This window comes from Bradyrhizobium sp. SOJA106 (assembly GCF_059448745.1).
The window spans coordinates 2,902,386-3,131,979 of record NZ_CM182549.1; the positions used below are offsets into that span (position 1 = coordinate 2,902,386).

The following is a 229,594-nucleotide window of genomic DNA, read 5'->3' on the forward strand; positions in this document are numbered from 1 at the left end:
GCTCCGAGATCGACCGCGACGGCTTCATCACCTCCGGCGACGTCGGCTATATCGACGCGGACGGCTACGTCTTCATCTGCGACCGCAAGCGCGACATGGTGATCTCAGGCGGCGTCAACATCTATCCGGCCGAAATCGAATCCGTGCTGCACGCCGTGCCCGGCGTGCACGATTGCGCCGTGTTCGGCATCCCAGATGCCGAGTTCGGCGAGGCCCTAATGGCGGTGGTCGAGCCGCAAGCGGGCGTTACGCTCGATGCCGGCGATATCCGGGCGCGGCTGAAGACCTCGCTCGCCGACTACAAAGTGCCCAAGCACATCGAGATCCGCAGCGGCCTGCCGCGAGAAGACTCCGGAAAAATCTTCAAGCGCCGCCTGCGCGATCCATATTGGGAGCAGGCGGGCCGGAAGATCTGACGCGGGCATGAGATGCCGCTTGTCCCGAACTATCAACAAGCTGTCGGCGATCTGATACACGTAAGGGTAGAGTTGCTTCGTCGGTTCGGCTATGCTGCCGCTCTCCGCTTCATCTGGTCCCGATTTTTCATGCCATCGTTTCGTCCCGGATTCTTCGAAGTCCCTCATGGGGCTGTCTATGCACTGCTGACCGTGACGGTCCTCGCGTCGGGCTTTTGCTTCATCCAGGCGGGCGGCCCGTCAGCACCGGCGGAATTACTGTATCGCTATGGCGGAATGTATTCGACTGCAATGGCGCGGCATGAGTATTGGCGGCTCATCGCCTACGGCTTCCTGCACGTCGATTTCGTTCATCTGACGATGAACATGCTGTGTCTTGTGCTTTGGGGAGGGCATCTCGAGCGGCGGATCGGGCCGGCCTACTTCCTCATGATTTATCTCTGCGCGATGGTGTTCGGCGCCATCATCGGCAATGGCATCCATTCCACCCCCTATTTGACGGTCGGAGCCTCCGGCGCCACGTCGGGCATTCTCGGCGCGCTGCTCTGCCTGTGGATCCTCGGCAAGCTCGACGTCAGCTTCGACTTCTTCGCGATCAACATTGGCTTGAACGTCGCGTTCGCGTTCAGCAACTCGCGTATCGACTGGGGCGTCCATCTCGGCGGCTTTGCGGCCGGATTGATCGCCTGCGCGGTGCTGGACCTGGTCGAGAAGGCGAATGCCTATGCGCTTCGTTGCAAGTTTCCCGAGGCGGTGAAGGTCAATCTGACCCTGCTGGCCTGCGTCGTTGCGCTGTGGGCCTGGGGCGGTCAGGCCATCGCCGCGGGAGATTTTGGACGGGGGCAGATGATCATCCTCGTGCTCGCATCTTGTGCCGTCGTGAAGATGGTTGATCTCGCACTCTCCATGAAGAAGGGTCTCGCGATGGTCGTGGCAACCCTGGCCGGAGCGAACGCTGCCGCCGTCATGTCTTGCGGTTGGGCTCTGGCATTTTATTGCTCGCCGCCCTTGCCGACCGGATACATTCCGCTCGACCTTTTTCTTGTCATATTCTGCCCGAACCCACTTCTCATCTCGGGACTAGGCGCGATTGCCGTCGCCGCGCTGACGCTTTGGCTCTGCGCGAAGGAGATTTGGCGAGGAATCGAAGATGTTGGATTTGTCGGCACATCGCTGCGGGCCGAACGCAGCCGGCGTCATGGACTATGACCTCGGACGTCGTGCTATAGTGAGTGATCACTGACCCGTGGATGATCCCATGTCCCCCGTTTCCATCCTGCTCAACATTCTCTGGATTCTCATCGGCGGCGCCTGGATGGCGTTTGGCTGGCTGGTGGCCGCGGTCATCATGGCCGTCACCATCATCGGCCTGCCCTGGGCGCGGGCGGCGTTCAACATCGCCGTCTATACGCTGCTGCCGTTCGGCTCGCGGGCGGTCAGCCGCTACGAGGTCACCGGCGAGAGCGATATCGGCACCGGGCCGCTCGGGGTGATCGGCAACATCATCTGGTTCGTGCTGGCCGGCTGGTGGCTGGCGCTCGGCCACCTCGTGACCGCGCTCGTGCTCGCGATCACCATCATCGGCATTCCGTTCGCCTGGGCCCATCTGAAGCTCGCCGGCATCGCGCTCTGGCCGATCGGCAAGGTGATCGTGCCGGCTTAGACTCGCCGGACGGGGGCTTCAGCTTTGGGGGACACCTTTGTCAATTTTCACCCAGAGCGCACTCCCCAGCGTCGACGTATGCCTTGCCGCGTAGGCCCACGCCGGCAAGCGTGACGGTGAAAGCAAAAGTGCGATCACGGCCTGCCCGATCCGCTGCGCTTTGCTTCGCGGCAGGCCGCGCACGAACTCACAGATGCTGCCCGGCTTCTCTGCCTTGCGCAAAAAGCTGTCCACGACGTCTTCTCGGAGGAACTTCAAGAGGTTGAATGGTTCCCGCTCGCAGATGCTCAATCGCAGGCCATGTCGCCGACATACGGCAGCGAAGGCTTCCTTGGTCCAGCGGCCAATATGATTCGGTGGCATGTCTATGAGAGATCCATGCGACTCCATGTAGTACGTTCGGAGCTCGTTTGGCACGGCGATGAAGACGGAGCCTTGCGCCTTGAGAAGATATTTCAATCGAGCAAAGACTTCATCCACCCGGTCCATGTGCTCGAACACCTGAAACATGAAGATGATGTCGAACGCCTCTTTCATCGGGGCGAGGCCATCGTCTCGAAGATCAACCGAAAAAGTCTTGTAGCCTTTGGATCGCAATATCTGTTGCGCTGTTTCGTTGTAGTCGACCGCGTAAATGTGGGATGCAGGAAAGAATCTGTCCCGGACCTGATCAAGAAAATACCCGAACCCCGCTCCCACATCGATCGCCGTCTTTCCATCAGTGCTCATGCGACGCAGCTCTTCGATTGTCCTTGCATACTCCCATTTCATGGTCGGATAGGAGGGATGCGGCGCGGCCAGGTTATAGAACTCGGCGCCGCCCGCGACGAACGGATATGCAAAGCCGAATCCGCAACCCGCGCATTTGCGGATTTCGCACGTGTCGCGGCCCCAGAGCAGCGACAGGTGACGTGTCAACTTTCGAAAGCGATCCGGATACTGGCGCGGATTGATGAAGGATCGGGAGGCCTGATCTGCGGTCACTTCGAACAATTTGGCCGTCGACGCATTGCCGCATGCTGGACAAGTGCTCATCTCTCCTGACCTCACTCAGCCCTATCCTTCGAGCGTGGTTGAGTTCGAATGTCGTGTCATCATTCAAATGCAGGCTATCGAAGCACGCCTGGCGTTGCCCAACGGACAAATCACGCTACATAAAGGTCAAGAACCGGGCGCCAAATATTCTGATCGACCGAAGTTCGGACGCCTGCGCCGCGAGAGCGCGAAAGCATGGTTGTGTGAACGGGATCTCGTGCCCCCGGAGGCAGCGCAGCGCGCCGCCCCCTTCGCGGCGTGGTGCGCTGCAGAGCCGGGCCTACAGTGCGGCATTTTCTTTGTGGCTTCCTGGGTCCCCGGCTCGGCGCAGCAACGCTTGCGGCGTCGCTGCCCGTCCGGGACACGAGAGTCATTGCCTGGCGCCGCCCCAAGTTCATCTTGCACTGCGGCAAAAAACTTGCACACTTGACGGCGCCGGGGAGCCATAGGGAGCTCTGACTAAGGGGAGCGAGCCAATGTCCCTCCAAACCGTATCGTCCGACGCGCCTGATCATCGCCCGAATCGCCCTGAGGACGTTCAGGCGCTGGAAGCGGACGCGCGGCTGCGGGACGACATCCGCCTGCTCGGGCGCATCCTCGGCGATACCGTGCGCGACCAGGAGGGCGCGGACGTGTTCGACCTGGTCGAGCGCATCCGGCAGACCTCGATCCGGTTCCATCGCGACGAGGACCGGCTCGCCCGCCGCGAGCTCGAGCAGATTCTCGACAGCATGTCGATCTCCGAGACGGTGCGGATCGTTCGCGCCTTCAGCTATTTCTCCCATCTCGCCAACATCGCCGAGGACCAGAACAACATCCGCCAGATGCGTGCCGGCAAGGGCGGCGGCTCCGGTGTGCTGGCGGAGACGCTGGCCAAGGCCAAGGCCGCGGGCATCAACTCCGACACCTTGCGCAGCTTCTTTAGGACTGCGCTGGTCAGTCCGGTCCTGACCGCGCACCCGACCGAGGTCCGGCGCAAGAGCACCATGGACCGCGAGATGGAGGTGGCCGCGCTGCTCGACCGGCGCGAGCGTGTCGCGCTGACCGCGGAGGAGGCCGCCGCCAGCGACGAGCAGCTGCGCCGGGAGGTGCTGACGCTGTGGCAGACCAATCTGCTCCGCCGCACCAAGCTCACCGTGCTCGACGAGGTCGCCAATGGCCTATCGTTCTACGATTACACCTTCCTGCGCGAGGTGCCACGGCTGGTCAACGTGCTGGAAGATCGGCTGGAGGAGGGCGGCGAGGCGGCTGCCAGTGAGCTCGCCTCGTTCCTGCGCATGGGCAGCTGGATCGGCGGCGACCGCGACGGCAATCCCTTCGTCACCGCCGATGTCATGCGTGGCACGCTGCGGCTGCAATCGAGCCGCGTGATGCAGTTTTACCTGAACGAGCTGCACGTGCTCGGCTCGGAACTGTCGATCGCGGCGCATCTCGCCGACGTCTCGGAGGAGCTGCGGACGCTGGCGGAGCGCTCGCCGGACACCTCGCCGCACCGGAGCGGCGAGCCTTACCGGCTCGCAGTCTCCGGCATCTATGCGCGCCTCACCGCGACCGCCGAAAAGCTCGAGGTCGAGATCACGCGCCGGCCGGTCGGCAAGGGAAAGCCTTATGAGAGCGTCAGGGAATTGCAGGCCGATCTCGACGTGCTGCACCGCTCGCTGATCTCCAACAACGCCCGCGTCATAGCCCGCGGCCGGCTGCGGCTGTTACGGCGCGCGGTGGACTGCTTCGGCTTCCATCTGGCCCGGCTCGACATCCGCCAGAACTCGGCGGTGCACGAGCGCACCATCGCCGAGCTGATGGACGCCGCCAATCCCGGCATGTCCTATCTCGCGCTCGGCGAGGACGCGCGCATCTCGCTGCTCACCAACGAGCTGCGTTCGACCCGCGCGCTGGTCTCGCCTTTCGTCAAATACAGCGACGAGACCATGGGCGAGCTCAACGTCTTCCATGCCGCCGCCGAAGCGCATGCGAAGTTCGGCTCGGACGCGATCCCTCAATGCATCATCTCGATGTGCAAGGGCATGTCGGACATGCTCGAGGTCGCGGTGCTGCTCAAGGAAGTGGGCCTCGTCCATCCCTCCGGGCGCAGCGCTATCAACATCGTGCCCCTGTTCGAGACCATCGAGGATCTGCAGGCTTCCAGCGGCATCATGGACCGCATGCTGTCGCTGCACGATTATCGCCGCCTGGTCGACAGCCGCGGCAGCGTGCAGGAGGTCATGCTCGGCTATTCCGACTCGAACAAGGATGGCGGCTTCGTCACGTCGGGCTGGGAGCTATACAAGGCCGAGATCGGCCTCGTCGATGTGTTCGAACGGCATCACGTGCGGCTGCGCCTGTTCCACGGCCGCGGCGGCTCGGTCGGCCGCGGCGGCGGGCCGAGCTATGACGCCATCATTGCGCAGCCTGGCGGCGCGGTGAACGGCCAGATCCGCATCACCGAGCAGGGCGAGATCATCTCGTCGAAATATTCCAACGCCGAGGTCGGCCGCAACAATCTGGAGATCCTCGCTGCCGCCACGCTGGATGCGAGCCTGCTGCAGCCGCGCCAGAGCGCGCCGCGCCGCGAATATCTCGCCGCGATGGACGAATTGTCGAACCTCGCCTTCAAGGCCTATCGCGGCCTCGTCTACGAGACCGAGGGCTTCGTCGATTACTTCTGGGCCTCGACTGTGATCAACGAGATCGCGACGCTGAACATCGGCAGCCGCCCGGCCTCGCGCAAGAAGACCCGCGCGATCGAGGATCTTCGCGCCATTCCCTGGGTGTTCTCCTGGGCGCAATGCCGCCTGATGCTGCCGGGCTGGTACGGCTTCGGCAGCGCGGTCGAGCAGTGGATCGCGGCGCATCCGCAGCAGGGCATGCCGTTCCTGAAGGAGCTCTACAAGGAATGGCCGTTCTTCCGCATGCTCCTGTCGAACATGGACATGGTGCTGGCGAAAAGCTCCATTGCGATCGCCTCGCGCTATGCCGAGCTCGTGCCGGACGAAGCCTTGCGCGAAAATATATTCGGCCGCATCCGCCGCGAATGGCATTCCTGCATCGAGACGCTCCTCGACATCATGGGTCAGGACCGCCTGCTGCAAGGCAATCCGCTGCTGGAACGCTCGGTGCGCCACCGCTTCCCCTATCTCGACCCGCTCAACCACGTGCAGGTCGAGCTGCTCAAGGAGCATCGCGCGCACAACCCCGACGAGCAGGTGCTGCGCGGGATTCAGTTGACCATCAACGGCATCTCGGCGGGGTTGAGGAATACGGGCTAATCCCGACCGTCGTTCCGGGGCGCCCGCAGGGCGAACCCGGAACCTCGAGATTCTCAGGTGCGCAATTGCGCACCATAGCTCGATGCTGCGCATCGCCCCGGAATGACGTTTTACCTCTCAGCAGAAATGCGCGCCCTGCGTCTCCACATAGACCGAGTACAGCGACTGGCTCGCGGTCATGAACAGGCGATTGCGCTTCTTGCCGCCGAAGCAGAGGTTGGCGCAGGTCTCCGGCAACAGGATCTGCCCGATCCGCGCGCCGTCGTTCGGTGCGAAGATCTGCACGCCGTCATAGCCAGGTCCGACCCAGCCCGCGCCGACCCAGATGTTGCCTTCGGTATCGACGCGCAATCCGTCCGGGAAGCCTGATTTGCCCTCGAGCTTCATGTCGATCAGCTTCTTCGGGTTCGACAGTTTCGTCCCGTCGATGTCGTAGGACCACACCACGTTCTCCGCTTGCGGGTAATGCGTGATGCCGGTGTCGCAGACATAGAGCTTCTTGTAGTCGTGAGAGAACGCGATGCCGTTCGGCTTGAACGGCTCGTCGGCGACCTTCGCGACTTGCCCCGTCTGTGCATCCAGCCGGTAGACCGCTTCCTTCTGGTACGGCTGGAGCGAGCCGGTGTTGGCAAGCTTGCCCTCGTAGATGCTGATCGCGCCGTAGCCGGGATCGGTGAACCAGATCGCCTTGTCGTTGGGATGCACCACCATGTCGTTCGGGCCGTTGAGCGGCTTGCCGTTCGCCTGCTCGGCCAACGTCGTCACCGCGCCGTCGTGCTCATAGCGGACGAGGCGGGTCCGCTCGGCGGTGATCTGGCGTCCCTCGGTGTCGAACGAGTTGCCGTTGGCCTCGTTCGACGGCTTGTGGAACTGCTCGGAGATGTGGCCGTCATCGTCGAGATAGCGCAGCTGCCGGTTGGCGGGGATGTCGCTCCAGACGAGATATTGTCCCTGCGCATTCCACGCCGGTCCCTCCGCCCAGAGGCAGCCGGTATAGAGCCGCTTGATCGCGGTGTTGCCGACCTTGGCCTTGAAGCGCTTGGGATCGATGACGACGATGTCGGGGTCGGGATAGCGCTGCGGCTCGGCATTGGCGCCGAAATCGCGGGCGTCGGCCTTCGAGGCGAGCAGGGCGGATGCGGCGACGGTCGCCGCGCCCTTGAGGAGCGTGCGGCGGCCGAGACCGCCGGTTGCAGTGGTGACGTCGGAGTTGGTCAGTATTCTTGTCATGGTTTCCTCCCAAGGTTTGTTGGGAGGACACTATTCGCCCGCATTCAGGCATAAAACGGGGCGATCTCAGGACAAGGCAACCAGCGATCGCAGCGCAGGGATGCTAAAAATGCGGCTAGACGGAATCCTTACACGGGGTCCCAAGGGAAGATGTCGGCGGAACGGTCGAGCTTGTAGAACGAGCCCTTCAACGCCGGCATGCCGTGTTCCGCGATCGATTGCGGCGTCCAGCCTTCGCTCCGGTGCACCGAGCGCAGCGGGCGGTTCTGGCTGAACAGGAACAGCTCGTTCATGCGCGCGCCAAAAATCTGCCCGGTGACGTCCTTGGCGGCGTCGGAGAGCAGATAGGCGCAGATCGGCGCGATCTTCTCCGGTCCCATCTGCTTGATCTTCTCGACGCGCGCCTTCTCGGCCTCGGTCTCGGTCGGGATGGTGCCGATCATGCGCGTCCAGGCGAACGGCGATACGCAGTTGGAGCGGACGTTGAAGCGGCCCATGTCGAGCGCGATCGACTTCGACAGCCCGACGATGCCGAGCTTGGCGGCGGCGTAATTGGCTTGGCCGAAATTGCCGATCAGGCCCGAGGTCGAGGTGAAGTGCACGAAGGAGCCGCTCTCCTGCTCGCGGAAGATGCGCGCTGCGGCATGACTTACGTAGAACGAGCCCATCAGGTGAACCTTGATGACGGCCTCGAACGCTTCCACACTCATCTTGTGGAAGATCATGTCGCGCAAGATGCCGGCATTGTTGACGACGCCGTCGAGCTTGCCGAAGGCATCGGTCGCAGTCTTCACGATCTTGCTGGCGGGGATCGCTTCCGCGACCGACTCGAAATTTGCAACCGCCGTGCCACCGCGCTTCTTGATCTCCTCGACGACCTCCTCGGCGGGCGTTGCGCTGGAGCCTGCGCCGTCGGCGGCCCCGCCGGGATCGTTGACGACGACCTTGGCGCCTTCCGCCGCGCACAGCAGCGCGATCTCGCGCCCGATGCCGCGGCCTGCGCCGGTGACGATAATGACCTTGTCCTGCAGTGATTTGCTCATGTCGGTTCTCCTGTTGTGTCCGTCATTCCGAGATGGTGCGAGGCACCAGGCCCGGAATCTCGAGATTCCGGGTTCGCTGCGCGCGCCCCGGAATGACGGTTAGTTACCTCTCGTTCGTGAACACGATGGTGCCACTCGCCGCGAACATGCCGCCGACGCCATGGCACACCGAAATCTTCGCGTTGGCCACCTGCGCCGGCGCGATGCCGCGCATCTGGCGCACGCTCTCCTGGAGCGCGTACATGCCGTACATGCCCGAATGCATATAGGAGAGGCCGCCACCATTCGTGTTGAGCGGCAGCTTGCCTCCGGGCCGGGTACTGCCCTCCGCAATGAACTGACCCGTCTCCTCATACGGCATGAAGCCGAGATCACCGAGGCCGAACAGCGGCAGATGCGCGAACGCGTCGTAGATCATGAGGTGATCGACGTCCTTGTGCGAAATGCCGGCTTCCCTGAACGCCAGCGGCCCGGCCGTCTTGAACGCGCGCGAGGAGTTGAACGTTTCCATCTGGCTGACCATCGGCGTTTCCACGCTCTCGCCGGTGCCCATGATGTAGACCGGCTTCCTCGGAAAATCCCTCGCGCGGTCGGCCGAGGTCAGGATCAGCGCGCCGCCGCCGTCGGTGACAAGACAGCACTGAAGCAAGCGGAACGGATAGGCGATCATGCGCGAGTTGAGGACGTCAGTGACCGTGATCGGGTCCTTCATCATCGCCCGCGGGTTCTTCGCCGCCCATTCCCGCTGCACCACCGCGACCGAGGCGAGCTGCTCATGCGTGATGCCGTAGGTCTTCATGAAGCGCAGCACGGGGATCGGGAACATGCTGGGCGGGCCGTAGACGCCATAGGGCGCCTCGAACTGGCCGTTGAGGCTATCCGCCGCCGTGAAGCGCGGCTGCTTGCCGATCATCGACTTGCCGCTCTCCGCATGCGTGATCAGCACGGTCCTGCAGAGACCAGCCTCGATCGCCGCCGCCGCGTGGCGGACGTGCAGCATGAAGGAGCAGCCGCCGACCGAGGTGCCGTCCACCCAGGTCGGCTTGATGCCGAGATAATGGCAGACCTGCTGCGGCGTCTCGACCGCGGTGGCGAAGCCATCGATGTCGGACAGCTTCAGCCCGGCATCCGCAATGGCATTGAGCGCCGCATCTGCGTGGAGCTGGAGCTGCGAGGCGTTGGGGATGACTCCGAGCTCGGTGGTCTCGGCCGCGCCGACGACGGCAACCTGGTTCTTGCGCATGATCTAGCCCCTTGCCGGACGGAAGACGGGGAGGGTGATCTTGTCGTCTAGCTCCTGGAATGCGACCTCGAGCTTCATGTCGAGCTCCAGCGCCTCCGGCGTCTGCGGGCAGTCGATGATGTTGCTCATCATCCGCGGACCCTCGTCGAGCTCGACCACCGCGATGGCGTAAGGCGGCGTGAAGCCGGGCGCGGCGGGGCGGTGGTTGATCACGTAGCTGTAGAGGAAACCCTTGCCGCTCGCCTTGAAGATGCTGACCTTGCGCGAGGCGCAGGACGGGCAGAACGGACGCGGCGGGAAATAGACATGCGCGCAGGCGTCGCAGCGCTGCAGCCGCAGCTCGCCCGCCTTCGTGCCGTCCCAGAAATGCTGGGTCTCCGGCGTCGGTTTCGGTCGCGCGCGCTGCGGTTCGGTCATCTCGGAACGCCCTCCAATGGGCAGGCTTGACGCCCGCCTGTTTCGATCTTGATGCGACAATCGACCATGGCGCGTCAACGGTCCAGCAATGCGCATGCATGCCATCATGCGCACAATGCTTGTGTCGAACTGAGCCAGCGCTATAGATTGCGCGCGCCAATATTCCGTGAGACAGACATGCCCGATTTTCCGACACTGGCGAAGCTGGCCGAAGACCTCGAAAGCGGCCGCACCACCTCCCGCAAGCTGGTCGAGGCGTGCATCGCCAGGATCGCGGACCCCGCCGGGGAGGGCCAGCGCACCTTCATCCACGTCGACAAGGAGGCCGCGCTCGCAGCGGCGGATGCGATGGACGGGTTGCGCAAGGTCAAGGCGGCGCCATCGCGCTATGCCGGTATCCCGATCTCGATCAAGGATCTGTTCGACATCAAGGGGCAGACGACGCGCGCCGGCTCTCGCGCGCTCGACGATTCCGATCCGGCGGAGCACGATGCGGCGGCCGTTGCGCGGCTGCGCCACGCCGGCTTCGTCGTCATCGGGCGGACCAACATGACCGAGTTCGCCTATTCCGGCATCGGCATCAATCCGCACTACGGCACGCCGAAGGGGGCCTGGAACCGGGCCGAGGGCCATGTGCCCGGCGGCTCGTCCTCGGGCGCGGCGGTGTCCGTGCTCGACGGCATGGCGCATGGCGCGCTCGGCACCGACACCGGCGGCTCCTGCCGCATTCCGGCGGCCTATAACGGCATCGTCGGCTACAAGCCGACGCAGCGGCGCGTGCCGCTCGACGGCTCCGTGCCGCTGTCGTTCTCGCTCGACAGCATCGGACCGCTGGCGCGATCGGTCAGCTGCTGTGCCATTCTCGATTCCGTGCTCGCCAACGAGCCGATCGTTCCGCTCAAGCCGCGCCCGGTGAGGGGCATGCGGCTGGCGGTGCCCACCGCGATCGCGCTCGACGATCTCGATGCGGCCGTGGCCGCGACCTTCGAGCGCGCGCTGAAGACACTTTCTGATCATGGCGCCAGCATCGAGCGCATCGAGATGGCGGAATTCCACGACGTCGGCCCGATGAACGCCAAGGGCGGCTTTGCGGCCTCCGAAAGCTACGCTTGGCACCGCTATCTCATCACGGCCAAGGGCGACGTCTACGATCCCAGGGTCTTCGTGCGCATCATGCGCGGTGAGGCGCAGAGCGCGGCCGATTACATCGATCTCCTCAACGAGCGCCGCTCGCTGATCGCCCGCGTGAACGCGCGCATCGCGCCCTATGACGCCCTGGTGCTGCCGACCACCGCCAACACGCCGCCGAAGATTTCAGATTTGGCCGACGACAAGGCATTCACCACGCAGAACTTGCGTGCGCTGCGCAACTGCACCCTGATCAACATGATCGACGGCTGCGCCATCTCGCTGCCCGCGCATCGCGAGGGCGAGGTTCCGGTCGGCCTGATGCTGGCCGGCGCGGGCGGCTCGGACCGCCGTATCTTCGAGCTTGCTGCCGGCATGGAGGCCGTCATTCGTGTTTGATCTCACTTTCACCGTCGATGCCCAGGACACCACCACGCCGCTGACGCTGGCGATCGACCAGATGGTCATCGCCGGCTGGACCGGCCGCGATCCCGTCGCCCGCGACAAGCACATCGCCGAGCTGCAGGAGATGGGCATCGCTCCGCCGGCCTCGACGCCGATCTACTACCGCGCCTCGGCGCGGCGGCTGACGCAGGAAGACCGCATCGAATGCACTGGTGGCGATTCTAGCGGTGAGGTCGAGTTCGTGCTGATCGGCTGGCAGGGCCGCATCTTCGTCGGCTGCGGCTCCGACCACACCGACCGCAAGGTCGAGGCCTACAACGTCACGGTCTCCAAGCAGATGTGCGACAAGCCGGTCGCCTCCACGCTGTGGAAGCTCGAGGACGTCATCGGCCACTGGGACAAGATGATCCTGCGTTCCTACGCCACGATCAACGGCGAGCGCGTGCTCTACCAGGAGGGCACGCTGGATGCGATGCTGCCCGTCACTGATCTCATCGCGCGCGGCTTCCCGGGTGGCAAGCTCCCCGACGGCTGCGCCATGTTCGGCGGCACGTTCGCCGCCAAGGGCGGCATCCGTCCGGCTGACCGGTTCGACTTCGAGCTGGAGGATCCCGTGCTGAAGCGGACCATCAGGCACGGCTACGACGTGGTGACGCTGCCGGTGCTGGGCTAGGTCTACCCACCGTCATGCGAGCGCAGCGAAGCAATCCAGAGTCCTCCGCGGAACCAGTCTGGATTGCTTCGTCGCAAGGCTCCTCGCAATGACGGGGGAGAGAGTCATCGGAAATCGGGTGGCAGGGGTGAAAGCCGGGCTGCAAGGGTGATTGCCATGACAATGACCGCTCGAAAATCACCTCCGCCGTCCCTCGACCTCGCCGCCCACGTCGACGCCCTCGATTGGCCGCAGATCACGGCCGAGCTCGACAGCCAGGGCTGCGCCGTCCTGAAGGGCCTGCTCACGCCGGCCCAATGCCGCGCCATCGCTGCGCTGTACCCCGACGACACGCACTTCCGCAGCCGCATCGTCATGGGCCGCCACGGCTTTGGCCGCGGCGAGTACAAGTATTTCTCCTATCCGCTGCCGGACCTGATCGCGCAGTTGCGTCCGGCGCTCTATGCGCATCTGCAAGGCGTTGCCAACCGCTGGAACGACGCAATGGGGATCGACATCCGCTACCCCCGGGCGCATGCGGCGTTCCTGAAGCGCTGTCACGAGGCCGGGCAGGCGCGGCCGACGCCACTGCTCCTCCAATACGAAGCGGGCGATTACAACTGCCTGCACCAGGACCTCTATGGCGAGCACGTGTTCCCGCTCCAGGTCGCGATCCTGCTCTCCGAGCCCGGCCGCGATTTCTCAGGCGGCGAGTTCGTGCTGACCGAGCAGCGGCCGCGCATGCAGTCGCGCGCCGAGGTGGTTCCATTGGCGCAAGGTGATGCGGTCGCCTTTGCCGTGCATCACCGCCCGGTGCAGGGGACACGCGGCACCTACCGCGTTAACATGCGCCATGGCGTCAGCCGGATTCGCTCAGGCCAGCGCCATACACTCGGTGTGATCTTCCACGATGCGAAATGAGTGCTGCGATTGACAGCTGATCTGTTCGACAGCGTTGCCGAGGCGCAGCCGTCGCGCGAGGAGATCGCCGACGGCGCCGTGCTGCTGCGCGGCTTCGTCCAGCCGATCGAACGCGAGCTGATCGACGCCGTGCGCGCCATCGTGGCGCAATCGCCGTTCCGGCGGATGGCCACGCCCGGCGGCCATCTGATGTCGGTGGCCATGACCAATTGCGGCGAGCGCGGATGGATCACCGATCACACCGGCTATCGCTATGATCCCATCGACCCGCGTACCGGCGCGCCATGGCCGGCGATGCCGCTCGTCCTCCGCGATCTCGCCCGCAACGCAGCCGAGCGGGGCGGCTTCCAAAACTTCGCGGCCGATGCCTGCCTCGTCAATCGTTACGAGCCCGGCACGCGGCTGTCGCTGCATCAGGACAAGGACGAGCTGGATTTTTCGGCGCCGATCGTCTCGGTCTCGCTGGGCCTGCCCGCGACGTTCCTGTTCGGCGGCCTCGCCCGCAGCGACAAGCCGCGCCGCTTCCGGCTCGTGCATGGCGATGTCGTGGTCTGGGGCGGGCCGAGCAGGCTCGCCTATCACGGCGTCGCGCCGCTCGCCGAGGGCGAGCACGCGCTGCTTGGGCGGAAGCGGATCAACTTGACGTTTCGCCGGACGCGGTAATCTTCCCTCTCCCCTTGTGGGAGAAGGTGCCTTCCCGAAGGGAAGGCGGATGAGGGGTCTCTATCCGCGGAGACAGACCCCTCATCCGTCTCGCTGCCGCTTCGCGTCAGCGATCCACCTTCTCCCACAAGGGGAGAAGGCAAGAGGCCGAATCGACGATGTTTTGATTACGGCTTCGGCGGATGAATGAATGCCCACGGGCTCACTTCCGAATCCCTGGTCACCTCGACCGAGATCAGATACGGCCCGCCATGGCTGAGCGCCTTCTCCAGCGCCGCCTTGAACTGCTCCGGCGCAGTCACACGCGCCGCCGCTACGCCAAAGGACTCCGCGAGCTTGACGAAATCCGGATTGACGAGGTCCGACGCCACCACACGGCCGTCAAAACGTTCGCGCTGGTCGCGGCGGACATTGCCGTAGGCGTTGTTGTTGAACACCAGCGTCACCACGCCGATGTTGAACTGCACGGCCGTGGCAAGTTCCTGCACGCCGAACATGAAGCCGCCATCGCCGGTGATCGCGACCACCGGCTTGTCGGGATTGGCGACCTTGGCGCCAAGCGCAGTCGGGAAGCCCGAGCCGAGCGTGCCCTGATAGCCTGAGGTGATGAAGGTGCGCGGCTGGTAGATCGGAAAGCCGTACCAGGAGGCGAAGCCGACCTGCGACAATTCATCGGTCACGATCGCATTCGCCGGCAGCACCTCGCGCAGGATGTTGAGATACGCCATCTGCGGCTGGACGCGCTGAATCTCGGCTTGTGCGCTCGCGGTGGCCTCGCGGATCGCGCCGCGGCGGCCGGCGGTCTTGCTGTAGCCGGCCTTGCTGACGGCCCCGGCGAGGTCGGCAGTCGCGGCCTTAGCGTCGGCTACGATCGCGGTGTCGGAAGCAAACCGCCGCATCTCGACAGGATCAATGTCGATGCGGATGCTCTTCAATCCGTCGGGACGATACGGCCAGCGCGACATGGTCGGCAGCTCCAGCCGCGTGCCGATGCCGATCATGAGGTCGGTGTTCGGCCATAGTCTGTAGGCGGCGGCCATGGTGAGGCCGAGTTCGTGCGCGTTGGAGACGATGCCGCGGCCGCTGCGGAAGGCGACGACGGGCGCATCGATCATCTCGGCGAGCTCGAGGATCTCCTCGCCCGCCTCGATCGCGCCGCTGCCGACGAAGATCATCGGCGCCTTGCTGGCCTTGATCAGCGCGGCCGCCTGCTTGATCATATCGGGATCGGGCAGCGGTGCTGGCAGCGGCTCCAGCACCTGTGCAGCCGCTGTATCTGCGCGCTGTGTAAAAATGTCCCAAGGCATTTCGACCGAGGCGGGGCCGCGCCGCCCCGAGGTCATCTCCTGGAACGCGCGCGCCACCGTGGTCGGCGCGTTGCCGGGCGTCTCGATCCGGTCGGCCCATTTCACATAGGTGCGCAAGGTGGCGAGCTGGTCCGGCATCTCGTGCAGATGACCGCGGCCCTTGCCGAGGAACTGCGTCGGCACCTGGCCGGTGACGCACAGCACCGGCTCGTTGCAGCCATAGGCGGTCAGCAGCGCCGCGCTGGCGTTGAGCACGCCGGGGCCGGGCACCACGCTGAACACGCCGGGCCGGCCGCTCGCGCGCGCATAGCCGAACGCCATGTAGCCGCAGGCCTGCTCGTGCCGCGCGCCGATCACCTTGAGCTGGGCCTGATGGAACGCGTCGAACAGGCCATAGATCTGCGCGCCGGGCAGGCCGAACACGGTGTCGACGCCGTGAGCAACAAGGCCGCTGACGATCGCTTCGCCGCCGGTGAGGGTGGTCATTGCACTATTCCACTTCCGTTGTTGTTCAGGCTTCGTCGACGACACCGTTGCGTAAGGAGCCGATGCCCTCGGCCGCGACCTCGACGACGTCGCCCGGCTTCAGATAGCGCGGCGGATCGAACCGCGCACCGGCGCCCGTCGGCGTGCCAGTGACGATGATGTCGCCGGGGACCAGCGTTGCGAAGGTCGAGATATAGCTGATGAGATAGCGGAACGGAAACATCAGCCGGCTGGTGCGGTCGTCCTGCCGCAATTCGCCATTGACATGCGTGGTGAGGCGGATGTCCGCGATCTGGGATTCCTGCATGTACGGCACCAACCACGGACCGAGGCTGCCGCTGGAATCAAAGTTCTTGCCCTGGGTGACGTTGAATTTGGCGTGGCGCAGCCAGTCGCGCACCGAACCTTCGTTGCAGAGCGTCAGCGCCGCGATGTGGTCGAGCGCGGCGCTTTCCGCAATGTGCCGGCCTTGCTTGCCGATCACCAGCACGATCTCACCCTCATAGTCGAGCTGGGCGGATGCGCGCGGGCGCACCAGCGGCGTGTCGTGGCCGACGAAGGAGCGCGGCGAGCGCATGAACATGCTCGGATATTTCGGCGCGTCCTGGCCGTCCTTGTACTCGGCGTTGCGATCAGGATAGTTGACGCCGATGCAGATGATCTTCTCCGGCGCAGGCACCGGCGGCAGCCAGGTGATATCGGCGAGCGCGTGATCCGGCGCGCGGCCGGCAGCTTCTTCGGCAAGGCTCACGAGCTTTCCGGCGGCGATGACTTCGCGCAGCGTCGGATAGTTTTTCGCATAGCGCGCGGAGAGATCGACGATGCCGCTCTCCAGGACGGCGCCGTAGCTGACATCACCCTTGACGGAATAGGTGGCGAGGCGAGGGAGCTTCATCAGTCCGCCACCAGCACGTCGGCCACGAACTTCGGCTCACGCACGGCCTGATCCGTGAACGGCGAGCCCTGCTCGAACCAGGAGCGCGGCGCAGGCGCGCCCCATAGCGTCTGGCGGCGCGGATCGCGCAGCGACCAGCGCAGCGGCTCGTGGTCGTGATCGCCCGTAAAATAGTCGCTGGTGTAGAGCTCCAGCCGATGACCGTCGGGATCGCGCACGTAAAGGAAGAACGCATTCGAGATGCCGTGGCGTCCGGGGCCGCGTTCGATGTTCTTCACAAAACCCTGCGAGGCCATGACGTCGCAGAGATGGATGATGTTCATCGCCGTCGGCGTCCAGTAGGCGAAATGGTGCAGGCGAGGGCCCTTGCCGTTGGTGATGGCGAAATCGTGGACGTTGCCCTTGCGATGCATCCAGGCGGCGGCGATGCGGCCGTTCGGGCCGTCCTCCTCGGCATATTCGGTGAGGCGGAAGCCGAGCCGTGCGTAGAAATCGACGGTGTCCTGCACCTCCGCGGCGAAGACGTTGAAATGATCGAGCCGCTGCGGATGGCAGCCCCGATAGAGGTCGTAACGGCGCAAGAGATGCGGCCGGCGGTCCATCGATGCGTAGAGCTCGATCTGGAAGCCGAAGGGATCGGTGAACTGCAGCGTGCGGCCCTGGAACGCTTGATCCGCGAACGCGTAGGCGAGGCCGTTCTCGGAGAGAAACTTTGCGGCCTTGTCGAGATCGCCGTCATTACCGACCTTGAAGCCGAGCCTGCTACAGGCCGGCGCGGCGGCCTTGCGCAGCACCAGCGAGTGATGCTGATGCTCCTCGGCCGCACGCAGGTAGACGACCTTGTCGTCGGCATCCTCGACATGCAGGCCGACGGTGGTCTCGTAGAATTCGCGGCTCAGCTTCAGATCGGTCACCTCGAGCACGACGTGGCTGGAGCGGATGATGTTGAACGGCGGCTCGAAGACGTGTTGTGGTACGGGCATTGGCGTTTCCCTCTCTAGGCCTCCGTCATTCCGGGGCGGTCCTTCAGGACCGAACTATGGTGCGCAATTGCGCACCTGAGAATCTCGAGGTTCCGGGTTCTCCGGGCCGCGCTTGCGCGGTCCCGTCGCCCCGGAACGACGGCGTTTCTAAATTCCCAATCTCTGAATCTTGTGGGTGCCCCGCGCCAGCGAGACGTGCTTGGTTTCCATGTAGAAGTCGAACGAGTAGTCGCCGCCGTCGCGGCCGATGCCGCTGGCTTTCATGCCGCCGAACGGCGTCGGCAGATGGCGGACGTTCTCCGAGTTCAGCCAGATCATGCCGGCCTCGAGCGCATCGGCGACGCGCAAGCTCCGGCCCACGTCGTTGGTCCAGACATAGCCGGTGAGGCCATAGCGGATGTCGTTGGCGATCTCGATCGCGTCGGCTTCGTCCTTGAACGGCAGCACGGTCAGGAATGGCCCGAACACCTCCTCCTGTGCGACGCGCATCTGGCCGTGCGCGCCTGTCACCAGCGTCGGCTCGACATAATGCCCGCCGCCGGGACCGTCATAGGTCTTGCCGCCGACCGCGATGGTTGCGCCGTCCTGGCGCGCGACGTCGAAATAGGAGCAGACCTTTGCGAGGTGACGTTCGTGGATCAGCGGCCCGATCTCGGTTGCCGGGTCGAGGGGATGGCCGACCTTCAGCGCCTTGACGCGCGCAGTCAGCTTCTCCACGAATTTCTCCGCGATGCTCTGCTGGATCAGCAGGCGGCTCGACGAGGTGCAGCGCTCGCCGTTGAGCGAGTAGATCATGAACACGACGGCATCGAGCGCGCGGTCGAGATCGGCGTCGTCGAACACGATGACGGGATTCTTGCCGCCAAGCTCGAAATGCACGCGCTTCAGCGTCGGCGCGCCCTGAACCATGATCGCCGAGCCGGTCGCGCTCTCGCCGACGAAGCCGATCGCCTTGATGGCGGAATGCTCGGTCAGCGCCTTGCCGGCCTCCTCGCCAAAGCCGTGAACGGTGTTGAGCACGCCGTCGGGAACGCCGGCTTCCTTGACGAGCCTTCCCAGAATGGACGCCGTCACCGGCGACCACTCGGCCGGCTTGTGTACGACGGTGCAGCCGGCGGCCAGCGCCGGGGCGATCTTCCAGGTCGAGAGCATGAACGGCGTGTTCCACGGTGTGATCACGCCGACCGGGCCGATCGGCACGCGGGTCGAGATGTTCCAGTGCTCCTCGCTCGGCGTGTTGAGGCCGTCGCGCGCTTCGGCGCATTTGTCGGCGAAGAAGCGGAAATTCTCGGCAGCGCGGATCGCGGCCTTGGCCATGAAGCGGTAGGCCTGCCCGGTGTCGATGCATTCGAGCACCGCGATGTCTTCGGCGTTGTCCTCGATGGCGTCGGCGACGCGATGCAGCAGCTTGCGCCGCATCGCCGGCCCCATGTCGCGCCAGGACTTGAAGGCGAGGGCAGCGGCGGTCGCGGCCGCATCGATATCCTCCGCATTGCCGCGCGCGACGGTGGCGAGCACAGCGTTATCGACCGGCGACTTCGTCTCGAAGGTCTCCCCCGAGATCGAGGCGACGGTCTTGCCGTCGATCATGTGGCCGATGCCGTCGGCGCGCAGCTTCTTCAAGAGCGGCGCGAGGCGGTCGCGATTGGCCTGGAACATGTCGGCTTTCGGGATCGGCTTATCCATGTGCGGCCTCCACTTTCAGGGCGTCGTGGATGTTGTTGCGCTTCCAGCTGGTGTCCTTGTCGTTGATCTGCATGTCGAACGACAGAGCGAACTTGCCGGCGGCGAAGACGGGATCGAGATGCTTTGAGAGCGCCTGGAACACATGCTCGCCGGCTTTCTGGCGAGTCTTGAGATCGCGGCCTTCGCCGATCCGCACCACCATGTCGAGGAAACCGTAGTCCTGCCGCGCATCAGCAATGGCATAATGCTCACAGCGGATCGCGCGGACGCGGATGCCGCCGAGCGGGAAGATGCCGGTCTCGACCGCCGCCCTGCGCACGACCTCGCATACCGCCGCGATGTCGAGGCGGCGGTCGAGATTGGCCGAATATTCGATCGTGAAATGCGGCATCGCGGTTTCACTCCCTGTATTTTCATCTCTCAGGCGAAGTAGCAGCTCACCGAGCCGTAGGCGCCATAATCGGCTTGAATTGTGTCGCCCTTGCGAGTTTCGATCGGGCGGATGAAGGAGCCGGCGAGCACGACCTGTCCTGGCTCCAGCGCAAGGCCAAGCGGCGCGATCTTGTTGGCGAGCCAGGCAACAGCGGTCGCGGGATGATTGAGCACGCCGGCGGCAAGCCCCGTCTCTTCCAGCTGGCCGTTCTTGAAGCACAGCGCGCCGATCCAGCGCAGGTCCGCGTCGAGCGGACGGATCGGCCGGCCGCCGAGCACGATGCCAGCATTCGCCGCGTTGTCGGCGATCGTGTCGAAAATCTTGCGCGTCGCCTTGGTCTCGGGATCGACGCGCTCGATCCGCGTGTCCAAAATCTCCAGCGCCGGCACCACGAAGTCGGTGGCGTTGAGCACGTCGAACATCGTGCAATTGGGCCCAGCGAGCCGCTTGCTCATGATGAAAGCAAGCTCGGCCTCCACGCGCGTCGCGATGAAGCGCTCGGTCGGAACGATCCCGCCATCGGCGAAGAACATGTCGTCGAGCAGCACGCCGGAATCCGGCTCGTCGATATTGAGTGCGCTCTGCATCGCCTTCGAGGTCAGGCCGATCTTGTGGCCTTTGACGATGCGCCCCTCCGCGATCTTGACGTCGACCCAGGCCTTCTGAATGGCGCAGGCGTCGGCGATGGTGATCTCCGGAAAATCCTGCGAGAGCTGCCGGATCTGCCTGCGGGTCTTCTCCGCCTGGTGCAGACGGCGCGCGCAAGCTTGGATATCGTCGTTGGAAAGCGCCATTTGTGATCTTACAAATCGTGGTGTCCGGAGATACTTAACATGTTAAGTGAATGCGTCAAACGGATTCTTGCTTTGCTGCACTGCAAACTTTTGCGGGCTGAAAGGGTGCCATGACGAAGCGACCCGGCGATCCGGCCAATGGTGGTGCGCCTGCCGCACGGCAGGTGCCGATGCGCGACTTTTCGCGCTCGCTGCCGATGTCGCTGCTCAGGGCGCGCGAGGCCGTGATGCGGCAGTTTCGCCCCTCGCTGCGGGAGCACGGCCTCACCGAACAGCAATGGCGCATCCTGCGCGCGCTCGCGGCCATCGAGGCGGTCGAGGTCACGGAACTCGCGCGCACCGCGTTCCTGCTCGGACCGAGCCTGTCGCGCATCCTGCGCGACCTCGAGGCGCGCCATCTGATCGAGCGCAAGACCGCGAAGAATGACCAGCGCCGCAGCATGGTCTCGATATCGAAGGAGGGCGTGAAGCTGATGGCCTCGGTGGCGCCGACCTCGGAGGCGATCTACGCCGAGATCACGCGCCGCTTCGGCGCCCGCAAGCTCGCCGAATTGCAGGACATGCTCGGCGAGCTCGAACAGAGTCTGGCAGGGCTCGGTGCCGGCGATGAGGCAAGTGCCGAGGAGTGAAAGCTGATATGCGCCGGCGCGCGACGACAGCCATGGACATGGCCGCGCTTTTTCGCTCAAAGTGCCGCCCAAGCCGATCGCGCGAAATTCGGCGCCGGAACGGATAACGCCGCCCCTGCCAAGGCACCTTGCGTCATCGCGAGCGTAGCGCGGCGATCCAGTTCGCGGTAATAACGGCGCCGCCCTGTCGCGGCGCTCGTCATGGTGACGACGGTCCAAGCAACGACGGTCTAAGCAACGACGGTCCAAACAACAAAGAAGGAAGGCAACGTGGCGAATAAAGTCAAAGAGATCTGGAAGTCGGGCAAGGCCGTCGTCAATGCGTGGCTCGCGATACCGTCCGGCTTCTCGGCCGAGATGATCGCGCAGTGCGGCTTCGACAGCGTCACCGTCGACATGCAGCACGGCGTGCAGGATTACCTGTCGATGGTGCAGTGCTTCCAGGCGATGGACAAGCATCCGGTCACCCCGATGGTCCGCGTGCCCTGGAACGAGCCTGGCATCATCGGCAAGGTGCTCGACGGCGGCGCCTATGGCGTGATCTGCCCGATGGTCAACACGCCGCAGGAAGCCAGGAACCTCGTCTCGTATGCGAAATATCCGCCGCAGGGCGTCCGCTCCAACGGCCCGATCCGCGCCGGCATGTACGGCACCGCGGGCTCCTATCAGAAGACGGCGAATGCGGACACTGTGCTGCTGCCGATGATGGAGACGAAGACCGCGGTCGAGAACATGGAAGCGATCCTTGACGTGGAGGGCATCGACGGCGTCTATATCGGCCCGTCCGATCTCGGCTTCTCCTACGGTCTCGAGCCCAAGCTCGACCGCACCGAGCCGGAGATCCTCGCGATCTACGAGAAGATCATCAAGGAATGCGCCAAGCGCAACCTCAACCCGGGCATCCATTGCAGCGGCGCCGAAGGCGCGTCGCGCGCCATCAACATGGGTTTCAAGCTGGTGACGCTGTCGAACGAGGTCGGCCTGATGACGACCTACGCCAAGATGCAGGTCAATGCGACCCGCAAGGAGTCGGGCGGCAAGGCGTAGGCACTCTCGTGTCCCGGACGCGGCGCAGCACGCAGTGATGCGCCGCAGAGCCGGGACCAGAAGCCAGTGAAGCACATGCGTGACAACTGGGCCCCGGATCTGCAGCGCATCGCCATAGCGCGTCGAAGATGTGCGTAAACGCGCTAATGGCGCTGCTCAGCGTCCGGGGCACGATATTTTTCAAGACCCAAGGAGATACCCATGACCATCAGCCCCGTCATCCGCCTGCATCCCGATGATGGCGTGCTGATCGCACGCGCCAGCCTGCCGCCGGGAACGGTGGTCGCCGACGGCGTCACCACCGTCGAGCGCATTCCCTCCGGCCACAAGGTCGCGATCAAGCCGATCGCCGTGGGCGAGCCGGTGATCCGCTACGGCCAGATCATCGGCTTCGCGACCATTCCGATCGCGCCGGGCCAGCACGTGCATACGCAGAATTGCGGCATGGGTGATTTCGCCAAGGACTATGCCTATTGCGCCGACGTCAAGCCGACGCCGAACTTCGACCTGCCGGCGACCTTCGAAGGCATCCGCCGGCCGGACGGCCGCGTCGCCACGCGCAACTTTATCGGCATCCTCACCTCGGTGAATTGCAGCGCGCATGTCGCAAGCCTCGTCGCCGATGTCTTCAAGAGGAATCCCTTCACCGGCGACAATCCGCTCTCTGACTTCCCCAATGTCGACGGCGTGGTCGCGCTGACCCACAAGACCGGCTGCGGCATGACGCAGAACGAGCCCTTGGCGCTGCTGCGCCGTACGCTGGGCGGCTATGCGCGGCACGTCAATTTCTCCCACGTCATCGTGCTCGGCCTCGGCTGCGAGGTGAACCAGATCGGCGGGCTCATGGAAGAGCAGAAGCTCGCTGGCCGCCTGCGCGCGATGGACATCCAGGAGGTCGGCGGCACCCGCAAGACGGTCGAAGCCGGCATCGCCTTCGTGCGCGAAGCGCTGGCTGACGCCAACAAGGTCAAGCGCGAGACGGTGCCGGCAAGCGAGCTCACCGTGGCGCTGCAATGCGGCGGCTCGGATGGCTATTCCGGCGTGTCGGCCAATCCGGCGCTGGGTGCTGCGAGCGATCTCATCGTGCGCCACGGCGGCACCGTGATCCTGTCGGAGACGCCGGAGACCTACGGCGCCGAGCATCTGCTCACGCGCCGTGCGGTGAGCCGCGAGGTTGGCGAGAAGCTGGTCGACCTGATGCGCTGGTGGGACGAATACACCGAGCGCGAAGGCGCGGAGATGAATGCCAATCCGAGCCCTGGCAACAAGGCCGGCGGCCTCACCACCATCCTGGAGAAATCGCTCGGCGCGATGGCGAAGGCCGGAACCACCAACCTCGTCGAGGTGCTGCGCTACGCCGAGCCCGTCACCAAGAAGGGCTTTGTCTTCATGGACACGCCCGGCTACGACCCTGTCGCTGCGACCGGCCAGGTCGCCGGCGGAGCCAACCTCGTCTGCTTCACCACCGGCCGCGGCAGCGTGTTCGGCTGCAAGCCCGCGCCGTCGATCAAGCTCGCCACCAACACCCCCATGTACAAGCGCATGGAAGAGGACATGGACGTCAATTGCGGCACCATCCTCGAAGGCGAGGAGAGCGTCCAGGAATGCGGTCAGCGCATTTTCGATCTCATCCTCAAGACCGCCTCGGGCCAGCCGACCAAGAGCGAGAGCTTCGATTTCGGCGGCGCCGAGTTCGCGCCCTGGGTGCTTGGGGCGACGATGTAACGGTGCTGATGCACCTCGCGGCCGGAATGACGGCACGAACAGCGGACACCTACGTAGTCATACGTAGGTGTCATGTGATCGAAGCAGTTCCCGCGGTCACTCGGGATTAATGTTTCGCACCGTAATCGTGAGGTGATGCGGGCGACTCCTTCGAGGGCGCTGCCCTTCGACAGGATTCGTCAACGATGACGCGTGCGATACGGCCGACCGGCGTGGAAAATCTCCTCGGTGAGGAGGAGCTGATCGTCTCCAAGACCGATCTCAAGGGCCGCATCACCTACGCCAACGACGTCTTCGTCCGTATGTCGAAATACAGTTGCGCGGAGCTGATGGGCGCGCCCCACAGTATCATCCGTCATCCTGACATGCCGCGCGCCGTTTTCAAGCTGCTCTGGGACACGCTCCAGGCGAAGCAGGAAATCTTCGCCTATGTCGTCAATCTGGCCAAGGATGGCAGCCATGATTGGGTGCTCGCCCACGTCACCCCGACCTTCGACGAACGCGGCAACATCGTCGGCTATCACTCCAACCGGCGCAAGCCCGATCCGGCGCAGATCGAGCGCATCAAGCCGATCTATAAGACGCTGTGCGCGGAAGAGGCGCGGCACGCCAATGCCAGGGACGGCATGCATGCGAGCTTTGATGCGATGGTCGGATTACTGAGGCAACAGGGTGTGGGTTACGATGAATTTGTGCTCTCTCTCTAAGGCGCAGGGAGCGACCGCGCTCGCGTGTGTTCTTGTCGTCGTTGTGTTCGGACTCTCGCTTTTCGGTTTGGCTGGAATCTCCGGAGCGGTGTTGCTCGGCGCGACGGTCGTGCTGCTCGGTTATGCGGTTTGGTGTCAGCATCGCACCGCGGCGGCCGTCGATGAGGTCGCCGATATCTGTCGCAAGGCCTCGCATGGCGACCTCGAAACGCGCATCCTGAGCGACCGCCAGGCCGGGCGGATCGGGTCGATCCAGAAATCGGTCAACGACATGCTCGACATCACGGATGCCTTCCTGCGCGAGGCCTCGGCATCGATGGACTATGCCAGCCGCGGCAAGCATTTCCGCAAGATCCTGGCGCGCGGCCTGCCCGGTTCGTTCCGCCGTTCGGCCGTCGTCATCAACTCCGGCACCCACAGCCTTGGCCGTCGCGTGGTGGAAATCGCCGATCTCGCAAAGCAGTTCGGCACGCATCTCGACGGCGTCGCCGGCACGCTGATGGGCGCTGCGACCGACCTCGAATCCGACGCGCACCAGATGGCGGCGGCGGCCGAGAAGACCAGCCGGCAGACCTCCGGCGTGCTCAGTGCGTCCGACCAGGCCTCGCGCAATGTCGCGACCGTCGCCAGCGCGGCGGGGCAGCTGGCATCCTCGATTGCCGATATCAGCCGCCAGGTGACCGGCTCGACCGCGAGCACGGGGCGCGCCGTCAACGAGGCCAACCGCGCCGGCAGCGAGATCCGCGCGCTTGCGGACGCTGCGATGCGGATCGGCGACGTCGTCAAGCTGATCAGCGAGATCGCCTCGCAGACCAATCTCCTCGCGCTCAATGCCACCATCGAGGCGGCGCGCGCAGGCGAGGCCGGCCGCGGCTTCGCGGTGGTGGCTTCCGAGGTCAAGAGCCTCGCCAATCAGACTGCGAAGGCGACCGAAGAGATCAGCGCCAAGGTCGGCGAGATGCAGCAATCGACCACCAATTCGGTCGCGGCCGTCGAGGCGATCGCGCAGACCATCGCCGAGATCAACGGCATCGCCGCCGCGATCGCGACCTCGATCGAGCAGCAAGGCCTCGCCACCCGCGAGATCGCCCGCAACGTCCAGGAAGCATCTGCCGGCACCTCGCAGGTGTCCTCCAACGTGACCGGCATCAGCGAAGCGGCCGCCGACACCGGCCGCGTCGCCGGCCGCGTCAACAGCGCCTCCGAACGTGTCCACGGCGAAGTCGAAACGCTCCGCCGCGAGGTGACGCACTTCCTGCAGCGGCTGACATCGGCGGCGTAACGTTTCCCCAAATGAGGGCGTCATGCCCGGGGCTTGTCCCGGGCATCCACGTTCTTGGGGACCGCAAACGAAGATCGTGGATGGCCGGGACAAGCCTGGCCATGACGCTGTGGAAGCGTTGGACCGCCAACCCTTCGCGTCTTAGGCGACTTCCTTTGGTCGGCCCGCACCTTGCATAGGCAGCCTCTGCCCGTTGTTAATGCTTGATCGCGATCACTTGCGGTGTTCTGCTCAAAAAAGCTGCTGGAGCACCACACCCCGTGTCGATCTACGTCGCATTACACCACGTCACGCATTACAAATACGACCGCCCGATCGATCTCGGACCGCAGACCATCCGGCTGCGGCCGGCGCCGCATACGCGCACGCCGGTCCTGAGCTATTCGCTCAAGGTCACGCCATCCAATCATTTCGTGAACTGGCAGCAGGACCCGCAGGGCAACTGGCTCGCGCGCTATGTCTTTCCCGAGAAGACCACCGAGCTGAAGTTCGAGGTCGACTTCACGGCACAGATGACCGTGGTCAACCCGTTCGACTTCTTCGTCGAACCCTATGCCGACAGCTTTCCGTTCGAGTATCCGAAGGACCTGAAGACGGAGCTGGCGCCCTATCTCGAGACCATCAAGCCCGATCGCCTGTTCGCGAAATATCTCGACACGATCCCGCATGAAGCCCCGAACACGGTCAACTTCCTGGTCGAGCTCAATCGCGAGCTCCAGAAGAAGATCCGCTACATCATTCGCATGGAGCCGGGCGTGCAGACGCCGGAGGAAACGCTCGCCTCCGGTGCCGGCTCATGCCGCGACTCCGCCTGGCTGCTGATCCAGACCCTGCGCCATCTCGGCCTCGCCGCGCGCTTCGTCTCGGGCTATCTGATCCAGATCCGTCCCGACATCGACCCGATCGAGGGCCCGCCGGAAGTCGAGAACGATTTCACCGATCTGCACGCCTGGGCCGAGGTCTATCTGCCGGGCGCAGGCTGGATCGGATTCGACGCAACTTCGGGCATGCTGGCGGGCGAGGGGCACATCCCCGTGGCCGCCACGCCGCATTATCGTTCGGCGGCGCCGATCTCCGGCGGTGCCGGCTTTGCCGAGGTCGAGTTCAGCTTCGACATGAGCGTGAAGCGCATTCGCGAAGCGCCGCGCATCACAAAGCCGTTCTCGGATGAATCCTGGGCGCGGCTGAACGATCTCGGCGAGCAGGTCGACGGCGATCTCGTTGCCCAGGACGTGCGGCTCACCATGGGCGGCGAGCCGACCTTCGTCTCGGTCGATGATCTCGAGGCGGGAGAGTGGAATACGGACGCCGTCGGCCCGACCAAGCGCACGCTCGCCGACGAGCTGATCCGTCGCCTGCGCACGCGCTTTGCGCCGGGCGGCCTTCTGCACTACGGCCAGGGCAAATGGTATCCGGGCGAGAGCCTGCCACGCTGGGCCTTCGGCCTCTATTGGCGCAAGGACGGCGTGCCGATCTGGAAGAACGCCGACCTCATCGCCAAGATCGAGAACCCGCGGCGGCCCGAGGTCAGGGACGCCGAGGCCTTCATGGAGGGCACGGCCGCTCGCCTTGGCCTCGATCTCGGCTACATCATGCCGGCCTATGAGGATCCGGCCTATTGGCTTCAGAAGGAAGCCGAGCTTCCGATCAATGTCGATCCGTCCGATTCCAAATTGTCCGACCCGGAAGCGCGCGCCCGCATGGCCCGGGTGTTCGACCAGGGCCTGACCACGCCGCGCGGATTCGTGCTGCCGATCCAGCGCTGGAATGCGCCGCCGCGCTGGCGCAGCGAGCGCTGGCCGCTCCGCCGCAATCACCTGTTCCTGTCGCCGGGCGATTCGCCGCTCGGCCTGCGCCTGCCGATCGGTTCGCTCGGCTACGTCCCGCCCGACCAATATCCCTACATCGTCGAGCAGGATCCGATGGAGCCGCGCGGCAAGCTCCCGGTGTTCACCCGCATGGCGCGCCCGGCGTCGCCGCCGCGGACGGCGCCTGAGCAGCTGAACACCGCGATTCCCGTGCGCACCGCCATGGCGGTGGAAATCCGCGATGGCGTGATCTGCGCCTTCATGCCGCCGGTCGAGCGCATCGAGGATTATCTCGAGCTGATCTCCGCGCTCGAGGCTACCGCCGAGGAGATGCAGCTTGCCGTCCATGTCGAGGGCTATCCGCCGCCGTTCGATCCGCGCATCGAGGTGATCAAGGTAACGCCCGACCCCGGCGTCATCGAGATCAACGTCCAGCCGGCGAAGAGCTGGCGCGACGCGGTCGAGATCACCTCCGGTCTCTATGAGGATGCCGGCAAGGTGCGGCTCGGCGCCAACCGTTTCCTGGTCGACGGCCGCCACACCGGCACTGGCGGCGGTAATCACGTCGTGGTCGGCGGCTCGAGCCCGCAGGATTCGCCGTTCCTGCGCCGGCCGGATCTGCTCAAGAGCCTCGTGCTGTATTGGCAGCGGCATCCATCGCTGTCCTATTTCTTCTCCGGGCTGTTCATCGGCCCGACCAGCCAGGCGCCGCGCATCGACGAAGCCCGTCACGACAGCATCTACGAGCTCGAGATCGCGCTCTCGCACGTGCCGCCGCCGGGCTACCAGACGCCGCTGTGGCTGGTCGACCGGCTGTTCCGGCATCTGCTGGTCGACATCACCGGCAACACCCACCGCGCCGAGATTTGCATCGACAAGCTCTATTCGCCGGAAGGGCCGACCGGCCGCCTCGGCCTCGTCGAATTCCGCGCGCTCGAAATGCCGCCCGATCCGCGCATGTCGCTGGCGCAGCAACTGTTGATCCGCGCGCTGATCGCAAAATTCTGGCGCGAGCCGCAACAGGGAAAATTCGTGCGCTGGGGCACCGCGCTGCACGATCGCTTCATGCTGCCTCACTTCATCTGGGAGGATTTCCTTGATGTGCTTTCTGAGTTGAAGCAATCAGGCTATCCCTTTGAGCCGGAATGGTATCTGGCTCAGCTCGAATTCCGCTTCCCCGCCTTCGGCCGCGTCCATCATGGCGGCGTCACGCTGGAATTGCGCCAGGCGCTGGAGCCCTGGCACGTGCTTGGCGAGGAAGGCTCCGCCGGCGGCACGGTGCGCTATGTGGATTCGTCGGTTGAACGGCTTCAAGTGAAGGCTGAAGGTTTTGTCGAAGGCCGCCACGTCGTCAGCTGTAACGGCCGCCGCCTGCCCATGACGGCGACCGGCCGCTCGGGCGAGTCCGTGGCCGGCGTCCGCTTCAAGGCCTGGCAGCCGGCCTCCGGCCTGCACCCGACCATTCCGGTGCACGCGCCCCTGACCTTCGATCTGATCGACACCTGGAACGGCCGCTCGCTCGGCGGCTGCGTCTACCACGTCGCCCATCCCGGCGGGCGCAACTACGACACCAAGCCGGTCAACACCTATGAGGCCGAGGCGCGGCGGCTGGCGCGCTTCCAGGACCACGGCCATACCCCGGGCCCGATGCAGCCGCCGCCCGAGGAACGCACAAATGAGTTTCCGCTGACCCTCGACTTGCGGACCCCGCTTCTGCAATGAGTATGATGGTGGGGCAGGGAGAGGCGGATGGCCGAGGGCGCAGCCGAGGACGACAGAGCGGGGCAGGCGCAAGGCCAACGTGAAGGCCAGCGCCGTCTCGCCCAATGGGTCCGCGACTACAGCCGTCTGCCCGGCATCCCCGACGAGTTTCTGGGGCCCGATGGCGCCCCCCGCGCGGTATGGAGCCGCTTCTTCGATGCCTTCAGCGCGCTGGCGCCCGACGAGGCTGAACGGCGCTTCGCCATGGCCGACCGTCACTTGCGCGAGGCCGGGGTCACTTACCGCGCACCCGGCGACAGCGCCGACCGGCCCTGGTCGCTCAGCCACCTGCCGCTGCTGATCGACGAGGCCGACTGGCAGCAGCTCTCCGCCGGCATCACCCAGCGCGCCGAGCTTCTGGAGCTCGTGCTGCGCGACATCTATGGCGAGGGTCGGCTGGTCGCGGAGGGAGTGCTGCCGGCGGCCGCGATCGCCGGCAGTCCGGAATATCTCCGGCCCGTCTGCGGCGTGCCGCCGCCGGGCGGGCGCTATCTCTCGCTCTACGCCGCCGACGTCGGGCGCGGGCCCGACGGCCGCTGGTGGGTGCTCGGCGACCGCACCCAGGCGCCGTCGGGCGCCGGCTATGCGCTGGAGAACCGCCTGGTGCAGTCGCGCGCCTTCTCCGATCTCTACAAGTCGATGAACGTGCCGCGCGTCGCCCCGTTCTTCGAGGCGTTCCGCGATAGTCTTCGCGCGCGCGCCGATCGCGACGAGCCGCGTATTGGCGTGCTGACCCCGGGCAGCTTCAGCGAGACCTATTTCGAGCATGCCACGCTGGCGCGTTATCTCGGCTTCCTGCTGGTCGAGGGCGACGATCTCGCCGTCAGCGACAACCGCGTCCACATCCGCACCGTCGCCGGTCTCAAGCGGCTCGATGTGCTGCTGCGCCGGGTCGATTCCAACTCGCTCGATCCGCTCGAGCTCGATGCATCCTCGCATCTCGGCGTCCCCGGCCTCATCGACGTGCTGCGCAAGGACGGCGTCGTGGTCGCCAACATGCCGGGCTCGGGCGTCCTGGAGGCGAGGGCGCTGCTTGGCTTCCTGCCGGCGCTGAGCCGCCGCCTGCTCGGCGAGGAGCTGAAGATGCCGCACATCGCGACCTGGTGGTGCGGCCAGCGCAACGCGCGCGACGAGGTGCTGTCGCGCCTCGACGAGGTCGCGATCGAGGGCGCCTACCGCCGCGGCGTGCCCGGCTTCGAGAGCAAAGGCCCGGTGCTCGCGAGCGAGCTCGACGCAAGCGGGCGCCAGCGCCTGGTCGACGCCATCAGCGCGCGCGGCATGGACTATGTCGGCCAGGAGGTGGTGCGGCTCTCGACCATGCCGGTGTGGGAGCAGGGCCAGCTCACGCCGCGCCCGTTTGTGCTGCGCGTGTTCGCGGCCGCAACCCCGGACGGCTGGGCGATCATGCCGGGCGGCTTCTGCCGGATCGCCGAGCAGGCCGATGCCCGCGCGGTGTCGATGGGCGACGGCGCGCGCGCGGCCGACGTCTGGGTCGTCTCCGAGAAGAAGGTCTCGACCGCGACGCTGCTGCCGGCGACCGACAAGGTGCGCATTCGCCGCATCGCCGGCGTCTTGCCGAGCCGCGCCGCCGACAATCTGTTCTGGCTTGGCCGCTATCTTGAACGCGCCGAGGCGACGCTGCGCCTCGTGCGCGCGCTGGGCTCGCCGAGCGGGCCCAACAAGGGCACCGCGGCTTCAATGCAATCGGCCGACCGCATCCAGCGCCTGCTGGTGGCCTGGGGTGCGATCTCGCAGGCCTCGCGCGCGGCGCCAGGGCGCATCGTCGCCGAGGCCTTGCAGAGCACCGAGTGTTTCGGCTCGGCGCTGTCGCTGGTGCGCGCGGCCCAGCGCACCGCGACCTCCTTGCGCGAGCGGCTGTCGCCCGATGCCTGGCAGGTCATCACCGAGATGGCCGAGCGTCTCGCTATCGAGGTCGAGGACGACGACGACGTGCTGAGCGCGGCCGAGCTCACCTTGCAGGAGCTCGCGAGCTTTGCCGGCCTTGCGCAGGAGAACATGAACCGCGCCGCCGGCTGGCGCTTCCTCGACATTGGCCGCCGCGCCGAGCGCGCCATCAACACCACGCGCTTTGCACGTCAATTTGCATATGACGAGGCGGGCGACGAGGATCTCGACATCCTGCTGACACTGGTGGATTCCCAGATCACCTATCGCTCGCGCTATCTGCTGGCCCCGATCCTCGCGCCGGTGCGCGACCTCGCTGTGCTCGATCCCTACAATCCGCGGTCGGTCGCGTTCCAGGTCGCGACCTTGAACGAGCACATCGCGGCGCTGCCGAGCCTGAAGGAGCACGGCCTGATCGAGCAGCCGCAGCGGCTTGCGGTCGCCGTGCAGGCGATGCTCGCCACCGCGGAAGCCGAGAAGCTCGAGGTCAAGACCCTGTTCGGACTGGAGCAGGACCTGCTCAGCCTCGCCGAGGCGGTCGGGCTCCACTACTTCCCGCACGGCCCCAATGCCAGCCGGCCGGAAAAGCTGACGGGGCTGGCGTGATCTACGACATCCGTCACGTCACCACCTACGAATATGAAAGCCCGGTGAGCTTCGCCCGCTGCACGCTGCGGCTGGAGCCGCGAAGCGGTGGCGGCCAGGAGCTGATCTCGCACGGCGCCGAGATCCGTCCGCGTCCCTCCGAGCGCAATATCCGCCGCGATTTCTTCGGCACGCTGACCGAGAGCATCGTGATCGAGGCCGCGCACCGCAACTTGCGGATCGATTCACGTTCGCGTGTCTCCGTCGAGCGGCGGCCGCCGGCGCGCGATGCATCGAGCCCGCCTTGGGAGAGCGTTCGCGACATCGCCTTCGAAGCAACCAGCCTCGGGCCGTCCTCGCCGGTCGGCTATGTCTTTGCGAGCCCCCTGGTGCCGGTGCTGCGCCCGGTCAGCGCCTATGCTGCGACGAGCTTTGCGCCCGGCACCGGCATCCTCGCCGGCGCGGTCGAGCTGATGCACCGCATCCGCACCGAATTCCGCTACGATCCCAAGGCCACCGCGATCTCGACGCCGCTCAACGAGGTCTTCGAGAAGCGCCACGGCGTCTGTCAGGATTTCGCCCATGTGATGATCGCAGGGCTGCGCGGGCTCGGCCTGCCGACGGCCTATGTCAGCGGTTATTTGCGCACCATTCCGCCGCCGGGCCAGCCGCGCCTGCAGGGCGCCGACGCCACTCATGCCTGGGTGTCGCTGTGGTGCGGGGCGGAGCTTGGCTGGGTCGATCTCGATCCGACCAACGATTTGCTGGTCGCCAATGACCATATCGTGCTCGCGGTCGGCCGCGACTTCTCCGACGTCTCCCCTGTCGACGGCATCATCGTCGGCTCGCCAAAACAGAAGCTCGGCGTCGCCGTCGACGTGCTGCTGGTGGAGTGAATGCCGTGTTCTCGCTGCGGTCGCCCGGGCGTGCCGATCCGTTGCCGCAACCCCGATGTCGCACAGCACAACGGTAACATATTTCCCTCATCGCGTTCCGCGGGGGTTTGGTCACTTGGCCCGAGATGGGCTATGCTGGTCGTCGCGTCGAGGACGAGGATGAAACGTCGGGAGTTGGCGTGGGACACCACCGGCAAGCGGGGCTGCATCAAACGGGGCTGCATCCATGATGACGTTACCGAGGCTGGCGGCCGAAACCCTGGAGAAGATGCTGGGCTCGTTCATGCGCCGCAGGTACGACGAGTCCTATGCCCGGGTGGTGGAGGCCTCGACCCGCACCGCGATGGAATGCATCGGCAACAGCGATGCGCTCTATCACAATATCGAGCATACGATGCTGGTGACGCTGGCCGCCCAGGCGATCATGTTTGGCCGCAATCTGCATGCGCACATCGATGCCGAGGACTACATCCATGTCCTCATCGCCTGCCTTGCCCACGATATCGGCTATGTTCGTGGGTTGTTTCCGGAAGATGACGAGGACGGTTTCGTGATCGACGAGGCCGGCACCAAAGTGTCGCTGCCGCGCGGCGCATCGGATGCCAGTCTGATGATGTATCATGTTGACCGCTCCAAACTTTTCGTGAGGCGGCGGCTCCCGCCGATCCGCGGTCTCGACAGTGAGCGCGTCGCCCGCGCCATCGAGGGCACCCGCTTCCCGGCCCGCGAGGGGCAGGAGTATGACCACGAGGCCTCGATCCTCCGAGCCGCCGATTTCATCGGCCAGCTCGGCGATCCCAACTATCTGCGCAAAGCCAACGCGCTGTATTACGAGTTCGAGGAGGTCGGCATCAACCGCCAGCTCGGCTACGACTCGCCCGCCGACATCGTGAACCGCTATCCGCAATTCTACTGGAACAGCGTCGCACCGCACATTCAGACCGAGATCGGCTATCTCAACAAGACCGAGATCGGCCGGCAGTGGATCGCCAACCTCTACAGCAACGTGTTCCGCGCCGAGCGCGACATCTCGCTCTCCGGGCCGCAGAAGTAGCGGCGCGCTCGTCTCCGCGATTTTTCCCTTCTTTCGGGAACCTTTTCCAACCGCCGCCGTCCAAGCTGTGGGGCCGCTTCTGTCTGCGGCTCGTTGCAGGGGAGGCTTTGAATGACGTCACAAGCGCGCAGGCTGGAACGGGTTGCGGTGGCGCGGGCGCCGAGCGAGCGGCCGGACAGGGCGGAGGTCGAGCAGGCGGTCCGGACCATGATCCGCTGGGCCGGCGATGATCCGGCGCGCGACGGCCTGCGCGAGACGCCGGACCGCGTCGCGCGCGCTTTCGAGGAGTATTTTTCCGGCTATGCGCAGGACCCGAGCGAAATCCTGCAAAAGACTTTCGAGGAGATCGAGGGCTATGACGAGATGATCGTGCTGCGCGGCGTTCGCTTCGAGAGCCATTGCGAGCATCACATGGCGCCGATCGTCGGCCGCGCCTGGGTCGCCTACATCCCGAAGGGGCGCGTCGTCGGCATCAGCAAGCTTGCGCGCGTCGTCGACATCTACGCAAAACGTCTCCAGATCCAGGAGAAGATGACCGCGCAGATCGCCAACACGATCAACGACGTGCTGAGGCCCGAAGGCGTTGGCGTCATCATCAAGGCGACGCACCACTGCATGACCACGCGCGGCGCGCACAAGCCCGGGACCGATCTCGTCACCAGCCGCATGTTGGGTGTGTTCCGCGACAATGCGCTGACGCGGCAGGAGCTGCTGGGGCTCGCCAATTCGGACGATTGATCCGCAAGGAGACGGTGCCAGGGAGACGGACATGACCGAGGACAACAAGCCGAGTGGACCCGACCTCACCAATGGCGTGTCGCTGACCGAGTTCAAGGACGGCAAATTACTCGGCCATGTCGGCGAAGAGGATGTCCTCCTGGTACAAGCCGGCGGCGAGATTTTTGCGATCGAGCCGGCTTGCAGCCATTACCACGGTCCGCTCGCGGAAGGCCTCGTGGTCGACGACACCATCCGCTGTCCCTGGCATCACGCCTGCTTCTCCTTGCGCACGGGCGAGGCCACGCGCCCGCCGGCGCTGAATGCGCTGGCGGTCTGGGACGTCGCGCGCGACGGCGACAGGATCGTCGTTCAGCGCAAGCGTGAGGCCCCCAAACCGTCGGCAGCTCATCGCAGCGCCCCGACGCCGGAAAGATTCATCATCGTCGGCGGCGGTGCGGCGGGCTTCGCAGCGGCCGAGACGCTCCGGCGCGAGGGCTTTGCCGGCGCGATCACCATGCTCAGCAATGACGGCGCGATGCCGGTCGACCGTCCCAATCTCTCCAAGGACTATCTCGCCGGCAATGCGCCGGAGGACTGGCTGCCACTGCGCGGCGAGGACTATTATCAGGACGCCGACATCGACCTCAGGCTCAACACCAACGTCTCGGCGGTCGATCCGAAGGCGCGCAGCGTGACACTGGGCAATGGCGACAAGCTCCCGTTCGACCGGTTGCTGCTCGCCACCGGCGCCGAACCGGTCAGGCTCCAGGTCCCCGGCGCGGACCAGCCGCACGTTCACACCCTGCGCTCCGTCGCCGACAGCCGTGCCATCATCAAGGCGGCGGGCAGCGCCAAGCGTGCGCTGGTGATCGGCGCCAGCTTCATCGGCCTCGAGGTCGCGGCGTCACTGCGTGCGCGCAAGATCGAGGTGCATGTGGTCGCGCCCGAGGAACGGCCGATGCAAAAGGTGCTCGGCGCCGAGATGGGTGATTTCGTCCGGTCGCTGCACGAGGAGAACGGCGTCAACTTCCATCTCAAGGACACCGTCGAGAAGCTCGACGGGACCCGCGCCACACTGAAGAGCGGTGCCGTGATCGAGGCCGATCTCGTCGTGGTCGGCATCGGCGTCAAGCCGCGTCTGGCGCTGGCCGAGCAGGCCGGCCTTGCCGCCGATCGCGGCGTCAGCGTCAGCGAATTTTTGGAGACAAGTATCGCCGGCATTTTCGCCGCCGGCGACATCGCGCGCTGGCCCGATCCGCATGCGCGGCAAACCATCCGCGTCGAGCATTGGGTGGTGGCCGAGCGCCAGGGCCAGACCGCGGCGCGCAACATGCTCGGCAAGCGCGAGCGCTTCGAGGCCGTGCCGTTCTTCTGGAGCCAGCACTACGACGTGCCGATCAACTATGTCGGCCATGCCGAAAGCTTCGAGGACATCGCGATCGACGGCAGCATTTCCGGCAAGGACTGTGTTTTGAAGTACCGCAAGGGCGGCCGTGTCCTCGCCGTTGCTTCAATTTATCGCGACCTCGACAATCTCAAGGCCGAACTCGAGATGGAGCGCTCGCGCGCCTGATCCGCCGTCGTCGATCTTGATTTGCGTCAATGTTGCTGCCGCTGAGGGCTGCTCTGCTGGCTGTCGCCCCGGCGCGGCGCGTGCTATCCTGGCGTGTGCCTCCGGGCTTGCATGCAGGAGTGGCCGCCATGACAAGTGCTTCGGATACGACTCATCCTTCAAGCCTCGGCTCGGGCATCACGGCGCTTCACGCCAAATGGGGCTGGATCGTCGCCCTCGGCGTCGTCTATCTCATTGCCGGCTTCATCGCGCTCGGCAGCATGGTGATGGCGACGGTCGCGAGCGTGATCGTGGTCGGCGCCATGATGATCGTCGCGGGCGCAACCGAGATCATCGGCGCGTTCCAGATGAAGAGCTGGGGCAGGTTCCTGATCTGGGCCTTGCTCGGCGTGCTCTACGTCATCGCCGGCTTCCTCACCTTCGAGAATCCGCTGTTCGCGGCAGTCCTGCTGACGCTTTTCCTCGGCGTATCGCTGATCGCCTCCGGCGCGGTCAGGCTGTTCCTCGCCTTCAGCATGAAGCGCGAGAGCCCGTGGGTGTGGGTGGCGCTCTCGGCCGCCATCACGCTGCTGCTTGGCCTCCTGATCGTGGCGCGCTGGCCGGTGAACAGCGTCTACATCCTCGGCCTGTTCCTCGGCATCGACCTGATCATGGCCGGGGCCGGCTGGATCAGCCTCGGCTTCAGCCTGAAGCGTCGCGGGTAGAGCCGGATAAGGCTTGGCTCACTCGATGCGTGCCTGACGCTCGGATCACCTCTCCCCGATGGGGAGAGGTGAAGCGGAGACTCGTGCGCCGGCGTACCAGCAACTCGACGCAAGACCATCTTGCGGAACTCCGCTGAGCTGACGTGCTGACGAGAAGGAGCGCGCCGCGTGTCGTCTCGTGCGGCGATGATCATCGGGGAGAAGCCATGAAAGCCGCTTTGGCCCTGGCCGCAGCGCTGGCTGCCGCCTGCCTGTCCACGCCCGTGTTCGCGCAGAAGTCCTACGGTCCCGGTGTCAGCGACACCGAGATCAAGATCGGCAACACCATGCCCTACAGCGGCCCGGCATCGCCGCTCGGCATCACCGGCCGGGTGATCTCCGCCTATTTCGACGAGGTCAACGAGAAGGGCGGGGTCAACGGCCGCAAGCTCAACCTGATCTCGCTCGACGACGCGTTTTCGCCGCCGAAGACCATGGAGGCCGCGCGGCGCCTCGTGGAAGGCGACGGCGTCGCCTTCATCTTCGCGACCATGGGCACCGCGCCGAGCTCGGCGATCGCGAAATATCTCAACAGCAACAAGGTACCGCAGATCTTCCTGATCAGCTCGGCCTCGAAATGGAACGATCCCGCCAACATGCCGTGGTCGATGGCGCTGCCCTGGGCGCCGAACTATACCAGCGAGGCCGCGATCGACGTCGCCTATGCCCGCGCCAAGAACCCGAACGCGCGCTTTGCGGTGCTCTACCAGAACGACGACGCCGGCAAGGAATATTTCCGCGGCGTCAAGGAGGCGCTCGGCGCCGACGCCGACAAGGCGATCGCGATGGCGTCGAGCTTCGAAGTCACCGATCCCACCGTCGATTCCCAGGTGCTGACGCTCGCCAACACCAAGGCCGACGTCTTCATGATCTATTCGGTGACGCCGCGCGCCTGCGCGCAGGCGATCCGCAAGGCGCATGAGGTCGGCTGGCAGCCGACGCGCTTCCTCGCGAGCGGCTGCGCCAACAAGGCGACGGTGATGACGCCCGCCGGCCTCGATGCCGGCAAAGGGGTGCTGTCGCTCGGCTCGCTGAAACCGTTCCTCGAGCAGCCGAAGGACGATCCGGCGATGACGGCCTATATCGAGTTCATGAAGAAGCGCCTGCCCAATGCCGACATCAACAATGTCGCTGGCCTCTACGGCTACACTGTTGCCGAGGCGCTGGTGGTGCTGCTCAAGCAATGCAAGGACAATCTGACGCGCGAGAACATCATGGCGCAGGCGGCCAATCTGAAGAACGTGCCGCTGTCGCTGCTGATGCCCGGCATCACTCTCAACACCACGCCGCAGGATTTCCGCCCGATCAAGGACGGCTACATGCTCCAGTTCGACGGCAACGACTGGGTGGTGGCGAGCGAGCTGCTGCGCGGGACGTGAGGCGCGATACATCTACGGCGTCATGGCCGGGCTTGTCCCGGCCATCCACGTCTTGCTCCTGGCACAAAAGAACGTGGATGCCCGGGACAAGCACGGGCATGACGACCTCAAATGTCGCGGACAGGAGACCACCATGGACTTTCAACACTCCGCCCGTTCGCTGGAGCTGCAGGAGCGCGTCCGCCAGTTCATGCGAACGCACGTCGAGCCGGTCGAGGAGCTCTATTACGAGCAGGTGAAGCCGGAGGCCGCGCGCTACAAGACGCCCCCCGTGCTGCAGGATCTGAAGCGGCTGGCGCGCGAGCAGGGGCTCTGGAACCTGTTTCTGTCGGGAGAGCACGGTCCGGGTCTCTCCAACCTCGAATATGCGCCGGTGAAGGAGATCCTGGGCCGCATCCTCTGGGCGCCCGAGGTGTTCAACTGCTCGGCGCCCGATGTCGGCAACATGGAGGTGCTTAGCCATTACGGCACCAAGGCGCAGCAGGAGCGCTGGCTGAAGCCCCTAGTTGAGGGGCGCATCCGCTCCGGCTTCTCGATGACGGAGCCGCAGGTCGCCTCCAGCGACGCCACCAACATCCAGTGCGAGATTAAACGCGACGGCGCCGACTACGTCATCAACGGCCGCAAATGGTTCACCTCGGGCGCGATGAACGAGGACTGCGAGATCCTGATCGTGATGGGAAAGACTGCCCCTGATGATCCCGACCGCCATCGCCAGCAATCCATGATCCTGGTGCCCCGGAACACCCCCGGCGTCCACATCGTCCGCGACATGCTCACTTTCGGCTACGACGATGCGCCGGTCGGTCATCCCGAGATCGTCTATGAGAATGTCCGCGTACCCGCCGAGAACATGCTGCTCGGCGAGGGCCGCGGCTTCGAGATCGCGCAGGGGCGGCTCGGCCCCGGCCGCATCCATCATTGCATGCGGCTGATCGGCTGCGCCCAGCGTGCCCTGGAATTGATGTGCCGGCGCTCCGTGTCGCGGGTCGCCTTCGGCAAGCCGCTCGCTGAGCAGGGCTCGGTGCGCGAGGACGTCGCGCACTCCTTCTGCGAGATCGCGCAGGCGCGGCTCTTAACGCTGCAGGCCGCCGACAAGATGGACCGCGAAGGCAACAAGGCCGCGCGCGATTTGATCGCCGCGGCCAAGATTGTGGTGCCCAGCATGGCCGCCCGCGTCATCGACCGCGCCATCCAGATCCACGGCGCCGCCGGCGTGTCGCAGGATACGTTCCTCGCGCGCGCCTATGTCTACGCCCGCTTCATCCGCATCGGCGACGGGCCGGATCAGGTGCACCTTGCCGCGGTCGGCAAGGAGCTGATCAAGCGCGGCGGGGTGATGGGATAATTCGCGAGAAGCTAACTAAAGCCCGATAAGTTTGGTTGACTCGGTATGCGCTCAGAATTCAGTTCACCTCTCCCCAACGGGAGAGGTGAACCACCGACAGCCCGCCGAACCGAGTTTCATCATGCTCTCGCCCCCCGGCGCGACGCATGCGCAGGTCGGCACCGAAGGGCACCGGCGCAACCCTATATGTTATAATAGTGTTATCCATGAGAATGAGAACGCCGCCGCTCTGCGGCAGAATCCTGCCGTTCCTGTTCGGGACGACGCGACATAGGGCCAGCCCCGGCAATGACATGGCATTATTTCGGGCCATTGCGGCATTGTTTCAGATCATTGTAGCACAATAGTAACGACTACCGTCGAGAGTGGCGCTGAGCGCGCTCTACGGCAGGTTCACGCAGGTGAAGGGAATAGACCGCTTCCGCCCGCGAAGAGCGCTTTTGCCGGCCTCACGAGAGGCGGTCGCGCCCCGACTATGTCAGGAAGCAATTTCAGCATGAAGCACCGTTGGATGATTGTGGCCGCGATCCTGCTGACGGCCTTGCTCGTTCAGATGCCCGTCGTTCTCAACGCGGACCTGGGCTGCCTGTTGACCGCAGGCGAGAAGGTTCTCGATGGCGGCAAGCTCGGGGTCGACGTCTTCGAGGTCAATCCGCCGCTCTCGGTCTATCTCTACATGCCCGCGCTGATGCTCGCGCATGCGACCGGCCTTGCACCCGAGATCTTCGTGATCATCCTGGTGATGATCGAGATCGTCGTCGCGCTCATCGTGATCGACCGCGCCGCTGCGGCGGCAGGGCTGGAGGCTGGCGAGAGAAATCTTGCAACTTGCCTGCTCGCGTTCCTGTTCGCAATTCTTCCCAGCGCCGTCTTCGGCCAACGCGAACACATCGCCGTCATTGCGCTGACCCCTTTTGTCGCGATCACCGCGATCCGCTGGCGCGGCCTTGGTCCAGGACCCGTTGCGGTCGTGGCGGGGCTGGGGGCCGGACTCGCCATGAGCATCAAGCCGTATCTTGCGCTCGCGGCAGGCGTGCCGATCATCCTTGCCGCCTTGCGCCAGCGTTCGCTCAGGCCCTGGTTCAGCGCTGAAGCCTGTGCAGCCACCGCCGTCGTCATCGGCTATGGCGCGGTGCTCACTCTCGCATTTCCCGACTATCTGTTCACCTATGCTCCGATGGTCGCGGCCACCTATGTGCCCTTGAGGATGAATCTGAGCGATCTGCTGTATTTCCCGGCGATCGTGATCTTCGCGTCCATCGCGTTTCTGCGCCTTGTGGCTCCGCAACAGTTCAAGCTGGACGGCGACGCAACTCCGTGGCTCGCCGCAGCGATTGGCGGCGCCGCGAGTTTCGTTCTGCAAGGCAAGGGCTGGACCTACACGGCCTTCGCGCTCTGCATGTTCGCGATCGCCGCGCCGTTGCTGCAGGCTCGCACGAGGACGTTGCGCCCGCCGGTGATGGTCGGCGGCCTCGCTGCCATCGTGTTCATCGGATTCTGCCTGTCCGTGCCGGTGCGGCACTTTCCTCCGCTGAAGGAGCGTATCGAGGCCCTCGTCAAAAACCCGCGGCTGATCACGATCACCGATCACGTCGCTCTCGGGCATCCGCTCGTCCGCCAGATCAATGGGACCTGGGCGGGCAAGTCCTGTGTGCAAATGCTGGCGGCCGGCGCGATGATGCAGCAGAAAAACGCGCAGCTCAGTCAGGGCGAGCGGGCGAAGCTGGACGGCATCATCGATCTCGAACGGCGGCAACTCCTGGCCGACCTGCGCAGCGGCCGCCCAGATGTGATTCTGGTGGACACCTACATGTTGAGCTCGGTTCCGTTCGATTGGCTGGCCTGGGCCAATTCGGATCCCGAGCTCAAGGTCGAGCTGAGCCACTATCGTGAGGTCGAGGATGTCGGCCGCGTCCGAATCTTCGTCGATCAAAAAGCCATTTCGGAGCGATAAAGCATGATCCGGACCCGCAGGGCCGCGTTAGCGCAAAATGCGAAGCGGCTTTCCCTCGCGACAAACGCGGAACGCGTTTGCGCGGAGATCATGCGCAAGCAACAGCCTGAAGCGATGACGATTCATCATCTCATCGCGCTTTGGTCCCGGGACGGCTGATCCGGTCCTGACCCGGCGCGACATGTTGTCGATGCCAACCCGTCATCATCTGTTCAAAATCCGCGGCTAGTCTCTGCGTCGACGATCGGTTCGCCGGATGTACGCGGGCGGGTCGCAAGCCTCGGCCCGCATGCCGAGGCTTTTCGTTGTCGAGGCCTCCGCCACGGGAATGGCTGCGCAGGCCGCGCGAGACCCGGCATCATTCTTTGAGGGGGCGCATTTGTCCGAACGCTCCATTTTGGCACAAACTGCATAATTTGCCCGACCTAACCCATGTTAAGCTTGGGCATGGGTAACGAGCTTCTCCTGCGTATCATCGCCATCGCGGCCGGTGCTTTCACTCTGGCCGCCGTCTCTGTGCTCATCTTCAATCATTGATCTATCTCAAGCCGTGCATGTTGCCCGGGCGTTCATGCTGAGGGCAGGACACCGGGACGGAGTGCAACGATGCGACCGTGGGCGATGCATTCGCTGGCTTGGGGGCTGACGGCGATCGGCCTGATCGTCCTCGCCTCTATGATGATCTAAAGCGCGATGAGATCGGGGCGAATCGTCATCGCGCTTTAGATTGTTGCTTGAGCATCATCTCCGCGCAAACGCGTTCTGCGTTTGTCGCGAGGGAAACCGCTGCGCACTTTGCGCTGACGCGGCCCTTCCGGGCCGGATCATGCTCTCGGGCTGCCGCCGGCCGCGCAAGCGGTTAGCTGGTCTAGCTGCGTTTTCTTCGCGGCTCGTGATGGCGGAGCGCATCGACGATCACCTTGAACGCAGCTGAGTTCTGCCGCGAGGTCGGATAATAGATGTAGTAGCCGTCGAACATCGGCGACCAATCGTCGAGCACGACGACGAGCTCGCCGGACCGGATCTGCCGCGTCACCATGTCTTCGGGCACATAGGCGATGCCGAAGCCTTTGACGGCGGCGTCGATCATCGCGCGGGAGTCGTTGAAGGTCAGTTGCCCCTCGACCCGCACCCGGAGATCGGGACCATTCTTGGCGAACTCCCACACGTAATGACCGCCGGCCGCGGCGCGCCGCTTGATGCAGACGTGCTTCAGGAGGTCTTGCGGATGCTTCGGCTTCGGATGTTCCTTCAGATATGCGGGCGAGGCGACCGCGACGAGCCGCCAGTCCGGACCGATGCGCACCGCGATCATGTCTTTCTCGACGCTCTCGCCGAGGCGGACGCCCGCGTCGAAGCCGTCTTCGACGATGTTGCGGAAAGCTGTGTCGAGGCTGAACTCGACCTTGATGTCTGGATATTGCTTCAGGACCGGCACCAGCTTCGGCCAGACCGCTTTGTCGAGCGCGTGTTCCGAGAGCGTGATCCGGACGGTGCCCGACGGCTTGTCGCGCAGGGACATCAGCGCCGCGATGTCGCGCTCGATCTCTTCGATGCGCGGCGCAACCGATTGCAGAAGCCGCTCGCCGGCCTCGGTCAAGCCGACGCTGCGGGTCGTGCGCGTGAGCAGCCGCAGGCCCATCTGCGCTTCCAGCCGCTTGATCGTATGGCTGAGCGTCGATTGCACGACGCCCAGTTTCGCGGCGGCCTTCGTGAAACTGCGCTCGCGGGCAACGGCCACGAAAGCCAGGAGATCGTTGAAATCCTGAGCTGCCATGGCCGCTACCATTCATGGCTACCATCGATTAATGCAAGCAAATTATGCCGGCTATTCGAACTCCATCGGGGCCGCTAGATGTCGCCGTGAACACCAGGCGCTTCGCAACACATGGATCCCGATGGACCTCACGATCGATCGAGAGACAACGCGGAGCGCGGTTTTCGCGCTATCGCTTTGTGCCGCCACGCTGGTCGCGTCCGAGTTCATGCCTGTCAGCCTGCTCACGCCGATTGCCAGCAGCCTTCAGCTGACGGAAGGCCAAGCCGGGCAAGCCATTTCCGTATCGGGGCTGTTCGCAATCCTCACCAGCCTTTTCATCTCGGCGGCGAGGCGCGGTGCCGATCGGCGGACCGCGGGCAATGCTTGAAGCACTGCAGCAACCATCACCTCAGAGGATACAACATGCAAATTCGCCAAGCAGGCTCGCAACCGTCAGTCCAGGCTCCGGCGGAATATTTCACGGGCACGGTCCGTATCGATCCCTTGTTTCCTGCCGTCGGTCCGTCTCGCGTCGCCGGCAATCACGTCACCTTCGAGCCCGGCGCGCGCACGGCGTGGCACACGCATCCGTTTGGTCAGACGCTCATCGTGACCTCAGGCCTCGGCCGCGTGCAGCGTTGGGGCGGACCGGTCGAAAACATCCGTCCCGGTGACGTGGTCTCGTTCGAACCCGGCGAGAAGCACTGGCATGGCGCGTCCGCCACGTCCGCCATGAGCCATATCGCGATTCAGGAATCGCTCGACGGCAACCCGGTCACATGGATGGAACGGGTGACGGACGAGCAATACGGCGCCCCACAGCCAAAGGAGCATGACAATGAAAGCAACCGTTCTCTACGGGCCCGGCGATATCCGCTACGAAGGCGTCAACGATCCGAAGATCGTTCACCCCACTGACGCCATCATCAAGCTGTCGGCCACCTGCATCTGCGGCTCCGATCTCTGGCCTTATCGCGGCCTGCAACCGCAGGACGGACCGATGCATATGGGGCATGAATATTGCGGTGTGGTCGTCGAGGTCGGCAGCGCGGTGCGGACCATCAGGCCCGGTCAGTTCGTCGTCGGCTCGTTCTGCGTGTCGGACAACACCTGCCCGCATTGCAAATTCGGCTTCCAGTCGTCGTGTGAGCAGCGTGAGTTCATGTCGGGCGCGCAAGCCCCTTACGCGCGCGTTGCGCTCGCCGACGGCACGCTGGTCGCAACCAGGGAGATGCCGGGGAGCGACCTCATCCCGCATCTGCTCGCCACTTCCGACGTGCTCGGGACCGGCTGGTATGCGGCCGATGCCGCGGACGTGAAGCAAGGCTCCGTGGTCGCGGTGGTCGGCGACGGCGCGGTCGGCCTCATGGGCGTGCTTGCCGCGAAGGAGATGGGTGCGGAGCGCATCATCGCCATGAGCCGGCACCAGACGCGGCAGGATCTCGCCCGCGCGTTCGGCGCCACCGATATCGTCGTCGAGCGCGGCGCAGAAGGCATCGCGCGCGTCAAAGAGCTGACCCGGGGCGTCGGCGCCGACTCGGTGCTCGAATGCGTCGGCACGCCGGAAGCGATGTCACAGGCGCTCGAAATTGCGCGGCCCGGCGGCACGATCGGCTATGTCGGTGTTCCCCACGGCGTGACCTTCGATGCCCAGGCGTTGTTCTTCGGCCAGCGGCGCATGCTGGGCGGTCCTGCTCCGGTGCGGCGGTTCCTGCCCGATCTGATGGACCGGGTGCTCAATGGACTCATACAGCCGGGCAAGGTGTTCGATCTGACGCTGCCGATCGATCAGGTCGCCGAAGGCTACAAGGCGATGGACCAGCGCCGCGCGATCAAGACGCTGCTGACGGTGTGACGGCGGAGCAGCCTTCTATCGGGAGCGGCTTTGCAGGCTCCCGATCAGCTGCCCCACGAGCTCATCGATCTTGCCCAGCGCCGTTGGCGCATCGAGATACTCGATATCGTCCACGTCCCAGTACTCGACACGATGGGCGACGGCGGCAAAGCGGCGCTCGATCATGGGGCGATGCTCGGCGTCCTTCAGGGCGACCACGAGCCCAGCTCGTGCAAAATCGTCGTGCGTGCAGAGCTCCGGATGCCGCGTAGCGCCTCCCGGCGCGATGCCCTTCGCTTGCAGGGCCTCGAGCGTATACGGCGAGATGGGCCCGACGTTCTCGGGCGAGAGTTTTTCGGCAACGGCGCGCGAGAAGGCATGCCAACCCAGTCCCTCGCGCGTGGCGCGATGGTTGAAGATCTCTTCGGCGTAGCGGCTGCGGTAGTAATTGCCGGTGCAGAGAAACAGCACGCGATTGTTCTTGTTCATTGAGCTGTGCTTCCAGGGATGACTGTCTTTGCCGTTTGCGGCAGCCCGCGTGGTTCGCGACGAATGAAATCACCGTGCTCGCGAGGGCGGCAATTGCGGCCGAATGCCTACACAGCCCAGCGGTGGTCGGATCGGGGATGCAGGCATCGTGCGCCACGGGGTAGGGTTGGCATGCTGACATCATGCCAGTGTTTTGCCCGACGTGTCAAAGGAAATTCGTAAAATCCGCACAGCCGCTGCACGGGGCAGGCAAGCCGTTGATAAGTCTCGGTCGGCTACTGTGCATGGGGTTGTTTTGATATTTTTGTTGGAGCAGGGCAGCGGCCACGTTCCGGCGGCCGATGCGCGATGAACTCGTCATCCCGCCTTGGCGATGCGGCTGTCCGCCGTGCCCGAGCGCAGGTTCTGGAAGAATTTTTCCACCTCGCGCGACAGCGTCTCGGCCGTTGCAGTCAGGCTGCTCGCTGCCGTCAGCACGGAGGAGGCCGCCGTGTCGGTCTCGCCGATGGCGTCGCGCAGCGAGGTGATGTTGACGACCAGCGTTTCGTTGCCCTGCGCCGCGCTCTGCGCATTGGAGGATATCTCGCGCGTGGCCTGGTCCTGCTGGCCGATGGCGCCCGCGATCGCCGAGGTGACCTCGTTGATCTCGCGCACCGCGCCACCGATCTCGCGCACGGCGTCGACCGCATTGCGGGTGGAGGCCTGGATCATCGACACGTTCTCGCCGATTTCGGCGGTGGCCTTGGCGGTCTGGCCCGCCAGCGCCTTCACCTCGTGGGCGACCACGGCAAAGCCGCGGCCGGCATCGCCGGCGCGGGCGGCTTCGATGGTGGCATTGAGCGCGAGCAGGTTGGTCTGCTCGGCGATCGCCTGGATGAGATTGAGCACGCCGTCGATGCGCTGGGTGGCGGCCGCAAGGCTCTCGATCTCGGCAATCGATTTCTCGGTGCGCTGGCCGGTCTGCTCGACCGCGCTCGCGGACTGACGCACCTGGCGGCCGATCTCCTCCACCGACGCCGACAGCTCCTCGGCCGCGCCCGCCACCGCGGTGACGTTGCGTGAAGCTTGCTCGGTGGCGCTGGCCGCCGTGCCGGCGCGGCCGCTGGCGTTCGCGGTGGCGCGTGTGATGGTCTGCGCGGTCTCGCGCATGACGGTGGCATTGTCGGTGAGGCCGCGCATGATCGCGCCGATCGCCTCGCGGAACGACTCGACGGATGTCTCGATGTGGCGGGCGCGCTGCTCGCGCGTCGCGGCCTCTTGCGAGACCTGCGAGGCCAGATTGCGGTTGCGGTCCATGGCCTCCTGGAAGACCTGGATCGCGCGCGCCAGCGCGCCGATCTCGTCGGCGCGCTCGGTGTGCGGCACCGTGACATCCTTGGCGCCGTCGGCGACCTGCTTGATGGTTGCGGTGATCGCCGAGAGCGGCCGCGCGATCGAGCGGGCGATGATGACGATGCCGATCACGACCAGCACCAGCGCCACGCCGCCGAGGCAGGTCAGGACGAAGGACAGCGTGCGGTTGGTCTCGGTCTCCTGCGCGATCTGCTTGGCGCGCTCGGCATAGACCTTGGACAGCGCCTCGAGGTCCTTGTTCAGCGCCGAGCGCACGGAACGGTTGGCGTCGTTGTCGCCCCACTCGCGGCCCGCGGCCGCATTGATCTCGACGGCGCGGCGCACCAGCTCCTTGCGGAACTCGACGAACTGCTCGATGCGCTTCTTGAAGGTCGCGAACTGCTCGGCGTCGTCCGCCTTGACGATGGTCTCCCATCGCTTCACGACCTCGAGGATCTGCGCGTTGAACTTGAGCAGGCCATCGCCGTATTTCTTCACGACGGCGGGCTCCGTCGACATGTAGACGCCGCGCGACTCCATCACGACCGCGTAGACCAGTGAGTTGACCCGCTCGACGTTCAGCGCGGCGGCATTCGCGGTCTCGATCGCGTTGGTCAGCTCGGCGCTGCGGCGGCTGTTGTAGTCGGACAGCATCGCGATCGCCGCGGTCAGCAGAGCGAACAATGCGAAGATCGCATAGAGCTTGACGCTCAGCGTGAAACGGCCCGCCAGGCTGGCGGCATTCCCAGATCGTTCTGATGTCATGGTGCGGGCCCGAATGGCCGGGAGCGGCCGGAAAGTGCAGTCGTTTAAAATTGATACAAAACTATGCAGAACGAAGGTGGATGCAGCGTTAATGCGCGCGCTTCGCCCTTAGTCGAAGGAAAGGTAAGATATTTCAGCGTCTTGATCCGAAGCCATAGTTTCAGGATAGTCCCTGGAGTCGGCCGCTGGCCGACGCCCCCCCGGAGAGGCCCTTGGTCTACCGCCACACCATCGACGCCACGACCCACACTTTCCCCGATCTGCGCGACCTGCTCGCCAAGGCGAGCCCGCCGCGCTCCGGCGACCGGCTGGCCGGGATCGCTGCCGGTAGTGCCGAGCAGATGATCGCGGCGCGGATGGCGCTGGCGGACGTCCCGCTCGGGCAGTTCTTGCGGGAAGCAATCATCCCCTATGAGGCCGACGAGGTCACCCGCCTCGTCATCGACAGCCACGACGCCAAAGCGTTTGCGCAGGTCTCCTCGCTCACGGTCGGCGCCTTCCGCGACTGGCTGCTGTCGGATGCGGCGACGCCCGAGGTCTTGCGCCAGCTCGCGTCCGGCATCACCCCGGAGATGGCGGCCGCGGTGTCGAAGCTGATGCGCAACCAGGATCTGGTCCTCACCGCGCGGAAATGCGAGGTCACCACCGCCTTCCGCAACACCATCGGCCTGAAGGGCCGGATCAGCACGCGGCTTCAGCCCAACCATCCGTTCGACGATGCCAGGGGCATCACCGCCTCGATCCTCGACGGCATTTTGCTCGGGGCTGGTGATGCCTGCATCGGCATCAATCCGGCCAGCGACGATCCGGCCGTGATCGCGCAATTGCTGCGGCTGCTCGACGAGATCATCGCGCGGTTGAAGATCCCGACGCAAGGCTGCGTGCTCACCCATGTCACGACCACGCTGTCGCTGATCGGGCAGGGCGTGCCTGTCGACCTCGTCTTCCAGTCGGTCGCCGGCACCGAGGCCGCCAACCGCAGCTTTGGCATCGACCTCGCTTTGCTGAAGGAGGCGCGAGAAGCCGGGCTGTCGCAGAGGCGCGGCACGGTCGGCGAGAACGTGATGTATTTCGAGACGGGCCAAGGCTCGGCGCTGTCAGCCAACGCCCATCACGGCGTCGACCAGCAGACCTGCGAGGCGCGCGCCTATGCGGTCGCCCGCGCCTTCACGCCGTTGCTGGTCAACAGCGTGGTCGGCTTCATTGGCCCGGAATATCTCTACGACGGCAAGGAGATCATCCGGGCAGGGCTCGAGGACCACTTCTGCGGCAAGCTGCTCGGCCTGCCGCTTGGCATCGACATCTGCTACACCAACCATGCCGAGGCGGACCAGGACGACATGGACAATCTGCTGACGCTGCTCGCGGCGGCCGGCGTCACCTTCATCATGGGCGTCCCCGGCGCCGACGACGTCATGCTGAATTACCAGTCCACGTCTTTTCACGACGCGCTCTATGTCCGCGACGTCTTCGGTCTGCGCCGCGCGCCGGAATTCGACGACTGGCTGGTGCAGTCAGGCATTGCGGGCGCCGATTTCCGCCTTGCCGGCGACGCGGGCCTGCTGCCCGATTTTGCCGCGCGGCTGATCGCGTGAGGCGCTCAAGCGCCTGCCTAGATCTCCCAAAGGAAACCATTGGCGGGCTTCGCGAATTAAGATGCTGCCACAATATTGAGAAATTGCGGCTGCAGCGTTACGCTATGTGTCTGCTGGCAATTTGCGCACCATCTGTCGAGCGTGGCTGGGGGAGCTTTGATGCGAGCTGAAAGCAACGGTACGTCCCGGCGGATTCTCTGCGTTTTTCCGCGTTACACGTCCTCGTTTGGCACCTTCGAGCATGCCTATCCGCTGACCGACGGTGTCCGCGCCTTCATGCCGCCGCAGGGACTGCTGCTGCTTGCGGCCTATCTGCCCAGGGAATGGCAGGTCAAATTCGTCGACGAGAATCTCCGACGCACGACCAAGGAAGAGTTCGAATGGGCAGAGGCCGTGTTCGTCAGCGGCATGCACATCCAGCGCCAGCAGATGAACGACATCTGCCGCCGCGCCCATGAATTCGATCTGCCGGTCGCGCTCGGCGGCCCGTCCGTCAGCGCCTGCCCGGACTATTACCCCTCGTTCGACTATCTGCATGTCGGCGAGCTTGGCGATGCCACCAACCAGCTGATCGAGATTCTGTCCCGCGACACCTCGCGCCCGGAGCAGCAGGTGGTGCTGACCACCAAAGACCGCGTGCCGATGACGGAGTTTCCGATCCCGGCCTATGAGCTCGCCGATGTGAAGAAATACTTCCTCGGCAGCATCCAGTATTCCAGCGGCTGCCCCTATCAGTGCGAGTTCTGCGACATCCCCGGCCTCTACGGCCGCAATCCGCGCATCAAGACGCCGGAGCAGATCATCGCCGAGCTCGATCGCCTGCGCGAATGCGGCATGACCGACACGATCTATTTCGTCGACGACAATTTCATCGGCAACCGCAAGGCGGCGATGGATCTGCTGCCGCACCTGATCGAATGGCAGAAGAAGACCGGCTATGTGGTACGGCTCGCCTGCGAGGCGACGCTCAACATCGCCAAGCGCCCCGAGATCCTCGAGAAGATGCGGGAGGCCTTTTTCATCACCATCTTCTGCGGCATCGAGACGCCCGATCCCGACGCGCTGAAGGCGATGCACAAGGACCACAATATGATGGTCCCGATCCTGGAGGGCGTGCGCACCATCAACTCCTACGGCATGGAAGTGGTGTCCGGCATCATCATGGGTCTCGACACTGACAAGCCGAACACCTCGGAAGCGCTGCTCGCCTTCGTCGAGGAGTCCAGGATTCCGCTGCTCACGATCAACCTGCTCCAGGCGCTGCCGAAGACGCCGCTGTGGGACCGGCTGGAGCGGGAAGGGCGCCTGATCGATGACGAGGGGCGCGATTCCAACGTCGACTTCCTGCTGCCCTACGACGACGTCGTCGCGTCCTGGAAGCACGCCATGGCCGTCGCCTACGAGCCCGAGAAGGTCTATGCGCGCTTCCAGTATCAGTGCGACCACGTCTATCCCAATCGCCTCAAGATGCCGGTGCCGGACGAGATGAAGACCTGGCCGAACATCCGGCGCGGGCTCGTCATGTTGCGCAATATCTTCTGGAAGGTCGGCGTACTCGGCGATTACAGGCGGGTGTTTTGGAAATTCGCCCTGGGGCGGCTCCGGCGTGGCGATATCGAGGGCCTGATCGGCTGCACCACGATCGCGCATCATCTCATCACCTTTGCGCGTGCGGCCTCCAGCGGCAAGCAGAACGCGTCGAACTATTCGATCCGGCTGCGCGAAGCATCCGTTCCCGCCGAATGAACGACACACCCGTTCCGGCGCGCCCGACTGTCGATCTCAGATCGTTCACGCCTGCGCGCGTTGCGCTCGGGCGAAGCGGGGCGAGCCTGCCGACAAAGCCGCTGCTCGATTTCACGCTGGCCCACGCCCGCGCCCGCGATGCCGTGCACGCCGCCTTCGACGCACCGCGTCTGGCTGCCGAGCTGAGGGCGCTCGGGCTTGCCGCCACCGAGGTCAGGAGCCGGGCCGCCGATCGCAGCGAATATCTGCGCCGGCCGGATCTCGGACGGCAGCTCGATGCCGGCTCCGCTGCGGCGCTGGCGGATGTCGCCACGGCACCGTGCCGGCTTGTGATCGTCATCGGCGATGGATTGTCGGCGGCCGCGGTCCATGCCCATGCAGTCGCGCTGTTGCAAAGCCTGCTGCCGCGGCTCGGCCAGGACGAGGCTGTCGCGACCGGCCACGTCGTGGTCGCCTCAGGCGCGCGCGTTGCGCTCGGCGACGAGATCGGCGCGATTCTCGGTGCGCGCATGGTCGTGATGCTGATCGGCGAGCGGCCCGGCCTGTCGGCGCCCGACAGCCTCGGCGCCTACCTGACCTTCGCGCCGAAGCCCGGCCGCAGCGATGCCGAGCGCAATTGCGTCTCGAACATCCACAAGGCCGGGTTGAGCTACGACGAGGCCGCCTTCAAAATCGCCTGGCTGGTCCGTGAGGGGCTGGCCCGGGAGGTCACCGGGGTGGCGCTGAAGGACGAGAGCGCCGACCGTGCGCCGCTCCGAATCGGCACCGCGCGGCCCGAATGACGGGCATTCCGGCAAAATCGCCGCATCTTGATCGATTCGGCCGCTCTCCGCCTGCTTGCGAAAAGGCCTTTTGACCTGCTAAACCGCTGCCGGCGATTTTCCGCGCATTTTCAAAGGGCAAGCCTCCCATTGGTATGGCATTTTCAAGCCGTTCGCGGGACGCCATAAGCTCACAGCTTGAGCCGATTTAGGAACTGGATAAGGCATGCTCGAAAAGCACAGCGAGAGTGAGGTTCATGTCGACAAGGTCGAGCAGGGACCTGCGTCCTCGATCGCCTTTGGGCTGGAGCGCATCGGCCTGATCGCGGTCCGGGCGCCGATCATTTCCTGCATCATCCTGCTCGCGCTGATCGTCGGCGCCGTGTTCGGCATCCACCGGATCAAGATCGACGATTCGCTGTCGCAGCTGTTCCGCTCCGACACCCGCGAATTCAAGCAGTATGAAGAGGTGACCAAGAAATTCCCGGCCGAGGAATTCGATGTCCTCGTCGTGGTCGAGGGCAAGAACCTGTTGGCGCGGAACAACCTGGAGAAGCTGCGCGACTTCATCACCGACATGCAGCTGGTCGAAGGCACGCGTGGCCTCGTCTCGCTGTTCTCGGCGCGCCAGGCGCCGGCGCCGGGCAAGCTGCCGGCAGCGCTGTTCCCGGCCGAGCTGCCCGAAGGCGAGGCCTATGACAAGTTCATCGAGACGGTCAAAAACAACGAGATCATCCGCGGCAAGCTGCTGTCGGAGGACGGCACCCTGGCGCTGGTCGTGCTGTCGCTCGATCCGGAGGTGGTCGGCTCCAACAAGCTGACCAAGACCGTCGGCGACATCCGCGCGCTGATGAAGGAGGATCTCGGCGACACCGGGCTCAACGTGCAGCTCTCCGGCGTGCCGGTGATGCAGCTCGAGATCCGCAACGCGGTCGAGCGCGACGGGCTCACCTACAACGTCCTGGGCATCCTCGCCGGCTGCGTCATCGCCATCATCTTCTTCCGCAAGATCTCGTTCATGATCGCGGCGGCGTTTCCGCCGATGATTGCGATCCTGCTGGCGCTCGGCGCACTCGGTTGGGCCAATTTCAATCTCAACATGTTCCTGAACGTGATGACGCCGCTCATCATGGTAATCAGCTTCTCGGACTCGATGCAGCTGACCTTCGCCGCGCGCGACCGGCTGATCGCAGGCCAGGACAAGTTCACCGCGTTCAAGAACGCCGTGCTGGTGGTAGGTCCGGCCTGCGTGCTGACGCACGGCACTGCCGGCATTTCCTTCATCGCGCTTCAGTTCTCCGATTCCGACCTGATCCGCAAGTTCGGCGAGGCGGGCCTTGCCGCCACCATCATCGCGCTGGTCGCGGTGCTGTCGCTGGTGCCGGTGTTCGGCGTGCTGTTCGTGCGCAACGAGAAGATCTTCGCCGTGAAATTCCAGAGCGCCGATGCCGGCGTGCAGGCGCTGCGCAATTTCTGCTACTGGATCGCGGTGCGCATGGTCGGCCGTCCCGGCCTGTTCAGCCTGATTGCGGTGCTGTTCGTCGGCGGCCTCGGCGTCATCTACGCCAATCTGGAGCCGCGCTATCGCCTTGCCGACCAGGTGCCGGACAAGCGCCAGGCGGTTGCCGCCAGCGACCGGCTCGATGCCAAGCTGACCGGCGCCAACCCGGTCAACGTGCTGATCCAGTTTCCCAAGGGGGAAACGCTGTATTCGCCGGAGACGCTCCAGACCATCGCGGACGTGCACGCGACCGTGGAGAAGGCGGCCGGCGTCGGCAACGTCTGGTCGCTCGAGACTCTGCGCCGCTGGCTGGCGGAAAAGGCCGGCAGCGCCGACGTCGCGACGTTGAAGGAATATGTCAACGTCATCCCCGAGCATCTGGTGCGGCGCTTCATCGACGCCGAGCAGGATGCCGTCGTGGTCGCCGGCCGCGTGCCGGACAAGGATTCCAGCCAGCTGCTGCCGATCGTCGAGAAGCTCGATTCCGAGCTCGACGCCGTCCGCAAGAAGCATCCGGGTTACGAGATCGCGGTCACGGGTCTTGCCGCGATCGCGGCGCGCAACTCGGCCAGCATGATCGAGAAGCTGAACCGCGGCCTCACGGTCGAGTTCGCGCTGGTCGCGCTCTTCATCGGCCTTGCCTTCCGCTCATGGGTGGTGATGTTCGCCTGCATCCTGCCGGGCATCTTCCCCGTCGTGATGTCGGGAACGGTGCTGTGGGCGATGGGCGAGGGGCTGCAATTCGCCAGCGTCGTCGCGCTCACCGTCTCGTTCGGCTTGGGCCTCAGCGCCACCATCCACTTCCTCAATCGCCTGCGGCTCGAGAGCAAGCCGGGCGTCGGCTCGGCGCTCGCGGTGGAGCGGGCGACCGTGCTGGTCGGCCCCGCGCTGATCCTGACCACGGTGGTGCTGGCCTGCGGCCTCGTCGTCACCGTGTTCTCCGACCTGCCGTCGCTGCGGCTGTTCGGTTGGCTCAGCGCCTTCTCGATGGTGATGGCGCTCGTCGCCGACCTCTTCATCCTCAGGCCGACGGCGATGTGGCTGATCAATCTGCACGCCAGGCTTCACAGCCCCGACAAGCCGGCGATCTGAGCGGCTTCATCCACCGGACATGGAATCGGCGCAGTCTGGATGACTGCGCCGATTTTCGTTCCAGGGATACCTCATGCGGCCGATACGGCACGACAGCTTCATCATGGAGTTTCAGCGGAAGCGCGGCGGCGATTCCGCCGCCTTTCTCGTCCCGTTCCTGACATCGGACATGATCTTGCTCGACGCCGGCTGCGGACCCGGGACCATTACGGCCGCGCTCGCGAGCGTGGTCGAAAAGGCAGTCGGCGTCGAAATCGAGCCGAAGGCGATCGCCGCCGCACATCGGCTCGCAGCGGCGGAGGGCTTGATCAATCTCGCCTTCGTCGAAGCCGACATGACCGCGCTTCCGTTCGAGAGCGAGGCGTTCGATGCGGTGTTCTTTCATGCCGTGCTCTACCATCACAGCGAGGCGGCGCTGACGCGAACGCTGGCGGAAGCCTGGCGCGTGCTGAAGCGCGGCGGTCTCGTTGCAACGCGCGATGCCGATGTCGGCGGCAACATTCTTCATCCTGAAATCGAGGGCGTACGCCTCGCACTCGATCTCTGGCAGCGCTGGTACGAGCACGACGATCCGGACGCGCTTCGCTTCGGCCGCCGGCAGGGCTCGATTCTTCGTGCGCACGGATTTAGGCCAGTCTGGACCGGTGCGAGTTATGTCAATCACAGCGCCGATGCTGCGCGCCGGGGCGAGGCCGTCGCGGATGCGCGGCGGAGCTTGCTCGGTCTCGGGCCGCAGCTTGTCGCGAAAGGGCTCGCGACCGGCGACGAGATCGAGGCGGCGCTGGCCGGATGGGATGCCTGGGCGCGCGATCCGGATGCGGTCTATTTCAGATGCCGGTGCGAATGTGTCGCGCGCAAGGACTGATCCGGCGGTCTGCGGCGCTCACGCCTGTCGGCGCAGAAGATTCATGTCAGCAAAAAGCCCCCGGCTCGCGAGAACCGGGGGCGTGTTCCTCATCGGGTCGGGAAGGGATCAGCCCTTCGTCATCGTGATGTTGACGCCGCGAATCTCGCCCTTGGAAGAAATCTGCACCGTCTGCTTGGTGCCGTTGGTGCGCAGCGACAGATTGGCGGCGAAGCCGTTGGCCTCGACGAACACGTCGATCTGGCCGCCGCCGGCGGTGCCTTGCAGATTGCCGAAGATGTTGCGGTTGGACTCGCTCCAATTGCCGGAGATCCGCTCGCCCTGGCTGGTCACGTCGCTGGTGAGGTCGAACTTGTAGCTGTCGGAGGCGCAGTGCAGGGCCTGCTTGAGCGCGAGGCCGCTGCCGGCGACCTTGTAGTCCGCCTTGCAGCGGATGCGCTCGGTGGAGCCGTCTGACAGCGACACCGTGCCTGTGCCGGTCCACGCGCCGTCGAATCCGGCAAAGGGTCCGGACGACTGAGCATGGCTTGCCGCAACTGAGAACAGCAGCGCAGTCCCGATGCCGGCCGCCTTGATTGCCAGTCCAGATCGCCCAAAGAATTTCATCTCAAATATCCCGTTTTGGAACGACGTTCATTTACGATTAAGAACGTCTCGCCACATCGAAAGTTTAGTGCCTTGAGCCTGTGTCAGGTTCAAAGCTTGGACGCCAGAGATAGTGCTTCACAACGGCTTGCGCCGCCTCCGATATCGCGATTCCCCGTTCTTCAGCAGGTTTCCGGCCGAAGCGGTCCGGCGGAGAGATGCAGGTGTGCAACAGGTGTCGAGCAAAACGCGACGCTCTTGAATTATGACGTAGTATCAATCCCTTACATCTGCCAATGAAAGTGCAGGGAAGACCTGATTTGGCAGGGTGGCGCCAATTTGGCCGCATTTGCCAGTGCTTGTGCCTTCTCTGAGGCCGCGACTTCGCGGCGACTTGCCATCAGAACAATCCGCTCCGGCCGTCCACCCTGTGCTGTCCGGGATCGGTGCGATTCTGCCGTCAGAATGAAGGAATACAATGCGTAAGCTTCTCGTCGCTCTCACCGTGCTGTCGGCAACCCTGTCCACGGCCGCGTTCGCCCAGCAGGGGCGTGGTACCGAAGCCGAGCAGAAGGCCTGCACGCGCGACGTGCAGAAGTTCTGCCGTCCGGTCATCGACCAGGGCGATTTCACCATCCTCGCCTGCCTCAAGGAGAACCGGGCCAAGATCTCGCAGGCCTGCGACCAGGTCCTGAAGAACCACAACCAGTAAGCTCGGCCACTGGCCCACAAAGGCGGCCGCGGAGCCGCCTTTTCGGGCCGGATCCGTACGGGGCTGCCATCGAGAGACAGGATTGGTTTTGCGGCCATATTCCCCTATATGGGGGCCGCGGCGGCATCGCCGGCATGAGCCCGCGCGAGCGAAAAAGCCCTTCCTGTCCAAACGATTGTAAACCAGCCTCGATGACCTCTGCGAGCGAATTGCGATCCGGCAAGGGTGACCGCGACGAGAATTTTCCCGTCGCGTCCTGGATCATTCATCCGCGTCATCGCGCCCTGATCCTGGCCTATTACAATTTCGTCCGCACCGCCGACGACATCGCCGACCACGCCACGCTGCCCCCCGACCAGAAGCTCGCTTATCTCGACCTGCTCGAGGCGGAACTGCTCGGCAAGGGCGACACGCAGGCCGAGGCCGTCACCCTGCGCCGTGCGCTGGCTGACCGCGGCATGACGCCGCGGCACGCGCTCGACGTGCTGATCGCATTCCGCATGGACGTGACCAAGCTTCGCTACGAGACCTGGGACGAGGTCATCCATTATTGCCGCTATTCGGCGATGCCGGTCGGCCGCTTCATGCTCGACGTCCACGGCGAGAGCACCTCGACCTGGGCCGCATCGGATGCGCTCTGCGCAGGTCTGCAGATCAACAACCACCTGCAGGATTGCGGCAAGGATTTCCGCGAGCTCAACCGCGTCTATCTGCCGCGCGAGGCGCTGGCAGCACACGGCGCCTCGGTCGAGCAGCTCGGGCTCGCACAGTCGCCGCCGGCGATGCTGGCCTGTCTTCAGTCGCTCGCCGCGCGCAACGAGGCGCTACTCGACGACGGCCGCTCGCTCGCTGCGGAGATCCGGGATTTCCGCCTCGGCGTCGACGTCGCGGTGATCCAGGCCTATGCCGACCGCATCGTGCGTCTTCTGAAGGCGCGCGATCCCCTGCGCGAGCGCGTGCATCTGAACAAGTTCGAGCTGCTCACCTTCAGCCTCGCCGGCATGATCGCCGAAGTCGGCCGCCGCGCGGTCGGGCGCAGGGCCATTTCCAGACCGGGGACTGCACATGACGCTTGAGGCGACCTCGCCCGGCGCCAATTATGGCTCGACCGCATCGAACAGCTCCTTCTACGCTGCGATGCGCATCCTGCCGCATGACCAGCGCCAAGCGATGTTCCAGATCTACAGCTTCTGCCGCCAGGTCGACGACATCGCCGATTCCGACGGCCCGCGCGACGAGCGGCTCGTCGCGCTGCAGGAGTGGCGCAACGATATCGACGCGCTCTATCGGGGCAATCCGCCGCCGCGGCTGAAGGACTACGTCGCCTCGGTGAAGACTTTCGGCCTGAAGCGCGAGGATTTCCTCGCCATCGTCGATGGCATGGAGATGGACGTGCCGCAGGACATCCGCGCGCCCGACATGGCAACGCTCGATCTCTATTGCGATCGGGTCGCCAGCGCCGTCGGACGATTGTCGGTGCGCGTGTTCGGCCTGCCGGAAGAGGACGGCATCCTGCTCGCCCACCATCTCGGCCGCGCGCTCCAGCTCACCAACATTCTGCGCGACATCGACGAGGATGCAGGTCTCGGCCGGCTCTATCTGCCGCGCGAGGCGCTGCTGCATGCCGGCATCACCTCCAACGATCCGAACCGCGTGATCGCCGAGCGCGCCCTGCCGAAGGTCTGCCTGCCGCTGGCGCAGCGCGCGAAGACGCATTTCGAAAAGTCGGACGAGATCATGAACCGCAACAAGCGTCGCGCCGTCCGCGCGCCGCGGATCATGTCGAAGTACTATCATTCCATTCTGGACCTTCTGATCGCGCGCGGTTTCGACGCGCCGCGCGAGCCGGTGCGTGTGTCGAAGGTCACACGCATCCTGATCCTGCTCCGCTACGCTTTCATCTGATGCAAAAGACAGCTCACATCATCGGCGCCGGGATTTCCGGCCTCTCTGCCGCCGTGCGGCTCGCCAATGCCGGCTTCAAGGTTGCCGTGCACGAGGCGACGCACCAGGCCGGCGGCCGCTGCCGCTCCTATTTCGACGGTGCCACGAATCTCACCATCGACAATGGCAATCATCTGCTGCTGTCGGGCAACGGCCATGCGCGCGCCTATGCGCGCTCGATCGGCACCGAGGCGGGCCTCGTCGGTCCTGACAGCGCGCAGTTTCCCTTCGTCGACATCAAGACCGGGCAGCGCTGGCAGATCGATCTCGGCAATGGCCGGCTGCCGAGCTGGGTGCTCGACGAAAGCCGCCGCGTGCCCGACACCGGGCTCACCGACTATCTGAAGCTGGCGCCGCTGATCTGGGCCTCGGAAGACACGCCCGTCGGCAAGTCGATTCCTTGCGAAGGCATCCTCTATCAGCGCCTGGTGCAACCGCTGCTGCTTGCCGCGCTCAATGTCGATCCGCCCGAGGGCTCCGCCGGGCTTGCCGGCGCTATCGTGCGCGAGACGCTGCTTGCCGGCGGGCAGGCCTGCCGCCCGCTGATCGCGCGCGACGGCCTCAGCGCCGTGCTGATCGAGCCGGCTGTGAAGTTCTTGGCTGAGCGCGGTCACACCGTTCAGCTCGGCCATGAGCTGCGTTCGTTCCTCAGCAGCGACGGCAAGGTGACCTCACTGAATTTCGGCGGCGAGGACGTGGTCCAGCTCGGTCCGGGTGACGTCATCGTGATGGCGGTGCCGCCGCGCGCGGCAGCGAGCCTGCTGCCGGGCCTGAAGACGCCGACCGAATTCCGCGCCATCGTGAACGCGCATTTCCGCTTTGAGCCGCCGCCGGGCGCAGCGCCGATCCTCGGCGTGATCGGCGGTGTCGTGGAGTGGCTGTTCGCGTTCCCGAACCGGCTCTCGGTCACCATCAGCAATGGCGACCGCCTCGTCGACATGCCGCGCGAGGAGCTGGCGCAGGCGATCTGGAACGACGTTTGCGAGGCGGCCGGCGTGTCCGGCGAGCTGCCGCCGTGGCAGATCGTGCGCGAGCGCCGTGCCACATTTGCGGCGACGCCGGCCCAGAATGCCCTGCGTCCGGGGCCGGCGACTGCGCTGAAAAACCTGTTCCTTGCCGGCGATTGGACTGCTACGGGATTGCCTGCAACCATCGAAGGATCGGTCCGGTCCGGTGACCGCGCCGCCGATCTGGTGCTGGCCGCCAAAGGATCCTGAAAGGCGGCCCTGACGGGCGGATGTCCCGGTCATTTTTCACTCAACTATCGGAGTAATCGAGCGAGATGGATTCCGTGAACGCGCCCAATCGCGAGGCAGTGGAATCGAAGGTGTTGGAATCGAGCATTGCGTCGGCCACGCAAGGCGTCCTCGGCTTCCAGCAATCGGACGGCCATTGGGTGTTCGAGCTCGAGGCCGACTGCACGATTCCGGCCGAGTACATCCTGATGCGCCATTATCTCGCCGAGCCCGTCGACACCGTGCTCGAGGCCAAGATCGGCAACTATCTGCGCCGCGTCCAGGGCGCCCATGGCGGCTGGCCGCTGGTGCATGACGGCGAGTTCGACATGAGCGCCAGCGTGAAGGCTTACTTCGCGCTGAAGATGATCGGCGATTCCGTCGATGCGCCGCACATGGTGCGCGCACGCGAGGCGATCCACGCCCGCGGCGGCGCGATTCATAGCAACGTCTTCACACGCTTCCTGCTCGCGACGTTCGGCGTCGTGACCTGGCGCGCGGTGCCGGTGCTGCCGATCGAGATCGTGCTGCTGCCGTTCTGGTCGCCGTTCCACCTCAACAAGATCTCCTACTGGGCGCGCACCACCATGGTGCCGCTGATGGTGATCGCCGCGCTGAAGCCGCGCGCGAAGAATCCGAAGGGCGTCGGCATCGACGAGCTGTTTTTGCAGGATCCGCGCTCGATCGGCATGACGGCGAAGGCGCCGCACCAGAGCATGGCCTGGTTCCTGCTGTTCCGTTCGCTCGATGCGATCCTGCGCGTGATCGAGCCGCTGTTTCCGAAGAGCCTGCGCCAGCGCGCGATCGACGCGGCGCTCGCCTTCATCGAGGAGCGGCTCAACGGCGAGGACGGCATGGGCGCGATCTATCCGCCCATGGCCAATATCGTCATGATGTACGACGCGCTCGGCAAGGACGAGAATTATCCGCCGCGCGCGGTGACGCGCCGGGGCATCGACAAGCTGCTGGTGATCGGCGAAAACGAAGCCTACTGCCAACCCTGCGTCTCGCCGGTGTGGGACACGACGCTGACCGCGCATGCGCTGCTGGAAGCCGGCGGCGACAAGGCGGTGCCTGCAGCGAGGCAAGGTCTCGACTGGCTGATCCCGAAGCAGGAGCTTCAGGTGAAGGGCGACTGGGCGGTGAAGCGGCCGGACGTGCGTCCGGGCGGCTGGGCCTTCCAATACAACAACGCCTATTACCCTGACCTCGACGACACCGCCGTGGTGGTGATGTCGATGGATCGCATGCGCCGGGAGCACGGCGCGACCGGCTACGACGCCGCGATCGCCCGCGGCCGGGAATGGATCGAGGGAATGCAGAGCGACGACGGCGGCTGGGCCGCCTTCGACGTCAACAACCTCGAATATTACCTGAACAACATCCCGTTCTCGGACCATGGCGCGTTGCTCGATCCGCCGACGGAGGACGTCACGGCGCGCTGCATCTCGATGCTGGCCCAACTCGGCGAGACCGAGAAGACCAGCAAGCAGGTGGCCGCTGGCGTTGCTTATTTGCGCAAGACCCAGCACCCGGAGGGGTCCTGGTATGGCCGCTGGGGCATGAACTTCATCTATGGAACCTGGTCCGTGCTCTGTGCCCTCAACATGGCAGGCGTCGATCATAAGGACCCGATGATCCGCAAGGCCGTCGCCTGGCTGGCCTCGATCCAGAATAGGGACGGCGGCTGGGGGGAGGACGCGGTCAGCTACCGGCTGGACTACAAGGGCTGGGAACCCGCCCCCTCGACCGCCTCGCAGACGGCATGGGCCTTGCTTGCCCTGATGGCGGCAGGCGAGGTTGATCACCCGGCCGTCGCCCGCGGGGTGGAGTACCTGATTGCAACACAAAACAAAAAAGGACTGTGGGACGAGCAGCGGTACACCGCCACAGGCTTCCCCCGCGTGTTCTATCTACGTTATCATGGTTACTCGAAGTTCTTCCCGCTGTGGGCGCTGGCGCGGTATCGGAACTTGCGGAACACCAACAGCAGGGTGGTAGGGGTCGGAATGTGACTTTGGGGACGGGGGACTATGTTACCGCGGGTCAGGCCATCGACCCGCGGCCTATCTTGATTGTGACCGGATTGGTTCAGGAGGCCCGCATCGCGGCCGGGCCGGGAATGGCGGTCATCTGTTCATCCAGCAGCCCGAGCCAGTTGCGGGCCCTGTTGACGGTGGTGGATCCCGAGACGATTCGTGGCGTGATCTCGTTCGGCGTGGCCGGCGGGCTCGATCCGACGCTGCGCTCCGGCGACGTCGTGCTGGCGACCGAGGTGCTCTCCGGGGACACCCGCTGGGCCGCTGGCCTGTCGCTCGGCGACGACCTGATCGAGCGCCTGACCTCCGGCCGCCGCCGTGTGGTGCGCGGCAGCCTCGCCGGCGCCGAGGAGGTGGTCACGAAGCGGTCCTGCAAGGCGGCGCTGCATTCCGAGACCGGGGCTGCGGCTGTCGACATGGAGAGCCACATTGCAGCTGCCTATGCGGCCGAAGCCGGGCTGCCCTTCGCCGCCGTCCGCGTCATCAGCGATCCCGCCCACCGCGCGCTGCCCGCGCTCGCCCGCGCCGCCATCAAGCCGAACGGCCAGATCGACCTCGCCGCCGTGCTGCGCGGCATCGTGCGCAATCCCGCCACGCTGCATGCGCTGGTCTCGACCGGCATCGACTTCAACCGCGCGCTGCGCTCGCTTCGCGGCTGCCGCGACTATCTGATCGGGACGGAGCTCATCGAGAGCGAGATCCTGGTCTCCAAGGCGGCCTGAGCTCTTGACGGGATAAAACAAAGAGCCCGGTCGCCATCGGCGCCCGGGCTTTTTGCGTTGTGGTGCATGCTCACTCGGTCGCCTCCATGCGGTTTCGGTCCACGACCCACAGCGTCCGTCGCATCATGCCCTCGACAATTGCGGCCGACTCGCTCGGACGCAGATAGATCGCCGTGGACTTGAGCAGCCACGGCAACACCGCCTGCTCGAGCCGTTCCTCATAGGTTCGGCGCATCATGTCAAATGCCTGCAGGCCGGGTCCCGCCAGGACCACGTGGTGCGGGCGCAGCACGGATATCGTTGCCGCGACCGCCTCGGCAAGCGCGCGACCTGCCTGCTGGAATACGTGCTCGAGACGGGGATCGCCGCCCCGCGCTCGCTCGCGCAGGAGCGCCATCTGCGCCTCGGAAGGCTGTTGCGCCGCCGCCGGCGGCAGGTCGAGAAAAGTGCGAGCGTCGCGGTAGAGCGCATAGTCGGCAAGATGGGCCTCGATACAGCCGCGCTGGCCGCAGCGGCATTGGGGCCCGTTCGATCCCAGCTTGATATGGCCAATCTCGCTGCCGGCGCCGGCGCCCCAGCGCGCCTCGCCGTCGACGATGACCCCCATGCCTACGCCGTGGCCGACCATGATCGTGGCCGAGAGGCCCTGCGCCAGGGACGGCTCCGCGGCGGAGAGGGCGAGCGCAACCGCGACAGCGTCATTCGCCATCACGACTTCGGCGTTGAAGGCCTCGCGCACCGGCTTCACCAGATCGACATCGGTGACGGAGAGCGCCGGACTCCACAGATGCCGGCCAGTGTCCGCATTCACGATTCCCTGCAGGGCAATCCCTATTCCCAGCAAGCGATGGCGCGGTGTGGCCGTCGCCTCGAGCATCGCGTCGATCTGCGCAATCACGAGATCGCACAACGCGCCCGCATCGAGAGCCCGCGTCGCGATTTCGAGCCGCGATTGCGCCAGGCCGGAGCCGCTGAAATCCGCGATCAGCGTTTCAATCAGATTCATGCGGAGCGAGACCGCAATGATGCGGCCGAACTCCGGGTTCAGGGTCAGCAGCACGGCGGGCCGGCCGCGGCGGCGGCCGTTCAGCCCGTCTGCATCGTCTTCGTCCGTGTCGTCGGACCACGAGGTCGCCGCCGTCTCGGTCTCGCGCAGCAACTCTTCCGCGATCAGTCTCGACGTCAGGCCGGAAACGGCGGCGAAGCTCAATCCCGTGCTTCGGGCGAGTTCCACACGCGGCAATGGCCCCTGGCGTCGCAAGACCTCGACGAGACGGCCACGATTCGAGCCGCGGCCGGTGCTGGCAATTCGTCTCGGCTGCTCGATTTGGTCAACCATGCTGTCTCTTTAATTCATGGCGTGAAGTTAATCGGCGGGTGATTGGTGGTGTGATCGAAACAACACACCCGCAGGGCGTCGGTTGAGAGTCATATTTACTTGGATCATGCCTCATGTACTATTTCCGCGTGAAGAAAGGGGCAGTACATCCCGATTCAGATGTTTTTGCTCTGCGACATTTCTTCGCTACGTAAACAAAATAAGGCGCAAAAGCGTCGCGAAGCCCCTCGTCTGGGGTGGGCCAATGGGAGCTGAAACATGAACGGATCGATGAAGAAATTGCTAGTGCCGTTGCTCGCTACCGTCGCGCTCGCGATGGCGATGGAGATGGCGCAGGCCCAGCAGAAGAAGACCATCGCGCTGGTCACCAATGTTGCGGCCGACTTCTGGACCATTGCCGGCCGTGGGCTCGAGAAGGCGCAGAAGGAACACCCGGACTACAATATCGAATTGATCGTCACCAACGAAGGCACGGCAGCGGGCCAGCGGCGCGAGTTGGATGACCTGCTGGTGCGCGGCGTCGCCGGTATCTCCATCTCGGTCGACGATGCGCCGCACGCGACCGAACAGCTCAACAAGGTTGCGGCCAACACGGTGTTGATCACGACCGACAGCGACGCGCCGCAGAGCAATCGTCTCGCCTATATCGGCACCGACAACATCGCGGCCGGGCGGCAAGCAGGCGAAGAGATCAAGAAGGCGCTGCCGAACGGCGGCAAAATCGCGCTGTTCGTCGGCACGATGGACGCGGACAATGCCCGCGAGCGGGTGCAAGGCATCAAGGAAGCGATCGCCGGCACCAAGGTCGAGCTGGTCGACGTGTTCACCGACCAGGTGGACTTCGCCAAGGCCAAGGCGAATATCGAGAACGTGCTCGTCAAATATCCCGACATTGCGCTGTTGTCCGGCCTCTGGAGTTACGAGACACCGCTGATCTATGACGCGGTCAAGGCGGCGGGCAAGGCCGGCAAGGTGAAGATCGTCGGCTTCGACGAGGACCAGCGCACGCTGCGGGGAATATCCGACGGCACGATCGAATCCACCGTCGTGCAGCAGCCGTACGAGTTCGGATATCTGTCCGCCACCAACATCATCAAGACGCTGAACGGCGACAAGTCCTGGATCCCGCCGGGCGGCAAGCTGATCGTGCCAACCCAAGTGATCAGCAAATCCAACGTCGCAGAATTCACCGCAAATCTGAAGGGCCTGCTGAAGAAGTGACTTTCAGCGCCTTTCGGCGCCCGGCGGCACGGCCGTCGGGCGTCGGGCGGGAGGAAATGAATGGCGGAAATCCTGTTCGAACTCGCCGGGATCAGCAAGTCCTATCCCGGGGTCATGGCCCTCGACGACGTCAGCCTGCGTGTGTATCGCGGCGAGGTGTTGGGTCTGATCGGCGAGAACGGCGCCGGCAAATCGACGCTGATGCGCGTGCTGGGTGGCGTGATCGCGCCGAGTGAGGGCGTGATCCGCATCGGCGGCACCGAGCACGTCCGTCTGACGGTGAACGAGGCGACGCAGGCCGGCATCGCCTTCGTGCATCAGGAGCTGAACCTTTTCGAAAACCTCGACGTCGCCGCCAACGTCTTCATCGGACGCGAGAGGCTGATGGGCGGTCCGCTGAAGCTGGTGGACAACGCGGAGATGCGCGCCCGCGTGACGCCGCTGCTGGAGCGGCTGGGCGCCGATTTCACTCCGGAGACGCTGGTCGACAACCTGTCGATCGCCGAGCGTCAGCTGGTGGAGATCGCCAAGGCGCTCTCGATCGACGCCCGCGTGATCATCATGGACGAGCCGACCTCCAGCCTGACGATTTCGGAGACTGAACGGCTGCTGGAGGTGATTGCCGATCTGAAGGCGCACGGCATCTCGGTGATCTACATCTCTCACCGGCTCGGCGAGATCATGACCTGCGCCGACCGCGTCGTGGTGCTCCGCGACGGGCGTACGGTGGGAGAGCTGGCGCGGGACGGGCTGAGCCACGCCGCAATGATCCGGCTGATGATCGGTCGCGACCTGAAAGCGCTGCATACGCCGCCGAAGCGGCCGCCGCGGCCGGGCGGCTGCGACATCGTCGGCCTCGTGACATCGGCCTTTCCCGACCGGCAGATCGATCTTTCAGTGCGGCATGGCGAGATCCTCGGACTGGCGGGGCTCGTAGGCGCCGGTCGCACCTCCTTGGCCCGCGCGGCTTTCGGCATTGACCCGCCGCTGGGCGGCGAGATCAGGATCGACAACACGCCGGTCGATGTCGCATCGCCACAGGACGCGATCAGGCAAGGTATCTATCTGATGCCGGAGGACCGCAAGAAATCCGGGCTCGTGCTGGAGCTGCCGATCCGGGAGAACGTGACGCTCGCCAGCCTGCTGAATTATGCGCGGATGTGGCTGGTCAGCGGCCCGGCCGAGCGCAAGGTCGCCAAAGAGCAGGTGAGGCGCCTTTCCATCAAGGTGCCCAGCATCGATATGGAGGCCGTGACGCTCTCGGGCGGCAACCAGCAAAAGGTCGTGCTTGGCAAGTGGCTTTCCATGCAGCCGCGCGTGATGTTCTTCGACGAGCCGACACGTGGCGTCGATGTCGGTGCCAAGAGCGAGATCTACGCGTTGATGCGCGAGCTCGCCGACCAGGGCGTTGCGATCGTGATGATTTCTTCGGACATGGAGGAGGTCATAGGCGTCTCCGACCGGATCGCGGTGATGCACGAAGGCAGCGTCAGCGGTGTGCTGGAGCGCCCGCAGTTCAGCGAATACAACGTGTTGCGGCTTGCAATCGGCCAGGCGCCGGACATCGTGGCGGCTGCACCATGAACAAGAAAGAACTTGGGCTCGGCTTGCTGCTGCTGGTGATTTCCGCCGTCACCGGCGCGATCAATCCGGCCTTCCTGTCGCTGGTGAACCTGCTGAACATGGCCAACCTGATCGGCCTGTTCGGCGTGTTCGCGCTCGGCGAGGGGCTGGTGATCATCACCGGCGGCATCGATCTCTCGCTCGGGTCGATGTTCGCGCTGCTCGGGGTCGTGTTCATCGACCTTCTGACGACTTATCAGGTTCCCTGGCCTCTGGCGCTGCTGGCCGTGTTGCTGGGCGGGCTGGTGCTGGGAGCAGTCCAGGGTTTCCTCGTCACCCGGTTGAAGATGCAGCCCTTCATCGTGACGCTGTGCGGGTTGCTGATCTATCGCGGCGCCGCCCGCTACTACACGAGCGACTCGACACGCGGCTTCGGCTACGGCGACGAGGCCGGGACGCTGAGCAGCATTGCCTCCGGCAATGTGGCGGGCATCCCGAACACCTTCATCCTTCTGATCATCCTTGCGCTCGTTCTTGGCGTGCTGCTGCACCGCTCGGTCTACGGGCGCTGGCTCTATGCCGTCGGCAAGAACGAGGAAGCGGCGCGCTTCTCGGGCATCAACACGAATATCGTGATCGCAACCGCCTATATCATCAGCGGCGGGCTCGCCGGCGTTTCAACGGTCTTGTTCGTGTTCTACACGAACTCGGTGTCGCCGAGCTCCTTCGGCAATTTCTATGAGCTCTACGCGATCGCGGCTGCCGTCCTCGGCGGGTGCAGCCTGCGCGGCGGCGAGGGCTCCATCCTCGGTATCGTGCTCGGCACGGCGCTGCTGCAGGTGCTGCAGAACCTCGTGAATATCCTGGGCATTCCTAATTCCTTGAACTTTGCGGTGATGGGAACGGTGATTCTGATCGGCGTGTTGGCGGATCATCAGTTGCAGGCCCGGCGGCGGCGCAAGATGGCGCTGGCCGGCCTCGCCCGCGCGGCCCCGAGATCGGCATTTGAACGACAGCAGAGCGCAGCACCGCGCGGCGTGGACGCGCTGCCGGCGAGAACAGGCGACCAGGCATGAGGGATTCGGCTCCAGTTGACACTGAGCGGTTTCGTGGGCGCGCGGCTGCGACGGTGTGTACTGGGAACGAGCGCGTTCCAGGCTCGAGGGCTTGGGCAGGAACGCGAGGCACGAACGACAAAGCCTGAGATGGCGGGAGGACACGAGAAATGTTGCGCAAGGTTATGAACACAGCATGTGCATGCGGTGTGGGGATTGCTTTATCATCGCTGTTGGGCGGTGCGGTACACGCGGCCGATTTTCCAACGAAAGCTGCGCCTCTTCCCTATGCGGACGCCGACGACTTCTGGACGAGACCCTATCTGTTCGGCGATCTCGGCAGAACGAGGCTGAAGGAGCAGGGCATCGATATCGGCCTGACGCTGGGTAATGAAACCGTCGGCAACCTGTCGGGAGGAGATAGGAACACCGCGGCCAACGCTGGACAATTGTGGTTCGGTGCCAAGCTCGATATGGCGAAGCTTGCCGGCATTCCGGGCGGCACGGTCGGCCTCACGCTGGTCCAGCGTTTCGGCGACAACCTGAATTCCGAGGCGGGCATTCCGGCCTTGCAGCTGACCAACGAAGTTTTCGGCCGCGGAAATATCCTTCGCCTGACCCAACTCTATTACTCGCAGAAGCTTTTCAATGATCAGCTTGAACTCAAGGGCGGCCGTCTACCAGTCGGCTCCGACTTCTTCTTCGGTCTGTGCGAGTTCATCAACCTGACCTTCTGCGGCGGCCAGCCCGGCAACATCCAGGGCGGCTACATCTATAACTGGCCGGTGAGCCAATGGGCCGGTGTCGTCCACTACAACTTCGCCAAGGATTTCCAATTGTCGGTCGGCGTCTACGACGCCAATCCGAATTATTTGACGACGTCGGAGCCCAGCACCTACTTCTTGCCGGGCGTCCCTCGCTCAAGCCCTGCCTCGGGCGTGCTGGTGCCGGTGGAGTTGGTCTGGGCGCCGAAAGGTCCCCTGAACGGGACCTGGAGAGTCGGCGGCTGGTATGACAGTGCCTCGACGATCGATGGTGGCCTCCCGGGTATCGTTCAGGTCATCCCCGGTGTCGGTGGTGTCCCGGACCAGTTTCTGGGAGATAGAAGAGGCCGCTACGGCGTCTATGAGTCGATCCTGCAGCGCTTGACCGTTGACGGGCCCGGGGCGGTCGGTTGGTACACCTTCCTCAATACGACCGTCGCCGATCACAGGACAGCGTTCCAGGACTACCAGATCGCGCTGGGCTTCAGGCACACCGGAACCTTTTCCTGGCGTCCCCAGGACGAAGTCGGCTTCGCGGTGGGCACGACCCATGTGAATTCGGCGGCCTTCAGCCCCAACGCCGGCGGCAACGAAGTGCCGCTCGAAGTCTGGTACGGATGGCAGGCGACCGGCTGGCTGAACCTCAAGTTCGACGCGCAATATGTGATCAATCCCGGCGGGCGCGGCTATAACGCCGCTGGCGTGAAGACCGACAATGCCGTGGTTCTCGGCATGCGCACCGAGGTTCACTTCTGATGTGGCGCTGATACAGCTGATGCGAAAGCCAGTGGCATGCATGGGTGGTTGTTATTCACCTTGGCATGAAGGCGGCCCAACCCACCAAGGAGGGGAGGGAGCGTAGCCCCCCGCAACTCGCTCCGGCCTTCTCCTTGGCGCTTGAGCGGGACAAAACAAAGGGCCCTGTCGCGGTAGCGACCGGGCCTTTTGGCTTTGCTGCGCCACTCCGTAGGCTGGGCTGAGCCCTTGCGAAACAAAATGACCCGTCGGGCAAAACACCGGAACACTCGTCAATCCCTTCCCGCAAAAAAATTCTTCTTTCCAGAATTTCGGATTTGTGGCATAGAGCGGCTATCCCGGCCCTGCCAGAGGGGCGCTTCGCGATCGTCACGAGATGCGGACCGGGGGGCGGTGGACGCGGCAGCGCCGGCGCGAAGTCGATGACAGGGCGGGCAACCGTGAGTCAGGCCCGACGCGATACGACACGGCGCGGTCACAGCGGCTTGGCTGGATCTCGGAGGTGAGCACACGCGAGCCTCGGATGCTTCCGGCAGGGTCGTCCGCGGACGGAGAAGTCGTGTGGTCCCGACGCCCGGGGTTCTGGCGTCAAGCTTCGCGGTGATGTGGCGGCCAACCGGCGCGCGCATCGATCAGCGGCGAGGCGACGGGGGCAATAGTGCAACGCTCCCCGAGGAGAGCACGAAGGACACCGTTAAAACCATCCGCGCAGGGAAGGCCGGGCGACCGGCATCACCTGTGATCCACCCCGTGTGCGTTTTTTGATGCACGCGGACCGCGGGTGCCGCCGGCGCCCGGCCTTCCCTGCGCCCCTGGCTTTCATGGGGCGAAACGAACAGCAAAGCTCGGGCGAAAGAAGCCGCGAGAACGCGCAGGTGTGTCTGCTCGGAACAGAGCTGATGGAAAAGCAAGCCGGTGCCATGGAGGCTGGGGTGAACGGCGTGCCTCCAAGCCTCACGAAACCTGCGCAAAAGAAAAAAGCCCGGACGCGCTGGCGGCCGGGCTTTCGTCGTGAGATGTGATCGTGCGCGACTTACGCCGCCGTCGAAGCCTTCCGCGCAGCCTTCGCCGCGGCGGCTTCGGCCTCGTCCTTGCGGATCTCCGAAAGCTTCTTCTGGACCTGCTCGGAGAAGATGTACTGCGCCGGGCGCTGCTTGCTGAGGTCGATCTCCGGCGCCATGGGACCTGTGGTCTTGATGCCGCGCAGCGACACCCACATCGCCTTCAGCGGGTTGTTGAGGGCTGCGGTCGCCGCCGTCGGCTCGTAGCCGCAATGGGCCATACAGTCGGCGCACTTCTCGTAGCGACCGGTGCCGTAGCTGTCCCAGTCGGTGGTCTCCATCAGCTCCTTGAAGGTCTTTGCGTAGCCTTCACCGAGCAGGTAGCAGGGCTTCTGCCAGCCGAAGATATTGCGCGCGGGCATGCCCCACGGCGTGCACTCGTATTCCTGGTTGCCGGCAAGGAAGTCGAGGAACAGGCTGGAATGCATGAAGTTCCACTTCTTGCCCTTGCCCATCGCGAAGACGTCGCGGAACAGCTTCTTGGTCTTGGTGCGGTTGAGGAAGTGCTCCTGGTCCGGGGCGCGCTCATAGGCGTAGCCCGGCGACATCGAGACGCCGACGCCGAGCTCGACGGTGAGGTCGAGGAACTTCGCGATCTCCTCGGCCGGATGGCCGTCGAAGATGGTGGCGTTGACGTTGACAGTGAAGCCGCGCGCCTTGGCCGCCTTGATCGCGGAGATGGCGCGGTCGAACACGCCCTTCTGCGACACCGCCTTGTCGTGATGGTCGCGCAGGCCGTCGAGATGGACCGAGAAGAACAGGTAGGGCGAGGGCTCGAACAGGTCGAGCTTCTTCTCGAGCAGCAGCGCGTTGGTGCAGAGCGAGACGAACTTCTTGCGCGCGACGAGGCCGCGCACGATCTCGCCGATCTCCTTGTGGATCAGCGGCTCGCCGCCGGGAATGGCCACCATCGGCGCGCCGCACTCGTCGGCCGCGTCCCAGCACTCCTGCGCGGTCATGCGGCGGTTGAGGATCGCATCGGGATAATCGATCTTGCCGCAGCCGACGCAGGCGAGGTTGCAGCGGAACAGCGGCTCCAGCATCAGCACGAGCGGATAGCGTTTGCGGCCAAGCAGTTTCTGCTTGAGCAAATAGCCGCCGATACGCATTTCCTTGAAGAAGGGGATAGCCATTGCACGTTTCTTTCTGGGCTTGGAATTCGGGGTAGGTCAGCTCGCAGCCAGTTCGGCCGGAAGCCTGAATTCGATGTTTTCCTCGCGGCCCGGCAGCACCTGGACCTTCACCGGTCCGATTCGCCGCATCGCGTCGATCACGTCATCCACGAGCACCTCGGGCGCCGAAGCGCCAGCCGTGACGCCGACGGTCCTCGCATTCTTCAACCACTCCGGATTGAGCTCGCTGCCGTCGGCAATCAAATAACTCGCGACGCCGGCCTCAGTGCCGATTTCGCGGAGCCGGTTCGAATTCGAGCTATTGGCAGCGCCCACCACCAAGATCACGTCGACCAGCTTGCTCAAGTCCCTTACCGCAGATTGGCGGTTCTGTGTCGCATAGCAGATATCCCGGATATCCGGACCTTGAATATCTGTAAAGCGGGCCTGGAGGGCCGCAATGATGTCCTTGGTGTCGTCGACCGACAGGGTGGTCTGGGTGATATAGGCCAATGGCGTATCCGCCGGCAGCGTCAGGCTGTTTGCCTCGTCAACGCTCTGGACCAGCAGAACAGGCCCTGGAACCTGGCCCATGGTGCCCTCCACCTCGGGGTGGCCGGCATGGCCGATCAGGATCAGGGTCCGACCCTTGGCGATGTAGCGCTTCCCCTGATTGTGAACTTTCGTGACCAGCGGGCAGGTGGCATTGAGCACCGGAAGGTCCCGCGCGGCGGCCTCCTCCTCGACGCTGCGCGCGACGCCGTGGGCGCTGAACACGGTCACGGCCTTCGGCGGAACCTCGGACAGCTCCTCGACGAAGATCGCACCCTTGTTCTTCAGGCTCTCGACCACGTACTTGTTGTGCACGATCTCATGGCGCACGTAGACGGGCGGGCCGTACTTCTCCAGCGCCCGTTCCACGATCTCGATCGCACGCACCACGCCCGCGCAGAAGCCGCGCGGTTGCGCTAGGTAAACTTCCATAGGACGCCCATCACGCAAGTTGCACCAATCCGCTTCAAGTCCCCGGCGGCACCCCGTTCCTGACCAATCAGGTGCAATAACCGCACCATTGGTTCGCGCACGCGGTAACCACCCACCCTCGTCGGGGTTCCGGCGTATGGAGGCGCAATACTTTGTGTCAAAAAATCGGCAACAAGGAAAGGCCGACGGGCCCGGGTTCCCTGGCTCCCGCAGATGCCCGGTAATATGATATGGGCGCTCCGGTGAGCAAAACAGCGGCCTTGTGCTCACCGGATCGCCACTTTCCCGCCTCAACTCCCCGGCTATACCGACCGCCCCGCATGGTTTCGCTGCGGAACTTCGCCGTTTACCTCGAACCTTGGTGCGGCGAGAGCCACTCAAAACAGCAATAGGTTTCGCCCGGGAACTCCGATAAACAGCGGGCGTTTTCGGCAAGCTGTTTCACCAGAAAGAAAAGATGTGCTGCAAAGCGTAGTCGTTGCCATCGTCAGGGCCTGCACCCGGCTTGCCTCTCCCGTCGTCGTTCTCGGGCTCCTGCTGTCGGTCGGCGCGGGCTATTACGCCGCGCGGCACTTCGCCATCAACACCGACATCAATTCGCTGATTTCCCAAAACCTCGACTGGCGCCAGCGCGACCAGCAGTTCGACCGCGCCTTCGACCGCGACGCGACCATTCTCGCGGTCGTTGAGGCCGCAACGCCCGAGCTGACGACCGCCGCGGCGGACGCGCTCTATGCCAAGCTGAAAGACGACAAGACCAATTTCGTGTCGATGCAGCAGCTCGGCACCGGCGAGTTCTTCGAGCGCAACGGCCTGTTGTTCCTGCCGACCGAAGAGGTTGCCAAGGCGACCAGCCAGTTCGAATCCGCGGCGCCCCTGATCGAGATCATGGCCGGCGATCCCTCGATCCGCGGCCTGACCGGGGCGCTCGAGACCGGGCTTGCCGGCGTCAAGCGCGGGCAGGTGAAGCTCGACAGCACCGAGCGGCCCTTCAACCAGATCGCGCAGACCGTCGAGACCGTGCTCAACAAGGGCAATGCGACCTTCTCCTGGCGCGAGCTCGTCAGCGACCAGCCACTGTCGGATTCGGACAGGCGCGCCTTCATCGAGTTCAAGCCGATCCTCGACTACAACGCGCTGGAGCCCGGCAAGGACGCCACCGATGCGATCCGCAAGGCGGCGGCGGAGCTAGATTTCGCGACCAAATACCACGCGCGCGTGCGGCTGACCGGTCCGGTCCCGATCGCCAATGAGGAATACGCGACCGTCCAGGAGGGCGCTGTCGTCAACGGCATCGGCACCGTTCTGGTCGTGCTCTTCATCCTGTGGCTGGCGCTGCATTCGGCGAAGATCATCTTCGCCGTGTTCGTCAATCTCTTCGTCGGCCTCGCGATCACCACGGCCGCCGGCCTGATGATGGTCGGCTCGCTCAATCTGCTATCGATTGCGTTTGCAGTGCTGTTCGTCGGTCTCGGCGTCGATTTCGGTATCCAATACAGCGTCCGTTACCGCTCTGAGCGTTACAAGGTCGATGATCTCCGCAAGGCGCTGGTGCTTGCCGCCAGACGTTCCGCGATCCCGCTGTCGCTGGCTGCGATGGCCACCGCGGCCGGCTTCCTCTGCTTCATCCCTACCGACTACAAGGGCATCGCCGAGCTGGGCCAGATCGCCGGCGTCGGCATGCTGGTGGCGTTCATCTCCTCGATCACCGTCTTGCCGGCGCTCTTGAAGCTGCTGAACCCGCCCGGCGAGAAGGAGCCGGTCGGCTACGCCTTCCTGGCACCGCTCGATCATTTCCTGGAGAAGCACCGTGTGCTGGTCGTCGGCGGTACGCTGCTGCTCGCGGTCGCCGGCCTGCCGCTGCTCTATTTCATGAAGTTCGACTTCAACCCGATGAATCTGCGCAACCCGCATGCCGAATCGATCGCGACCTTCCTCGACCTGCGCAAGGATCCCAACACCGGCGCCAATGCCATCAATGTGATGACCACGTCGGAGGAGCAGGCAAGGCAGGTCGAGGCGAGGCTGGAGAAGGTTCCGGAGGTGCTGCGGGTGATGTCGCTCGACAGCTTCGTGCCGCAGGACCAGCAACCGAAGCTGAAGCTGATCGCGCAAGGTGCCAAGGTGCTGAACCCCGCGCTCAACCCCGACCAGATCGATGCAGCACCGACGGATCAGGAAAATATCGAGGCGCTGAAATCCTCGGTCGACAATCTGCGCCGGACTGCCGGTGATGCGAAGGGGCCCGGCGCGGTCGCCTCGCGCCGGCTGGCGGACGCGCTCGAGAAGCTTGCCAATGGCGACGAGGCCACGCGCAACAAGGCGCAGGACGTGTTCGTCACGCCGATGAAGATCGTGTTCGACCAGCTCAGGAACGCGATGCAGGCAGGTCCCGTCACGCTGGCCTCGCTGCCGCCCGATCTCGTCAGCGCCTGGAAGAGCAAGGACGGCGTCATCCGCGTCGAGGCGCTGCCCAAGGGCGATCCCAACGACAACGAGACGTTACGCAGATTTGCCGCCGCGGTGCTCGCGGCCGAGCCGACCGCGATCGGCGGACCGGTCTCGATCCTGAAGTCCGGCGACACTGTGGTGAGGGCGTTCATCCACGCCGGCATCTACGCACTATTGGTGATCGGCCTGCTGCTGTGGATCACGCTGCGGCGGTTCGTCGACGTGCTGATGACGCTGGTGCCGCTGCTGGTGGCCGGCGCGGTGACGCTCGAGATCTGCGTTTTGATCGGCTTGCCGCTCAACTTCGCCAACATCGTCGCGTTCCCGCTGCTGCTCGGCGTCGGCGTCGCCTTCAAGATCTATTATGTAGTGGCCTGGCGCTCGGGCAGAACGAACCTGCTCCAGACCAGTCTCACGCGAGCAATCTTCTTCAGTGCACTGACGACGGCGACTGCATTCGGCAGCCTGTGGCTGTCGAGCCATCCCGGTACGTCCAGCATGGGCAAGCTGCTCGCACTCTCGCTGGTGACGACGCTTGCCGCCGTGCTGCTGTTCCAGCCGGCCCTAATGGGCAAACCCCGCAATCTCAGGGAGTAGGCAGATGTCGCCGACCGCGTCGGTGGCACTCTTCTGGCCGGGCTTGGCGGCGGTCTTCGGGGCTGCGGGCGCGGCGGCTGCGGCGCCCGTCGTGGCCGGGGCGCCCTGGGCTTTCGGCGCGGCGGACTTCGGTCCACCCTTCGCCATGGCGTTGGCTGTGCTCAAGGGGATCGGCGGGCCGACCCGGGTCCAGGTCTCGCCGCCGCAGAGAAAGCCCATCACGCAGCCCTTGATTTCGAGCTGGTCGGTTCCGACAGGGGTGATGGTCGCGCTGTAGAGCTGGCCGTCCTTGGCGTTGTAGACCTGTCCTTCCCACTGATCGACGCCGGGCTTCTTCTTCATGTCGATCAGGGTCGGCATGCCCAGCGTCGGCCTGTTCTTTTTTGACACATCCGGATTGTTCTCGTCGCGGCCGCCGGGCTGTTTCTCCCAGGAAACCGCGCCCCACATGCTGCCATTGCATTGGGCGACACGGATGTTGGCGACGCCGTCCGCGACCCGCCAGTCGCCCGTCGGGTCCGCGGCGAGTGCGGGGGTCAGGCAAGTGTAACCGCCAACCAGTATTAGTCCGGTGTAATGGGCCAAACGCATGAGAGTTCCTTGGCAGTGCAACATGGTCTAAAGCTGTGCTTGCGAAGATGGTCCGAAAAAGGGCAAAAGGCCGCATAGACCGTTTTCAGTAACGGTCCGTTTTCAGTTGACGAGACGGCCCTCAACCGAAGTATGTAGCGGATGCACAGTCCAAATCCAGACATGTCTCAGCTGTTCGCGGACCGGCAGGCCCAGCGCAGCGCCCTGCATAACCGGTACTTGAACGAGCAGTTCGTCCGGGTTCTCAAGACCATCGGCTACGATGTCGGCTTCCAGAAGGGCCAGGGGCAGTACCTCTACGACCGCGACGGGGCGCGCTATCTCGACCTGTTGTCCGGATTCGGCGTGTTCGCGATCGGACGCAATCATCCGGTCATGCGGGAGGCGCTCAAGAGCGTGCTCGATGCCGATTTGCCCAATCTCGTCCAGTTCGACGTCTCGACGCTGGCCGGCGTGCTAGCCGAGCGCCTCCTGAAATACGTTCCCTATCTCGACAAGGCATTCTTCGCCAATTCCGGTGCCGAATGCGTCGAAGCGGCGATCAAGTTTGCCCGCGGCGCGACGGGGCGTCCCGGCATCGTCTATTGCGCCCATGGCTATCACGGCCTGACCTATGGCGCGCTGTCGCTGACGGGCGATTCGAACTTCCGCACCGGCTTCGAGCCGCTGCTGCCGGGCTGCACGTCGATCCCGTTCAACGATCTGGCCGCGCTGGAAAAGGCGCTGGCCTCGCGCGAGGTCGCAGCCTTCATCGTCGAGCCGATCCAGGGCAAGGGCGTCAACATGCCCACGGACGAGTTCCTGCCGGGCGCAGCCGCGCTCTGCAAGAAGTACGGCACGCTGTTCGTCGCCGACGAGATCCAGACCGGCATGGGCCGCACCGGCCGCTTCCTTGCGGTCGAGCACTGGAACGTCGAGCCCGACATGGTGCTGCTGTCGAAGTCGCTGTCCGGCGGCCATGTGCCGGTGGGTGCCGTGCTGACGCGCAAGAGCATCTTCGACAAGATCTTCAATCAGATGGACCGCGCTGTGGTGCACGGTTCGACCTTCTCCAAGAACGACCTTGCGATGGCCGCGGGCATCGCCACGCTCGATGTCATGGAGTCCGAGAAGTTGATCGAGTCCGCCGCCAAGCGCGGCGCCGAGTTGCGCCTCGCGCTGACCCGCATGGTGCCCGGCTACGAGCTGATGAAGGAAGTGCGCGGTAAGGGCCTGATGATCGGCGTCGAGTTCGGCCCGCCGAAGTCGCTGCGCCTGCGCGCCTCCTGGAACGTGCTGGAGACCGCCAACAAGGGTCTGTTCTGCCAGCTCATCACCGTGCCGCTGTTCAAGGATCACAAGATCCTCACCCAGGTCGCCGGCCACGGCAGCCACACCATCAAGCTGCTGCCGCCGCTCACCATCACCGAAGAAGACTGCAACTGGATCGAGCGCGCGTTCGACGACGTTATCGCCGGCAGCCACAAGGTCCCCGGCGCGATCTGGTCGCTGGGCAAGACGCTGGTGGACAACGCGGTGCGGCGGTCGGCTTAAAGTCTCCGCCGCGGCCTGATGTCGCGACGTGCGACCTGTCGAAACAGTCCGCCTCCTGAAACTCCAAATCGGCACCTAACTTTCCCGGCATTGACCTGACCGGGAGAGGAGTTGCGCGATGCCTGTAACTGGCGGCTGTCATTGCGGTGCGATCCGCTACGAGGTGAACGGCGACACGATCGTGCACGCGCTCTGTCATTGTACGGATTGCCGTCGCCATTCCGGAGCGCCGATGGTCGGCTGGGCGATGTATCCGCGCGAAGCAGTCAAAGTGGTGCGCGGTCAGCCCAAGATCTATCACTCCTCGGAGCATGGACGGCGGCACTTCTGTGCCGATTGCGGCACGGGACTGTTTTACGTCAACGAAAACCTGATGCCCGACGTCATCGACATCCAGAGCGGCACCTATGACGACCCGGATGCCGTTCCGGCAGTGATGCACATCCAGGTCGCCGAGCGCATCGGCTGGATGGAGCGGGCGCATGAGCTGCCCGTGTTCGAACGATTTCCTCCGCTCGAATAACGGCGGGCGGGCGCTCGCATGACTATCTCCAAGGAGGCAGCCTTGATTGCTTCGTCGCTAACGCTCCGCGCAATGACGGCGAAGACTGCTACCCCTCCACGTTCGCCTTCATCGCCGCCTCGAACTTGTCGACGAACTCGGCAAGCTCGTCGGCGCCGAGATCGCTGACGGCCCAGAAGTTCAGGCCGCGATTGCTCCAGCGGCGGCAGTGGAAGCCCTGCATGCTCTCGGTCTTCGGCGCACGGTGGTCCGTGCTCGAGGTCTGCGACACGAACAGGTTGATCACGTGCTGCCGCCGCTTGTAGACGACGGCGCCCATGGCGCGCGCGTCGATATAGTCGAGCCGGCCGCCGACCAGCGTAAAACCTTGCGCGGTGAGATCGACCACGGGCGGGGCGACATCGAGCTTGCCGTTGAACCACGGCTTCACCGTGTGCTGGTCGGTCGAGACCACGTCGATGAGGTGGCCGGCCTGGAGCGAGCGCAGGTGGGCGGAGACGACCTCCGACAGGATGCGCTGTTGGTCATCCTGGCGCAGCACCACGGCGACGACGCCGGAGGCGGCCAGCGCGGAGACCGCCGAGCCCATCGCAAAGCCGCGCAGCACCGAGCGGCGGCTCGGCTGCTGGCGCTGCGGCTGCGGCAGCGAGGCCTCGATGCGGCTGCGCAGGCTTGCCGGCGCGATGTAGCGCAAATCGGTCTCGGCGAGCGCGCGCTGCATCTCGCGCTGCGCGCCAAACTCGGTGGCACAGTCCGGGCAGCTCGCGATATGAGCTTCGACCTCGCGCGCATGGCCGGCGTCCAGCTCGTTGTCGAGCAGCGCGTGAAGCAGGATCCTTGCTTCGTCGCAGGTCATTTCGAGTGCTCCTCCTCCGCCGTCCAGGCCGCGCGCAGCATGGCGCGAGCGCGGGCGAGGCGGGACATCACGGTGCCAACGGGGGCACCGACGGCCTCGGCGATTTCACGATAGGACAGGTTGTTGATCTCCCGCAGCACGAATGTCTCCTTAAATGGCTCGGCGAGCGCGTCGATCAGCTTGCGGATGGCGCCGGCGTCGCGGCTGCGCAGCACCTCCGTTTCCGGGCTTACTTCGCTCTCCTGCCAGAGCGGCGTCTGCTCGGCTGCGCCGGGCGTATCCTCGATCGCGCCGGGCCGGTGCGCCCGCCGCGCATATTCGGCGTTGCAGACATTGCGCAGGATCGCGAAGAGCCAGGGCTTCATAGCCGGCCCGCGATAGCTGTCGAAGTGCTTCAGTGCGCGCAGATAGCACTCCTGCACCGCATCCTCGGCGTCGGAGGGGTCGCGCAAGAGATAGCGCGCGAGCGTATAGACGTCGTCGAGATAGGGTAGCGCCGCCTCGCGGAAGCGCTGCGCCTTCTGCAGATCGTCTTTGGCGGGCATCGCTCCTCGCTTTGCCTCTTGTTTTGCTTCCGCTTTGGCCGCGGTCGAAGACGCGTGAGCCCGGCCGGCGTGGGACCACCGGCCGGGCAAGACGTTGATGCCTTGGTTGGAGACGTTACTCAACCTTGATCATCCCCGTCATGTGCGGGTGCAGCGAACAAAAATACTTGTAGTCGCCTGCATTGGTGAAGGTGAACGAGAACTTGTCGTCGGTGTCCAGGGTCTTGGACCTGAACTTGCCGGCTGACACCACGGTGTGCGGGATGTCGTCCCGGTTGGTCCAGGTCACGGTGCTGCCGACCCTGATCTTGAGCTCGGCCGGCTGAAAGACGAAATTGTCGATATGCACTTCCAGGTCGTTGTCAGCGCGGGCTCTTGTTGCGGGCAACAGGATGGCCGCGGCCAAAGCGAGACCGAGGTCGACACTGAAGTCGCGGCGATTGAGTGTCTTCATTGTCAGATTCCGTTCAACCTTAGCCCTGGAGCGGCGTGTCGATGATCGCGAGCCGCTGCTCGTTCTGTTTGAAGTTGACGCTGGCGACGCCGAGCATGGAGCGGAGTTTTGCGTCCTCGACCTTCATCGGTCCGGGCGAGGGGGCGGCTCCCGGCGCCGGCTGCGGGAAGGCGGTCGAGCGTGCGGTATGGAATGTGACGTTGCCCTCGACCTTCTGCATCACCTGGTGGATGTGGCCGTTGAGCACGGTGACCGAGCCAAAGCCCTTCACGAGCTCCAGCGCGCGGCCGCCATCCTCGGTGCCCCAGCCCCATTCGGGATAGACGGTCCAGAGTGGGATGTGGGCGAACAGCACGACCGGCGTCGATTTCGACTTGCCGCGGAGGTCGTCCGCGAGCCAGGCGAGCTGCTCGGCGCCGAGGTTGCCGAGGCCCCCGGCCTTGAGGTCGACGACGTTGACGAGACCGATGAAGTGGACGCCGCCGGCGTCGAAGGAGTACCAGCCGTGGCCCTTGGTGCCGCGGCCGTAGCGCTCGCGGTAGAGCTTCACCTCCTCGTCGATGAAGTCGTGCTCGCCGGGGACGTAGTGTACGTCGAGCTTGGTCTGCGAGATGATGCGCTCGGCATTGTCGAACTCGGCGGCCTTCGACAGATGCGTGATGTCGCCGGTGTGGATCATGAACGACGGCTTTGCCGGCATCGTGTTGATCTTGTTGACGGCCTCCTCCAACGTGCCGAGCGCGTTGGGGTTGGCCGGCTTGTCGAAGCCGACATGGCTGTCGCTGATCTGCAGGAAGGTCATGCCGGGCGCGGCCGTCGTCGCGGCTTCAGCCGAGTCGATGATTCCGAGCGAGCGCGGCACGCCGCCCGTGACGGTCCAGAGCACCCCTGTGCCGGCCCAGGTCATGCATTCCAGCACCTTGCGGCGGCTGACGCCGTCGTCCCCGTGATCGTGTCCGCTCATCGCATCCCTCCGCGTCGCCCGGAATTGGGCTTCGGGGAGGTGATTGCGGGAGGGGGAGGCTTATTCCCGAATGCAATGACGATTTCGTGAGGGAGGTCTCTTCCCCCGGACGCGGTGCAGCGTGCAACGCTGCTCCGCTGAGCCCGGAACCCAGAAAGTCGCACGGTACGCGGTGAATTGGGCCCGGCTCAGCAGCGCACCACTTTGTGCTGCGCTGCGTCCGGTGCAGGAGGGCTATTTCGCGAACTCCCGGATCGCCTCAAGCACGGCCGCCGGCATTTCCTGCGCCACGCAATGCCCGGCGCCTTCAAACACCAGCGTGCTGACGTTCGGAAGCAGCGAGACCGCGCGCGCTGCCATCACCTTGTAGATCGGGCCCGACTTCGCGGCGGTGGTAACGCGCACCGGGCAGTCGATCTCGGCAAGCGAGGCAAACGGATTGCCGCGCGCATCGCCGACGTAAACCTGCGTCATCGCCTCGTAGATCGGACGCAGCATCGCCGATTCAATCTCGGGCGTGCAGCAGAGCCGGACGCGGCCATTCTCGATCGGCACGAAGCCGTGACGCACATAGGCCCGCAGCGACGTTTCGGTCCAACCCGCGAATGCCGGCGCCGCGCGGTAGCGGTTGAAGACGGCATCCCGGCTGTCGAATTCCGCTTGCCGGCGCAGCGCGCCTTGCACGCGGGACAGGGACTCTTCGTCCAATCCGCCGGCGCGCGCCGTGCGGGTTCATGATGGTCGGCTCCATCACGAACAGGCGTGTGAAACGCCCAGGCAAGAGCTTTGCCGCGAGCAGGAGATCGGTCGCACCCGCACTGTGGCCGATGCCGTAGACCTCGCGCAGCCCGAGCGCATCGATGACCCGGCAGACATCGTCGGCAAAGTCCAGGAAGTGATAGCTGCTGGGCTTGTGGCTGGCGCCATGGCCGCGGCGGTCGAGGGCGTAGACGGTGTAGGCCGAGGCAAGCTCGCGCGCGACCTCGCCCCAGACGTCGGCGACGAAACCGGTGCCGTGCACGAGCAGGGCAGGCGGTTTGCCGCTCCCGCCCCATTGCAGCATGGCGATCTCTGCGCCGGCGGGGCCGATTGAAAGGCGGTGCGAATTGATCATGGCGACGGGATGCTACTTCGCATCCTCCAGGATCATCGTCGCGCCCTTCTCGGCGATCATCGCTGTCGGCGTGTTGGTGTTGCCGGACGTGATGGTCGGCATGATCGATGCGTCCACGATGCGCAGATTGCCGAGGCCGTAGAAGCGCAGGCGCTCGTCGACCACCGCCATCGGGTCATTCGCCGCGCCCATCTTCGCAGTGCCGACGGGATGGAAGATGGTGGTGCCGATGTCGCCAGCAGCCTTCGCCAGCGAGGCATCGTCGTCGCCGACGGCGGGGCCGGGCAGATATTCGCTCGGGCGATATTTTGCCAGCGCCTTCTGTCGCATCAGGCGGCGGGTGGTGCGGATGGCGTCGGCGGCGACCTGGCGGTCTTCCTCGGTCGAGAGATAATTCGGCGCGATGATCGGCTTCTCGTCGGGCGTCGCCGCGCGCAGCCGCACGGTGCCGCGCGAGGTCGGTTGGAGGTTGCAGGCGCTCACCGTGATCGCGGGGAAGCGGTGCAGGGGATCGCCGAATTTGTCCAGCGACAGCGGCTGCACGTGGAACTGGATGTTGGCGCGCGAACGCGTGGCATCCGAACGCGTGAAGATGCCGAGCTGCGAGGGCGCCATCGTCAACGGACCGCGGCGACGGAAAGCGTAGTCGAGCCCCATCAACCCGCGGCGGAAGAGATTGTAGTAGGTTTCGTTCAGCGTGCGCACGCCCTCGACCTTGTAGATCGCGCGTTGCTGGAGATGGTCCTGCAAGTTTCGGCCGATGCCGGGCTTGTCCATGACAATGTCGATGCCGAGCGGCGACAGCCAGTCGGCGGGGCCGATACCGGAGCGATGCAGCACCTGCACCGAGCCGATCGCGCCTGCCGAGAGGATGACCTCACGCTTGGCACGTGCCTCGATGATCTCGCCGTTCCGGATGAAGCGCACGCCGACGGCGCGGCCCTGCTCGATGATGAGGCGATCGACGAGCACATGCTTTTCGAGCCGCAGGTTCGCCCGGTTCAGCGCCGGCTTGAGGAAGCCGCGTGCCGACGACCAGCGGCGGCCGCGCTTCTGGTTGACGTGGAAATAGCTGGTGCCTTCGTTGTCGCCGGTGTTGAAATCCGGGATGCGCTTGATGCCCATCTCTTCTGCGGCATCGCCGACGGCATCGAGAACGTCCCAGGACAGCCGCGGCGCCTCGATGCGCCAGCCTCCGCCGGCGCCGTGATGCTCGCTCGCGCCGAGGAAGTGATCCTCGAGCCGTTTGAACACCGGCAGCACATCGTCGTAGCCCCAGCCGGTCAGGCCGAGTTGGCGCCAGTGATCGTAGTCGGCGGCCTGGCCGCGCATCGAGATCATGGCGTTGATCGCCGAGCAGCCGCCGATCACCTTGCCGCGGGGATAGGCGAGCGCGCGGCCGTTCAGGCCGGGCTCGGCCTCGGTCTTGAACATCCAGTCCGAGCGCGGATTGCCGATCGCGAAGAGATAGCCGACCGGGATATGGAACCAGATCCAGTTGTCGTCGCCGCCAGCTTCGAGAATGAGGACACGGTTCCTGGGCTCGCTCGACAGCCGATTGGCGAGGATGCAGCCGGCGGTGCCGGCCCCTACGACGATATAGTCAAACTCACCTTCGAGCCGTCTTGGCATTCTGCTTCCACCCCAACAGGTATCATGCCCGAGCTTGTCGCGGACATCCACGCGGGTCCCGTCCTAGTAGTCGGACGTGGATGGCCAAGACAAGCTGGCCAGAAGCCCCCAGAAGCCCGGCCATGACGGGGAGGCAGAGCTCCCCGGACCTCAGGCAGTTGGGTGGACCAGCGCTTGCATGGTAGACAGTCCTGTATTTTCAACCAAGCTTGAGACCTTCCATGCCCATTGTGAACCGCGTCGCCGACCTCCAACCCGATATTCAGGCTTGGCGCCGGGACATCCACGCGCATCCGGAATTGCTGTACGACGTGCACCGCACCGCAGCATTCGTGGCGGACCGCCTGCGCGAGTTCGGCTGCGATGAGGTTGTGACCGGTATCGGTCAGACCGGGGTGGTCGGCGTGATCAAGGGTAGCAAGCCGGCCGGCGAGGGGCTCAAGGTGATTGGCATGCGCGCCGACATGGATGCGCTGCCGGTCGACGAAGAGACCAGCCTGCCTTACGCCTCCAAGACCCCCGGCAAGATGCACGCCTGCGGCCATGACGGCCACACCGCGATGCTGCTCGGCGCCGCGCGCTATCTTGCCGAGACTCGGAACTTCGCTGGCGATGCCGTGGTGATCTTCCAGCCGGCTGAGGAGGGCGGTGCTGGCGGCGCGGCCATGGTCAAGGACGGGCTGATGGAGCGTTTCCGCATCGAGCAGGTCTATGGCATGCACAACGGCCCCGGCATCCCGATCGGCTCGTTCGCGATCCGGCCGGGCCCGATCATGGCGGCGACCGACGAGGTCGACATCATGATCGAGGGTTTCGGCGGCCATGCCGCGCGCCCGCACAAATGCGTGGATTCCGTGCTGGTGGGCGCGCAGGTGATCACGGCGCTGCAATCGATTGTCGCACGCAGCGTCGATCCTTTGGAATCGGCGGTGATCTCGATCTGCGAATTCCATGCCGGCAACGCCCGCAACGTCATTCCGCAGACGGCGACGCTGCGCGGCACGATCCGCACGCTGACGCCGGAGGTGCGCAGGCTGGTCGAGAAGCGCGTGCACGAGGTGGTTGCGGGCGTGGCGCAGATCACGGGTGCGAAGATCGATTTGCGCTACAAGCGCAACTATCCCGTCGTGAACAACCACGCCGCGGAGACCGAGGTGGCGACGCGCATAGCGAAGCAGGTTGCGGGCGAAGCCAACGTGCTCGAGATGCCGCCGCTGATGGGCGGGGAGGATTTCGCCTATATGCTGGAAGCGCGTCCCGGCGCCTTCATCTTTTGCGGCAACGGCGACAGCGCCGGCCTGCATCACCCCGCCTACAATTTCAACGACGAGGCGATCGTCTACGGCACGTCCTACTGGGTCAAGCTGGTCGAGGAGCAACTCGCGGCGTCGTAAGGCGGAAGCCAAAGCACAAATGATTAAGGGCCCGTGCATCGCACGGGCCCTTTGACTTCGCGTGAGGTGATCGCTCAGAAGAGCCGCGAGAAGATCACGTAGAGCGTGGCCGACAGCATGATCGCGCAGGGCAAGGTCAGCACCCAGGCCATCAGCAAGTTGCGGATGGTCGACCATTGCAGACCCGAGCCGTTCGCGGCCATGGTGCCGGCAACGCCTGACGACAGCACGTGAGTCGTCGACACCGGCAGGCCGAAATTGTCGGCGGCCGCGATGGTGGCGGCGGCCACGAGCTCGGCAGAAGCGCCCTGGGCGTAGGTGAGATGGGTCTTGCCGATCTTCTCACCGACCGTGATCACGATGCGCTTCCAGCCAATCATGGTGCCGAGGCCGAGCGCGATGGCCACCGCGATCTTCACCCAGTTCGGGATGAACTTCGTGGCGGCGTCGAGCGAGCCCTTGTAGGCGTTCAGGGTTGCGATCTCCTCCTTGCTGAGATCGTTTTCCTTGTCCTTCATCAGGAAGCGGATCGCTTCCGAGGTCAGGTACATATCGTTGCGGGTGTTGCCCACGGCTTCTGCCGGAACCTTGTTCAGCGAGCCGTACCTGGCGACCTGGTCACCGACGTCCTTCACGAGCACGGCGAGCGAGGGATAGGTGCCCTCGTTGAGCTGATGCAGCGCGATGTACTGGGTCACCGCCGGACGGGGATCGCCGATGATGCTGTGGCCAGCACCTTTGGCCGAGATCACCTTGGAAGCGGCCTCCGAGGTCTTCTGGAACTGGGCAACCTGGGATTCCGGCAGTGCGCGGTTGAGCGCGTAGGCGGTAGGGACGGTGCCGATCAGGATCAGCATGATGAGGCCCATGCCCTTCTGGCCGTCATTCGAGCCATGGGCGAAGCTGACGCCGGTGCAGGTGAGGATCAGCAGGCCACGGATCCACAGCGGCGGTGCCTTGTGCCCCTCGGGCGCGGCGTACAGGGCCGGATTGCGCACGATCATCTTGAGCACCAGCAGCAGCACGGCGGCGCAGATGAGGCCGACCAGCGGCGACAGCAGCAGCGCATAGCCGATCTCGGTCGCCTTGCTCCAGTCCACGCCCGAGGTGCCGTCGCGGCCACGCATCACGGCGTTGGCGATGCCGACGCCGATAATCGAGCCGATCAGCGTGTGCGAGGAGGAGGCAGGAAGTCCGAAAAACCAGGTGCCGAGATTCCAGAGGATCGCGGCGATCAGCAGCGCGAACACCATCGCGAAGCCGGCGCTGGAGCCGACCTGGAGGATCAGCTCGACCGGCAGTAGCGAGACGATGCCGAAGGCGACCGCGCCGGAGGAGAGCAGCACGCCGAGGAAGTTGAAGAAGCCCGACCACATCACGGCGAACTCCGCCGGCAGCGAATGGGTGTAGATCACGGTCGCGACCGCGTTGGCGGTGTCGTGAAAGCCGTTGACGAACTCGAACCCGAGCGCGATCAGCAGCGCAACGAACAGGAGGACGTAGGGCAGGTAGGTCGTGACCTTGGTGCCGGTCGCATCGACATCGCTATAGATGCTGTAGGCCACATAGAGCAGGCCCGCAGCCAGGATCCCGAAGAACAGGATCATGGTGAGCGGGTTGAAACCCTTGTCGAGATTGGGCCGGGAAGCCGGCTGGACCGGCGACGGATCGCCTACAGCTCGGTCGAATGCAACGTCTGTCATCTTTGGACGCCCCTTAACCTATTGGTAGGGCTATTGTCCGCGAATGATTTGAAGGCTGGATGACAACCTGCGTCCTAAGGTCGCTTTCCTGTTCTATTTAAGCGGCACGGGCGCCTTTCTTCTGCAAATTGGCGGCGATCTTCAGGTCTTCAACAAAGCGCTGATACTCCAGCGCTTTCGCTTTCGGATCGGGCAGCCGCAGAAGATAGGACGGGTGCACCGTCACAAGCGCCTTGCGTCCGTCGGGCAGGTCCATGAGCCGGCCGCGGTTCTTTCCGATCGGCGTGATCTTGCCGAACACGCTCTGCGCGGCGGTCGCGCCCATCGCCACGATGAGGTCGGGCTGGATTGCCGAAACTTCCCGCTCATACCATTGCCGGCAGGCCCGGATCTCAGGTGTGTTCGGCTTCTGATGCAGGCGGATCTTTCCGCGTGGCACGAATTTGAAGTGCTTGACCGCATTGGTGACGTAGACCTTCTTGCGGTCGACGCCGGCTTCCTCCAGCGCGCGGTCGAGCATCTGTCCGGCCGGTCCGACGAAAGGATGGCCGGCGAGGTCTTCCTTGTCGCCGGGCTGCTCGCCGATCAGCATGATGTTGGCGGACTTCGGGCCCTCGCCGAACACGGTCTGCGTCGCGTCCTTGTAGAGATGGCAGGCGCGGCAATGCGCGGCCTCCTCGCGGAGGGTTTCGAGATCGTCGGCAGCAGGTTGGCGCTTCATCGGAGCCTCCGGCCGCATCTGAGGTTTGTGCGGATCGGTTGCGGCGTTGGCGATCATGGCGCCGGTCATGCGTTCGGCGTCTTCGATCAAGGGCTTAATGATCGAAGCCTCGGGCAGGTTCCTCCAGTATTTCTTCGGCATCTCCGTCTGCATCGCCTTCACCTTCAGCCGCGCCGGATTGAAGATGCTGGCGTAATAGCGCCGCCAGGTTTCCTCCAGCCGGTCTTCGCTGGGCGCCTCGTTCTTGCTCACGCCCGGCGTGAATGAGAGCGCATGGCCGTCCCAATGCGCGCAGAGGTCCGGCGTCAGGATCGACCACGGCATATCGGCGAAGCGCTTGGCGAAGAACGGCGCGGCGAGTTCGACGATGTGATGCTCCGGCTCGAACCAGGCGACGTAATGCGCGGCACGTTCCCGCCCGATTTCGCGGAAGCGCACGAAGGCATGCATCTTGTGCTCGTCGCGATGAACCGCTCTTGCCATCGCCGTGATGAGCGCGACATCGGGATCAGTCGCGACCTCGATGAGATCGTGGTTGTCCTTCAAGCGCCAGAGCAGGCGATAGAGGATCGCAAATCGCTCGCCGTCGCGATGGAGCATTGCTGCTTTCGCGAGCTCGACGAATTTTGCCGGCACGTTGAAAGTGCCGTCGTTCACCTCGAGGATCGGCGACGGCCCGGGTGGCGCGAACAAATCGGCTTCGCCGCCCTGCACGGCCCAGGTGACATCGGTGGGCTCCACATGATGAAGCACGAGCGAACGCGCGGCGTTGCGCCAGCCGTCGAAATCGGTTTCGGTGTCGAGAATGATGTACTGCATCAGAAGCCAAACCCCAGTTGTGTTGCCTTCGGCTTGAACCTTTCGATGAGCCCGGCCGCATCGAGACGATGCGGGGCGGGCCGGTGATCGCTGAGGATGATGAACGGCAGCGCCTTGTGCCGTGGCACGTGCAGGCGAGCGAGATCGGAAAGGCGGATGGTGGTGGTGCGGCGCGTTGCGATGATGCGTTCGACCGCCTTGGTGCCGAAGCCCGGCACGCGCAGCAGCTCCTCGCGGCTGGCGCGGTTGACGTCGAGCGGAAAGCGGTCGCGGTGGCGCAGCGCCCAGGCGAGCTTCGGATCGATGTCGAGCGGCAGCATCGCACTGTCGTCGACGATCTCGCCGACGTCGAAGCCGTAGAACCGCATCAGCCAGTCGGCCTGGTAGAGCCGGTGCTCGCGCAGCAGCGGCGGCTGTATCAGAGGCAAAGCGCGGCTGGCGTCCGGAATCGGGCTGAATGCGGAGTAATAGACACGCCGCAGCCGGTAGGAGCCGTAGAGATTGGCGCTGGTGTGAAGAATGGTGTGGTCGTTCGCGCTGTCGGCGCCGACGATCATCTGCGTGCTTTGTCCGGCCGGTGCGAAGCGCTGCGGCTTCGCCCTGGTCTTCGCGTTACGGCCTTCCTCGGCTTCGTCCAGCTTCAGCCGCAGCCGGCCCATGGTGCGGCGGATCGCGCGAACGTTCTTCTCCGGCGCGAATTGCTGCAGGCTGGTCTCCTGCGGCATCTCGATGTTGATGGAGAGGCGGTCGGCATATTTGCCGGCCTCCGCGATCAGCGCGTCGTCGGCCTCCGGAATGGTCTTGAGATGAATGTAGCCGCGGAAGTGATGCTCCTCGCGCAGTTTTCGCGCGACACTGACCACTTGCTCCATCGTGTAGTCGGGGCTGCGGATGATGCCGGAGGAGAGGAACAGGCCCTCGATGTAATTGCGCCGGTAGAAGTCGAGCGTGAGCTTGACGACTTCGTCGATGGTGAAGCGGGCGCGCGGCACGTTCGAGGAGGCGCGGTTGACGCAATAGAGGCAATCGTAATTGCAGGCGTTGGTCAGCAGCACCTTGAGCAGGGAGATGCAGCGTCCATCAGGCGCGTAGGAATGGCAGATACCCATGCCTGGCGCGGTCGAGCCCATGCCCCTGCCGTCGCTGGAATCCCGCTTCTCGGTGCCGCTGGAGGCGCAGGAGGCGTCGTACTTGGCGGCATCCGCGAGAATTTCCAGTTTGCGTTGTACGTCCATGCCTGAATCTCTTTGATTCCACTCATGAATCTTTGGCGCGCCAATTTGATTGACTCTTCAAGCGCCGTTAGCTTTATATTAGAACATATCATGAACAAATGAGCCAGCCGCTGGTTCTTCTTTTGCAGGCCACGGCAATCACCTCTGAAGGAGCGGCGAGCATGAGCAGCGCACGCATCAGCGCGCTTGCGACCTTGCGCGGCCAGATCGAGCGCATCGAGACGGCGGAGGTCGTGCATCAGTATGACCGCGTCGCGCTCGGCCATGGCGAGGCCGACGCCGCGCTGAAGGGCGGGCTCGCGCGCGCGGCGATCCACGAGGTGTTTTGCGAGGGGCGGCAGGGGACAACTGCGACGGGTTTTGTCATGGGCCTCGCAGGGCGCGTCTCGGCGCAGCGGCCGCTGCTGTGGGTGCGGCAGGATTTTTCGGAAGTTGAAACCGGTGCGCTGTCGATGAGCGGGATTGCCGAGCTCGGGCTCGATCCGCGCCGCGTCGTGATGGCGCGCGCCGCCGATGTCGAGAGCGCGCTGCGCACCTCGGCCGACGCGCTCGCCTGCGATGCGCTCGGCGCGGTCGTGCTCGAGCTCTGGGGCGATGTCAGACAGTTCGATCTCGTCGCGAGCCGCAAGCTGACGCTCGCCGCGCAATCTTCAGGCGTCACCGGGCTGATGCTGCGGATGGCGGCGCAGCCGCTGCCTTCGACCGCGGAGACGCGATGGATGCTGCGCGTGGCGCATTCGCCGCCGGGGGCAATGTGGAGTGCCTGGGGCGCGCCGCGCTTCGATGCCGAGCTCTTGCGCAATCGTCATGGCCCGTGCGGCCGGTGGATCATGGAATGGAATTGTGATGAGTGCCAGTTCAGTGAACCGTCGACGTATCCTCAGCCTGTGGCTGCCGCGCCTGCCCGTCGACCGGATCCAGCGGTTTTTGCAGGTGAGCAGCGGCGCGCAGGATGAACCGAGCATCGTCGTCATCAAGGAGAACAATGCGCTGGTGATCCATGCGCTCGACGAGGCTGCCGAGCGTCTCGGCCTGTACATCGGCCAGCCGTTGGCCAATGCGCGGGCGATGTGCCCGGACTTGAAAGTGTTCGATGCCGATGTCGTGGCCGATGCCAAGACGCTCGGCGACATCGCCGATTGGTGCGACCGCTTCACGCCGCTGGTGGCGCTCGATCCGCCGCACGGGCTGTTTCTCGACATCACCGGCTGCGCGCATCTGTTCGGCGGCGAGGCTGCGCTGCTGCAGACGCTGGTCCGGGCGCTCGCCCGGCAAGGCTTTGCCGTCAGCGCGGCGATCGCAGGTACTTCCGTCTGCGCGCGCACGCTGACGCGGCAAACGTCTGGCATCATCGTTGCCGACGGCGGCGAGGCGGCGGCGATCGACCGGTTTCCTGTGTCCGCGCTCGGCGCGGGCGAGGCTATTACCACCGGCCTGCGCCGCGCCGGCCTGAAGACCATCGGCGATGTCGCCTCGCGTTCGCCGAGCGAGATCACGGCCCGGTTCGGTGCCCGCTTCTCCACGCTGCTCGCGCATGCGCTGGGGCAGGGCGATGCGCCGATCAATCCGCGCAAGCCGCTGCCCGACTATATCGTCGAGAAGCGCTTTGCCGAGCCGATCGCAACCGACACCATGATCGCGATGACGCTGTCGCGGCTCGCGGACACCCTGATCGCCTCCATGGAGAAGCAGGGCAAAGGCGCGCGACGGCTCGAAGCTGCGTTCTTCCGCACCGACGGCGTGGTGCGCGCGATCATGGTCGAGACCGGACGGCCGGTAACACAAAGTGCGGTTATCGACCGCCTGTTCCGCGAGCGGCTCGATGCGCTCGCCGATCCCCTTGATCCCGGCTTCGGCTTCGACATGGTGCGCCTGTCGGCAAGCCGCACCGAGATCGTGGTGCAGGAGCAGCGCGATCTCGATGCCCATGTCCACGACAATGACGAGCTTGCCGCCCTGATCGACCGCATCGCCGCGCGCATCGGCGGAAAACGCGTCGTCGTGCATCTGCCGCAGGACACCCATATCCCCGAATGCGCGGTGCTGGCCGCGCCCGCCCAGCATCATCTCGCCGCCGCCATGCAGGCCGAATGGCCGGCGCGCGCCGAGAGCGAGCCGCCGCTGCGCCCGTTGCGTCTGTTCGACAAGCCGGAGCCGATCAAGGTGCCGTTCGCGACCGTGCCCGATGGTCCGCCGCATCAATTCACCTGGCGTCGCGCGCGGCATGCGGTAGTGCGCGTAGAAGGGCCCGAGCGCATCGCGATGGAATGGTGGCGGCAGGACGGCAAGCAGCTGACGCGGGATTATTTCCGCATCGAGGATGCCGAAGGCCTGCGCTTCTGGATCTTTCGCGACGGTCTCTACGAGAACGAGGTGTTCGACGGCGACGGCGAGCCCGCGTCTCCCAACTGGTATGTGCACGGTCTCTTCGCATGACGACATCAGCCTATGCCGAGATCGGCATCACCACCAATTTCTCCTTCCTGCGCGGCGGCTCGGATCCGCGCGCCTATGTGCATCAGGCCAGCATCCTCGGCATCCCCGTGATCGGCATTGCCGATCACAACACGCTCGCCGGCGTGGTGCGCGCCTACAAGGAGCTCGACAACGACAAGGTGCTGTACAAGCCGAAACTCTTGATCGGAGCGCGCATCGTCTTCATCGACGGCACGCCCGATATTCTCGTATACCCGCGAAACCGCGCCGCTTATGGCCGGCTGTGCCAGCTCCTCACAAGGGGCAAGCGCGGCGACGACATCACGCGGATCGAGAAGGGCGAGTGCCATCTCAGGTTTGCTGACCTGCTCGCGTTTTCCGAAGGGCAGCTCCTGGCCTTGATGCTGCCGCATCGCTTCGAGCCGGCGCAGGTGCTGGATATTCTCGCGAAGCTGAAGGCGAGCGGAGCCGAGGGAGTGTGGCTGGCGGCGAGCCTGCTCTATCGCGGCGACGATCGCCGCCGCCTGGTGCGGCTCGACGATCTCGCCGCAAAAGCAAAAGTGCCGCTGCTCGCGACCAACGAAGTGCTCTATCATCATCCTGCCCGGCGCCCGCTTCAGGACGTTCTCACCTGCATCCGGGAAAAGACCACGATCGAGGCGGTCGGACGCAAGCTGGAGGCCAATGCCGAGCGCTTCCTGAAGACGCCCCGCGAAATGGCGCGCCTGTTCCGCGATTTCCCCGAGGCGATCGCGGAGACCATGCGTTTTGCGGACCGCATCGACTTCTCGCTCGACCAGCTCAAATACCAATATCCGGACGAGCCGGTGCCGCCGGGCAAGACTGCGCAGGGGCATCTGGAGGATCTGACTTGGGCGGGCGTCGACAAATATTTCGGCGGCAAGATCGACGACAAGCTGCGCGCCACGCTCAACAAGGAGCTCGCGCTGATCGCCGAACTGAAATACGCGCATTACTTCCTCACCGTGCACGATATCGTCCACTATGCGCGCAGCCAGAACATCCTGTGCCAGGGGCGGGGCTCGGCGGCGAATTCGGCCGTGTGCTACGTGCTCGGCATCACCTCGGTCGATCCGACCAAGGTCGATCTCCTGTTCGAGCGCTTCATCTCCAAGGAGCGGCTGGAGCCGCCCGACATCGATGTCGATTTCGAGCATTCGCGGCGCGAGGAGGTGATGCAATATGTCTATCGCCGCTACGGCCGCCACCGCGCCGCGATCATCGCCACCGTCATCCATTATCGCCCGCGCAGCGCCATTCGCGACGTCGGCAAGGCGCTGGGTTTGACCGAGGACGTCACTGCCGCGCTCGCCGATACCGTCTGGGGCAGCTGGGGCAAGGGCCTCAACGACATGCAGGTCAGGCAGGCCGGGCTCGATCCACAGAATCCCATGATCAACCTCGCGGTCGAGCTCGCGACCGAGCTGATCGAATTCCCGCGCCATCTCTCTCAGCATGTCGGCGGCTATGTGCTGACCCAGGACCGGCTCGACACCTATGTGCCGATCGGCAACGCTGCGATGGACGACCGCACTTTCATCGAATGGGACAAGGACGACGTCGATGCGCTCAGCATGATGAAGGTCGACGTGCTCGCGCTGGGCATGCTGACCTGCATCCGGAAGTGTTTTGATTTGATTGCGGACCACAAGGGTGAGCGTTACGTGCTGGCGAGCGTCCCGCAGGACGATCCCAAGGTCTACGACATGCTGTGTGCCGGCGAGTCGCTTGGCGTGTTCCAGGTCGAGAGCCGCGCCCAGATGAACATGCTGCCGCGGCTGAAACCGCGAACCTTCTACGATCTCGTCATTGAAGTTGCGATCGTGCGCCCCGGGCCGATCCAGGGCGACATGGTTCATCCGTATCTGCGGCGGCGGAACGGTCAGGAGAAAGTCACTTATCCCTCGCCATCGCCCGAGCATGGTCCTGCGGACGAGCTCTACAAGGTGCTGCACAAGACCAAGGGCGTGCCTTTGTTCCAGGAGCAGGCGATGCGCATCGCGATCGAGGCGGCCAAGTTCACCTCCGAGGAGGCCAACGGTCTGCGTCGCTCGATGGCGACCTTCCGCAATGTCGGCACGATCGGCCAATACGAGGAGAAGCTGATCGGCAACATGGTCGCGCGCGGCTATGATGCCAATTTTGCCAAGAGCTGCTTTGACCAGATCAAGGGCTTTGGCTCCTACGGCTTTCCGGAGAGCCATGCCGCGAGCTTTGCCCAGCTCGTCTACATCTCCTCATGGCTGAAATATCATCACCCCGACGCCTTCTGCTGTGCTCTGTTGAACTCGCAGCCGATGGGCTTTTACGCCCCGGCGCAGATCGTCGGTGACGCCCGCAAGAACGGCGTCGAGGTGCGCGATATCGATGTGTCCTACAGCTTTGCGCAGAACACGCTGGAGAATACTGACGACAGATATTGTGCCGTTCGTCTCGGCTTCCGCCAGATCGATGGCTTCCATTGGCTTGATGAGGATGAGGAGCGGCTGAAACGCTCGTCATTCCCGGGCACGCGAAGCGTGAACCCGGAACCTCGAGATTCCGGGTTCGATGCTGACGCATCGCCCCGGAATGACAGTGAGTTGGATTGGGCCGACCGCATCGTCGCCGCCCGCAATCGCCGGCCCTTCACCTCGGTGGAAGACTTTGCTCGCGACACCGGCCTGCCCAAGCGCGCGCTGATCCTGCTGGCGGATGCCGACGCGTTCCGCTCGCTCGGGCTCGACCGCCGCGAGGCGCTGTGGCAGGTGCGGCGGCTGCCCGACGACGTGCCGCTGCCGCTGTTCGAGGCGGCAACCGCGCGTGAGCAGCCCGATGAGCATGCAAAACCGCTGCCGCTGATGCCGCGCGCCGAGCAGGTCGTCGCCGACTACCAGACCATCCGCCTGTCGCTGAAAGGACACCCGATGGAGTTTTTGCGCGAAATGTTTACGCGCGAGCGTGTCGTCGCCTGCAAGGAGATCAGCCACGAGAACGATCGGCGCCGCGTCCGCTGCGCCGGCGTCGTCCTGGTGCGGCAGCGGCCGGGCAGCGCCAGCGGCGTCGTGTTTATGACGCTGGAGGACGAAACCGGCATCGCCAATGTCGTGGTCTGGCCCAAGATCATGGAGCAGTACCGCAAAGAAGTGATGGGCGCGCGCCTCATCGAGGTCCATGGCTATATCCAGAGCAGCCCCGAAAACGTCACGCATCTGATCGCGCAGCGCATGGTCGACCGCTCGCACGATCTGGTCGGATTGGCCAACGATGCTCTCAGCCGCAAGCATCCGGTGCCATCAAGCGCCACCGTGGTCGAGCCCCTCAACGAAGACCCCGGCGCGCTTGCGGACATGCCCGCGCAAAAAATCCGCCATCCCCGCAACGTCCGCATCCTGCCGCCGTCGCGGGATTTTCATTAGCGTGTGCACGGAATGCCCGCCACACCCTCAGCTGCCGTGGGGTGCGTCCCGCCATGACGGCGGAAGCAGGTGCGCGCGGCTCTCTAGAAATTCACCCGGTTCGAGATCGCGCCGTCTACAACGAGATTCGATCCCGTCGTGAACGCCGACACCGGGCTCGCCAGAAACACCGCCGCGTTCGCGATCTCCTGCGGCGTTGCCATGCGCCCGGTCGGATTGCGCTTCATCGCGTCATTGTAGCGCTCGGGCATGTTCTGCTCGATCGTGTTCCAGATGCCGCCCTTGAAATAGACGGTGCCGGGCGAGACCACGTTGACGCGGATTTTCTTCTTGGCGTATTGCCGCGCCAGCCCCTTGGCCATGTGGATCAGCGCCGCCTTGATCGGGCCGTAGGAGCTTGCCGCATCCGCCTGCGCCGCCGCGATCGAGGAGATGATGACGAACGCGGCATCGCCGCTGCTCGCGCCGCCGGCTTCGAGGAACGGCCGCGCTGCATCGAATGCATTCACGGCGCCGAGCACGTCGAGCCGGAAATTCTGCTCCCAGGCCGCGGCGTCCTGGCCTTGCGCCATCGCGCCGGCATTGGAGAACAGCATGTCCACGCCGCCGAGCTCCTTCGCCGCGCCCTCGATCCAGGCTTTCAGCGCCGCCCCGTCGGTGACGTCGACCGTGCCGCCGGTGGCGCGAATTCCACTCGCCTTCAGCTCGGTGACGGTCGTCGCAACCTGATCGGCGTTGCGCGCGCACACCGCGACATTGGCGCCTTCACCGGCGAGCGTGTCCGCAATCGCCCGCCCGATGCCGCGCGTGCCGCCGAGCACGACGGCGTTCTTTCCTTTGATGCCGAGGTCCATTGGTGGTTGTCCTTCTTGCTGTTGTGCGGAGCTTGGTTGTTTGAGCGAAGATATCGAATTCGCTCTCGGTGTCATACCACGCGCAGGCGGGTATCCAGTAGGCCGCGGCCTCTCGGTTCAATCACCAGCGCTTTTGGAATACTGGATCATCCGCCTACGCGGATGATGACACCATGCGGAATGGCCGAGTACGTCCATCCTCACTCCGGCGAGGCTCCCACCGGCGGGCCGCCGGGCGGGCGGTGCAGGAAGGTCAGCGATGCATACGCGCCAACCCAGGAGCCGAGCGCGGCGAAAGCGACATAGAAGGCGTTTTCGGTGTAGCTGATCACGGCGTAGGACGAGAGCAGGTACCAGATCGCGCTCCAGGTCGCCGCCGGCATGCGCTTGCGCGCGACCACGGCCGAGGTGAACATCACATAGACCGCGTCGGTGGCCGCCGTCGCGACGAACACGGCGCCTGCGGTGAGGGGATCGATGGCGGCCATTGCAATCCTTTCTGCGATCATGACATGGTCGCGAAAATTACAGCATGATCCGGACAGGTGCGCAGCGGTTTTCCGAAAAGATCATGCTCAAACCGAAAGGGGAGAGACGCCGCCATGCAAGGCCCCGCCGATATTCTCGAAGATATCTGGACCTCCGCCGGCGGCGATAAGGCCGCGCTCGCGCGTGTGCGGCTGACTGGCGAAGAGCCACAGATCCCGTCCTCGTTTCGCGTCGCCGTCGCCGGACAGACGACGATCGCTGCCGCAGGCCTCGCGGCCGCCGAGATCTGGCGGCTGCGCAGCGGCGAGGCGCAGGACGTCTCCGTCGATATGCGCCACGCCGTCGCCGAGTGCCGCTCCGAGCGTTATCTGCGCCTTGATGACAAGCCGCCGCCTCCGGCCTGGGACGCGATCGCCGGCGTCTACAGGACCGGCGATAATCGTTTCGTCCGCTGCCACACCAACTTTCCGCATCACCGCGACGCCGTCTGCAAGGTGCTCGGCTGCGAGCCGCAGCGCGAGAAAGTGCAAGCCGCATTGATGCGCTGGAAGGGCGAGGATTTTGAAACCGCCGCTTATGCCGCGGGCGGCGTCGTTGCCTTGATGCGCTCCTACGACGAATGGTTCGCGCTGCCGCAGGCGCGAGCGCTCGCCGAATTGCCCCTGATCTCGATCGAGAAGATCGGCGATGCCCCGCCGAAGCCGTGGCCCAAAGGCGATCGTCCGCTCGCGGGCATTCGCGTCCTCGATCTGTCCCGAGTCATCGCAGGGCCCGTTGCCGGGCGCACGCTCGCCGCGCACGGTGCCGATGTGCTGCTGGTGTCGGGGCCGGAGCTGCCGGCCATTCCCTGGCTCACCATCGACAGCGGCCGCGGCAAGCTCACGACCTTCATCGAGCTGAAGAGCGAGGCGGGCCGGGCGCAGATGCGCGCGCTGCTGCAAGACGCCGACATCTTCTCGCAAGGTTACCGCCCGCGCGCGCTCGCCAGCCTCGGCTTTGGGCCCGAGAACGCTGCGCGCGTCAATCCCGGCATCGTCTACGTGACGTTGTCCGCCTATGGCCATGCCGGCCCCTGGGCCGAGCGGCGCGGCTTCGACTCGCTGGTGCAGACCACGACCGGCTTCAACGATGCCGAAGGGAAAGCTGCCGGCATCGATGGCCCAAAGGAATTGCCGGCCCAGATGCTCGACCACGCCACCGGCTATCTGATGGCGTTCGGTGCGATGATGGCCAAGGCGCGCCAGGCGAGCAAAGGCGGCAGCTGGCATGTGCGTGTGTCGCTCGCCCAGACCGGGCGCTGGTTGTGGAATCTCGGCCGGCTCGACGGCGGCCTCAACACCCCGGATCTTACGGATGCGGCCGTACATCCTGCGTTCATCGAAGCCGTGCCATCTGGCTTCGGCACCTTGAAGGCGGTGCGCCATTCGGCACTGCTGTCGAGGACGCCGGCGCGATGGAGCCGTCCGGCGATGCCGCTCGGCAGCCATCCGGCACAGTGGCCGGCGCGAAGCTGACGGGGAGCTGACGCATCGCAAAATTTTAACGCAAACCGAAAGGCACCTTGCGTTTTTTAGGTTGTTTGAAATCCCAATTCAGCACTATTAGCGCGACCGACAAGGCAGCCATCTGCCGAGATCGTCGCAGACACGACCGGGCCCCATGGTAGTTGAAAATACCAAACGAATGCAGGTGCTTACAAAACAACGGGTGATCACATCCGTAGTTTTACTAGCTCTTGCCGGCGCCGGCGCCTACGGCTTTCTCCGTGCGGGAGCCAAGGAGAAGAGCCACTCCGAGATCTCCAGCCAGTCGCGCAGGAATGCGCAGAACTTCACGCCGACGCCGTCCGAATGGGCCACGCTGACGATCGAGCCGGTCAAGGCCAGGACCTTCCGGGCCGAATACGTCACCGAGGGCAAGGTCGCGGTCGATGAGGACCGCTCGACGCCGGTGTTCTCGCCCTATGCGGGCCGCGTCACCAAGCTGCTGGCGAAGCCCGGCGAGACCCTGAAGCAGGGTCAACCGCTGTTCACGATCGAGGCCGCCGACACCGTGCAGGCCCAGAACGATTTCATCGCGGCGATGACCGCGCAGAACAAGGCGAAGTCGGCGATCGATCTTGCCGACATCCAGTTCAGGCGCGCCAAGGATCTCTATGAAGGTCACGCCATTCCGCTGAAGGATTATCAGCAGGCGGAAGCGAACCAGGTCCAGGCGCAGAACGACATGCGCTCGTCGGTGACGGCGCTGGAGGCCGCGCGCAACAAGCTGCGCATCCTCGGCTTCACCGACGACGCCATCAAGGCGTTCCAGGACAAGGGTGTCATCGATCGCGAGATCACGATCTACTCGCCGATCTCCGGCACGGTCGTGCAGCGCAAGATCGGTCCCGGCCAGTATGTCAACGCCGGCGCCAGCGATCCTGTGTTCGTCGTCGGCGACCTCTCCACGGTCTGGCTCACCGCCTTCGTTCGCGAGAGCGATGCGGCCGCGGTGTGCATCGGTCAGGACATCACAGTCAACGTGATGGCGCTGCCGGGCCGTCCGCTCACGGCCAAGATCAACTACGTCGCCGCCGCGATTGATCCCAGCACCCGCCGTCTCCTGGTCCGCGCCACCATCGACAACAAGGAAGGCCTGCTCAAGCCGGAGATGTTCGCCAACGTCACGATCTATTCGGCCGGCGATCGCGCCGCGCCTGCGGTCCCCAAGCAGGCGCTGATCTATGAAGCCGACAAGGTCCGCCTCTGGGTCGCCCGCGACGACAAGTCGGTGGAGCTGCGTGAAATCAAGACCGGCCTCGTCAACGGCAACCTCGTCGAAGTCACCAGCAATCTGAAACCCGGCGAGCAGATCGTCGTCAAAGGCAGCCTGTTCATCGACCGCGCGGCGTCCGGCAGCTGATCGACGATCTAACAAACAAGACAAACTGAAGACCTGAATGGATCGCCTCGTCGCCCTTGCCGTCAACCGGCGCTTCCTGATGGTCGGCATGTTCGTCGCCGTGTTGATCGGCGGCCTGATCGCGTTCAACCAGCTCAACATCGAGGCCTATCCCGACCCGACCCCGCCGATGGTCGACATCGTGACGCAGAGCCCGGGCCTGTCGGCGGAGGAGATCGAGCGCTACATCACGATCCCGATCGAGACCCAGGTGGCGGGTCTGAAGAACCTCACGACCATCCGCACCATCTCGCTCTACGGCCTTTCCGACGTCAAACTCCAGTTCTCGTTCGCCTATACCTATGACGAGGCGTTGCAGCAGGTGCTGAACCGCCTGGCGCAGCTCGCGCCGCTGCCGGGCAACGTGCAGCCGCAGATCTCGCCGCTCAGCCCGATCGGCGAAATCTTCCGCTACCGTCTGGTCGGCCCGCCGAACTACAGCGTGCTCGACCTCAAGACCATCCAGGACTGGGTGCTCCAGCGCCGCTTCCGCGCCGTGCCCGGCGTGATCGACGTCACGGGGTGGGGCGGCAAGAGCAAGACCTACGAGCTCCAGGTCGATTTCAACAAGCTGGTCGCCAACGGCCTGACGCTGCCGCAAGTGCTGCAGGCAGTCGGCAATGCGAACGTCAATGTCGGCGGCAACACCGTCGATATCGGCCAGCAATCGGCCGTGGTGCGCGGCGTCGGCCTGATCCGCTCGATCGACGACCTCGCCAACACCATGATTGCCCAGACCAACGGCAATCCGGTGCTGGTCAAGGACGTCGCCAGCGTCACCGTCGGACAGAAGCCGCGCCTCGGCATCGCCGGCATCGACGATTCCGACGACATCGTGCAGGGCATCGTGCTGATGCGCCGCGGCGAGCAGAGCTCGCCGACCATCAAGCGCGTGCACCAGCTCGTCCAGACCATCAACAACTCCAGCATCCTGCCGCCGGGGGTGCGCATCGAGCGCATCTACGACCGCGGCGACCTGATCGAGCTCACCACCCACACCGTGCTGCACAACATGGTGGTCGGCATTCTCTTGATCGTGCTGCTGCAATGGATCTTCCTTGGCGATCTCCGCAGCGCGCTCATCGTCGGCGCCACCATTCCGTTCGCGCTGTTCTTCGCCGTCATCATCCTGGTGCTGCGCGGGGAATCGGCGAACCTGCTGTCGGTCGGTGCGATCGATTTCGGCCTGATCGTCGATGCCACCGTCATCATGGTGGAGGCGATCTTCCGCCGCCTGACGCAGACGACGCCGGTATCGGAATCCGAGCACATGTCGCCCGAGACGCTGTTCGGCATGAAGAGCCACGCCATCCTCAGCGCCGCGGCCGATGTCTCGCGTTCGATCTTCTTCGCCGCCGCGATCATCATCGCCGCGTTCCTGCCGCTGTTCACGCTCTCCGGCGTCGAGGGCAACATCTTCGGGCCGATGGCGCGCACCTATGCCTATGCGCTCGCCGGCGGCCTGCTTGCGACCTTCACCGTCACTCCGGCGCTGTCAGCGATCATCCTGCCCGCGCATGTTGAGGAGACCGAGACCAAGGTGATGCTGATCCTGCACCGGCTCTACATGCCGGTGCTGAATTGGGCAGTCGCCAACCGCAACATCGTGCTCGGCGCCGCGGTCGGCCTCGTGCTGATGACGGTGGCGCTGAGCCGGCTGCTCGGTCTCGAATTCCTGCCCAAGCTCGAAGAGGGCAATCTCTGGATCCGCGCCACGCTGCCGCCGACCATCTCGCTCCAGGAAGGCAACACCTACGTCAACGAGATGCGCAAGGTGATCCGCGCCCGGCCCGAGGTGGAGTCCGTGGTGTCGCAGCATGGCCGTCCTGATGACGGCACCGACGCCGCCGGTTTCTTCAATGCCGAGTTCTTCGCCCCGCTCAAGCCTGCCAGCCAATGGCCGGGCACGCGCGACAAGGAAGAGCTGACCGCGCAGCTGCTCAAGCAGCTCGACGACCGCTTCCCCGGCGTCGAGTTCAACTTCTCGCAATATCTCCAGGACAACGTCTCCGAAGCCGTCTCCGGCGTGAAGGGCGAGAACTCGATCAAGCTGTTCGGCAGCGATCTCCAGGCGCTCACAGACACCGCCAACAAGATCAAGCAGGTGCTCTCGACCGTGCAGGGCGTCACCGACCTTGCGGTGTTCACCTCGCTCGGGCAGCCGACCATCCAGATCGACATCGACCGCGCCAAGGCCGCGCGCTACGGCCTGGCGCCGGGCGACATCAACGCCACCATCAAGGTCGCGATCGGCGGCGACACCGCGGGCGATCTCTATGAGCCCGGAAGCGACCGCCATTTCCCGATCATCGTGCGCCTTGCGCCGGAATATCGCCGGAGCGCCGAGGCGATCCAGAATTTGCGCATCGGCGCGCCCGGGCCGAACGGCACCGTCACGCAGATTCCCTTGAGCGAGGTCGCCACCATCAGCCTGGTGTCGGGCGCGGCCTACATCTATCGCGAGCAGCAGGAGCGCTATCTGCCGATCAAGTTCTCGGTGCGCGAGCGCGACCTCGGCAGCGCGATCCGCGAGGCGCAGCAGAAGATCGCCGACCAGGTGCAGCTGCCGCCCGGCTCGCACATGGAATGGGTCGGCGAATTCGGCAATCTCCAGGACGCGATCCGGCGGCTGTCGATCGTGGTGCCGATCTCGCTGGCGCTGATCGGCGTGCTGCTCTGGTTCAATTTCGGCTCGATGGCCGACACGCTGCTGGCCATGAGCGTGATTCCGATGGCGATTTTCGGCGGCGTGCTGGGCCTCTTGATCACCGGCACGCCGTTCAGCGTCTCCGCGGCGATCGGCTTCATCGCGCTGTTCGGCATCGCCGTGATGGACGGCATCATCATCCTGTCGCAGTTCAACCAGCTGATCGAAGAGGGCATGGACCGCATCAGCGCGGTGGTGCGCACCGGCGAATTGCAGCTCCGGCCGGTGCTGATGACCTGCGTCGTCGCCGGCGTCGGCCTGTTGCCGGCGGCGCTGTCGGAAGGCATCGGCTCGCAGGTGCAGAAGCCGCTCGCCGTCGTGGTCGTCACCGGCATGATGCTGGCGCCTGTCGTGATCCTCGTGACGCTGCCGGTGCTGATCTCCTTCTTCTCGCGGCGCGCGCGCTGAGGCGCTTTATTTCGGCGCGATGTCTTCGGAAAACCGCTGTACACTTTTCCAGATCACGCCTTACCCCAATGCCCGCTGCGCGATCCGCAGCAGCATCGTGGTGCCGAGCCCAAGGAGCAGCAGGCTGGCGAATCGGCTGCTCAATGACAGCATTTGTGGTGTCAGCCGCGACCGCGCGGTTGCGACGATCGTGCTGAGCATCGTCCACCAGACCGCAGAGCCGACGAAGACGCCCGCAATGACCGGTCCCGCCGCCGCCTGCGTGGAGAACGCGTGCAGTGCTGCCAGGAACAGGACGACTGTCAGCGGATTGGTCAGCCCAAGGGCGATGGCGCTGAGATAGGCACGCGCCAGACGCACTCTGTCGATCTCAGCGGCGTCCTGCAGCACGATGGCGCTCCGATGCGTGCGGACCGCGAACCACAGCAGTGTGAGCGCCGAGACGATGCCGCAGACCGCGGCGTTCGCTTCGACCCAGGGCTGCGCCAGCGCGCCCAATCCGAGAACCGCGAGGGAGCTGTAGGTGAGATGCACGGTCGCCGCACCGAAGCCGGTTGCGAGACCTGTCGCCATGCCCGAGGCCAATGTGCGCTGAATGCATAGCATTCCCATCGGTCCGATGGGCGCGGCGACGGTGAAACCAATTCCAATGCCGGACAAAAGCGCGGCAACATAATGCGACAAAGGCATGCATCCGCACGAACAAATGAAATCTGTGCGTGTGCGTACCTGTGAAGCTCGATCGTCGCGTCAACCGAACGGGTGAGAAGCGAAAGAAAGCACAAACACGATCGAGTGAATCAGGATCCCGTGCTGTGCTCTGACTACAACGGTGTGTCCCGATTGCAACGGTTCCATTGCGCGATATGGAATCGCGTTCCGCCTCTCAACGACATCGCGCGATGAAACTCATCGCGTCCGACGACTCAGAATCCGTAGAGCCGTGCCGGATTGTCGACCAGGATTTTCTTGCGCACGCTCGCATCCGGCGCCCACACCGGGAGCTGGTTGAGCAGGCGCCCGTCGTCGATCTGGTAGAGCGGCGCGATGTCGGTGGCCTTGCGTCCTTCGACGTGGCTCGAATCCGGATGCGGCCAGTCGGTGCCCCAGACGATGCGGTCCGCGTTGGCGGCGATCAGCGCCTGCGCGTACGGCAGCATGTCCTGATAGTCGGGCGCGAGCTTCGACGAGCGATAGGCGCCGGAGATCTTCACATAGGCCTTGCCGGACTTCACCAGCGCGACGAGATCGGAGAAGCCCGGCTGCTCCAGGCCCAGCTCGGCTTCGAGGCCGCCGAAATGATCGAACACGACCGGCACAGGCGCCGTCTCGACGAGGTCCTTGATTGCCGAAATCATGGCAAGCGTGGTGTAGAGCTGCACGTGCCAGCCGCGCGCTTTCATGCGCTCGACTGCGGCGGTGAAGCGCGCGCAGCCGACATTGGGGTCATTGACGCCGCCGGTCGCCAAATTGAGGCGGATGCCGCGGAAGCCGTCCTGATGCATCGTATCGAGCGCGCTCTCCGGTGTCTTGTCGTCGATCACGGCGACCCCGCGCGCGTTCGTGCCGCGTGCCTTCATGCCGAACAAGGTCGACGAATTGTCGGTGCCATAGACGCTCGGCGTGACGATCACCACGCGCTCCATGTGCAGTGCCTTGTGCAGTGCGGCCATCTCTTCCGGCGAGGCCGGCTCGGGCGTGTAGACGCGCCCGGCGAAGAACGGAAACTTCTCGACATCGCCGTGGATGTGGGTGTGACAGTCGCAGGCGTGCGGCGGGACGTCGAAATTGACCGGCGTCGCGGGCTGCGCGGCCCCGGCGTGGGCTCTGCTGGTCATGGCTACTCAGGCGGCGAGGGAGGCAAGCAGAACGCTGCGTCGGTTGAGCACGGTTTCTCTCCCTGATTTTTTTTGAGGCCGTTCGAGACGATATCACATCCAGCCCGGCAGCCGCTCCGCTTCGCCGCATAGCTACTCGGTCCGCAAGTGGGCGTGAGCCGTCAACGCGCACGACGGGGCAGGGCAGGCCCGAGAGCCACGGCGTCGTCACGCCGGACGCCGAAGCTCCCATCAGATGGATGCGGCGGCTTTTCATGGCACCCGCGAGAAGATTGAGATTACTGCCCCGACGGCGTGCGCAGGCCGTGCCAGGCGTCGCGGACCTGCTGGTAGTGCACCTCGGGCAAATAGTCCGGCGTGTTCAGGTTCAAGGTTTTGACGTCGAGATGGCCGACGGCGCTGAGCAGGGTGTAGGAGGCGATCACGCGGTCGCGCTGCGCGCCGATCAGGCGGGCCTTGGCCTGGATCAAGTCGGCCTGCGAGTTCAAAACGTCGACCGTCGTGCGCTGTCCGCCGGCGGCCTCGCGCTGCACGCCCTGGAGCGCCACGGTTGCCGCCTTAACCTCGGACTCCGAGGCCGAGACCGCGATCTTGGCGCCTTCGTTCGCGACCCAGGCGCTGACAACGGCGGTGCGCGCCTGGTTCCGCACCTGGTCGAGCACGAGCCGGCTCTGCGCCATGACCTCCTTGGCCTGCCGGGTCTGCGACGCGGCCTGGCCGCCGTCATAGATCGGCGCGGTGACGCTGGCGATGATCGAGGCCTGGTCCTCGGCGAGGGTGCCGAGCGTCGGGTCGTTGTTGCGGCTTTTGCTGGCGCTGCCCTGGATGCTGGCGCTCGGCAGCAGCGCGCCCTCGGCGACGCGGATATTGGTCGAGGCGACATCGACGTCGAAGCCTGCCGCCATCACCGCGGGATGCTGGCGGATCGCCATCGTCACCGAGTCCTCGCGGCTCTTCGGCAGATAGCGATCGACCACTTCGGCGGGCTTCAACTGCGACGGCGGATTGCCGATCACCTGGGCATAGGTCGCCTGGCTGACCGCGAGCGCGACTTCGGCGGCGTTGAGATCGGAAAGGCCGCGGTTGAGACGGGCTTCGGCCTGCGCGGTATCGGTCGGCGTGACGTCGCCGGCGTTGAGGCGGCGCTGGGTGACCGCGAGCGTCTCGCGCAGGAAGGCCACGTTGGAGCGCTGCGCCTCGACCAGGGACTGGTTGGCGAGCACGTTGGTGTAGGCGGTGACGGCGTCGAGCAGCACGCCCTGGCCGACATTGCGCAGCGCTTCGCGGCCCGACTGCACCTGGAGCTCGGCGGCGCGCACATTGTTGGCGGTGCGGAAGCCGTTGAACAGGGTCTGCGTCACGGTGACGCCGATCACCCACGGCTTCAGGTTGGCGGTCTGGATGGTGTTGTCGGGCAAGAGGTTGCGCACCGATTGCAGGCCGGCGCTGAGGCTCGCCACGATCTGCGGGCGGTAGCCGGCCAGCGCCTGCGGCACGTTCTCGTCGGTCGCGCGCTGGCGCGCGCGCTCGGCGTTGAGGTGCGGGTTGGTCTGGTAGGCTTTTGCCAGTGCCTCCGGCAGGGCTTCTGCCGACGCGGCAGCGGTCAGGGCACAACAAAGCGTCAGCGCGGTCCATGTCGCAAGCACAGGAGCCACGCCCGATCGATGCTGCGCCATCACGCGACCAGCTCCAGCGGCACGCCCAATCATGAAATCCCGCAAACCCCGGCTGTCCGCCCCCACCGACGGCGGTCCTCTAACTGTTTAACCAGCCGAGGTCCCGCAGGCAAACTGCCGCGGGGAAAACCCCCATCTATTCCGTGCTTGTTGCAGGCGCGTCACAGCATTTTTGCGGATCAGCATCAGAGCCTTACACCAGGCTGACCCGTTCGCTTGCGCTTACCGGTTCTTGTTCACCGGCTTGCGCTTCTCGATGAACGCGGCCATGCCCTCGGAGCGGTCCTCCAGCGCGAAGGTCGCGTGGAACAGGTTGCGCTCGACGCTCATGCCCTCGGCGAGCGTGGTCTCGAAGGCGCGGTTCACCGCCTCCTTGGCCATCGCGGCTGCAGGACGCGACATCGCCGCGATCTTCTCGGCGGCGGCCATGACTTCGTCCATCAGCTTGTCGGCCGGCACGATGCGGCTGACGAGGCCTGAGCGCTCGGCTTCCGCCGCATCCATCATGCGGCCGGTGAGGCAGAGATCCATCGCCTTGGACTTGCCGATGGCGCGGGTCAGGCGCTGGGTGCCGCCGATGCCCGGAATGGTGCCGAGCGTAATTTCGGGTTGGCCGAACTTGGCGGTGTCGGCAGCGATGATGATGTCGCACATCATGGCGAGCTCGCAGCCGCCGCCGAGCGCATAGCCCGCGACGGCGGCGATGGTCGGCTTGCGGCAGCGCGCGACGCGGTCGCCGCCGATCGCACCGAAGTCTTCCGAGAACATGTCGATGAAGCCCTTCGGCTGCATCTCCTTGATGTCGGCGCCGGCGGCAAAGGCCTTCTCGCTGCCGGTCACGACGATGCAGCCGATGGCCTCATCGGCCTCGAGATCGTCCACGGCGGCGGCAATCTCGCGGAAGACGCCGAAGGAGAGCGCGTTGAGCATCTTCGGCCGGTTCAGCTTGATGATGCCGACCGCACCCTGGCTTTCGACGATGATGTGTTCGAACGTGCTCATGCTCCACCCACGCGTTTGATTGGGCGGGCAATGTGCCCGCTGGCGCGGATGCCTTCAAGGGGCCTAAAGGCCCGTCGGAACAAAGCTCGCCCGGAACACGCAGCACGATGCGCGTCCCGGGGCGTGGAGGCTCTTCTTAGGCCATGAACATGCGCGCGGCGGAGGCGAGCGTCAGCAGTGTGCCGACGCCGATGAAGATCTTGCCGATCAGGGAGCTCTGGTCCCAGGCCGAGGTATGCTGGCTGCTTGCCATCACCGGCGCGGGCCGCGGCTGCGCATCCGTTGCGGCAATCACCGCCTTCTGCTCCGGCGGGTTGTCTTGCGGCAGGGCGCGGTCGAGATCGTTGAGCTGGTCGGGTGCGACGACCTGGCTCTCGGCGGTCGAGCCGGCCGGAGTATCGGCCGCGGCCTGGACGTTGTCGTTCGCGCGGCCCGTCATCGCGGAGGCCGCGGCTGCCGTCGGCGTGTCGGCGGCGGCGAGCTGCGCATGGGCGTTGGCGACCTGAGGCGGCATCTGGCTGGATGCCGGGACGTCGGCGTTGGCCTTCGCCGCGTCGGGCTTCGTCGCAGCGTCCGTCTGGGCGACCTTCTCGTCGGAGGACTTCTGCGCCGTCTTGCTGCTGCGGTGCGAATAGTGGCGCCGATGCTTGCTTGGCTTGTCCGCGTCGGCCTGTTTGCCGGCGCTGTCCGATTGGTTGCTCGCAGCCGAGCTAGGCGCCGCCTGCGCAACGCCTCCGAACAGCAGGAAAAGCCCGGCCAGAAGAATCAGGGCAGCGCGCCCGCTGGCTTGCATCATGTTGACGATCTCCCCAATCCACCCATCCCGGGACCGAACAGAGACGCCGGGGCGTGACGACAGCGGGGCAGAAAATGGGAATCTTCGGGCTACACCGGGCGAAAACGGGGCACCGCTCCCTCGCGGCCGGTCGCCGGGTGCGAGACGCGCCGATCGGTGTTATGAGCCGTCGCAGACGTTTTCGGCCCGCTCGGCGGCGCGGTCCGGCGCGGATCACAAGTTCGTGATCTGGTCGGCAGCCGCGTAACAAATTGAAAGAGCAGCCGAATTGCATGGTGAGGGGCGCGCGTGCGCGGACGTGAGGACGAATGGACCGACCTGATGCGGTCGGCCATGGCTGGCGATGATGCGGCGTATCATCGCCTGCTAAAGGCGGTCACGCCGGTGCTGCGCGCCGCCGCGAGGCGGGGCCTGGTGCGGGCCGGGCAGCCCCCCGACCAAGCCGAGGATATCGTGCAGGAGATTCTGTTGGCGGTGCATCTGAAGCGGCACACCTGGGACAGCGAAGCCCCCTTCGCGCCCTGGCTGTTCGCGATCGGCCGCAACAAGCTGATCGACACGCTCCGCCGGCGCGGCAAGCGCGTTTTCGTCAACATCGACGACTTCGCGGAGACCTTGCCGGGCGAGGCGCCGCAGGAAACGGCGTCGGCGGGCGAGGTCGCGGCGCAGCTGGGCACGCTGCCGCAGCGCCAGCGCGACGTGTTGCAGTCGATCGCGGTCGAGGCCGCGTCGATCAAGGATACGGCGGCGAAATTTTCGATGAGCGAAGGTGCGGTGCGGGTCGCGCTGCATCGCGGACTTGCGGCGCTGACTGCCAAACTGCGAGACCACTAGTCATGGATACCGATCAACTCATTCGCACGCTCGCGGCCGACAACGCCCATCGTGCGCCACGCGTCGGCGCCGTGCTGACCATGGCGCTGCTGGTGGCCGCGCCATTGTCGATCCTGATCTTCGCGACGTTCCTCGGCGTGCGGCCCGACGTCATGAGCGCGATGCGCAATCCGTTCTTCGACATGAAGTTCGCGGTCACGCTGTCGCTCGCGATCCCCGCGATCATCGTCAGCCTGCATCTGTCGCGGCCCGAAGCCCTGATGCGCGGCTGGGGCTGGCTGCTGCTCCTCCCCGTCGGGCTGCTCGCGGTCGCGATTGGCGGCGAGATGATGATGGCGCCGGCGATGCCGATGACGATGCGCATGATGGGCAAGAACTCCAGGGTGTGCCTGGTTGCGATCCCAGCGATGTCGCTGCCGCTGCTTGCGGGGGCGCTGTTCGGACTGCGCCACGGCGCACCGTCGCGTCCCGCGCTCGCCGGTGCGCTCGCCGGCCTGGTGTCGGCCGGCCTTGCCGCGACCCTCTATGCCTCGCACTGCACCGATGATTCGCCGCTGTTCGTCGCGACCTGGTACACGATCGCAACGGCGCTCGTGACCGCGGTCGGCGCGGCGATCGGTTCGAGGGCGTTGCGGTATTAAGTCGGCGGCCTCACGCCGCCGGCGTTGTGCTCTGCATGCGATGGAAGCGCAGCACCTGCTGCGCGGTTGATGAGCGCAGCGCCTCGTAGGTGTCGCGCAGCGCCAGCATGTCCGTCCGCGAGCCGCCTGAGAGCTTCTCGCGCATGGCGATGATGGCGCGCACGCTCGACCAGGACATGCCCGCGACCTTGGCGAGGATCATCACGCCCTCGGTGCGGCCCTCGATCATCATGTTTTCGGCGGTTTCGACCGCGACGCCCGCGAGCGCGGCCAGCCCGGCGTTGGTCTCGTCGAACTTGCCTTGCTCGGCGAAGGTGGTGACCTGGAATTCGTTGAGGCGGCCGTCCGCGTGCAGCGACTTCACCAGCGCGCGCGCCATCTCCGTTTGCTTGGTCATGGCGGCCGCACGGACCCGCTGGGCCGCTTCCTGGACCACGCTCGAGACTTCCTCCGCAAGCTCGGGATGGGCGGCCTCCAGCTTCCGGCGCACGCTCGCCGAGGCCTTCGCGATCAGCTTCAGATAGTGATGACGAGGCAAATCGGGCCGCAGGCCGATGCAGGTCGCGAGTTCGTCGTCGCGCTCGGCGCGGGTGACGAGATCGGTGAGGCTTCCCTCGGAGAGCTGCGCGCCCGGATTGCTGACGGTCGACTGCACCACGTCGTCATTGCCGCGCGTCACCAGCAGGTCGGTCAACGCTTCCGACAGTACGCGCCGCAGCGAGATCGCCTTGAGATGCGCCTGGCCCCTGGTGCGCGCGATCTCGAGCAAGGTGGTTTCGTCGAGCCGTTCCGATTTCGACAGCACGGGGCCGGCGACCTCGATCACGTCGTCGAGCGCGAGCGTGCGGATGATTTTTGGCGGTGCGGCCGCGATCGGCGCGAGGCGCTCGGCGAGCAGCGCTCTCGCCGAGGTCTCGATCTGCTCGATCAGGCACTGGAACACGTCGTCGAACACGCGGACATGCTCGTCGGAATAGTCCAGCGCGTTGCCCACGAAGAGCTCGGTGACGCGGCGCAGCGTCTCGACCCGGCGCGCAACGGTGCCGTGCGAGAGCGCGGCCTGCAATTCGTCGAGCAGGTTCTCGGATGGTTTGGCGGGTTTGGATCTCATTGCCCTGTCCTGGAGCGTTGGGTCCGGCGGCGGCTTCTGTCGCGCCCGGAGAAAATGGATTGGTCAGCTCGTTGCAATTCGGTTGCGCCCTTGCGCCTTGGCGGAATAGAGCGCGCTGTCGGCGCGCGCGAGAAACGTGTCGGCAGTATCCGTGTCGCGCAGCGTCACGACGCCCGCGGAAATCGTCACCCGCAAGCCCGGCGAGAACGCGCTCCAGTCGAGGTCGGCGACGATGCCGCGCAGCCGCTCCAGCATGTGCAAGGCCGCGTCGGCTTCGGTGTCCGGCAGCAGCAGCAGGAATTCCTCGCCGCCGTAGCGGCCAAAACTGTCGGCCGGGCGGATATTGGCGAAAATGGTGATGGCGAAGGTGCGCAGCACCTCGTCGCCGACGGGATGGCCGTGGGCGTCGTTGATGCGCTTGAACCAGTCGAGGTCGATCAGTGCGATCGCGCAAGGCGTGGACGTCTGGCGCGACTTTTCGATTTCGGCGTCCAGCAGGCGCATGATGCAGCGGCGATTGTAGGAGCCGGTGAGCTCGTCGAGCTCCTCGATGCGCCGATAGGCGTTCTTCAGCTCGATGCTGCGCCGATACAGGATCTTGCGGAGCGTGGCGCCGAACAGGCCGAGGAAGGCGCATTGGCCGATCACCAGCACGAAACAGAGCATCGAGGCGGTTCGCTGCAGCAGCGTCGCAACGGGCAGGCCGATCGGCAGGTCGGACGCGAGGAAGACGGCGGCAAGGCCGCTGGTTGCGATCGCCCAGGTCAGCATCGCCTGGGCCGAGGTCATGCGCAGCGTGCCGAAGGCGAAAATCAGGAACAGCACGCTGATGAAGGCGACACCGATGGTCGGCACCGACACCAGGAACACGAATTGCAGCGCCATATGCGCCGAGATCTGGAATACGGTGAGATAGTGGTCGGTGAATTTGTCACCGGCGCCGGCTTCCGACAGCACGGCGAACGTGCCGATGATGAGGAGGCCGCCGAACCAGAACAGCGAGGCGACGTCGACCGAAATCGCTCCGTCATAGGCGTAGAGCAGCAGGACCGAGGCGCCGAGCGAATAGCTCACGACCTGGCCGATATACATCTGGCGGCGCTGCCGGGCTCTTCGCGCAAGCACCGCAGGAGCGGCCGCCTCGGGCGCGAGGACGAGGTCCGCGGCCTCAGCGGCATTCCTCTCCGGAAAGGACGTCGCAGCCGTGCTCATGGTCCCGCCAGTGGTGGAGTTCGGCCCAAAAATCTACCTGGCAAGCCTTTAGGTTTGGTATCCTTTGAACCGAATCCGAACCGTGCAGCGCAGAACAGCATGGTGTTGGCTGGCAGGGAGAATTTGCCGGCGATTAGGCATCGTTTGCGATGCGGTCGAGCCAAGGCAGGGGTTCGTGAGACATACGTCGTGCAGGGCTGCTATGGAACCGGAACTGATCGGCCCGCCCGTGCCGGGGCAGACATTCCGCAGGAAAGTGTTTCACTATTATGTTACCTATACCGATCGAGATGGCCAGCCGCCGCGGGCGGAACGAGAAAAATGCACGTATGTGGGGTAGATCACACAGGCCCCCGTATGACCGCGGTAGGTTGAAGAATTTCGCCCCTGCCGTCGAACCCTCCGCCCTATCGACCCGACCAACCTTGCGAGACGGCCTTTGAGCGTGACTCAGGCGGCTTCGGACGAGGTCCTGATCGCCAGGATCGCCCAAGGCGACCGGCTCGCCATGCAGGTGCTGTACGGGCGGCACCATGTCAGGGTCTACAGGTTCGGGCTGAGGCTCGTGCGGGACGAGCAGGCGGCGGAAGACCTCATCAGCGAGGTATTTCTCGACGTCTGGCGTCAAGCCGGCAAGTTCGAGGGCCGTTCCGCCGTTTCCACCTGGCTGCTGGCAATCACCCGATTCAAGGCCCTCTCGGCGCTTCGGCGCAGGAAGGATTTTGAGCTGGACGAAGACGCCGCGAACGCGATCGAGGACCAGTCCGATGATCCGGAAACGGTGGTGCAGAAGAAGGATACCAGTGAAGCGTTGCGGGAGTGTCTGACGGGCCTCTCGCCGGAACACCGGGAAATCGTCGATCTGGTCTACTACCACGAGAAGTCCGTGGAAGAGGTGGCCGAAATCGTCGGGATACCGGAGAACACTGTGAAAACGCGCTTGTTCTATGCGCGCAAGAAACTGGCCGAACTGCTGAAGGCAGCCGGCGTTGAGCGAGGCTGGCCATGATGGCTTTGAGCAAGAAGATGCTGGAGCAAGAGCCCAGTGAGATTGAACTGCTGCTGCCCTGGCACGCCGCCGGCACGCTGAATGCGCGCGATGCGCGCCGCGTCGAGGACGCGCTGGCGCGCGATCCCGAGCTTGCCAGGCAGTATGCCGCGATCCGCGGCGAGTACGAAGAGACCATCCATCTGAACGAGAGCCTGGGGGCTCCCTCGGCCCGCGCGATGCAGAAGCTGTTTGCCGCGATCGACGCCGAACCGGCGCGGGTAGCCACGCCGTTGCCGCTCGCCACGCGCATCTCGGCCTTCTTTGCGAGCCTGTCGCCGCGCACTTTGGCCTGGTCGGCAAGCCTCGGCGCCATCGCGCTGCTGCTGCAGGCCGGCATCATCGGCGCCGTCCTGATGAAGACCCAGACCGCGACCTACCAGACCGCTTCACTCTCGATTGGCGCGCCGATCACGCGCGAGCTCGGAGCCGCACCGGCGCGGGCGCTGGTGCGCTTTACGCCCGAGGCGCGCGTCGCGGACATCACGGCGCTGCTCGACAGCTATCAGGCCTCGATCATCGGCGATGCCAAGGGCGGCATGTTCCGCCTGCAGTTCGACAAGGCGATGAGCCAGGACGAGCTCGCCGCACTGCTTGCCAGGATGTCGCGCGAGAAGTTCGTCAATCTCGCCGTGGCGGCGCCTTAAGCGCGCCGTCCACCGATGACAAGCAAGTCCAAGAGGAGGATACGCGCCGGGGCTTACGCTTCATCATCGGCCGGCGCCGCGCTGCTGCTCGCCGCCTGTCTCGGTGTCGACATCGCAAAGGCGCAGGCGATCATGCGCACGCCGACGATCAGCGTCCCCTCGCGCACGCCGACCATCTCTCCCAACGTCGCCGCGCGCGTCAACCCGGGCGCGGCTGCGCGCGTGGTCGCAGTCGACCGCGGCCCCCGCGCGATTGCGACGCCGCGGCTCTCGGCACGAATGGGGCCGACGCCGGTGCTGCCCTATGCGCGCTACTCCCCGAACCTTTATCCCGCCTGCACCGCGCCCTATCGCGACGGCGACGGCGAATGCCTGGGGCAGCCGATTGCGGGCGGCGGGGGGAGCGGCAAGGCGGGCAAGAAGGCCACCGCCAAGGGGCGCGGCAACAATACGCCAATGGCTGCGAACCTGCGCAGCTTCGCAGGCGAATTCGTCGCTGAGATCGACGGCGCGCTGACGACGACCGAAGCTGACGAGCTTGCGCGCCGCCATGGGCTTGCGCGCGTATCCTCGGAAAACTTCCCGCTGATCGGCGCGACGTTGGGCCTGTTCCGCATCACCGATGGCCGTCCGTTCGAGACGGTGCGGCGCGAGTTCGCCGCGGACGGCAGCGTGCGCTCGGTGCAGCCGAACTTCCGCTACGTGCTCCAGGACCAGAAGCCGGCGACGCTGAGCGAAGGCGATCCCGCGCAATATGCCCTGGCAAAACTCCGCCTGCCGCAGGCGCATACGCTGGCGCATGGCGCCAACGTGACCGTTGCCGTGATCGATTCCGGCATCGACGCCAGGCATCCCGAGCTCGCCAATTCCATCGCCGACAATTTCGATGCGCTCGGTAGCGCCGAGGGCCCGCACATCCACGGCACCGGCATTGCCGGCGCCATCGTGGCGCACGCCAAGCTGATGGGCAGCGCGCCCGAAGCGCGCATCATCGCGATCCGCGCTTTTGGCGGCACCGGCGGCGGCGCGGAGAGCTCGTCCTACATCATCCTGCGCTCGCTCAATTACGCCGCCGAGCACGGCGCGCAGATCGTCAATATGAGCTTTGCCGGTCCCAAGGACGCGGTGATCGAGCGCGCCATTGCCGCAACCGCCGCGCGCGGCCTCGTGCTGATCGCGGCCGCCGGCAATGCCGGTGCGAAATCGCCGCCGCTTTATCCGGCCGCCAATCCCAACGTGATCGCGGTCAGCGCCACCGACCAGCAGGACAAGCTGTTCTCCGCGTCCAACCGCGGCAATTACATCGCGCTGGCGGCGCCCGGCGTCGACATCTTCCTGCCGGCCCCCGACGGCAAATACCAGATGACGTCGGGCACCTCGTTCTCGGCCGCCTATGTCTCCGGTGTCGCCGCGCTGCTGCTCGAGCGCAACTACGCCTTGAAGCCGGAAGCGCTGCGCATGACGCTGGCGAAGACCGCGCGCGACCTCGGTTCACCCGGGCGTGATGATCTGTTCGGCGATGGCGAGGCCGACGCGTTTGCCGCGGTCACGGCTGTTCCCGTTGACAACGCGACGCCGGTTGCGGCGGCGTCCGGTACAACAAAACGTGAAGATGCGCAGCCACGTCGCGATGAGCCGGGCATTCGCGCGATCGAGCAGCCCTCGCTGTCGGGCGCGGCCGATAAAGCCACGGTTTCTCAGGCGGATAGACCGGCGGCGCGATAGCGGCTACGACAAGAATGCGCGCCCGCCAAAGGTTAAAAAATCGAACGCCGCATTGAACGTTCAGCCAGCTGCCACGACCAAAATATGTGGGAGCGGTCATCCCTCCCCATCAGTCATATCAGGCGCGAGCGCCCATCCACCCCAAGCGCCCATATGGCTCGACCCGTCCGGTTGTCCCCCCGGACGGGTCTTTTCTTTTTGGACGTCTGTGTCTTCGAGGCGTCGAATCCACTCAGCTTGGGTTGAAGGAGCGCGCGTGCGTGCACTCGTCGGTCGACCGTCACGCCGCAGCTCCGTCATGCTTGTGCGAAGCTTGACTCGAAATCACAGCAATTCTCCGCACGACTACGGTCTTTCATGACGAACGGCGTGTCGTTGCTGGACAAGTCAAAACTTTTCCACAAAATATTCGTGTCGCGTCTAAATTGATTCGTGTGCGTTGCGTCGCGTCCGTATTTTTCTCATGACGGGCTGGTTCATGACACATCGCCAAAGCGCGGCCTCGGGCCGCGAGATCGCGGCACGCTGGTGCGCTCTCGCCGAGCAGCGCCTGGAGCACCTCTCCGAAATGTTCGAGACCGGGCGCTGGCGCCGCTACCACTCCGAGATCGCATTCCTCGAAAACATCCAGGAAGCCAAGCTCGCGGTCCAGACATGGCGCGCGCTCGCGACCGGTGGTGACGTTGCCGCGGCGGCTGCGAGCGTCTCGCCCGCCTTCGGCTGGTCGCCGGCGACCATGCCCCGCGTGTTTCCGCGGGAGCAGCCGGCGCAGACCATGCAGCCCAAGCCGTTGCAGCCCAAAGCCGTCCACCTCGCGCCCGAGACCGCCGTGCCGGTAAAGCTGGAGCCCAGGCTGGACGTTCTCGCCGAAGTCACGGAAGCGCCGCTCGCTCCGGCCGCGCCGCTCCTGCCGCCTGTCGCAATGGCATCGTTCACCGCGCCTGCTGCCGTCCCGCCGCTCAAGGCCCCCGCTGCGAGGCCGCCGCTCTCCGCACCTGCGGTGAGGTCACCGGTCGCCGCCCCGGCCGCCATGGCGCCATTCACCGCTCCCGCTGTGAAGCCGCCGCGCACCGCGCCCGCGGTGAGGTCGCCGACCGCCGAACCTGCTGCAATGGCACCAGTCGCCGCGCCCGCCGTGCGGGCCTCCGCTGCGATGGCAGCGCTCCTGCCGCAGTTCGCCCCGCCCGCCGCCGAAATCGTAGCGGCCCCCGAGCGCGTCGTCGAATTCACTTTCAGCCTCGACGGCCTGGAAGCAAAGTACCCGCTGCTGCGGAACGCGTTCTGAAGGAGCCGTCAGCGCATCGCAGCATGTAGACATAGATGCCCACCACATCATCCTTCGAGGCTCCCCGAGCGGTCCTCCGCACCGCACGGCTCGCACCTCAGGATGACGGCAGTGGGCTTGTTGTCAGTGCTTGATGAACCAACTTTTGGATGTGTCGCCCTCCTTACTTTGATGTGACCGCATCGAGCCAGGCGCCGCTCCTCATCCGTCATTCTGAGGTGCCCTCATGAGACGCGGCGCGTCCCATGAGGAGCCTCGAAGGATGCAGGGCCCGTCCGCCCGTCGCGCGCCTACCGCCGCACGGCGTTGCCGCCGATCACCACTTGTGCGAACCGCTGCGCGCCGTCCGCCGACAGGTCCGACGTCACCGCGCGCGCGTGGTCGAGGCCGACCACGGCGCCGCGCGGGGTTTCGGAGATCATGTTGTTGTTGACCAGCGCAGTGCCGGCGCCCGGGACCACGGATACGCCGATGCCGGCCAGCGCCCTGCGGATAACGTTGCCGGATATTGCGACGTCGCGCAGATATTTGCCCCAGCCAGCGACGATGCCGTAGGCCGGCGCGTTCTCGATCACGTTGCCGGTCACCGATGAATCCGCCTCGATGTAGATGCCGACGCCGGCGTCGTCATCCGGTGCGGTGCCGATCGGCCGCTTGGGGATCAGATTACGGATGATGTTGCCCTGGACCACCGCGATACGGCCGCCTTCGTTGAAATTGCAGACGGAGACGCCGACGGCCGCGCCGTCCACGGTATTGTTGGCGATCACGGCGGCCTCGAACGCGAACTCGGCATAGAGGGCGACCTCGCGCACGTCGCTGATGCTGTTGCCGGTGATATGGATATTCGAGGCGGAGTTGCCGCGCACCGCCGAGTAATCGCAGTTCTTGATGCGGTTGCCGCGCACGATGACGTTGCCGGCGCGGAAGGCGTTGATGGCGTTGCCGTACTGGCCCGCGCCGCCGGGGCCAGCCTTGATGTCCTCGATGCGGTTGTCGGCGACCAGCGTGCCGTCATCACCGATCGCGGTGCGCAGGATCTCGATGCCGTTGTCGTTGGTGCCGAGAATCGTGTTGCGGGAAACGCTGAGGCCCTTTGCATCGAACGAGACCACCGCGGTCACAGCGATGTTGGTGAAGATGTTGCCGGAGATGTCGCCGGAGACCTGCTCGAGCCAGATGCCGCTGCCCCCCGAGGCGGTGATCTCGCAATCGGTGATGCGAACGTCGCGCCCGCCGAGGACCTGGATCAGCCCGCGCCGCGCCGGCAGCGGAATGCTGCCGCCATCGAAGGTGATGCCGGTGAGGCCGATCGAGTCCGAGCCGTCGCTCTGGATCGCCGAGGCCCCACCGCCGGTGAAGGCGAGCTTGGTGGCGCCGCGCACGCCGATCAGCTGCGATCCGTTCGGCAGCCGCAGCAGCCCGGCGCGGTAGACGCCCGGCGGCAGCGCCAGCGGCATTTGCGCCCTTGCGGCCTCGTCGATCGCGCGCTGGAGCGCACGCGTCTGGTCCTCGCTGCTGTTGGGCCGCACGCCGTACTGCGTGGCATCGCGGCCGAGCAGGGAGGTCAGCGGCGCCGCGCGCGCAGCGTCGGCCGGCATGGCGAGCGCGCCCGCAATGCCCGCGGTCGAAGCTCCGATGAGATGACGGCGATTGAGGTCCATGACGCGTCCTCCGGCGGACGCGGGGTCCGCGGGAGGTAGGTAGCGCAGGCCGGTGCGGCTCGTCGGGATTGTTCGCGGTAGGGTTAAATGTTTACCGCAAAAATGGTGCCGAAGAGTGGGCAAAGCGCAAGCGTGCCCACCATTTGACGGCGGATCGGAACGACATCGTCGGCACGGCGCGATGCGCCTTTGCCCGCCTACAAGACCGGTGTGTTCCGCCGCTTCCTTGCCAATCCCACCATCTCCATCAGCATCGCTTCGCTCGCATCCACCAGTTCCTCCAGTGTGATCCGCGGCGCGCCCTTGCGGCGCACGGCGCCACTGCGCGCCAGCAGCGGGATATGGATGAACGCCGCAAGCCGCGGCCCGCCGGCCCGCACGTTCTCGATCGCGCGCCAGCTGAGATAGTTGCAGAGATAGGCGCCGGCATCGCGCGAGGCGCGGGCGTCGATGCCGGTGAGGCGCGCCGCGCGCAGCAGCCTCGCCGTGTGCGGGCCGAACATCATCGCGTCGGCCTGGCCGGCGATGCCGCGCTTGCTGGAGCGGGTGTTGGCCGCATCGGGCCAGAGCATGGTGACGGCGTTGCGGGCGCGGGTCTCGATGCGCAGGTACGGCGTGCGCGCGGCGAGGCCGAACATCAACAGCGCGTCGGGCTTTTCCCTTGCGAGCAGCTCCGGCAATTGCCGATCGACCGCGGCGTAGGTGACCGGGAAGATATGGCTCGCGATCGCGACGTCGTCGAGTGCCGGCCGGCGCAGCTGCGCCAGCCGCGTTACCAGTGGCTGGGTCGGGTTGTAGGGCGCGCCGGGAAACGATCCGAAGCCGGTCAGGAGAATGCGCAGCTTGTCGCTCATTGCAGCAACTCCAAAATCTGCTCGGCGGCGAGCGCCGGCGTAAGATGGCCGTCGGCGACTTCAGCCTCGATCTTCCGCACTTTCGTGCGCACCGACGCCTCGCTGCGCAGCCGCGCCAGCATGCGCTGCTCCAGCATCGACCACATCCACTTCACCTGCTGTTCGCGCCGCCGCGCGGCGAAATCGCCGGACGCGTTCATCGCCTTGCGGTGATCGAGAACCTTCTGCCAAATTTTTGCGATGCCGTTTCCGGTCAGCGCCGAATAGGTCTCGACCGGCGGATGCCAATGCTCGGACCTCGGCGCCAGGATATGCAGCGCGCCGCGATAGTCCGCGGCGGTGATCTTGGCGCGCTTGAGGTTGTCGCCGTCGGCCTTGTTGATCGCGATCATGTCGGCGAGCTCGACCAGGCCCTTCTTGATGCCCTGCAATTCGTCGCCGCCGCCCGGCAGCATCAGGGCCAGGAAGAAATCCGTCATGTCGCAGACCGCGGTCTCGGATTGACCGATGCCGACGGTCTCGACCAGCACGACGCCGAAACCTGCCGCTTCGCACAGCAGCATCGCCTCGCGCGTCTTGGCCGCGACGCCGCCCAGCGTGCCCGAGGATGGCGAGGGGCGGATGAAGGCATCGTCGGAGGTCGCGAGGCGCGCCATCCGCGTCTTGTCGCCGAGGATCGAGCCGCCGCTGCGCGCCGAGGACGGATCGACCGCGAGCACCGCGATCTTGTGGCCCTGCTCGATCAGATAGGTCCCGAGCGCATCGATGGTGGTGGATTTGCCGACGCCCGGCGAGCCGGTGATGCCGACGCGGAACGCCTTGCCCGTGTCGGGCAGCAGCATCTGCACCAGCTCGCGCGCCAACGCCTGATGGTCGCCGCGCCGGCTCTCCACCAGCGTGATCGCCCGCGCCAGCGCCGCGCGGCTGCCGGCGCGCAGGTCACGGGCGAGAGATTTGATGTCGATGGATCTGCTACTGGTCATCGTTGCTTTCGCGTCCAGCCGCTAGCGGCCCGACATGCGAATGTGTTTCTCGGCGCAAGACTTCAAAGGTGGAGGGTGGGTTTGAACGATGTCCCAAACGATCTCGGCCTTCGTCATATGGTAGGCATGACGCCAGAAGACTTCCGAAGTCGATCATCTTGCGCCAGTCGACACCAGGCTCGGTTCGCTTGACCTCATCCGGGATGAATTTCGATGCCTCGCCGATGATCTCGAGAAGCCGCTCGACTGCAAGGCGGGAGGTCTTTTCAGAGACGAACTGATCGAAGGTGAGGTCCTTCACGACATCTTCGATGTCGGTGATGGCTTCCAGAATGTCTCGTAGCCGGTCTTCCACCGTCGGCGGCATTCAGAAGACCTCGACCAGATCATCCGCGATCCGCTCGGTTATGCGCGGCTTCAGCAGGTCGCGCATCGATATCTGCGCACGAAGGCCGACATGGTCCTCGATCAGGTGCAGGACTCTGAAGTAATCGAACCGCGGCGTTTCCTCGCGCGAGGTCGTCTCGACGAGTATGTCGAGGTCGCTGTCAGGCCGAGCGTCGCCGCGCGCGCGAGACCCGAAAAGGTAAAGCCGCTTGACCCCCGCCGCCCTCAGCGCGGGAGCAAGCTCACGGATCTTCCCGACAAGCGTCTGGAGCGGAATGTCTGCGACTTCGGCCATGACCGAATACTAGCACAGGGCGACCGCTCCGCCCAGCGTCGGCCCTGGAGCGCCGCGGGGCAGGCGCGGGCCGCCCGCCCGATATCACCGGGTCGTTGCCGCCGCCGCCTGCATCGGTTTCACCTTGCGCCACATCCACACCATCACCGGCCAGAGCAGGGCGCCAATCGCCATGGCGGCGAGGATGGCGGCGACCGGCCGTTCGAAGAACGGCAGGATGCTGCCGTCGGACTTGATCAGCGAGGTCACGAAGGCCTGCTCCACCATGGTGCCCATGACAATGCCGAGCACCATGGCGGCGACGGGATAGCCGTTGGCTTCCATGACGTAGCCGATCACGCCGAAGGCGGCGACGGTGACGACGCCGAACATGTTGTTGCCGATCGCGAACGAGCCGACCGCGCAGCACAGCATGATGATCGGCATCACGGTCGAGCGCGGCGCCAGCAGGATGTAGGCGGCGACGCGGATCATGGCGATGCCGAGCGGGATCATCAAAATGTTCGCGATGATGAACATCAGGTAGATCGCGTACATGCTCGACGCCTTCTCGGTGAACAGCGTCGGGCCCGGATTGAGGCCCTTCATGTAGAGCACGCCGATGGCGATCGCGGCGATGGTGTCCCCGGGAATGCCGAACAGCAGCGAGGGCACCCAGCCCGAGGCGATGCTGGCATTGTTGCTGGCCCCGGCCTCGACCAGGCCCTCGACATGGCCGGTGCCGAATTTGTCCTTCTCCTTGGAGAAGCGCTTCGACATCGCATAAGAGACCCAGGCCGCCATGTCGGCGCCGGCGCCGGGCAGCACGCCGATGATGATGCCGACGATGTTCCCGCGCGTCATCTGCCAGTGGTACTTCTTCGTCAGCTTCCACTGCCCCGCCATGATGCTACCGAATTTGCGCCGCGGCAGCGGCGGCGGCTCGGGGGTCAGCATCGCGCGCATCACCTGCGCCACCGCGAACACGCCGACCAGCGCCGGGATCGGCTCGATGCCGCCGAACAGATCGGTGATGCCGAACGTGAAACGCGGGATGCCGCCGGGATTCTCGATGCCGATGCAGGAGACGAGCAGGCCGATGAACATGCCCGCGATCGCCTTCACCGGCGAGGAGCGCGCGACCAGCGTCGCGCACATCAGGCCGAGCAGCGCCAGCCAGAAATATTCGAAGGTCGAGAACGACAGCGCGATCTCGGCGAGCGGCGGGGCGAGGATCATCAGCGACAGCACGCCGGCGATGCCACCGACGGCGGAGAACCAGACGCCGGCACCTAGCGCCAGCTCGGCCTGGCCCTTGCGCGTCATGGCATAGGCCTCATCGGCATAAGCAGCCGAGGCGGGCGTGCCGGGAATGCGCAAGAGCGCGCCGGGGATGTCACCGGAGAAGATCGCCATCGACGACGCTGCGACGATGGTCGCGATCGCCGCGATCGGCGACAGATAGAAGGTGACGGGGACGAGCAGGGCGGTCGCCATCGTCGCGGACAGGCCGGGCAGCGAGCCGATGACGAGGCCGTACACGGAGGCTGCGAACATCGCGATGATGACCTCCCAGGTGGAGATCAGCGCGAAGGCATCAATCAGGGTCTTGAGCATGGGATCACCAGGGCGTCGGCAAAAGGCCAGCGGGAAGCGGTACGCGCAGCAGCTTGCCGAAGATGAGGTGGATGGCGAAGGGCGACAGTGCGGCAAGCGGCAGCGCCAGCTTCCACTTCGCGCCGAGCGCCGTCGAGGTGACGTAGACCATGATCGCCGCGGTGATGATGAAGCCGAGCCGGTCGGCGGCAAAGACGTAGAACAGCAGCAGCGCCGGCGGCAGCAGGGCGCGCAGGCCGTAGAGCTTGCTCTGCGGCGGCGGCGCGGCCGCCTGTCCGTTCTCGAGCGGGACCAGCTCTTCCTCCTCCTCGAAGGAATGGCCGATGCCGAACACGATCGCGAGCCCGCACAATGCCAGGCCGGTGCCGATCACGAGCGGAAACACGTTGGGGCCGATCGGCTGCCCCGGCACCGGCGGCAGGATGTAGCCGCCATAGGCGGAAGCCGCGCCGAGCACGACGAGAAACGATCCCGTGACGGAGTCGGGAAGACGCATGGGAGGAATCCTATGAAAGAAATCCCTCTCCCCGCGTGCGGGGAGAGGCGGGCAGAGCATCGCAGGTGGAGATCACGCCTTGCTGAGGCCGGCCGCCTTCATGGCCTCGCCCATCTGGGCATCGCCCTTGTCCATGAAGCCGGCGAACTGGCCGGCATCGCCCCACACGGTGCCGAAGCCGCGATTGCTCATGAAGTCCTTGAACTCGGCGGAGTCGTAGACCTTCTTCAGGGCTGCGGTGAGCTTGGTTGCGATCTCCGGCGGCAGGTTCTTCGGCGCGCCGATGCCGCGCCAGGCGCCGGTTGCGTAGTCGATGCCCATCGCCTCCTTCAGCGTCGGCACGTCCTTGAAGATCGGGTTGCGCGCCGGCGCCATGATGGCGAGGCTCCTGGCCTTGCCGGCCTCGATGATGGCGCGCGCCTCCGGCACCGAACAGGTGGTGAGGTCGAGGCCGCCGGCGGCGAGGTCCTGCATCGCAGGAGCTGCGCCGTTCGACGGCACCCACGCGACCTGGTTGGCGGGCAGGCCCATCGCCTGCATCCAGCCGACCAGCGCCAGATGCCAGATGCCGCCCTGGCCGGTGCCCGATGCCTTGAACTTGCCCGGGGGCGCCGCCTTGATCGCCTCGGCGAGCTCTTTCACCGTCTTGTAGGGCGAGGAGGAGGACACCTGGATGCCCGGCGGGTCCTCGTTCATCAGCGCCAGCGGCGTGTAGCTCCGAGGTGTCAGATCGGTGAGGCCTTGCCAGTGCATCATCGAGATTTCGACCGTGAGCATGCCGATGGTGTAGCCGTCGGGCTGCGCCGTCGCGATGGCGCTATGGCCGACCACGCCGGAGCCGCCGGTGCGGTTGACCACGTTGAAGGGCTGGCCGAGGTCCTTTTCCAGCAGCGCTGCGACGATGCGCGCGGTTGCGTCCGTGCCGCCGCCCGCGCCCCAGGGCACGATGACAGTGACCGGCCGCGCCGGATAGGCTTGTGCGCGTGCGGGCTTGAACCCCAAAGCGGCGGATGCGGCGACCGCGGCAGATGAAGCCGCAAAGGCGCGGCGGGTGATCTTGGACATTGAATGCCTCCCAGCGGCGCCCGTGACGTCGAGCGCTCTTGTCAACGGCGGCATTCTAGTCGGCTTTGCGGCGCCGCCGCAAGGTAGCGCTATCAGCGCGTTGTGAGCAAAGTGGCGCTGCTCAAAACCTGCTCACTGCGGCTCCTCCGCGTCGCCCTTCGGCCGCTCGCCGCCGAAAATGTGCGTTCCTTCCGCGGTGAGATACGGCTTCAGGATCTGCCACGGCACGAAGGCGACATATTCGCCTTCGGCGTAGGGGCCGACCGCATAGGGCGGATAGTGGAAGGTGAGGCCGGAGCTCTTGCCCGCCTCAGTCGAAGGCGCGAACGTCACCGCGCCGATCTTGAGCAGGCTCGGCTCGACGCTCTTGAACCATTCCTCGGTCGCGGTCTCGCTGGTGCCGCGCTTCTTCTTCTCGACCTTGAGCGAGGCGATGATGGCCTTCACCATCGCCTTCATGGTCGGTCCCTTGTCGGCGGTCTCGGTGAAGAAGGGGCGGATCGAGATGCGCTTGCCCTCAGCCTTGTCCCACAGGATCGTGTTCATGTCGGAGTTGGGATGGGCGCCGTGGGTGTCCATGTAGTCGTTGCGCAGTACGCTGACATAACGATCGGCAACGACCGAGCGGATCGCATATTTGCGCTCGAAATCCCAGCCGCCGTCCCTGAAGAATTGCGGATCCTCCTTGCGCGAGGCGGCAGCTTCCGCTGCGCTCTTATCGAGCCACTTCTTGCCCTCGGCAAGGCAGTCCGCGGCCAGCGCAGCGTCGGCCTTGATCCTGTCGTCGAGCAAAACGCGGGCGTCGATGCTCTTGTTCTTGACGACGGCGTCGGGCTTGGGGTCGCCAGCGAGGGATGGGGAGGCCAAGCCGATCGCAGCGAAGGCCGAAAGGAGAATGATGGTGCGGGGGAGCAGCCCCGCGCGCGCACGATGATCTGTCACTTCAATATCCATGTATTTTGATTCCAGCCGGCCGGCAGCGATGCGCTCAAGCGTAGTGATCGCAAGATGAACCGGCGCACAACGCGGCGCGCGAACACCTGCTCGTGATCAGGCGCGCCGACAGCCTGCGGGTTTGATGTTCGAGGCCTCAGCGGTGGCGGAATTACTCCGCCGCCTCGCTATGCCCAAGCCGGGCGTTCAGCTTGCGGATCAGCTCCTCGGCCGCATCCGCGATGACGGTGCCGGGCGGGAAGATCGCCTCGGCGCCGGCCGCATAGAGTGCGTCGTAATCCTGCGGCGGGACCACGCCGCCGACGATGATCATGATGTCCTCGCGCCCGTGCTTCTTCAGGGCGGCCTTGAGCTCCGGCACCGCGGTGAGATGGGCGGCGGCGAGCGAGGAGACGCCGAGGATATGCACGTCGTTCTCGACCGCTTGCCGCGCGGCTTCGTCGGCGGTGGCGAACAACGGTCCGATGTCGACGTCGAAGCCGATATCGGCGAACGCCGAGGCGATCACCTTCTGGCCGCGATCGTGGCCGTCCTGTCCGATCTTGGCGACCAGGATGCGCGGGCGGCGGCCCTCCGCCTCCTCGAAGGCGTCGATCAGCGCCTGAACCTTCTCGACCTGAGTGCCCATGCTGGACGCCTCCCGCTTGTAGACGCCGGTAATGGATTTGATCTCGGCGCGGTGGCGGCCGAACACCTTTTCCATCGCCTCCGAGATCTCGCCGACGGTTGCCTTCGCGCGCGCGGCGTCGATCGCGAGTGCAAGGAGATTGCCGTTGCCGTCGCCGGCCGAGCGCGTCAGCGCGGCAAGCGCGGCATCGACGTCCTTCTGGTTACGCTCGGATTTCAGCCGCGTCAGCTTGTCGATCTGCAAGCGGCGTACATTGGTGTTGTCGACCTTGAGAATGTCGATCGGCGCCTCGTCGGTGGGCTTGTACTTGTTGACGCCGATCACCGCCTGCTTGCCGGCATCGATCCGGGCCTGCGTCTTGGCCGAGGCCTCCTCGATGCGCAGTTTTGGTACGCCGGCCTCGATCGCCTTGGCCATGCCGCCGAGCTCCTCGACCTCCTGGATATGGCTCCAAGCTTTTGCGGCGAGATCGCGCGTGAGCCGCTCGACATAATACGAGCCGCCCCAGGGATCGATGATGCGGGTGGTGCCGCTCTCCTGCTGCAGGAATAGCTGGGTGTTGCGGGCGATGCGCGCCGAGAAATCGGTCGGCAGCGCCAGCGCCTCGTCGAGCGCGTTGGTGTGCAGCGACTGGGTGTGGCCCTGGGTCGCCGCCATCGCCTCCACGGTCGTGCGCATCACGTTGTTGAACACGTCCTGCGCGGTGAGCGACCAGCCCGAGGTCTGGCTGTGCGTGCGCAGCGACAGCGAGCGCGGGTCCTTCGGATTGAAGGGCTTCAGCAGTTTCGCCCAGAGCAGCCGTGCGGCGCGCAGCTTGGCGACCTCCATGAAGAAGTTCATGCCGATCGCCCAGAAGAACGACAATCGCGGCGCGAAGCGATCGACGTCGAGGCCCGCGGCCAGGCCGGCGCGCAGATATTCGACGCCGTCGGCGAGCGTATAGGCAAGCTCGAGATCCTGCGTCGCGCCGGCCTCCTGCATGTGATAGCCGGAGATCGAGATTGAATTGTACTTCGGCATCCTCGTCGAGGTGTAGGCGAAGATATCAGAGATGATCCGCATCGAGGGTGCGGGCGGATAGATATAGGTGTTGCGCACCATGAACTCTTTCAGAATGTCGTTCTGAATCGTTCCCGAGAGCTTTTCTGGCGGCACGCCCTGTTCCTCGGCGGCGGCGACGTAAAGCGCGAGGATCGGCAGCACCGCGCCGTTCATGGTCATGGACACGCTCATCTGGTCGAGCGGAATGCCTGCGAACAGCGTGCGCATGTCATAGATGGAATCGATGGCAACACCCGCCATGCCGACATCGCCGCCGACGCGCGGATGATCAGAGTCATAGCCGCGGTGGGTGGCGAGGTCGAAAGCGACCGACAGGCCCTTCTGTCCGGCAGCTAAGTTGCGACGGTAGAACGCGTTGGAATCCTCCGCCGTGGAGAAGCCGGCATATTGCCTGACCGTCCAGGGCTGGTTGACATACATGGTCGGGTAGGGGCCGCGCAGGTATGGCGCGATGCCCGGATAGGTCTCGAGGAAATCGAGCCCCGCGAGATCCGCCTCGCCATAAGCGGGCTTCACCAGAATGCCCTCGGGCGTCAGCCACGGCTCGGCCGTGCCGGCCGGCGCTGCGGTGGCGACGCGCTCGAAGGCAACATCGGCGAAATTGGGAATGCGGGTCATGGTTCAACCAATCCTCAATCATGATCCGGATGCTGATGGCTGACGATGGTCGCCATCTTCTCCGGCCCGTAATTCTGCTGCGTGGTCTGGCTCGGCAGATTGGCGATGCCGACGACCCAGCCGAGGCGCGACTCCGTGCCGAACTGCCGCGTCGGCACCACGTGATCGGGCCGGTCGAACGCGCCGGTCATGATCTCGATCCGGTCGCCGTCGATGCGGCCGAAGCTCAGCGGCGTGCCGCAGGCCGGGCAAAAGCCCCGCTCGGCGATCGAGGAGGAGCGGAAGAACGAGGGTTTTCCCCGCGTCCAGACAAGCTCGGTCTTGTTCACGTCGGCGAAGGAGGCGAACGGCGCGCCGCTGGCCTTCTGGCACATCCGGCAGTGACAGATCGAAACCCGGGTCGGCGCCGTCAAGACGCCGAAGCGCACGGCGCCGCACTGGCAGCCGCCGGTGAGAACTGGTTTGCCTGCTTCGGTCATGCCTGCTCTATCCGTCGATAGGCGTCCTGTAGCGTGGCAAGCGCGTCGGCCCCGGCAAAGATGAAGCCGGTGATACCGGCAGCCCGCAACGCCGCCTCGGTATCAGTCGGGCGGCCTGCGAGATACATATGTTTGCAGCCCGCGCTTTGCAGGGCCTTCGCGGCGGCTTCGGCGTGTTCCGCATAGACCTTGTCGCTGGAACAAAGACAGGCGAGCGCGGCGCCGGAGGCCTTGAACGCGGCGGCCAGCCTCGCCGGATCGGCAAAACCCTCGCTGTCGAGGGCCTCGATGCCGCCGGCCTCGAAGAAGCTCTTCGCGAAGGTCGCACGCCCCGTGAAATCGGCGGGCATGCCGAGATTGGCCAGAAACACCTTTGGCCGCGCGCCGCGCGCTTTCAGCGCCGCGTCGGATTTATCGCGCAGCGCCTCGAACGGTTCCGCCAGTCGCATTGGTGTGAGCGGATCGAACTTGTATTTCTGCTCGCCGTAGGGCGCGAGCGCGACCGGCGTTGCCTTCAGCACCGCGGTCCCGCTCTCATGCAGGTTCGGAAACTCGCTGGCGCCGGTCAGGACGTCGCGGCGCTTTGCGATATTGGCATCGCGCGCCTTTCGTGTGGCTGCCACCTTGCTCTGGAACAGGCCCTGCTGAAGCGCGGCGAAGGCGCCGCCGGCTTTCTCGCTCTCCTGGAACAGCGCCCAGGCTGCGTCGCAGAGCTGCGCGGTCAGCGTCTCAATGCCGCCGGCACCGGCGGCGGGATCGCTGACCCTCGCAAGGTTGCTTTCTTCCAGCAGCAGGAGCTGCGTATTGCGCGCCACGCGCCGCGCGAATGGATCGGGCAGGCCGAGCGCCAGCGTATGCGGCAGCACGGTGATCGCATTGGCACCGGCAAGTCCCGCGGCGAATGTCGCGACCGTCGCGCGCAGCATGTTCACGTAGGGATCGCGCTGCGTCAGCATGCGCCAGGCCGTCTCCGCGGCGATGAACAGCGGCTTTGGCGTCAGTCCGCACGCGCTCTCGATGCGCGCCCACAACAGCCGCAGAGCGCGGAATTTGGCCATGGTCAGGAACTGGTCGGCATCCGCGGTAAGCCGCGCATAGACCATGCCTTGCGCGGCCTCCAGCGGAATGCCGGCGCCTTCGATCGCGCGCAAGTAAGCGACGCCGCAGGCGAGCACGAAGGCAAGCTCCTGCACCTCGGAGCCGCCGGCATCGTGGATCACGCGTCCGTCCGCGGACGCGAACGGCCCCTTGAACCCGAGCGCGGCGAGCCCCTTGATCGCGCCGGTGACGGCAGGAACGATCTCGTCCCAGGTATAAGGGCTGTGGCCCCAGACTGCGCCGGCCGCGAGCGGATCGAGTCCGAAGCGGATGTTGCAGGCCGCGGGATCGAGACCGCTGCTCTTCACATATTCCGCGACATGGATCGCGGCCATTCGCGATTGCGGTCCGATCTCGAGCTCGACGCCGATGCCGGCATCGAGATGAATGTCCTTCAACACTTTTGCGACGGCATCGGCCGAAGGTTCCAGGCCGAAACCGCGAGCGCTATTGGCCCCGGCGAACACCAGCGCGAGCCCCGTCGCGCCATTCTCCAGATCGGCCAGTCCTTGCGCATTCGCGAGAGCCGCATCGGGATGGTCGATCCGCTGCACGATCTGCCATGGCGCGGCGGCGGGCCGTCCCACCACCGGCGCAACGCCCTTGGCGCGGGGATAGAGCGGCTCGATCTTCAGCCCGTCATAGGTCTTGCTGACCAGCTTCTCGAACGGCGCGCCCTTCAGCACGCCATCGACCAGCTTGCGCCAGTCCTCGACGGTCGCCTTGGGGAAATCCGCCGCCAGCGGCAGGTCGTCAGTCGCGGAGGTCATACGGCCAAGGGCTCCCAAACGTCTCGTTATTCGCAGGCGAAATTGCCACGGCGGCACGTCCCTGCAAACGGTTGTTTTTGGTTAACCGGTATCCGGAAGCCGCTCAATGCCTTGCGTCGAGACGCTGGCAAGCCCGTCACGCACACGAATGCCTGCGATCACGCGATCCGGCGCGATCTCGGCCAGCGGCACCAGCACGAAGGCGCGCTCGAACAGGCGCGGATGCGGCAGGGTCAGGTCGGGCTTCTGCAAGGAGACATCGTCATAAGCGATCATGTCGAGATCGAGCGTACGCGGGCCCCAGCGCCGGTCTTTCTCCCGCGTGCGGCCGAATTTCCGCTCGATCTTCTGCAGCACGAATAACAGCGCGTGCGGATCGAGACTGGTCTCGATCTCGACGCAGGCATTGATGAAGGGATCCTGGTCCTCGTCGCCCCAGGGCGGCGTCGCATAGTCCGAGGACCGCGCGATCACCGCCGCTTGCGCCATGCCGCAGAGATTTGCGATCGCCTTTTTGAATGTCGCGCGGACGTCGCCGACATTGCCGCCGAGTGCGATCAGCACGCTCGCGGGGCGGATTTGACGTTCGCTAGCCATTGCCGAGCATCCTTCTGCGATCGTCAAATCCGCTCCGCGAGCAAACAATAATGAACGAGTGGCCCTTTTGATCCTGACATTCGCAAGCGTGGCTCCGCGCGCCCGTGCGAATGTCAGGATCGGGCCACTCGCCATGTCAGGGATGCCGCGAGCGCGTCAGCATGATGCCGACGTCATCGAAGATCGCGGCGATCGGCGCATGCGGCTTGTGCACGGTGATCTTGACCGCACGGATGCGCGGGAAGTGCGACAGGATGGCATCGGCGACCGCGCCGGCCGCACCTTCCAGCAGCTTGTAATTGGTGTTCTTGAACGCCGCCGTCGTGGTCGCCACGACTTCGGCGTAGGACACCGTATCGGCGAGCCGGTCGGTGCGCGCGGGCTCCGACAGGTCGGTATAGAGCTCGAGGTCGATGACGAAACGCTGGCCGACCTCGGTCTCGTGATCCATCACGCCGTGGCGGGCATGGATCGACAGGCCGGTGACGAAGATCGTGTCGGTCATTGCTTGCTCTCGATTGCGTTGGCGACTCGCAGGGCTTGCAGGGTCTCGGCGACGTCATGGGTCCGGATGATCTTCGCGCCCTTCTGGGCGGCGATGAGATGCGCGGCGATCGAGCCGGCGAGCCGCTCCTTCGGCTCCGAGGGCGAGACCGAGGCGATGAAGCGTTTGCGCGAGGCGCCTACGAGGATCGGCAGGCCGAACATGTCGAGCTCGCGTAAGCGCGCCAGCGTCGTCATGCTCTGCTCGGCGGTCTTGCCGAAGCCGATGCCGGGATCGAGCACGATTTTGTCGCGCGCGATGCCGGCCTTTGCCGCGATCTCGAGCGAGCGCAGAAAGAACGCCTTCATGTCCACGACGATGTCGATGGCGGGATCGACGCTGTCGCGGTTGTGCATGATGATGACCGGGACGCCTCTTGCGGCGATCAGCGGCGCCATGCCGGCATCGCGTTGCAGGCCCCAGACGTCGTTGGCGATCGCGGCGCCCTGGTCGAGCGCGAAGGCGACGACCTCGGCCTTCATGCTGTCGATCGACACCGGCACGCCGAGCGCGACGACGCCCGCCAGCACCGGTCTCAGCCGGGCCAGCTCGTCCTCGGCGGTGACGGCCTTCGCGCCCTTGTAGGGCCGGGTGGATTCGGCGCCGATGTCGATGATGTCGACGCCATCGGCGATCATCGCCCGTGCCCGCTCCAGCGCCTGCTCGGGCGCGATGAACTCGCCGCCGTCGGAGAAGGAATCCGGGGTGACGTTGAGCACGCCCATCACCGCCGGAATGGGCCGGCCCACGAGCGTCCGCAGCGCATCGAGCCCGGCCGAGCCGGCCGGCGGGACGGATGGGGAGGGCAAGGCATTCATGCCGCCCGCTTTGCGCGGTCGGGAAGGGGGTGTCAAGCCGGGAGGCGGCGGCAGCGCCATGCCCGGGGGCGATGATGCGGCACTCTCGTGCAGTATCCTCGCTGTCGTCCCGGCGAACGCGGGAGGACGGAAAAGCCTAATACGAAATCTTCGGCGGCAGCTTCTTGGCCTTGGCGATGATGTCGCCGACCGACTTTTCGGACGGCAGGATGCGGACGAGCTTCTTCTTCTCGTTGGCCTCGCGCATGCTCTGCGCCAGCCTTGCCGGATTTCGATAGGCGAGCTCGCGCACCGTGGTTACGCCGGCAGCACGGACGAGGCCCACCTTGGCTCGGCCCATGCCGGGGATGCGCATGTAGTCGGAGACGTTGGCCCATTCCAGCAGCTGCTGCTCGCTGATGCCGGTCTTGGCGGACAGCGTCTTGCGGCCCTTCGCGGTCGAGGCTGCCTCGAGCAGCGCGTCGGTGGTGCGGATGCCCTGCGCCTTCAGCTTGTTGGCGGCAAAAGCAGGCAGACCCTCAATCTCGGAAATCGGATATGTCATGATATTCGATATGAAAAAAAGTCGCTCAGGCGAATTGGCTGAGGCCCGGCGTCCCCGCAATAATTTTGCCCATCTGATCCGCTCCGATTTTGTCTCGGCCGTAGCGGAAAAGTTCACGGGCGATGTTTTGAATCTCGGACATGCCAAGCCCCAGTCCCATCAGGCCGCCGCCCATTAGCCGCGACAGGCCGCCGCTGCGCCTGGAGGCCTCGATCGCGGTTTCCGCGCCGGGAATCTGATCGATCAGGGCCTGCACGCTGTCGGAAGGACCCTCGTTGCGGAGGAAGCCCAGGATAATGCCCACGGTCTTTTCAGCCACAGCACTATCTATGCTGGCGTTTGTCGCCAGCTGCCCGATCAGCTCGTCCATTAGACCCGCCCCTCAACCGGTTGCACGCCGGAGTATTGCTTTCGAAAATGATCTTGAGCCGGTGTGGTGTGAATTACAAGCGATGAACGCATGCGACGATCCGATTCACTGTCGAAGGCTCGAAAAGTGTTGCAAGGGTGCAAGACCGGAGACGGAAACAGCGAAAAAATGCCGCGGTGCGAACGCAGCATTCCTACTTTTGGCTGACGTCGCCGGTCTGTTTCCGGCAATGTCGCATGCGCGGGGCCTGTTGAACGGTTTCAAATGGCGGGCGATATGCGTTAAACTACGGAACAGGTTTGCTCAGTTTCATTGCGCGAAACCGGGCAGAGAGATTCAGAGAGAATAATGACGGCACAGGACAGCAAGCTCGGCGACACCGACGAGAAGATCTTCGTCGGCAAGGGAGACGAGCAGGCATGGCTGACACTGGCGCTCGCCAATCGCCACGGCCTCGTCACCGGCGCAACCGGAACCGGAAAGACGGTGACTCTGCAAGTCATGGCGGAAGGATTTGCGCGCGCCGGTGTTCCGGTGTTCGCGGCCGACATCAAGGGTGATCTCTCCGGCATCTCCGAGGTCGGCGAGGCCAAAGATTTCATCGTCAAGCGCGCCACGGAGATGGGGCTGACGTTCCAACCCGACCGGTTCTCGACGGTGTTCTGGGATGTGTTCGGCGAGCAAGGTCATCCGGTGCGCGCGACCGTCACGGAGATGGGGCCGCTGCTGCTGGCGCGCATGCTCGACTTGAACGACGTGCAGGAAGGCGTGCTCAACGTCGCTTTCCGCGTCGCCGACGACGCCGGCCTCACCCTCATCGACATGAAGGATCTGCGCGCGCTGCTCGATGCCATCGTGCCGGATGCCGGCAAGAAAACCGCCGATGCCGACGAAAGCCCGCTCGCCGACATCAAGAAGGCCGCGCAGGGTTTTGGCAACGTCACCAAGGCCACCGTCGGCACCATCCAGCGGCAGCTGCTGGTGCTGGAGAACCAGGGCGCCACCAAATTCTTCGGCGAGCCCGCGCTGACGCTGAAGGATTTCATGAAGACCGACCGCGACGGCCGCGGCATGGTCAACATCCTCGTTGCCGACAAGCTGCTCCAGTCGCCACGCCTTTACGCAACATTCCTGTTGTGGATGCTGTCGGAGCTGTTCGAGGAGCTGCCTGAAGCGGGCGACCTGCCGAAGCCGAAGCTGGTGTTCTTCTTCGACGAGGCGCATCTGCTCTTCAACGACGCGCCGAAGGCGCTGTTGGACAAGATCGAGCAGGTGGTGCGCTTGATCCGCTCCAAGGGCGTCGGCGTCTACTTCGTGACGCAGAACCCGATCGACGTGCCCGACCGTGTCCTGGGGCAGCTCGGCAACCGGGTGCAGCATGCGCTGCGCGCCTTCACCCCGCGCGACCAGAAAGCGGTGCTCGCCGCGGCCCAGACCTTCCGGCCCAATCCCAAGCTCGACACCGCCAAGGTGATCATGGAGCTCGGCAAGGGCGAGGCGCTGGTGTCCTTCCTCGAAGGCAACGGCACGCCGGCGATGGTCGAGCGCGTGATGATCCGGCCGCCATCGGCGCGCATCGGTCCGATCACGCCGGAAGAGCGCAAGGCGATCATGGATGTGAGTCCGGTGAAGGGCAAATACGACACCGCCGTCGATGCCGAGTCCGCCTATGAGATGATCCAGAAGCGCATCGCCGGCACGGCGGCGACCGCCGATCCCGGCGCGGCCGGCGGAGGCGGCGGCATCCTCGGCCAGATCGGCTCGATCGTCGGCACCATCTTCGGCACCAATGTCAAGCGCGGCCGCCTGTCGACCGGACAGGTGATTGCGCGCGACGTGACGCGGTCGGTGACCAACCAGGTGATCGGCGGCATGGCGGCCAATATCGGCAAATCGGTCGCCGGCCAGCTCGGCGGCTCGATCGGTCGCACCCTGGTCCGCGGCGCGCTCGGCGGGCTGCTGCGCCGCTAGGCAGACAAGCCAGGTTTGAGGCAGGCTCGTCAAGCCCACACCCCCACCACAATTTCGGGTGAGGGGGCTCTCCAAGCCCGCTTCGGTCTGCTACGTCCATGGCTTTGCCGAATGGACCCACCGTGACCTCGACCGACCCGCTACCCAAGCCTGATGCGCCGAGACGCCTGTCGCTGCGCTCGCCGCTGGACCTGCTCTTCCTGCTGTGCTGCTTCATCCTGACGGCCGACGTCCTCGGTCCCGAGTTTTTCGGCAACAACGGCAAGACCAAGGACTATGCGCTCTGGTATTGGGCCGGGCAGCAGGTGCTGCACGGCGCGCCGCTCTATCCCAGCGACGTCCATCACCAGTTCGAATTCATCTATCCGCCGCTGTCCGCGATCCTGCTCGCGATTCCGAGCTGGTTCGGCAAGGTCGCGCTCTACACCGTGCTGTCTCTCCTGAATGCGCTGGCGTGGTGGTACACCGGGACGCTCTCCAACGTCATGGCCGGATCGGGCCGCAAGGCTGGCCCCTGGCTGGAGGCGCTGCCGGCCATCGTCACCGTGACCTTCACCTTCGACATGTTCGATCTCGGCCAGCCGAATCTCGTCCTGCTCGCGATGATGCTGTGGGGCTTCTGGAACTTGCAGCATCAGCGTCCCTGGCGCGCCGGCTTCATGTTCGCGCTCGCCACCGCCATCAAGGTGTTTCCGATCGCGGTGCTGCCCTATCTGGTCTGGCGGCGGAAATGGGCGGCTGTCGGCGCCATGATCGCCTTCACGGGCATGCTTCTTTATGTGGTGCCCGCGCCGATCCGCGGCTTCGAGCGCAACGCGGCCGAGCTGGCGACCTGGTATCAGGGCATGGTCGGATCGAGCTCGGAAAAGGGCTTTGGCCAGCGCGACGAGCAGAACTGGTCGTGGGTCAACCAGTCCATCATCGCGGTGACGCATCGCCTGGTCCGGCCGATCAACTACAATCAGGAGGATCCCAACAAGCCGCCGCGCACGATGAATGTCATCGACGTCGACTACAAGACGGCGAACTGGATCGTGCTGGCGGTGTCGGCGCTGCTCGGGCTCGGCTTCGTCGCGGTGATGCCACCGCAACGGCGGAGGACGGCGCGCTCGGATGCCGAGGAGCTCGGCATCCTGTTCTGCCTGATGACGATCGCCTCGCCTCTGGCGCGGCAATACTACTTCATGTGGCTGTTCTTCCCGATGACGGTGCTGATGCATCGCGCCGCCTTTGACGAACGGGCGAATGTGCGGCTGGGAACTTGGCTTGCGCTGGCCGCTGCCGGCATCCTCTTGCTGCTGGCACTGCCCTGGTTTCCCAATGTCATCCAGGCCTGGGGCAACAATCTTGCCGCCACCGGCATTCTCGCCGGCAGCCTCGCATGGCACCTCCGCCATCCGCCGGTTGCGGCTGGCTCTGGCGCCGCGTCGGAGCTAAAAGCCAAGCCATCTTAAAAAGCCATCTTAAAACTCATCTTAAGAGCCATCTTGAAAATCAGATGTCTCGAGACTCGAAAGCAGGGAAGACGACCATGGCCAATGCGCAGCTTCAATCCGTGCTCGACCACATCGACAAGGATTTCGACAACAGCCTGGAGCGTCTGTTCTCGCTGTTGCGGATCAAGTCGATCTCCGCGGATCCGGCCTTTGCCGGCGACTGCAAGGCCGCGGCCGAGCATCTCGCCAAGGATCTCGCCAGCCTCGGTGTCTCAACCGAGGTGAGGCCGACCGCCGGCCATCCCGCTGTCGTCGGCAAGACCGGAGTGGGCGGCCGGCCGCATGTGATCTTCTACGGACATTACGATGTGCAGCCGGTCGATCCGATTGACCTCTGGCACAGCCCGCCGTTCGAGCCCGTCGTCACCGCACACGCGGACGGCCGCAAGATCATCGTCGCGCGCGGCGCCGAGGACGACAAGGGCCAGGTCATGACCTTCGTCGAGGCCTGCCGCGCCTGGAAGAAGGTCACGGGCTCGCTGCCGATCGACGTCACCTTCCTGATCGAAGGCGAGGAGGAGGTCGGCTCGAAGAACTTCGTGCCATTCGTCGAGGCCAACAAGGACGAGTTCAAGGCCGATTACGTGCTGGTCTGCGACACCGGCATGTGGGACCCCGAAACGCCGGCGATTACGACGGCGCTGCGCGGCCTGCTCTATGAAGAGGTGAAGATTACGGCGGCCAATCGCGATCTGCATTCCGGCGTGTACGGCGGCACGGCGATGAACCCGATTCGGGTGTTGACCAAAATCCTCGGCGGCCTGTTCGACGACGACAACCGCATCACCATTCCCGGCTTCTATGACGGCGTGAAGGATACGCCGCCGGAGATCTTGGAGCAGTGGAAGAAGCTCAGCTTCACCCCGGAGTCGTTCCTCAAGCCCGTCGGCCTGTCGATCCCCGCCGGTGAGAAGGGGCGGCTAATGGTCGAGCAGGCCTCCACGCGTCCGACCTGCGACGTCAACGGCATCTGGGGCGGCTATATCGGCGAGGGCTCGAAAACGGTGATCCCGTCGCATGCCTCCGCCAAGGTCTCATTCCGGCTGGTCGAGGGGCAGGACCCCCACAAGATCCGCAAGGCGTTCCGTGATTACGTATCGGCGCGCATTCCGGGCGACTGCAAGGTCGAGTTCGGCGACCATTCCGCCGCGCCCGCCGTGGCGCTCGACTGGCACATGAAGCCGCTCGCGGCGGCCAGCAAGGCGCTGGCGGAGGAATGGGGCAAGGAGACCGTGCTGATGGGCTCGGGCGCCTCGATCCCGATCGTCGCCGACTTCAAGCGTACGCTTGGCCTTGACTCGCTGCTGGTCGGCTTCGGCCTCGACGATGACAACATCCATTCGCCGAACGAGAAGTACGATCTCCGCAGCTTCCAGAAGGGCATCCGCTCCTGGGCAAGGATTCTCGCGGCGCTGGCAGAGGTGAAATGATCGCGTAGCGGTCACTCACCTCAAATAAAAACGCCGCCCGGGATTGGACGGCGTTTCATTCCAAAACGTGCAGAGGTCGTTCGAAAGCGATCCTACACCAAATCCCGAAAATCTCAAGACCGGTAGCCCGGAAGCTCGCGGTCGAGCTTGCGCAGCAATGGCGGCCAGACGAGATTGGTCGCGCGCAGCTCGGCGCGGTCGCGGTTGGCGAGCAGCTCGGTATTCTTCTCGATCGCCACGTCGTCCACCGGATACACTGGCGTGCCCAGCGCGCGCGTGCGCACCTGCATCGAGCAGGCGCGCTCGAGGTGATACATGCGCTCGAAGGCGGAGGCGACCGAGCGGCCGACCGTCAGCGTGCCGTGGTTGCGCAGCAGCATGTGATTGTGGTTGCCGAGGTCCCTCTGGAGCCGCGGCCGCTCGTCGTGGTCGAGCGCGATGCCTTCATAGTCGTGATAGGCCAGATCGTGGGTGACGAGCTGGGCGGTCTGGTTCAGCGGCAACAGGCCTTCGGCGCTGCTCGACACCGCGGTGCCGTCGAGGGTGTGGAGATGCAGCACGCAGATGGCGTCCTCGCGCACCTCGTGGATCGCCGAATGGATGGTAAAGCCGGCGGGGTTGATGCTGTACTCGCTCTCGGTGAGCTGGTTGCCGTGCAGGTCGACCTTGACGAGGCTCGAGGCCGTGATCTCCTCGAACACGTCCGTAGGGGTTGATCAGGAAGTGATGGTCGGGGCCGGGCACGCGCGCGGAGATGTGGGTGTCGACCAGATCATCCCAGCCGTACAGCGCGACGAGGCGATAGCAGGCGGCGAGATTGACCCGTTGCTGCCACTCGGCCTCCGTCATGTTCGACGGCACTTCCTTCAGGCGCGCTTCCGCTGGTGACATGGTCATCTCTCCGAACATCGTTGTTGCGGGAGGGAGCGTAGTCTTGGTCTGAGCTCGCAGCAAGGCGCGTCAGGAGCGCGGCAGTTCAGCGTCGCCCGCATGGAGCGGGCTGCGCTGGAGAAGATTATTATGGCGCCGGCACTGACAGCAGGCTGGAAATGCTGCGGCCGCGGATGTCGTAGACGCGGGCGAATACGACGTCGTCGCGCTTGATTTCGACCATCACGGGCGCGGTGAGGCCCTTGCAGTAGAACTCGCCGAGCGTCATGGCGAAATCGGCTGCGTTGGAATCCCAACCGATGGTGAAGTCGGGGCCGAGCGCGACCTGCGCCGGACGTTGCGGACCGCACACCGCGACCTTCCATTTGCGATTGACCGGCGGCACTTCCTGGCGCTCGACCAGCTGCTCGCGCAGCTCGTCGGAGGCCTGCTTCAGCGCGAGGCCCCAATAGTCCAGCATGAAGCGGTCGTCGGCGCCGCGCACGGTGCCGGCGATGTGGTTGAAGTGGGTGTATTGATAGGGATGCAGCCGGATCATCTCGGCGAGCGAGAGCGCAAGGCCAAAGCAGAAGGTCGCGAGCACGACCGGCTGCCAGGTGCGGTGATTGGCGCGCAGGCGCTCCATGACCCAGGCGAAGGCGATGCCGCCCAGCACCGCCATCGGCGGGATCACGAACACGAAATGGCGGATGCCGTTGTACAGCGCCGGCCGCTTCACCATCGCGATCGCGAGCGGCAGCGTCGCAGCTAGCGTCAGCATCAACAGGATGGTCTTGCGGCGTGCCGGGACCTCGCGGCGCGGCAGCAGCGCGAAGGTGCCGACCACGGCACCGCCCATCAGCACCAGCATCACCTCGGGCAGCTGCAGCGCGAACAGCGTCGGCAGATAGGACCAGGGCATGTCGGGCACGGACACGATCGCGCCGTCGAACATCTCCTTCCATGGCTTCTCGAAGAAGTGCGAGAAATAGGTCAGCGCCTCGAAGGGATTGCCGGGCTCCATGATCGACCACGGCCAGATCAGGCCCATCACGAGATAGCCGAGTACGAGGCCGGGCAGCAGCACATAGACAACATGGGCGAAGCGTCGCACCGACTCGCGCAGCCCCTCGCTGCGCAATTCCTCCAGGAACAGCGGCAGGAAGCCGGCCGTTGCGTAGACCAGCGAAAGGCCGCCGAGAATGCGCGTGCCGAGCGCCAGGCCAGCACCCAGACCCACGATCAGGATCGTGCGCGGGGACGGCTGCGGATATTCCTCGGCGAGCCGGACGAGGCCGAGCATCAGGATGATCATGGCCACCGCGAAGGGCGCATCCTTCGGGTTCATGAACATGTGGCCGTAGAAGATCGGGCAGAGCGCGAGCAGCAGCAGCGCAGCGAGACCAGCGAGCGGGCCGCCGACGCGTCGGCCGAGCCGCCACGTCACCGCGAGCCCGATCACGCCGACGACCGCGCCGACCAGGCGTCGCGTCTCGAACAGCTCGAGCGGAATGACCTTGTGCAGGAGGGCCGCGACCATGTCGAAGCCGCCGCCATACATATAGAGGTTGGCGAAGGAGAGCGCGGCGGTGTCCTTGAAACCGGAACCGTACATGCGCAGCAACAGATCGGCATATTCAGCGTGGGTGTAGTCGTCCCAGCCGAGTCCGTAGTCGCGGAAGGTCAAGCCTGCGATGACGGCGACCGCAGCCAGCACCAGCATGGCGAGATCGTCGCAAGTCCGTTCGATCGAGCGCCGTTGAGGCGTGTCGATCGCCGAAGTCGTGATGGATGTCATGGCTATTGGTGACCCGGAATCCCCTCTCGGCCCTGCTGGTGCGCGCGGGCCTGCTCCCCGGACTCCGTATAGCGCAGTTCCATTACCAAGTAATTGGGCATTATGGCTAAATTCCTGATGCGGCGCAGCAAAATCGGGAACTTGGAAGCAGTCTAGCAGTAGCCAATCCTAGCTGAAGGGAATGTGAATAAGTCCCTGATTTCCTTTCCTTTAGGAACGCGGCCTACAATTCGCCGTTGGCGCGGAACATAGTATGACGGTATCGTGGCATAGAGGATGTCGCGTGTGGATGCGCGACCTGGGGTGGATTCGATGACCTTGGCATTGTTGATCGCGGGCATCGTCGCCGCTGTGGCGGGCCTCGTTGCGGTCGCTTTTGGCTTCACCGTCAGGGAATTCAGCCTCGGCAGCACCCTCATAATCTCTGGTACCATCGGCGTCTGCTCCGGAATGTTACTGGTCGGCCTGCATTTCGTGGTGCTCGAGCTGAGGAACATCGCCCGCCGGCTCGCTGGATCGGCCGCGCCGTCCGAGGTTCGCGTCAGGCCCGTGCTGCCGGGCCTTGCGATGCCGGGCGCGCCTGCGCCCGAGCCGGCGCTTGCTCCCGCGGCAAGGCCCGAGCCGGCGCCGCCGGCCGCAAGTCCGCCGCCCTGGCAGAGCGAGGCCGCCACGCGCGAGCGTCCGCGCGTCGAGCCACCGCCGCCGGAGCCGGAAGCTCCACCCGCAGTTCCCGAAGCGCCGCGCCGGCGCAACCTGTTGTTCGCCTCGACCTCGCGCAAGGAGCGCGAGCGCGCGGAGGCGAAGCCCGCCGAGAGCGCGCCACCGCAGCCGCCTGGAGCGCCCACGGAGGCTCAGGAGACGCCCGCGGGCTTCGACGACGCCTGGCCGAAGCCGGACCGTGGACGGCCGCAGGAACCGGCGGCCGGCCCGCGCCGTCCGTCGTCACCGCGCTCGGCGTCGACATTTGTTGAAGCTGCCCCGTCAGCACCGCCGCCGCCCGCGCCGGAGCCGCCGGCCGAGCAGGCGCCCGTGACAGTGCTGAAATCCGGCGTCGTCGACGGCATGGCATATTCGCTCTATTCCGACGGCTCGATCGAAGCGCAGATGCCGGAGGGCATGATGCGCTTTGCCTCGATCGACGAGCTGCGCGCCCATCTCGACCAGCGGGGCTGAGGCGCTGCCTGGCCCAAGTAAAACCTGCCGTTCTTGTCACGGCGTCAGTAATCGCCCCATATTCATCAGTCGTCTCATTTCAGCCGAACGTATTGTTGACACGGAATACTTTGCTGGCGTCTCTGCCCGGAGACGCGATTCAAGGGAAAGGTCGAGCCCATGTCGGATGCCGGGGCCAAGAATTTCATCGAGCTGACGGCGAGCATCGTGTCGGCCTATGTCGGCAACAATCCCACGCCAGCTGCCGAGATTCCGAACCTGATCAGCCAGGTGCATGGTGCATTGGTGCGGGTGTCGTCAGGCCGCGGTGAGGCTGTGCCGCTCGAGCCGGCCAAGCCTGCGGTGTCGCTGAAGAAGTCGATCGCGCCGGACTATCTGGTGTGCCTCGAAGACGGCAAGCGCTTCAAATCGCTGAAGCGCCATCTGCGCACCCAGTACAACATGACGCCGGAGCAATATCGGGAGAAATGGGGCCTGCCCGCCGATTATCCCATGGTCGCGCCGAACTACGCGGTGGCGCGCTCGCAACTGGCGAAGCAGATGGGCTTGGGACAACAGCAGCGGAAGCGGAAGTAGCGCCAGCCTCGGACTTCGCGGGGAAAGGGGCGAAGCGCCGTGCCCGCGATTTCTCGTTGATTGCAGTCAGAATGGTGGGCACGCTGCGCTTTGCCCACGCTGCGGCCCTTCCTACGACGCTTCCGCCAGCGCCTCTTTCGCGTCGGTCTTGATGCGCTCGACCATCGAGCGGAGACCGTTGGAGCGCTGCGGCGTCAGGTGATCGCGGAAGCCGAACTCGTCGAACACGGCGATCGCGTCGGTCTCGAGGATCTGCTGCGGCGTGCGGCCCGAGTAGAGCGCGAGCACGATGGCGACCAGGCCGCGCACGATATGTGCGTCGCTGTCGCCGCGATATTTCAGGACCGGCACGCCACCATCGCGTTCGACCACCTTCTGGAGCCAGACCTGGCTGACGCAGCCGTTCACCTTGTTCTCGGCGGAGTGCTCGGCTTCCGGCATCGGTTCCAGGGTGCGGCCGAGCTCGATGACATACCGGTAGCGGTCGTCCCACTCGTCCAAAAGCTCGAAATTGTCCCTGATTTCGTCGATCGTCGTCATATCGGCCCAAAGTTCCTGTTCGAGCCAATATAGGGATGCGAAGAGCCGAAATCGATAGGGTTTGGGGCCTAATTCGCCTGCGACGAGCCGCGCCATTCCAACGCGAGGTCGTCCTGGGTCAGGGTGTCGCGCGGCGCCTCGCTCGTCGCAGCGTCGCCCTCGCCGGCCAGCGCGATCGAGCCGGTGTGGTCAGGTGCCTTCTTGCTGTTGCTCTTGTTGTCGTTCTTATCGTTGGTGATCTGCTCTTTCTTGTCGTTGATGATCTGGTAGATCTTCTTCGCGCCGTCCTGGGCGCGCTGGCCGATGATGGTCGCGGCCTGTCCGCCGACCTCGCAGGCCGCCGGCTGGCGCTTGCAGAACTGGCTCATGTCGGACACGGCCGCGGTCGCAGCCTGCACCGCGTCGGCGGCGCCGATCTGCGGCAGCTTCTCCGATTGAGGTGTCTTGTCCCGCGGCAGCAGCACGAGCACGAGCCCGAGCCAGAATGTGATGCGGAGCAGAAAGCGCATCTGATCGACCTGTATGTTAGATCCCGCCGCGGCGATGTCCGCGGGCTTGGGGACCTAGCAACTCTCGATAAATCGCAAGTGATTGCTTCGAGCTTAATTCGCGGAAAATTGACGCAAAAAACTTCGCAAGGACCGGCCTCGTCGATTTTCGATGGATGCCGGAAGGCAAGCGGCCATTCGGGCTGCCGCATCCACCATTTCGAAACCATGTGCGGGAAGATGAAACCCTGTGTTCACCATTCCTGCTGAAGACGTCGCCAAATCGTCTAAAAAGCCCCGCGTTGATGCGGTGTCCGGCCGCGCGCGGCGCTGCCTTAGCACTCGTTTAAGGTCGCTCTGACACGGTGGCTCAACGACAAGGAGGCGTTCCGGCGCGTCTTTTGACGAGTGAGCCGAAGCGCGAGACCCGTGACAGTTTTGAGTATCATCCGCGATTGTCTCGATGCGCTGCTGCATCCCTCCGCGCGTTACGATGCGCTGACGCGTGCGCGCCATCGTGCCTTCATGGCGCCGCGGCTGCTGGGCAGCCTGGCCGCCTTCGCCGCCTTTCCCGTTTATCTCGCCATGCGCGGCGCGCCAGGCGCGATCGAGGTCGCCGCCTTCGCCTGGCTGATCGCGCCGATCCTGTTGTCCTGGTTCCTGTCGCGCACCGGCCGCTATGAAGGCGCGCATGTGCTGTCGTCACTGGCGCTCGCCGGCCTGATCGTGACGGTCGCGGGCACCACCGGCGGCATCGAATCCTTCGCCGCGATCTGGCTGGTCGTGGTTCCGCTCGAGGCAGCGCTCTCGGCCTCGCGACGCGTCGCAGCCTTCGCCTGCCTGCTTGCGATCTCCTGCGCGGGGCTGCTGATCCTCTTCAGCCAGCTTGGGTGGCCGCCGGCCGGCGACATCAGCGCCACAGAGCGCGGCGTGCTGATGGCATTCGGCGTCGCATCCGCGACGCTCTATGCCGCGGGTCTTGCGTTTGGCGCGGAATCGCTCGCGCGCACCAGCGTCGCGCTGCTGTCGCGCGAGGAGGAGCGCTATCGCCTGCTCGCGCGCAACATGAGCGACGTCATCTCGCGGCACCGGCGCAACGGCGCGGTGCAGTTCATCTCGCCGGCGGTGGAAGCCATGCTCGGCATGCCGGTCGCGCAGCTGCTCGGTCACGGCCTGTTCGATCGCGTCCATGTCGCCGACCGTCCGGCCTATCTCACCGCGCTGTCGGATGCCGCGCGCGGCGAGGTGCGCAGCGTCGAGTTCCGGCTCCGGCGCGAGCCTGACGCGGCCGAGCGCGGCCAGGGAAATTATCAAGTCGATTTCATCTGGGTCGAGATGCGCTGCCGGCCGCTCGATCAGGACATGAGCGGAGATGTCGCGCGCGAGGCCGAAGTCGTCGGCGTGATGCGCGACGTCACCGACCGGAAGCTGTCCGAGCAGGCGCTCGACCAGGCCCGCAGCGCCGCCGAGGCGGCCGATGCGGCCAAGACGCGCTTCCTCGCCACCATGAGTCACGAGCTGCGCACGCCACTCAACGCCATCATCGGCTTCTCCGAGATGATCGCGCAGGAGCAGACCCTGATGCTCAGCGCGGCCCAGCGCAAGGAATACGCCGAGCTCATCAACGCGTCCGGCCAGCATCTGTTGTCCGTCGTCAACGGCATCCTCGACATGTCGAAGATGGAGACGGGCAATTTCGAGATCGCGTCCGAGCCGTTCGCGCCGCGCGCCTCGCTGATGCATTGCTGCAATCTGCTGGCGCTGAAGGCGCGGGAGAACGGCATCGATCTCATCACCGATGCGCCGCAGGACCTGCCTGTGATGACCGGCGATCCGCGCGCATTCAAGCAGATCGTGCTCAACCTCGTCGCTAACGCCATCAAGTTCACCGAGCGCGGCGGTCAGGTGACCGTGACGGCCGCCGCATCAGGCTCGCAGCTCACGCTGCGCATCACCGACACCGGGGTCGGCATCGCGCCGGATGATCTCAAGCGCATCGGCGCGCCGTTCTTCCAGGCCGGCAAGACCTATCAGCGCCGCCACGAAGGCACGGGCCTCGGACTTTCGATCGTGAAGAGTCTCGTGGCGTTGCATCTCGGCGAATTGACGCTACAAAGCAGGTTAGGTGAGGGCACCGCCGTCACCGTCAAGCTGCCGCTCGTCTACACGCCGCCGCAAGCCAAGAGCTTCGATGGCAAGCCGGTTGAAAGCAAGGTCACGACGTTGACGCCGGTGCTGCGCCAGGAGGCCTACGACCAAATTCGCGAGGAACTTCACGAAGACCTCAACGACCAACCCGCTCTGGTGAAGAAAAGTGCCTAAGAAGTCTGCCAAGGACGAAGCCGCTCCGCGCCGCCGTGGCGCCAAGGATGGGACCAAGGCCGCGGTCATCGACGTCGAGACCGAGCGCAACCTCGTGATGCGCGTGCTGCTGCACAGCCCGAAGGACACGCTGGCCGGTCTCGTCGCCGTCGCCGCCATCGCCGCGATCGTCGCCAATGCGCTGTTCCTGCAGACCGGCCGGCATCCGGCGCCGATGTTCGGCAGCGTGATCAATCTTCCCGTGCCTTCGTCGGTGCCGCTGTCGAACCCGTTGCCGCGTCCGCGCCCCGTCGGCGCCGACACCTCGCCGCTCGAACCGAGGGCGACGGAGTTTCGCGTCGAGCCCAAACCTGCTGAAAGAGCCGCCGAGAAGCCTGTGGAGAGGCCGGTCGAGGCGACCGCATCGACGCCGCGCGCGGGCAACGATCCCATGACCAATCTGGTCAAGGCGACCGCGACGCCGTCGTCCGCGATGCGTCCGCCGGCGCCGATCCCGCCGCCGCAGAGCCCGGCGGCGCGGCGCATCGCCGGCGTGCAGCGCGCGCTGGCCGAATATGGCTATGGCAATCTGAAGATCACGGGCACGATGAGTGGCGAGACCCAGTCCGCGATCCAGAAGTTCGAGCGCGAGCACAAGATGCCGGTCACCGGCCAGGTATCCGACCGCCTGCTGCGCGAGCTCGCCGCCGTGATCGGCCATCCCGTCGAATAATTGTCGGGCTGTGCATATCCACGCTCCTGACTGGGTCTCGCTGCCGCTGCGCGGGCGGATACTTCATCACAATTGACTTGAGATTATTTTGTAGCTACAAAATAATCCTGTGAAGATCGTTTGGGACGAACCGAAGCGCCAAGCCAATCTCGACAAGCACGGGATGGATTTCGCGGATCTCAACGAGACCTTCTTCGACAATGCCTTGGTTTTGGCGACCTATGGCAACCGCTGGCGCGCGATCGGCATTAGCATTCGGCGTTGTCTCAGTCATCTTCGCGACCCGCGGAGCTGAAGGCGCAAGCATCGTCAGCATGCGCCCTGCCAGCAAGAAAGAAAGGAGGTTCTATGAAGAAATCCGTCGCTAAGAAAGGTTACACCGCGCGGGACATGCGTGCGGTGAGCGACAATCCGGAATGGACCAAGGATGACTTCGCCAGGGCCAAGGCTTTCGATGAGGTTTTCCCAGGTGTGCGGAAGGGCCGCGGCCCCAACAAGGCTCCGACAAAACGGCAGGTGACCTTGCGCCTGAGCCCCGTGGTGGTCGACCATTTCAAGGCGGAAGGTCCGGGTTGGCAGAGCAGGATCGATGAAGAACTGCTCAAGGTGGTGAAGCGCAAGCGTACCTCCGCAGCAGGCTAGCTCATGCGCCTGAAATCAAACATCTGGGTCTCCGCTTATCTGCGCCGCTGCCAGACCGAGGGCGTGTTCGGGGCGGTGCGCCGCCGTGGCGCCGAGGAGGCGGGTGCGGTGTTCGTCAAGGTATCGCTGCTCGACGGCAACGCGATGCTCTACGTGCCGGCGCCGCAGACCGTCTATGAGGACGGCCGTCCCGTCGACCGCTTCTTCGTGCCGGTCGCGCCGCAGCCCCTGCCGGAGCACACCATTGAGGAGCGCCTGACCAAGGAGCTCCGCTTCGATCCGGATGCGTGGATCGTCGAGACCGAAGACCGCGCCGGGCGGCATTTCCTGGATTTGGCGAAGACTTAGCGCTCCGACGCCCCGCCGGTGCCGGTGCGCACCGTCGGGCTGGATCCGGGCTGCACGCCCGGTCGCGTCTGGCTTGCGCCGGCACGCGCGCGCTGCCGCTCGCTGTCGTGCAGCGAAGGTTGATACTTCGCCCGCGTCACGGCGAGCGTGGAGCCGCGCCAGGCCGCCAGCATCACCAGCGCCGCGCGGTCGCTGAGGCGGTCATAGAGTCGCGACAGCCGGTACACCTCGTTCACGGAGTTGCCGATCTCCGGCTTGAAGAACAAGAGGATGCGCTGGAAATTCGGGCTCGGCATGTCGAGCGCGCGCGCGGCGACTGCGAGCGCCTCACCGCCGGCATCGTCGACGATTTGCGCGGCGACGCGCGAGGGCAGGATCAGGCTGTCGCCGAGTTCATAGGTGAAGTTCTCGACGTCATTGGCGATTGCCGCCATCTCCAGGATCTGGATCGCGCGCTTGGCGCGCACGGTCGGAATCCGCGGCGCGGCCTTCAGCGGCGTCTGCGCCAGATTGTGCAGCATCAGCGCGCGCTCGGAGGCGCCGGCGCGGAAGAACGTGTCGTGGATTTCGGCCGCTTCCTTCGGCTGCATCGCCATGTTGGCGCCCATGCGCGCTTCCGCGTCGGTCGGGGCGCGGCTGGGTGACGGCGCCGAGATCTCGCGCGCGAGCGGAATCCTGCGGCCTTCCTGGGCCGCGACCAGCCCGAGCTTCTGCAGGACCGGGACGGGCGTCTGCGGATAGGTCGCGAGCTTCGCCTTGACCGAGGCGCGCGTCGCATCGTCGACCTGGTCGATCAGCCGCGTGGCGAGCTCGACGAATTGCCGCTGCTCGTCCTCGCTATGGGTGCTTGCCTGAACATAGAGGTCGGTCAGGACGCGCAGCAGCGTTGGACGAACATCGACGCCTTCACGACGTGACAGGGTCATCAGCCCGTCGAATCCGGGAAACAGCGACTTGGTCATGGAGAGGTACGCAACTTGGAAGAGACACTTGCAGCGAACCTAGCGCCGGTTCGTTTAAAGCCTCGTTAAGGAAAACGAGGCGTGAAGCGCGCCCTGCACTTACAGGCATTGTCGTGCCGCAACGGGACGGCGCGGCGAAGGCCGTGCGGTTACGGTCGGAGGGGCGTGTTTACACCCCGTTAACCATGAGCTGATCTTAATGGACCCATGTTGCAGGGGCGCGTTCGGTCGCGCGGCAATTGAAGAGAGCTGACATGGGGACCATCATCGAATTTCCGGCCGGTCGCCGGGTAGGCTCGTCGGGGGACGCCACACCGCGCACGGACACGGGAACGATCGTGATTCTCCCTGTGATCCGCATCGAGCGCGAGAGCGACGAAACCAGCGGCGATCGCGGGCCGGAGCAGGGCACAGCGCCGGGGCGCCGTCGCCGCCGCCGCTAGATCCGGCTCCCGCAATGCCGGAAACCATCCGCCAGATCCGGCCCTTCATATCGGCCATTCTGCTCGCAGCTCTGGGCGCGAGCCTCGCCGCCTGCAGCGGCGGCGATTTCGGCCGCACCCGCGCCGATATGCGCAGCGACGACATGCATCGCTGGCTCGGCGTTGAGGCCACCGGCAGCCTTGGCCTCAAGGCCTCGCAGTTCCAGCTCACCGACGAAGAGCGCCAGCTTCGCGACCTCGCCTATCCCATGATCGAGCCGCCGCTGTCGCGTCCGGCCTGGAAGAGCGTGTTCGGCGACTACAAGGCGCTGCCCTCGCCCTGGCGGCAGAAGATCGTGTTCGATCGCACCATGTACGGGCGCACGCTGATCGACGAGCCGCACCGCTCGCACTCCTCACGCTATGCGCAGCTGATCGAGGACGTGCGCAACGACATCACCCGCTTCGAGCCGTTCTTCGCCTCCGCGATCCGCGTCATCGATCTCGACAGGAAGCGCAATGCCAGCATGGTGCGCGTCTCCGAGCTCTCGCCGCGGGAGATGGAGGACGCGATCGCGCGCATGCAGGAGAACTCGCTCATCGTACAATGGGTGCAGCAGTGCCTCGAACAGCGTGTTTCCTCTTATCGCTGGGCATTGGAGCGCCTGGTGATCCAGGCGCCCGACGGCATGGCCGCCGACGCCGACCGCCTGATCGGCGAGCTCGCCGCCCAGACCGCCAACCCGCCGGTCATGAGCCAGCCGCCTTACGGCCGCGCGGTGGTCTCGAAGGGCTGAGCGCATTGCGCGCGCCGGTCCGATCAGGCTTTCGCCGCTACTTCTGCAGCGTGTCCACAAATTCCTTCAGCGCATCCGATAGCGGGGCCGACCGATGCGCGATAGGCAACCCCACCTCGCGCTTCACCTTGAGCTCCCGCCGATTACGAGCGCTGCCGGCGCGGAGGGCATTGAGCGAGCGCCTTGCGCGACGCGCGCTCGCCACGGTCTCTATTTGCCGGAGTCAGCTTTTTGATTCAGCAGAAGGCGTTGCCTCACCGCCCGTGCGATGGCGGCCGGTGCCTCCTCGGGAATCGCAAAGCAGGAGCTCGCGTTGATCTCGCACAGCACGTAGGTGTCGGCGCCCGTTGGGTCGCGCGGCCCGTACAAAAAATCCGCATCCCAGATCACCGGCAGCGAACCCTCATCGATGCCGAGCCTCGCCAGCATCTGCGGCGTCCATTCGTTCTCCATCGCTCGCCGCAGCGCCTGGAATTGCGGCGCGTCGGGGCCCTGCATGATCCGCGGGCCGGGCTGGGCTTCAGGCGAGTCCGGCCCCTCAGGCGGCGGCGGGATCAGGGCTTTGATCTTCTGATGCCCAAAACCTGCGACTCTGGCGCCGCTCATGTAGCAGCGGATCATGCCGTCGGGCAGGCGGGGTTGAAACGCCTGGTCGATGATGCAGCCGCCCCAGCCGAAATAGGGCTCGCATCGCACGAAGAGGGCATCGAGCGGCATATCCTCGGGTACGCTGCCGCGCTTTGCATGCAGCACGCGAACCATGGCATCGGTGTCGGGCAGCGCCTCGACCTTCCAGACGCCCTGGCCGCCATTGCCGCGATTCTGCTTCAGCACGCGCGGGCCGCTCGTTCGAAGCCGCGGCGGAAACTGTTCGCGGAAGCTCGCTGCCGTGTCGTAGCGATGCGTGTCGGCGCCCCAGCCGAGATGACGGGTTCGGTAGAGCACCTCCTTGACGCCCATCTTCAGGATCACGTCGGGATGTGCACTTACCCAAGGTCCTCGCGCTGCAACGTCGCGAAGCAGGATGTCGAGGTCCGCGCGCGTCTTGCCCTGATGGATCGGGTCGACCCAGACCAGCACGCCACTGGCGGCGAGCAATTGATCGCGGACAGCGTCAGCGAAGGTTTCGTCGTAAATCACCGGATGCGCGTCGATGCCAAGCGCGGCGAGGGCCTCGAAGACGTGGACGAAGCGGCTGTTCTGCGCCGTGGCGTCGCGACGCGCGGCAGCGTCTCCGCGGGAGAGGATGGCGATAGCAGGTCGGTGAGAGGAGTGTCGTTCGGTGTCCATGCGCAAGCTCCACGAATTTGCGTGCTGCGCAGAGCTTGGACCTGGGTCTCACGGGGAGTCTGCATCGTCCCCACGAGGATCAGTCTACGAGAATTGGTCGTAGGATTTCAAGAGAGCGTCGGTTCCATCCGGGCGGTGAACTCTTCGTGACGCCTATCCCGCGCTTTCGCGGGAAGCTCGGGTTGACAGCCCACCGCTCCGGGTTTCTACGTTAAGCCATCGGGGATGTGCGATCTCCCCGTGAGGCGACATGCCAAAGCGTCGCGTCCTGAGATTCACCAGGGGCGTAGCATGTCATTTTTCACGATCTCATCCGGTAAATCGTCCTGGCTCTCCAATGCGGCACGGCGCGTCAGCGCCTGCGCGGCGCTGATCGGCATCGCAGCCGGATTCATCGCGGCGGCTCATGCGCAGGAGATCGACTGGCAGAAGGTCGATCAAACGCTGGGCCGCAAGGCGGCCGTCTCCGGCGACGTGCATCGCTACGGCTTCCCGCGCACCGATCTTGCGGTCACGCTCGGTGGCGTGACCATCAAGCCCGCGCTGGCGCTCGGCGGCTGGGTCGCGTTCAAGCCGGCGCATGGCGGCGTCATGGCGATGGGCGATCTCGTGCTGCTCGAATCCGAGATCAATCCGGTGATGCTGAAGATGATCGAAAATGGGCTCGAGATCACCGCCGTTCATAATCATCTGCTCGGCGCGAGCCCGGCGACGTTCTACATGCACGTCGCCGGGCACGGCGATCCGCTCAGGATCGCGGCCGCCCTGAAGGACGCACTCGCTGAAAGCAAGACGCCGCTGTCGCTGGCGCCTCCAGCGGCCCCTCCGCCCGCCGTCGATCTCGACACGGCGCAGCTCGATCAGATCATCGGCGTCAAGGGCCAGGCCAATGGCGGCGTCTACCAGTTCAACGTTCCCCGCCGCGATCCGGCCATGGAGCAAGGCATGCAGCTGAGCCCCGCTGCCCCACTGGGGGTCGCAACCGGCATCAACTTCCAGCCGACCGGCGGCGGCAAGGCGGCGATCACCGGCGACTTCGTGCTGGCCGGCGATGAGGTCAACCCCGTCATCGCGGCGCTCCGCTCCCACGGCATCGACGTGACGGCACTTCACAGCCACATGCTGGACGAGCAGCCGCGTCTCTTCTTCATGCACTTCTGGGCCGACGATGACGCGGTCAAGCTCGCGGGCGGCCTGCGCGCTGCGCTCGACAAGACCGCGAGCGAAAGGAAGTGATGCGGGAAGGGGAGGTCGGGGACGAGGCGCTGTGCCTCGGCGAATGGCCGCCACCATGGTCGTGACGATGAGCGCGATTGTCACGAGCGCCCCTGCAACATGGAGGATGGTCCTGACGCCTGGCGCCCTTGGCGCTTCGCCTCCACGCAAATAGACTGCAACGCGGGCCAGACGGATCGCGGTATAGACCGATACCAGCGCTGAAGCACAGCCGGCCTGACGCCCACTATCAAGCCTATGTCCTTGGCGACGACGGGGAGCTATGGCGGTCCGAGCAGAAGCTCGCGACGTTCGAACCCGATCCTTTGGTCGCAGGCAAAGCCCAGGGTTGGCTCCAGGGGACGTACGTCGGCCGGAATAATTTCGGCGGCTCACGTCGGCAGGCCTACCTTGGAAAAGTTACGGATGACCGGGAGCGTGCTCGGCTTCCACGGCGCGGATCAGGGCGGCAAGACTGGGATATTCCACCCCATTGCGAGCGTAGCGATTGATGCGCTCCACATAGCGGGCCGATCCGTCGGGCCTGCCTCGCCAGCTGAACAGCAGTACGGGGCTGTTGTGCTTGCGCAGAACGTGGCCCGCTCCATTACCGAACGACTTGCTCAAGGGGTGGCGCTTCATGGCCGCGCCTCCAGCTTCACCAGCTCCGACTCGTCCATTCCCGGATAAGCATCCGGAACGGAGACGTTCCTATTGTAGGCGAGGAGAGATTCGGCAGGGGTGAGCAGCTTCACACTTCCTGGTTTTTAGGCGGGTTGGATTAGGCTGACAGTCGCACAGGCCGGGAGCCTTGGGAACAGAGCTCACTGTCCAGCATGCCAGCTGCCCCTGCGTGCTGAGCGCGAGCGCCGGGCTGAGCAGTAAGTCCGGATGTCGACGGATCGTCAGCAATACTCGATCGCAAATCAGATGGCTGTCATCGCGGCCTACGCAGTCCAGCATCGGCTCACGATCGTGGATACATATATATATAGACGGGCATCAGCGCAGTGAGGGTCAACAACCGATGGGGCTCATCCGTCTGATCAAGACGTTCAGTCAGGAGCCGCCGAGTTCGGGAAGGTGTTGGTGCGGGAATGCGGCAACGGGAACGAGGCTTCGGCCCACGACGAGGGGCCCTTGCTTCCGCAAGTGGCCCGACGGCGAATTCGGAACGAGCTGCTCAGCTATCCGCTCCTCAAAGCAGTCCGGAAATGGCAAAGCAGGGGACCTAATCGGCGCTTTTGACCCTTAGCAGACTCCGCCTTGGCAGGAGCTGGACGGGGCGTGATGTGTCGGCCTGCAGCTCAGTGTCCTGATTTTCCTGGCATCATAAAATCCAAGACCGCCTGCATTACGTTTTCCCCCTGACGTACGAGATCATGCAAGCAGCTCCTGCGCCAGGAACAGACCGGGTACCAGGTGACTTTCTTCGCCAATCGATTCGCGCCTTTTTTGATCTTTACTCGGCCAAGACCATATGCCGAATGCCATAAGCCGGATACTTATCCGCTGGCTGTGATGCCCGTGTCTAAGAGTCCACTGTGCACCGGGAAAATCGACGCGGTATACTAATGGTGTAAGTCAATACTGACTTACAAAACTTCCAGGCCGGCATCACTTTCAGAGAAACGCCACACCTATTCGGAAGGGTGCGCGCCAAGCCACTCGGCAGGGCAACTTTAGACTGTGCTCTGGGATGACCAGAGTGAACCTGGCGGGTATTCGGTCTGTCGTATCCAAGAATTGCAGCGCCGCGCCCGATGTCGAGATATCGCGGATCGTGCAGGAGATCTTATCTCCGGCTCCGTCTATTTGTGCCGGCATCGCCGCACGAAAGCGTGGTGCGTTACGCGTCTCTACCATGAGTTCAACTGCTATTGCAGTCCCTAGATCGATCCGTATTCCTCAACGCTCTGGTTGATCCAAAGCAGCGCCGCCCGGCTATCCAACCACAAAAGCTGGTCTTCCTCCCCTTCGCCGGGAGTCATGTGCAACACGAAGCAATTCTCGCCATATCGGAATAACGTGTCGCGCGCTAGGCGCTCGCTTAAGGTTTGAACGTCGAGATACGGGTACTCGTGCGTAGCGACAAGCTTCATGACTGAAACCTGCTTAGAGCAGCGCCATCCAAAGCTGAGCCCAGTTGATCAACCATCTGACGGGCTCTCTCGACGCTACTAATTAGTTCTTCCGCTTGCCGAGTGAGCTGAAGGATACTCGGATCGTCTTTAAAGTCAGACAGGATAATCTGAACGCACCTGTTAGTAAGATCGAGCATCCATAGAGCACGTCGCATGTCGTGTTGGCTCTGAAGATCTGCTTCATGCAGCTCAGACAGGACGTTTGTAAGTCCTTGGATCCGACGAACAGCGGGATGAGATGTAGGACGTCCTCGACCGCGCGGGAAATCGAGTACCTCGGACACCGGTGTCCTCCAAATTGTTAAAATATGCAGGTAGTTTTGCGGCAATCATTTAACGCTTTCATAAGCTTCCATAAAATGGCTATCGGTTTTCGGCGAAGCAGCAGACGCTACCGAGAAGCAACCCGCATAGTTCGCTGCAAGCCGCCGTACTCCCCCTGCGCGTCCGTTGCAGCGGCCGGTCATGCTGAAGGCTGGGCCGATCTTGCTAGGCACCGTCGCAAATCGCGTGTGGCATAAGTCGCCCAACCGTCATCACGGAGAGATCCTGATCTGAAACCGCCGGGCTGTCCCCGGTGATGCCTATCGCGACAGTCAACTGATCTCTTCGTGGCCCGTTGCATCTCCAGCAGCCGGCCGCGACCAAGCCCTGTCCGCTTATTCCCCATCGGCGAAGTTGCGCGTCGTCTGACGGAGGTCCGCTCACGGCGACGCAGCGGACCAGATTTGCGAAGCGCCGGGAGACCGGCAAGGAGTAGAGAGTGCAAGTCTCTTACGATGAAGGAGTAGCGATCCACATCGGCCCCGAGTCATGCGCAGTTGCCCGCGAGGGTGTCGGCGAAGCGTTGACAGGGGAGCGCATAGGCCAGCCATCGAGCCGCGAAAGAGTCCTATTCCGGGTGCCGACGCCGTGCAAATGGCGGAAGGCAACACATCCAGGCGCGTCATCGCGAGCGCCAGGACGACCCGGCGTGGTCAGAGACCCTGGCATGTGCAGACGCTCCTTGCATGGGAACCGGGAGATCTCGCGATCGACCGCTCGGCAACAGCCGCCGGTCCGCATTGGGAAGGCGAGGAGCCGAAGCCGATGATGCACGGTCGCGAGAAGTCAGACTCTGCCATAGTAGCTGTGAAGCCGACGAACAAAGCGGTCCCGACCGCAGCGGAGCCGGTGGAGCCAAGGGCGGGGGCCAAGGGGAACGCGCGCCAGCAAAGCACGCACCGGACACAGGACGGGAGCGCGTGACACAGGCGCTGGAACGCGTACGGCAAGCCGCAAGGCAACGGAAGAAGGAGAGGTTCACCGCACTCCTCCACCACATCAGCATCGACTGCCTCCGGATGGCGTTCTTCGCGCTCAAACGCGATGCCACCTCTGGGGTGGATGGACTGACGTGGCCGACCTACGAAGCAGACCTGACCGAAACCTCACTGATCTGCACGAGCGGGTTCATCGGGGAGCATACCGGGCACTGCCATCGCGCCGGACGTACATACCGAAGGCTGATGGGAAACAGCGTCCGCTGGCGGTTGCGGCGCTCGAGGACAAGATCGTCCAGAGAGCGACTGCGGCTGTGCTGAACGCCGTCTACGAGGAAGACTTTCTCGGGTTCAGCTACGGGTTCCGACCCAAGCGAGGTCAGCACAATGCGCTGGATGCGCTGGTCGTCGGGATCACGAGCAGGCGAGTGAACTTCATTTTTGACGCAGATGTGGCCTCCTTTTTTGACTCAGTCAGCAAAGACTGGCTGGTGCGATTTGTGATGCACCGCATCGGCGATCTGCGCATTATCCGCCTAATCCAGAAGTGGTTGAAGGCGGGTGTCCTAGAGAACGGAGTTGTCACGGTCAGTGAAAAGGGGACGGGGCAGGGATCGGTCATCTCACCGCTGCTCGCCAACGTCTACCTGCACTACGTGTTCGACCTCTGGGCCGCGCGCTGGCGACGGCACGAGGCCACGGGTGACATGATCCTCATGCGGTATGCTGATGACATTGTCGTCGGCTTCGAGCACGAGGCGGACGCCCGGCGCTTCTGGGACGATATGCGCAAGCGGTTCGAGGAGTTCTCGCTGTCGCTCAATCCGGACAAGACCCGCCTGATCGAGTTCGGCCGCTTTGCGGCGGAACGACGCGCTCATCGCGGGCTCGGAAAACCGGAGACCTTCAACTTTCTTGGCTTTACCTTCATCTGTGAACGCAACCGCCGTGGCCAGTTCCTTGTCAAAAGAACAACACGGCGCGATCGCATGCGGGCGACGCTCAAGAGGGTCAAGGAGGAATTGCGACGGCGCATGCACGAACCTATCCCCGAGCAAGGGGCGTGGCTCAAGCAAGTGGTCAGAGGCTTCTTCGCCTACCATGCCGTGCCGACCAACGGCCGCGCACTGGGAGCATTCTATTATCATGTGACGCGCATCTGGTTGCGCACGCTGCGGCGGCGCGGCCAGAAGGACCGCTTCTCATGGCAACGAATGCACAGGTTAGCCGCCGACTGGCTCCCTCAACCGCGCATCCTTCACCCGTATCCTGACAAACGTTTCGCCGTCATGCACCCGAGGGGGAGCCGTGTGCGGGAATTCCGCCTGCACGGATTTGGGCGGGGGGCGGTCAGCAATGACCGTCCCTACCGCGCTTCAATCTGAGTTCTTCGCATTTTGACCCCGACCGGACACATGCCCTCCTTCGGGGGGCTGCAATAGCTCGGCGCGCATGGTAAACTTTCTGCCCCGAGTGAGGGAGCCAGAAGATGCAAGCGCGGGACGTGATGGTTCGCGGGGTTATCTCGGTTGGCCCCGATATCCCCGTTCAAATCGCGGCCAATGCGATGGTCAGTAACTGCGTAAGCGCGCTCCCGGTCATCGATATCCACGCCAAGCTGGTCGGCATCGTTTCGGAAGGCGATTTGATCCGGCGCGTCGAGATCGGCACCGAACGGTGCCGTTCCAGCGGGCGCGAAGCAATCATATCAAGCGACGCGCTGGCGAAGGAGTTCGTCAAGTCGCACGCTAAACGAGTAAGCGATGTCATGACGCGTGAGGTGATAACGGCGCAGCCGGAAACACCGTTGCGGGAAATCGCGAACTTGATGGAGAAGCACCGCATCAAGCGGGTGCCGATCGTTCAGGAAGAACTGGTGGTCGGGATCGTCAGCCGTGCGAACCTGTTGCAAGTATTGGCCCGCGTCAACAACAATGCGGATTGGGTTGAAAGCGACCGCGAGCTGCATCAACGCTTCGTCGACAGCATCAAGGATCAGCCGTGGGCGGACAGACCCTTCAACATCATCGTCAATGACCGCTGCGCCGATCTCTGGGGGTTTGTCTACAGCGTGGATGAGAAGACCGCCGTGCGCGTTGCGGCCGAGGCAACGCCTGGAATCGAGTCGGTATCGGATCATCTGGGCATCGCCCCGTGAGCCGATTTCTGGCCCCCAGCCGCCGCCTACATTGGAGCTGGTATCCCGCCACTCGCCGTAGCGGAGACAAAGGATGCCTTCGAAGTGACGGCCGACCGGTGAGAAAAAGGCCGAGAGCACAACAGACGAGAAGGAATGGCACGTCGAGGAGCGGACCTATGGCTCATACTATCGGTCGATGTCCCTGCCTTTTGAACCTGAGGCTGTCGAGGCGCATGTCGGCAAGGGCGTGTTGCATCTCGCCATCAAGAAGCCAACCAAGGTCGTGAAGAGTTCGAAGACGATCGATATCAAGACAGGCGCTCCCCCTAACAAAGCTTAGCCCCTGATTTGATCGCAGCACCTCAGAGAGCCGCCTTCGGGCCGTTTTTCGTCTAGGTGCCCGATGACGATCTTCGCGGTCTTCGGAGTGACCCACAGCAGAACCGAATTGGCGGCCTCACCCCAGTCGGTCTAATCGTGCCAGAACGGATATGGAAATTTTCCGGGCGGTAACATAGGACGCGCCTGTCAGTTATGGGAATTAACCAGTTGCGCACATCGAGGACACGCGCCGTCGGCCGCATCCGTGACTTGGCGCGCAATCTCGTCCGTGAGACCTTCATGCTCCCAGCACGTGCCATCACTCTTCATGATGTTTCTGGCGCGGTAATAGGCGTGGGTTTCAGCGGCGTCGTCTCCGACGCGGATGATCACCTCTGGGTGGAAAGGGCAGAGAACCATAGCGCGCGTTGTCAACAACGCATAGCGCACGGCCGATTCCAGATTGTCGGTATCGACCGGCATCAGAGCCTCCTGCTTCGAGACGCAAGCGCGTTTGAGCGCGGGAGCAAGGCGCAGCCCAATCCTGATGCGCCTGACCGCAGCGTCGCTCGGTACAGTGCCACTGCGCGATACCATCGCGACTACTTTCGCTCGGCGTCAGCCTCCTGCTCGAGCCGCAAAATATGTGCGCGTAGTGCGTCAAACCGCTCTTCGGCAACGTCGCTGAACAGTGGGTCCTTGTGACTCGTTGCGGCCGAAGTGATCTCAGTCCAATCTTGAGGCTTGAGGGCCTTAAGTGCCGCGGGAAAGAAATTGCGATCTTCCATCATCACGTGACGGCGCTCGTGCGCAATAAAATCGCGAACGATGATATCCACATCTTCCCGAAGAATTTCACGATCTGCGAGTACGCCGTCGACCGCCTGAGCGACGCGGCGTAAAAGCTGGGCCCCTTTCTGGTGTTCGCGAGCTAGATCACCGATCTTCGCAGCAGCCGCAGGATCTCGCGCCCTCAGCTTGGCAAAGACCAGGTCCTCCTGGGGATGATGATAAACTTCGGGGTAGACTTCGAAATAACTGATCACCGCGTGAATGACCTCGTAGTCGGGACGGTCTCCGCGGTCGAATACCTCAAGTTCCCGTTCGAGGATGGCGAGCAACTTCTCAATGTTGCGATGCTCTTGGGATAAGCGCTCTATGATCATGACAGCGCTCCATAAACCAGCCAAAATATAGTCTCAGGGCCAGTATCGGTATTTGCGATAGATCAAATCCGAGACAAATTAGGTGCGACGCACAGTGGCTGATTGCCCGATCTCAACCGTGTCGCCTCGTCGTATTCAATTCCGGCCGGACTTCGCCATTCGCGAAGCTGACGCCTATTATCGTATGTTCTGCTTCTCGCCCGAAGATATGGAGAAAATGAGCGGCGCGCTGAAGCAGGCCGGGCTGCGCGAATAAGTGGAACGACTGGAGCCGAACGCGCGCGGTGGTGTAGTTAGGGTTTTCGCCGGAGAGGAGGATCGGACGAGTGACCCCAATCCGTCCGGAATTGGCCCGTGGCTGACTTCCCTTCATGGCCTCGCACGGTCCGCTTCCGAGGGCTAAGCGGAAAGCCCTCGTGGAGACGCCGAGGGCAGCCTTTGACCCATTGCGGTCATGGCGATACTCGTACTCGGGAGCGATATTCGCCATGACCGCGCCCTTCTGTTGACTTGAAAATCAGTCTTCGCGACTGGCCAGCCTACGATAAACCGCGAGATCGTCAAAGGTAGGTGCTTCGCCGCGCCGCACGTTGGAATTGATGTCAGGCCCGACGACCAGCGATGTACCAAGCCCGGCATAGATGTACCGCGTGCCGAATGCTTTCTTTAACGCAGCAAAGGTCGGTTCGCCCGTGCAGTGCCCGGGGGCAATGTTCTCGACCTTGAATTTGTCCTTGAGCGCCGTCACGATCTTTTCAATGGCATCGTCAGCTGCAACAACGAGGTGAAAGCCCCCAGCTATGAGATGAATTCTAGGGTTGATCGCCGTTGCAGCCTCGACAATCCGTTCGATTCCCGGATGCGAACAGCCGACGACTAGAACAAGACCGTCCGGGGTGTTCACTGCGAGCGAGAGTTCTTTGAGTTCCTTTGTGCCGGGAAGATCAGAAACCAGAGCGATCAGAGTAAAGCCTGGTGCTATCTCCGTCGTCTGATCAATCAGTTCGAAGTTTGCATTGGGCCATGCGGCGCCGAACTCCAGGATGTTCGGCGGTTTGCCGCCGTAATATCGCATCTCTTCAGGCAGAGAATCGTCTTTGCGATAGAAGGTCGATGGAAGCGATGAACCGTAGATGCCGAATCCCTCCTTGGGAGCGTAGATCTTCACCTTCGGGTTCACACTGAGCACATAGCTCAATCCGGCCATGTGATCGGAATGCCTGTGAGAGAGAACCACAAAATCAAGAGCGGTAAGGTCAACCCCTTTCGCCCTGACATTCCTCGCAAAGATCTCCGCGCTATCTCCTGTATCAAATAAGATGCGCTTTCCCGCGACCTCCACCAGCGCGGAGAACCCCCAGTCCTTTGTCATTGCGGGATCGGCGCCAAACGCGTCATAGAGGATCGTAATCTTGCTGCTCGGCTCGGCCGCGATGCTCGCGCAAGAGGTCGCCACTATTGCGCAGGTGACAGCGGCGGCGATGAAACTCCATCTTCCGAATGTCATGGATGTGCCTCCTCTTCGGTTGGACTTCCGCTGAAGATTGAGTTGGCGCAGTCCGACTTCGACTGGCTGGGTACTATGGCACCGATCGCAAGTCGCGGACTGTCGCTCATCTTCCGATGCTCCCGGCCGATCGGCAACGAGACATTTTTGAGCTTGGGACTTGAACCTTCCGGCGCTTAGATCGACGTCCGCCGAATTGTTTCGGGTTGTGGAGCAGGCCCGGCTGGTCCGCTTGTGGCCCATCGCGACATTTGCTGCAATTGCACAAAGGCGGTCGCTGCCGGGGCAAACCGGACATCGAGAAAATTAATGAGTACGCGGCCTGGGTATCGCTCCATGCCCCAAATGAAAACACCCGCGGTGGATTGCTCCGCGCGGGTGTGACGAACTCTCGATGACGCCATTATGCCGGTGTTTTGCCCGACGTGTCAAACTGACCGGAAGGCGCCACCTTTCGGTTTCAAGGCGTCAGCTGTTCGGAGTTACTGTCGTGCTGCGCCACTGGATCCCGGGATTTGTCCTCCGAACCTCGACGAGCCGGTGCCGCTGACGCTGGTCGGCCCGCCCGCCGTCCCGTTCGGGTCGGTACGTGCAGCCGTCCTTCCGGGACCGTGCATCATGTTCATCGAGCTGAACCAGCCGTGATGATGATGGCGTTTGGCGCTGTGGGCCGAGGCATAGCCGGTCGAGCAGGCGAGGACGATCGCTAAAGTAAGGGTTGCGGTTTTCATCGGCGTTCCTCCAGTTGAGGCAACTGCTTGGGCAGGCGACTGTTCCTCAGCTGTTGCGCCGAACCGACGTTTTGCACCGAAACGTCAACGGCTTCGCCGCAGGCACAGGGCATGGGCCGGAAAGCGGCCTTCTACTGTGCATGGGGTTGTTTTCGAAGTTTTGTTTTGAGCTGGCCGAAACAGCCGCGCGTCAGCGCCGGCCGCGCGGGGCTTCGGCCTTGGCCGGCGGCTCGGTCTGCGGCGCGCAGGTCGCGGCCTGGAGCGAGGCCTGCGCCTGCGGCATCAGGCCGGGCTCGGCGGCGAGGGCCTTCATCACGATCAGGCCGGTGGTGCTCGGAGAGTCGATGATCAGGCGGTCGGCCGCCGTGACCTCCTCGTCCTCGGGCAGCTCGTTGTGCTGCGCTTCGGTCATTAGGTCGAGCTCGATCACCTTCTTGCCGGCCGAGCGGTCGTTGATGGCGTAATAGGCGATCTCGTTGCGTGTGTAGAACGACACCGACGTATAGGCCTGGCTCACCGGCACCGTCAGCTTGAGCGGGCCGCCCGTGAGGTCATAGCGGCAGATCGCGATCGCAAACGCCGGGTCCATGAACGGCATCGGCGAGGTCTGCGGATCGGCGAGGGGAAGCTGGGTGACGCCGTTGACCTTGGTCATCGGCGTCAGCCGCGAATAGGCGTCCTGCGTCGCGATCCGCGGCAGCGCCAGCACGCTGACGAGATGGACCACGAGGCCCAGCACCACGCCCGCGACGATGGTGAACATGAGGCGGATCATGAGCAGCCCACCGTCTTGATGGTGGGCATCGGCGCATCGCGCTGGGTGCGGGTGGCAACGCCGACAGGGGTGTCGTAGAGGCGCAGCATCAAGCCGTAACGCTCGATGCCGCCGGTCGGCAGCCAGTTGCCGGCGCGCGAGCGCGCGGCGATGCGGATCTCGAACGAGCCGTCGGACGACCGCACGATCTCCTGGCTGGTGAAGCCGTAACGCTGGAGCGAGTTGGCGACCAGATGGCCCTTGCGGTCATAGAGCGTCAGCGTCCAGAACCGCGCCGGCGGCGTCACGCCGGAGACGACGACGTCGCAGCGGCCGTCGAGTGCCTTCTTCTTGTCGTCGGCGGTGGCGGTGAAGGCGACGCCGTCACCGGTGCCGATCGGCAGCTCGCCGTTGCGCACGATGGTGGCGCGCGAATAGGGGTCGACGTCTGCCGTGCCGGTGCGCGGACGCGCAGTCCACGCGCCGATCGTCAGCGCGCCGATCTCGGTGCCGCGCGTGGTCGTCATCCAGGTGGCACCCAGGCCGACCACGGTTGCGAGAAGAAGCGCCGTCAATGTGATCAGGATCAGCCGCACGGACGTCGATCAGTTCTTGCGCGGAGCGGATGCGTTCGCATTCTCTTCCGCATAGTTCTGCGGGAAGGCGAGCGCGCTCGTCGACGGCGACGGGCTCGCCTGCTTGCTGTCGTCGGCCGCCGATTTGTTCGCGGTCTTGGCGGCCTCGTCGAGCATCTTCTCGACGCGCACCAGGATGTCGGCGCCGCGCTTGGTCAGCACCGGCGGCGGACCGGGCTTGGTCTCCAGCACTTTCGGCGCCGCGCTGGCCTGCGCGTTCGCATCCTTCGGCTGCGGCGGCAGCTTCTGGCCCATGCCGATGCCGGGAATCTCCCGGACCTCGACGCCCTGATGCGCGGCGACCATGATGTCGTGCCAGGTCTGCGCCGGCAGCGAGCCGCCGGTCATGCGGTTGGTCGGCGAGTAGTCGTCATTGCCGTACCAGACCGCGCAGGTGAAATTGCCGGTGTAGCCGACGAACCAGGCGTCGCGATACGCATTGGTCGTGCCGGTCTTGCCCGCGGTCGGAATGCCGTCGAGCGCGGCGCGGCGCGCGGTGCCTTCGCTGACCACGTGGCTCATCATGCCCGCCATGTCGGCGGCGATGTTCGGCGGAATCGCCTGCTTCGGCTTCGGCCCGTCGCGGTCCCAGCGCCAGACGAGGTCGCCGGCGCCGGTGCGCACCTCCAGCACCGAATGCGGCGTCACCGACTTGCCGCGGTTCGGGAAGGTCGCGTAGGCAACCGCGTGCTCGACCACGGTGACCTCGTCCGAGCCGATCGGCAGCGACGGCGTGTCGGGCAGCGGCGCCTTGAGGCCGAAGCGGCGCGCGACCTCGACGATCTTGGCGCGGCCGATCTTGGCCGGATTCGGCGCCTTCGGCTGTTCCTTCTGGCCGATCGCAATCGACAGCTTCACGGGCACGACGTTGATCGAGCGCGTGATCGCCTGCGTCAGCGTCACCGAGCCGGAATAGGAATGACCATAGTTCTGCGGGCACCAATTGCCGATGCAGACCGGGCCGTCGACCACGACCGAGTTCGGCGTGAAACCATTCAGCAGGGCCGTGGTGTAGACGTAGGGCTTGAACGACGAACCAGGCTGGCGATAGGCATCGGTGGCGCGGTTGAACTGGCTGGCGCCATAGTCGCGGCCGCCGACCATGGCGCGGATGCCGCCGTCGAGATCGGCGACGACGGTCGCGGCTTGCGTCGCGTGATAGTCGCGGCCGAACTGGCGCAGCTGGTTCTCGATCGCGTCTTCGGCGGCCTTCTGCACGTTGGTGTCGATCGCGAGGCGAACGACGAAGACGCGCTCGGTGTAGGACTTCGGGAAAGTGTCGACCAGCTTGCGCATCTCGTCGAAGGCGTAGTCGAGATAGTAGTTCGGCGAAGCCTCGTCGCGGCGGTCGACGGCGAAGGCCGGATTGCGGCGGGCGCCGAACACCTGGCCCTCGGTCATGAAGCCGGCATCGACGAGATTGTCGAGCACGACGTTGGCGCGGGCGCGGGCGGCCGGCAGGTTGATGTGCGGGGCGTATTTCGTCGGCGCCTTGAACAGGCCGGCGAGCATCGCAGCTTCCGCCAGCGTCACGTCGCGCGCCGACTTGTTGAAGTAGAAGTGCGCTGCGCCGTCGACGCCGAACGTGCCGCCGCCCATATAGGCGCGGTCCAGGTACAGCTTGAGGATCTCGTTCTTGGTCAGGCGCCATTCCAGCCAGACCGCGAGGAACGCCTCGTTGATCTTGCGCTCGATGGTGCGCTCGTTGCTCAGGAACAGGTTCTTGGCGAGCTGCTGGGTGATCGAGGACCCGCCCTGGCGGACGCCGCCGGCCTGGGCGTTGGTGACGAGCGCGCGCGCGGTGCCGGCGATGTCGATGCCGAAATGGTCGTAGAAGCGGCGGTCCTCGGTCGCCAGCGTCGCCTTGATCAGCACGTCGGGGAAATCTTCCAGCGGGATCGAGTCGTTGTGCTTGATGCCGCGGCTGCCGATCGGGTTGCCGTAGCGGTCGAGGAACGTCACCGCGAGGTCGGACTTCTTCAGCCAGTCCTCGTCCGCAGTCTCGCGGAAGGCGGGGATGGCGAGCGTGAGCAGCAGCACGAGCCCGCCCAGCCCGAGGGTCGCGGCCTCCGACAGCGGCTCGATGAACACCCAGCGCTTCCACCGCCCGACATAGAAACGGTCCATGAAGGTCGAGTAGCGCTCATAGAGCTCGCGGATGCCCTTGGCCGAGGAGAACAGCGAGGAGTCGATGCGCGCATCGAGGTCCAGGAAGAAATTCCGGACCTTGCTCTTCCAGTTGGATGGTGTGTTCTGGACCACCTAGAACCCTTGAGGCTCGGTTCGATAGCGTTCAAGCACCCGGCCGGGGGCGGCGCCGGGACGTCTTGAGGGAATGTTGCGGCAAACCCAAGGCGCCCGGCAAGCGCCCGAGGGACTTGTTGTTCCTTCTAGCCGAGCATGGCCTATAAACCAATGGTCAGGCTCGCTATTTTGAACAACAGGCCTAATTGACCCCGGTTCATTACGGGCGTTTGGAGGGCCTTGCTTGCAGCATGCTGGCCGCACGCCCTAGATGGCGTTAGCCGTAGCTCTTTCGAACCTTGTTGAGGCGCATGACCGCAGCTCCCAAACGACCTTCCGGGCAGGAAGGATTCTTCTGGAAAACCAAGACGTTGGAAGAGATGTCTCGGGAAGAGTGGGAAAGCCTGTGCGACGGCTGCGGCCGCTGCTGCCTGAACAAGCTCGAGGACGAGGACACGGGCCAGATCTATTTCACCCATGTCGGCTGCAAGCTGCTCGATGCCGGCACCTGCGCCTGCAAGGACTACCCGAATCGCTCCGACAAGGTTCCCGACTGCGTCCGCCTGACGCCCGCCAATGTCCGCACCCTGAACTGGCTGCCGCCGAGCTGCGGCTACAAGCTCGTTGCCGAGGGGCGCGACCTCTATTGGTGGCATCCGCTGGTGTCAGGCGATCCCAATACCGTGCATGAGGCCGGCGTGTCCGTGCGCGGCCGCGTCGAGGGCAGCGAAGAGGACATCCCGGACGAGGAGCTCGAGGACCACATCGTGCAATGGCCGGCCGTGCTGCCGAAACGGGCACGCCTGAAGCGACGTCCGAAGGACTGATCCGCCGCACGCGGGATCACATGTTCGGGATGGCCCCCGCGCGGGATGCACCCATGCGCTGCGGCGCCTGCCTGGGAAGGATTTTGCTCTCTACATTGCCTGCATAGAACGAATCCTTCGCGGCGTTGTGCCGCCACATCACGTCCGATCGAGATGAACAAGTTCGACCGGCAGAGCAGTTCTGCCGACATCCAGGCTTTGCCCGACGACATCGCCGAAGAGCTGTCCCGCCTTCCGAGCGAGGTCATCAGCGTCGATGACGCGCCGTCCATCTCTCCGCCCGCGGCGCTGACCTCGGACGAGGTCCGAACCATCGTCATCAGCCTGATGCTGACGATGTTCCTCGCCGCGCTCGACCAGACCATCGTCGCGACCGCGCTGCCGACCATCGGGCGCCAGTTCCAGGACGTCTCGAACCTGTCCTGGGTCATCACCGCCTATCTGCTCGCCTCGACTGCGGTTGCGCCGGTGTTCGGGACGTTGAGCGACATCTACGGCCGCAAGGCCATGATCATCACCTCGCTCAGCCTGTTCGTCGCAGGCTCGATCCTCTGTGCGATCGCCCCGAATATGCCGATGCTGATTCTGGCGCGCGGCCTGCAGGGCCTCGGCGGTGGCGGCATCATGCCGGTCGTGCAGACCGTGATCTCCGACGTCGTGAGCCCGCGCGAGCGCGGCCAATACCAGGCCTATTTCTCCAGCGTCTGGATGGTCGGCGGCATTTTGGGGCCCGTGATCGGCGGCGTATTCGCCGAGCATTTGCACTGGTCCATGATCTTCTGGATCAATCTGCCGCTCACGGCCGCGGCGCTCGCGCTGCTGCTGCCGAAGATGAAGAAAATCCCGGTCTTTCACCGCAAACGCGAGGTCGACTGGCTCGGCGGCGTGCTGCTGATGGCCTCCGCCGTTGTCTTCATGCTGGTGCTGACCTGGGGCGGTACGCGTTACCCGTGGCTGTCGCCGACGGTGCTTGCGATGATCGGCGGCGCTGTCGCGCTCGCCGTCACCTTCGTCTGGCACGCGCGGCGGGCGGATGAGCCGTTCCTGCCTTTGCCGTTGCTCGGCGGATCGGTCGCCCCTTATGGGCTGACGGCCGGCGGCTGCGCGCTCGGTGCGATCACCGGCCTCACGGTCCAGCTGCCGCTTTATTACGAGTCGGTCTATCACCTCAGCGCCAGCAAGGCCGGTCTCGCGCTGATCCCGCTTGCGGCGGTCTCGACCTGCGGCGCGGCAATCGCCGGCCGCACCATGGCGCGCGCCAAGCACTACAAGCGCGTCGCCATCATCGGTACGTCCTGGGCCGCGCTGTGCGGTCTCGGCCTCACGTTCACGACGCTGCCGCTATGGGCCCTGCTGACGCTGATGGCCGCGTTCGCGCTCGGCCTCGGCACGACCTTCCCGGTCTGCGTGGTCTCGCTGCAGAATTCGGTCGCCCGCCCGCAGGTCGGCACCATCACCGGCGCGCTGAACTTCTTCCGCTCGCTGATGTCCTCGTTCACGGTCGCGGCCTTCGCGGCGATCCTGCTGATCGCGCTCGGCGCCGACATTCCGCTCGCCGGCGAGCACCACGCCGCCGGCAGCGTCGTGATCCCCACCGAGGACATGCGGCACGCGTTCCGCTACGTGTTCGGCGCCGCCACCGCGCTGATGGCCGGCGCCGCGTTCTGCCTGATCATGATGGAGGAGCGGCCGCTCGCCGGTCCCTCCGTTACCAAGCATGTGGAGATGGCGGAATAGGAGTTAGCCACCGCGATCGGGATCGTCGTCGACATTGCCCGCGCCGGCCTTCCGCGCCTTCGCCGCGAGCTCTTCCTTGAGCCGCGCCAGTGCATCCGCAGACCAATCACGGACATCGGTGACCGCGACCCAGGCATCGACGTAATGCTCGGGCGCGTAGACATGACCAAAGCCCATCGGGGTATCGGTCGCGACCGCCATATCGAGGGCGAGCTGCAGCATCGTGACGATCGGATACCATCGCAGCTCCGGTGAGACGTCAGGCCCGCGCGGTGCGCTCATCCAAGCCGGGGCCTGCAAGGCATCGCGATAGGCGAAGAACGTGATCGCGTCGCTGGCATATTGCAGGTAGACGACGCGTATCGCTCCCCAGGGCGTATCCGGCGGCACCGTGGGCCCGTTCTGATTCATGAAGCGCACGATGCGGCTGTCACCGAATTCCGGAAGCCACGCCGGCGAGTCAGGGTTGCGGTTTGCGGTGACCGAGCGCCAGATGCGGCTCTCGAACGGTGGCCCGCTCCATAGCGCGCCGGCAATGGGATCGCCGATCATCTCGAACAGCTCCGCGGATTTTTCCGAGTTCATGGCGCCGAGGCTGAGCCCGTGGAGATACAGCTTCGGCCGCTTGTCCTTTGGCAAGCTTGTCCAGTAGCCGTAGATTTCGGCAAACAGGGCGCGCGCCGCCTCTGCGCCGTATTCGGGCTGAAATAGCAGCGACAGCGGGCTGTTGAGATAGGAATATTGCATCGCCACGCTGGCGACATCGCCGTGGTGCAGATATTCGACCGTATCCATCGCAGACGGATCGATCCAGCCGGTCCCGGTCGGCGTGATCACGATCAGGATCTTGCGTTCAAAGCCGTGCTGGCGCTTGAGCTCCTCCAGCGCGAGCTTCGCGCGCGCATGCGCCGTGCCTCCACCGGCGAGGCCCACATAGACGCGCGCGGGATCACGTGCGGGCCCGCCCGTGACGGCGCGGATGTCCGCTGCGGTCGGACCCGAGGCAATGAACCGGCGACCCGTGCGCCCGAGCTCCGTCCACTTCACCAGCGACGCCGGACTTCCCGTGCGATCGGGCGCGGTCGGCTGCGGCCGTTCGGGCTCGTGCAGGGCGTCGAGTTCACGGAAGGAGGAGTCGAGCGCGCGAAATGCCGTGCTGATCAGGACATTGCTGGCAATCGACCAGAACAGCAGGCCTGCAGCCGCGATACCAATGACGTTCGCCACCTTGCGTGGAATGATGCGCCTGGCGTGCTCGGCGAGGAATCGCGACACGAGCGCGAACAGTCGTCCCAGCAGCAGCAATGCGGCGAATGTGACAAGGGCGATGCCGCAGACCTTCACCGGATGCGCGGTCTCGACCGGCGGCATCTTCATCACGGTGCGGATCGAATTCTGCCATTCGGCGGCGCGCAACAGATAGATGATGACGACGATCAGGCAGCCGGACGCGACCACCGCATTGCCGCCTGACCGCAGGCGCGCCGAGGGCTCGGGCAGCTCGAGATAGTGCCACAGCCAGCGCCAGAGGTTGCCGGCGAGATAGCCGATGGCAAAGCATCCGCCGGCGAGGGCGCCTTGGGTGAGATAGCTCCGCGGCACCAGCGTCGGCGTCAGCGCGGCCGCGAAGAACAGGGCGCCCAGCATGAGACCGACGCCGGACAGCGAGAGCAATTGTCGCCGAATGAGCCGCGCCAGAGTCATGAGGGCCCCTTCCGATCGCCGCTACCCTGTGGTCGTGTCCGGGAAGCTGCTCTTGCGCGGCAGGAGGATCGTGAACTCGGTGAACTGGCCCGGCTCCGTCGCGACGTCGATCGTGCCGCCATGCTGCTTCACCACGATATCGTGGCTCATCGACAGGCCGAGGCCGGTGCCTTCGCCGGCCGGCTTGGTGGTGAAGAACGGATTGAACATCTTCGCCTTCACCTCGTCGGGAATGCCGATGCCGTTGTCGCGGATGCGGATCTCGATATGGTCGCCGCGGTCGCGCGTGATTGCCGTCACGACCGGCTCGTAGCCAGCGGCGCCGTTGTCCGCCTTGCGTCTCGTCACCGCGTAAAATCCGTTCGAGATCAGGTTCAGCAGCACCCGCGTGATCTCCTGCGGGAAAACGTCGGCGGAGCCGGCCGCCGGATCGAGCTCGCGTTTCACCGTCACGTCGAACTGCGGCTTCTCGGCGCGTGCGCCATGATAGGCGAGATCGAGGCTCTCCTCGACCAGCGCATTGATGTCGCTCAAGCGGTGCTCGCCGCCGCCATCGCGCGAATGCAGCAGCATGTTCTTGACGATGGAATCGGCGCGCCGCCCGTGCTGCACGACCTTTTGCAGATTGTCCTTCAAGAGCCCGGTCAGCTCGTCGATCTCGTTGCGGACATCGTCGGCGAGCGGGACCGGCGCCAGCACCTCGTTGAGCTCATCGGTCAACTCGGACGAGAGCGAAGCAAAGTTATTGACGAAGTTGAGCGGATTCTTGATCTCGTGCGCGATGCCGGCGGTGAGCTGACCGAGCGAGGCCAGCTTCTCGGTCTGGATCAGCCGGTCCTGCGCGGCGCGCAGATCGTCGAGCGACTTGGCGAGCTCCCGTGTGCGGTCTTGCACTTCGTTGAACAGGCGCGTGTTCTCGACTGCGATCACGGCCTGGTCGGCGAAGGTCCTGAGCAAATTGATCGCCTTCTCCGGAAAATGACCGGGCTCCCGCCGCGTCACGCCGATGGTGCCGATCGCAAGGCCGTCGCGCAGCATCGGCACCACGAGAATGCTGCGATAGCCTCGTGTCCGCGCCAGCTCCTTCATGGCCTCCGTGAGATCGGGCTCGTTCTGCATGTCGCTGCGGAACGCATATTCGCCGCTGGTCGCCACGCGGCTGTGAATGCCCGACGAGTCGAGCGGCGCCGGGAACGTGCTGAGCAGCTCGGCGTTGCCGGCCTCGTTGTCGGTGGTGAAGGCCGCCAGATGCAGCATACCGTCGATGAGGCGTGTGACGGTGGAGGAATGTCCGCCAATCAACGCCTTGGCGCTGTCGGAGATGGCCTGGAACACCGGCGTGACGTCGGCCGGCGAGGCCGCGATCACCTTGAGGATGTCGGCGGTCGCGGTCTGCCGTTCCAGCGCTTCCTTGGTCGCGTTGAACAGGCTGACATTCTTGATCGCGATCACCGCCTGGTTGGCGAAGGTCTGGAGCAGCCGCACGTGATGCGCATCGAACGTCCCCGTCGCGCGGCGTGTGGTGATGATGACGCCGATCGCCTCGGCCTCGCTCATCAGGGGCGCGAACAGCATGCTGCGATAGCCGCGGGCGCGCGCGATGTCGCGGGCTGCCGGCTCGAGCTCGGTATCGGGCAGCTGCGCCGCGCTGCCGCCCGCCACGAGGCGATAGGGCGGGAACTGCGCGAACGGCACCGGGAACGACGCCTGCAGCACGCGGTCGCCGGCCGGATCGGTCGGGGTGAACGCGGCAAGATGCGCCGCACCGTCCACATAGCGCAGCACCGCGGTGGAGAAGCCGCCGATCAGGCGGTTGGCACTGGCGGCGATGGCGTCGAACACCGGCTGTACGTCGGAGGGCGAGGCGGCCATCACCTTCAGGATGTCGGCTGTGGCAGTCTGGCGCTCGAGCGCCTGCTGGGTCTCGTTGAACAGGCGCGCATTCTCGATCGCGATCACGGCCTGGTCCGCAAAGGTCTGGAGCAGCTGCACGAGATCGGGCGCGAATGCGCCGACCTCGGCGCGCGTGACGCTGATCATGCCGACCGGCGAGCCCCGGTTCATCAGCGGCATGAACAGCACGCTGCGGAAGCCGCGCAGCCGCGCGAGATCGCGGTTGAGCTGCGGGACGTCATCGGCTTCGCTGTCGGGAAACTGGATGGTCTCGCCGCCGCGCACCAGCTCGAAGGTCGGAAACTCCGTGATCTTCCGCGGGAACGAGGCCTTCAGTCCCGCGTCCGCCTCCGGGCTCGTCGGCGTATAGGCGACGAGATGCAGTTCGTCGCCGATGAACTGGAGCACGGTGGCGGAGAAGCCGCCGAGCAGGCGTTTCGAGCTGGACGCGATCGCCTCGAACACCGGCCGGGCGTCGGAAGGGGAGGCCGCGATGGTGCGCAGGATCTCGGCGCTGGCGCTCTGGCGGTCGCGCGCGCTCGCAAGTTCGCTGCGCAGCCGCGCGTTCTCGGCTGCGAGCGCATCGGCGACATCGTTGGAAGGGTTCGTCATTCGCATTCCGGCCTGATGCCGCGACCTGCGTGGCACCAGGGCGGATTATCACATCTTCTGCGGCCGGAGCCAGCGCCCGCAGCGAGGCCCGGCCTCACGTGCCCGGCCGCGACACCTCGGTCTCCTTGGCTGTGATGAATTCGAGCAGCACGGGTATGCCTTCCTGCGTCTTCTGGATGCCGCGTTTGATCGCGGGGATGATGTCCTCGGGCTTGGTCACCCGCTCGCCATAGCCGCCGAAGGCGCGCGCCATCGCGGCGTAGTCGCCGGAAATGTCGGTCGAGCGATATTTCTCGGTCGAGACCGGCATCACCTTCAGCTCGATCGCCATCGAGAAATTGTTGAGCAGGATCGACATGATCGGGATGCGCTCGCGCACCGCGGTCTCGAAATCCATGCCGGTGAAGCCGATGGCCGCATCGCCCCAGACATTGACGCAGAGCTTGTCGGGCTTTGCGAGCTTGGCGCCCATCGCCAGCCCCAGGCCGTAGCCGAGCTGGGTGGTCTTGCCCCAGCCGAGATAGGTGAGGGGTTTTACCGCTTTCCAGAACGGCGAAAGCTGGTCGCGCGGGCTGCCGGCATCATGAGTGATGATGGTATTCTCAATATCGACAGTGTGCTGCAGGTCCCACAGCACGCGATAGGGGTTGAGCGGGGCGTCATTGCTGGTGAGTTTCGGCATCCATTTCGCCAGCCACTCCTTATGCGAGGCCGCGATCTCGGCCGCGACGGCTGAGGCGTCGTGATCCGAGGTAACGGTCTTGCCGATCTCCTCCAGCAGCGCATCGAGCACGAGGCCGGCATCGCCGACGAGGCCGATTCTGGCCTCCACATCCTTGTTGAGATGGTTCGGATCAAGCGTCGAGTGGATGATGGTCTTCCCCTTCGGCATCGCGATGCCGAAATTGGTCTCGGTGAAGGAGCAGCCGATGCCGAAGATGACGTCGGCATCGCTGAGGAATTTCGGCACCGCGCGCGGTACGGCGAGACCGCCCGAGCCGAGCGAAAGCGGGTGCGTTTCCGGAAACGACGACTTGCCACCGAGACTGCTGGTGACGGGAATGGCCAGCCGCTCGGCGAGGCGTTTCAATTGCGGCCAGGCCTGCGCGTAATGCACGCCCTGGCCGGCATAGATCACCGGCCGTTTTGCATTGACGAGCAAGCTTGCTGCCTCCCTCACATGCACCGGATCGGCACCGTAGCGGGTGCGCAGCACCGGCGTGTAGTTCAGCGGCTCCGGCACCTCCTCGTTCCACATGTCGGAAGGAATTTCGACGATCACGGGCCCGCCGCGGCCGTTCTTCAGTTTCGTGAAGGCGCGGCGGAAGATGTTGGCGACCTCCGCGGCCAGGATGATTGGTTCGGAGGATTTCGCGAACGGCTTCATCGCCTCGCTGGAATTGAAGTTGGGCTCGATGTGCGACAGCCGGCGCTGATAGCCCATCGGCAGCACCAGCACGGGCACGGATTCGCCGAAGCACTGCGCGACGCCGCCCATCGCGTTCTCGGCGCCGGGTCCATGCTGCATGCAGAACGCGCCGATCGTGCGTCCCGAGGTGACCCGCGAGATCGCATCCGCCATGTGGATGCCGACGCGCTCCTGCCGCACCATCACCGGGCGGATCTCGGCCTTGGCCGCGTCCTCGATCAGATGGTTGACGGGATAGCCGCAGAGGATCTCGATTCCCTCGCGCCTCATGATTTCCGCAATGGCGGTGCCGAGCTTCATGGCGTCTCTCTCCCTGGAGCGAGGCCGGTTGATCCGGCCGATTGAGGAGAGAGGATCAGGAAATCCGTGAAGCGTAAAGCGGGCGCGGTGAGCGGGGCGGAAGGCCAGCTATGCACCGCGAGCGTGCACCGGCCCCGGCTGGCGACAATGGCCGCAGCCGCCCGGCGTTGGCCGCATGCGCTGCAGCAGGCGCGAAGCAGTTAGCAGATCCGGTGTCTCGAAACCCTCGGTGAATTCGTCATAAATCGGGGCTAGCAGGCGAACAGCTTTGGGCTTGCGGCCGGTCGCAATCCAGTGCGCGGCAAGGTCGATGGAGATGCGCAACGCGAAGGTCATCGCGCCGATGGCTCGCGCTTCGGCGAGCGCCTGCTGCAGCTGCCTTTCGGCGCGCAACGGCTCGCCGGCGTGGAGAAGGACCGCCGCTTCGACCCGCTCAAGCTCCGAGCGGCACCAACGCTCGCCCTGGCGTTCCTGATGGCCGATTGCCCGCGCGATGGCGTCGCGCGCCTCCGCGATCCGCCCCTGCCGCAGATAGGCGCGGGCGAGGACTGCCAGATAGCTGCCGATCCGCATCAGGAAGCGGCATGCGCATTCCAGGACCGAACCAGGCAACCTGCATTGGGATGTCTGGCGCGACACATCGAACGAAGATCGCTACGTTCTCGACGAGCTGTACCGTGACAGCGCGGCCGTCGAAGCTCACCAAGCCACGCCGCATTACCAGGCCTATCTGGCAAAAATTCCCGAGCTGGCTGATCGGACGGCCGTGGTCTTGGAAGCGCTTGAGGTCGGGGGACGGTGAACGGCGTCAGCAACTGCATCCGCGAACAGCTCCCCGGATTTCGCTGTGCTCCATCCGGGCTACGGGCTGGCGTTATGCTTTCCTATTTGCAGTTCTTGCAGATCGTCAGCTTTCGTCTCAACGCCTCATCTTCCGGATCGAACGAGTCCAGTTCCGTGGAGCCGTTCTTTGCCCCGCGCGACCGCGCCGGCGGCGCCAACTGGCGCGGGGTGTCGCTGTCCTCGCTGCCGACGCTGAAGCCATCGTAGTCGGCGGCGGGATTGGGCGATGCCGGAAGCCCGCCGATCACGGGCGTCGAAGGCGCTCCGCCGGGCGCGGTCACCACGGCCCGATCGCGCTTGGGCCGGGAATTCCTGGCGCTCGCTGGTGGGGGCGACGCTTGCGGCGGAGATGCCTGAGGCGGAGCAAGCGAAACCGGCGGTGCGGTCTGTCCTCTCGCGCTGTCCTGCGACCAGAGGCCGACAAACGCAAAGCTGACAGCCAGGACCATCGTGCGTCTCATCGGCATCCTCAAACAACCTTGGTTCAATGATCGAAGGCATGACTGTTCGGCCATGCCGTGCTGAAGAATATCAGCACCCAAATGGCTGCAAAAGGTGACGGAAATGGGGAGTTTGCCGCGCTCTAGCCGTGCGGGCTCCGCCGAGCGTGCGGGGGGTGTCGAGTCAGGCCAGAGCGGCCGTTATTTCATCGCCGAGCTGACCGAATTGAACTTGTTGTTGAGAAGCGCGCTGCCCGTGTTGTTGACGACGGTGACGATCGCGAGCGCGATGCCGGCGGCGATCAGGCAATACTCGATGGCGGTGGCACCATTTTCATCGGCAAGAAATGACCTGAGCAAAGTCATCGTCAACTCCTGTTCATCCGTCCAACGTAGGCTGGCGCCGTTTTCGGATTGGTAAATTGATTCACTAACTTTCGGGGGACGCGTGCGCGCAAAAGTGCAGGCGGGATGCGTTCTGCCTGCGGCTTAATACGATGCCATGCGTTGACTTAAGGTTTCATCACCTGATTTGGCCGGATTTGATGCTGTTTCTGGTCAGGACGTGATCGAGCGTCCCGGCGCGGCCTCGGCGGAGCGCTTCAGCACAGCGGCAAGGCGCCCGACCAGATAGCTCATGACACGCGGCTGCGACGGCGCGGGGCCGCCGGCGAGGCGCTCGTTCTCGGCCGTGTCGTTGACGAGGCTGATATAGTTCTTCCTGGCGTCCTGCTGCGGCACGGGCGTACCCCCCGGATTCAATCGACGGCGCAACCATGCGATGCGCAGCGGGAATCGAAGGTTAATTTTATCTTCCGTAGGATTACGTGGCAGCCTCCGAGGGCGAGCGAAAACCACGATGCGGCCTTAACGGATTGTTGAGGCTGTTCGCCGGGAGGCAAGAAACGCGAGCGCAGATCTTGTGAGCGACACAGCGAAGCGGATGAGTTTTGGTTGAATCGATGCGCGCTCAGGACTCGGTTCACCTCTTCCGACAGGGAGAGGTGAACCATGGACAGCCCGCCGAACCTAGTTTCGGCATGCTCTAGCCGCGGTCGGCATCCGCGTTCAGTGCCCGCAGCATCGCGATGCGGGCGAACATCATCCAGCCGCCGCCGGTCTCGGCCGCATGGATCAGCGTCTCGATCGCGGTCTGCCAGTGGGGGGTGTGCTGCGCGTCCTCGGGCAGCCGCATAATGTGATCGGCCGCCTCTTGCAGCGTTCGCAGCTCGCGCCCGCCGCGCAAGGCAATGGGATCATCGAACGTCGCCGACCAGGGCATGTCAGGCCGGCCGATCGGCGAGGGGAGAGATCACAGCGCGATGAGAGGGTGTATGGCGCTAGCCGGCCTTCTTCGCCCGCGCTGGCGCGCGCACCAGCTGCTTGTCCGCCTTCTTGGCGGGCTCCTTCGCCGTCTTCGCAGCAGCGTCCTTGCCGCCCTTGCCTGATATCGGCAGCAGCATCTCGCGCTGACCCTCGACGCGCTTCTTCGGCTTCTTGCCTTTGACGGCTTCCTTGGCGACCTTCGCCGCGGGCGCCGCATCCTTCTCGTTCGCGATGCTCTTCTTCAGCGCGTCCATCAGGCTGATGACGTTGCCGCCGGTCTTTGGCGTCGCCTTCGGGGTGATGGGCATGCCGCTGCGCTTCTTGTTGATGAGGTCGATCAGCGCGGTCTCGTAATGGTCCTCGAACAGCTCCGGCTCGAACGCGCCGGACTTCTTCTCGACGATGTGCTTGGCAAGGTCGAGCATGTCCTTGGTCAGCTTCACGTCCTGGATGTCGTCGAAATATTCGGTCTCGCTGCGGACCTCGTAGGGATAGCGAAGCAACGTGCCCATCAGGCCGCTCTCGAGCGGCTCCAGCGCGATGATGTGCTCGCGGTTGGTCAGCACAACGCGGCCGATCGCGACCTTGTCCATGCTGCGGATGGTCTCGCGGATCACCGCATAGGCGTCGTGGCCGACCTTGCCGTCGGGCACGAGATAATAGGGCCGGATCAGGTAGCGGTTGTCGATGTCGGCCTTCGGCACGAACTCATCGATCTCGATCGTGTGCGTGGAGTCGAGCGCGATCTCGTCGAGCTCGTCCTTGGTGACCTCGATGTAGGTGTCGGTATCGACCTTGTAGCCCTTGACGATGTCCTCGGAGGTCACCTCGTCACCGGTCTCGGCGTCGACCTTCAGATACTTGATCCGGTGACCGGTCTTGCGGTTGATCTGGTTGAACGAGACCTTCTCGGTATCCGAAGTGGCCGGATACAGCGCGACCGGGCAGGTCACGAGCGACAGACGCAGAAAACCCTTCCAATTGGCGCGGGGGGCCATGGGCTACTCCAAACGCAACGGGGACAGCTGACAAGGATACCATCGGGGAACACCGAATCATAGCAAGGCGCGACGCGGAATCTTGCAACTGCGTTAACCGGCAGCTGGGCTCGCGGTTGCTGCCTCAGGCCGCGGGCAAAACCGGAACATCATATCAGATCGAGCGTTGGCTCCAGGGCGGCGACATGGTCGTCGGCCATCGGAGGCGACATCCAGAGATTGAGGGCATCATGGCAACCACGCGAGAGCAGAACCGGATCGTCGAAACTCCGACCGAGGCCCGCCAGGGCGAGCCCGGGCCTTCGGTGGCCGCGCTGCTCGCCATCTCGACCGGGCTGGCGATCCTGATCCTCGCCGTCGTCTGGTTCGTGTTCTTCCGGACCTGACGGCCGGGTCCGGTCACACGGACCATCCTGACCGCCGCATGACGCGGCACATTGCGCCCGCCATGCCGCCGGCCCGTCCGGATGCGCGGCGGGCGCAGTCGCATCCGAGCGTGAGGAATCGTATATGACTAAAAAGTAACGCGGGCCGGTTCCCCGCGTTCATATTCGGTTCACGCCGGAATTGCTCATCTCTAGCGCAGTCCCTGCGGCCAAATATCTGGAGAGAAGCGTGCGCCTGCTCGTTGTTGAGGACGACCCCGATCTCAATCGCCAGCTCACCAAGGCGCTGACCGACGCCGGCTACGTCGTCGATCGAGCCTTCGACGGAGAGGAGGGGCTTTATCTCGGTGACAACGAGCCCTACGACGCCGTCGTGCTCGACATCGGGCTGCCGAAGAAGGACGGCATCTCGGTGCTGGAGGCATGGCGCCGCAACGGCCGCACCATGCCGGTGCTGATCCTCACGGCGCGCGACCGCTGGAGCGACAAGGTCCAGGGCTTCGATGCCGGCGCCGACGACTATGTCGCCAAGCCGTTCCATCTGGAGGAGGTGCTGGCGCGCATCCGCGCCCTGCTGCGCCGCTCCACCGGTCATGCCCAGAGCGAGCTCTCTTGCGGCCCCGTCACGCTCGACACCCGGACCGGCCGAGTCAGCGTATCGGGCAACCCCGTCAAGATGACCTCGCACGAATATCGGCTTCTGGCCTATCTGATGCACCATTCCGGGCGCGTCGTCTCGCGCACCGAGCTGGTCGAGCATCTCTACGACCAGGATTTCGACCGCGACTCCAACACCATCGAGGTCTTCGTCGGCCGCATCCGCAAGAAGCTCGACGTCGACATCATCCAGACCGTCCGCGGGCTCGGCTATCTCCTGACGCCGCCGGCCGCCTGAAGGCCTTCTCGGGCTTGACGGCAGCCCGAACAGGGGCCTTGGTCCGGTTATGACGTTCGACGCACTGACATCCTGCGCCTGCCGGGACCGTTCCGATGGCTGCTAGCTCACTTGCCAACCGGCTGTTCCTGTCGGCGACGGCGTGGCTGGTGGTGATCCTGGCCATCACCGGCGTCGTGCTGTCCTCGGTTTACAAGAATGCGAGCGAGCGCGCCTTCGACCGCCGGCTCAACCTCTATCTGCGCACCCTCATCGCCGAGGTCGCGACCCCCGACGAGCCGCCGGACCGCCAGTTCCAGTCGCTCGGCGAACCCCTGTTCGAGCTGCCGCTGTCCGGCTGGTACTGGCAGATCACGCGCACCGACACCGAGAAGCCGGAGGTGCGCTCCTCGCGCTCGCTATGGGACAAGAAGCTGCCAAAGCTGGAGGATCAGGGCGCCGAGCTCACCGCCGCCGGCATTCGCCTGGCTTACGTCGACGGGCCCGAGGGACAGAATCTGCGCATGGTGGAGCGGCCGGTCGATCTCGGTGCCGACGGCAAATTCCTGGTCAGCGTCGCCGGCGATGATACCGAGATCTTCGACGAGACCCGCAGCTTCGACTATTATCTCGGCGGCACCTTCACCGCGCTCGGCATCGTGCTGCTGCTGACCACGGTGTTCCAGGTCCGCTTCGGCCTCGCGCCGCTCAAGCGCATCTCGGAATCGATCGCCGACATCCGCTCCGGGCGGGCGGAACGGCTCGAAGGCGAATTCCCGGTCGAGATCGCGCCCTTGGCGCGCGAGACCAACGCGCTGATCGAAGCCAATCGCGAGATCGTCGAGCGCGCGCGCACCCATGTCGGAAATCTCGCCCACGCGATCAAGACGCCGCTCTCGGTCATCGTCAACGAGGCCAGCGCCCACGCCGCCGAGCCGTTCGCGGCCAAGGTGATGGAGCAGGCCGACGTGATGCGCGACCAGGTCGCCCATCATCTGGAGCGCGCCCGCATTGCAGCGCGGGTCTCGGTGGTCGCGACCGTGACGGAGGTTGCGCCTGCGATCGAGGCGTTGCGGCGGACCATGGAGAAGATCCACCGCGACCGCGGCATCATGGTCGAGGCCAAGGCCGATCCCTCGGCAAAATTTCGCGGCGAGCGGCAGGATCTGGAGGAGATGGTCGGCAATCTCGTCGACAATGCCTGCAAATGGGCCGCCTCCCGGGTCTTCATCGAGGTCCTGGTGGAGACGGCGCGTCAGGCAGGCACCGGCCCCCGGCTGCGGATTCTCGTCGACGACGATGGCCGCGGCCTGTCGGAGGCCGAGCGGGCCCAGGTCTCCCGGCGCGGCCAGCGGCTGGACGAGTCCAAGCCCGGCTCGGGACTTGGCCTGTCCATCGTCACCGACCTTGCCGCCCTCTATGGCGGCAGCCTCTCTCTCAGTGCCGCCCCGATCGGAGGCCTGCGCGCCGAGCTGTTGCTCCCAGGAATATAATCCCTTGTTTCCACGGGCGTTTTCGGTTTGAGGAAGGCCGGTCCGCAGAGCGGATCGGGGCATTCGCGCCAACGTCCTCAACCGCTTCTTAAGGCGCAGTCTCCTATGATCGCGCCCGGACGCATCCCACGTCCGCCATTTTACCGTGCATTACCGGGCGCATGAGCCAGACATCAATCGAGCGGCTGAGGGAATATCTCGCGCAGCTCCCGCCGCAGTCGCAGGCGCTGCTGATGCGGGAGTTCGAGCGCGCGCTCGAGCGCGGCCAGGACACGGCGGTGGCGACCCTCGTGCTCGAGCAGCTGCGCAAGATCGTGCGCAAGAGCGAAGCCGACGAAGTCCCGCCGGCGCGAACCGACGATTTGTCGCGGCTGCTGTTCCAGGCGCTGGAACCGTTTCTGGTCGAGGCGGGCGTGCCGATCCGGGTCGGGCAGATCCGCCGCTCCTCGCTGCATCCGATCTGGCAATGGCTCGGCCGCGACGGTGCGCCGGACAAGGTCAATGAATTCGAGGCGGCGCTGGCGCGCATGCCGGCGGATGCAGGAGGGCAGGTCGAGGCGCTCGCGCACCAGCTCCAGGCTGTGGCTGCCGAGGCCATCCTCGAGCTGACGGGGCCGGGCGGCGGCGACAAATCGCGCGCGCTCGCGCGGGTCGGCCCTCCCAATGTGATCGAGGACCTCTATTCGATCGGAGCGGTGCTCCAGGTCCGGGAGGCCATCGCCTCGTTGAACGAGAAGCTGCCGCGCTTTCTGCGCGCCTTCGGCGAGCCCCAGATCGCTTCGGTGACGGCGGCGCTCAACATTCCCGTGCTCCAGACGCCGCAGATGCTGCCTTTCGCCCTGTCGATGGTGGCGCAGCGGATGGCCGCGCCCTGGCAGATCATCCGCCTCGCCATCAAGATGGCCGCCTCCGACGACGAGATCCGCGTCGCGGCGACGCCTTATGGTGTCGCGGTCACGATAGCTCTGCACGATCTGTCCTGCGTTGCTGCGATCCTGCGCATGGACATCAAGCGCGGCTATTTCGACAATGTCGCCGACAACCTCAAGGCGCTGCATGACGGCGTGCGCGGGCTGCGCACCGAGCTCGATCTGCGCAACGATTCGGCCTGGGGCAAGCAGCTGACCTCGATCCGGGCCGACATCTCCAATGCGCTGCAATCGGAGATCGATAGCGTTCCGGGCCGGGTCCGCCGCATCCTGCGCCAGCGGCCCGAGAAGGACATCCCGCCGGGGGCGCGGATCGACAGCACCGAGGTCGAGGAAACCGCGGCGCTGATCGATTTCGTCGCGACCTGCCGCAACTATGCCAGCGAGCTTGCAATCAACGAGGTGACGCTGCGCACCTATTCCGACCTCCAGCAATATGTCGAGCGCTCGACCGAGCAGCTGGTGCAATCGCTGCGCGCCGCCGATCACAAGGTCCGTACCTACCGGCAACAGCAGGTGCAGGCCGCGATTCGCTTCTGCCAGGTGCTGTTCGGCGACGATTACGCCTCGCTGATGAGCCGCGCCGCGGAGAACGCAGCCACTGGCGAGCGCAAATCGTCGCGCGCAAGCTGATCCAAGCGCATATTTGTGTGATCACAATTTGTGGTTGACGCTGCCGGTGGCGAGCCCTACGGTCGCGATGCAAGTCTTGGAAATTTCTATCTGTGGGCGCATGAAACCCTTTATCAGCTCCATCGAGATTGAGAACCGCGTCATTGTTGCCAAATATCAACGGCTGATGGTCGGCGCGAAGGTGGTGCTGGTCGAGAAGGCAAGCGGGCGGCAGTTGTCTGAGACGGTCACCAGGGTTGCATCGCCCGTTCCCGTCGGGGCGTTGCGCATCAGATTGCCCGACGCCATCGAGCCTGGAACATACTTCCTGAGGGCCTTCAACGGCCACGGCGAGAACGCCGCGCAAAGCGCCGACTTCGAGATCGGCTAAGTCGTTGGATTTTCACCGTTTCGGGACTATGTGCGGTCGCGCCGAATTGACAATTGTCAATTGCCGCATCGTCCGGCCGTGGTGTAAAGCCAGCTATGGGCGCGGGTGGCGCGCTGCCGGAAGCTTGCCTGATGACGCTATGGTTCGTGTTCGCGCTGATGACGGTCGCGGCGATTTTCGCCGTGCTCCTGCCGCTCGGCCGCAGCGGACGCGCGCAGGATCAGAATAGCCAAGCCCAGGGCAGCGAGGTCGCGGTTTACAAGGACCAGTTGGCCGAGATCGAGCGCGATCTCGCTGCAGGGTTGGTCGCTGCGCCCGAAGCCGAAGCCGCGCGCGTCGAGATCAGCCGCCGGCTGCTCGCTGCGGCCGCCAGCGAGCCCGCATTGGAGCCGAAACCGAACCTCAAATGGCGCCGCGCGGCGGCGGTGCTGGCGCTGGTCGGCCTGCCGCTGGTTGCGATCGGCGTCTACATGCCGCTCGGCTCGCCCCTGCTGCGCGACTTTCCGCTCGCGCAGCGGGAGCGCGGGGCGGGCACCGGCATGGCTCAGTCGCTCGAGAACCTCGTCTTGCAGGTCGAGCAACATCTGGAAAAGAATCCAACGGACGGGCGCGGCTGGAACGTGCTCGCACCGGTGCTGGAACGTCTCGGCCGTTTCGACGATGCGGTCCGCGCCTATCGCAACTCGCTCGCCTACAACGGCGAGAGTGCGGAGCGGCGGTCGGATCTCGGCGAAGCGATCGCGGCGGCCGCGAGCGGCGTTGTAACCGCCGAGGCGAAGAGCGAGTTCGAACGCGCGCATGCGCTCAACGCCGACGATCCCAAGGCGAACTATTTCCTCGGCCTTGCCGCCGAGCAGGACGGCCGCAAGGACGATGCCGCCAACATCTGGCGCGCACTGCTGGCGAAGGCGCCGGCCGATGCGCCGTGGCGTCCGCTGGTGCAGTCCTCGCTGGCGCGGGTCGGCGGCGGGGGCACGATGCCCGCGCTGTCGGACGAGACGATTGCCGCGTCAAAGGACATCAACGAGGGTGATCGCAACGCGATGATCCGCGGCATGGTCGAGCGTCTCGCCACGCGCCTCAAGCAGAACGGCGACGACGTCGAGGGTTGGCTGCGCCTGGTGCGGGCCTATCTCGTGATGGGTGACCGCGACAAGGCGAAGGGCGCCTCGACCGACGCCCGCCAGGCCGTCGCCAATGACGCCGAGCGGCTGCGCCAGCTCAACGAGGGCCTCAAGACGCTCGGGCTCGACGGATGACGATATTGGGACGGAGAACGGACACGCCATGACCCGCAAGCAGCGACGCATGACCATTATCGGCGGCTCGCTCGCCGTGCTCGCGCTCGCGGCCGCGCTGGTGCTCAATGCACTGCGCGACTCCATTGTGTTCTTCTCGACCCCGACCGTGGTCGCCGAGAAGCACGTCGCACCGGGCAAGCGGTTTCGCCTCGGCGGCCTGGTGCAGCCCGGCTCGCTTCAGCGCGGCGACAATCTTGCGGTGACCTTCGAGGTCGCCGACGGCAATGCCAAGCTGCCCGTCGCCTACAAGGGCATCCTCCCCGACTTGTTCCGCGAAGGGCAGGGCGTCGTCGCCGAAGGCGCGCTCGATGGCAACGGCGTGTTCAAGGCCGACACCGTGCTCGCCAAGCATGACGAGACCTACATGCCCAAGGACGTCGCCGATGCCCTGAAGAAGCAGGGCCACTGGAAGGATGATTATGGCGCCAAGCCTTCTGAAAACGTCAAGGCCTCCGGTAGCGGCAAGCCTGCGGCGACGACGGCGCAGGGCAACCCGCAAGGAGCGGTGCGGTGATCGCGGAATCAGGACATTACGCGCTGGTGCTGGCGCTTGGCCTCGCGCTGATCCAGTCCATCGTGCCGCTGATCGGCGCGCGCCTGCGCGATGCCGCGCTGATGAACGTAGCGCGCTCCACCGCGCTGGCGCAGCTGCTGTTCGTTGGCGCATCGTTCATTGCGTTGGTGACGTTGCATGTGAACTCGGATTTCTCCGTCGCGAATGTCTACGAGAATTCTCACTCCATGAAGCCGCTGATCTACAAGATCACCGGCGTGTGGGGAAACCATGAAGGCTCGATGCTGCTGTGGGTCTCGATCCTGGCGCTGTTCGGCGGTCTCGTCGCGGCCTTCGGCAACAATCTGCCGCTGTCGCTGCGTGCGCATGTGCTGGCGGTGCAGGCCTGGATCGCCAGCGCCTTCTATCTCTTCATCCTGATGACCTCGAACCCGTTCCTGCGCATCGTCAATCCGCCGATCGAGGGGCGCGATCTCAACCCGGTGCTCCAGGACGTCGGTCTCGCCGTGCATCCGCCGATGCTCTATCTCGGCTATGTCGGCTTCTCGATCTCGTTCTCCTTCGCCATCGCGGCGCTGATGGAGGGACGGATCGACGCGGCCTGGGCACGCTGGGTGCGGCCGTGGACGCTGGTCGCCTGGATCTTCCTGACGCTCGGCATCGCGATGGGCTCCTACTGGGCCTATTACGAGCTCGGCTGGGGCGGCTGGTGGTTCTGGGATCCGGTCGAGAACGCCTCGCTGATGCCGTGGCTCGCCGGCACTGCGCTGCTGCATTCGGCGCTGGTGATGGAGAAGCGCAACGCGCTGAAGGTCTGGACCATCCTGCTTTCGATCCTGACCTTCTCGCTGTCGTTGCTCGGCACCTTCCTGGTGCGCTCGGGCGTCATCACTTCGGTGCACGCGTTCGCGACCGATCCGACCCGCGGCGTGTTCATCCTGCTGATCCTCTGCATGTTCATCGGCGGCAGCCTGTCGCTGTTCGCCGGCCGGGCGACCTCGCTGAAGCAGGGCGGCCTGTTCGCGCCGATCTCGCGCGAAGGCGCGCTGGTGCTGAACAATCTGCTGCTCACCGTGGCCTGCGCGGTCGTGCTGTTCGGCACGCTCTATCCGCTGGCGATGGAAGTGCTGGCCGATTTCAAGATGTCGGTCGGCGCGCCCTTCTACAATCTCACCTTCGTCCCGCTGTTCGCGCTGCTGCTGCTCGCAGTGCCGTGCGGCCCGATGCTGGCGTGGAAGCGTGGCGACCTGCTCGGCGTGACGCAGCGCCTGCTCGCGGCCGGTGTAGCCGGCCTGGTCGCGGTGGCCATCGCCTGGGGCTGGGCGAGCGGCGGTGCGACGCTGGCGCCGCTCGCGATCGGGCTCGGCATCTTCGTCATCGCCGGCGCCGTCACCGACATCGTCGAGCGCACGGGCCTCGTGCGGTTGCCGTTCGCGACGGCCATCCACCGTGCCCGCGGGCTGCCGCGCTCGGCCTGGGGCACGGCCTTCGCGCATGCCGGCCTCGGTGTCGCGCTGATCGGCATCGTCTGCGAGACCACCTGGAACAGCGAATATATCGCGACCATGAAGCAGAACGACGTCGCCCACGTCGCCGGCTACGACCTCAAGCTCGACGGCCTGTTTTCGCGGCAGGGTCCGAACTACCACGAGATGATCGCCGAGTTCAACGTCAGCCGTGATGGTGAGGCGATCAGCGTGATGACGCCGTCGAAGCGCAGCTTTACCACGCGCGGCTCCTCGACGACCGAGGCGGCGCTGCTGACCCGCGGCGCGAGCCAGCTGTACGTCTCGCTCGGGGACGCCACCGCCGACGGCGCGATCGCGGTCCGCATCTATCACAAGCCGCTGGTGCTGCTGATCTGGTGGGGACCGGTGCTGATGGCGTTCGGCGGCGTGCTGTCGCTGTCCGACCGCCGCTTGCGGGTTGGCGTGCCGAAACCGGCGCGGGCCAGGCAGCGCCTCCAGCCCGCGGAGTGATCTTGATGCGCCGGATGATGGCTGCGTTCGTTGCCTTGATGCTGCTGGCTGGGCCGGCGGCGCACGCCGTGCAGCCCGACGAGATCATGTCGGACCCCGCGAAGGAGACCCGCGCGCGCGACTTGTCGCGCGAGCTGCGCTGCATGGTCTGCCAGAACCAGTCGATCGACGATTCCGACGCGCCGCTCGCGCGCGACCTGCGCCTGCTGGTGCGCGAGCGCATCGCGGCCGGTGACAGCAATTCGCAGGTGCTCGATTTCCTGGTGGCGCGCTACGGCGAATTCGTGCTGCTCAAGCCGCGCTTCGAGCGGCACACCATGCTGCTCTGGCTGCTCGCGCCGCTGCTGCTGATCGGCGGCGGCCTGGCGCTATGGCTGCAAATCCGCCGGCGCGCGAAAAGCGGTGCGGATCTACCAGCTCCGCCGCTCACGCCTGAGGAAGAAGCGCGTCTCGCGGCGTTGATGTCGGACGACGCGAAACCGTCCTGACCAGCGTTCGGGCGAGCTGAAAACGGTGAAAAAGCGCGCTGTCGGCCGATCCGGGAACTTCGGTTAAGTTCCTAAAGAACCACGACTTTTGGCCTGCGTTAAACTGCCGCATCGGCAGCGCGCCTCCATTACAAAAGTTTAACCCGGCCGCCAGCGCGCGGTAAGGCGGAAGTCCCCATCTTCAGATCCGTAAAGGTGCCCATATCCGGCACCAGATGGATTTCAAGGCCCTGGAGATATCTGCATGACCGACCGTATCGACCTCTCGAACCTCCCGTCCTACCGGCAGCCGCGCCGGTCGGTGTTTTCCGCGCGCAAGATTGCGCTGATGGCCTCGGTCGCCGCCGGGCTCGGCGCTGCCGTTTACGGCTTCAGCCCGTCGGTGTCGCCGGCCGACCTGTTCTCCAGCCCGGCCCATGCGCAGGTCAACAACGAGGTTCGCAAGGTCGAGCGTCCGGTCGGTTTCGCCGACATCGTCGAGCGCGTGAAGCCGTCGGTGATTTCCGTGAAGGTCAACATCAAGGAGAAAACTGCGAGCAACGATGATGGCGACGACGCACAGTCGCCGTTCCAGCCGGGCTCGCCGATGGAGCGCTTCTTCCGCCGCTTCGGCGGTCCGGATGGCTTCCCGGGCCTGAAAGGCGGCCGCGGCCGCGTCGTGCAGGGCCAAGGCTCCGGTTTCTTCATCTCGGCTGATGGCTATGCCGTGACCAACAACCACGTCGTCGATGGCGCCGACAAGGTCGAGGTCACCACCGATGAGGGCAAGACCTATACCGCCAAGGTGATCGGCACCGACCAGCGCACCGACCTCGCCTTGATCAAGGTCGAGGGCGGCACCAACTTCCCGTTCGCCAAGCTTGCCGACGGCAAGCCGCGGATCGGCGACTGGGTGCTCGCGGTCGGCAATCCCTTCGGCCTCGGCGGCACCGTGACCGCCGGCATCGTCTCGGCCAGCGGCCGTGACATCGGCAACGGTCCGTATGACGATTTCATCCAGATCGACGCGCCCGTGAACAAGGGCAATTCCGGCGGTCCGGCCTTCAACACCGAGGGCGAGGTGATGGGCGTCAACACAGCGATCTATTCGCCCTCCGGCGGCAGCGTCGGCATCGCCTTCTCGATTCCCGCCAACACCGTGAAGAGCGTGGTGGCCCAGCTCAAGGACAAGGGCTCGGTCAGCCGCGGCTGGATCGGTGTGCAGATCCAGCCGGTGACGTCGGACATCGCCGACAGCCTCGGCATGAAGAAGGCCGAAGGCGCGCTGGTGGCCGAGCCGCAGGCGAACGGTCCGGCGGCGAAGGCCGGGATCGAATCCGGCGACGTCATCACGGCGGTCAACGGCGAGTCCGTCAAGGACGCCCGTGAGCTCGCCCGCACCATCGGCGGCATGGCGCCCGGTGCGACCGTGAAGCTCAACGTGCTGCACAAGGGGCAGGACAAGGTCATCAGCCTCACCCTCGGCCAGCTGCCGAACACGGTCGAGGCCAAGGCGGACACCGACAACGATAGCGGCAAGGGCGCCACCAAAGGCACCGACGTGCCCAAGCTCGGCATGACCGTTGCGCCTGCCAATTCCGTGGCTGGCGCCGGCAAGGAAGGTGTCGTCGTCACCGAAGTCGACCCGAAGAGCGCCGCGGCCGAACGCGGCTTCAAGGAAGGCGACGTGATCCTCGAGGTCGGCGGCAAGAGCGTGGCCACTGCCGGCGAAGTCCGCGACGCCATCAACGCGGCGCGGACCGACAACAAGAACAGCGTCCTGATGCGCGTGAAGAGCGGCGGCCAGTCGCGCTTCGTCGCAGTGCCCATCGCCAAGGGCTGAGGGCCAGGAGGCCTACGAGATGAGGGGTGTCGCCGGCATCAGTCGCCCCCGCCGCCGACGCTCCTCGGGGGAGCAGCGCAACGATTGCTTCCCCAGCCTACCTTCCGGTGGAATTACGCCCCCCTCCGTCGGAAGGCCTAGGGCGGTGAAGTCCCCCCAGCTTCACCGCCCGCCCTTTGCCCACCCAAGTCTCTTTCGCTTGGCTTGCATGCGATTGCCGCTCGCGCCATGTTCATAGAAGGTTGACCCCCTTGACCGCCGCTGAACGCACGATGCGCCTCCTCATCATCGAAGACGACCGCGAATCCGCCGACTACCTCGTGAAGGCGTTTCGCGAAGTCGGTCACATTGCCGATCACGCCGCCGACGGCGAGGAAGGCCTCGCCATGGCCGAGAACGGCGATTACGACGTGCTGGTGGTCGACCGCATGCTGCCCAAGCGCGACGGCCTGTCGCTGATCGGCGCGCTGCGCGACAAGGGCAACACCACGCCGGTGCTGATTCTGTCCGCGCTCGGACAGGTCGACGACCGCATCAAGGGCCTGCGCGCCGGCGGCGACGATTATCTGCCAAAACCGTATTCCTTCGCCGAGCTGCTCGCCCGGGTCGAGGTGCTGTCGCGCCGCCGCGGAGGACCTGCCGAGGACACGCTTTATCGCGTCGGCGATCTCGAGCTCGACCGGCTCTCCCACCGCGTCGCCCGCGGCAAGGACGAGCTGACGCTCCAGCCGCGCGAATTCCGCCTGCTCGAATACCTCATGAAGCATGCCGGCCAGGTGGTGACGCGCACCATGCTGCTGGAGAACGTCTGGGACTATCATTTCGATCCGCAGACCAACGTGATCGACGTGCACATCTCGCGGCTGCGCTCCAAGATCGACAAGGGTTTTGAACGGCCGCTGCTGCACACGATCCGCGGCGCCGGATACATGATCCGTGACGGCATTCGGTAAACTCGTCCGCACCACGGCGTTTCGGCTGACGCTGGTCTATCTGCTGCTGTTCGCGATGTTCGCGGCCTCGCTGCTCGGCTATTTCGCCTGGAATACGCGGCGGCTGATCACCGAGGAGATCACGCAGACGGTCAATGCCGAGACCTCGGAGATCGAGGAGATCTACGGCCGTCGCGGCATGTTCGTCCTCGTGCGCACGATCGAATACCGGGCGCTGCGGCCGGGCGCCAACCTCTATCTCGTGACCACGCCGACCGGGCAGGCGATCGCCGGCAATGTCGGCTCGCTGGCGCCGGGCGTGATGGCGACGCGCGGCTGGTCCGAGACCGCCTACCGCCGCATCGAGGATGCCGACGACCGCGACCACCGCGCGCTGGTGCGCGTCACCGAACTCGAAAACGGCTTCCGGCTCCTGATCGGCCGCGATCTCGCCGAGCGGCGACGGCTGTTCGGCATCGTCGCCAAGGCGGCGCAATGGTCGGTCCTGATCGTGGTGGTGCTGGGCCTTGGCGGCGGCATTTTCGTCGCGCGCCGCGTGCTCACCCGCATCGACGCCATGACCGGCACGGCCCAGCGCATCATGACCGGCGATCTCAGCGGACGTCTGCCGGTCGGGCGCAGCGGCGACGAGCTCGATCGCCTCGCCGAGAACCTCAACGCCATGCTGGAGCGGATCGAGGCGCTGATGGCGGGGCTGAAGGAAGTCTCCGACAACATCGCCCACGACCTCAAGACGCCGCTGACGCGCATGCGCAACCGCGCCGAGGAGGCGCTGGCGAAATCGGGCTGCGAGGCCGATTACCGCGCCGCGCTGGAACGGACCATCGAGGAATCCGACGGGCTGATCCGCACCTTCAACGCGCTGCTGATGATCGCGCGCGCCGAGTCCGGCCAGGCGCGCGGCAACATGGATGACTTCGACGCGGCCGAAGTCGCGGCCGGCATCCACGAGCTCTACGAGCCGCTCGCCGAGGACGACGGCATGACCTTGAAGGTGAAGGCCGAGCCGACGCCGATTCATGCCAACCGCGAACTGATCAGCCAGGCGCTCGCCAATCTGGTCGAGAACGCGATCAAATACGGCAAGCCGGCCGTGCAGGCGGCGGGAACCGTGGTCAGCATGGACGCAAGGCAGATCACGATTGAGGCGAAACGCGAGGGCGACCAGGTGCTGCTCGGCGTCACCGATCGCGGCCCCGGTATTCCCGAAGCCGACCGCAAGCATGTCGTCGAGCGATTCGTGCGGCTCGAAGCCAGCCGCACGCTGCCGGGCTCAGGCCTGGGCCTTAGCCTGGCTGCCGCGGTTGCGACACTTCATGGCGGCGAATTGCGGCTGGGCGATGCCAATCCCGGCCTCGTCGCCACGCTGGTGCTGCCGACGCGCACGGGCGCGGGCGACAGGGTTGCTCCTCCGCTGCCGGATATGCCACAGAAGGTGGCATGAACCACTCCGCGCCGGGAAACGCGGACAAGACTGGTGTGAGCCTCGCGACCCGCTTCGCGGAGGCTCCCCATATTGCCGCTTCCGCAACCGACGAACGACGTCTTGAGAGCTGGCTGGCGGAACTTGAGCCGGCACAATCGGCTCGTATCGAGGGCTTGCTGAGCCATCCCTTCGCGCGGGATATCCTGGCCGGCATTGCGGAATTCTCGCCCTATCTGCTCGATCTGGTGCGCGCCGATGCGCCGCGCCTGATCCGCCTGCTCGAATGCGATCCGGATGCGCATCTTCCTGCGCTGATCGCGGAGGCGAGGAGCGCGGTACTCGCCGCCGGCGACGAAGCCGAGGTGATGCGTCTGCTCCGCCGCATGAAGGCGGAGGCGGCTCTGCTGACCGCGCTGTGCGACATCGGCGGGGTCTGGCCGGTGATGCGGGTGACGGCGGCGCTGACCGACGTCGCGGTCTCCTCGGTGCAGGCGGCGCTCCAGTATCTGCTGCGGCAGGAAGCCGCACGTGGCAAGCTCTCACCGCCCAATCCGGAAGCCCCTGAAGAGGGCTGCGGCCTGATCGTGCTCGCGATGGGCAAGATGGGGGCGGGCGAGCTGAACTATTCCAGCGACATCGATCTCATCGTCTTCTTCGATCCCGAAGCCACGACGCTCGCGCCGGATATCGAGCCGCAGCCGTTCTTCGTTCGCCTGACGCAAGGCATGGCGCGCCTCCTCCAGCAGCGCACCTATGACGGCTACGTCTTCCGCGTCGATCTGCGCCTGCGCCCGGATCCGTCCTCGACCCAGGTGGCGATCTCGCGCGAGGCCGCGCTGAATTACTACGAGCGGGAAGGGCGCACCTGGGAGCGCGCCGCGATGATCAAGGCGCGCGCCTGCGCCGGCGATCCCAAGGCGGGCGAGGCGCTGCTCGCCGAGATCGCGCCGTTCGTCTGGCGCAAGCATCTCGACTTCGCCGCGCTTGCCGATGTGCACGACATGAAGCGGCAGATGCAGACCTATCGCGGCCAGAGCGAGATCGCGGTCGAGGGGCACAACGTCAAGGTCGGGCGGGGCGGCATCCGCGAGATCGAGTTCTTCGCACAGACCCAGCAGCTGATCGCGGGCGGCCGCCATCCTGAATTGCGGGCCCGGCCGACGCTCGCCGCACTCGACATTCTCGCCTCCAGCAACTGGATCACGTCCGCCGCGCGTGACGAACTGAGTACGGCGTATCAATTCCTGCGACGGGTCGAGCACCGTCTCCAGATGATCGCCGACGAGCAGACCCATGCGCTGCCGGAGGACAAGGAGTCGGTCGAGCGCTTCGCGCGCTTCTTCGGCTATCCGGATCGCGAAGCCTTTGCGCGCGACCTGCTGCGCCAGCTCGAGATCGTGCAGGGACACTACGAGAAACTGTTCGAGGGCGACGATCCGACCGGCACGGCAAAGCTGCCGGCGCTCGATTACAGCGCCGGTCCCGAGGATCCGCGCCTGCTGCAATATCTGACCTCGCTGGGCTTCAAGAAGCCTGCCGCGGTTGCGCAGACCGTGCGCGACTGGATCACCGGCGATTATCGCGTGTTCCGCAATGATCAGACGCGAGGCGCCTTCGTCGAGTTCGTGCCGGCCCTGATCGATGGTCTCGCCCATGCCGAAGAGCCGGATCGCGCCGTCGTGGCGTTCGACCATTTTCTCCAGGCGCTTCAGCGCGGCGGCCGGCTGATCACGCTGCTCGGACAGAACCGCGATCTCGTCGCGCTGGTGGCCCTGGTGCTGGGCGCGGCGCCGCGGCTCGGCGAAATGCTGGCGCGGCAGCCGCAGCTCATGGACGGGCTGATCGATCCGCGCTTCTTCGGCGCAATGCCGGACAAGCAGGAATTGTCGGGACGGCTCGCGGCGACCGTGCAGGACGCCGGCTCATACGAGGAGTTCCTCGATCGCCTGCGCTTGTTCGGGCAAGAGAGTCTGTTCCTGATCGGCACGCGTATCCTGTCCGGCACCGTGTCGGCGCAGCAGGCGAGCACGGCCTTTGCCGACGTCGCCGAAGGCATCGTCCACACCGTGCACGGTCTCGTCGCCGATCGTTTCGCCGCCCAGCACGGCCGCATCAAGGACCAGGAGACCGCGATCATCGCGATGGGCCGGCTCGGCAGCCGCGAGATGACGGCCTCGTCCGATCTCGACCTGATCCTGCTCTACGATTTCGACAGCGACGAGCCGGACTCGGACGGGCCGAAATCGCTCCAGGGTGCGCATTATTTCGCCCGCTTCACCCAGCGCCTGATCAGCGCCTTCACGACCCGCACCAATTACGGCGTGCTCTACGAGATCGACATGCGGCTGCGCCCCTCCGGGCGTGCCGGCCCCGTAGCCTCGAGCCTCGTCTCGTTCGCCGACTACCAGGTCAACGAGGCCTGGACCTGGGAGCACATGGCGCTGACGCGCGCGCGCGTGGTGTCGGCGTCGAGCGAATTCCGCCAGCGCATCGAGCGCGTGATCCGCGATGTCCTGACCCGCCGCCGCGATCCCGTCACCACCGCCAACGACGTTGCCGACATGCGGCATGCCATCGCGCAGGAGAAGGGCGAGAGCGACCATTGGGATCTCAAATATGCCGCCGGCGGCATGGTCGATATCGACTTCATCGCGCAATATCTCCAGCTCGTGCACGCTCACGACAAGCCGGGGATCCTCGACGTCAGCACCCTGCAGGTGCTGGAAAATGCATGCAGGCTCGGCGTGCTTTCGCAATCGGAGACCGAGATCCTGCGTGCCGCGGCGCGGCTTTATCACGATCTGACGCAGATCCTGCGGCTCTGCGTCAGCGACCGCTTCAAGCCTGAGACCGCCGGCACCGATCTTCAGCGCGTCATGACACGCGCCGGCGATGCGCCGGATTTCTCTGCGCTTGAGGCCCGCGTGAAGGAGACGCAGAGCGAGGTGCGGCGCGTGTTCAGGACGCTGCTGGGAGGGACGTCGTCTGCTTCAGCACGGTGATGGCCTCGCGCACGTTCGGCTCGAGCCCCACGCCGCCGGCATCGAGATGGGCGAAGATCGCGCGCTTCATCCGGGGATCCCAGAACTTCCTGATGTGCTCGGCAATCCCTGGCACGGCCTTGTCGTGGCCCTGGCTCTGGAAGAACTTGCCGATCTGGTTGGCCATGTAGATCAGGCGGTCAGGCGACATCGGCAACCTCCGTGGCATGGCAGGCAACGATCCGGCCGCCATGCGAGAACACTTCGAACCCGTCCTGGCGGGCAATGGCGATCAGCGTGATGCCGGCGGCCTCCGCGGTGCGCACCGCGAGCGCGGTGGGCGCGGAGACCGCGACCATCACCGGCGCGCCGATCGCGGCGGTCTTCTGCACCATCTCGACCGAGACGCGGCTGGTGAGCAGCACCATGCCGCAACCCGCGTCGGTGCGGCTGCGCGCGAGCGCGCCGGCGAGCTTGTCGAGCGCGTTGTGGCGGCCGACATCCTCGCGCAGCGCGACGATGTTGCCGGTCGTAGACCAAAATGCGGCGGCATGGACCGCGCGGGTTTGCAGATTGATCGATTGCAGCGGCGCGATGGCCTGCATCGCCGCCATGATCTGATCCGGCGTGAAGGTCTGCCCCTGCGGCACCACGCCGGCAGGCCGCACCGCTTCGGCAATGGACTCGATGCCGCAGATGCCGCAGCCGGTGGCACCCGCGATGTGGCGGCGGCGCTCGCTGATGCGTGCGGCGTCGTCCGAGGCCAGCCACATGCGCAGCTCGATGCCGTCGTCGAGGCGAACCACATCGAGCGACTTGATGTCGTCGACCGATTTGATGATGCCTTCGTCCAGGCTGAAGCCGACGGCGAAATCCTCGAGGTTCTGCGGCGTGCCCATCATGACGGCATAGGTGCCGCCATTATAGGTCAGCGCCAGCGGCGTCTCCTCCGGGATCAGCCGCGCACCCTCGGTCGCGACCGCGCCGCGCCAGATCTCGCGATCGATGGCCTGCACCGGCACGTGCATCCGGTTACTCCGCGGCCTCGGCCGGCGCGATGCGGCGGGAATGCCGCGCCTGCGCGTCATAGGCCTTCTGCCAGTCGGACGGGCCGTTCGACGGCGAGACTTGCACCGCCGTCACCTTGTATTCGGGGCAGTTGGTCGCCCAGTCCGAATAGTCCGTGGTGATGACGTTGGCCTGCGTGTCCGGGTGATGGAAGGTGGTGTAGACGACGCCGGGCGCGACGCGGTCGGTGATCTCCGCGCGCAGCGTGGTTTCGCCGGCGCGGCTCTTCAGCCGCACCCAGTCGCCGTCGCGGACGCCGCGTTGCTCGGCGTCGTGCGGATGGATCTCGAGCCGGTCCTCGGCATGCCAGACCACGTTCTCGGTGCGCCTCGTCTGCGCGCCGACATTGTACTGGCTGAGAATGCGGCCGGTGGTCAGCAGCAGCGGATAGCGCGGGCCGGTGCGCTCGTCGGTCGCGACATATTCAGTGACGACGAACTTGCCCTTGCCGCGGACGAAGCCGTCGATATGCATCACAGGCGTGCCCGCGGGCGCCTTCTCGTTGCAGGGCCATTGCACCGAGCCGAGCTCGTCCAGCTTGGCGTAGGAGACGCCGGCAAAGGTCGGTGTCAGCGCCGCGATCTCGTCCATGATCTCCGAGGGGTGGCTGTAGTTCATCTCGAAGCCCATCGCCTTGGCAAGGCCGATGGTGACCTCCCAGTCGGCCATGCCGTTCTTCGGCGTCACCACCTTGCGCACGCGCTGGATGCGGCGCTCGGCATTGGTGAAGGTGCCGTCCTTCTCCAGGAAGCTCGAGCCGGGCAGGAAGACGTGGGCGTAGTTCGCGGTCTCGTTCAGGAACAGGTCGTGGACGATAACGCATTCCATCGCCGACAGCGCCGCCACCACGTGGCTGGTGTTGGGATCGGACTGCAGGATGTCCTCGCCCTGCACATAGATGCCCATGAAGGTGCCTTCGACCGCGGCATCGAACATGTTGGGGATGCGCAGGCCCGGCTCTGGGTTGAGCTTGACGTTCCACAGCGCTTCGAACTGGTCGCGCACGGCATCGCCCGAGATGTGGCGGTAGCCAGGCAGCTCGTGCGGGAACGAGCCCATGTCGCAGGAGCCTTGCACGTTGTTCTGGCCGCGCAGCGGGTTCACGCCGACCCCGGGACGGCCGATATTGCCGGTCGCCATGGCGAGGTTGGCGATCGCGATCACGGTGGTCGAGCCTTGGCTGTGCTCGGTGACGCCGAGGCCGTAATAGATCGCGCCGTTGCCGCCGGTGGCGTAGATGCGGGCTGCCTCGCGCAGCAGCTTGGGATCGACGCCTGTCAGGATGGCCGTGGCTTCCGGGCTGTTGTTCGGCTGCGCGACAAAGGCGGCCCATTCCTCGAACTCGGCCCAGTCACAACGCTCGCGCACGAAGGCTTCGTTGACGAGGCCTTCGGTGACGATGACATGCGCCAGCGCGGTCATCACCGCAACGTTGGTGCCGGGCATCAGGGGCAGGTGCAGCGCCCTCACATGCGGCGATTCCACCATCTCGGTGCGGCGCGGATCGATCACGATCAGTTTTGCGCCCTGGCGCAGCCGCTTCTTCAGGCGCGAGGCGAACACGGGGTGAGCGGAGGCCGGGTTGGCGCCGATCACGACGACGACATCGGTGTCCTCGACCGAGTCGAAATCCTGCGTGCCGGCCGAGGTGCCGAAAGTGGTGGCAAGGCCGTAGCCGGTCGGGGAGTGGCAGACGCGGGCGCAGGTGTCGACATTGTTGTTGCCGAAGCCGGCGCGGATCAGCTTCTGCACCAGATAGGTCTCTTCATTGGTGCAGCGGGACGAAGTGATGCCGCCGATGGCGTCGCGGCCATACTTCTTCTGGATGCCGCGCATCTTCGACGCGGCGAACGAGAACGCCTCGTCCCAGGACACTTCCTTCCAGGGATCCTCGATCCGCTCGCGGATCATCGGCTTGAGGATGCGTTCCTTGTGGTTGGTGTAGCCCCAGGCGAAGCGGCCCTTGACGCAGGAATGGCCGCGATTGGCCTTGCCGTCCTTGTACGGCACCATGCGCACGACTTCCTCGCCGCGCATCTCGGCCTTGAAGGCGCAGCCGACGCCGCAATAGGCGCAGGTGGTGACGACCGAATGTTCGGGCTGGCCGATCTCGATGACGGATTTTTCCGTCAGCGTCGCGGTCGGGCAGGCCTGCACGCAGGCGCCGCAGGAGACGCATTCGGAGCCGAGGAAACTCTCGCTCATGCCGGGCGAGACGCGGCTGTCGAAGCCGCGGCCGGAGATGGTCAGCGCGAAGGTGCCTTGCACCTCCTCGCAGGCGCGGACGCAGCGCGAGCAGACGATGCACTTGGAGGGATCATAGGTGAAGTACGGGTTTGACTCGTCCTTCGGCATCCAGTGCTCGTTGCTGCAGCCGTTCGTCTTGGCGAAGACGTGGTTCTCCCCCTCATAGCCGTAGCGTACGTCGCGCAGGCCGACGGCGCCGGCCATGTCCTGCAATTCGCAATCGCCATTGGCGCCGCAGGTGAGGCAGTCGAGCGGATGGTCGGAGATGTAGAGCTCCATCACGCCCTTGCGCAGCTTCTTCAGCCGCTCGGTCTGGGTGTGAACCACGAGACCGTTCATGACCGGCGTGGTGCAGGAGGCCGGCGTGCCGGCACGGCCTTCGATCTCGACGAGGCAGAGCCGGCAGGAGCCGAAGGCGTCGACCATGTCGGTGGCGCAGAGCTTCGGGATCTGATGGCCGGCGTCCATCGCGGCCCGCATGATCGAGGTGCCCTCGGGCACCTTCACCTGGTTGCCGTCGATGGTCAGCGTGACCATCGTTTCCGATTTGGAGCGCGGCGTGCCGTAGTCGATTTCCTCGATCAGAGACATTGTCGTTCTCCTATTCCGCGGCCTGAAGCGTGGTTGGCGCCGGGACAAAATCCTCCCGGAAGTGCTTCAATGCGCTGAGCACGGGGTAGGGCGTGAAGCCGCCGAGTGCGCAGAGCGAGCCGAATTTCATGGTGTTGCAAAGGTCCTCGACGAGCGCGAGATTTTCATGGACGCGCTCGCCGTTGATGATCTTCTCGATGGTCTCGACGCCGCGGGTCGAGCCGATCCGGCACGGGGTGCACTTGCCACAGGATTCGACGGCGCAGAACTCCATCGCGAAACGCGCCTGCCTGCGCATGTCGACGCTGTCGTCGAACACGACGACGCCGCCATGGCCGATCAGGCCGTCGCGCGCCGCGAACGCCTCGTAGTCGAACGGCGTGTCGAACAGGGCGCGCGGAAAATAGGCGCCGAGCGGGCCACCGACCTGCACCGCGCGGACCGGGCGGCCGGTTGCGGTGCCGCCACCGATGTCGTCGACGAGATCGCCGAGCGTCACGCCGAACGCGGTCTCGAACAGCCCGCCGTAGCGGATATTGCCGGCGAGCTGGATCGGCATCGTGCCGCGCGAGCGGCCCATGCCGAAATCGGCATGGGCCTTGGCGCCTTCGGCGAGGATGAAGGGGATCGCCGCGAACGACAGCACGTTGTTGATGACGGTCGGCTTGCCGAACAGGCCGTGATGCGCCGGCAGCGGCGGTTTTGCGCGCACGATGCCCCGACGGCCTTCCAGGCTCTCCAGCAGCGAGGTCTCCTCGCCGCAGACATAGGCGCCGGCGCCGACGCGGACTTCGAGATTGAAGCTGTAGGCGGAGCCGCCGATCTTGTCGCCGAGATAGCCGCCCCGCTTCGCGGCGTTGATCGCCGCGTTCATCGCCTCGACGGCGTGCGGATATTCGCTGCGGATGTAGATGTAGCCCTTGGCCGCGCCGACCGTGATGCCGGCGATGGTCATGCCTTCGATCACCAGGAAGGGATCGCCTTCCATGATCATGCGGTCGGCGAAGGTGCCGCTGTCGCCTTCGTCGGCGTTGCAGACGATGAACTTGCGATCGGCCTTCGTCTGCGCAACCGTCTTCCACTTGATGCCGGTCGGAAAGCCCGCGCCGCCGCGGCCGCGCAGGCCGGATGCGGTGACTTCGTTCAGGATCTCATCCGGGCCGAGCGAGAGTGCGCGCTCAAAACCCTTGTAGCCGCCCTGGGTGCGGTAGTCGTCGAGCGAGCGCGGATCGATCACGCCGCAGCGCGCGAAGGTGAGGCGGGTCTGGCGCTTCAGCCAGGGGATCTCGTCGGTCGCGCCGAGCCGCAACAGATGCGGCGTGTTGCTGGCGAGCGCATCGAGCAGGGAAGGCACGTCGGTCTCGGTCACGGGGCCGAAGGCGATGCGGCCCTGCGGTGTCGCGACCTCGACCAGCGGCTCCAGCCAATACATGCCGCGCGAGCCGGTCCTGACGATCTCGACGGCAATGCCGCGCTTGGCGGCAGCGTGTGCCAGCGCCAGCGCGACCTCGTCGGCGCCGACGGCGACCGCACCTGCATCGCGCGAGACGAAGAGACGCATGCTCATCGCTGTGCCTCCGCGACCAGGGCATCGAGGCGCTTCTCGTCGAGCCGGCCAATGACGCGGCCGTCGAGCATGGCGGACGGCGCGGTCGCGCACAGGCCGAGGCAGTAGATCGGCTCCAGCGTGACGCGCTCATCGGCGGTGGTGTTGCCAATCGAGATGCCAAGCTTCGTTTCGGCGCGCGCGGCCAGCGCATCACCGCCCGCAGCTTGGCAAGCTTCGGCGCGGCACAGCTTCAGCACATGGCGGCCGGCCGGCTTGCGGCGGAAATCATGATAGAAGGTGAAAACGCCGTGCACCTCGGCGCGCGACAGATTGAGCGCCTGCGCGACCATGGGAATCGCCGCCTCCGGCACGTAGCCGAAGGCCTCCTGAAGCGCATGCAGGACGACGAGCGTTGCGCCCTCCTGCTTCGCATGTTCGGCGATGATCTCGGCGCCGCGCGTCTCGTCCCAAAGCTCGTGAAGCGTTGTCATTCTTCGTTCTCAACCGGAGCGTTTCTCCCTCGCAAACTATTTGGAATCATTCGAAGATCAATAAAGCTGTCTCATGCTGCGATTGCGAATTCTGATCGATTTGCAACCGCAATTGATCGATACGAAATGGTAATGAAGGTTGTATCGGCTGCCGGTTTTTGCGTGTCGGTGCAGGCCCGACATGCTAGCTTGCATGCGACGACAGAATTCGAGGGGACGTCCGGTTGATCGACAAGCTTGAACTGCTGCTGGCGCTGGCGAAGGAACGGCACTTTGGTCGCGCGGCAGAAGCCTGCGGCGTGACCCAGCCGACGATGTCGACCGGGCTGAAGCAGCTCGAGGAGATCCTCGGCGTGATGCTGGTCCAGCGCGGCTCGCGCTTCCAGGGGTTCACGCCCGAAGGCGAGCGAGCGCTGGATTGGGCGCGGCGGATCGTGGGCGATGCCCGCGCTATGCGCGACGAGATCAACGGGCTCAAGCACCAGCTCTCCGGCGAGATCCGCATCGCGGCGATCCCGACCGTGCTCGGCATGGTCGCTGCGCTGACGACGCCGTTCCGCGCGCGGCATCCCGAGGTGCGCTTCCGCATCCAGTCCACGACCTCGTCGGAGGTGCTGGGCCTGCTCGAAAATCTTGAGGTCGATGCGGGGCTGACCTATATCGAGAACGAGCCGATCGGCAAGGTGCGCACCATCCCGCTCTACAACGAGAGTTACCGCCTGCTCACCGCGCCCGATGCCATGTTCGGCGACCGCGAGACGGTGACCTGGACCGAGGTCGGGCAGGTGCCGCTGTGCCTGCTCACGCCCGACATGCAGAACCGCCGCATCATCGACCGCGCGCTGCGCTCGGTCGGCGCGGAGGCGACGCCGACCTTGACCTCGAACTCCCTGCTGGTGCTGTTCACGCATGTGAAGACGGGGCGCTGGGCCAGCGTGATGCCGGCCAAGCTCGCCGAGACTCTTGGCTTATCGGATACGGTGCGCTCGATCCCGATCGTCGATCCCGAGGTCAATTACAGCATCGGCATGGTGATCCCGCAGCGCGATCCCATGACGCCGCTGATCGCCGCGCTGGTCAATGTCGCGCGCGAGGTCGCGCCCTCGCTGCAGCTGTAATTCTACGCCGCCGCTGATATCCCGGTCGCCGCCCTGATGGCGTCGCGCGGCAGGGTGACGCGGACCACGGTGCCGACCCCGATCTTCGAGCGCAGCCGCATCGAGCCGCCGTGAAGCTGCGCCAGCGAGCGGGCGATGGCAAGGCCAAGGCCCGAGCCGTGATAGGTCTTGGTGAGCTGGCTCTCGACCTGCTCGAACGGGCGGCCAAGCCGCGCCAGCGAATGCGCAGCGATGCCGATGCCGGTGTCGGCGATCATCAGCACGACCTTGTCGTCGAGCTGGCGGCTGCGCACCACGACGCGGCCGCCGTCGGGCGTGAACTTCACCGCGTTGGACAAGAGATTGACGATGATCTGCTTGGTGGCGCGGCGGTCGGCCACGACCGAGATGGATTTCGCGATGTCGGCATCCAGCGTCAGGTGCTTGTCCTGGGCCCGGCCGGTGACGACGCGTAAGGATTCCGCCAGCGTCTGCGACAGGTCGAGCTCTTCCATGTCGAGCTTCATGCGCCCGGCCTCGATCTTGGACATGTCGAGGATGTCGTTGATGACCTCGAGCAGGTAGTGGCCGCTGGTCAGGATGTCCTGGCAGTATTCCTGGTACTTCTCGCTGCCGAGCTCGCCGAACATGCCTGAGCCCATGATCTCAGAGAAGCCGATGATGGCGTTGAGCGGCGTGCGCAGCTCGTGGCTCATATTGGCGAGGAATTTCGACTTGGTCTGGTTGGCTTCCTCGGCACGGGTCTTCTCGCGCTGATATTTCTCGGCAAGGTCCGCGAGCTCCACGGCCTGGCGCTCCAGCGCGGCCTGCGAGCGCTTGAGGTCGATGACGGTGGCGCGCAGGCGCAGATCGTTGTCGACCAGCTTCTGCTCGTGCTCCTTGATGCGGGTGATGTCGGTGCCGACCGAAACGTAGCCGCCGTCCTTGGTACGGCGCTCGCTGATGTGCAGCCAGCTGCCGTCGTCGAGCTGCGCCTCGAAGGTGCGGGCGCCCGGACCTTGCGCACCGGTCTCGTTGTGGCGGGTGCGAACCTCCGGCATGCGGCCGACCTCGAGCACGGTCTCGTAGGAGGTGCCGGGGATGACGGCGCTGTCGGGCAGCTTGTGCAGGCGCTGGAAGTGCGAGTTGCAGAGCACGAGGCGGTCGCCGGCGTCCCACAGCACGAAGGCTTCCGGGATAGTCTCGATCGCGTCGCGCAGGCGCAGATCGGCTTCCACCGTCTTCTCGGCAAGGCTCTTCTGCTCGGTGATGTCGACCGCGATGCCGATCAGGTGCACGCTGGAATCGGTCGCCCCGCGCGTCTTCTCGCAGCGGACGCGGAGCCAGATCCAGTGGCCGTCGACATGCTGCATGCGGAAGGTCTGGTCGATGTGGTCGATCTTCTCGGAGATGAGCTGGTCGGCGATCTCGAACAGGTCGATGTCGTCGGACTTCACCAGCGCGTTGACCTCGCCGAAGGTGAGGAGCTCGTTGCGGCCGTCGAGGCCGAGCATCGAGAACATCGACTGCGACCAGAAGATCCGGCCGCGCGACAGGTCCCAGTCCCACAGGCCGCAGCGGCCGCGGTTGAGCGCGGTGTCGATGCGGCCGCGCACGGCGTCGTTGATGAGGTCGCCTTCGCGTGCGCGGGTGGACTGCCAATGGAAGGCGAAGCCGAGGATCAGGACGACGAAGCCGGTGGTGGCCGACAGCGTCACCGAGAGCGCGGCGTCCGAGCCCCAGATCGGCTCGTTGCGCTCCTGGATCACGGTGACGAAGCCGGGCATCGACTTGATCTGCCGCGAGGTCGCCATTGCGGCGTTGCCGCCCGGCAGCGTCATGTCGGAGATGTTGCCGTCGCGCGGCGGCGCCGCGAGCAGCTGCGCCGTAGTGATGGCATCGAGCAGGCGGTCATTGCCGGAAGGGTCGCTGTCGATCGGAATGCGGGCGAGGATGCGGCGGTCGATGCCCGCCGAGGTGACGATGACGTGGCGGCCCGCGGCCATGCCCCAGGACGGGATGAGGTCGGGCAGCAGCGTCGGCAGGCGCTCGATGTTCTTCTGCCGCTCCACCCGCGACGAGGCGAGGCGGTCGATGCGTTCGGCGAGCAGGTCGGCGAGCGCGGAGATGTCGTGCCGGATCGCCAGCCGCTTCTGGCGCGTCTGGTCGACGACCTGCACGAACGCGCCGAGGCAGATGGTGATCAGGAAAGCGATGATGAGCGTCGGCACGGCGCGGCGCAACGCCGGCTCCGCGATCAGGAGTCGGTGGTAGGCAGGTTTCGCGATCGATTGCGCCAATCCCTTGATCGAATCGGATTGGACGCACGCGTTCGCGGCGTCTGCACGCGACATGCCTTCGGCCCCCTGAAAACGAGTTTCGAAAGCAGCCCCACGTCGCTTTCGAATCACACCGATTTGAATCCAGTTTGCGCAGGCTGTCGAGAGTCAACGAAACGTTAACGCGAAATAATTCTTATCCAATGCAGAGTTCGCGCGTCTTAGCTCCGCAAATCGACGTGCACGAGGAGTCCGAAACGAGAACGTGTGACTCCTCGCCACGTTCTGCATCACGCGCGCGGCGGCTCGGCGTGACTGATGACGCGCTTCACGCTCGGGAACGCGCGGCGCAGTGCGCGCTCGATCGCGTCGACATGCTCGTGCACCTTGATCACGCTCATCGACGGCGCGGCGCGGCAGTGGAAGTTGACGATCTCGCCGGCGTCGGTGTTGCGCACGCGCACATTATGGATGTCGTGGATCTCGCCTTCGCCGGCGAACTCCGCGAGCGCAGTGGCGATGGTCTGCACCCGCTCCGGCGCGGCGTCGACGCCGAACGGCAGTTCCGGCTCCAGCGGCTCGATATGGACGTCGACCTCGACGTCCTCGCCGAACTCCTCCTGGATGTTGCGCTCCAGCGTGTTGGCGATGTCGTGGGCGGCCTCGAGCTGCATCCCGGCGTCGACCTCGAGGTCGATGCTGACGATCAGCTTGGCGCCGAGATCGTGCACCGTGACGTGATGGATGGCGAGGCCCGAATTGCGCGCGATCACCATGATGCGGTCGCGCACGGTCTCGTTGTCGCGCGCGACGGGAACGGCGGTGAAGGTGAGATCGGCGTCGCCGAAGGCCTTGGTGACGGCGGCTTCCGCGTTGCGCTTGATGCTCTCGACACGGTCGATCGGATAGGTCCGCGGCACCTTGGCGATGGTGTCGATGAAGGTGGTCGCGCCGACCATGCGCACGCGCAGTCGCTCGACGCCGATCACGCCGGGCACGCTGCGGATCGCGGCAGTGGCCTTCTCCTGCGCGCCTTCGGGGGCGCGGTCGACCAGCGTCTGCACGGTCGAGCCGGCCATGCGCAGGCCGAGCAGGGCGATCATCACCGCGACCGCAGCGGCGGCGGCGGCGTCGCCCCACCAGAACCCGAGGGCGGCGAGGATCAGGCCCACGATCACGGCGAGTGAACCCATCACGTCGGAGGCGAAATGCAGCGCGTCGGCGGCGAGCGCCTGGCTCCTGGTTTCCCGCGCGGCCCGGTCCAGGGCACGGGCGCGCCAGAGATTGACGAGGATGTCGATCACCAGCACGACGAACGGCACGGCCGAAATCGTCGGCGGCGGGGTTCCCTCGCGCAGGCGCCCATAGGCCTCGACCAGGATGCCGCCGGCGAGCACGTAAAGCAGGGCGGTGACGCCCAGCGCGGAGATGCTCTCCAGCTTGCCGTGGCCGTAATGGTGCTCCTCGTCCGCCGGCTTGTCGGAGACCCGCACCACCGCCCAGGTGATGATGGTCGCGACGAGGTCGATCGAGGAGTGCAGGGCCTCGGAGATCAGCGCCAGCGAGCCGATCGCGATCCCGACCACGAGCTTGGCCGCCGCCATGCCGCCGCTGGCGAAGATCGAGATCGCGGCGACCGAGGTCTTGTTGTGCTGGGAGGTCATGGCGGGGATGTAGCAGGGCGAGGCCGAACATCAAGCGACGATCCACAGCTATAGTCGCAAGTGAGTTGCAGGAGCGGATGCCTCTCACCACCGTCATTCCGGGGCGCCGAAGGCGAACCCGGAATCCCGAGATTCCGGGTTCGGTCCTGCGGACCGCCCCGGAATGACGGGCGCCCCTTACACCGTCACCACGATCTTGCCCAGGTGCTTGTTCGCCTCCATGTGCTCGAACGCCTTGTCGATGTCGTCGAACCCATAGACCTTGTCGATCGGCAGCTGCAGCTTGCGGGACTCGACCGCGCCCCAGATGTCCTTCCTGACCTCCTCGAAGATCTCACGGACCTCCTCGATGGTGCGGGTGCGAAAGGTGACGCCGATATAGGAGATGCGGCGCGCCGCATGCAGGTCGAAGTTGAAGTCGGCATGAGTGCCGCCGAGCCGGCCGACATTGACGATGCGGCCCAGGACCTTGGTCGCGGCGAGGTTTTGGTTCGCAACCTTGCCGGAGACCTGGTCGACGATGAGGTCGACGCCTTCGCCCCCGGTCGCCTTCAGCACCTCGTCGACCCATTTGGTGTCGGAGGAATCGACGGCGAGGTCGGCGCCGTATTCCTTCAGCCGGCCGCGGCGGTAGGCATCGGTCGAGGAGCCGATCACGAGCTTTGCGCCCTTCAGCTTTGCAATCTGCATCGCCATCAGGCCGACGCCGGAGCTCGCGCCCTGGATCAGCACGGCTTGTCCCGGCTGCACGCCGCCGACGGTGACGACGGCGTTGTGCATGGTCGTGAGTGCGAGAGGCAGGGTGGCGGCCTCCTCGAAACTCATGTTCGCGGGGGCGCGGAACAGCCGGCCGTGATCGGCCAGCGTATACTCGGCGAACGCCGCGGCGCCCGATCCCATGATGCGATCCCCGACCTTGACGCCCTTCGCGTCCGGTCCGAGCTCGGCGACTTCGCCGGCCCATTCCATCCCGAGCACGGTGCCGACACCGCCGGCCGCGCCATGGGCGTGGCCCTTGCGCATGCCGGTGTCGGCGCGGTTGAGGCCGCAGGCGCGCACGCGCACCAGCACTTGCGTGCCGTTGGGCTTAGGTTGAGGAACGTCGGAAATCTGAGCGCCTTCAGGGCCGTAGACGTAAGCCTTCATCAATTGCTCTCGCTTCTTGCAGTGATTATTCCGCCGCTTGCGCGCTCGGATGAACGATCATGCCTTCGAGCCTGTTCCTGATGATCGCTTCGGCTTCACGCACGATGCGGGAGATCAGCTCGGCGCAGCTCGGGATGTCCTGGATCAGCCCCTGCACCTGTCCGGCCGACCAGATGCCCTCGTCCGAATTGCCGGTGGCGTAGACCATCTTGCCGCGGGCTCCTGCAACGAGCTCGCGGATGTCCTCGAACCTGGCGCCTTCCTTTTCCATGGCGACGACCTTGGTCGAGATCTCGTTCTTGGCGACGCGGGAGGTGTTGCGCATGGTGCGGAAGATCAGCTCGGTCTCGCGCTCGTCATTGGCGACGATCTTCTCCTTGATGAGCTGGTGGATCGGGCTCTCCTTGGTCGCCATGAAGCGGGTGCCCATGTTGATGCCGTCGGCGCCCAGCGCCAGCGCGGCGACGAGGCCGCGGGCGTCGGCAAACCCGCCTGAGGCGATCATCGGGATCTTGACCTTGTTGGCGGCGGCCGGGATCAGGATCAGGCCGGGGGTGTCGTCCTCGCCGGGGTGGCCGGCGCATTCGAAGCCGTCGATCGAGATGGCGTCGACGCCCATCCGCTCGGCCGACAACGCGTGGCGGACGCTGGTGCATTTGTGCACGACCTTGACGCCGTGCTTTTTGAACTCGTCGACATGCTCCTGCGGCTTGTTGCCTGCGGTCTCGACCACCTTGATGCCGCTCTCGATGATGGCGGCGCGGTATTCGGCGTAGGGCGGCGGCTTGATCGCGGGCAGGATGGTGAGGTTCACGCCAAAGGGCTTGTCGGTGAGGTCGCGGCAGCGCGCGATCTCTTTTGTGAGGTCCTCCGGCGTCGGCTGGGTCAGCGCCGTCATGAAGCCGAGCGCGCCGGCATTGGCGACGGCTGCGACCAGCTCGGCCCGCCCGACCCATTGCATGCCGCCCTGGACGATCGGGTGCTCGACGCCGACGAGCTCAGTGAACCGTGTCTGCAACATGATCTGTTTCCCCCGCCGGTATGGCGCTCTGTTATCGGTTGATGGCGAGAGGATGCCGCCGGGGTCGGCAAAAGTCTATTGCGCGGACGTGCGGTTAGGGCGGGGCGCTCATGCGGGGGATGAGGAGATTCCGCGGGGCGGATAATTTGGATGGTCTCGTGTCCCGGACGCGCTGCAACGCCATCAGCGCGTTCACGCGCGTCTTCGACGCACTAGGGCGTTGCGGCGCAGAGCCGGGACCCACATTCCGCGGATACTTTGAGAGATGGGCCCCGGCTCTGCAGCGCATCGTCGAAGGAACGCTGCGCTGCGTCCGGGGCACGGATCCTAGGCTGCCCCTACTCCGCCGACAGCCGCACCATCTGCCGGCCGCCGTTCAATTCCTTGAGGCGGTTGACGAAGTTTTCCGGGCGCTGCCAGCGGTTGGGGACCTCTAGTCCCATGAACTCGGCGATGTCGCCGATGAAGCCGGTGCAGTTGGCGGTCTCGGCATTCCAGACCGGCGAGCTCGCCTGCAATTTCTTGATATAGGCGAACACGCGCTTGGCGTCGGCCTCGTTGAGATAGACGCGATAGCTCGCGGTCAGATATTCCGGATCGAGATCGCCGTAGCTGGCGCCGGTCTCGGACGGCACAAAGGTGATGTGACCGAGCACGTAAGCCAGCGTGTCGCCGGCGGGGGTGAGCCCTGCGACCTCGACCGCTTTCTCGCTGGTCTTGCCGTACCAGACGAAGGCATGGCCCCAGCTCGCGGCCGTGCGGGCACGGAAGTCGACGTAATAGGGACCTTTCTCCGCGCGCGCGACCGGGCGCCGCGATGGCGGTGCCGGTCGCGAGGCGGTGCCGGCCGGAGCAAGCGCATTGGCGTCCGCCATGCGCTTGTTCGCTTCGTGGGCCGAAGCCGAGGGTGTCGTGCAAGCGAGCATGGCCGCGAGCGCGGCCCCCGCGATGATGCAGGATCCCGTTCGATCAGCTTTGTTCGTCACGCTGTGCCCCCTCGACTGCCGGCCGCTCGCGCAGATTCCGCTGATGCGTCAGTAACGCGCCGCGACCGGGCCGGGCGCCTTGCCGATCGGCGCCTTGCCAACCGGGGTCTTGCCAATCGGCATCTTGCCGATCGGGGCCTGCTCCGCCGGATAGGCCGGCACGGGCTGGCGCCGCGGCAGATCCGCAGCGTTCGCAGCCGTCACCAGAGCAAGCGTTGCTCCCAGAACAAATACAATCTTCTTCACAGTGACACCCCTAAAAGGTTTGGTCCAAACACGGCCATGCCGTGCCCCCCAGACACGCCTCACAAAAAGGCGGCCGAATGCGTCCAAGTTGCGGCGCGCACGGGACAAGTTGGCGGCATTGATCGGGCGAACCCAGATGTGATGTGTTCAGATGTTTCGGACGTGCGATGCCGGTCCTACGAAGCCGCACACCCGATCCGGTTCAAACTGTTCCTGATCATCGAGAAGATGCCGCCGATGTCCTTGCGCAAGGCATCGAGCGCTCGCGATCACTTCCCGAGGAAGTTCGAGCGCATCTTGTCGGCGAACCAGACCACGAAGATCGCAGCGAACGCGAGGACAAAGTACAGAGCCGTCCACAAAAGTGCATTGGCAGCATTCGTCATGGCGTCCTCCCTTGCATCAGACATCGATCTGTTGCCGGAAAGGATAATGGCGGCCGCGACGTCGCGATTTGCGCAGGATCAATTTTGCCGCGCTGCGGCGAAATGGCCGGCGAGCCTTCATTCCGAGGTCACGATGGAATTGTGCCCGGGAATGAAGGAGCCGCTACAGCATGATCCGGACCCGAAGGGCCGCGTCAGCGCAAAGTGCGCAGCGGTTTTCCGAAAAGATCATGCGCAAACAACAAGCTAAAGCGCGTGACGATTCATCCTGATTTCATCGCGCTTTAGTTAGAGGCGGAATTCGTTGGTGAGCTCGCCGATGCCCTCGATCGCGACCGTCACCGTGTTCACCGGCTCCTTCATCACGCCGACGCCCACCGATGTCCCGACTGCGATGAGGTCGCCGGGCAGCAGCGTCATGTCGTGCGAGATCCGGCTGACCAGCTCCTGCGCCGAGAAGATCATGTCCGAGATCGGATAGTTCTGCCGCTCGGCGCCGTTGAGGATGGTGCGCACAACGAGCTTGGCCGGATCGAGGCCGGTCGCGATGACGGGGCCGAACGGGCCGTAGTCGTCGATGCCCTTGGCGCGGGCCCACTGGGGAAAAGTGGGGTCGCGGGTCAGGATGTCGTTGGCGGTGATGTCGTTGACGCAGGTGTAGCCGAAGATGAAGCCGTCGGCTTCCGCGGGCGAGACGCGGGCGCAGGTCTTGCCGATGACGATGCCGAGCTCGCCCTCATAGGTGGTCTTGCCGTCGTAATAAGAGGGGCGGCGGATCACCGTACCGGGCGGGGCGATGGTGGTGGTGGCCTTGAGCAGATAGAGCGGCTCCGGCGGCTCGGGCTGGTTGAGTTTCGCCGCGAGCGCGTGGAAATTATTCCAGAGCGCGACGATCTTGCTGGGCGCGCAGGGCGCGAGCAGCTCGACTTCCGACAGGGCCAGCGTCTTGCCGGTGGCGGCATGGCGGCCGAACATCTCGCCTTCATGCACGCTGATGCCTGACGGCGTCAGCGTGCCGAAACCGGTCGCACCATTATTCCGGAATCGCAGCCAGTGATTCACTTCGTCCGCCATCACGCCACCGCCAGCGCACGGGGATCGCCGGGTGCCGCGACGCCGTCATAGAGACCGGCGATGCGGGCGCGCTGGGTCACCATCGCCAGGACCGAGTCCAGCGCAGGCGTAGCGATGCCGGTCAGGCGGCCCATCTCCTGCACCACGGTCACGAGCGGATCGATCTCCATCGGGCGGCCGCGCTCGAGATCCTGGAGCATCGATGTCTTGTGCGCGCCGACCTTGCGAGCGCCCTCGATGCGGCGCTCGACGTCGACGCGGAATTTGACGCCGAACGTTTCGGCGATCGCCTGCGTCTCCACCATGATCGCGCGCGACAGCGCCCGCGTGGACGGATCGGTGCAGATCACGTCGAGGGTCGCATGGGTCAGCGCGCTGATCGGGTTGAAGCAGACATTGCCCCAGAGCTTGAGCCAGATCTCGTCGCGGATGCGGTCGAGCACCGGCGCCTTCAGGCCGGCCGCGACGAAGAGATCGGCGAGGCGCTGCACGTCGGAGGTGATCTCCCCTGAGGGCTCGCCGAGCGGGAAATTGTTGCCGTAGACGTGGCGGATCACGCCCGGCGCCTCGATCTCGGTGGCGGGATAGACGATGCAGCCGATGGCGCGCTCGGCACCGATCTCGCGCCACTGCCGTCCGCCGGGATCGATGCTCTCCAGCGTCGAATTCTCGTACTGGCCGCCGTGCTTGTAGAAATACCAATAGGGGATGCCGTTGACGGCGGTGACGATACGGGTGTGCGGCCCGAGCAGCGGCTGCATCTTCTCGATCACGCCGGTGATCGAATGCGCCTTCAGCGTGATGATGATGTAGTCCTGCACGCCGAGCTCGGAAGGATCGTCGGTACAGCGCGGATGCACGGTGTGCGTCTCCTCGCCGGCGAGCAGCGTCAGGCCGCGCTCGCGCATCGCCGCGAGATGCGCGCCGCGTGCGACGAGACTGACGTCCGCGCCAGCGCGCGCGAGCTGAACCCCGAGATATCCGCCGATCGCGCCGGCGCCGTAGATGCAGATCTTCATGAAATCCTCGCGAGCAGAGACCGGAATTTTGGGACGAAAGATCCGGTCCGGCTCGGAAGGATCCGAGCCGGGGCCGGTGGTCGCAGCGGAAGTGTGTGTGCCGCGCTAGGCGGCTTGCGGCGTCGAGTTGGTCGCTTCGTCAACGGCCGCGGCGATGTCGCGCATGCTGATGACGGAGACGAGGCTGTAATCGTCGATCACGGGCAGATGACGGATGTGATGACGGTTCATCAGGTGCCGCACGTGCTCGATCGTGTCCGAGGAGGTGCAGGAGACCAGTTGCTGCACCGAGACGAGCTGCGAGACCTTGACGTTGATGGCATTCGCGCCGTGCTCGGCGACGGCGCGCACCACATCGCGCTCGGTGAACATGCCGACCGCAGTGTTGCCTTCAGAGCGGACCACGTCCTTGACCACCAGCGCGCTGATATTGTTCGCGCGCATCAGCTTCGCGGCGATACCCACCGTTTCGTTCATTCGCACCGTGACAACGCGCGGCGTCTTCTTGCGCAGAATGTCTCCGACCAGCATGGCGACCTCCCTGGGGTGAATGATGAGGCAAGTGTGGTATACATAATGCCAACCGTCAAGCGCTGGATTTGGCTGATCCGAAAAATCTTGCGGCAGCAATACTGACGTTTGTCCGGCAGCCAAAAGGAAGGGGCGCATCGCTGCGCCCCTTCTTGATCGACGCGACAAACGCGTGGTCGTTACGCCGTCTCGGTCTTGGCAGTTGCCGTTGCGGTGCTCGCGCCCTCGGCTTCCTTGCCGAGGATGAAGGAGCGGCGCAGCGGCTTGATCACGAACAGCGCCATCAGCGCCGCCGTCGCGTTCAGCGCCACGGCCACCACGAACACGGCCTTCCAGCCATAGGCGGTCGAGATCACGCTGGCGAGCGGGACGAGCAGCGAGGCAGTACCCTTCGCGGTGTAGAGCATGCCATTGTTGGTGGTCGCGAATTTCGAGCCGAAGGTGTCGCCGCAGGTGGCGGGGAACAGCGAGTAGATCTCGCCGAACACGCCAAAGTAGACCGCAGTCGCGAGCACGAACACGATCGGGATGTGACCATAGGCCGACAGCGTCAACAGCATCAGCGCCGCCGTGCCGAAGGCGATGAACATGGTGTGCTCGCGGCCGATCGTGTCGGACACAAAGCCGAAGAACGGACGACCAAAGCCGTCGAAGATGCGGTCGAGTGAGATCGCGAAGGTCAGGGCCGCCATCTGGAAGCCGGCGAGAGTCACCGGCGTGTTGGCGATCTTGAAGTCGTGCGCGATCGGCGCGATCTGCGCCGCGGTCATCAGGCCGCCGGAGGCGACCATGACGAAGACGAGATACATCACCCAGAAAATAGGGCTGCGCAGCACCTGTGGCGGGGTGAAGTCGATCTTGGTCTGCGGCAGGTTGAGTTGCTTCTTCTTCGGCGGGATCGAGATCCGCGGCGGCTGGATGAAGAAGGCTAGCACGAACACGATCAGGCCCTGGCCGATGCCGAAAGTGAGGAAGGCCTGCTGATAGCCGCTCGATGCGATCATGGTCGCGATCGGCACCACGGTGATGGCGGCGCCGGCGCCGAAGCCGGCTGCGGTCGCGCCGGCGGCAAGACCGCGGCGGTCGGGAAACCATTTCAGCGCGTTGCCGACGCAGGTGCCGTACACCGCGCCCGCGCCCATGCCGCCGATCACGGCCGCCGTGTAGAGCAGGGCAAGCGACTCGGCATAGGAGTTGAGCACCCAGGACAGCGCGATCATCACGCCGCCGAACATGATGACGATGCGCGGGCCGTATTTGTCGACGAACCAGGCCTCGATCGGCACCAGCCAAGTCTCGGTGACCACGAAGATGGTAAAGGCGAGCTGGATCGCGGCGCGTCCCCAATGGTGGGCCGCATCGATCGGATCGACGAACAGCGTCCAGCCATATTGCAGGTTCGCGATCATCGCCATGCAGACGATGCCCATGACGAGCTGAAGCCAACGAAAACCGGTCCGAAGAGGCGCGGCTGTAACGGCGCCGTCCGTGCTGGAAATCATCAAGAACCTCCCAACGCGCCTGATTGATCGCGACCAGGGATGGCAAGGTGACCCGGTGTCGCAAATGTTGTGGCTTATCGTCGCAAGCGCGGCGGGCAGCTTGGTATACCATATCCCAGATTGCAAGCCCTATCTCATGTCGAAGGCCAACAAAATGCGCGGTTCCGTTCGGATTACCGGAATCGACCGTGCTTCGGCCAAACGAAAACGCCCGGCCACTAGGCCGGGCGTCGTAAGCGAGCGAGCCGTCGAGGCAGCGCGTCAAATCGTCGATTTGGCGACCACGACCCTGCGCCAGGGCTTGAGCACCACGATCGCCAGCAGCGAGGCCAGGATGTTGGCGCCGGCTGCGATGATGAACACGCTGTCCCAATTGCCCGAGCTCTGCTGCATCAGGTTCGCGGCCGGAACCAGCAGCGCGGCGGTACCCTTTGCAGTGTAGAGCAGGCCTGCATTGGTGGTCGCGAACTTGGCGCCGAACGTATCGGTGCAGGTCGAGGGGAACAGCGAGTAGATCTCACCCCAGGCGAAGAACACGAAGCCCGAGAGCAGCACGAACCAGACCGGATCGTGGCCCCAGAGGTAGAGCATCCAGATGCCGATCCCTTCCATGCCGAAGGCGATGAACATCGTGTTCTCGCGGCCGATCATGTCGGAGATCCAGCCGAAGAACGGACGCGTCAGGCCGTTGAGCACGCGGTCGATCGTGGCCGCGAACGTCACCGCGGTCATGGTCATGCCGATCAGCGTGACCGGAATGGCATCGACCTTCCAGTCGACCGCGATCGGCTTCAGGTTCGCGGTGACCATCAGGCCGCCGGCGCCGACGATCACGAACATGAGGTACATCAGCCAGAAGATCGGCTGGCGCAGCACCTCGGTCGGCTGGTAGTTGCGACGCGACTGCACCAGCGCGGCGTTCGCCACCACTGCCGGCACCTGGCCCGGCTTCGGCGCGAGCAGGAAGAAGGCGAGGATGCAGATGATGAGGCCTTGTCCGAGGCCGAAATAGAGGAAAGTGGTCTGGAACCCACTGTCCTTGATCATGGCCTGGATCGGCGCGACGGTGAGGGCGGAGCCTGCACCGAAGCCCGCGGCCGTGATGCCAGCGGCAAGGCCGCGCTTGTCCGGAAACCACTTCAGCGCGTTGCCGACGCAGGTGCCGTAGACGCCGCCGGCGCCGATGCCGGCGATGATCATGCCGAGATAGTAGCCGTTGAGCGAGGTCGCCTGCGCGTTGATCGCCCAGCCGATGGCGCAGAGCACGCCCCCGACGAGGACGACGATGCGCGGACCGTATTTATCGACGAACCAGCCCTCGACCGGGACGAGCCAGGTCTCGAACAAGACAAAGAGAGTAAAAGCCCATTGGATCGACGCGCGATCCCAGCCGAACTTCTTCTGAATATCGGGGACGAAGAACGTCCAGCCATACTGGTAATTGGCGATCATCACCATGGCCGCTACACCGATCGCCAATTGCGCCCAGCGATACGTGTCGCTGACGCGCGCGGCAGTAGGGGCCGTTGCCTGCACCATGTCCGTCATAAAGCCTCCCGTGGCGCCTCTAATTTTTCTGCGAGCGCTGGAACGGCATTCTTGTATTCATTATGCCAAGGTTCAAGCGCTGGCCCGGCCACCGTGCGCAAATGCCGCAGCGAGCTTGTCCGGTCGCGGCAGTGACTCAGGGACAGCACAAGTAGAAATGGCCCCGTCCTGCGGGGCCATTCATCAAAAGTAGCATATGAACTGGTCTGAAACCGTCGCGCTGCGTGGCAGCACGGGAAAATGCCGGCTTATAGGCCGAAACGCGGCAGATCGCCGTTGTGATTCGAGATCTCGGCGCTCGCCATCAGGAGGCGGTCGATCGCGGCCATCAGGCGGGCGAACAGCGTGGAGGAGGGGGCGAGAGCGACGGAAGCGGTCTTGGACATCGGAAATTCCTTTCTTGAGACGGTCAATATCACTGTCTCATCTCGAAAGGCAATCTATGTATACCAGATGCCAGTGTCCATGCGCGTGTTTGCATAGCAGCATGCAGCCTCTCGCATTGCAGCATAATGATGCGTTAAAGCGGCCGTTGCGGGCTTAAAATTGCAAAACAGCGGCCGAAATGACGCATTGGCGCGGATTTGACCCGGAATCACAGCGCGTCCGGGCCTTGGCAGGGCAGGTCAAAGCCGTTAGTGCTCTGCCCCCTTTTCCAATCAACTGTCAGAGTGGTTCATGTCGAGCGCCTCGGCCGCCGTCTCGATCGGCATCGATTTTGGGACCAGCAACACGGTCGTCGCGCTCGCGGCGGACGACCGCCGGGTCGAGGCCATCCGCTTCGACCATGGCGGCCAGCGCCACAGCGTCTACGTCTCGGCCCTGTGCTTCTGGGAGGACCGGCCCGGCGCGGGCGCCCAGGCCGAGGGCGGCCCATGGGCGATCGAGACGTTCCTGGAAGGCCGCCACGTCTACCGCTTCCTCCAGTCCTTCAAGACCTTTGCGGCGAGCTCGAGCTTCCAAACCACGCAGGTGTTCCGGCAGCGCTTCAAGTTCGAGGACATTCTGGCGGCGTTCCTGCGCACCCTGGCGCGCCATGGCGGCGAGAAGTTCGGCTTCGAGACGTCCAACATCACCGTCGGCCGCCCCGTGCGCTTTGCCGGCGGCAATCCCGACGAGGCGCTGGCGATGCAGCGCTATCGCGCCGCGTTCGAGCGTCTCGGCGCCGGCCACGCCCGCTATGTCTACGAGCCCGTGGGTGCGGCGTTCTCCTTCGCCCGCCGCCTGGAGCGCGATGCGACCGTGCTGGTTGCGGATTTCGGCGGCGGCACCAGCGACTTCTCGGTGATGCGCTTCTCGCGCGCCGGCGGCACGCTGCGCGCCGAGCCGCTGGGCCACGCCGGCATCGGCATCGCCGGCGACACCTTCGACTATCGCATCGTCGATCACGTCGTCTCGCCGCGGCTCGGCAAGGGCTCGAGCTTCCGCTCGTTCGACAAGGTGCTGCCGGTCCCGAGCGGCCACTACACCAACCTCGCGCGCTGGCATCAGCTCGCGATGATGAAGAGCAATGGCGACCTGCGTGAGCTCCGCGAGCTCGCGCGCACCGCGCTGAAGCCGAAGCTGCTCGAGGACTTCATCACCATCGTCGATCTCGACCTCGGTTTTTCGCTGTACCGCGCGGTGTCCGATGCCAAGGTCGCGCTGTCGGGGCAGGATCAGGTCGACTTCCGCTTCAAGGGCGGCGGCGTCGACATCGGTTCGACCATCACGCGGAAGAATTTCGAATCCTGGATTGCCGACGACATCGCCCGGTTAGGGGCCACCGTCGACAAGGTGCTGGCTCAGGCCGGCATCACCGCGCGCGAGGTGGAGAAGGTGTTCCTGACCGGCGGCACCTCGTTCGTGCCTGCCGTGCGAAAGCTGTTCGCCGACCGCTTCGGCAACGAGCGGCTGATGTCGGGCGACCAGTTTGAATCGATCGCCTATGGCCTCGCGCTGATCGGGCACAGCCCCGATCCGGACCGCTGGACCGCGGATGGCGGGCTCAAGCCGAAGGGTGCGTAGGGCAGTGGCAGTCGTCATTGCGAGCAATGACGATGTGGGTCGATCTGCAGATGCGATCAACCAGTGCCGTAGGGTGGGCAAAGGCGCGGAGCGCCGTGCCCACCATCTCTTTCCGAGGTTGAGACAGACTGGTGGGCACGCTGCGCTTTGCCCACCCTACGATACTGCTGTCACTGCTACTGATTGATCTCCGGCTCGACCAGCCGCGCCAGATTCCGCAGCGATTCCTGCCAGCCGAGATAACAGGCCTCCGGCGGAATGACGTCGGGGATGCCGGCCTGCGTGATGTCGACCTCGGTGCCGACCGACACCTTCTTCAGGATCACGGTCACCTGGATCTCGCCCGGCAGATTGGGATCATCGAACCTATCAGTGTAGCGCAGGCGCTCGCCGGGCACGAGCTCGACATATTCGCCGCCGAACGAATGGCTGTTGCCCGTGGTGAAATTCCGGAACGACATCTTGAACGTGCCGCCGACCTTGGGTTCGAAATGATGCACGGTGCAGGTGAAGCCGTTCGGCGGCAGCCATTTCGCCATCGCATCGGCCTCGAGGAAGGCGCGATAGATTTTCTCAGGGCTGGTGGCCAGAACGCGGTGCAGTCGTACAGTGCTGGGCATGTTCGTCATTCCTCGTGCATGTGCATTGATGGGCCGAGGTTGGCGTCTAAAGCATGATCCGGAAAAGTGCGAAGCGGTTTTCCGGAAAGATCATGCTTTAACATCAACCCAAAGTGCGATGACGGTTCATCTCATCGCGCTTTAAGGCCCGTTCATGTCTAGATGACGAACGAGGGGCTGCCGATCCGACACGTCATCGCAGATATAAAGAGATCGCAGATAAAAGAACTGCCGGAACCGGCGGCTTTGACATTGCGCGCGCCGGTTCTGCCGCTCACCGCGTCCAGTCTTCACCCGCGCACAACGTTCCCATGCAGCCCTGGACGTTGAGATTGCCCGACGGCAGCAAGGTCACGGTGCTCGCATAGGTCTTGCCGTCGTCGGCATTGTAGATCCGGCCCGACCATTTGTTGGCGCCGGCCGCCTGCATGTCGATGAACAGGGAGATGCCGACGATCTTTCGGCCGCGCAACGCCGGATCGGAATTGTGGTCGTCGAGCTGCGGCTTGCCGGTCTTCTTGTCGATCGGCTCCTTCAGCCAGACGACGCGGCCGCACAGCGCGTTGCCGCAGCGGCTCACCTTGATCTTCGCATCGCCCGACTGGGTCAGCCAGACGCCGCCGGGATCGCCCGCGGCTGCGGCTTCGGCATTTCCGAGCGGCGAGATGGACAACATGGCTGCGAGCACGTGCCGGACGAGGGTGGAACGCATGGGGGCTCCATATCGAATTAATTATCATGAATTATTTCATGATAAACGATCAATATATCGCGGTTAAGGTTGAGTCAAGCGCCTGGAATGGGCATATTGGCCCGCGTAGATGACCCTTGCATTGCGGAGTGGCTGGAGATGGTTGCGGTGGGGACGTCCGTGCGCGAGGTCCGGCAGCGCTGGTTCCGGCGTCTTGATCTTGCGTTCTGGGCGATCTGGGCGGCGCTGCCGGTGATGGTGTGGCTCGCCTATCGGGCCAACACGACCGCCTCCGCGTCGATCGCGGCCAGCCTCAGCCCCGAGCAGGCCAAATGCGCCGGCATCGTCGCCAACCCGCTCGACATGTCGCGCCGGGGCCAGTTGCTGTTCTGGACCTTATTTACGCTTCAGCTCTCGTTCTTCGCCGTGTTGATCGGCATCCTTCACCGCATGGTGCATCGATTCGCGCGCGGCCGGATCTTCGTGTCCGAGACACTCCAGGGTGTGTGGTGGATGGGAATCATTCTGGTGATCTGGCCGTTCATCGACCTGATCACCAGCAACGCGGTGGCCTATGCCTTGCACGAGATCGGCGACGTCAAATTCTTCCTGCCGTCATACAATATCGACATCGGCACGATCGCGGGCGGGGTGTTCCTGATGGCGCTGAAATTCGTCATCGAGCACGCCATCCTGCTGCAGTCCGAAAACGAACTGACGATCTGAGGTGAATGCTTGTGGCGATCGTCGTGAACCTCGATGTCATGCTTGCGAAGCGGAAGCGCCGCCTCGGGGACCTCGCGGATGCCATCGGCATCTCCATCCAGAACCTGTCGATCCTGAAGACCGGCAAGGCACGGGCGATGCGCTTCTCGACCCTGGCTGCGATCTGCCGCGAGCTCGACTGTCAGCCCGGCGACATCCTCGAATATGTCGCGGGCGAGGAGAGCGATAGGGAAGCGGGCGAGGGGAGCTGAGGTCACACCGGACGGGTCTTGTCCGCCTTGGTCTTGGACGCGAAGACCTGAAGAATCTCCATGCGCAGCGCCCGGCCATTACAGGCCGGCGGCCATCCCAAATCGGCCAAGGCCAGGTAGCTTGAGCGCCGGACGCCGGATGTCGAAACCGAGCACGGCACCAAGGAAATTGACCTCCAGACCCTCGACCCATCCGATGGAGAAGCCGATGTATCCAGCAAGCGACGCATAGATGCCGGTGCCTGACGCGGTGATACCGAGCCATTTGCCGGTGTAGGGGAAGTCCTTGCCGATCGCAGTCGGCGGCAGGACGGCGCGGAGCTCGGGGACGGAGTCGAGTGCGGCCTGCACGAAGGTGTTCGAGTTGGGACCGGGCCAGGCGCTGTAGTCTCCGTAGGAGCGGAACCTGTAGTTTTCGATCACATCCCGCATCTTGGGGATCAGCGCTTCCGCGCGCTCTCCATTCACGGCGACGATGGTTTCGGGCAAAGCGCCGAACCACCGCCCATCTGGAGCGAAGCCGTTGGTGCGGATCGGCTCGCCCCAGGCCGTGTAGTCATATCGGGTGTAGGTCGCCGCATTCTTCTCCTTCACGACGATCCAGGTGTGAACGGCAAAGATGCTGCGCCATCTGACGGTTCTCGCCGCGAACACCCGTATCGCTGCTTCCGGATGATCCGCCGCGGCGGGCAGAAGGCCGGCGCTCGACCGGTCTGCCATTTGCCAATTGCCGCGGCCATCGCCCAAAACCAAATATCTCGCCGCCGAGGCAGCGAGGGGCGCAAACAGGAGGAACAGAAAGATGAGCAAGTGTTTCTTCAAGGGAGCGGTGCGGCGGGATCTTCCATGATCATATAGTTCGCATGGGTACCGCCGCCATAGCTGCTCCAGACGATCGGTTCCGTTGGATCAGGTGAGCCGACGGAGTTTGAAGCTTCGCTGGTTGTTCGAGAGGAGAATACGCATGGACATGAAGGAAGCTTCGGCGATGACGGAGGCCTCGGGGTTGGTGGATGAGCAGGAGGGCATAGGGCAAACCTCCGGATCGAACAGGCCAAAGGAGAACGCAGGGGAGAGCCGTCGGCCGGTCCAATCGCCTTCCGCGGATCCTGCGATGCGATGGGCTGGGCAGTTGCGCGAAGTAACGATGAAGGCGCCGTTGCGGTCGCTGCTTGTCGCCTTCCTGGCCGGAGCGTGGATCGCACGCCGGCGATAGGAGTGGCGACTTGCGCACGTCACGACGGGGAAGGTCCGAAGACCTCGAAGGGACACGGCAACACCCGAGGCCAAGACATTCCGGTTGTCTGCGGTAGCGGGTGCGGTGGCGCTGGGCTTGACCCGCGCAAGAGCATATGGGAACAAAACCGCTGGTTGAGCATTGGTATTATTTTCGCCTCAGTTGAAATGGAGCCTTGGAGACCAAATGATTACCGCCGCGCAATGCTTGGAATGGGCACATCGATATAGGGCACTCTCTCAAACATCCGGCATCTCCAAAGACCGCGCCTTCATCATGAAGAACATCGCGAGGAGCCTTTCTGGTTTGGCAGGCCAATTGGACCGCCTTGATGCGCTTACGAGAGATGAACAGTCTACATAATTAGCAAGGCGGATCGCGCGCGAGTGAAACCGGCAGCCTGCCGAGCAGACTGAGGACGTCGCCGAGCTCCCGGAGCGTCGTCAGCCCGCATCCCTGACGGAGAGGGTTACCTCGAAAGAGGCGCAAGAAGCGCACTCTGAAGGGCTTGTCAGAGCGCTCCTGGTACCGAATAGGATTGCGGATGGGGCAAATTGAGCCGATCCGCCGTCGCCAGCAATCGTCGATCCGTCACGTGCACCCGAACCACGTTGACGAGGACGATGGGGCAAGATTTTTCCGAGGGCTGTTGATCGCCACGGGGCCGGGCCTGCTGCTTTGGTTGTGTCTCGCACTTTCAATCAAAATGATGATCCACGGCGATCTACTTCCCTGAAGCAAGCGAGCCTCCTTTAGGGAGTGCACACCTGAGTTGGCGAGACGCCCTTCAGTTTGAATGAGCGGGCTATGTGATGCGACAATCGCAGAGCGAGCGCCACGACGATCAGCGTCGGATTGGCTTGACTGGACGTTGGCAGCACCGACGTGCTGCACAGGTACAGGTTGGCGATGCCAAAAGCGCGAAGAGTGCTGTCCGCAACTCCGTCCTTTGCCGATGAAGCCATCCGCGTCAAGCCGAGTTGATGCGTGCCATCCTTGGCCTGCCGCAGAGCGGTCTGTTGCTGATCGGACGGGTTACAGCGCAGCACCAGCCGGGCGAGGCTTCCCCGCTTCAACCATTCCGACATTCGCCGGTGTACTCTCTCGAGGGATGCTGCGTCCGCATCTGCAAAGCGCAAATCGATCGCAATCCGGTTCATACCCAACCGATCGACCTCGCCTGTCAAAGTCACCCGGCTCTCGCGATTGGGGAGATGCTCGGCATGATATGCTAGTCTGTACTGCGAGCTTGGGTTGCGTATGAGGAAGCCTGGAGGCCGAGGGTCTGCGCGCCATCGTTCCAAAAGCGCTTTTGCGTCAGCCAGAACGCTCATGAAGCCTGCTGGGGTGAGGTTTCTCAAATGTGCCCTCGCAGTGCTCCCGAGAACGTTTTCGCTGTATCGGCGCCGAACGACTTCCGGCAAGATTGCTCGTCCGAGGCTGTTCGCGCCGGAGAGCAAGAACACCATCGAGAGCAGCGCTCGTCGATGCCTCGCATCGGCAATCGCGCCCTCCGGCCAGAGAACGGTGTTCGACAGGTCCCATTTTTCCTGCGTTGCTTCGCTCGGCCGGAATCGGCGTCGGGTATAGGTTCCGCTCGCGTCCTTCCGGAAGTCGAACAAGTCGACGTATTGCGGCTTGAGAAACCTGACGTCCGCTATCGAGCCCATCAAATGGCTCATGTAATATCGCCCGAGGGGGCCGGCCTCGCCGCCGAACAGCCTGGGGCGATCGCGCTGCATATTCAGAGCCAGCCTTGTCGTCTCGATCCCTCCCGCCGCAACGACGAGCATTCGAACGGGTAGTCGGGATGCTTTCGATCCGTCCGAAGATGCCACCGCAAGTCCAGTGACGACGCCATCGTCGGAGAGGAAAACCTCGGTCACGACCGTGTTCAGGCACACCGTGATGCGGGTGGATCGAACGGCGGCCGCACCGTGCGAGACTTGGCTACGCCTCTCGCCCGCGAACCGCGCAAGGCTCGTGCACGAGAACTCATCGTCCGACCCATGAGCTACATCGGCCGCAATGAACTCCGCAGGACCCACGTCGAGAAAGCGACTGGCCGGTTCAAAGAACGGCAATATGTCCTCGAATGTGATCGGCCATCCTCCGTCGCTTACGAATCTCCGCTCCTTGAAGTCGATCGGATCGTAGGCCACGCAGGCTCCGGCCCAAAGATTGGATGTTCCTCCGAACATTTTGGCCGATACGGCCTCGAGCGGGCCGTGGGTTGCCGGCGTGCGGAGTTGCGCGGTGAACAGACGGTCCACTGATCGACGCCGCCTCAGACCTCCAGCTTCGAGGACTTGGCTGGAAATTCCAAGACGATCGAGCTCAAGCGCGATTGCGAGACCAACAGGACCCGCTCCGATGATCGTGACTTCGGCAGCCACCTGCGATCGCTCAAAAGCGTCTCCGAACATTGGGTGTCCTTGCGCAATCGAGGAGACAACCTGCGTGAGAATTGCGGTTGCAAGATGAATTCGCGCGATCGAAGGCAGGCGAACGCCTCTCTCGTGAGAGGGCAGGGCCATCACACATGGAAACGGCGTCCCTGCGGCTGGATATACCCATTTATAGTCAGTTCGCGCGCCGAATAAACATCATAAGCTTTTGCTCGGTCTAGTTGAGGAGGATGCGATGCGCAGGCAGCCTGTTCCGCCTACTTCGGGCGATCTGGTCAATCATCAATTCGGCACCGACGACAACCTCATAGGCACGCCCGGCGCACCGACCTTGTTCGGTGATGCCGGTGGCAGCATGTTCGACTTTTCGAAGGGAGGGAACGACACCTTCGACGAAGTCGGACTTTCCAATTACACATTTTATGGCGACGCGATCGGCAGCCTTTTCGATTTTGCTCGGGGCGGCGATGACACGTTCAACGGACTCCCTCTGGCTGGTGTCACGGCCTACGGCGACGCCGGTGCAGACATGTCGGATCACAGCAAGGGCGGCAACGACACCTTCCTGTCTGGGACGGGCAGACAGCAAACCAATACGTTCTTCGGCGACGCCGGCGGCTCCATGTCGGGTCACGCTCACGGCGGCGACGACACTTTCATCACTCAGACGGTACAAGGCGGCACCCACACGTTTTACGGCGATGCGGGCGGCGACATGTCCGGCGACAGCAAGGGCGGCAACGACAGCTTCCAGGGCTCTAGACAGGCTGCAAACATCTTTTTCGGGGACAGCGGGCACGACATGTCCGGTCACGCCCAGGGCGGCGATGACACATTCACAGCCAGAACGGACTCAGGCAACACATTCTACGGAGATGCCGGGGGTGACATGTCCGGCCACAGTAGAGGTGGCAACGACACCTTCAACGGAGCCTTGTTCGCAACGCAGGTGTTCTACGGTGATGCGGGAGGCAATATCTCAGGCCATGCTCAGGGAGGAGACGACACTTTTACGGGCTCGGGTGGGGCCGTCCTGTCAAAGACCTTCTACGGTGATGCTGGCGGCGACATGTCCGGCTTTGCCAAGGGCGGCAACGATACCTTCGCAAATGAAGGCGGCTCCACAGTGTCATTTTACGGGGACGCCGGCGCCACAATGTCCGGCCATGCCCAAGGCGGGAATGACGTTGCGACTTTGCAGGGCACCAAGAACTTCGCCGTCGGCGATGCTCTTACGATGCTCGACGCTGCCAGCGGAGGGAATGACAGTCTCAGCGGCGGCGATAGGTCGCTGACTGATGTTGTAAACCAGCTATATGGTGATGCCCAAGTCATGGGCGGGGCGAGCCAAGGAGGCGATGATCTTATCGCCGGCGGTGACGCGATTAGTAGCGGCCGGGTCGATAACTTCCTATGGGGCGACGCCGCGGAACTTTCAGGTCGTGCCAACGGCGGCAGCGATATCCTATACGCGGGGAGGGCTGGGCAAGGTTCCACGGTCAACAATGAGATGTGGGGAGATGGCGAACTGGGCGGCAATGCTCATGGAGGCTCCGACACGTTCGTATTCAAGGACGACGGTGCCATGACCGTTGGGACCAGCAATTTCATTCGCGATTTCAGCCAATGCCAGGGTGACAAGATAGCTTTCATCGACATTGAGGGCGTGCAGTCGTTCGACGACCTTGTCATCACGCAGAGCGGAACCAGCACGGTCATCATCGCGGGAGCTGATCAAGTCACGCTTGCAAACTTCACGGACGTGATGACGAGGGACGACTTTTTGTTTGTTTGACAGGGCACTCAGTCCGCCGGTCCTTGGCGCATCTTGAGGATGGCGGAGTGCGTGGCGCCTTTTCAACGAGCACCGATGCCGAGTAGCCTCATCCTGAGTAGACCACGAAGCGGTCGTCTCGAAGGACGAGGCGCTCGCTCAGGCGTCGCCAAGGTGATACGCGATCGCCCCGCCTCCTGACGGGAGCGAACTTTTCCGGCTCTGCTTGCGCGATGCGGCTTGAGAGCGGCCCCTTCCGCCGAAGTCAGCAGCGCAATTAGATTCGTGCGAGCCTTGCAAGTCGCAGTGATGAGGTATACTGTCTCCTTGTTCGTTCAGCCGCTGTGCCTTGTTGAATGCGCCCGCGGGCTCCTTTTCCAGAGACATCGACGAATTGAATCGATCTGCGTGAGCGTCACGCAGACGTGCGCGCGCCTATGCGCTTTGGAGAAGAGAAATGACGACAGGTACTGTGAAGTGGTTCAACGGCCAGAAGGGCTTTGGATTCATTCAGCCCGACAACGGCGGCAACGATGTGTTCGTTCATGTCAGCGCAGTCGAACGGGCGGGTCTTGCGGGGCTCGCCGAGGGCCAAAAGGTCAACTTCGAGACCAAGACCGACAAGATGCGAGGCAAGGTCAGTGCTGAGAATCTCTCGCTGGCTTGAGTTCTCCAGCGCCGTTTCACGGATGTACTGAAACGGCAGGCGGCCCGCTCGATCCCTGATCGAGCGGGTTTTGTCCGTTGCCGAAGAGGGTGCAAGATGAGCGCCGAGAGATGAGCGCCAAGAAATCGGCCGAACCGTCACCAGAGTCCGCCGCGCGGTCGGAGCGTCGCCGCCTGGCCGCCGAAGAAGGTGCACGGGCGATGGCGGATGCCGAAAGACAGGCGGTCGATGTCCGCAACAACATGGCGCGGCTTCGTGAGTTGCGCGAGGCCAGGGACGCGGCCGACGGAGATCTGCGTGCATCCTCGTCGCCGGCATCCGCTCTGAAGAAGCGCAAGACAAAGCTGCCGCCATAGCCGATTTTCAACAGCGCGATGAGAGGGCTCGACATGCCAATGAGTGCGGTTCGTGGCTAGAACCAAGCCGGATGGCGGCGGCACAATCACCTTCTTTCTCGCACTCGGCGCCGGCCGGCAGATGTGCCGTCTCGCGACGACATTTCAGACGCAGAAGCAGGCCTTCAGCTATCTTCAGAAGTACCGGACGGAGTTTGAGCGCATCGCGCGGGCGCGCCTTGAGTCAGGCGAACTCGAAGAGGGGGTCGTCGTTCTCTCGATGCTCGAGAGGGTTTTCGAGCGAAGTGGAGGCCGGTTCGCGTCCACGGAAACTGTTTCGCCGTCCCTGATGTCGAAATAATAACGCGGCATCAGCCTTGCCTCATCCGGAGCGGTTCACCTGCTTGGCCTCTCGGGCCAGTCGTTCTGCCTTCAGGCGCTCGCGATTTTCATGATGGGATTGTTGCGCCTTCGCATAGTCGGTCATTGGCTTCTTTGTTTCGATCGGCTTGAATGCTTTGTTGGCTTCCCGCAGAGCCCTTGAGGCGGGATGATCATTCCTCATGTCGACCTCGATAGGTGTGGAACGGCGCGATCTCGCGGAGCGCCGGCTTTGGCGTTTTCCGCCCGCAGTCAACGATGATTGCTCGCCGTCGTCGGACGGCCGGCTGCAATGTCGATGAGCGAGCTGGTGCAGCGACAACGGGACGGAACCCGCTCTGTTCCTGGGTGCCGAACTTATTCGGGTCCGAGCCCCAGATGGCCAGGCCATTCGCTCGTTCGGATGATGGCATAATACCCCTGTTTTGCCCGACGCGTCAACGGGTATTTCGAAAAATCGGAATTTCTGTTGGTGGCCAATGGGATCGCTACTGTGCATGGGGTTGTTTTTCTTTTTTATTTCGGGCCTGCGACCACGCTGCCTTGCTGATAAAAAAATGGGCCGCCCCGGGGGCGGCCCTTTCGTCTTGGTTGAGGCTAAATCTCGTCGCGCTTCAGTCGGCTTACTCGGCGGCCTGCTTCTGCGGCGGATCGAGCGCGCCGGACTTGTGGATCTCGGCGACCTGGTGGTCGCTGAAGCCGAGCACCGAGCGCAGGATCTCGTCGGTGTGCTCACCGAGCAGCGGAGAGCGCTGCACGTCGCTCGGGCTGTCCGACAGCTTGATGGGGTTGCCGACCGAGATGTACTTGCCGCGGGTGGGGTGGTCGACCTCGACCACGGTGCCGGTCGCGCGCAGCGACTGGTCCTCGGCGATCTCCTTCATCGACAGGATCGGGCCGCATGGGATGTCGTCCTTGTTGAGGATCTCCATCGCCTCGAACTTGGTCTTGGTCATCGTCCACTGCTCGATGCGGGCGAAGATCTCGTTGAGGCGCGGCAGGCGGGCGGCCGGCTTGGCGTAGTTCGGATCGGTCTTCCAGGTGGGCTCGCCGATCACGTCGCAGATCTTCTCCCAGACCGGGGCCTGGGTGATGAAGTAGATGTAGGCGTTGGGATCGGTCTCCCAGCCCTTGCACTTCAGGATGCGGCCGGGCTGGCCGCCGCCGGAATCGTTGCCGGCGCGCGGCACGGCGTCGCCGAACGGCACGCCTTCGCCGAACTGGCTGTATTCCTTGAGCGGGCCGTGGGCGAGGCGCTGCTGATCGCGCAGCTTGACGCGACAGAGGTTGAGCACGCCATCCTGCATCGCCGCAGTGACACGCTGCCCCTTGCCGGTATGGGTGCGCTGGTAGAGCGCGGTGACGATGCCGAGCGCCAGATGCAAACCGGTGCCGGAATCGCCGATCTGCGCGCCGGTGACGAGCGGCAGACCGTCGCGGAAGCCGGTGGTGGAGGCGGCGCCGCCGGTGCACTGGGCGACGTTCTCATAGACCTTGCAGTCTTCGTACGGCCCGGGACCAAAGCCCTTGATCGAAGCCACGATCATCTTCGGGTTGATGGCGTGGATCTTCTCCCAGGGGAAGCCCATGCGGTCGAGCACGCCGGGTCCGAAGTTTTCCACCAGCACGTCGCATTGCTTGATCAGTGCGGTGAGGACTTCCTTGCCCTTCGGGTTCTTGGTGTCCAGCGTGATCGAACGCTTGTTGTGGTTCAGCATGGTGAAATACAGGCTGTCCACGTTCGGGATGTCCTGCAGCTGGCCGCGGGTAATGTCACCCACGCCCGGGCGTTCCACCTTGATCACGTCGGCGCCGAACCAGGCCAGCAGCTGCGTGCAGGTCGGTCCGGACTGGACGTGGGTGAAGTCGAGAATGCGAACGCCCGTGAGCGCTTTGGTCATCATGTTGCTCCTGTTACCACTTTGCTTCCGTCATGCCCGCGAAGACGGGCATCCAGTATTCATTGTCGTTTCAGTTGGGCTCAGTGCTCGCCACCCATGCGGTCCGGCGAATACTGGACTCCCCGCCTGCGCGGGGAGTGACCCGGCGGTCGATTACTTCTTCTTCTGCAGAACGCTCTGCGGATTGAGGTTGCCGATGCGGCCGCTCTCCGAGCCCGCGGCGGGATCGATCACCGCGTTGATCAGCGTCGGCTTGCCGGACTTCATGGCCTCGTTGACGGCGCGCTTGAGCTCGTCGGGCGAGGTGGCATTCACGCCAACGCCGCCAAAGGCTTCCATCATCTTGTCGTAGCGCGCGCCCTTGACGAACACCGTCGTCGCCGGATCGGCGTTGGCGCTGTTGACGTCGGTGCCGCGATAGATGCCGTCATTGTTGAAGATGACGACGCAGATCGGCAGGTTGTAGCGGCAGATGGTCTCGACCTCCATGCCGGAGAAGCCGAACGCCGAGTCGCCTTCCACCGCCAGCACGGGATGGCCGGTCTCGAGCGCAGCCGCGATCGCCTGGCCCATGCCGATGCCCATCACGCCCCAGGTGCCGACGTCGAGACGCTTGCGCGGCTTGTACATGTCGATGACGCCGCGGGCGAGGTCGAGCGTGTTGGCGCCCTCGTTGACCAGGATCGCCTCGGGGTACTCCTTGATGACGTTCTTCAGCACGCCGAGCGCGCCGTGATAGTCCATCGGCGATTTGTTGTTCATGAGCTTCGGCGCCATCTTGGCGACGTTCTCTTCGCGCTTGGTCGAGACGGCCTTGGTCCAGTCGGCGGGCGGGGCGGTCCAGCCGGTGCCCATCGCCTGGTTGAAGGCGGAGACGACTGAGCCGATGTCGCCGACGACGGGCGCGACGATCTCGACATTGGAGTCCATCTCTTTCGGCTCGATGTCGACCTGGATGAACTTCTTCGGCGTTTCGCCCCAGCTCTTGCCCTTGCCGTGCGAGAGCAGCCAGTTCAGCCTTGCGCCGATCAGCATGACGACGTCGGAGTCCTTCAACACGGTCGAGCGGGCCGCGCCGGCACACTGCGGATGGGTATCGGGGAGAAGGCCCTTGGCCATGCTCATGGGGAGGAACGGCACGCCGCTCTTCTCGACGAAGCTCTTGATCTCCTCGTCGGCCTGCGCGTAGGCCGCGCCCTTGCCGAGGATGATGAGCGGGCGCTTTGCGCTCTTCAGCACATCGAGCGCGCGCTTCACCGAAGCGGGCGAGGGGATCTGCGCGGGCGCAGCATCGATCACCTTGACCAGCGACTTCTGGCCGGCCTCGGCGTTCATCACCTGGCCGAACAGTTTCGCCGGCAGGTCGAGATAGACGCCGCCTGGACGGCCCGAGACCGCGGCGCGGATGGCGCGGGCGAAACCGATGCCGATGTCCTGGGCGTGGAGCACGCGATAGGCCGCCTTGCACAGCGGCTTTGCGATCGCGAGCTGGTCCATCTCTTCGTAGTCGCCCTGCTGGAGGTCGACGATCTCGCGCTCGGAGGAGCCGGACACGAGGATCATCGGGTAGCAGTTGGTGGTGGCGTGCGCGAGCGCCGTGAGACCGTTGAGGAAGCCGGGCGCCGAGACCGTGAGGCAGACGCCGGGCTTCTTGGTGAGATAGCCGGCGATGCCTGCGGCGTAGCCGGCGTTCTGCTCGTGACGGAAGGAGATCACGCGAATACCCGCGGCCTGCGCCATGCGGCCCAAATCCGTGATCGGGATGCCCGGCACATTGTAGATGGTGTTGATGCCATTCAGCTTGAGCGCGTCGATGACGAGATGGAAGCCATCCGTCAGTTCCTGCTCGGTGCCCGGTGCCTCGGACTTGGTCGCGGTATTCAGCATGGGCCTTGTCTCCCTGGTCTCAAGTAGTGGGGCGAGTTGTTCGCCCTTCTGGTGAACGTCGCTTGGTGAACGGTTACGTGAACAGTTCCTGGCCATGCGCTTCGACGTAAGCGGCAAGGCCAAGGGTGTGGTCGCGGGCGCGCTTCTCGGCGAGCTCGGTGTCGCGCGCCTCGAGCGCTTCGATCATCGCGAGATGCTCGGGCAGCGAGGTCGCGGTTCGGTCCTTGCGTCCGATCGTGAGCTGGCGGTAGCCGCGCACGTGCAGCAAGAGGTCGTTGGTGAGATCGACCAGAACAGGCGATTCCGACAGCGAGATCAGGGCCTGGTGGAAGGCGATGTTGGCCTTGGAGTATTCCTCCACATGATCCTCGGGCAGGCGGTCCTTGCCGAAGTCCTTGAAGAAGTCACGCAGCGCCGTGATGTCCTTCTTGCGCGCGGTGGTGGTGATGAGGCGCGCGGCCATGCTCTCGAGCGCCGCCCAGGCGCGGATCATATCGACGATCTCGCTCTTGGTCCGGCGCACCACCATGATGCCGCGGCGCGGCACGGTCTTCACGAAACCGTCCTGCTCGAGCATCGCGATGGCCTCGCGGATCGGCGTGCGGCTGACACCCAGACGTTCGGACAGCGCGCGCTCGTCGAGCATCACCGGCTCGGGCGTCGAATAGATGTCCATCTTGAGGATGGCTTCCTTCAAGGCGTCATACGCCTTGTTCTTGAAGCTGCTCTCCGGGGCAATACGAACGATTGCGATATCTGCCTCGGCCATGTTCGGCAACGCCTTGGTTGGTTTCCGCAGTGACACGACGAATCTCCTCCAGGTAGGGAGTCGTCTTTTACAGGATTATTAACGAGAAAGTTTTTGGCATACCACATGCCAGAATGTCAAGCTGCCTATTTTTTGCGGCGTTCTAAGTCATGCGGCGGCTTGACAAGTTGGCTTCTGGCATACCAAATGCCATCGCCAGCCATTTTTGATCCAGGCCGGCGGAGTAGTCTCAGGCTTATGCCACTCCGTTCCGCCGCATGGAACAGAGCGCGGCGAATGGCAAGCATCACGGGCAGCCGCAACACGCGCGCGCTTTGAAAAGAACGAACTGAGGTCAAGGGAGAAGCCACATGTCCAATTCCAAAGATGCCGTCCGCAAGGTGCTCGACCAGGTCAAGGCGGACAACCGCACCAGCCTGACGGCCCCGGAAGGCAAGCTGGTCTGCGACGCCTACGGCATTCCGGTGCCGAAGGAGGGCGTGGCCAAGTCGGCGGGCGAGGCCGGCAAGATGGCCTCGGCGATGGGCTTCCCCGTGGTGATGAAGATCGTCTCGCCGGACATTCTCCACAAGACCGAAGCCGGCGGTGTCATCGTCGGCCTCAAGACCGCCGAGGACGCCGAGAAGGCCTATGAGACCATCCT

At 64.7% G+C, this 229,594-nt stretch carries 202 protein-coding genes and 6 pseudogenes (2 of these 208 only partly in view); 103 read left to right on the forward strand and 105 right to left on the reverse strand.

What is annotated here, in order from left to right; genetic code table 11:
* The 3 genes in view from AC5V87_RS12965 to AC5V87_RS12975 are tightly spaced (at most 49 nt apart) and all read left to right on the forward strand, a layout consistent with a single transcriptional unit that may run on beyond the window.
* Positions 1–416, forward strand: partial view of an acyl-CoA synthetase gene (locus AC5V87_RS12965; protein WP_495371198.1) — the end only. It extends 1,129 nt beyond the left edge of the window; the window shows 416 of its 1,545 coding nt (coding positions 1,130–1,545); its start codon lies beyond the left edge, outside the window; its stop codon occupies positions 414–416.
* Between the two features lie 12 nt (positions 417–428).
* A complete protein-coding gene (locus AC5V87_RS12970) occupies positions 429–1,625 on the forward strand; it encodes a rhomboid family intramembrane serine protease (protein WP_495371199.1) in 1,197 nt (398 codons plus the stop codon).
* A gap of 49 nt (positions 1,626–1,674) precedes the next feature.
* A complete protein-coding gene (locus AC5V87_RS12975; RefSeq protein ID WP_235539507.1) occupies positions 1,675–2,079 on the forward strand; it encodes a YccF domain-containing protein in 405 nt (134 codons plus the stop codon).
* Between the two features lie 18 nt (positions 2,080–2,097).
* On the opposite strand, the gene AC5V87_RS12980 is transcribed toward AC5V87_RS12975, so the two are convergent.
* Positions 2,098–3,063: a class I SAM-dependent methyltransferase gene (locus tag AC5V87_RS12980; RefSeq protein ID WP_495371888.1), complete on the reverse strand. Its 966-nt coding sequence runs from the start codon at positions 3,061–3,063 to the stop codon at positions 2,098–2,100.
* Between the two features lie 527 nt (positions 3,064–3,590).
* On the opposite strand from AC5V87_RS12980, the gene ppc reads away from it, so the two are divergent.
* Positions 3,591–6,380, forward strand: coding sequence for a phosphoenolpyruvate carboxylase (ppc, locus tag AC5V87_RS12985; RefSeq protein WP_495371200.1), 2,790 nt, complete (start codon positions 3,591–3,593; stop codon positions 6,378–6,380).
* Positions 6,381–6,497: 117 nt separating this feature from the next.
* On the opposite strand, the gene AC5V87_RS12990 is transcribed toward ppc, so the two are convergent.
* The 4 genes from AC5V87_RS12990 to AC5V87_RS13005 all read right to left on the reverse strand — a co-directional run bounded on the left by AC5V87_RS12990 (position 6,498) and on the right by AC5V87_RS13005 (position 10,313).
* A complete protein-coding gene (locus AC5V87_RS12990; RefSeq protein ID WP_456839717.1) occupies positions 6,498–7,610 on the reverse strand; it encodes an SMP-30/gluconolactonase/LRE family protein in 1,113 nt (370 codons plus the stop codon).
* Between the two features lie 128 nt (positions 7,611–7,738).
* Positions 7,739–8,653: an SDR family oxidoreductase gene (locus AC5V87_RS12995; RefSeq protein ID WP_495371201.1), complete on the reverse strand. Its 915-nt coding sequence runs from the start codon at positions 8,651–8,653 to the stop codon at positions 7,739–7,741.
* Between the two features lie 103 nt (positions 8,654–8,756).
* Positions 8,757–9,896 (reverse strand): thiolase C-terminal domain-containing protein, encoded by a 1,140-nt coding sequence (locus AC5V87_RS13000; protein ID WP_495371202.1) that lies wholly within the window; start codon positions 9,894–9,896, stop codon positions 8,757–8,759.
* 3 nt (positions 9,897–9,899) lie between these two features.
* Positions 9,900–10,313, reverse strand: a complete 414-nt coding sequence (locus tag AC5V87_RS13005) for a Zn-ribbon domain-containing OB-fold protein (protein WP_495371204.1) — start codon at positions 10,311–10,313, stop codon at positions 9,900–9,902.
* A gap of 177 nt (positions 10,314–10,490) precedes the next feature.
* Here AC5V87_RS13005 and AC5V87_RS13010 point away from each other — a divergent pair, with 177 nt between their 5' ends.
* The 4 genes from AC5V87_RS13010 (at position 10,491) to alkB (ending at position 14,082) form a co-directional block, all read left to right on the forward strand.
* Positions 10,491–11,840 carry an amidase gene (locus AC5V87_RS13010; RefSeq protein WP_495371205.1) on the forward strand — a complete coding sequence of 450 codons (1,350 nt, stop codon included), beginning with the start codon at positions 10,491–10,493 and terminating at the stop codon, positions 11,838–11,840.
* Positions 11,833–12,519 (forward strand): DUF2848 domain-containing protein, encoded by a 687-nt coding sequence (locus AC5V87_RS13015; RefSeq protein ID WP_456839712.1) that lies wholly within the window; start codon positions 11,833–11,835, stop codon positions 12,517–12,519. The genes AC5V87_RS13010 and AC5V87_RS13015 overlap by 8 nt, the downstream gene beginning before the upstream one ends.
* A 156-nt stretch (positions 12,520–12,675) precedes the next feature.
* The gene (locus AC5V87_RS13020; RefSeq protein WP_495371206.1) at positions 12,676–13,419 is read left to right on the forward strand and encodes a 2OG-Fe(II) oxygenase; all 744 of its coding nucleotides are present in this window, start codon (positions 12,676–12,678) and stop codon (positions 13,417–13,419) included.
* A gap of 9 nt (positions 13,420–13,428) precedes the next feature.
* Positions 13,429–14,082, forward strand: a complete 654-nt coding sequence (gene alkB / locus AC5V87_RS13025; protein ID WP_456839710.1) for a DNA oxidative demethylase AlkB — start codon at positions 13,429–13,431, stop codon at positions 14,080–14,082.
* 167 nt (positions 14,083–14,249) lie between these two features.
* Here alkB and AC5V87_RS13030 read toward each other — a convergent pair whose 3' ends face one another.
* From AC5V87_RS13030 to hpaH, 6 genes are all read right to left on the reverse strand, one after another.
* Positions 14,250–15,875 (reverse strand): thiamine pyrophosphate-dependent enzyme, encoded by a 1,626-nt coding sequence (locus AC5V87_RS13030; RefSeq protein WP_456839709.1) that lies wholly within the window; start codon positions 15,873–15,875, stop codon positions 14,250–14,252.
* 25 nt (positions 15,876–15,900) lie between these two features.
* Positions 15,901–16,770, reverse strand: coding sequence for a fumarylacetoacetate hydrolase family protein (locus AC5V87_RS13035; RefSeq protein ID WP_495371207.1), 870 nt, complete (start codon positions 16,768–16,770; stop codon positions 15,901–15,903).
* Entirely contained in the window at positions 16,770–17,753 is a 984-nt protein-coding gene (hpaD, locus tag AC5V87_RS13040) for a 3,4-dihydroxyphenylacetate 2,3-dioxygenase (RefSeq protein ID WP_456839707.1), read from the reverse strand. Before hpaD ends, AC5V87_RS13035 begins: the two co-directional genes overlap by 1 nt.
* Before the next feature lie 147 nt (positions 17,754–17,900).
* Positions 17,901–19,439 (reverse strand): 5-carboxymethyl-2-hydroxymuconate semialdehyde dehydrogenase, encoded by a 1,539-nt coding sequence (gene hpaE / locus AC5V87_RS13045; protein ID WP_495371209.1) that lies wholly within the window; start codon positions 19,437–19,439, stop codon positions 17,901–17,903.
* Entirely contained in the window at positions 19,432–19,830 is a 399-nt protein-coding gene (locus AC5V87_RS13050) for a 5-carboxymethyl-2-hydroxymuconate Delta-isomerase (RefSeq protein WP_495371211.1), read from the reverse strand. Before AC5V87_RS13050 ends, hpaE begins: the two co-directional genes overlap by 8 nt.
* Positions 19,831–19,859: 29 nt before the next feature.
* Positions 19,860–20,666: a 2-oxo-hept-4-ene-1,7-dioate hydratase gene (gene hpaH / locus AC5V87_RS13055; RefSeq protein WP_495371212.1), complete on the reverse strand. Its 807-nt coding sequence runs from the start codon at positions 20,664–20,666 to the stop codon at positions 19,860–19,862.
* A gap of 110 nt (positions 20,667–20,776) precedes the next feature.
* Here hpaH and hpaR point away from each other — a divergent pair, with 110 nt between their 5' ends.
* From hpaR to AC5V87_RS13135, 16 genes are all read left to right on the forward strand, one after another.
* Positions 20,777–21,295 (forward strand): homoprotocatechuate degradation operon regulator HpaR, encoded by a 519-nt coding sequence (hpaR, locus tag AC5V87_RS13060; RefSeq protein WP_456839703.1) that lies wholly within the window; start codon positions 20,777–20,779, stop codon positions 21,293–21,295.
* A 270-nt stretch (positions 21,296–21,565) separates the two neighbouring features.
* Entirely contained in the window at positions 21,566–22,342 is a 777-nt protein-coding gene (locus AC5V87_RS13065) for an HpcH/HpaI aldolase family protein (protein ID WP_495371214.1), read from the forward strand.
* 201 nt (positions 22,343–22,543) lie between these two features.
* Entirely contained in the window at positions 22,544–24,067 is a 1,524-nt protein-coding gene (locus tag AC5V87_RS13070; protein ID WP_495371215.1) for a UxaA family hydrolase, read from the forward strand.
* A gap of 185 nt (positions 24,068–24,252) precedes the next feature.
* The gene (locus AC5V87_RS13075; protein ID WP_495371217.1) at positions 24,253–24,774 is read left to right on the forward strand and encodes a PAS domain-containing protein; all 522 of its coding nucleotides are present in this window, start codon (positions 24,253–24,255) and stop codon (positions 24,772–24,774) included.
* Positions 24,752–26,056 carry a methyl-accepting chemotaxis protein gene (locus tag AC5V87_RS13080; RefSeq protein WP_456839699.1) on the forward strand — a complete coding sequence of 435 codons (1,305 nt, stop codon included), beginning with the start codon at positions 24,752–24,754 and terminating at the stop codon, positions 26,054–26,056. Before AC5V87_RS13075 ends, AC5V87_RS13080 begins: the two co-directional genes overlap by 23 nt.
* Before the next feature lie 260 nt (positions 26,057–26,316).
* Positions 26,317–29,586 (forward strand): transglutaminase family protein, encoded by a 3,270-nt coding sequence (locus tag AC5V87_RS13085; protein WP_495371218.1) that lies wholly within the window; start codon positions 26,317–26,319, stop codon positions 29,584–29,586.
* 27 nt (positions 29,587–29,613) lie between these two features.
* Positions 29,614–32,136 (forward strand): circularly permuted type 2 ATP-grasp protein, encoded by a 2,523-nt coding sequence (locus tag AC5V87_RS13090; RefSeq protein ID WP_495371219.1) that lies wholly within the window; start codon positions 29,614–29,616, stop codon positions 32,134–32,136.
* Positions 32,133–33,011: a transglutaminase family protein gene (locus tag AC5V87_RS13095; protein WP_495371220.1), complete on the forward strand. Its 879-nt coding sequence runs from the start codon at positions 32,133–32,135 to the stop codon at positions 33,009–33,011. The genes AC5V87_RS13090 and AC5V87_RS13095 overlap by 4 nt, the downstream gene beginning before the upstream one ends.
* Positions 33,012–33,237: 226 nt before the next feature.
* Positions 33,238–34,065: a metal-dependent phosphohydrolase gene (locus AC5V87_RS13100; RefSeq protein WP_456839695.1), complete on the forward strand. Its 828-nt coding sequence runs from the start codon at positions 33,238–33,240 to the stop codon at positions 34,063–34,065.
* Positions 34,066–34,176: 111 nt separating this feature from the next.
* The gene (folE, locus tag AC5V87_RS13105) at positions 34,177–34,803 is read left to right on the forward strand and encodes a GTP cyclohydrolase I FolE (protein WP_495371221.1); all 627 of its coding nucleotides are present in this window, start codon (positions 34,177–34,179) and stop codon (positions 34,801–34,803) included.
* Positions 34,804–34,834: 31 nt separating this feature from the next.
* Positions 34,835–36,358 carry an FAD-dependent oxidoreductase gene (locus AC5V87_RS13110; protein ID WP_456839693.1) on the forward strand — a complete coding sequence of 508 codons (1,524 nt, stop codon included), beginning with the start codon at positions 34,835–34,837 and terminating at the stop codon, positions 36,356–36,358.
* Positions 36,359–36,486: 128 nt separating this feature from the next.
* Positions 36,487–37,062 carry an HdeD family acid-resistance protein gene (locus AC5V87_RS13115; protein WP_456839692.1) on the forward strand — a complete coding sequence of 192 codons (576 nt, stop codon included), beginning with the start codon at positions 36,487–36,489 and terminating at the stop codon, positions 37,060–37,062.
* A 206-nt stretch (positions 37,063–37,268) separates the two neighbouring features.
* Entirely contained in the window at positions 37,269–38,480 is a 1,212-nt protein-coding gene (locus AC5V87_RS13120) for an ABC transporter substrate-binding protein (RefSeq protein WP_495371222.1), read from the forward strand.
* A gap of 133 nt (positions 38,481–38,613) precedes the next feature.
* The gene (locus tag AC5V87_RS13125) at positions 38,614–39,828 is read left to right on the forward strand and encodes an acyl-CoA dehydrogenase family protein (protein ID WP_495371223.1); all 1,215 of its coding nucleotides are present in this window, start codon (positions 38,614–38,616) and stop codon (positions 39,826–39,828) included.
* A gap of 496 nt (positions 39,829–40,324) precedes the next feature.
* Complete coding sequence (locus AC5V87_RS13130) at positions 40,325–41,782, forward strand: hypothetical protein (RefSeq protein ID WP_495371224.1); 1,458 nt, start codon at positions 40,325–40,327, stop codon at positions 41,780–41,782.
* Between the two features lie 3 nt (positions 41,783–41,785).
* A complete protein-coding gene (locus AC5V87_RS13135) occupies positions 41,786–41,941 on the forward strand; it encodes a hypothetical protein (protein ID WP_495371225.1) in 156 nt (51 codons plus the stop codon).
* 709 nt (positions 41,942–42,650) lie between these two features.
* On the opposite strand, the gene AC5V87_RS13140 is transcribed toward AC5V87_RS13135, so the two are convergent.
* Complete coding sequence (locus AC5V87_RS13140; RefSeq protein ID WP_495371226.1) at positions 42,651–43,559, reverse strand: LysR family transcriptional regulator; 909 nt, start codon at positions 43,557–43,559, stop codon at positions 42,651–42,653.
* 121 nt (positions 43,560–43,680) lie between these two features.
* Here AC5V87_RS13140 and AC5V87_RS13145 point away from each other — a divergent pair.
* From AC5V87_RS13145 to AC5V87_RS13155, 3 genes and pseudogenes are all read left to right on the forward strand, one after another.
* Positions 43,681–43,911, forward strand: a pseudogene (locus AC5V87_RS13145) (MFS transporter); the annotation flags it as partial.
* A gap of 53 nt (positions 43,912–43,964) precedes the next feature.
* A pseudogene (locus AC5V87_RS13150) lies at positions 43,965–44,351 on the forward strand ((R)-mandelonitrile lyase); the annotation flags it as partial.
* A gap of 28 nt (positions 44,352–44,379) precedes the next feature.
* Entirely contained in the window at positions 44,380–45,396 is a 1,017-nt protein-coding gene (locus AC5V87_RS13155) for a zinc-dependent alcohol dehydrogenase family protein (RefSeq protein WP_495371227.1), read from the forward strand.
* A gap of 15 nt (positions 45,397–45,411) precedes the next feature.
* On the opposite strand, the gene AC5V87_RS13160 is transcribed toward AC5V87_RS13155, so the two are convergent.
* Positions 45,412–45,864: an arsenate-mycothiol transferase ArsC gene (locus AC5V87_RS13160; protein ID WP_495371228.1), complete on the reverse strand. Its 453-nt coding sequence runs from the start codon at positions 45,862–45,864 to the stop codon at positions 45,412–45,414.
* Between the two features lie 357 nt (positions 45,865–46,221).
* Complete coding sequence (locus AC5V87_RS13165; protein WP_495371229.1) at positions 46,222–47,961, reverse strand: methyl-accepting chemotaxis protein; 1,740 nt, start codon at positions 47,959–47,961, stop codon at positions 46,222–46,224.
* A 212-nt stretch (positions 47,962–48,173) separates the two neighbouring features.
* Between AC5V87_RS13165 and AC5V87_RS13170 the strand changes: the two genes are divergently transcribed.
* The 5 genes from AC5V87_RS13170 (at position 48,174) to AC5V87_RS13190 (ending at position 55,521) form a co-directional block, all read left to right on the forward strand.
* Positions 48,174–49,556, forward strand: a complete 1,383-nt coding sequence (locus AC5V87_RS13170) for an ethanolamine ammonia-lyase subunit EutB (protein WP_495371230.1) — start codon at positions 48,174–48,176, stop codon at positions 49,554–49,556.
* 159 nt (positions 49,557–49,715) lie between these two features.
* The gene (locus AC5V87_RS13175; RefSeq protein ID WP_456839683.1) at positions 49,716–51,302 is read left to right on the forward strand and encodes a B12-binding domain-containing radical SAM protein; all 1,587 of its coding nucleotides are present in this window, start codon (positions 49,716–49,718) and stop codon (positions 51,300–51,302) included.
* Positions 51,299–52,084 carry an ethanolamine ammonia-lyase subunit EutC gene (gene eutC / locus AC5V87_RS13180; RefSeq protein WP_495371231.1) on the forward strand — a complete coding sequence of 262 codons (786 nt, stop codon included), beginning with the start codon at positions 51,299–51,301 and terminating at the stop codon, positions 52,082–52,084. Before AC5V87_RS13175 ends, eutC begins: the two co-directional genes overlap by 4 nt.
* Positions 52,085–52,289: 205 nt before the next feature.
* Complete coding sequence (locus tag AC5V87_RS13185; protein WP_495371232.1) at positions 52,290–54,656, forward strand: efflux RND transporter permease subunit; 2,367 nt, start codon at positions 52,290–52,292, stop codon at positions 54,654–54,656.
* Between the two features lie 73 nt (positions 54,657–54,729).
* Positions 54,730–55,521, forward strand: a complete 792-nt coding sequence (locus AC5V87_RS13190) for a class I SAM-dependent methyltransferase (RefSeq protein WP_495371233.1) — start codon at positions 54,730–54,732, stop codon at positions 55,519–55,521.
* Between the two features lie 108 nt (positions 55,522–55,629).
* Here the strand turns inward: AC5V87_RS13190 and AC5V87_RS13195 are convergent, their stop codons facing one another.
* Positions 55,630–56,127: a hypothetical protein gene (locus tag AC5V87_RS13195; protein ID WP_456839679.1), complete on the reverse strand. Its 498-nt coding sequence runs from the start codon at positions 56,125–56,127 to the stop codon at positions 55,630–55,632.
* A 457-nt stretch (positions 56,128–56,584) separates the two neighbouring features.
* Between AC5V87_RS13195 and AC5V87_RS13200 the strand changes: the two genes are divergently transcribed.
* The 6 genes from AC5V87_RS13200 to AC5V87_RS13225 all read left to right on the forward strand — a co-directional run bounded on the left by AC5V87_RS13200 (position 56,585) and on the right by AC5V87_RS13225 (position 62,758).
* The gene (locus AC5V87_RS13200; RefSeq protein ID WP_235539468.1) at positions 56,585–56,818 is read left to right on the forward strand and encodes a hypothetical protein; all 234 of its coding nucleotides are present in this window, start codon (positions 56,585–56,587) and stop codon (positions 56,816–56,818) included.
* A gap of 191 nt (positions 56,819–57,009) precedes the next feature.
* Positions 57,010–57,894 (forward strand): squalene synthase HpnC, encoded by an 885-nt coding sequence (hpnC, locus tag AC5V87_RS13205; protein ID WP_495371234.1) that lies wholly within the window; start codon positions 57,010–57,012, stop codon positions 57,892–57,894.
* A complete protein-coding gene (gene hpnD, locus AC5V87_RS13210; protein WP_456839676.1) occupies positions 57,884–58,723 on the forward strand; it encodes a presqualene diphosphate synthase HpnD in 840 nt (279 codons plus the stop codon). The genes hpnC and hpnD overlap by 11 nt, the downstream gene beginning before the upstream one ends.
* Complete coding sequence (gene hpnE / locus AC5V87_RS13215) at positions 58,723–59,979, forward strand: hydroxysqualene dehydroxylase HpnE (protein ID WP_495371235.1); 1,257 nt, start codon at positions 58,723–58,725, stop codon at positions 59,977–59,979. Before hpnD ends, hpnE begins: the two co-directional genes overlap by 1 nt.
* A gap of 65 nt (positions 59,980–60,044) precedes the next feature.
* On the forward strand, positions 60,045–62,012 hold the full coding sequence (gene shc, locus AC5V87_RS13220; protein WP_495371236.1) for a squalene--hopene cyclase: 1,968 nt from the start codon (positions 60,045–60,047) through the stop codon (positions 62,010–62,012).
* Positions 62,009–62,758, forward strand: coding sequence for a phosphorylase (locus AC5V87_RS13225; RefSeq protein WP_456839673.1), 750 nt, complete (start codon positions 62,009–62,011; stop codon positions 62,756–62,758). Before shc ends, AC5V87_RS13225 begins: the two co-directional genes overlap by 4 nt.
* Before the next feature lie 70 nt (positions 62,759–62,828).
* On the opposite strand, the gene AC5V87_RS13230 is transcribed toward AC5V87_RS13225, so the two are convergent.
* Positions 62,829–64,097, reverse strand: coding sequence for an ROK family protein (locus AC5V87_RS13230; RefSeq protein WP_456839672.1), 1,269 nt, complete (start codon positions 64,095–64,097; stop codon positions 62,829–62,831).
* 258 nt (positions 64,098–64,355) lie between these two features.
* Here AC5V87_RS13230 and AC5V87_RS13235 point away from each other — a divergent pair, with 258 nt between their 5' ends.
* The 4 genes from AC5V87_RS13235 to AC5V87_RS13250 all read left to right on the forward strand — a co-directional run bounded on the left by AC5V87_RS13235 (position 64,356) and on the right by AC5V87_RS13250 (position 69,456).
* The gene (locus AC5V87_RS13235) at positions 64,356–65,318 is read left to right on the forward strand and encodes a sugar-binding protein (RefSeq protein WP_495371237.1); all 963 of its coding nucleotides are present in this window, start codon (positions 64,356–64,358) and stop codon (positions 65,316–65,318) included.
* A 60-nt stretch (positions 65,319–65,378) separates the two neighbouring features.
* Positions 65,379–66,902, forward strand: coding sequence for a sugar ABC transporter ATP-binding protein (locus AC5V87_RS13240; RefSeq protein WP_456839670.1), 1,524 nt, complete (start codon positions 65,379–65,381; stop codon positions 66,900–66,902).
* Entirely contained in the window at positions 66,899–67,957 is a 1,059-nt protein-coding gene (locus tag AC5V87_RS13245; RefSeq protein WP_456839669.1) for an ABC transporter permease, read from the forward strand. Before AC5V87_RS13240 ends, AC5V87_RS13245 begins: the two co-directional genes overlap by 4 nt.
* A 149-nt stretch (positions 67,958–68,106) precedes the next feature.
* Positions 68,107–69,456 carry a carbohydrate porin gene (locus AC5V87_RS13250; protein ID WP_456839668.1) on the forward strand — a complete coding sequence of 450 codons (1,350 nt, stop codon included), beginning with the start codon at positions 68,107–68,109 and terminating at the stop codon, positions 69,454–69,456.
* A gap of 1,033 nt (positions 69,457–70,489) precedes the next feature.
* On the opposite strand, the gene hpnH is transcribed toward AC5V87_RS13250, so the two are convergent.
* Positions 70,490–71,650, reverse strand: coding sequence for an adenosyl-hopene transferase HpnH (hpnH, locus tag AC5V87_RS13255; RefSeq protein WP_456839667.1), 1,161 nt, complete (start codon positions 71,648–71,650; stop codon positions 70,490–70,492).
* A gap of 36 nt (positions 71,651–71,686) precedes the next feature.
* A complete protein-coding gene (ispH, locus tag AC5V87_RS13260) occupies positions 71,687–72,613 on the reverse strand; it encodes a 4-hydroxy-3-methylbut-2-enyl diphosphate reductase (protein ID WP_495371889.1) in 927 nt (308 codons plus the stop codon).
* A 459-nt stretch (positions 72,614–73,072) separates the two neighbouring features.
* Here ispH and hpnN point away from each other — a divergent pair, with 459 nt between their 5' ends.
* Entirely contained in the window at positions 73,073–75,661 is a 2,589-nt protein-coding gene (gene hpnN / locus AC5V87_RS13265) for a hopanoid transporter HpnN (RefSeq protein ID WP_456839666.1), read from the forward strand.
* On the opposite strand, the gene AC5V87_RS13270 is transcribed toward hpnN, so the two are convergent.
* Positions 75,629–76,252 carry a DUF2147 domain-containing protein gene (locus tag AC5V87_RS13270; protein WP_495371238.1) on the reverse strand — a complete coding sequence of 208 codons (624 nt, stop codon included), beginning with the start codon at positions 76,250–76,252 and terminating at the stop codon, positions 75,629–75,631. The genes hpnN and AC5V87_RS13270 overlap by 33 nt on opposite strands.
* Before the next feature lie 141 nt (positions 76,253–76,393).
* Here AC5V87_RS13270 and hpnO point away from each other — a divergent pair, with 141 nt between their 5' ends.
* Together hpnO and AC5V87_RS13280 are read left to right on the forward strand one after the other, a co-directional pair.
* A complete protein-coding gene (gene hpnO, locus AC5V87_RS13275; protein WP_027558707.1) occupies positions 76,394–77,785 on the forward strand; it encodes an aminobacteriohopanetriol synthase HpnO in 1,392 nt (463 codons plus the stop codon).
* Positions 77,786–77,903: 118 nt separating this feature from the next.
* Entirely contained in the window at positions 77,904–78,308 is a 405-nt protein-coding gene (locus AC5V87_RS13280; protein WP_456839663.1) for a GFA family protein, read from the forward strand.
* Between the two features lie 88 nt (positions 78,309–78,396).
* Here the strand turns inward: AC5V87_RS13280 and AC5V87_RS13285 are convergent, their stop codons facing one another.
* The 7 genes from AC5V87_RS13285 to AC5V87_RS13315 form a co-directional block, all read right to left on the reverse strand.
* Positions 78,397–79,164 carry an anti-sigma factor family protein gene (locus AC5V87_RS13285; RefSeq protein WP_456839662.1) on the reverse strand — a complete coding sequence of 256 codons (768 nt, stop codon included), beginning with the start codon at positions 79,162–79,164 and terminating at the stop codon, positions 78,397–78,399.
* Entirely contained in the window at positions 79,161–79,709 is a 549-nt protein-coding gene (locus AC5V87_RS13290; protein ID WP_456839661.1) for a sigma-70 family RNA polymerase sigma factor, read from the reverse strand. Before AC5V87_RS13290 ends, AC5V87_RS13285 begins: the two co-directional genes overlap by 4 nt.
* Positions 79,710–79,824: 115 nt before the next feature.
* Complete coding sequence (locus AC5V87_RS13295) at positions 79,825–80,163, reverse strand: cupredoxin domain-containing protein (protein ID WP_495371239.1); 339 nt, start codon at positions 80,161–80,163, stop codon at positions 79,825–79,827.
* 19 nt (positions 80,164–80,182) lie between these two features.
* Positions 80,183–81,127 (reverse strand): metallophosphoesterase family protein, encoded by a 945-nt coding sequence (locus AC5V87_RS13300; protein WP_495371240.1) that lies wholly within the window; start codon positions 81,125–81,127, stop codon positions 80,183–80,185.
* A 234-nt stretch (positions 81,128–81,361) separates the two neighbouring features.
* Positions 81,362–81,625 (reverse strand): alpha/beta fold hydrolase, encoded by a 264-nt coding sequence (locus tag AC5V87_RS13305; protein ID WP_495371241.1) that lies wholly within the window; start codon positions 81,623–81,625, stop codon positions 81,362–81,364.
* Positions 81,626–81,632: 7 nt separating this feature from the next.
* Complete coding sequence (locus AC5V87_RS13310; protein ID WP_495371242.1) at positions 81,633–82,241, reverse strand: alpha/beta fold hydrolase; 609 nt, start codon at positions 82,239–82,241, stop codon at positions 81,633–81,635.
* A 12-nt stretch (positions 82,242–82,253) separates the two neighbouring features.
* Positions 82,254–83,873 carry a GMC family oxidoreductase gene (locus AC5V87_RS13315; RefSeq protein WP_456839658.1) on the reverse strand — a complete coding sequence of 540 codons (1,620 nt, stop codon included), beginning with the start codon at positions 83,871–83,873 and terminating at the stop codon, positions 82,254–82,256.
* Positions 83,874–84,094: 221 nt separating this feature from the next.
* Here AC5V87_RS13315 and AC5V87_RS13320 point away from each other — a divergent pair, with 221 nt between their 5' ends.
* The gene (locus tag AC5V87_RS13320) at positions 84,095–85,267 is read left to right on the forward strand and encodes a M20 aminoacylase family protein (RefSeq protein ID WP_495371243.1); all 1,173 of its coding nucleotides are present in this window, start codon (positions 84,095–84,097) and stop codon (positions 85,265–85,267) included.
* A 74-nt stretch (positions 85,268–85,341) separates the two neighbouring features.
* On the opposite strand, the gene AC5V87_RS13325 is transcribed toward AC5V87_RS13320, so the two are convergent.
* From AC5V87_RS13325 to AC5V87_RS13335, 3 genes are all read right to left on the reverse strand, one after another.
* Complete coding sequence (locus AC5V87_RS13325) at positions 85,342–86,970, reverse strand: inorganic phosphate transporter (RefSeq protein ID WP_495371244.1); 1,629 nt, start codon at positions 86,968–86,970, stop codon at positions 85,342–85,344.
* A gap of 97 nt (positions 86,971–87,067) precedes the next feature.
* Entirely contained in the window at positions 87,068–88,510 is a 1,443-nt protein-coding gene (locus AC5V87_RS13330) for a UdgX family uracil-DNA binding protein (RefSeq protein ID WP_495371245.1), read from the reverse strand.
* The gene (locus AC5V87_RS13335) at positions 88,510–89,745 is read right to left on the reverse strand and encodes a putative DNA modification/repair radical SAM protein (RefSeq protein WP_456839655.1); all 1,236 of its coding nucleotides are present in this window, start codon (positions 89,743–89,745) and stop codon (positions 88,510–88,512) included. Before AC5V87_RS13335 ends, AC5V87_RS13330 begins: the two co-directional genes overlap by 1 nt.
* A 161-nt stretch (positions 89,746–89,906) precedes the next feature.
* Here AC5V87_RS13335 and AC5V87_RS13340 point away from each other — a divergent pair, with 161 nt between their 5' ends.
* Genes AC5V87_RS13340 through AC5V87_RS13350 form a run of 3 tightly spaced genes read left to right on the forward strand, consistent with a single transcriptional unit; the run spans position 89,907 to position 95,600 of the window.
* On the forward strand, positions 89,907–90,701 hold the full coding sequence (locus AC5V87_RS13340) for an ImuA family protein (RefSeq protein ID WP_495371246.1): 795 nt from the start codon (positions 89,907–89,909) through the stop codon (positions 90,699–90,701).
* Positions 90,592–92,181, forward strand: a complete 1,590-nt coding sequence (locus AC5V87_RS13345; RefSeq protein WP_495371247.1) for a Y-family DNA polymerase — start codon at positions 90,592–90,594, stop codon at positions 92,179–92,181. Before AC5V87_RS13340 ends, AC5V87_RS13345 begins: the two co-directional genes overlap by 110 nt.
* Complete coding sequence (locus tag AC5V87_RS13350) at positions 92,178–95,600, forward strand: error-prone DNA polymerase (protein WP_495371248.1); 3,423 nt, start codon at positions 92,178–92,180, stop codon at positions 95,598–95,600. Before AC5V87_RS13345 ends, AC5V87_RS13350 begins: the two co-directional genes overlap by 4 nt.
* A gap of 83 nt (positions 95,601–95,683) precedes the next feature.
* On the opposite strand, the gene AC5V87_RS13355 is transcribed toward AC5V87_RS13350, so the two are convergent.
* Positions 95,684–96,454 (reverse strand): SDR family NAD(P)-dependent oxidoreductase, encoded by a 771-nt coding sequence (locus tag AC5V87_RS13355; RefSeq protein ID WP_456839651.1) that lies wholly within the window; start codon positions 96,452–96,454, stop codon positions 95,684–95,686.
* 200 nt (positions 96,455–96,654) lie between these two features.
* Positions 96,655–96,942, reverse strand: a complete 288-nt coding sequence (locus tag AC5V87_RS13360) for a hypothetical protein (protein ID WP_456843393.1) — start codon at positions 96,940–96,942, stop codon at positions 96,655–96,657.
* A 114-nt stretch (positions 96,943–97,056) separates the two neighbouring features.
* On the opposite strand from AC5V87_RS13360, the gene AC5V87_RS13365 reads away from it, so the two are divergent.
* The 3 genes from AC5V87_RS13365 (at position 97,057) to AC5V87_RS13375 (ending at position 103,001) form a co-directional block, all read left to right on the forward strand.
* On the forward strand, positions 97,057–98,457 hold the full coding sequence (locus AC5V87_RS13365; protein ID WP_495371249.1) for a CoA transferase: 1,401 nt from the start codon (positions 97,057–97,059) through the stop codon (positions 98,455–98,457).
* Positions 98,458–98,602: 145 nt separating this feature from the next.
* Positions 98,603–99,847 (forward strand): efflux RND transporter periplasmic adaptor subunit, encoded by a 1,245-nt coding sequence (locus AC5V87_RS13370; protein WP_456839649.1) that lies wholly within the window; start codon positions 98,603–98,605, stop codon positions 99,845–99,847.
* 37 nt (positions 99,848–99,884) lie between these two features.
* A complete protein-coding gene (locus AC5V87_RS13375; RefSeq protein ID WP_456839648.1) occupies positions 99,885–103,001 on the forward strand; it encodes an efflux RND transporter permease subunit in 3,117 nt (1,038 codons plus the stop codon).
* A gap of 60 nt (positions 103,002–103,061) precedes the next feature.
* Here the strand turns inward: AC5V87_RS13375 and AC5V87_RS13380 are convergent, their stop codons facing one another.
* The 5 genes from AC5V87_RS13380 to AC5V87_RS13400 all read right to left on the reverse strand — a co-directional run bounded on the left by AC5V87_RS13380 (position 103,062) and on the right by AC5V87_RS13400 (position 108,313).
* Entirely contained in the window at positions 103,062–103,691 is a 630-nt protein-coding gene (locus AC5V87_RS13380; protein WP_495371250.1) for a LysE family translocator, read from the reverse strand.
* 236 nt (positions 103,692–103,927) lie between these two features.
* Entirely contained in the window at positions 103,928–104,839 is a 912-nt protein-coding gene (locus tag AC5V87_RS13385) for an amidohydrolase family protein (protein WP_495371251.1), read from the reverse strand.
* 278 nt (positions 104,840–105,117) lie between these two features.
* Positions 105,118–106,515 carry a TolC family outer membrane protein gene (locus AC5V87_RS13390; protein ID WP_495371252.1) on the reverse strand — a complete coding sequence of 466 codons (1,398 nt, stop codon included), beginning with the start codon at positions 106,513–106,515 and terminating at the stop codon, positions 105,118–105,120.
* A gap of 222 nt (positions 106,516–106,737) precedes the next feature.
* The gene (locus AC5V87_RS13395) at positions 106,738–107,517 is read right to left on the reverse strand and encodes an enoyl-CoA hydratase (RefSeq protein ID WP_495371253.1); all 780 of its coding nucleotides are present in this window, start codon (positions 107,515–107,517) and stop codon (positions 106,738–106,740) included.
* A gap of 136 nt (positions 107,518–107,653) precedes the next feature.
* On the reverse strand, positions 107,654–108,313 hold the full coding sequence (locus tag AC5V87_RS13400; protein ID WP_456839643.1) for a hypothetical protein: 660 nt from the start codon (positions 108,311–108,313) through the stop codon (positions 107,654–107,656).
* A gap of 288 nt (positions 108,314–108,601) precedes the next feature.
* On the opposite strand from AC5V87_RS13400, the gene AC5V87_RS13405 reads away from it, so the two are divergent.
* Together AC5V87_RS13405 and AC5V87_RS13410 are read left to right on the forward strand one after the other, a co-directional pair.
* Entirely contained in the window at positions 108,602–109,147 is a 546-nt protein-coding gene (locus AC5V87_RS13405; RefSeq protein ID WP_495371254.1) for a sigma-70 family RNA polymerase sigma factor, read from the forward strand.
* A gap of 2 nt (positions 109,148–109,149) precedes the next feature.
* A complete protein-coding gene (locus tag AC5V87_RS13410; protein WP_456839641.1) occupies positions 109,150–109,788 on the forward strand; it encodes an NrsF family protein in 639 nt (212 codons plus the stop codon).
* A gap of 10 nt (positions 109,789–109,798) precedes the next feature.
* Here the strand turns inward: AC5V87_RS13410 and AC5V87_RS13415 are convergent, their stop codons facing one another.
* Positions 109,799–110,899 carry a DUF2336 domain-containing protein gene (locus AC5V87_RS13415; RefSeq protein WP_495371255.1) on the reverse strand — a complete coding sequence of 367 codons (1,101 nt, stop codon included), beginning with the start codon at positions 110,897–110,899 and terminating at the stop codon, positions 109,799–109,801.
* Positions 110,900–110,962: 63 nt separating this feature from the next.
* Positions 110,963–112,111, reverse strand: coding sequence for a GGDEF domain-containing protein (locus tag AC5V87_RS13420; protein ID WP_495371256.1), 1,149 nt, complete (start codon positions 112,109–112,111; stop codon positions 110,963–110,965).
* Positions 112,112–112,550: 439 nt separating this feature from the next.
* Between AC5V87_RS13420 and AC5V87_RS13425 the strand changes: the two genes are divergently transcribed.
* The 4 genes from AC5V87_RS13425 to AC5V87_RS13440 all read left to right on the forward strand — a co-directional run bounded on the left by AC5V87_RS13425 (position 112,551) and on the right by AC5V87_RS13440 (position 116,816).
* Positions 112,551–113,120, forward strand: coding sequence for a sigma-70 family RNA polymerase sigma factor (locus AC5V87_RS13425; RefSeq protein ID WP_456839638.1), 570 nt, complete (start codon positions 112,551–112,553; stop codon positions 113,118–113,120).
* Positions 113,117–113,806 (forward strand): hypothetical protein, encoded by a 690-nt coding sequence (locus AC5V87_RS13430; protein WP_456839637.1) that lies wholly within the window; start codon positions 113,117–113,119, stop codon positions 113,804–113,806. Before AC5V87_RS13425 ends, AC5V87_RS13430 begins: the two co-directional genes overlap by 4 nt.
* A 15-nt stretch (positions 113,807–113,821) precedes the next feature.
* The gene (locus AC5V87_RS13435) at positions 113,822–115,531 is read left to right on the forward strand and encodes a S8 family serine peptidase (RefSeq protein WP_495371257.1); all 1,710 of its coding nucleotides are present in this window, start codon (positions 113,822–113,824) and stop codon (positions 115,529–115,531) included.
* A 478-nt stretch (positions 115,532–116,009) separates the two neighbouring features.
* The gene (locus AC5V87_RS13440) at positions 116,010–116,816 is read left to right on the forward strand and encodes a TIGR03809 family protein (RefSeq protein ID WP_495371258.1); all 807 of its coding nucleotides are present in this window, start codon (positions 116,010–116,012) and stop codon (positions 116,814–116,816) included.
* Between the two features lie 290 nt (positions 116,817–117,106).
* Here AC5V87_RS13440 and AC5V87_RS13445 read toward each other — a convergent pair whose 3' ends face one another.
* The 17 genes from AC5V87_RS13445 to AC5V87_RS13525 all read right to left on the reverse strand — a co-directional run bounded on the left by AC5V87_RS13445 (position 117,107) and on the right by AC5V87_RS13525 (position 132,638).
* Positions 117,107–118,480, reverse strand: coding sequence for a TIGR03808 family TAT-translocated repetitive protein (locus tag AC5V87_RS13445; RefSeq protein ID WP_495371259.1), 1,374 nt, complete (start codon positions 118,478–118,480; stop codon positions 117,107–117,109).
* 197 nt (positions 118,481–118,677) lie between these two features.
* Positions 118,678–119,334 (reverse strand): pyroglutamyl-peptidase I, encoded by a 657-nt coding sequence (locus AC5V87_RS13450; RefSeq protein WP_456839634.1) that lies wholly within the window; start codon positions 119,332–119,334, stop codon positions 118,678–118,680.
* A complete protein-coding gene (gene meaB / locus AC5V87_RS13455; RefSeq protein WP_495371260.1) occupies positions 119,331–120,317 on the reverse strand; it encodes a methylmalonyl Co-A mutase-associated GTPase MeaB in 987 nt (328 codons plus the stop codon). The genes AC5V87_RS13450 and meaB overlap by 4 nt, the downstream gene beginning before the upstream one ends.
* On the reverse strand, positions 120,307–120,684 hold the full coding sequence (locus tag AC5V87_RS13460; RefSeq protein WP_456839632.1) for a HepT-like ribonuclease domain-containing protein: 378 nt from the start codon (positions 120,682–120,684) through the stop codon (positions 120,307–120,309). The genes meaB and AC5V87_RS13460 overlap by 11 nt, the downstream gene beginning before the upstream one ends.
* The gene (locus tag AC5V87_RS13465) at positions 120,685–120,999 is read right to left on the reverse strand and encodes a nucleotidyltransferase family protein (RefSeq protein WP_456839631.1); all 315 of its coding nucleotides are present in this window, start codon (positions 120,997–120,999) and stop codon (positions 120,685–120,687) included.
* An 84-nt stretch (positions 121,000–121,083) separates the two neighbouring features.
* Entirely contained in the window at positions 121,084–122,595 is a 1,512-nt protein-coding gene (locus AC5V87_RS13470; protein WP_495371261.1) for a tripartite tricarboxylate transporter permease, read from the reverse strand.
* Between the two features lie 4 nt (positions 122,596–122,599).
* Positions 122,600–123,091, reverse strand: coding sequence for a tripartite tricarboxylate transporter TctB family protein (locus tag AC5V87_RS13475; RefSeq protein ID WP_495371262.1), 492 nt, complete (start codon positions 123,089–123,091; stop codon positions 122,600–122,602).
* Positions 123,092–123,163: 72 nt separating this feature from the next.
* Positions 123,164–124,156 (reverse strand): tripartite tricarboxylate transporter substrate binding protein, encoded by a 993-nt coding sequence (locus AC5V87_RS13480; protein WP_456839628.1) that lies wholly within the window; start codon positions 124,154–124,156, stop codon positions 123,164–123,166.
* A 132-nt stretch (positions 124,157–124,288) separates the two neighbouring features.
* Complete coding sequence (locus tag AC5V87_RS13485; RefSeq protein WP_495371890.1) at positions 124,289–125,056, reverse strand: RsiV family protein; 768 nt, start codon at positions 125,054–125,056, stop codon at positions 124,289–124,291.
* Positions 125,057–125,261: 205 nt separating this feature from the next.
* Positions 125,262–127,418: a methylmalonyl-CoA mutase gene (gene scpA, locus AC5V87_RS13490; RefSeq protein WP_456839627.1), complete on the reverse strand. Its 2,157-nt coding sequence runs from the start codon at positions 127,416–127,418 to the stop codon at positions 125,262–125,264.
* 14 nt (positions 127,419–127,432) lie between these two features.
* Positions 127,433–127,897 (reverse strand): GFA family protein, encoded by a 465-nt coding sequence (locus AC5V87_RS13495; protein WP_456839626.1) that lies wholly within the window; start codon positions 127,895–127,897, stop codon positions 127,433–127,435.
* Positions 127,894–129,765 carry a methylmalonyl-CoA mutase family protein gene (locus tag AC5V87_RS13500; protein ID WP_495371263.1) on the reverse strand — a complete coding sequence of 624 codons (1,872 nt, stop codon included), beginning with the start codon at positions 129,763–129,765 and terminating at the stop codon, positions 127,894–127,896. Before AC5V87_RS13500 ends, AC5V87_RS13495 begins: the two co-directional genes overlap by 4 nt.
* An 81-nt stretch (positions 129,766–129,846) precedes the next feature.
* Complete coding sequence (gene folK / locus AC5V87_RS13505; RefSeq protein ID WP_456839624.1) at positions 129,847–130,362, reverse strand: 2-amino-4-hydroxy-6-hydroxymethyldihydropteridine diphosphokinase; 516 nt, start codon at positions 130,360–130,362, stop codon at positions 129,847–129,849.
* A 136-nt stretch (positions 130,363–130,498) separates the two neighbouring features.
* Positions 130,499–130,867, reverse strand: coding sequence for a dihydroneopterin aldolase (gene folB, locus AC5V87_RS13510; RefSeq protein WP_008132622.1), 369 nt, complete (start codon positions 130,865–130,867; stop codon positions 130,499–130,501).
* Positions 130,864–131,724: a dihydropteroate synthase gene (gene folP / locus AC5V87_RS13515; protein WP_495371264.1), complete on the reverse strand. Its 861-nt coding sequence runs from the start codon at positions 131,722–131,724 to the stop codon at positions 130,864–130,866. The genes folB and folP overlap by 4 nt, the downstream gene beginning before the upstream one ends.
* 136 nt (positions 131,725–131,860) lie before the next feature.
* Complete coding sequence (locus AC5V87_RS13520) at positions 131,861–132,268, reverse strand: DUF4332 domain-containing protein (RefSeq protein WP_456839622.1); 408 nt, start codon at positions 132,266–132,268, stop codon at positions 131,861–131,863.
* A 25-nt stretch (positions 132,269–132,293) separates the two neighbouring features.
* Complete coding sequence (locus tag AC5V87_RS13525) at positions 132,294–132,638, reverse strand: DUF2267 domain-containing protein (protein ID WP_495371265.1); 345 nt, start codon at positions 132,636–132,638, stop codon at positions 132,294–132,296.
* A gap of 348 nt (positions 132,639–132,986) precedes the next feature.
* On the opposite strand from AC5V87_RS13525, the gene AC5V87_RS13530 reads away from it, so the two are divergent.
* The 3 genes from AC5V87_RS13530 (at position 132,987) to AC5V87_RS13540 (ending at position 137,535) form a co-directional block, all read left to right on the forward strand.
* Positions 132,987–134,609, forward strand: a complete 1,623-nt coding sequence (locus AC5V87_RS13530; protein WP_456839620.1) for a helicase HerA-like domain-containing protein — start codon at positions 132,987–132,989, stop codon at positions 134,607–134,609.
* A 98-nt stretch (positions 134,610–134,707) separates the two neighbouring features.
* Complete coding sequence (locus tag AC5V87_RS13535) at positions 134,708–136,063, forward strand: glycosyltransferase family 87 protein (protein WP_495371266.1); 1,356 nt, start codon at positions 134,708–134,710, stop codon at positions 136,061–136,063.
* A 77-nt stretch (positions 136,064–136,140) separates the two neighbouring features.
* Entirely contained in the window at positions 136,141–137,535 is a 1,395-nt protein-coding gene (locus AC5V87_RS13540) for a M20/M25/M40 family metallo-hydrolase (protein ID WP_495371267.1), read from the forward strand.
* 113 nt (positions 137,536–137,648) lie between these two features.
* On the opposite strand, the pseudogene AC5V87_RS13545 reads toward AC5V87_RS13540, so the two are convergent.
* Positions 137,649–138,426: pseudogene (locus AC5V87_RS13545) on the reverse strand (class II aldolase/adducin family protein).
* A gap of 127 nt (positions 138,427–138,553) precedes the next feature.
* The gene (locus AC5V87_RS13550; RefSeq protein WP_495371268.1) at positions 138,554–140,203 is read right to left on the reverse strand and encodes a glycosyltransferase family 39 protein; all 1,650 of its coding nucleotides are present in this window, start codon (positions 140,201–140,203) and stop codon (positions 138,554–138,556) included.
* Between the two features lie 312 nt (positions 140,204–140,515).
* Here AC5V87_RS13550 and AC5V87_RS13555 point away from each other — a divergent pair, with 312 nt between their 5' ends.
* Entirely contained in the window at positions 140,516–141,376 is an 861-nt protein-coding gene (locus AC5V87_RS13555; protein ID WP_495371269.1) for a DUF308 domain-containing protein, read from the forward strand.
* 159 nt (positions 141,377–141,535) lie between these two features.
* Entirely contained in the window at positions 141,536–141,952 is a 417-nt protein-coding gene (locus AC5V87_RS13560; protein WP_456839614.1) for a Ros/MucR family transcriptional regulator, read from the forward strand.
* A gap of 111 nt (positions 141,953–142,063) precedes the next feature.
* Here AC5V87_RS13560 and AC5V87_RS13565 read toward each other — a convergent pair whose 3' ends face one another.
* Together AC5V87_RS13565 and AC5V87_RS13570 are read right to left on the reverse strand one after the other, a co-directional pair.
* Positions 142,064–142,492 carry a SufE family protein gene (locus AC5V87_RS13565; RefSeq protein ID WP_495371270.1) on the reverse strand — a complete coding sequence of 143 codons (429 nt, stop codon included), beginning with the start codon at positions 142,490–142,492 and terminating at the stop codon, positions 142,064–142,066.
* Between the two features lie 68 nt (positions 142,493–142,560).
* Positions 142,561–143,001, reverse strand: a complete 441-nt coding sequence (locus tag AC5V87_RS13570; protein WP_495371271.1) for a DUF5330 domain-containing protein — start codon at positions 142,999–143,001, stop codon at positions 142,561–142,563.
* Between the two features lie 408 nt (positions 143,002–143,409).
* Between AC5V87_RS13570 and AC5V87_RS13575 the strand changes: the two genes are divergently transcribed.
* The 5 genes and pseudogenes from AC5V87_RS13575 to AC5V87_RS13595 all read left to right on the forward strand — a co-directional run bounded on the left by AC5V87_RS13575 (position 143,410) and on the right by AC5V87_RS13595 (position 147,004).
* Positions 143,410–145,302, forward strand: coding sequence for a PAS domain-containing sensor histidine kinase (locus AC5V87_RS13575; RefSeq protein ID WP_456839611.1), 1,893 nt, complete (start codon positions 143,410–143,412; stop codon positions 145,300–145,302).
* Positions 145,295–146,014 carry a peptidoglycan-binding domain-containing protein gene (locus AC5V87_RS13580; protein ID WP_456839610.1) on the forward strand — a complete coding sequence of 240 codons (720 nt, stop codon included), beginning with the start codon at positions 145,295–145,297 and terminating at the stop codon, positions 146,012–146,014. The genes AC5V87_RS13575 and AC5V87_RS13580 overlap by 8 nt, the downstream gene beginning before the upstream one ends.
* A 109-nt stretch (positions 146,015–146,123) precedes the next feature.
* Positions 146,124–146,382: pseudogene (locus AC5V87_RS13585) on the forward strand (BrnT family toxin).
* On the forward strand, positions 146,363–146,656 hold the full coding sequence (locus AC5V87_RS13590) for a BrnA antitoxin family protein (protein ID WP_456839609.1): 294 nt from the start codon (positions 146,363–146,365) through the stop codon (positions 146,654–146,656). The pseudogene AC5V87_RS13585 and the gene AC5V87_RS13590 overlap by 20 nt, the downstream one beginning before the upstream one ends.
* Positions 146,657–146,659: 3 nt before the next feature.
* Positions 146,660–147,004 carry a DUF1491 family protein gene (locus AC5V87_RS13595; RefSeq protein ID WP_456839608.1) on the forward strand — a complete coding sequence of 115 codons (345 nt, stop codon included), beginning with the start codon at positions 146,660–146,662 and terminating at the stop codon, positions 147,002–147,004.
* Here the strand turns inward: AC5V87_RS13595 and AC5V87_RS13600 are convergent.
* A complete protein-coding gene (locus AC5V87_RS13600) occupies positions 147,001–147,966 on the reverse strand; it encodes a DUF2336 domain-containing protein (RefSeq protein WP_456839607.1) in 966 nt (321 codons plus the stop codon). The genes AC5V87_RS13595 and AC5V87_RS13600 overlap by 4 nt on opposite strands.
* A 254-nt stretch (positions 147,967–148,220) precedes the next feature.
* Here AC5V87_RS13600 and AC5V87_RS13605 point away from each other — a divergent pair, with 254 nt between their 5' ends.
* Positions 148,221–148,409: a hypothetical protein gene (locus AC5V87_RS13605; RefSeq protein ID WP_235539389.1), complete on the forward strand. Its 189-nt coding sequence runs from the start codon at positions 148,221–148,223 to the stop codon at positions 148,407–148,409.
* Positions 148,410–148,423: 14 nt separating this feature from the next.
* Complete coding sequence (locus AC5V87_RS13610) at positions 148,424–149,185, forward strand: hypothetical protein (protein ID WP_456839606.1); 762 nt, start codon at positions 148,424–148,426, stop codon at positions 149,183–149,185.
* A gap of 210 nt (positions 149,186–149,395) precedes the next feature.
* Here the strand turns inward: AC5V87_RS13610 and AC5V87_RS13615 are convergent, their stop codons facing one another.
* Entirely contained in the window at positions 149,396–150,475 is a 1,080-nt protein-coding gene (locus AC5V87_RS13615) for a Cj0069 family protein (RefSeq protein WP_495371272.1), read from the reverse strand.
* Positions 150,476–150,766: 291 nt separating this feature from the next.
* On the opposite strand from AC5V87_RS13615, the gene AC5V87_RS13620 reads away from it, so the two are divergent.
* Positions 150,767–151,711 carry a DUF1259 domain-containing protein gene (locus AC5V87_RS13620; RefSeq protein WP_495371273.1) on the forward strand — a complete coding sequence of 315 codons (945 nt, stop codon included), beginning with the start codon at positions 150,767–150,769 and terminating at the stop codon, positions 151,709–151,711.
* Between the two features lie 399 nt (positions 151,712–152,110).
* Here AC5V87_RS13620 and AC5V87_RS13625 read toward each other — a convergent pair whose 3' ends face one another.
* Positions 152,111–152,332: a hypothetical protein gene (locus tag AC5V87_RS13625; RefSeq protein WP_456839603.1), complete on the reverse strand. Its 222-nt coding sequence runs from the start codon at positions 152,330–152,332 to the stop codon at positions 152,111–152,113.
* 288 nt (positions 152,333–152,620) lie between these two features.
* On the opposite strand from AC5V87_RS13625, the gene AC5V87_RS13630 reads away from it, so the two are divergent.
* Complete coding sequence (locus AC5V87_RS13630; protein WP_495371891.1) at positions 152,621–152,704, forward strand: hypothetical protein; 84 nt, start codon at positions 152,621–152,623, stop codon at positions 152,702–152,704.
* 609 nt (positions 152,705–153,313) lie between these two features.
* Here the strand turns inward: AC5V87_RS13630 and AC5V87_RS13635 are convergent.
* Positions 153,314–153,556: a PilZ domain-containing protein gene (locus tag AC5V87_RS13635; protein ID WP_495371274.1), complete on the reverse strand. Its 243-nt coding sequence runs from the start codon at positions 153,554–153,556 to the stop codon at positions 153,314–153,316.
* A gap of 23 nt (positions 153,557–153,579) precedes the next feature.
* Positions 153,580–153,792: a hypothetical protein gene (locus AC5V87_RS13640; protein ID WP_456839601.1), complete on the reverse strand. Its 213-nt coding sequence runs from the start codon at positions 153,790–153,792 to the stop codon at positions 153,580–153,582.
* 1,438 nt (positions 153,793–155,230) lie between these two features.
* On the opposite strand from AC5V87_RS13640, the gene ltrA reads away from it, so the two are divergent.
* The 3 genes and pseudogenes from ltrA to AC5V87_RS13655 all read left to right on the forward strand — a co-directional run.
* The gene (gene ltrA / locus AC5V87_RS13645; protein WP_495371275.1) at positions 155,231–156,481 is read left to right on the forward strand and encodes a group II intron reverse transcriptase/maturase; all 1,251 of its coding nucleotides are present in this window, start codon (positions 155,231–155,233) and stop codon (positions 156,479–156,481) included.
* Between the two features lie 104 nt (positions 156,482–156,585).
* Positions 156,586–157,254 carry a CBS domain-containing protein gene (locus AC5V87_RS13650; protein ID WP_456839598.1) on the forward strand — a complete coding sequence of 223 codons (669 nt, stop codon included), beginning with the start codon at positions 156,586–156,588 and terminating at the stop codon, positions 157,252–157,254.
* A gap of 166 nt (positions 157,255–157,420) precedes the next feature.
* Positions 157,421–157,576, forward strand: a pseudogene (locus tag AC5V87_RS13655) (Hsp20 family protein); the annotation flags it as partial.
* 188 nt (positions 157,577–157,764) lie between these two features.
* On the opposite strand, the gene AC5V87_RS13660 reads toward AC5V87_RS13655, so the two are convergent.
* Both AC5V87_RS13660 and AC5V87_RS13665 read right to left on the reverse strand, forming a co-directional pair.
* Positions 157,765–158,040, reverse strand: coding sequence for a hypothetical protein (locus AC5V87_RS13660; protein WP_495371276.1), 276 nt, complete (start codon positions 158,038–158,040; stop codon positions 157,765–157,767).
* A 119-nt stretch (positions 158,041–158,159) separates the two neighbouring features.
* Positions 158,160–158,723 (reverse strand): hemerythrin domain-containing protein, encoded by a 564-nt coding sequence (locus AC5V87_RS13665; RefSeq protein ID WP_456839596.1) that lies wholly within the window; start codon positions 158,721–158,723, stop codon positions 158,160–158,162.
* A gap of 94 nt (positions 158,724–158,817) precedes the next feature.
* Here AC5V87_RS13665 and AC5V87_RS13670 point away from each other — a divergent pair, with 94 nt between their 5' ends.
* Positions 158,818–158,979, forward strand: coding sequence for a hypothetical protein (locus AC5V87_RS13670; protein ID WP_456839595.1), 162 nt, complete (start codon positions 158,818–158,820; stop codon positions 158,977–158,979).
* A 261-nt stretch (positions 158,980–159,240) separates the two neighbouring features.
* Here the strand turns inward: AC5V87_RS13670 and AC5V87_RS13675 are convergent, their stop codons facing one another.
* From AC5V87_RS13675 to AC5V87_RS13695, 5 genes are all read right to left on the reverse strand, one after another.
* Complete coding sequence (locus AC5V87_RS13675) at positions 159,241–160,230, reverse strand: MBL fold metallo-hydrolase (protein ID WP_495371277.1); 990 nt, start codon at positions 160,228–160,230, stop codon at positions 159,241–159,243.
* Between the two features lie 482 nt (positions 160,231–160,712).
* Positions 160,713–160,961, reverse strand: coding sequence for a hypothetical protein (locus AC5V87_RS13680; RefSeq protein ID WP_456839593.1), 249 nt, complete (start codon positions 160,959–160,961; stop codon positions 160,713–160,715).
* A gap of 190 nt (positions 160,962–161,151) precedes the next feature.
* Positions 161,152–161,736: a DUF1254 domain-containing protein gene (locus AC5V87_RS13685; protein WP_456839592.1), complete on the reverse strand. Its 585-nt coding sequence runs from the start codon at positions 161,734–161,736 to the stop codon at positions 161,152–161,154.
* Positions 161,733–162,311 carry a DUF1214 domain-containing protein gene (locus AC5V87_RS13690; RefSeq protein ID WP_495371278.1) on the reverse strand — a complete coding sequence of 193 codons (579 nt, stop codon included), beginning with the start codon at positions 162,309–162,311 and terminating at the stop codon, positions 161,733–161,735. Before AC5V87_RS13690 ends, AC5V87_RS13685 begins: the two co-directional genes overlap by 4 nt.
* A gap of 9 nt (positions 162,312–162,320) precedes the next feature.
* Positions 162,321–164,612: a transglycosylase domain-containing protein gene (locus AC5V87_RS13695; protein WP_495371279.1), complete on the reverse strand. Its 2,292-nt coding sequence runs from the start codon at positions 164,610–164,612 to the stop codon at positions 162,321–162,323.
* 293 nt (positions 164,613–164,905) lie between these two features.
* Between AC5V87_RS13695 and AC5V87_RS13700 the strand changes: the two genes are divergently transcribed.
* Both AC5V87_RS13700 and AC5V87_RS13705 read left to right on the forward strand, forming a co-directional pair.
* Positions 164,906–165,421 carry a YcgN family cysteine cluster protein gene (locus AC5V87_RS13700; RefSeq protein ID WP_495371280.1) on the forward strand — a complete coding sequence of 172 codons (516 nt, stop codon included), beginning with the start codon at positions 164,906–164,908 and terminating at the stop codon, positions 165,419–165,421.
* A 153-nt stretch (positions 165,422–165,574) separates the two neighbouring features.
* Positions 165,575–167,158 (forward strand): MDR family MFS transporter, encoded by a 1,584-nt coding sequence (locus AC5V87_RS13705; RefSeq protein WP_495371281.1) that lies wholly within the window; start codon positions 165,575–165,577, stop codon positions 167,156–167,158.
* A gap of 3 nt (positions 167,159–167,161) precedes the next feature.
* Here the strand turns inward: AC5V87_RS13705 and AC5V87_RS13710 are convergent, their stop codons facing one another.
* From AC5V87_RS13710 to AC5V87_RS13725, 4 genes are all read right to left on the reverse strand, one after another.
* Positions 167,162–168,862, reverse strand: coding sequence for an alpha/beta hydrolase (locus tag AC5V87_RS13710; RefSeq protein WP_495371282.1), 1,701 nt, complete (start codon positions 168,860–168,862; stop codon positions 167,162–167,164).
* 21 nt (positions 168,863–168,883) lie between these two features.
* The gene (locus tag AC5V87_RS13715; protein ID WP_495371283.1) at positions 168,884–171,367 is read right to left on the reverse strand and encodes a GAF domain-containing sensor histidine kinase; all 2,484 of its coding nucleotides are present in this window, start codon (positions 171,365–171,367) and stop codon (positions 168,884–168,886) included.
* A gap of 94 nt (positions 171,368–171,461) precedes the next feature.
* Positions 171,462–173,096, reverse strand: coding sequence for a thiamine pyrophosphate-requiring protein (locus AC5V87_RS13720; protein WP_495371284.1), 1,635 nt, complete (start codon positions 173,094–173,096; stop codon positions 171,462–171,464).
* 108 nt (positions 173,097–173,204) lie between these two features.
* Complete coding sequence (locus AC5V87_RS13725; RefSeq protein ID WP_495371285.1) at positions 173,205–173,669, reverse strand: hypothetical protein; 465 nt, start codon at positions 173,667–173,669, stop codon at positions 173,205–173,207.
* A 40-nt stretch (positions 173,670–173,709) separates the two neighbouring features.
* On the opposite strand from AC5V87_RS13725, the gene AC5V87_RS13730 reads away from it, so the two are divergent.
* Positions 173,710–173,898: a putative quinol monooxygenase gene (locus AC5V87_RS13730; protein WP_495371892.1), complete on the forward strand. Its 189-nt coding sequence runs from the start codon at positions 173,710–173,712 to the stop codon at positions 173,896–173,898.
* 82 nt (positions 173,899–173,980) lie between these two features.
* Here the strand turns inward: AC5V87_RS13730 and AC5V87_RS13735 are convergent, their stop codons facing one another.
* The 5 genes from AC5V87_RS13735 to ku form a co-directional block, all read right to left on the reverse strand.
* A complete protein-coding gene (locus AC5V87_RS13735; protein WP_495371286.1) occupies positions 173,981–174,223 on the reverse strand; it encodes a hypothetical protein in 243 nt (80 codons plus the stop codon).
* 357 nt (positions 174,224–174,580) lie between these two features.
* Positions 174,581–174,745, reverse strand: coding sequence for a Flp family type IVb pilin (locus AC5V87_RS13740; protein ID WP_456839582.1), 165 nt, complete (start codon positions 174,743–174,745; stop codon positions 174,581–174,583).
* Positions 174,746–174,937: 192 nt separating this feature from the next.
* The gene (locus tag AC5V87_RS13745; RefSeq protein WP_495371287.1) at positions 174,938–175,120 is read right to left on the reverse strand and encodes a hypothetical protein; all 183 of its coding nucleotides are present in this window, start codon (positions 175,118–175,120) and stop codon (positions 174,938–174,940) included.
* A gap of 304 nt (positions 175,121–175,424) precedes the next feature.
* The gene (locus AC5V87_RS13750) at positions 175,425–175,661 is read right to left on the reverse strand and encodes a hypothetical protein (RefSeq protein ID WP_456839580.1); all 237 of its coding nucleotides are present in this window, start codon (positions 175,659–175,661) and stop codon (positions 175,425–175,427) included.
* A gap of 58 nt (positions 175,662–175,719) precedes the next feature.
* On the reverse strand, positions 175,720–176,703 hold the full coding sequence (ku, locus tag AC5V87_RS13755; protein ID WP_456839579.1) for a non-homologous end joining protein Ku: 984 nt from the start codon (positions 176,701–176,703) through the stop codon (positions 175,720–175,722).
* A gap of 230 nt (positions 176,704–176,933) precedes the next feature.
* Between ku and AC5V87_RS13760 the strand changes: the two genes are divergently transcribed.
* The 13 genes from AC5V87_RS13760 (at position 176,934) to AC5V87_RS13820 (ending at position 192,873) form a co-directional block, all read left to right on the forward strand.
* On the forward strand, positions 176,934–177,089 hold the full coding sequence (locus AC5V87_RS13760; protein ID WP_162832009.1) for a hypothetical protein: 156 nt from the start codon (positions 176,934–176,936) through the stop codon (positions 177,087–177,089).
* Positions 177,090–177,318: 229 nt separating this feature from the next.
* Positions 177,319–177,984 carry a response regulator transcription factor gene (locus tag AC5V87_RS13765; protein ID WP_456839578.1) on the forward strand — a complete coding sequence of 222 codons (666 nt, stop codon included), beginning with the start codon at positions 177,319–177,321 and terminating at the stop codon, positions 177,982–177,984.
* Between the two features lie 95 nt (positions 177,985–178,079).
* Positions 178,080–179,456, forward strand: coding sequence for an ATP-binding protein (locus tag AC5V87_RS13770; protein WP_456839577.1), 1,377 nt, complete (start codon positions 178,080–178,082; stop codon positions 179,454–179,456).
* Positions 179,457–179,617: 161 nt separating this feature from the next.
* Positions 179,618–181,018 carry a hypothetical protein gene (locus tag AC5V87_RS13775; protein ID WP_495371288.1) on the forward strand — a complete coding sequence of 467 codons (1,401 nt, stop codon included), beginning with the start codon at positions 179,618–179,620 and terminating at the stop codon, positions 181,016–181,018.
* A gap of 100 nt (positions 181,019–181,118) precedes the next feature.
* Positions 181,119–181,388, forward strand: coding sequence for a hypothetical protein (locus tag AC5V87_RS13780; protein ID WP_456839575.1), 270 nt, complete (start codon positions 181,119–181,121; stop codon positions 181,386–181,388).
* 131 nt (positions 181,389–181,519) lie between these two features.
* Positions 181,520–182,647, forward strand: a complete 1,128-nt coding sequence (gene ccmI, locus AC5V87_RS13785) for a c-type cytochrome biogenesis protein CcmI (RefSeq protein ID WP_495371289.1) — start codon at positions 181,520–181,522, stop codon at positions 182,645–182,647.
* Between the two features lie 28 nt (positions 182,648–182,675).
* A complete protein-coding gene (gene ccmE / locus AC5V87_RS13790; RefSeq protein ID WP_495371290.1) occupies positions 182,676–183,203 on the forward strand; it encodes a cytochrome c maturation protein CcmE in 528 nt (175 codons plus the stop codon).
* The gene (locus AC5V87_RS13795; protein WP_495371291.1) at positions 183,200–185,182 is read left to right on the forward strand and encodes a heme lyase CcmF/NrfE family subunit; all 1,983 of its coding nucleotides are present in this window, start codon (positions 183,200–183,202) and stop codon (positions 185,180–185,182) included. The genes ccmE and AC5V87_RS13795 overlap by 4 nt, the downstream gene beginning before the upstream one ends.
* A gap of 5 nt (positions 185,183–185,187) precedes the next feature.
* Entirely contained in the window at positions 185,188–185,670 is a 483-nt protein-coding gene (locus tag AC5V87_RS13800) for a cytochrome c-type biogenesis protein (RefSeq protein ID WP_495371292.1), read from the forward strand.
* 244 nt (positions 185,671–185,914) lie between these two features.
* Complete coding sequence (locus AC5V87_RS13805) at positions 185,915–187,492, forward strand: Do family serine endopeptidase (protein WP_495371293.1); 1,578 nt, start codon at positions 185,915–185,917, stop codon at positions 187,490–187,492.
* A gap of 272 nt (positions 187,493–187,764) precedes the next feature.
* Complete coding sequence (locus AC5V87_RS13810) at positions 187,765–188,445, forward strand: response regulator transcription factor (protein WP_247275851.1); 681 nt, start codon at positions 187,765–187,767, stop codon at positions 188,443–188,445.
* Positions 188,429–189,889 carry a sensor histidine kinase gene (locus AC5V87_RS13815; RefSeq protein ID WP_456839569.1) on the forward strand — a complete coding sequence of 487 codons (1,461 nt, stop codon included), beginning with the start codon at positions 188,429–188,431 and terminating at the stop codon, positions 189,887–189,889. The genes AC5V87_RS13810 and AC5V87_RS13815 overlap by 17 nt, the downstream gene beginning before the upstream one ends.
* A complete protein-coding gene (locus tag AC5V87_RS13820; protein ID WP_495371294.1) occupies positions 189,886–192,873 on the forward strand; it encodes a bifunctional [glutamine synthetase] adenylyltransferase/[glutamine synthetase]-adenylyl-L-tyrosine phosphorylase in 2,988 nt (995 codons plus the stop codon). Before AC5V87_RS13815 ends, AC5V87_RS13820 begins: the two co-directional genes overlap by 4 nt.
* Here AC5V87_RS13820 and AC5V87_RS13825 read toward each other — a convergent pair.
* Genes AC5V87_RS13825 through AC5V87_RS13845 form a run of 5 tightly spaced genes read right to left on the reverse strand, consistent with a single transcriptional unit; the run spans position 192,830 to position 198,798 of the window.
* On the reverse strand, positions 192,830–193,063 hold the full coding sequence (locus AC5V87_RS13825; protein ID WP_495371295.1) for a formate dehydrogenase subunit delta: 234 nt from the start codon (positions 193,061–193,063) through the stop codon (positions 192,830–192,832). The two genes, AC5V87_RS13820 and AC5V87_RS13825, sit on opposite strands and share 44 nt — an antisense overlap.
* Positions 193,053–193,880 carry a formate dehydrogenase accessory sulfurtransferase FdhD gene (gene fdhD / locus AC5V87_RS13830; protein ID WP_495371296.1) on the reverse strand — a complete coding sequence of 276 codons (828 nt, stop codon included), beginning with the start codon at positions 193,878–193,880 and terminating at the stop codon, positions 193,053–193,055. Before fdhD ends, AC5V87_RS13825 begins: the two co-directional genes overlap by 11 nt.
* Positions 193,881–193,884: 4 nt before the next feature.
* Complete coding sequence (fdhF, locus tag AC5V87_RS13835) at positions 193,885–196,758, reverse strand: formate dehydrogenase subunit alpha (RefSeq protein WP_495371297.1); 2,874 nt, start codon at positions 196,756–196,758, stop codon at positions 193,885–193,887.
* 10 nt (positions 196,759–196,768) lie between these two features.
* A complete protein-coding gene (locus AC5V87_RS13840; RefSeq protein WP_495371298.1) occupies positions 196,769–198,325 on the reverse strand; it encodes a formate dehydrogenase beta subunit in 1,557 nt (518 codons plus the stop codon).
* Entirely contained in the window at positions 198,322–198,798 is a 477-nt protein-coding gene (locus AC5V87_RS13845) for a formate dehydrogenase subunit gamma (RefSeq protein ID WP_495371299.1), read from the reverse strand. Before AC5V87_RS13845 ends, AC5V87_RS13840 begins: the two co-directional genes overlap by 4 nt.
* 224 nt (positions 198,799–199,022) lie before the next feature.
* Between AC5V87_RS13845 and AC5V87_RS13850 the strand changes: the two genes are divergently transcribed.
* On the forward strand, positions 199,023–199,916 hold the full coding sequence (locus tag AC5V87_RS13850; RefSeq protein ID WP_211401157.1) for a LysR family transcriptional regulator: 894 nt from the start codon (positions 199,023–199,025) through the stop codon (positions 199,914–199,916).
* A gap of 2 nt (positions 199,917–199,918) precedes the next feature.
* Here the strand turns inward: AC5V87_RS13850 and AC5V87_RS13855 are convergent, their stop codons facing one another.
* The 6 genes from AC5V87_RS13855 to AC5V87_RS13880 all read right to left on the reverse strand — a co-directional run bounded on the left by AC5V87_RS13855 (position 199,919) and on the right by AC5V87_RS13880 (position 207,237).
* The gene (locus tag AC5V87_RS13855; protein ID WP_495371300.1) at positions 199,919–202,249 is read right to left on the reverse strand and encodes a PAS domain-containing sensor histidine kinase; all 2,331 of its coding nucleotides are present in this window, start codon (positions 202,247–202,249) and stop codon (positions 199,919–199,921) included.
* Between the two features lie 215 nt (positions 202,250–202,464).
* Positions 202,465–203,838 (reverse strand): cation-efflux pump, encoded by a 1,374-nt coding sequence (locus tag AC5V87_RS13860; protein ID WP_495371301.1) that lies wholly within the window; start codon positions 203,836–203,838, stop codon positions 202,465–202,467.
* 177 nt (positions 203,839–204,015) lie between these two features.
* A complete protein-coding gene (locus AC5V87_RS13865; protein ID WP_495371302.1) occupies positions 204,016–204,984 on the reverse strand; it encodes a quinone oxidoreductase family protein in 969 nt (322 codons plus the stop codon).
* A gap of 25 nt (positions 204,985–205,009) precedes the next feature.
* The gene (locus tag AC5V87_RS13870; protein WP_456839562.1) at positions 205,010–206,005 is read right to left on the reverse strand and encodes an NAD(P)H-dependent flavin oxidoreductase; all 996 of its coding nucleotides are present in this window, start codon (positions 206,003–206,005) and stop codon (positions 205,010–205,012) included.
* Positions 206,006–206,343: 338 nt separating this feature from the next.
* Positions 206,344–206,991 carry a hypothetical protein gene (locus tag AC5V87_RS13875; RefSeq protein ID WP_495371303.1) on the reverse strand — a complete coding sequence of 216 codons (648 nt, stop codon included), beginning with the start codon at positions 206,989–206,991 and terminating at the stop codon, positions 206,344–206,346.
* A gap of 48 nt (positions 206,992–207,039) precedes the next feature.
* Positions 207,040–207,237: a hypothetical protein gene (locus AC5V87_RS13880; RefSeq protein WP_495371304.1), complete on the reverse strand. Its 198-nt coding sequence runs from the start codon at positions 207,235–207,237 to the stop codon at positions 207,040–207,042.
* Positions 207,238–207,474: 237 nt separating this feature from the next.
* Between AC5V87_RS13880 and AC5V87_RS13885 the strand changes: the two genes are divergently transcribed.
* Complete coding sequence (locus AC5V87_RS13885; protein WP_456839559.1) at positions 207,475–207,873, forward strand: hypothetical protein; 399 nt, start codon at positions 207,475–207,477, stop codon at positions 207,871–207,873.
* A gap of 38 nt (positions 207,874–207,911) precedes the next feature.
* On the opposite strand, the gene AC5V87_RS13890 is transcribed toward AC5V87_RS13885, so the two are convergent.
* The 6 genes from AC5V87_RS13890 to AC5V87_RS13915 all read right to left on the reverse strand — a co-directional run bounded on the left by AC5V87_RS13890 (position 207,912) and on the right by AC5V87_RS13915 (position 213,683).
* Positions 207,912–208,697 (reverse strand): fumarylacetoacetate hydrolase family protein, encoded by a 786-nt coding sequence (locus AC5V87_RS13890; RefSeq protein ID WP_456839558.1) that lies wholly within the window; start codon positions 208,695–208,697, stop codon positions 207,912–207,914.
* Complete coding sequence (locus tag AC5V87_RS13895) at positions 208,697–209,716, reverse strand: 2-dehydropantoate 2-reductase (RefSeq protein WP_495371305.1); 1,020 nt, start codon at positions 209,714–209,716, stop codon at positions 208,697–208,699. The genes AC5V87_RS13890 and AC5V87_RS13895 overlap by 1 nt, the downstream gene beginning before the upstream one ends.
* Before the next feature lie 105 nt (positions 209,717–209,821).
* Positions 209,822–210,247 carry a CBS domain-containing protein gene (locus tag AC5V87_RS13900; RefSeq protein WP_495371306.1) on the reverse strand — a complete coding sequence of 142 codons (426 nt, stop codon included), beginning with the start codon at positions 210,245–210,247 and terminating at the stop codon, positions 209,822–209,824.
* A gap of 179 nt (positions 210,248–210,426) precedes the next feature.
* On the reverse strand, positions 210,427–211,749 hold the full coding sequence (gene oxlT / locus AC5V87_RS13905; protein ID WP_495371307.1) for an oxalate/formate MFS antiporter: 1,323 nt from the start codon (positions 211,747–211,749) through the stop codon (positions 210,427–210,429).
* Between the two features lie 261 nt (positions 211,750–212,010).
* A complete protein-coding gene (gene oxlT, locus AC5V87_RS13910; protein WP_495371308.1) occupies positions 212,011–213,297 on the reverse strand; it encodes an oxalate/formate MFS antiporter in 1,287 nt (428 codons plus the stop codon).
* A gap of 248 nt (positions 213,298–213,545) precedes the next feature.
* Entirely contained in the window at positions 213,546–213,683 is a 138-nt protein-coding gene (locus AC5V87_RS13915) for a hypothetical protein (RefSeq protein WP_495371309.1), read from the reverse strand.
* 292 nt (positions 213,684–213,975) lie between these two features.
* Between AC5V87_RS13915 and AC5V87_RS13920 the strand changes: the two genes are divergently transcribed.
* On the forward strand, positions 213,976–215,304 hold the full coding sequence (locus AC5V87_RS13920) for an Hsp70 family protein (RefSeq protein ID WP_495371310.1): 1,329 nt from the start codon (positions 213,976–213,978) through the stop codon (positions 215,302–215,304).
* A 176-nt stretch (positions 215,305–215,480) separates the two neighbouring features.
* Here AC5V87_RS13920 and AC5V87_RS13925 read toward each other — a convergent pair whose 3' ends face one another.
* Entirely contained in the window at positions 215,481–215,924 is a 444-nt protein-coding gene (locus AC5V87_RS13925) for an SRPBCC family protein (protein WP_456839552.1), read from the reverse strand.
* Positions 215,925–216,198: 274 nt separating this feature from the next.
* Positions 216,199–216,636, reverse strand: a complete 438-nt coding sequence (locus tag AC5V87_RS13930; RefSeq protein ID WP_027558844.1) for a DUF2147 domain-containing protein — start codon at positions 216,634–216,636, stop codon at positions 216,199–216,201.
* 147 nt (positions 216,637–216,783) lie between these two features.
* On the opposite strand from AC5V87_RS13930, the gene AC5V87_RS13935 reads away from it, so the two are divergent.
* Both AC5V87_RS13935 and AC5V87_RS13940 read left to right on the forward strand, forming a co-directional pair.
* Entirely contained in the window at positions 216,784–217,341 is a 558-nt protein-coding gene (locus AC5V87_RS13935; protein WP_495371311.1) for a DUF2975 domain-containing protein, read from the forward strand.
* Positions 217,342–217,346: 5 nt separating this feature from the next.
* Positions 217,347–217,592, forward strand: coding sequence for a helix-turn-helix domain-containing protein (locus tag AC5V87_RS13940; protein ID WP_495371312.1), 246 nt, complete (start codon positions 217,347–217,349; stop codon positions 217,590–217,592).
* 78 nt (positions 217,593–217,670) lie between these two features.
* Here AC5V87_RS13940 and AC5V87_RS13945 read toward each other — a convergent pair whose 3' ends face one another.
* A complete protein-coding gene (locus tag AC5V87_RS13945) occupies positions 217,671–218,402 on the reverse strand; it encodes a DUF3750 domain-containing protein (protein ID WP_456839548.1) in 732 nt (243 codons plus the stop codon).
* 971 nt (positions 218,403–219,373) lie between these two features.
* Between AC5V87_RS13945 and AC5V87_RS13950 the strand changes: the two genes are divergently transcribed.
* Entirely contained in the window at positions 219,374–219,565 is a 192-nt protein-coding gene (locus AC5V87_RS13950; RefSeq protein WP_456839546.1) for a hypothetical protein, read from the forward strand.
* Between the two features lie 16 nt (positions 219,566–219,581).
* Here the strand turns inward: AC5V87_RS13950 and AC5V87_RS13955 are convergent, their stop codons facing one another.
* The gene (locus AC5V87_RS13955; protein WP_495371313.1) at positions 219,582–221,255 is read right to left on the reverse strand and encodes a GMC oxidoreductase; all 1,674 of its coding nucleotides are present in this window, start codon (positions 221,253–221,255) and stop codon (positions 219,582–219,584) included.
* A 217-nt stretch (positions 221,256–221,472) separates the two neighbouring features.
* On the opposite strand from AC5V87_RS13955, the gene AC5V87_RS13960 reads away from it, so the two are divergent.
* The 4 genes and pseudogenes from AC5V87_RS13960 to AC5V87_RS13975 all read left to right on the forward strand — a co-directional run.
* Complete coding sequence (locus AC5V87_RS13960) at positions 221,473–223,032, forward strand: hypothetical protein (RefSeq protein ID WP_495371314.1); 1,560 nt, start codon at positions 221,473–221,475, stop codon at positions 223,030–223,032.
* 436 nt (positions 223,033–223,468) lie between these two features.
* The gene (locus AC5V87_RS13965; protein ID WP_495371315.1) at positions 223,469–223,678 is read left to right on the forward strand and encodes a cold-shock protein; all 210 of its coding nucleotides are present in this window, start codon (positions 223,469–223,471) and stop codon (positions 223,676–223,678) included.
* A gap of 110 nt (positions 223,679–223,788) precedes the next feature.
* Positions 223,789–224,034, forward strand: coding sequence for a transcriptional regulator (locus AC5V87_RS13970; RefSeq protein WP_495371316.1), 246 nt, complete (start codon positions 223,789–223,791; stop codon positions 224,032–224,034).
* Between the two features lie 43 nt (positions 224,035–224,077).
* Positions 224,078–224,299 (forward strand): annotated as a pseudogene (locus AC5V87_RS13975) (hypothetical protein); the annotation flags it as partial.
* Between the two features lie 96 nt (positions 224,300–224,395).
* On the opposite strand, the gene AC5V87_RS13980 reads toward AC5V87_RS13975, so the two are convergent.
* From AC5V87_RS13980 to AC5V87_RS13995, 4 genes are all read right to left on the reverse strand, one after another.
* On the reverse strand, positions 224,396–224,578 hold the full coding sequence (locus tag AC5V87_RS13980) for a hypothetical protein (RefSeq protein ID WP_495371317.1): 183 nt from the start codon (positions 224,576–224,578) through the stop codon (positions 224,396–224,398).
* A gap of 439 nt (positions 224,579–225,017) precedes the next feature.
* On the reverse strand, positions 225,018–226,295 hold the full coding sequence (gene frc, locus AC5V87_RS13985) for a formyl-CoA transferase (RefSeq protein ID WP_456839541.1): 1,278 nt from the start codon (positions 226,293–226,295) through the stop codon (positions 225,018–225,020).
* Between the two features lie 153 nt (positions 226,296–226,448).
* Positions 226,449–228,182 carry an oxalyl-CoA decarboxylase gene (gene oxc, locus AC5V87_RS13990; protein WP_456839540.1) on the reverse strand — a complete coding sequence of 578 codons (1,734 nt, stop codon included), beginning with the start codon at positions 228,180–228,182 and terminating at the stop codon, positions 226,449–226,451.
* A gap of 73 nt (positions 228,183–228,255) precedes the next feature.
* Entirely contained in the window at positions 228,256–228,951 is a 696-nt protein-coding gene (locus AC5V87_RS13995; RefSeq protein ID WP_164938111.1) for a GntR family transcriptional regulator, read from the reverse strand.
* 350 nt (positions 228,952–229,301) lie between these two features.
* Here AC5V87_RS13995 and AC5V87_RS14000 point away from each other — a divergent pair, with 350 nt between their 5' ends.
* A protein-coding gene (locus tag AC5V87_RS14000; RefSeq protein ID WP_495371318.1) for an acetate--CoA ligase family protein crosses the window boundary here: on the forward strand, positions 229,302–229,594 show its beginning. The gene runs 1,837 nt beyond the window's last position; only the first 293 of its 2,130 coding nucleotides appear in the window; the start codon lies at positions 229,302–229,304; its stop codon lies beyond the right edge, outside the window.

Bases quoted from the DNA above. Each gene is read 5' to 3' on its own strand.
- AC5V87_RS13600 (WP_456839607.1), bottom strand. From the start codon at position 147,966: ATGACCAAGTCGCTGTTTCCCGGATTCGACGGGCTGATGACCCTGTCA.
- AC5V87_RS13965 (WP_495371315.1), top strand. From the start codon at position 223,469: ATGACGACAGGTACTGTGAAGTGGTTCAACGGCCAGAAGGGCTTTGGA.
- frc (WP_456839541.1), bottom strand. From the start codon at position 226,295: ATGACCAAAGCGCTCACGGGCGTTCGCATTCTCGACTTCACCCACGTC.
- AC5V87_RS13245 (WP_456839669.1), top strand. From the start codon at position 66,899: ATGAACAAGAAAGAACTTGGGCTCGGCTTGCTGCTGCTGGTGATTTCC.
- AC5V87_RS13845 (WP_495371299.1), bottom strand. From the start codon at position 198,798: ATGACAACGCTTCACGAGCTTTGGGACGAGACGCGCGGCGCCGAGATC.
- AC5V87_RS13555 (WP_495371269.1), top strand. From the start codon at position 140,516: ATGACCTTGGCATTGTTGATCGCGGGCATCGTCGCCGCTGTGGCGGGC.
- fdhF (WP_495371297.1), bottom strand. From the start codon at position 196,758: ATGTCTCTGATCGAGGAAATCGACTACGGCACGCCGCGCTCCAAATCG.
- AC5V87_RS13380 (WP_495371250.1), bottom strand. From the start codon at position 103,691: ATGCCTTTGTCGCATTATGTTGCCGCGCTTTTGTCCGGCATTGGAATT.
- AC5V87_RS13560 (WP_456839614.1), top strand. From the start codon at position 141,536: ATGTCGGATGCCGGGGCCAAGAATTTCATCGAGCTGACGGCGAGCATC.
- AC5V87_RS13270 (WP_495371238.1), bottom strand. From the start codon at position 76,252: ATGCGTTTGGCCCATTACACCGGACTAATACTGGTTGGCGGTTACACT.
- AC5V87_RS13550 (WP_495371268.1), bottom strand. From the start codon at position 140,203: ATGACATCCATCACGACTTCGGCGATCGACACGCCTCAACGGCGCTCG.
- hpnE (WP_495371235.1), top strand. From the start codon at position 58,723: ATGCAAAAGACAGCTCACATCATCGGCGCCGGGATTTCCGGCCTCTCT.
- AC5V87_RS13360 (WP_456843393.1), bottom strand. From the start codon at position 96,942: ATGGCCGCCATCGATCCCCTCACCGCAGGCGCCGTGTTCGTCGCGACG.
- AC5V87_RS13665 (WP_456839596.1), bottom strand. From the start codon at position 158,723: ATGATCATAGAGCGCTTATCCCAAGAGCATCGCAACATTGAGAAGTTG.
- AC5V87_RS13125 (WP_495371223.1), top strand. From the start codon at position 38,614: ATGGACTTTCAACACTCCGCCCGTTCGCTGGAGCTGCAGGAGCGCGTC.
- AC5V87_RS13635 (WP_495371274.1), bottom strand. From the start codon at position 153,556: ATGGTAGAGACGCGTAACGCACCACGCTTTCGTGCGGCGATGCCGGCA.
- AC5V87_RS13710 (WP_495371282.1), bottom strand. From the start codon at position 168,862: ATGACTCTGGCGCGGCTCATTCGGCGACAATTGCTCTCGCTGTCCGGC.
- AC5V87_RS13235 (WP_495371237.1), top strand. From the start codon at position 64,356: ATGAACGGATCGATGAAGAAATTGCTAGTGCCGTTGCTCGCTACCGTC.
- ispH (WP_495371889.1), bottom strand. From the start codon at position 72,613: ATGGAAGTTTACCTAGCGCAACCGCGCGGCTTCTGCGCGGGCGTGGTG.
- AC5V87_RS13970 (WP_495371316.1), top strand. From the start codon at position 223,789: ATGAGCGCCAAGAAATCGGCCGAACCGTCACCAGAGTCCGCCGCGCGG.
- AC5V87_RS13345 (WP_495371247.1), top strand. From the start codon at position 90,592: ATGAGTGCCAGTTCAGTGAACCGTCGACGTATCCTCAGCCTGTGGCTG.
- scpA (WP_456839627.1), bottom strand. From the start codon at position 127,418: ATGACCCGCATTCCCAATTTCGCCGATGTTGCCTTCGAGCGCGTCGCC.
- AC5V87_RS13430 (WP_456839637.1), top strand. From the start codon at position 113,117: ATGATGGCTTTGAGCAAGAAGATGCTGGAGCAAGAGCCCAGTGAGATT.
- AC5V87_RS13650 (WP_456839598.1), top strand. From the start codon at position 156,586: ATGCAAGCGCGGGACGTGATGGTTCGCGGGGTTATCTCGGTTGGCCCC.
- AC5V87_RS13640 (WP_456839601.1), bottom strand. From the start codon at position 153,792: ATGAAGCTTGTCGCTACGCACGAGTACCCGTATCTCGACGTTCAAACC.
- AC5V87_RS13285 (WP_456839662.1), bottom strand. From the start codon at position 79,164: ATGACCTGCGACGAAGCAAGGATCCTGCTTCACGCGCTGCTCGACAAC.
- AC5V87_RS13445 (WP_495371259.1), bottom strand. From the start codon at position 118,480: ATGGACCTCAATCGCCGTCATCTCATCGGAGCTTCGACCGCGGGCATT.
- AC5V87_RS13800 (WP_495371292.1), top strand. From the start codon at position 185,188: ATGCGCCGGATGATGGCTGCGTTCGTTGCCTTGATGCTGCTGGCTGGG.
- AC5V87_RS13995 (WP_164938111.1), bottom strand. From the start codon at position 228,951: ATGGCCGAGGCAGATATCGCAATCGTTCGTATTGCCCCGGAGAGCAGC.
- AC5V87_RS13660 (WP_495371276.1), bottom strand. From the start codon at position 158,040: ATGCCGGTCGATACCGACAATCTGGAATCGGCCGTGCGCTATGCGTTG.
- ppc (WP_495371200.1), top strand. From the start codon at position 3,591: ATGTCCCTCCAAACCGTATCGTCCGACGCGCCTGATCATCGCCCGAAT.
- folB (WP_008132622.1), bottom strand. From the start codon at position 130,867: ATGACCGACACGATCTTCGTCACCGGCCTGTCGATCCATGCCCGCCAC.
- AC5V87_RS13395 (WP_495371253.1), bottom strand. From the start codon at position 107,517: ATGAGCACGTTCGAACACATCATCGTCGAAAGCCAGGGTGCGGTCGGC.
- AC5V87_RS13725 (WP_495371285.1), bottom strand. From the start codon at position 173,669: ATGCGGATCGGCAGCTATCTGGCAGTCCTCGCCCGCGCCTATCTGCGG.
- AC5V87_RS13020 (WP_495371206.1), top strand. From the start codon at position 12,676: ATGACAATGACCGCTCGAAAATCACCTCCGCCGTCCCTCGACCTCGCC.
- AC5V87_RS13230 (WP_456839672.1), bottom strand. From the start codon at position 64,097: ATGGTTGACCAAATCGAGCAGCCGAGACGAATTGCCAGCACCGGCCGC.
- AC5V87_RS12995 (WP_495371201.1), bottom strand. From the start codon at position 8,653: ATGAGCAAATCACTGCAGGACAAGGTCATTATCGTCACCGGCGCAGGC.
- AC5V87_RS13940 (WP_495371312.1), top strand. From the start codon at position 217,347: ATGCTTGTGGCGATCGTCGTGAACCTCGATGTCATGCTTGCGAAGCGG.
- AC5V87_RS13130 (WP_495371224.1), top strand. From the start codon at position 40,325: ATGAAGCACCGTTGGATGATTGTGGCCGCGATCCTGCTGACGGCCTTG.
- AC5V87_RS13920 (WP_495371310.1), top strand. From the start codon at position 213,976: ATGTCGAGCGCCTCGGCCGCCGTCTCGATCGGCATCGATTTTGGGACC.
- AC5V87_RS13930 (WP_027558844.1), bottom strand. From the start codon at position 216,636: ATGCGTTCCACCCTCGTCCGGCACGTGCTCGCAGCCATGTTGTCCATC.
- AC5V87_RS13500 (WP_495371263.1), bottom strand. From the start codon at position 129,765: ATGACCTCCGCGACTGACGACCTGCCGCTGGCGGCGGATTTCCCCAAG.
- AC5V87_RS13000 (WP_495371202.1), bottom strand. From the start codon at position 9,896: ATGCGCAAGAACCAGGTTGCCGTCGTCGGCGCGGCCGAGACCACCGAG.
- shc (WP_495371236.1), top strand. From the start codon at position 60,045: ATGGATTCCGTGAACGCGCCCAATCGCGAGGCAGTGGAATCGAAGGTG.
- AC5V87_RS13100 (WP_456839695.1), top strand. From the start codon at position 33,238: ATGATGACGTTACCGAGGCTGGCGGCCGAAACCCTGGAGAAGATGCTG.
- AC5V87_RS13525 (WP_495371265.1), bottom strand. From the start codon at position 132,638: ATGGACGAGCTGATCGGGCAGCTGGCGACAAACGCCAGCATAGATAGT.
- AC5V87_RS13520 (WP_456839622.1), bottom strand. From the start codon at position 132,268: ATGACATATCCGATTTCCGAGATTGAGGGTCTGCCTGCTTTTGCCGCC.
- AC5V87_RS13325 (WP_495371244.1), bottom strand. From the start codon at position 86,970: ATGACAGACGTTGCATTCGACCGAGCTGTAGGCGATCCGTCGCCGGTC.
- AC5V87_RS13680 (WP_456839593.1), bottom strand. From the start codon at position 160,961: ATGAAAACCGCAACCCTTACTTTAGCGATCGTCCTCGCCTGCTCGACC.
- AC5V87_RS13410 (WP_456839641.1), top strand. From the start codon at position 109,150: ATGGATACCGATCAACTCATTCGCACGCTCGCGGCCGACAACGCCCAT.
- AC5V87_RS13370 (WP_456839649.1), top strand. From the start codon at position 98,603: ATGGTAGTTGAAAATACCAAACGAATGCAGGTGCTTACAAAACAACGG.
- AC5V87_RS13820 (WP_495371294.1), top strand. From the start codon at position 189,886: ATGAACCACTCCGCGCCGGGAAACGCGGACAAGACTGGTGTGAGCCTC.
- AC5V87_RS13070 (WP_495371215.1), top strand. From the start codon at position 22,544: ATGACCATCAGCCCCGTCATCCGCCTGCATCCCGATGATGGCGTGCTG.
- AC5V87_RS13540 (WP_495371267.1), top strand. From the start codon at position 136,141: ATGGCCAATGCGCAGCTTCAATCCGTGCTCGACCACATCGACAAGGAT.
- AC5V87_RS13165 (WP_495371229.1), bottom strand. From the start codon at position 47,961: ATGACATCAGAACGATCTGGGAATGCCGCCAGCCTGGCGGGCCGTTTC.
- hpnD (WP_456839676.1), top strand. From the start codon at position 57,884: ATGACGCTTGAGGCGACCTCGCCCGGCGCCAATTATGGCTCGACCGCA.
- ccmI (WP_495371289.1), top strand. From the start codon at position 181,520: ATGACGCTATGGTTCGTGTTCGCGCTGATGACGGTCGCGGCGATTTTC.
- AC5V87_RS13590 (WP_456839609.1), top strand. From the start codon at position 146,363: ATGAAGAAATCCGTCGCTAAGAAAGGTTACACCGCGCGGGACATGCGT.
- AC5V87_RS13955 (WP_495371313.1), bottom strand. From the start codon at position 221,255: ATGTTCGGAGACGCTTTTGAGCGATCGCAGGTGGCTGCCGAAGTCACG.
- AC5V87_RS13280 (WP_456839663.1), top strand. From the start codon at position 77,904: ATGCCTGTAACTGGCGGCTGTCATTGCGGTGCGATCCGCTACGAGGTG.
- AC5V87_RS13185 (WP_495371232.1), top strand. From the start codon at position 52,290: ATGCTCGAAAAGCACAGCGAGAGTGAGGTTCATGTCGACAAGGTCGAG.
- AC5V87_RS13860 (WP_495371301.1), bottom strand. From the start codon at position 203,838: ATGACCTCCCAGCACAACAAGACCTCGGTCGCCGCGATCTCGATCTTC.
- folP (WP_495371264.1), bottom strand. From the start codon at position 131,724: ATGAATGCCTTGCCCTCCCCATCCGTCCCGCCGGCCGGCTCGGCCGGG.
- AC5V87_RS13295 (WP_495371239.1), bottom strand. From the start codon at position 80,163: ATGAAGACACTCAATCGCCGCGACTTCAGTGTCGACCTCGGTCTCGCT.
- AC5V87_RS13160 (WP_495371228.1), bottom strand. From the start codon at position 45,864: ATGAACAAGAACAATCGCGTGCTGTTTCTCTGCACCGGCAATTACTAC.
- AC5V87_RS13475 (WP_495371262.1), bottom strand. From the start codon at position 123,091: ATGCGTCTTCCCGACTCCGTCACGGGATCGTTTCTCGTCGTGCTCGGC.
- AC5V87_RS12970 (WP_495371199.1), top strand. From the start codon at position 429: ATGCCGCTTGTCCCGAACTATCAACAAGCTGTCGGCGATCTGATACAC.
- AC5V87_RS13435 (WP_495371257.1), top strand. From the start codon at position 113,822: ATGACAAGCAAGTCCAAGAGGAGGATACGCGCCGGGGCTTACGCTTCA.
- fdhD (WP_495371296.1), bottom strand. From the start codon at position 193,880: ATGCACGTGCCGGTGCAGGCCATCGATCGCGAGATCTGGCGCGGCGCG.
- AC5V87_RS13855 (WP_495371300.1), bottom strand. From the start codon at position 202,249: ATGTCGCGTGCAGACGCCGCGAACGCGTGCGTCCAATCCGATTCGATC.
- AC5V87_RS13135 (WP_495371225.1), top strand. From the start codon at position 41,786: ATGATCCGGACCCGCAGGGCCGCGTTAGCGCAAAATGCGAAGCGGCTT.
- AC5V87_RS13810 (WP_247275851.1), top strand. From the start codon at position 187,765: ATGCGCCTCCTCATCATCGAAGACGACCGCGAATCCGCCGACTACCTC.
- AC5V87_RS13010 (WP_495371205.1), top strand. From the start codon at position 10,491: ATGCCCGATTTTCCGACACTGGCGAAGCTGGCCGAAGACCTCGAAAGC.
- AC5V87_RS13885 (WP_456839559.1), top strand. From the start codon at position 207,475: ATGTCCTTGCGCAAGGCATCGAGCGCTCGCGATCACTTCCCGAGGAAG.
- AC5V87_RS13750 (WP_456839580.1), bottom strand. From the start codon at position 175,661: ATGCCCTGGTCGGCGACGTTCGATGATCCCATTGCCTTGCGCGGCGGG.
- AC5V87_RS13035 (WP_495371207.1), bottom strand. From the start codon at position 16,770: ATGAAGCTCCCTCGCCTCGCCACCTATTCCGTCAAGGGTGATGTCAGC.
- AC5V87_RS13110 (WP_456839693.1), top strand. From the start codon at position 34,835: ATGACCGAGGACAACAAGCCGAGTGGACCCGACCTCACCAATGGCGTG.
- AC5V87_RS13775 (WP_495371288.1), top strand. From the start codon at position 179,618: ATGAGCCAGACATCAATCGAGCGGCTGAGGGAATATCTCGCGCAGCTC.
- AC5V87_RS13925 (WP_456839552.1), bottom strand. From the start codon at position 215,924: ATGCCCAGCACTGTACGACTGCACCGCGTTCTGGCCACCAGCCCTGAG.
- AC5V87_RS13895 (WP_495371305.1), bottom strand. From the start codon at position 209,716: ATGAAGATCTGCATCTACGGCGCCGGCGCGATCGGCGGATATCTCGGG.
- hpaD (WP_456839707.1), bottom strand. From the start codon at position 17,753: ATGCCCGTACCACAACACGTCTTCGAGCCGCCGTTCAACATCATCCGC.
- AC5V87_RS13960 (WP_495371314.1), top strand. From the start codon at position 221,473: ATGCGCAGGCAGCCTGTTCCGCCTACTTCGGGCGATCTGGTCAATCAT.
- AC5V87_RS13385 (WP_495371251.1), bottom strand. From the start codon at position 104,839: ATGACCAGCAGAGCCCACGCCGGGGCCGCGCAGCCCGCGACGCCGGTC.
- AC5V87_RS13335 (WP_456839655.1), bottom strand. From the start codon at position 89,745: ATGGACGTACAACGCAAACTGGAAATTCTCGCGGATGCCGCCAAGTAC.
- hpnC (WP_495371234.1), top strand. From the start codon at position 57,010: ATGACCTCTGCGAGCGAATTGCGATCCGGCAAGGGTGACCGCGACGAG.
- AC5V87_RS13915 (WP_495371309.1), bottom strand. From the start codon at position 213,683: ATGTCCAAGACCGCTTCCGTCGCTCTCGCCCCCTCCTCCACGCTGTTC.
- AC5V87_RS13240 (WP_456839670.1), top strand. From the start codon at position 65,379: ATGGCGGAAATCCTGTTCGAACTCGCCGGGATCAGCAAGTCCTATCCC.
- AC5V87_RS13950 (WP_456839546.1), top strand. From the start codon at position 219,374: ATGGGGCAAATTGAGCCGATCCGCCGTCGCCAGCAATCGTCGATCCGT.
- AC5V87_RS13330 (WP_495371245.1), bottom strand. From the start codon at position 88,510: ATGCAGTACATCATTCTCGACACCGAAACCGATTTCGACGGCTGGCGC.
- ku (WP_456839579.1), bottom strand. From the start codon at position 176,703: ATGGCCCCCCGCGCCAATTGGAAGGGTTTTCTGCGTCTGTCGCTCGTG.
- AC5V87_RS13535 (WP_495371266.1), top strand. From the start codon at position 134,708: ATGGCTTTGCCGAATGGACCCACCGTGACCTCGACCGACCCGCTACCC.
- AC5V87_RS13460 (WP_456839632.1), bottom strand. From the start codon at position 120,684: ATGCCGCCGACGGTGGAAGACCGGCTACGAGACATTCTGGAAGCCATC.
- AC5V87_RS13375 (WP_456839648.1), top strand. From the start codon at position 99,885: ATGGATCGCCTCGTCGCCCTTGCCGTCAACCGGCGCTTCCTGATGGTC.
- AC5V87_RS13760 (WP_162832009.1), top strand. From the start codon at position 176,934: ATGGCAACCACGCGAGAGCAGAACCGGATCGTCGAAACTCCGACCGAG.
- AC5V87_RS13115 (WP_456839692.1), top strand. From the start codon at position 36,487: ATGACAAGTGCTTCGGATACGACTCATCCTTCAAGCCTCGGCTCGGGC.
- AC5V87_RS13315 (WP_456839658.1), bottom strand. From the start codon at position 83,873: ATGCCAAGACGGCTCGAAGGTGAGTTTGACTATATCGTCGTAGGGGCC.
- AC5V87_RS13190 (WP_495371233.1), top strand. From the start codon at position 54,730: ATGCGGCCGATACGGCACGACAGCTTCATCATGGAGTTTCAGCGGAAG.
- AC5V87_RS13625 (WP_456839603.1), bottom strand. From the start codon at position 152,332: ATGAAGCGCCACCCCTTGAGCAAGTCGTTCGGTAATGGAGCGGGCCAC.
- AC5V87_RS13480 (WP_456839628.1), bottom strand. From the start codon at position 124,156: ATGTCCAAGATCACCCGCCGCGCCTTTGCGGCTTCATCTGCCGCGGTC.
- AC5V87_RS13175 (WP_456839683.1), top strand. From the start codon at position 49,716: ATGCGAGCTGAAAGCAACGGTACGTCCCGGCGGATTCTCTGCGTTTTT.
- folK (WP_456839624.1), bottom strand. From the start codon at position 130,362: ATGGCTAGCGAACGTCAAATCCGCCCCGCGAGCGTGCTGATCGCACTC.
- AC5V87_RS13320 (WP_495371243.1), top strand. From the start codon at position 84,095: ATGCCCATTGTGAACCGCGTCGCCGACCTCCAACCCGATATTCAGGCT.
- AC5V87_RS13805 (WP_495371293.1), top strand. From the start codon at position 185,915: ATGACCGACCGTATCGACCTCTCGAACCTCCCGTCCTACCGGCAGCCG.
- AC5V87_RS13310 (WP_495371242.1), bottom strand. From the start codon at position 82,241: ATGATCAATTCGCACCGCCTTTCAATCGGCCCCGCCGGCGCAGAGATC.
- AC5V87_RS13340 (WP_495371246.1), top strand. From the start codon at position 89,907: ATGAGCAGCGCACGCATCAGCGCGCTTGCGACCTTGCGCGGCCAGATC.
- AC5V87_RS13120 (WP_495371222.1), top strand. From the start codon at position 37,269: ATGAAAGCCGCTTTGGCCCTGGCCGCAGCGCTGGCTGCCGCCTGCCTG.
- AC5V87_RS13630 (WP_495371891.1), top strand. From the start codon at position 152,621: ATGGCTGTCATCGCGGCCTACGCAGTCCAGCATCGGCTCACGATCGTG.
- AC5V87_RS13720 (WP_495371284.1), bottom strand. From the start codon at position 173,096: ATGAAGCTCGGCACCGCCATTGCGGAAATCATGAGGCGCGAGGGAATC.
- AC5V87_RS13865 (WP_495371302.1), bottom strand. From the start codon at position 204,984: ATGAAGGCTTACGTCTACGGCCCTGAAGGCGCTCAGATTTCCGACGTT.
- AC5V87_RS13620 (WP_495371273.1), top strand. From the start codon at position 150,767: ATGTCATTTTTCACGATCTCATCCGGTAAATCGTCCTGGCTCTCCAAT.
- AC5V87_RS13780 (WP_456839575.1), top strand. From the start codon at position 181,119: ATGAAACCCTTTATCAGCTCCATCGAGATTGAGAACCGCGTCATTGTT.
- AC5V87_RS13530 (WP_456839620.1), top strand. From the start codon at position 132,987: ATGACGGCACAGGACAGCAAGCTCGGCGACACCGACGAGAAGATCTTC.
- folE (WP_495371221.1), top strand. From the start codon at position 34,177: ATGACGTCACAAGCGCGCAGGCTGGAACGGGTTGCGGTGGCGCGGGCG.
- eutC (WP_495371231.1), top strand. From the start codon at position 51,299: ATGAACGACACACCCGTTCCGGCGCGCCCGACTGTCGATCTCAGATCG.
- oxlT (WP_495371307.1), bottom strand. From the start codon at position 211,749: ATGATTTCCAGCACGGACGGCGCCGTTACAGCCGCGCCTCTTCGGACC.
- AC5V87_RS13195 (WP_456839679.1), bottom strand. From the start codon at position 56,127: ATGAAATTCTTTGGGCGATCTGGACTGGCAATCAAGGCGGCCGGCATC.
- AC5V87_RS13570 (WP_495371271.1), bottom strand. From the start codon at position 143,001: ATGCGCTTTCTGCTCCGCATCACATTCTGGCTCGGGCTCGTGCTCGTG.
- hpaR (WP_456839703.1), top strand. From the start codon at position 20,777: ATGACGAAGCGACCCGGCGATCCGGCCAATGGTGGTGCGCCTGCCGCA.
- AC5V87_RS13400 (WP_456839643.1), bottom strand. From the start codon at position 108,313: ATGATGCAAGCCAGCGGGCGCGCTGCCCTGATTCTTCTGGCCGGGCTT.
- AC5V87_RS13355 (WP_456839651.1), bottom strand. From the start codon at position 96,454: ATGGACCTCGGCATCAAAGGAAAGAACGCCGTCGTGCTCGGCGGCACG.
- AC5V87_RS13595 (WP_456839608.1), top strand. From the start codon at position 146,660: ATGCGCCTGAAATCAAACATCTGGGTCTCCGCTTATCTGCGCCGCTGC.
- AC5V87_RS13715 (WP_495371283.1), bottom strand. From the start codon at position 171,367: ATGACGAACCCTTCCAACGATGTCGCCGATGCGCTCGCAGCCGAGAAC.
- AC5V87_RS13075 (WP_495371217.1), top strand. From the start codon at position 24,253: ATGACGCGTGCGATACGGCCGACCGGCGTGGAAAATCTCCTCGGTGAG.
- AC5V87_RS13415 (WP_495371255.1), bottom strand. From the start codon at position 110,899: ATGAGATCCAAACCCGCCAAACCATCCGAGAACCTGCTCGACGAATTG.
- AC5V87_RS13740 (WP_456839582.1), bottom strand. From the start codon at position 174,745: ATGACTTTGCTCAGGTCATTTCTTGCCGATGAAAATGGTGCCACCGCC.
- AC5V87_RS13300 (WP_495371240.1), bottom strand. From the start codon at position 81,127: ATGAGCGGACACGATCACGGGGACGACGGCGTCAGCCGCCGCAAGGTG.
- AC5V87_RS12975 (WP_235539507.1), top strand. From the start codon at position 1,675: ATGTCCCCCGTTTCCATCCTGCTCAACATTCTCTGGATTCTCATCGGC.
- AC5V87_RS13470 (WP_495371261.1), bottom strand. From the start codon at position 122,595: ATGCTCAAGACCCTGATTGATGCCTTCGCGCTGATCTCCACCTGGGAG.
- AC5V87_RS13700 (WP_495371280.1), top strand. From the start codon at position 164,906: ATGACCGCAGCTCCCAAACGACCTTCCGGGCAGGAAGGATTCTTCTGG.
- AC5V87_RS13685 (WP_456839592.1), bottom strand. From the start codon at position 161,736: ATGATCCGCCTCATGTTCACCATCGTCGCGGGCGTGGTGCTGGGCCTC.
- AC5V87_RS13250 (WP_456839668.1), top strand. From the start codon at position 68,107: ATGTTGCGCAAGGTTATGAACACAGCATGTGCATGCGGTGTGGGGATT.
- ccmE (WP_495371290.1), top strand. From the start codon at position 182,676: ATGACCCGCAAGCAGCGACGCATGACCATTATCGGCGGCTCGCTCGCC.
- hpnH (WP_456839667.1), bottom strand. From the start codon at position 71,650: ATGGCTATCCCCTTCTTCAAGGAAATGCGTATCGGCGGCTATTTGCTC.
- AC5V87_RS13840 (WP_495371298.1), bottom strand. From the start codon at position 198,325: ATGAGCATGCGTCTCTTCGTCTCGCGCGATGCAGGTGCGGTCGCCGTC.
- hpaE (WP_495371209.1), bottom strand. From the start codon at position 19,439: ATGGATAAGCCGATCCCGAAAGCCGACATGTTCCAGGCCAATCGCGAC.
- hpaH (WP_495371212.1), bottom strand. From the start codon at position 20,666: ATGGCGCTTTCCAACGACGATATCCAAGCTTGCGCGCGCCGTCTGCAC.
- meaB (WP_495371260.1), bottom strand. From the start codon at position 120,317: ATGACCAGTAGCAGATCCATCGACATCAAATCTCTCGCCCGTGACCTG.
- AC5V87_RS13050 (WP_495371211.1), bottom strand. From the start codon at position 19,830: ATGCCGCATTTCACGATCGAATATTCGGCCAATCTCGACCGCCGCCTC.
- AC5V87_RS13390 (WP_495371252.1), bottom strand. From the start codon at position 106,515: ATGGCGCAGCATCGATCGGGCGTGGCTCCTGTGCTTGCGACATGGACC.
- AC5V87_RS13290 (WP_456839661.1), bottom strand. From the start codon at position 79,709: ATGCCCGCCAAAGACGATCTGCAGAAGGCGCAGCGCTTCCGCGAGGCG.
- AC5V87_RS13350 (WP_495371248.1), top strand. From the start codon at position 92,178: ATGACGACATCAGCCTATGCCGAGATCGGCATCACCACCAATTTCTCC.
- hpnO (WP_027558707.1), top strand. From the start codon at position 76,394: ATGCACAGTCCAAATCCAGACATGTCTCAGCTGTTCGCGGACCGGCAG.
- AC5V87_RS13770 (WP_456839577.1), top strand. From the start codon at position 178,080: ATGGCTGCTAGCTCACTTGCCAACCGGCTGTTCCTGTCGGCGACGGCG.
- AC5V87_RS13825 (WP_495371295.1), bottom strand. From the start codon at position 193,063: ATGTCGCCTGACCGCCTGATCTACATGGCCAACCAGATCGGCAAGTTC.
- AC5V87_RS13305 (WP_495371241.1), bottom strand. From the start codon at position 81,625: ATGCTGCGTCCGATCTACGAGGCGATGACGCAGGTTTACGTCGGCGAT.
- AC5V87_RS13705 (WP_495371281.1), top strand. From the start codon at position 165,575: ATGAACAAGTTCGACCGGCAGAGCAGTTCTGCCGACATCCAGGCTTTG.
- AC5V87_RS13080 (WP_456839699.1), top strand. From the start codon at position 24,752: ATGAATTTGTGCTCTCTCTCTAAGGCGCAGGGAGCGACCGCGCTCGCG.
- AC5V87_RS13890 (WP_456839558.1), bottom strand. From the start codon at position 208,697: ATGGCGGACGAAGTGAATCACTGGCTGCGATTCCGGAATAATGGTGCG.
- AC5V87_RS13980 (WP_495371317.1), bottom strand. From the start codon at position 224,578: ATGAGGAATGATCATCCCGCCTCAAGGGCTCTGCGGGAAGCCAACAAA.
- AC5V87_RS13610 (WP_456839606.1), top strand. From the start codon at position 148,424: ATGCCGGAAACCATCCGCCAGATCCGGCCCTTCATATCGGCCATTCTG.
- AC5V87_RS13565 (WP_495371270.1), bottom strand. From the start codon at position 142,492: ATGACGACGATCGACGAAATCAGGGACAATTTCGAGCTTTTGGACGAG.
- AC5V87_RS13495 (WP_456839626.1), bottom strand. From the start codon at position 127,897: ATGACCGAAGCAGGCAAACCAGTTCTCACCGGCGGCTGCCAGTGCGGC.
- AC5V87_RS13605 (WP_235539389.1), top strand. From the start codon at position 148,221: ATGGGGACCATCATCGAATTTCCGGCCGGTCGCCGGGTAGGCTCGTCG.
- AC5V87_RS13420 (WP_495371256.1), bottom strand. From the start codon at position 112,111: ATGAGCACGGCTGCGACGTCCTTTCCGGAGAGGAATGCCGCTGAGGCC.
- AC5V87_RS13365 (WP_495371249.1), top strand. From the start codon at position 97,057: ATGCAAGGCCCCGCCGATATTCTCGAAGATATCTGGACCTCCGCCGGC.
- AC5V87_RS13900 (WP_495371306.1), bottom strand. From the start codon at position 210,247: ATGCTGGTCGGAGACATTCTGCGCAAGAAGACGCCGCGCGTTGTCACG.
- AC5V87_RS12990 (WP_456839717.1), bottom strand. From the start codon at position 7,610: ATGACAAGAATACTGACCAACTCCGACGTCACCACTGCAACCGGCGGT.
- AC5V87_RS13200 (WP_235539468.1), top strand. From the start codon at position 56,585: ATGCGTAAGCTTCTCGTCGCTCTCACCGTGCTGTCGGCAACCCTGTCC.
- oxlT (WP_495371308.1), bottom strand. From the start codon at position 213,297: ATGACGGACATGGTGCAGGCAACGGCCCCTACTGCCGCGCGCGTCAGC.
- AC5V87_RS13440 (WP_495371258.1), top strand. From the start codon at position 116,010: ATGACACATCGCCAAAGCGCGGCCTCGGGCCGCGAGATCGCGGCACGC.
- AC5V87_RS13870 (WP_456839562.1), bottom strand. From the start codon at position 206,005: ATGTTGCAGACACGGTTCACTGAGCTCGTCGGCGTCGAGCACCCGATC.
- AC5V87_RS13140 (WP_495371226.1), bottom strand. From the start codon at position 43,559: ATGGCAGCTCAGGATTTCAACGATCTCCTGGCTTTCGTGGCCGTTGCC.
- AC5V87_RS13450 (WP_456839634.1), bottom strand. From the start codon at position 119,334: ATGAGCGACAAGCTGCGCATTCTCCTGACCGGCTTCGGATCGTTTCCC.
- AC5V87_RS13155 (WP_495371227.1), top strand. From the start codon at position 44,380: ATGAAAGCAACCGTTCTCTACGGGCCCGGCGATATCCGCTACGAAGGC.
- oxc (WP_456839540.1), bottom strand. From the start codon at position 228,182: ATGCTGAATACCGCGACCAAGTCCGAGGCACCGGGCACCGAGCAGGAA.
- AC5V87_RS13465 (WP_456839631.1), bottom strand. From the start codon at position 120,999: ATGGCCGAAGTCGCAGACATTCCGCTCCAGACGCTTGTCGGGAAGATC.
- AC5V87_RS13675 (WP_495371277.1), bottom strand. From the start codon at position 160,230: ATGACATTCGGAAGATGGAGTTTCATCGCCGCCGCTGTCACCTGCGCA.
- AC5V87_RS13005 (WP_495371204.1), bottom strand. From the start codon at position 10,313: ATGACCGAACCGCAGCGCGCGCGACCGAAACCGACGCCGGAGACCCAG.
- AC5V87_RS13090 (WP_495371219.1), top strand. From the start codon at position 29,614: ATGGCCGAGGGCGCAGCCGAGGACGACAGAGCGGGGCAGGCGCAAGGC.
- AC5V87_RS13615 (WP_495371272.1), bottom strand. From the start codon at position 150,475: ATGGACACCGAACGACACTCCTCTCACCGACCTGCTATCGCCATCCTC.
- AC5V87_RS13030 (WP_456839709.1), bottom strand. From the start codon at position 15,875: ATGACCACCCTCACCGGCGGCGAAGCGATCGTCAGCGGCCTTGTTGCT.